188 protein-coding genes, 1 tRNA gene, 1 pseudogene and 1 riboswitch (2 of these 191 only partly in view) are annotated in these 230,686 nt (G+C 71.0%); of the genes and pseudogenes, 76 read left to right on the top strand and 114 right to left on the bottom strand.

Translation table 11 applies throughout. The features are described from left to right. Both AB0C82_RS11215 and AB0C82_RS11210 read left to right on the top strand, forming a co-directional pair. A protein-coding gene (locus tag AB0C82_RS11215) for a Glu/Leu/Phe/Val dehydrogenase dimerization domain-containing protein (protein WP_362839836.1) crosses the window boundary here: on the top strand, positions 1–42 show its 3' portion. The gene continues 1,146 nt to the left of window position 1, outside the view; the window shows 42 of its 1,188 coding nt (coding positions 1,147–1,188); the start codon falls outside the window, past its left edge; it ends in the stop codon at positions 40–42. A gap of 113 nt (positions 43–155) precedes the next feature. Continuing rightward, positions 156–767: a TetR/AcrR family transcriptional regulator gene (locus AB0C82_RS11210; RefSeq protein WP_362839026.1), complete on the top strand. Its 612-nt coding sequence runs from the start codon at positions 156–158 to the stop codon at positions 765–767. Positions 768–841: 74 nt separating this feature from the next. Here AB0C82_RS11210 and AB0C82_RS11205 read toward each other — a convergent pair whose 3' ends face one another. Further along, complete coding sequence (locus tag AB0C82_RS11205) at positions 842–1,843, bottom strand: DUF6745 domain-containing protein (RefSeq protein ID WP_362839023.1); 1,002 nt, start codon at positions 1,841–1,843, stop codon at positions 842–844. 80 nt (positions 1,844–1,923) lie between these two features. Then, the gene (locus tag AB0C82_RS11200; protein WP_362839021.1) at positions 1,924–2,250 is read right to left on the bottom strand and encodes a hypothetical protein; all 327 of its coding nucleotides are present in this window, start codon (positions 2,248–2,250) and stop codon (positions 1,924–1,926) included. Positions 2,251–2,424: 174 nt separating this feature from the next. On the opposite strand from AB0C82_RS11200, the gene AB0C82_RS11195 reads away from it, so the two are divergent. The 5 genes from AB0C82_RS11195 to AB0C82_RS11175 are packed head-to-tail and all read left to right on the top strand — an operon-like array spanning position 2,425 to position 7,619. Further along, positions 2,425–3,375, top strand: a complete 951-nt coding sequence (locus tag AB0C82_RS11195; RefSeq protein ID WP_362839018.1) for an STM4015 family protein — start codon at positions 2,425–2,427, stop codon at positions 3,373–3,375. A gap of 6 nt (positions 3,376–3,381) precedes the next feature. Beyond that, positions 3,382–4,515 carry an STM4014 family protein gene (locus tag AB0C82_RS11190; protein WP_362839016.1) on the top strand — a complete coding sequence of 378 codons (1,134 nt, stop codon included), beginning with the start codon at positions 3,382–3,384 and terminating at the stop codon, positions 4,513–4,515. Positions 4,516–4,549: 34 nt separating this feature from the next. Further along, positions 4,550–5,362, top strand: a complete 813-nt coding sequence (locus AB0C82_RS11185; protein ID WP_362839013.1) for an STM4013/SEN3800 family hydrolase — start codon at positions 4,550–4,552, stop codon at positions 5,360–5,362. After that, positions 5,359–6,729 (top strand): STM4012 family radical SAM protein, encoded by a 1,371-nt coding sequence (locus AB0C82_RS11180; protein WP_362839010.1) that lies wholly within the window; start codon positions 5,359–5,361, stop codon positions 6,727–6,729. Before AB0C82_RS11185 ends, AB0C82_RS11180 begins: the two co-directional genes overlap by 4 nt. Before the next feature lie 8 nt (positions 6,730–6,737). After that, complete coding sequence (locus AB0C82_RS11175; RefSeq protein WP_362839007.1) at positions 6,738–7,619, top strand: STM4011 family radical SAM protein; 882 nt, start codon at positions 6,738–6,740, stop codon at positions 7,617–7,619. Here AB0C82_RS11175 and AB0C82_RS11170 read toward each other — a convergent pair. Next, on the bottom strand, positions 7,616–8,425 hold the full coding sequence (locus AB0C82_RS11170) for an SGNH/GDSL hydrolase family protein (RefSeq protein ID WP_362839834.1): 810 nt from the start codon (positions 8,423–8,425) through the stop codon (positions 7,616–7,618). The two genes, AB0C82_RS11175 and AB0C82_RS11170, sit on opposite strands and share 4 nt — an antisense overlap. A 231-nt stretch (positions 8,426–8,656) precedes the next feature. Beyond that, positions 8,657–9,637, bottom strand: a complete 981-nt coding sequence (locus AB0C82_RS11165) for a LysM peptidoglycan-binding domain-containing M23 family metallopeptidase (protein WP_362839004.1) — start codon at positions 9,635–9,637, stop codon at positions 8,657–8,659. Positions 9,638–9,641: 4 nt separating this feature from the next. Further along, positions 9,642–9,813: riboswitch (cyclic di-AMP (ydaO/yuaA leader) on the bottom strand. A 610-nt stretch (positions 9,814–10,423) separates the two neighbouring features. Between AB0C82_RS11165 and AB0C82_RS11160 the strand changes: the two genes are divergently transcribed. After that, a complete protein-coding gene (locus AB0C82_RS11160) occupies positions 10,424–11,236 on the top strand; it encodes a tyrosine-protein phosphatase (protein WP_362839001.1) in 813 nt (270 codons plus the stop codon). Between the two features lie 13 nt (positions 11,237–11,249). Here the strand turns inward: AB0C82_RS11160 and AB0C82_RS11155 are convergent, their stop codons facing one another. The 18 genes from AB0C82_RS11155 to AB0C82_RS11070 form a co-directional block, all read right to left on the bottom strand. After that, entirely contained in the window at positions 11,250–11,423 is a 174-nt protein-coding gene (locus AB0C82_RS11155; RefSeq protein WP_362838998.1) for a DUF6126 family protein, read from the bottom strand. A gap of 46 nt (positions 11,424–11,469) precedes the next feature. After that, positions 11,470–12,078, bottom strand: coding sequence for an XRE family transcriptional regulator (locus AB0C82_RS11150; protein WP_362838994.1), 609 nt, complete (start codon positions 12,076–12,078; stop codon positions 11,470–11,472). A gap of 80 nt (positions 12,079–12,158) precedes the next feature. Next, positions 12,159–13,556 (bottom strand): aspartate aminotransferase family protein, encoded by a 1,398-nt coding sequence (locus tag AB0C82_RS11145; RefSeq protein WP_362838991.1) that lies wholly within the window; start codon positions 13,554–13,556, stop codon positions 12,159–12,161. After that, a complete protein-coding gene (gene dxs / locus AB0C82_RS11140; protein ID WP_362838988.1) occupies positions 13,553–15,463 on the bottom strand; it encodes a 1-deoxy-D-xylulose-5-phosphate synthase in 1,911 nt (636 codons plus the stop codon). The genes AB0C82_RS11145 and dxs overlap by 4 nt, the downstream gene beginning before the upstream one ends. A gap of 146 nt (positions 15,464–15,609) precedes the next feature. Then, positions 15,610–16,629 carry an adenosyl-hopene transferase HpnH gene (gene hpnH, locus AB0C82_RS11135; RefSeq protein ID WP_362838985.1) on the bottom strand — a complete coding sequence of 340 codons (1,020 nt, stop codon included), beginning with the start codon at positions 16,627–16,629 and terminating at the stop codon, positions 15,610–15,612. A gap of 6 nt (positions 16,630–16,635) precedes the next feature. Further along, on the bottom strand, positions 16,636–17,292 hold the full coding sequence (locus tag AB0C82_RS11130) for a 1-hydroxy-2-methyl-2-butenyl 4-diphosphate reductase (RefSeq protein ID WP_362838983.1): 657 nt from the start codon (positions 17,290–17,292) through the stop codon (positions 16,636–16,638). Beyond that, positions 17,292–19,292, bottom strand: coding sequence for a squalene--hopene cyclase (shc, locus tag AB0C82_RS11125; protein ID WP_362838980.1), 2,001 nt, complete (start codon positions 19,290–19,292; stop codon positions 17,292–17,294). The genes AB0C82_RS11130 and shc overlap by 1 nt, the downstream gene beginning before the upstream one ends. A 107-nt stretch (positions 19,293–19,399) precedes the next feature. After that, positions 19,400–20,503: a polyprenyl synthetase family protein gene (locus tag AB0C82_RS11120; RefSeq protein WP_362838978.1), complete on the bottom strand. Its 1,104-nt coding sequence runs from the start codon at positions 20,501–20,503 to the stop codon at positions 19,400–19,402. Next, the gene (gene hpnE, locus AB0C82_RS11115) at positions 20,500–21,888 is read right to left on the bottom strand and encodes a hydroxysqualene dehydroxylase HpnE (protein ID WP_362838976.1); all 1,389 of its coding nucleotides are present in this window, start codon (positions 21,886–21,888) and stop codon (positions 20,500–20,502) included. The genes AB0C82_RS11120 and hpnE overlap by 4 nt, the downstream gene beginning before the upstream one ends. A gap of 124 nt (positions 21,889–22,012) precedes the next feature. Beyond that, on the bottom strand, positions 22,013–22,966 hold the full coding sequence (gene hpnD, locus AB0C82_RS11110) for a presqualene diphosphate synthase HpnD (protein WP_362838973.1): 954 nt from the start codon (positions 22,964–22,966) through the stop codon (positions 22,013–22,015). Then, complete coding sequence (gene hpnC / locus AB0C82_RS11105; RefSeq protein ID WP_362838970.1) at positions 22,963–23,883, bottom strand: squalene synthase HpnC; 921 nt, start codon at positions 23,881–23,883, stop codon at positions 22,963–22,965. The genes hpnD and hpnC overlap by 4 nt, the downstream gene beginning before the upstream one ends. A gap of 418 nt (positions 23,884–24,301) precedes the next feature. Then, complete coding sequence (locus AB0C82_RS11100) at positions 24,302–25,087, bottom strand: ABC transporter ATP-binding protein (RefSeq protein WP_362838968.1); 786 nt, start codon at positions 25,085–25,087, stop codon at positions 24,302–24,304. Beyond that, entirely contained in the window at positions 25,080–26,009 is a 930-nt protein-coding gene (locus tag AB0C82_RS11095; RefSeq protein ID WP_362838966.1) for an ABC transporter permease, read from the bottom strand. The genes AB0C82_RS11100 and AB0C82_RS11095 overlap by 8 nt, the downstream gene beginning before the upstream one ends. Before the next feature lie 106 nt (positions 26,010–26,115). Then, positions 26,116–26,988 (bottom strand): glycosyltransferase, encoded by an 873-nt coding sequence (locus AB0C82_RS11090; RefSeq protein WP_362838964.1) that lies wholly within the window; start codon positions 26,986–26,988, stop codon positions 26,116–26,118. A 20-nt stretch (positions 26,989–27,008) separates the two neighbouring features. Beyond that, entirely contained in the window at positions 27,009–27,788 is a 780-nt protein-coding gene (locus AB0C82_RS11085) for a CDP-alcohol phosphatidyltransferase family protein (RefSeq protein WP_362838962.1), read from the bottom strand. Beyond that, complete coding sequence (locus AB0C82_RS11080) at positions 27,766–28,827, bottom strand: iron-containing alcohol dehydrogenase family protein (protein WP_362838960.1); 1,062 nt, start codon at positions 28,825–28,827, stop codon at positions 27,766–27,768. The genes AB0C82_RS11085 and AB0C82_RS11080 overlap by 23 nt, the downstream gene beginning before the upstream one ends. Then, positions 28,815–29,552: a phosphocholine cytidylyltransferase family protein gene (locus AB0C82_RS11075; RefSeq protein WP_362838958.1), complete on the bottom strand. Its 738-nt coding sequence runs from the start codon at positions 29,550–29,552 to the stop codon at positions 28,815–28,817. Before AB0C82_RS11075 ends, AB0C82_RS11080 begins: the two co-directional genes overlap by 13 nt. Beyond that, positions 29,549–31,324 (bottom strand): DUF5941 domain-containing protein, encoded by a 1,776-nt coding sequence (locus tag AB0C82_RS11070; protein WP_362839831.1) that lies wholly within the window; start codon positions 31,322–31,324, stop codon positions 29,549–29,551. Before AB0C82_RS11070 ends, AB0C82_RS11075 begins: the two co-directional genes overlap by 4 nt. A gap of 285 nt (positions 31,325–31,609) precedes the next feature. On the opposite strand from AB0C82_RS11070, the gene galE reads away from it, so the two are divergent. The 4 genes and pseudogenes from galE (at position 31,610) to idi (ending at position 35,345) form a co-directional block, all read left to right on the top strand. Further along, complete coding sequence (gene galE, locus AB0C82_RS11065) at positions 31,610–32,590, top strand: UDP-glucose 4-epimerase GalE (RefSeq protein WP_362838956.1); 981 nt, start codon at positions 31,610–31,612, stop codon at positions 32,588–32,590. Between the two features lie 176 nt (positions 32,591–32,766). After that, positions 32,767–33,708, top strand: a complete 942-nt coding sequence (locus tag AB0C82_RS11060; RefSeq protein WP_362838954.1) for a cation diffusion facilitator family transporter — start codon at positions 32,767–32,769, stop codon at positions 33,706–33,708. Between the two features lie 334 nt (positions 33,709–34,042). Further along, positions 34,043–34,579: pseudogene (locus AB0C82_RS11055) on the top strand (N-acetyltransferase); the annotation flags it as partial. Positions 34,580–34,751: 172 nt separating this feature from the next. Further along, positions 34,752–35,345: an isopentenyl-diphosphate Delta-isomerase gene (idi, locus tag AB0C82_RS11050; protein ID WP_362838952.1), complete on the top strand. Its 594-nt coding sequence runs from the start codon at positions 34,752–34,754 to the stop codon at positions 35,343–35,345. Positions 35,346–35,366: 21 nt separating this feature from the next. Here the strand turns inward: idi and AB0C82_RS11045 are convergent, their stop codons facing one another. Continuing rightward, entirely contained in the window at positions 35,367–35,789 is a 423-nt protein-coding gene (locus tag AB0C82_RS11045; protein ID WP_362839828.1) for an ATP-binding protein, read from the bottom strand. A gap of 168 nt (positions 35,790–35,957) precedes the next feature. After that, a complete protein-coding gene (locus tag AB0C82_RS11040) occupies positions 35,958–36,605 on the bottom strand; it encodes a DUF308 domain-containing protein (RefSeq protein ID WP_362838950.1) in 648 nt (215 codons plus the stop codon). 80 nt (positions 36,606–36,685) lie between these two features. Here AB0C82_RS11040 and AB0C82_RS11035 point away from each other — a divergent pair, with 80 nt between their 5' ends. Further along, positions 36,686–37,483 carry an enoyl-CoA hydratase-related protein gene (locus tag AB0C82_RS11035; RefSeq protein WP_362838947.1) on the top strand — a complete coding sequence of 266 codons (798 nt, stop codon included), beginning with the start codon at positions 36,686–36,688 and terminating at the stop codon, positions 37,481–37,483. On the opposite strand, the gene AB0C82_RS11030 is transcribed toward AB0C82_RS11035, so the two are convergent. Continuing rightward, the gene (locus AB0C82_RS11030; protein ID WP_362838944.1) at positions 37,470–38,105 is read right to left on the bottom strand and encodes a DJ-1/PfpI family protein; all 636 of its coding nucleotides are present in this window, start codon (positions 38,103–38,105) and stop codon (positions 37,470–37,472) included. The genes AB0C82_RS11035 and AB0C82_RS11030 overlap by 14 nt on opposite strands. Before the next feature lie 50 nt (positions 38,106–38,155). After that, entirely contained in the window at positions 38,156–39,118 is a 963-nt protein-coding gene (locus AB0C82_RS11025) for a GlxA family transcriptional regulator (protein WP_362838942.1), read from the bottom strand. Between the two features lie 201 nt (positions 39,119–39,319). Here AB0C82_RS11025 and AB0C82_RS11020 point away from each other — a divergent pair, with 201 nt between their 5' ends. The 5 genes from AB0C82_RS11020 to AB0C82_RS11000 all read left to right on the top strand — a co-directional run bounded on the left by AB0C82_RS11020 (position 39,320) and on the right by AB0C82_RS11000 (position 46,018). After that, positions 39,320–40,183, top strand: a complete 864-nt coding sequence (locus AB0C82_RS11020; protein ID WP_362838939.1) for a hypothetical protein — start codon at positions 39,320–39,322, stop codon at positions 40,181–40,183. A gap of 78 nt (positions 40,184–40,261) precedes the next feature. Continuing rightward, positions 40,262–40,390 carry an LPFR motif small protein gene (locus AB0C82_RS11015; protein WP_362838937.1) on the top strand — a complete coding sequence of 43 codons (129 nt, stop codon included), beginning with the start codon at positions 40,262–40,264 and terminating at the stop codon, positions 40,388–40,390. Positions 40,391–40,528: 138 nt separating this feature from the next. Continuing rightward, positions 40,529–42,988 (top strand): Tex family protein, encoded by a 2,460-nt coding sequence (locus tag AB0C82_RS11010; protein WP_362838934.1) that lies wholly within the window; start codon positions 40,529–40,531, stop codon positions 42,986–42,988. A gap of 541 nt (positions 42,989–43,529) precedes the next feature. Continuing rightward, positions 43,530–44,522, top strand: a complete 993-nt coding sequence (locus AB0C82_RS11005) for a LacI family DNA-binding transcriptional regulator (RefSeq protein ID WP_362838931.1) — start codon at positions 43,530–43,532, stop codon at positions 44,520–44,522. Positions 44,523–44,701: 179 nt separating this feature from the next. Continuing rightward, the gene (locus AB0C82_RS11000) at positions 44,702–46,018 is read left to right on the top strand and encodes a pectate lyase (RefSeq protein WP_362838929.1); all 1,317 of its coding nucleotides are present in this window, start codon (positions 44,702–44,704) and stop codon (positions 46,016–46,018) included. A gap of 81 nt (positions 46,019–46,099) precedes the next feature. On the opposite strand, the gene AB0C82_RS10995 is transcribed toward AB0C82_RS11000, so the two are convergent. Then, complete coding sequence (locus AB0C82_RS10995) at positions 46,100–47,740, bottom strand: ABC-F family ATP-binding cassette domain-containing protein (RefSeq protein WP_362838926.1); 1,641 nt, start codon at positions 47,738–47,740, stop codon at positions 46,100–46,102. Positions 47,741–47,848: 108 nt separating this feature from the next. On the opposite strand from AB0C82_RS10995, the gene AB0C82_RS10990 reads away from it, so the two are divergent. Next, entirely contained in the window at positions 47,849–48,778 is a 930-nt protein-coding gene (locus tag AB0C82_RS10990; RefSeq protein ID WP_362839826.1) for an FAD-dependent oxidoreductase, read from the top strand. A gap of 80 nt (positions 48,779–48,858) precedes the next feature. Here AB0C82_RS10990 and AB0C82_RS10985 read toward each other — a convergent pair whose 3' ends face one another. The 5 genes from AB0C82_RS10985 to AB0C82_RS10965 form a co-directional block, all read right to left on the bottom strand. Next, positions 48,859–50,637 carry a BCCT family transporter gene (locus AB0C82_RS10985; protein ID WP_362838923.1) on the bottom strand — a complete coding sequence of 593 codons (1,779 nt, stop codon included), beginning with the start codon at positions 50,635–50,637 and terminating at the stop codon, positions 48,859–48,861. 73 nt (positions 50,638–50,710) lie between these two features. Further along, positions 50,711–52,054 (bottom strand): M14 family metallocarboxypeptidase, encoded by a 1,344-nt coding sequence (locus tag AB0C82_RS10980; protein WP_362838920.1) that lies wholly within the window; start codon positions 52,052–52,054, stop codon positions 50,711–50,713. Between the two features lie 152 nt (positions 52,055–52,206). Continuing rightward, positions 52,207–53,109 carry an oxygenase MpaB family protein gene (locus AB0C82_RS10975; RefSeq protein ID WP_362838918.1) on the bottom strand — a complete coding sequence of 301 codons (903 nt, stop codon included), beginning with the start codon at positions 53,107–53,109 and terminating at the stop codon, positions 52,207–52,209. A 54-nt stretch (positions 53,110–53,163) separates the two neighbouring features. After that, positions 53,164–53,793, bottom strand: a complete 630-nt coding sequence (locus tag AB0C82_RS10970) for a TetR/AcrR family transcriptional regulator (protein WP_362838915.1) — start codon at positions 53,791–53,793, stop codon at positions 53,164–53,166. An 85-nt stretch (positions 53,794–53,878) separates the two neighbouring features. After that, on the bottom strand, positions 53,879–54,355 hold the full coding sequence (locus AB0C82_RS10965; protein ID WP_362838912.1) for a macro domain-containing protein: 477 nt from the start codon (positions 54,353–54,355) through the stop codon (positions 53,879–53,881). A 169-nt stretch (positions 54,356–54,524) separates the two neighbouring features. On the opposite strand from AB0C82_RS10965, the gene AB0C82_RS10960 reads away from it, so the two are divergent. Beyond that, complete coding sequence (locus AB0C82_RS10960; RefSeq protein ID WP_362838909.1) at positions 54,525–55,262, top strand: MerR family transcriptional regulator; 738 nt, start codon at positions 54,525–54,527, stop codon at positions 55,260–55,262. 44 nt (positions 55,263–55,306) lie between these two features. Here the strand turns inward: AB0C82_RS10960 and AB0C82_RS10955 are convergent, their stop codons facing one another. The 4 genes from AB0C82_RS10955 to AB0C82_RS10940 are packed head-to-tail and all read right to left on the bottom strand — an operon-like array spanning position 55,307 to position 61,075. Then, a complete protein-coding gene (locus tag AB0C82_RS10955) occupies positions 55,307–57,478 on the bottom strand; it encodes a 3-hydroxyacyl-CoA dehydrogenase NAD-binding domain-containing protein (RefSeq protein ID WP_362838906.1) in 2,172 nt (723 codons plus the stop codon). A gap of 39 nt (positions 57,479–57,517) precedes the next feature. Further along, complete coding sequence (locus AB0C82_RS10950; RefSeq protein WP_362838903.1) at positions 57,518–58,732, bottom strand: acetyl-CoA C-acetyltransferase; 1,215 nt, start codon at positions 58,730–58,732, stop codon at positions 57,518–57,520. A gap of 35 nt (positions 58,733–58,767) precedes the next feature. Further along, positions 58,768–59,910, bottom strand: coding sequence for an acyl-CoA dehydrogenase family protein (locus AB0C82_RS10945; RefSeq protein WP_362838901.1), 1,143 nt, complete (start codon positions 59,908–59,910; stop codon positions 58,768–58,770). Positions 59,911–59,920: 10 nt separating this feature from the next. Further along, positions 59,921–61,075, bottom strand: a complete 1,155-nt coding sequence (locus AB0C82_RS10940) for a CaiB/BaiF CoA-transferase family protein (protein ID WP_362838899.1) — start codon at positions 61,073–61,075, stop codon at positions 59,921–59,923. 222 nt (positions 61,076–61,297) lie between these two features. Here AB0C82_RS10940 and AB0C82_RS10935 point away from each other — a divergent pair, with 222 nt between their 5' ends. Beyond that, complete coding sequence (locus tag AB0C82_RS10935) at positions 61,298–62,488, top strand: saccharopine dehydrogenase NADP-binding domain-containing protein (protein ID WP_362838897.1); 1,191 nt, start codon at positions 61,298–61,300, stop codon at positions 62,486–62,488. 10 nt (positions 62,489–62,498) lie between these two features. Here AB0C82_RS10935 and AB0C82_RS10930 read toward each other — a convergent pair whose 3' ends face one another. Further along, entirely contained in the window at positions 62,499–62,642 is a 144-nt protein-coding gene (locus AB0C82_RS10930; RefSeq protein WP_362838894.1) for a hypothetical protein, read from the bottom strand. A 63-nt stretch (positions 62,643–62,705) separates the two neighbouring features. Continuing rightward, entirely contained in the window at positions 62,706–63,383 is a 678-nt protein-coding gene (locus AB0C82_RS10925; protein WP_362838892.1) for an endonuclease V, read from the bottom strand. 31 nt (positions 63,384–63,414) lie between these two features. On the opposite strand from AB0C82_RS10925, the gene AB0C82_RS10920 reads away from it, so the two are divergent. Further along, positions 63,415–63,702 carry a YciI family protein gene (locus AB0C82_RS10920; RefSeq protein WP_362838889.1) on the top strand — a complete coding sequence of 96 codons (288 nt, stop codon included), beginning with the start codon at positions 63,415–63,417 and terminating at the stop codon, positions 63,700–63,702. A gap of 21 nt (positions 63,703–63,723) precedes the next feature. On the opposite strand, the gene AB0C82_RS10915 is transcribed toward AB0C82_RS10920, so the two are convergent. Beyond that, a complete protein-coding gene (locus AB0C82_RS10915; RefSeq protein ID WP_362838887.1) occupies positions 63,724–64,839 on the bottom strand; it encodes an oxidoreductase in 1,116 nt (371 codons plus the stop codon). A 193-nt stretch (positions 64,840–65,032) separates the two neighbouring features. On the opposite strand from AB0C82_RS10915, the gene AB0C82_RS10910 reads away from it, so the two are divergent. From AB0C82_RS10910 to AB0C82_RS10900, 3 genes are all read left to right on the top strand, one after another. After that, positions 65,033–65,449 (top strand): SsgA family sporulation/cell division regulator, encoded by a 417-nt coding sequence (locus AB0C82_RS10910; RefSeq protein WP_362838884.1) that lies wholly within the window; start codon positions 65,033–65,035, stop codon positions 65,447–65,449. Between the two features lie 32 nt (positions 65,450–65,481). Continuing rightward, positions 65,482–66,258, top strand: a complete 777-nt coding sequence (ddaH, locus tag AB0C82_RS10905; RefSeq protein WP_362838883.1) for a dimethylargininase — start codon at positions 65,482–65,484, stop codon at positions 66,256–66,258. A gap of 116 nt (positions 66,259–66,374) precedes the next feature. Beyond that, positions 66,375–67,346 carry an acyl-ACP desaturase gene (locus AB0C82_RS10900; RefSeq protein WP_362838881.1) on the top strand — a complete coding sequence of 324 codons (972 nt, stop codon included), beginning with the start codon at positions 66,375–66,377 and terminating at the stop codon, positions 67,344–67,346. 71 nt (positions 67,347–67,417) lie between these two features. Here AB0C82_RS10900 and AB0C82_RS10895 read toward each other — a convergent pair whose 3' ends face one another. Continuing rightward, on the bottom strand, positions 67,418–70,804 hold the full coding sequence (locus AB0C82_RS10895; RefSeq protein WP_362838879.1) for a hypothetical protein: 3,387 nt from the start codon (positions 70,802–70,804) through the stop codon (positions 67,418–67,420). Positions 70,805–70,878: 74 nt separating this feature from the next. Between AB0C82_RS10895 and AB0C82_RS10890 the strand changes: the two genes are divergently transcribed. After that, positions 70,879–71,781 carry a chitosanase gene (locus AB0C82_RS10890; RefSeq protein ID WP_362838876.1) on the top strand — a complete coding sequence of 301 codons (903 nt, stop codon included), beginning with the start codon at positions 70,879–70,881 and terminating at the stop codon, positions 71,779–71,781. 33 nt (positions 71,782–71,814) lie between these two features. Here the strand turns inward: AB0C82_RS10890 and AB0C82_RS10885 are convergent, their stop codons facing one another. Together AB0C82_RS10885 and AB0C82_RS10880 are read right to left on the bottom strand one after the other, a co-directional pair. Further along, on the bottom strand, positions 71,815–72,069 hold the full coding sequence (locus AB0C82_RS10885; protein WP_362838873.1) for a WhiB family transcriptional regulator: 255 nt from the start codon (positions 72,067–72,069) through the stop codon (positions 71,815–71,817). A 72-nt stretch (positions 72,070–72,141) separates the two neighbouring features. After that, complete coding sequence (locus tag AB0C82_RS10880; RefSeq protein WP_362838870.1) at positions 72,142–72,936, bottom strand: VOC family protein; 795 nt, start codon at positions 72,934–72,936, stop codon at positions 72,142–72,144. Positions 72,937–73,122: 186 nt separating this feature from the next. Here AB0C82_RS10880 and AB0C82_RS10875 point away from each other — a divergent pair, with 186 nt between their 5' ends. Then, positions 73,123–75,306 carry a DEAD/DEAH box helicase gene (locus AB0C82_RS10875; protein WP_362838868.1) on the top strand — a complete coding sequence of 728 codons (2,184 nt, stop codon included), beginning with the start codon at positions 73,123–73,125 and terminating at the stop codon, positions 75,304–75,306. A gap of 35 nt (positions 75,307–75,341) precedes the next feature. On the opposite strand, the gene AB0C82_RS10870 is transcribed toward AB0C82_RS10875, so the two are convergent. After that, the gene (locus AB0C82_RS10870) at positions 75,342–76,385 is read right to left on the bottom strand and encodes a multicopper oxidase domain-containing protein (protein WP_362838865.1); all 1,044 of its coding nucleotides are present in this window, start codon (positions 76,383–76,385) and stop codon (positions 75,342–75,344) included. 216 nt (positions 76,386–76,601) lie between these two features. Here AB0C82_RS10870 and AB0C82_RS10865 point away from each other — a divergent pair, with 216 nt between their 5' ends. Both AB0C82_RS10865 and AB0C82_RS10860 read left to right on the top strand, forming a co-directional pair. Continuing rightward, on the top strand, positions 76,602–79,088 hold the full coding sequence (locus tag AB0C82_RS10865; RefSeq protein ID WP_362838862.1) for a ThuA domain-containing protein: 2,487 nt from the start codon (positions 76,602–76,604) through the stop codon (positions 79,086–79,088). Beyond that, a complete protein-coding gene (locus tag AB0C82_RS10860) occupies positions 79,085–81,313 on the top strand; it encodes a family 16 glycoside hydrolase (RefSeq protein WP_362838860.1) in 2,229 nt (742 codons plus the stop codon). The genes AB0C82_RS10865 and AB0C82_RS10860 overlap by 4 nt, the downstream gene beginning before the upstream one ends. Before the next feature lie 71 nt (positions 81,314–81,384). Here AB0C82_RS10860 and ligD read toward each other — a convergent pair whose 3' ends face one another. Further along, positions 81,385–82,410 carry a non-homologous end-joining DNA ligase gene (gene ligD / locus AB0C82_RS10855; RefSeq protein WP_362838857.1) on the bottom strand — a complete coding sequence of 342 codons (1,026 nt, stop codon included), beginning with the start codon at positions 82,408–82,410 and terminating at the stop codon, positions 81,385–81,387. A gap of 77 nt (positions 82,411–82,487) precedes the next feature. On the opposite strand from ligD, the gene AB0C82_RS10850 reads away from it, so the two are divergent. Further along, a complete protein-coding gene (locus AB0C82_RS10850; protein ID WP_362838854.1) occupies positions 82,488–83,546 on the top strand; it encodes an ATP-dependent DNA ligase in 1,059 nt (352 codons plus the stop codon). Here AB0C82_RS10850 and AB0C82_RS10845 read toward each other — a convergent pair. The 17 genes from AB0C82_RS10845 to AB0C82_RS10765 form a co-directional block, all read right to left on the bottom strand. Next, complete coding sequence (locus AB0C82_RS10845; RefSeq protein WP_362838851.1) at positions 83,535–84,824, bottom strand: lytic transglycosylase domain-containing protein; 1,290 nt, start codon at positions 84,822–84,824, stop codon at positions 83,535–83,537. The two genes, AB0C82_RS10850 and AB0C82_RS10845, sit on opposite strands and share 12 nt — an antisense overlap. 21 nt (positions 84,825–84,845) lie before the next feature. Continuing rightward, a complete protein-coding gene (locus AB0C82_RS10840) occupies positions 84,846–85,586 on the bottom strand; it encodes a hypothetical protein (protein ID WP_362838848.1) in 741 nt (246 codons plus the stop codon). Positions 85,587–85,631: 45 nt separating this feature from the next. Continuing rightward, the gene (locus tag AB0C82_RS10835; protein ID WP_362838845.1) at positions 85,632–86,162 is read right to left on the bottom strand and encodes a nuclear transport factor 2 family protein; all 531 of its coding nucleotides are present in this window, start codon (positions 86,160–86,162) and stop codon (positions 85,632–85,634) included. 55 nt (positions 86,163–86,217) lie between these two features. Next, a complete protein-coding gene (locus tag AB0C82_RS10830) occupies positions 86,218–86,862 on the bottom strand; it encodes a hypothetical protein (RefSeq protein WP_362838842.1) in 645 nt (214 codons plus the stop codon). After that, the gene (locus AB0C82_RS10825) at positions 86,859–87,380 is read right to left on the bottom strand and encodes a hypothetical protein (RefSeq protein ID WP_362838840.1); all 522 of its coding nucleotides are present in this window, start codon (positions 87,378–87,380) and stop codon (positions 86,859–86,861) included. Before AB0C82_RS10825 ends, AB0C82_RS10830 begins: the two co-directional genes overlap by 4 nt. Next, positions 87,377–88,630 (bottom strand): MlaD family protein, encoded by a 1,254-nt coding sequence (locus AB0C82_RS10820; RefSeq protein ID WP_362838838.1) that lies wholly within the window; start codon positions 88,628–88,630, stop codon positions 87,377–87,379. Before AB0C82_RS10820 ends, AB0C82_RS10825 begins: the two co-directional genes overlap by 4 nt. Beyond that, entirely contained in the window at positions 88,627–89,784 is a 1,158-nt protein-coding gene (locus tag AB0C82_RS10815) for an MCE family protein (RefSeq protein WP_362838836.1), read from the bottom strand. The genes AB0C82_RS10820 and AB0C82_RS10815 overlap by 4 nt, the downstream gene beginning before the upstream one ends. After that, positions 89,781–90,902, bottom strand: a complete 1,122-nt coding sequence (locus AB0C82_RS10810; protein ID WP_362838833.1) for an MCE family protein — start codon at positions 90,900–90,902, stop codon at positions 89,781–89,783. Before AB0C82_RS10810 ends, AB0C82_RS10815 begins: the two co-directional genes overlap by 4 nt. A 1-nt stretch (position 90,903) precedes the next feature. Then, positions 90,904–91,920, bottom strand: coding sequence for an MCE family protein (locus AB0C82_RS10805; RefSeq protein WP_362838830.1), 1,017 nt, complete (start codon positions 91,918–91,920; stop codon positions 90,904–90,906). After that, the gene (locus AB0C82_RS10800) at positions 91,917–92,948 is read right to left on the bottom strand and encodes an MCE family protein (protein WP_362838827.1); all 1,032 of its coding nucleotides are present in this window, start codon (positions 92,946–92,948) and stop codon (positions 91,917–91,919) included. The genes AB0C82_RS10805 and AB0C82_RS10800 overlap by 4 nt, the downstream gene beginning before the upstream one ends. Further along, positions 92,945–94,255: an MCE family protein gene (locus AB0C82_RS10795; RefSeq protein WP_362838824.1), complete on the bottom strand. Its 1,311-nt coding sequence runs from the start codon at positions 94,253–94,255 to the stop codon at positions 92,945–92,947. The genes AB0C82_RS10800 and AB0C82_RS10795 overlap by 4 nt, the downstream gene beginning before the upstream one ends. Beyond that, positions 94,255–95,058, bottom strand: a complete 804-nt coding sequence (locus tag AB0C82_RS10790; protein WP_362838821.1) for an ABC transporter permease — start codon at positions 95,056–95,058, stop codon at positions 94,255–94,257. Before AB0C82_RS10790 ends, AB0C82_RS10795 begins: the two co-directional genes overlap by 1 nt. A gap of 2 nt (positions 95,059–95,060) precedes the next feature. Beyond that, positions 95,061–95,906 (bottom strand): ABC transporter permease, encoded by an 846-nt coding sequence (locus AB0C82_RS10785; protein ID WP_362838818.1) that lies wholly within the window; start codon positions 95,904–95,906, stop codon positions 95,061–95,063. Further along, positions 95,903–96,892 (bottom strand): ATP-binding cassette domain-containing protein, encoded by a 990-nt coding sequence (locus AB0C82_RS10780; RefSeq protein WP_362838815.1) that lies wholly within the window; start codon positions 96,890–96,892, stop codon positions 95,903–95,905. Before AB0C82_RS10780 ends, AB0C82_RS10785 begins: the two co-directional genes overlap by 4 nt. A gap of 494 nt (positions 96,893–97,386) precedes the next feature. Continuing rightward, positions 97,387–98,886 carry a DUF6801 domain-containing protein gene (locus AB0C82_RS10775; protein WP_362838812.1) on the bottom strand — a complete coding sequence of 500 codons (1,500 nt, stop codon included), beginning with the start codon at positions 98,884–98,886 and terminating at the stop codon, positions 97,387–97,389. 311 nt (positions 98,887–99,197) lie between these two features. Further along, positions 99,198–99,863 (bottom strand): hypothetical protein, encoded by a 666-nt coding sequence (locus AB0C82_RS10770; RefSeq protein WP_362838809.1) that lies wholly within the window; start codon positions 99,861–99,863, stop codon positions 99,198–99,200. A 233-nt stretch (positions 99,864–100,096) separates the two neighbouring features. Then, complete coding sequence (locus tag AB0C82_RS10765) at positions 100,097–101,029, bottom strand: hypothetical protein (protein WP_362838806.1); 933 nt, start codon at positions 101,027–101,029, stop codon at positions 100,097–100,099. Between the two features lie 628 nt (positions 101,030–101,657). Between AB0C82_RS10765 and AB0C82_RS10760 the strand changes: the two genes are divergently transcribed. The 4 genes from AB0C82_RS10760 (at position 101,658) to AB0C82_RS10745 (ending at position 106,379) form a co-directional block, all read left to right on the top strand. Continuing rightward, the gene (locus tag AB0C82_RS10760) at positions 101,658–102,872 is read left to right on the top strand and encodes a helix-turn-helix domain-containing protein (RefSeq protein ID WP_362838803.1); all 1,215 of its coding nucleotides are present in this window, start codon (positions 101,658–101,660) and stop codon (positions 102,870–102,872) included. Between the two features lie 197 nt (positions 102,873–103,069). Continuing rightward, the gene (locus tag AB0C82_RS10755) at positions 103,070–103,333 is read left to right on the top strand and encodes a hypothetical protein (protein ID WP_362838800.1); all 264 of its coding nucleotides are present in this window, start codon (positions 103,070–103,072) and stop codon (positions 103,331–103,333) included. A 61-nt stretch (positions 103,334–103,394) separates the two neighbouring features. Then, positions 103,395–104,231 carry a hypothetical protein gene (locus tag AB0C82_RS10750; RefSeq protein ID WP_362838798.1) on the top strand — a complete coding sequence of 279 codons (837 nt, stop codon included), beginning with the start codon at positions 103,395–103,397 and terminating at the stop codon, positions 104,229–104,231. A 54-nt stretch (positions 104,232–104,285) separates the two neighbouring features. Further along, complete coding sequence (locus AB0C82_RS10745) at positions 104,286–106,379, top strand: MDR family MFS transporter (protein ID WP_362838795.1); 2,094 nt, start codon at positions 104,286–104,288, stop codon at positions 106,377–106,379. Positions 106,380–106,405: 26 nt separating this feature from the next. Here AB0C82_RS10745 and AB0C82_RS10740 read toward each other — a convergent pair whose 3' ends face one another. After that, positions 106,406–106,852: a YchJ family metal-binding protein gene (locus AB0C82_RS10740; RefSeq protein ID WP_362838792.1), complete on the bottom strand. Its 447-nt coding sequence runs from the start codon at positions 106,850–106,852 to the stop codon at positions 106,406–106,408. Between the two features lie 82 nt (positions 106,853–106,934). Between AB0C82_RS10740 and AB0C82_RS10735 the strand changes: the two genes are divergently transcribed. Next, on the top strand, positions 106,935–108,422 hold the full coding sequence (locus AB0C82_RS10735; protein ID WP_362838789.1) for a membrane-associated oxidoreductase: 1,488 nt from the start codon (positions 106,935–106,937) through the stop codon (positions 108,420–108,422). Between the two features lie 10 nt (positions 108,423–108,432). Here AB0C82_RS10735 and AB0C82_RS10730 read toward each other — a convergent pair whose 3' ends face one another. From AB0C82_RS10730 to AB0C82_RS10720, 3 genes are all read right to left on the bottom strand, one after another. Beyond that, on the bottom strand, positions 108,433–109,251 hold the full coding sequence (locus tag AB0C82_RS10730) for an SAM-dependent methyltransferase (protein ID WP_362838786.1): 819 nt from the start codon (positions 109,249–109,251) through the stop codon (positions 108,433–108,435). A 73-nt stretch (positions 109,252–109,324) separates the two neighbouring features. Beyond that, positions 109,325–109,561, bottom strand: coding sequence for a DUF397 domain-containing protein (locus AB0C82_RS10725; RefSeq protein WP_362838784.1), 237 nt, complete (start codon positions 109,559–109,561; stop codon positions 109,325–109,327). Further along, positions 109,561–110,421 carry a helix-turn-helix transcriptional regulator gene (locus AB0C82_RS10720; protein WP_362838782.1) on the bottom strand — a complete coding sequence of 287 codons (861 nt, stop codon included), beginning with the start codon at positions 110,419–110,421 and terminating at the stop codon, positions 109,561–109,563. Before AB0C82_RS10720 ends, AB0C82_RS10725 begins: the two co-directional genes overlap by 1 nt. A gap of 204 nt (positions 110,422–110,625) precedes the next feature. On the opposite strand from AB0C82_RS10720, the gene AB0C82_RS10715 reads away from it, so the two are divergent. The 7 genes from AB0C82_RS10715 (at position 110,626) to AB0C82_RS10685 (ending at position 122,026) form a co-directional block, all read left to right on the top strand. After that, complete coding sequence (locus AB0C82_RS10715) at positions 110,626–111,084, top strand: ATP-binding protein (protein WP_362838780.1); 459 nt, start codon at positions 110,626–110,628, stop codon at positions 111,082–111,084. After that, complete coding sequence (locus AB0C82_RS10710; protein ID WP_362838778.1) at positions 111,078–111,515, top strand: hypothetical protein; 438 nt, start codon at positions 111,078–111,080, stop codon at positions 111,513–111,515. Before AB0C82_RS10715 ends, AB0C82_RS10710 begins: the two co-directional genes overlap by 7 nt. A gap of 102 nt (positions 111,516–111,617) precedes the next feature. Then, complete coding sequence (locus tag AB0C82_RS10705) at positions 111,618–115,256, top strand: DUF4132 domain-containing protein (RefSeq protein WP_362838775.1); 3,639 nt, start codon at positions 111,618–111,620, stop codon at positions 115,254–115,256. Further along, positions 115,253–116,383: an AAA family ATPase gene (locus AB0C82_RS10700; RefSeq protein ID WP_362838773.1), complete on the top strand. Its 1,131-nt coding sequence runs from the start codon at positions 115,253–115,255 to the stop codon at positions 116,381–116,383. Before AB0C82_RS10705 ends, AB0C82_RS10700 begins: the two co-directional genes overlap by 4 nt. Before the next feature lie 56 nt (positions 116,384–116,439). Next, positions 116,440–118,773 (top strand): DUF5682 family protein, encoded by a 2,334-nt coding sequence (locus tag AB0C82_RS10695; protein WP_362838771.1) that lies wholly within the window; start codon positions 116,440–116,442, stop codon positions 118,771–118,773. Continuing rightward, entirely contained in the window at positions 118,770–119,954 is a 1,185-nt protein-coding gene (locus AB0C82_RS10690; RefSeq protein WP_362838768.1) for a VWA domain-containing protein, read from the top strand. The genes AB0C82_RS10695 and AB0C82_RS10690 overlap by 4 nt, the downstream gene beginning before the upstream one ends. Then, positions 119,951–122,026: a hypothetical protein gene (locus tag AB0C82_RS10685; RefSeq protein ID WP_362838765.1), complete on the top strand. Its 2,076-nt coding sequence runs from the start codon at positions 119,951–119,953 to the stop codon at positions 122,024–122,026. The genes AB0C82_RS10690 and AB0C82_RS10685 overlap by 4 nt, the downstream gene beginning before the upstream one ends. Before the next feature lie 20 nt (positions 122,027–122,046). Here AB0C82_RS10685 and AB0C82_RS10680 read toward each other — a convergent pair whose 3' ends face one another. The 6 genes from AB0C82_RS10680 to AB0C82_RS10655 all read right to left on the bottom strand — a co-directional run bounded on the left by AB0C82_RS10680 (position 122,047) and on the right by AB0C82_RS10655 (position 128,131). Then, a complete protein-coding gene (locus tag AB0C82_RS10680) occupies positions 122,047–123,393 on the bottom strand; it encodes a 6-phospho-beta-glucosidase (protein WP_362838763.1) in 1,347 nt (448 codons plus the stop codon). A gap of 66 nt (positions 123,394–123,459) precedes the next feature. Continuing rightward, positions 123,460–124,998, bottom strand: a complete 1,539-nt coding sequence (locus AB0C82_RS10675; protein ID WP_362838761.1) for a cytochrome P450 — start codon at positions 124,996–124,998, stop codon at positions 123,460–123,462. A gap of 128 nt (positions 124,999–125,126) precedes the next feature. After that, entirely contained in the window at positions 125,127–125,741 is a 615-nt protein-coding gene (locus AB0C82_RS10670) for an ATP/GTP-binding protein (RefSeq protein WP_362838758.1), read from the bottom strand. Then, complete coding sequence (locus AB0C82_RS10665) at positions 125,722–126,090, bottom strand: DUF742 domain-containing protein (RefSeq protein WP_362838755.1); 369 nt, start codon at positions 126,088–126,090, stop codon at positions 125,722–125,724. Before AB0C82_RS10665 ends, AB0C82_RS10670 begins: the two co-directional genes overlap by 20 nt. Beyond that, on the bottom strand, positions 126,087–126,494 hold the full coding sequence (locus AB0C82_RS10660) for a roadblock/LC7 domain-containing protein (protein WP_362838753.1): 408 nt from the start codon (positions 126,492–126,494) through the stop codon (positions 126,087–126,089). Before AB0C82_RS10660 ends, AB0C82_RS10665 begins: the two co-directional genes overlap by 4 nt. Next, positions 126,491–128,131 carry an ATP-binding protein gene (locus AB0C82_RS10655; RefSeq protein ID WP_362838750.1) on the bottom strand — a complete coding sequence of 547 codons (1,641 nt, stop codon included), beginning with the start codon at positions 128,129–128,131 and terminating at the stop codon, positions 126,491–126,493. Before AB0C82_RS10655 ends, AB0C82_RS10660 begins: the two co-directional genes overlap by 4 nt. Before the next feature lie 452 nt (positions 128,132–128,583). Here AB0C82_RS10655 and AB0C82_RS10650 point away from each other — a divergent pair, with 452 nt between their 5' ends. Beyond that, positions 128,584–129,375: an IclR family transcriptional regulator gene (locus AB0C82_RS10650; protein ID WP_362838747.1), complete on the top strand. Its 792-nt coding sequence runs from the start codon at positions 128,584–128,586 to the stop codon at positions 129,373–129,375. An 11-nt stretch (positions 129,376–129,386) separates the two neighbouring features. Here AB0C82_RS10650 and AB0C82_RS10645 read toward each other — a convergent pair whose 3' ends face one another. Then, on the bottom strand, positions 129,387–129,893 hold the full coding sequence (locus tag AB0C82_RS10645; RefSeq protein ID WP_362838745.1) for a MarR family transcriptional regulator: 507 nt from the start codon (positions 129,891–129,893) through the stop codon (positions 129,387–129,389). Further along, positions 129,890–131,602 (bottom strand): FUSC family protein, encoded by a 1,713-nt coding sequence (locus AB0C82_RS10640; protein WP_362838742.1) that lies wholly within the window; start codon positions 131,600–131,602, stop codon positions 129,890–129,892. Before AB0C82_RS10640 ends, AB0C82_RS10645 begins: the two co-directional genes overlap by 4 nt. Before the next feature lie 138 nt (positions 131,603–131,740). On the opposite strand from AB0C82_RS10640, the gene AB0C82_RS10635 reads away from it, so the two are divergent. After that, entirely contained in the window at positions 131,741–132,508 is a 768-nt protein-coding gene (locus tag AB0C82_RS10635; protein ID WP_362838739.1) for a VOC family protein, read from the top strand. Between the two features lie 90 nt (positions 132,509–132,598). On the opposite strand, the gene AB0C82_RS10630 is transcribed toward AB0C82_RS10635, so the two are convergent. Next, the gene (locus AB0C82_RS10630; protein ID WP_362838736.1) at positions 132,599–133,426 is read right to left on the bottom strand and encodes a phospholipid scramblase-related protein; all 828 of its coding nucleotides are present in this window, start codon (positions 133,424–133,426) and stop codon (positions 132,599–132,601) included. Positions 133,427–133,497: 71 nt separating this feature from the next. Between AB0C82_RS10630 and AB0C82_RS10625 the strand changes: the two genes are divergently transcribed. The 5 genes from AB0C82_RS10625 to AB0C82_RS10605 all read left to right on the top strand — a co-directional run bounded on the left by AB0C82_RS10625 (position 133,498) and on the right by AB0C82_RS10605 (position 137,131). Then, the gene (locus tag AB0C82_RS10625; RefSeq protein WP_362838733.1) at positions 133,498–133,929 is read left to right on the top strand and encodes a hypothetical protein; all 432 of its coding nucleotides are present in this window, start codon (positions 133,498–133,500) and stop codon (positions 133,927–133,929) included. Between the two features lie 84 nt (positions 133,930–134,013). Then, on the top strand, positions 134,014–134,670 hold the full coding sequence (locus AB0C82_RS10620) for a DUF3105 domain-containing protein (protein ID WP_362838730.1): 657 nt from the start codon (positions 134,014–134,016) through the stop codon (positions 134,668–134,670). Continuing rightward, a complete protein-coding gene (locus AB0C82_RS10615; protein ID WP_362838728.1) occupies positions 134,667–135,320 on the top strand; it encodes a DUF305 domain-containing protein in 654 nt (217 codons plus the stop codon). Before AB0C82_RS10620 ends, AB0C82_RS10615 begins: the two co-directional genes overlap by 4 nt. 120 nt (positions 135,321–135,440) lie before the next feature. Continuing rightward, on the top strand, positions 135,441–136,697 hold the full coding sequence (locus AB0C82_RS10610) for an ROK family protein (protein ID WP_362838726.1): 1,257 nt from the start codon (positions 135,441–135,443) through the stop codon (positions 136,695–136,697). After that, positions 136,694–137,131 (top strand): protein-tyrosine phosphatase family protein, encoded by a 438-nt coding sequence (locus AB0C82_RS10605; protein ID WP_362838723.1) that lies wholly within the window; start codon positions 136,694–136,696, stop codon positions 137,129–137,131. Before AB0C82_RS10610 ends, AB0C82_RS10605 begins: the two co-directional genes overlap by 4 nt. Before the next feature lie 281 nt (positions 137,132–137,412). On the opposite strand, the gene xylA is transcribed toward AB0C82_RS10605, so the two are convergent. Then, positions 137,413–138,582, bottom strand: a complete 1,170-nt coding sequence (xylA, locus tag AB0C82_RS10600) for a xylose isomerase (RefSeq protein ID WP_362838721.1) — start codon at positions 138,580–138,582, stop codon at positions 137,413–137,415. 216 nt (positions 138,583–138,798) lie between these two features. Between xylA and xylB the strand changes: the two genes are divergently transcribed. The 3 genes from xylB to AB0C82_RS10585 all read left to right on the top strand — a co-directional run bounded on the left by xylB (position 138,799) and on the right by AB0C82_RS10585 (position 142,476). Next, positions 138,799–140,280: a xylulokinase gene (xylB, locus tag AB0C82_RS10595; RefSeq protein ID WP_362838718.1), complete on the top strand. Its 1,482-nt coding sequence runs from the start codon at positions 138,799–138,801 to the stop codon at positions 140,278–140,280. A gap of 70 nt (positions 140,281–140,350) precedes the next feature. Further along, positions 140,351–141,625, top strand: a complete 1,275-nt coding sequence (locus AB0C82_RS10590) for a VWA domain-containing protein (RefSeq protein ID WP_362838715.1) — start codon at positions 140,351–140,353, stop codon at positions 141,623–141,625. Further along, complete coding sequence (locus AB0C82_RS10585) at positions 141,625–142,476, top strand: hypothetical protein (RefSeq protein ID WP_362838712.1); 852 nt, start codon at positions 141,625–141,627, stop codon at positions 142,474–142,476. The genes AB0C82_RS10590 and AB0C82_RS10585 overlap by 1 nt, the downstream gene beginning before the upstream one ends. Positions 142,477–142,580: 104 nt before the next feature. Here the strand turns inward: AB0C82_RS10585 and AB0C82_RS10580 are convergent, their stop codons facing one another. Next, positions 142,581–143,255 carry a ThuA domain-containing protein gene (locus AB0C82_RS10580; RefSeq protein WP_362838709.1) on the bottom strand — a complete coding sequence of 225 codons (675 nt, stop codon included), beginning with the start codon at positions 143,253–143,255 and terminating at the stop codon, positions 142,581–142,583. Positions 143,256–143,416: 161 nt separating this feature from the next. Between AB0C82_RS10580 and AB0C82_RS10575 the strand changes: the two genes are divergently transcribed. Continuing rightward, positions 143,417–144,805 carry a cytochrome P450 gene (locus AB0C82_RS10575; RefSeq protein ID WP_362838707.1) on the top strand — a complete coding sequence of 463 codons (1,389 nt, stop codon included), beginning with the start codon at positions 143,417–143,419 and terminating at the stop codon, positions 144,803–144,805. A gap of 60 nt (positions 144,806–144,865) precedes the next feature. Here AB0C82_RS10575 and AB0C82_RS10570 read toward each other — a convergent pair whose 3' ends face one another. The 7 genes from AB0C82_RS10570 to AB0C82_RS10540 all read right to left on the bottom strand — a co-directional run bounded on the left by AB0C82_RS10570 (position 144,866) and on the right by AB0C82_RS10540 (position 157,563). Next, a complete protein-coding gene (locus tag AB0C82_RS10570) occupies positions 144,866–145,849 on the bottom strand; it encodes an ABC transporter substrate-binding protein (RefSeq protein WP_362838704.1) in 984 nt (327 codons plus the stop codon). A 1-nt stretch (position 145,850) separates the two neighbouring features. After that, the gene (locus AB0C82_RS10565; protein ID WP_362838701.1) at positions 145,851–147,833 is read right to left on the bottom strand and encodes an ABC transporter permease subunit; all 1,983 of its coding nucleotides are present in this window, start codon (positions 147,831–147,833) and stop codon (positions 145,851–145,853) included. After that, complete coding sequence (locus AB0C82_RS10560) at positions 147,833–148,894, bottom strand: glycine betaine/L-proline ABC transporter ATP-binding protein (RefSeq protein WP_362838698.1); 1,062 nt, start codon at positions 148,892–148,894, stop codon at positions 147,833–147,835. The genes AB0C82_RS10565 and AB0C82_RS10560 overlap by 1 nt, the downstream gene beginning before the upstream one ends. Then, positions 148,891–150,561: a GMC oxidoreductase gene (locus AB0C82_RS10555; protein WP_362838696.1), complete on the bottom strand. Its 1,671-nt coding sequence runs from the start codon at positions 150,559–150,561 to the stop codon at positions 148,891–148,893. The genes AB0C82_RS10560 and AB0C82_RS10555 overlap by 4 nt, the downstream gene beginning before the upstream one ends. Before the next feature lie 64 nt (positions 150,562–150,625). Continuing rightward, positions 150,626–152,128, bottom strand: coding sequence for an aldehyde dehydrogenase family protein (locus AB0C82_RS10550; protein WP_362838694.1), 1,503 nt, complete (start codon positions 152,126–152,128; stop codon positions 150,626–150,628). Positions 152,129–152,407: 279 nt separating this feature from the next. Beyond that, positions 152,408–154,687: an alpha-xylosidase gene (gene yicI / locus AB0C82_RS10545; RefSeq protein WP_362838691.1), complete on the bottom strand. Its 2,280-nt coding sequence runs from the start codon at positions 154,685–154,687 to the stop codon at positions 152,408–152,410. Continuing rightward, positions 154,684–157,563, bottom strand: coding sequence for a glycoside hydrolase family 3 C-terminal domain-containing protein (locus AB0C82_RS10540; RefSeq protein ID WP_362838688.1), 2,880 nt, complete (start codon positions 157,561–157,563; stop codon positions 154,684–154,686). The genes yicI and AB0C82_RS10540 overlap by 4 nt, the downstream gene beginning before the upstream one ends. Positions 157,564–157,968: 405 nt before the next feature. On the opposite strand from AB0C82_RS10540, the gene AB0C82_RS10535 reads away from it, so the two are divergent. The 5 genes from AB0C82_RS10535 (at position 157,969) to AB0C82_RS10515 (ending at position 165,941) form a co-directional block, all read left to right on the top strand. Further along, the gene (locus AB0C82_RS10535) at positions 157,969–159,639 is read left to right on the top strand and encodes an extracellular solute-binding protein (RefSeq protein ID WP_362838685.1); all 1,671 of its coding nucleotides are present in this window, start codon (positions 157,969–157,971) and stop codon (positions 159,637–159,639) included. 1 nt (position 159,640) lies between these two features. Continuing rightward, positions 159,641–160,663, top strand: coding sequence for an ABC transporter permease subunit (locus tag AB0C82_RS10530; RefSeq protein ID WP_362838682.1), 1,023 nt, complete (start codon positions 159,641–159,643; stop codon positions 160,661–160,663). A gap of 41 nt (positions 160,664–160,704) precedes the next feature. Continuing rightward, positions 160,705–161,601 (top strand): carbohydrate ABC transporter permease, encoded by an 897-nt coding sequence (locus AB0C82_RS10525; RefSeq protein ID WP_362839823.1) that lies wholly within the window; start codon positions 160,705–160,707, stop codon positions 161,599–161,601. Positions 161,602–161,691: 90 nt separating this feature from the next. Beyond that, positions 161,692–163,926 (top strand): 1,4-beta-glucanase, encoded by a 2,235-nt coding sequence (locus tag AB0C82_RS10520; protein ID WP_362838679.1) that lies wholly within the window; start codon positions 161,692–161,694, stop codon positions 163,924–163,926. A 14-nt stretch (positions 163,927–163,940) separates the two neighbouring features. Continuing rightward, a complete protein-coding gene (locus AB0C82_RS10515) occupies positions 163,941–165,941 on the top strand; it encodes a beta-galactosidase (RefSeq protein ID WP_362838676.1) in 2,001 nt (666 codons plus the stop codon). Positions 165,942–166,020: 79 nt separating this feature from the next. Here the strand turns inward: AB0C82_RS10515 and AB0C82_RS10510 are convergent, their stop codons facing one another. Then, positions 166,021–167,034, bottom strand: coding sequence for a LacI family DNA-binding transcriptional regulator (locus AB0C82_RS10510; protein ID WP_362838673.1), 1,014 nt, complete (start codon positions 167,032–167,034; stop codon positions 166,021–166,023). Between the two features lie 402 nt (positions 167,035–167,436). Here AB0C82_RS10510 and AB0C82_RS10505 point away from each other — a divergent pair, with 402 nt between their 5' ends. Beyond that, positions 167,437–168,006, top strand: coding sequence for an SMI1/KNR4 family protein (locus AB0C82_RS10505; protein ID WP_362838670.1), 570 nt, complete (start codon positions 167,437–167,439; stop codon positions 168,004–168,006). Between the two features lie 58 nt (positions 168,007–168,064). Here the strand turns inward: AB0C82_RS10505 and AB0C82_RS10500 are convergent, their stop codons facing one another. From AB0C82_RS10500 to AB0C82_RS10470, 7 genes are all read right to left on the bottom strand, one after another. After that, positions 168,065–169,270 carry a cytochrome P450 gene (locus AB0C82_RS10500; protein ID WP_362839821.1) on the bottom strand — a complete coding sequence of 402 codons (1,206 nt, stop codon included), beginning with the start codon at positions 169,268–169,270 and terminating at the stop codon, positions 168,065–168,067. Between the two features lie 32 nt (positions 169,271–169,302). Then, complete coding sequence (locus AB0C82_RS10495; protein WP_362838668.1) at positions 169,303–170,616, bottom strand: cytochrome P450; 1,314 nt, start codon at positions 170,614–170,616, stop codon at positions 169,303–169,305. Between the two features lie 317 nt (positions 170,617–170,933). Continuing rightward, positions 170,934–171,716 carry an amino acid ABC transporter ATP-binding protein gene (locus tag AB0C82_RS10490; protein WP_362838665.1) on the bottom strand — a complete coding sequence of 261 codons (783 nt, stop codon included), beginning with the start codon at positions 171,714–171,716 and terminating at the stop codon, positions 170,934–170,936. Between the two features lie 7 nt (positions 171,717–171,723). Beyond that, positions 171,724–172,512, bottom strand: coding sequence for an amino acid ABC transporter permease (locus tag AB0C82_RS10485; RefSeq protein WP_362839818.1), 789 nt, complete (start codon positions 172,510–172,512; stop codon positions 171,724–171,726). A gap of 50 nt (positions 172,513–172,562) precedes the next feature. Further along, the gene (locus tag AB0C82_RS10480; RefSeq protein WP_362838662.1) at positions 172,563–173,393 is read right to left on the bottom strand and encodes an ABC transporter substrate-binding protein; all 831 of its coding nucleotides are present in this window, start codon (positions 173,391–173,393) and stop codon (positions 172,563–172,565) included. 208 nt (positions 173,394–173,601) lie between these two features. Next, positions 173,602–174,444: a maleylpyruvate isomerase family mycothiol-dependent enzyme gene (locus AB0C82_RS10475; protein WP_362839815.1), complete on the bottom strand. Its 843-nt coding sequence runs from the start codon at positions 174,442–174,444 to the stop codon at positions 173,602–173,604. Between the two features lie 79 nt (positions 174,445–174,523). Then, positions 174,524–175,525 carry an alpha/beta hydrolase gene (locus AB0C82_RS10470; RefSeq protein WP_362839813.1) on the bottom strand — a complete coding sequence of 334 codons (1,002 nt, stop codon included), beginning with the start codon at positions 175,523–175,525 and terminating at the stop codon, positions 174,524–174,526. Positions 175,526–175,823: 298 nt separating this feature from the next. On the opposite strand from AB0C82_RS10470, the gene AB0C82_RS10465 reads away from it, so the two are divergent. From AB0C82_RS10465 to AB0C82_RS10435, 7 genes are all read left to right on the top strand, one after another. Further along, complete coding sequence (locus AB0C82_RS10465) at positions 175,824–176,297, top strand: hypothetical protein (RefSeq protein WP_362838659.1); 474 nt, start codon at positions 175,824–175,826, stop codon at positions 176,295–176,297. A 372-nt stretch (positions 176,298–176,669) separates the two neighbouring features. Beyond that, positions 176,670–178,202 (top strand): TIGR02677 family protein, encoded by a 1,533-nt coding sequence (locus tag AB0C82_RS10460; protein ID WP_362839810.1) that lies wholly within the window; start codon positions 176,670–176,672, stop codon positions 178,200–178,202. Then, the gene (locus tag AB0C82_RS10455) at positions 178,199–179,461 is read left to right on the top strand and encodes a TIGR02678 family protein (RefSeq protein ID WP_362838656.1); all 1,263 of its coding nucleotides are present in this window, start codon (positions 178,199–178,201) and stop codon (positions 179,459–179,461) included. Before AB0C82_RS10460 ends, AB0C82_RS10455 begins: the two co-directional genes overlap by 4 nt. Then, a complete protein-coding gene (locus AB0C82_RS10450) occupies positions 179,458–183,588 on the top strand; it encodes a TIGR02680 family protein (RefSeq protein ID WP_362838653.1) in 4,131 nt (1,376 codons plus the stop codon). The genes AB0C82_RS10455 and AB0C82_RS10450 overlap by 4 nt, the downstream gene beginning before the upstream one ends. Then, complete coding sequence (locus tag AB0C82_RS10445; protein WP_362838650.1) at positions 183,585–184,838, top strand: TIGR02679 family protein; 1,254 nt, start codon at positions 183,585–183,587, stop codon at positions 184,836–184,838. Before AB0C82_RS10450 ends, AB0C82_RS10445 begins: the two co-directional genes overlap by 4 nt. 63 nt (positions 184,839–184,901) lie before the next feature. Then, a complete protein-coding gene (gene sph, locus AB0C82_RS10440; RefSeq protein ID WP_362838647.1) occupies positions 184,902–185,882 on the top strand; it encodes a sphingomyelin phosphodiesterase in 981 nt (326 codons plus the stop codon). 108 nt (positions 185,883–185,990) lie between these two features. Next, complete coding sequence (locus AB0C82_RS10435) at positions 185,991–186,809, top strand: N-formylglutamate amidohydrolase (RefSeq protein WP_362838644.1); 819 nt, start codon at positions 185,991–185,993, stop codon at positions 186,807–186,809. A gap of 126 nt (positions 186,810–186,935) precedes the next feature. Here AB0C82_RS10435 and AB0C82_RS10430 read toward each other — a convergent pair whose 3' ends face one another. Continuing rightward, positions 186,936–188,387, bottom strand: a complete 1,452-nt coding sequence (locus tag AB0C82_RS10430) for an MFS transporter (protein ID WP_362838641.1) — start codon at positions 188,385–188,387, stop codon at positions 186,936–186,938. A 163-nt stretch (positions 188,388–188,550) separates the two neighbouring features. Between AB0C82_RS10430 and AB0C82_RS10425 the strand changes: the two genes are divergently transcribed. The 4 genes from AB0C82_RS10425 to AB0C82_RS10410 all read left to right on the top strand — a co-directional run bounded on the left by AB0C82_RS10425 (position 188,551) and on the right by AB0C82_RS10410 (position 192,443). Then, complete coding sequence (locus AB0C82_RS10425; RefSeq protein ID WP_362839807.1) at positions 188,551–189,006, top strand: MarR family transcriptional regulator; 456 nt, start codon at positions 188,551–188,553, stop codon at positions 189,004–189,006. 225 nt (positions 189,007–189,231) lie between these two features. Next, entirely contained in the window at positions 189,232–190,896 is a 1,665-nt protein-coding gene (locus AB0C82_RS10420) for a hypothetical protein (RefSeq protein ID WP_362838638.1), read from the top strand. Positions 190,897–190,991: 95 nt separating this feature from the next. Then, on the top strand, positions 190,992–191,351 hold the full coding sequence (locus AB0C82_RS10415) for a zinc ribbon domain-containing protein YjdM (protein ID WP_362838635.1): 360 nt from the start codon (positions 190,992–190,994) through the stop codon (positions 191,349–191,351). Between the two features lie 216 nt (positions 191,352–191,567). Continuing rightward, positions 191,568–192,443 carry an ABC transporter substrate-binding protein gene (locus tag AB0C82_RS10410; protein WP_362838632.1) on the top strand — a complete coding sequence of 292 codons (876 nt, stop codon included), beginning with the start codon at positions 191,568–191,570 and terminating at the stop codon, positions 192,441–192,443. 52 nt (positions 192,444–192,495) lie between these two features. On the opposite strand, the gene AB0C82_RS10405 is transcribed toward AB0C82_RS10410, so the two are convergent. Both AB0C82_RS10405 and AB0C82_RS10400 read right to left on the bottom strand, forming a co-directional pair. Next, on the bottom strand, positions 192,496–195,282 hold the full coding sequence (locus AB0C82_RS10405) for a SpoIIE family protein phosphatase (protein WP_362838629.1): 2,787 nt from the start codon (positions 195,280–195,282) through the stop codon (positions 192,496–192,498). 213 nt (positions 195,283–195,495) lie between these two features. After that, positions 195,496–195,583, bottom strand: a tRNA-Leu gene (locus AB0C82_RS10400). A 235-nt stretch (positions 195,584–195,818) separates the two neighbouring features. Here AB0C82_RS10400 and AB0C82_RS10395 point away from each other — a divergent pair. Then, on the top strand, positions 195,819–197,123 hold the full coding sequence (locus AB0C82_RS10395; RefSeq protein WP_362838626.1) for a DUF2254 domain-containing protein: 1,305 nt from the start codon (positions 195,819–195,821) through the stop codon (positions 197,121–197,123). Positions 197,124–197,144: 21 nt separating this feature from the next. On the opposite strand, the gene AB0C82_RS10390 is transcribed toward AB0C82_RS10395, so the two are convergent. The 3 genes from AB0C82_RS10390 to sucC all read right to left on the bottom strand — a co-directional run bounded on the left by AB0C82_RS10390 (position 197,145) and on the right by sucC (position 201,172). Continuing rightward, positions 197,145–198,722 (bottom strand): aldehyde dehydrogenase family protein, encoded by a 1,578-nt coding sequence (locus AB0C82_RS10390; RefSeq protein WP_362838623.1) that lies wholly within the window; start codon positions 198,720–198,722, stop codon positions 197,145–197,147. A gap of 430 nt (positions 198,723–199,152) precedes the next feature. Beyond that, positions 199,153–200,034 (bottom strand): succinate--CoA ligase subunit alpha, encoded by an 882-nt coding sequence (gene sucD / locus AB0C82_RS10385; protein ID WP_362838621.1) that lies wholly within the window; start codon positions 200,032–200,034, stop codon positions 199,153–199,155. Between the two features lies 1 nt (position 200,035). Next, complete coding sequence (sucC, locus tag AB0C82_RS10380; RefSeq protein ID WP_362838618.1) at positions 200,036–201,172, bottom strand: ADP-forming succinate--CoA ligase subunit beta; 1,137 nt, start codon at positions 201,170–201,172, stop codon at positions 200,036–200,038. 166 nt (positions 201,173–201,338) lie between these two features. Between sucC and AB0C82_RS10375 the strand changes: the two genes are divergently transcribed. The 4 genes from AB0C82_RS10375 (at position 201,339) to AB0C82_RS10360 (ending at position 208,047) form a co-directional block, all read left to right on the top strand. Then, complete coding sequence (locus AB0C82_RS10375) at positions 201,339–203,030, top strand: thiamine pyrophosphate-binding protein (RefSeq protein WP_362838615.1); 1,692 nt, start codon at positions 201,339–201,341, stop codon at positions 203,028–203,030. A gap of 22 nt (positions 203,031–203,052) precedes the next feature. Further along, positions 203,053–204,291, top strand: a complete 1,239-nt coding sequence (gene frc / locus AB0C82_RS10370) for a formyl-CoA transferase (protein WP_362838612.1) — start codon at positions 203,053–203,055, stop codon at positions 204,289–204,291. Positions 204,292–204,293: 2 nt separating this feature from the next. After that, a complete protein-coding gene (locus AB0C82_RS10365) occupies positions 204,294–206,438 on the top strand; it encodes an acetate--CoA ligase family protein (RefSeq protein ID WP_362838610.1) in 2,145 nt (714 codons plus the stop codon). 205 nt (positions 206,439–206,643) lie between these two features. Next, positions 206,644–208,047, top strand: a complete 1,404-nt coding sequence (locus tag AB0C82_RS10360) for an OFA family MFS transporter (RefSeq protein ID WP_362838607.1) — start codon at positions 206,644–206,646, stop codon at positions 208,045–208,047. Positions 208,048–208,117: 70 nt separating this feature from the next. Here the strand turns inward: AB0C82_RS10360 and AB0C82_RS10355 are convergent, their stop codons facing one another. The 17 genes from AB0C82_RS10355 to AB0C82_RS10275 all read right to left on the bottom strand — a co-directional run bounded on the left by AB0C82_RS10355 (position 208,118) and on the right by AB0C82_RS10275 (position 230,267). After that, entirely contained in the window at positions 208,118–209,137 is a 1,020-nt protein-coding gene (locus tag AB0C82_RS10355) for a sugar phosphate isomerase/epimerase (protein WP_362838605.1), read from the bottom strand. Between the two features lie 34 nt (positions 209,138–209,171). Continuing rightward, the gene (locus AB0C82_RS10350) at positions 209,172–210,599 is read right to left on the bottom strand and encodes a nucleotide pyrophosphatase/phosphodiesterase family protein (protein WP_362838602.1); all 1,428 of its coding nucleotides are present in this window, start codon (positions 210,597–210,599) and stop codon (positions 209,172–209,174) included. Beyond that, positions 210,596–211,771 carry a metabolite traffic protein EboE gene (eboE, locus tag AB0C82_RS10345; protein WP_362838599.1) on the bottom strand — a complete coding sequence of 392 codons (1,176 nt, stop codon included), beginning with the start codon at positions 211,769–211,771 and terminating at the stop codon, positions 210,596–210,598. The genes AB0C82_RS10350 and eboE overlap by 4 nt, the downstream gene beginning before the upstream one ends. A gap of 4 nt (positions 211,772–211,775) precedes the next feature. Beyond that, entirely contained in the window at positions 211,776–212,624 is an 849-nt protein-coding gene (locus AB0C82_RS10340; RefSeq protein ID WP_362838597.1) for a TatD family hydrolase, read from the bottom strand. Further along, a complete protein-coding gene (locus AB0C82_RS10335; protein WP_362838594.1) occupies positions 212,624–213,280 on the bottom strand; it encodes an EboA domain-containing protein in 657 nt (218 codons plus the stop codon). The genes AB0C82_RS10340 and AB0C82_RS10335 overlap by 1 nt, the downstream gene beginning before the upstream one ends. Before the next feature lie 22 nt (positions 213,281–213,302). Beyond that, positions 213,303–214,193 carry a sugar phosphate isomerase/epimerase family protein gene (locus tag AB0C82_RS10330; protein WP_362838591.1) on the bottom strand — a complete coding sequence of 297 codons (891 nt, stop codon included), beginning with the start codon at positions 214,191–214,193 and terminating at the stop codon, positions 213,303–213,305. Then, positions 214,190–215,539 (bottom strand): UbiA family prenyltransferase, encoded by a 1,350-nt coding sequence (locus AB0C82_RS10325; RefSeq protein ID WP_362838588.1) that lies wholly within the window; start codon positions 215,537–215,539, stop codon positions 214,190–214,192. Before AB0C82_RS10325 ends, AB0C82_RS10330 begins: the two co-directional genes overlap by 4 nt. Further along, positions 215,536–216,654: an inositol-3-phosphate synthase gene (locus AB0C82_RS10320; protein ID WP_362838586.1), complete on the bottom strand. Its 1,119-nt coding sequence runs from the start codon at positions 216,652–216,654 to the stop codon at positions 215,536–215,538. The genes AB0C82_RS10325 and AB0C82_RS10320 overlap by 4 nt, the downstream gene beginning before the upstream one ends. Positions 216,655–216,793: 139 nt before the next feature. Beyond that, complete coding sequence (locus tag AB0C82_RS10315) at positions 216,794–220,522, bottom strand: ThuA domain-containing protein (RefSeq protein ID WP_362838583.1); 3,729 nt, start codon at positions 220,520–220,522, stop codon at positions 216,794–216,796. 480 nt (positions 220,523–221,002) lie between these two features. Further along, positions 221,003–222,007, bottom strand: a complete 1,005-nt coding sequence (locus AB0C82_RS10310) for a sugar phosphate isomerase/epimerase family protein (protein WP_362838581.1) — start codon at positions 222,005–222,007, stop codon at positions 221,003–221,005. 12 nt (positions 222,008–222,019) lie between these two features. Further along, positions 222,020–223,252 carry a Gfo/Idh/MocA family oxidoreductase gene (locus AB0C82_RS10305; RefSeq protein ID WP_362838578.1) on the bottom strand — a complete coding sequence of 411 codons (1,233 nt, stop codon included), beginning with the start codon at positions 223,250–223,252 and terminating at the stop codon, positions 222,020–222,022. Between the two features lie 71 nt (positions 223,253–223,323). Next, positions 223,324–224,367 carry a substrate-binding domain-containing protein gene (locus AB0C82_RS10300; RefSeq protein ID WP_362838575.1) on the bottom strand — a complete coding sequence of 348 codons (1,044 nt, stop codon included), beginning with the start codon at positions 224,365–224,367 and terminating at the stop codon, positions 223,324–223,326. A gap of 68 nt (positions 224,368–224,435) precedes the next feature. Next, positions 224,436–225,491 carry an ABC transporter permease gene (locus AB0C82_RS10295; protein ID WP_362838573.1) on the bottom strand — a complete coding sequence of 352 codons (1,056 nt, stop codon included), beginning with the start codon at positions 225,489–225,491 and terminating at the stop codon, positions 224,436–224,438. Next, a complete protein-coding gene (locus AB0C82_RS10290; RefSeq protein WP_362839804.1) occupies positions 225,488–226,987 on the bottom strand; it encodes a sugar ABC transporter ATP-binding protein in 1,500 nt (499 codons plus the stop codon). Before AB0C82_RS10290 ends, AB0C82_RS10295 begins: the two co-directional genes overlap by 4 nt. Positions 226,988–227,174: 187 nt before the next feature. Next, a complete protein-coding gene (locus tag AB0C82_RS10285) occupies positions 227,175–228,356 on the bottom strand; it encodes an ROK family transcriptional regulator (protein WP_362838570.1) in 1,182 nt (393 codons plus the stop codon). A gap of 218 nt (positions 228,357–228,574) precedes the next feature. Then, positions 228,575–229,252 carry a GntR family transcriptional regulator gene (locus AB0C82_RS10280; RefSeq protein ID WP_362838567.1) on the bottom strand — a complete coding sequence of 226 codons (678 nt, stop codon included), beginning with the start codon at positions 229,250–229,252 and terminating at the stop codon, positions 228,575–228,577. A gap of 64 nt (positions 229,253–229,316) precedes the next feature. Then, positions 229,317–230,267, bottom strand: coding sequence for a beta-ketoacyl-ACP synthase III (locus tag AB0C82_RS10275; RefSeq protein ID WP_362838564.1), 951 nt, complete (start codon positions 230,265–230,267; stop codon positions 229,317–229,319). 148 nt (positions 230,268–230,415) lie between these two features. Here AB0C82_RS10275 and AB0C82_RS10270 point away from each other — a divergent pair, with 148 nt between their 5' ends. Next, positions 230,416–230,686, top strand: the 5' portion of a protein-coding gene (locus tag AB0C82_RS10270) for a 2-dehydropantoate 2-reductase (protein WP_362839802.1). The gene runs 773 nt beyond the window's last position; only the first 271 of its 1,044 coding nucleotides appear in the window; the start codon lies at positions 230,416–230,418; its stop codon lies off the right edge, out of view.

Raw genomic sequence — 230,686 nt, 5'->3', positions numbered from 1 at the left:
CGCCTGCCGGTGATGGCGGAACGGTTCGGCTGGTACCGGTGACCCGTGTGAACGGACCTCGGGATCTCCGGCGACCCGGAACCGCGACGCCGTCCAAGATCGCTCCCGGTCCGCCCCGCCCTGGACGCGGGCAGCCGGTTCGTTAGGCTGGCCGCGTGGCGAGAGTGCGGTTGGGTGTGGCGGAGCGACGCGAGGACTTGTTGCGTGCCGCCGTCGAACAGATCGAGGTACGCGGGGTGTCCGCGGTGCGGATCGCCGACGTGGCGTCCGTGCTCGGGGTGAGCAACGCTCTGGTGCTCTACCACTTCTCGACCAAGGAGAAGCTGGTCGCCGCCGCGTTCGCCTATGCGGCGGAGGCCGACCTCGCCCATCTGCGCAAGCTGCTGACGCGCCGTACCAGCGCCGTCCGGCGCTTGCGGGCGGCCGTCCGGTGGTACGCCCCCACGGGGCAGGCCAAGGGCTGGCGTCTGTGGATCGAGGGGTGGGCGGTGTCCTTGCGCGATCCCGCGCTGCGCGATGTCGCGGGCGATCTCGACCAGCAGTGGAAGGCGGAGCTGGCCGAGGTCATCGAGGAGGGCGCCGCCGCCGGTGAGTTCCACTGCGACGACCCTATGTCGGTGGCCTGGCGGCTGACCGCCCTGCTCGACGGTCTGGCCGTCCAGATGACCTCGTACGCGGGCCCGCTCTCCAGGGCCACGATGCTCCAGTGGACCGACGAGGCGCTCGCCCGCGAACTGGGCCTGGAACACGCGGCACTGATCGCCTGAACCGCCGGCTCTCTCCCCGGCCGCCGCTGCCGCCACCTCCCGTCCCTGTCCCCCGTCCTCCCCGCGTCGCCGGATCAGGTCTGCCGCACCGGTGCGTACGCCTGGCCGTCCAGTCCGAAGGTCCAGGCGACGCCCTCCTTCGCCGTCCTGGTCGTGGGCGGCACCCTGAGCCAGTACGTGCGGTGGGTGCCGTCGGGCTCCGGGGTGGAGTTGACCACCTCGACCATCACCACGTCCTCGTCGCCGTCCATGGCGATCCGCCAGAGGATTCCCGTCTCGTCGCGGTGCACGGGCTCGGCGCCGGACTCGGTGAGGTAGCGGTCGTAGCCGTAGTACTCCAGCATCACGCGGCGCAGCTCCGCGTTCTCCTCACCCCTTATCCGGTCGGGCGTCAGCGTCGCTAGGCCCGCGAGGAATTCGGCGGGCACCGGCATACCGCGCCAGGCGTGGAGCGCGAAGCCGTCGGGGTAGGAGAGTGCGGGACCGTCCCCCCGGTCGAGCCGCCCCGCCTCGTCGCGGTGGAGGGCCACCGGCCGCTCGCTGATGACGACGGCGCGCTCGTACGGCCACCACCAGCCGGCGTTCCTGGCGACCTCCGCAAGCCCGGTCAGCCGGTCTCCGCGACCGTCGAAGGCGGCCAGCCAGGCCGCGTCGTGCTGTCCGAGGACCGCGTCGAGCAGCACGAGCCGCACGTCGGACTCGTCCTCCGGGCCCTCCGAGAGATCCGTGACGACTCCGGTCCGTATCCGTTCGGCCAGTGCCGCGGTGGTCTCCCACAGCTGAGCCCCGGTGGCGGACCAGAGCGCCGACCAGCTGGCCGGACCCAACTCGTCGTACATCCTGCGGCGCTCGTCCGCCCACGGCCGGGTGCGGACCTCGTCGCGCACCGAGCGCCCCGCGTCGACGAGCTTCTCCACCGCTTCGACGGCCGCCCTGGGCGAGTCCGCCCAGACGACGGTCTCCGGTTCGGCGAGCCCCGCACTTCGGTAGGCGAGCCGTACGCCGTCCTCGGCCGCCGCCCGGTCCGCCGCGCCCGTCGCCGCCGCCACGGCCCGCCAAGAGTTCACATACTGCATCGGTTGTCCCCGTCCCCTGTCCTCTGATCCCTGATTCCTGCTCGCGGCCGCTGTTTCAGGAGAACGCTCCTGAGGGCCGGTCAGTCCGCGACGATGCGGACCGCGCCCGGCGCGTACTCCCGCTGCCGAACGACGCGGAACCACCCCTTCGGCAGCGGTATCACCGCGTGCTCCTCGTGCACCACGCGTCCCCCCTCGGGCAGATGGAGGAGCATCGGCCCGAACGGTCCCGCCTCCCGCATCAGCCGGCCGGGCCCCACCACCGCGTGCGCGTGGCCCGTCACCTCTCCCAGTGCGAGCACCAGCCGCCCCCGCCCGTCACGCAGTTCTCCCGGTGCCGACAGCAGGTGCGCGGGCACCGCCGACTCCGCCAACTCCACGATCAGCACATCGCCCTGCCGGTACACAGACGTCTCCCCTCCGGACCGGCACCCCCTGTGCCGTCCACGTGCAAAACGCTACGACGGGGGACTGACAATCGACGGCCGACGACTCTCACGCGGTCCCCGGCGGCGGAGTTGTCAGTGGGCCTTGATAGACCTTGCGGACATCAGCCGCCCCAGCGACAGGAGCTCTGGACCATGTCCGATGTCGACCACCTGCAAGAGTTGACCGGCCTGCCCGCCGTCGACTTCGAAGCCGGGACCGCCGCTGGCCGGCCCGCCGCCGACGCCGCGGCCTGGCGCATCGGCATCGATCCGTACGAGGACGAGGACCGGACCTGGGAGGAGGAGTTCAACGACTTCCTCGACGAGGTGGACCCGGCCGGGGTCCGCGCCCTGATCATCGGGCAGTGGGGCGAGTCCTACGAGGAGGACTCCTCGTACCCGGTCGGACTCGTCGTCGCGGCGGCCGACCGGCTGACCTCGCTGGAGGCGGTCTTCGTCGGAGATCTGCTGCAGGAGGAGGCGGAGATCTCGTGGATCGAGCACGCGGACGTCACCCAGTTGCTCACCGCCTTCCCGCGGCTCCGGGTGCTGGGAGTGCGCGGCGGGACCGGTCTGCGGTTCCCGCCGCTCAAGCACGAGAACCTGCGCGAGCTGATCATCGAGGCCGGCGGCCTGCCCGTGGAGGTCATCCGCGGCGTGCAGGACAGCGAGCTGCCCGCCCTGGAGCGGCTGGAGCTCTGGCTGGGCGTCTCGGCGTACGGGGGCGATGCCACGATGGCGGATCTCCAGCCGCTGCTGTCCGGCACCCGGTTCCCGGCTCTGCGCCATCTCGGCCTGCGCAACAGCGAGTTGCAGAACGAGATCGCGACGGCGATCGCCTCGGCACCGGTCGTCGCCCAGCTCCGCACCCTCGACCTGTCCTCCGGCACGATGGGGGACGAGGGCGCTGCCGCGCTCCTCGAAGGCCAGCCGCTCACGCACCTGGACGCCCTCGACCTGCATCACCACTTCCTCACCGAGCCGATGGAACGCCGCGTCCGCGAGGCCCTGGAGCCGTCCGGGGTGCGGATCAACCTGTCGGACCGCAACACGCCCTGGGGCGACCGGGGCCCCGAGGGCCGCTACACGACCGTGGCGGAGTGATCTGACGTGAACAGCCGGGCACCGCGCTTCGCGGTAGTCGGGATTCCGGGCAATCGCCGCGTCGCTCTGTTCCAGGACGCCGTGCGCGCCGCCGGGCTGCCCGAGGCGCGGGTGGTTCCGTGGCGGGCGGTGCTGCGCGGCGAGGCGGTCTTCCTGCCGGGAGAGACCGTCCGGATCGACTCGCCCGGTGAGGACGCCGAGGTCGACGGGCTGCTGCGCGGAGTCGGCGATCCGACGAGGGTGGAGGGCTCAGCACGGTGGTACGCGGCCTTCACCACCGCCGTACGGGACGTGGCCCGGGGCGCCGGGGCGGCGGGGGCCGTGCTGCTCGACGATCCCGAGGACATCGCGGTGCTGTTCGACAAGCGGCTGTGCCATGCGGTGCTGCGCGGCGCCGGGGTGCCCGTACCGGATTCGCCGACCTCGGGCGCCGGGGCGCCCGCCGTGCGCGGCTGGGCCGATGTGCGCGCGCTGATGCGGGAGCACGGCATGAAGCGGGTCTTCGTGAAGCTCGCCCATGGTTCGTCCGCCTCGGGGGTGCTGGCCGTCGAGACCGCGGGCGAGGGACGGGTGCAGGCGGCCACCTCGGTGGAGCGGGACGCTTCGGGCCGCCTCTTCAACTCGCTGCGGGTGCGTCGCCGCACGACGGAGGCCGAGGTCGCCGCGGTCGTCGACGCCCTGGCGCCGGACGGCCTGCACATCGAGCGCTGGCTGCCGAAGGCCTCGCAGAGCGGCAGAGCGGCCGATCTGAGGGTCGTGGTGGTCGCGGGCCGGGCGACGCACGCGGTCGTACGGACGAGCCGCTCCCCCATGACGAACCTGCACCTCGGCGGCGAACGAGGTGACCTCGACGCGGTGCGGGCCGCCGTGGAGGGGGCGGGCGGCAGCTGGGCGGACGCCCTGGCCGTGTGCGAGCGGGCTGCCGCCTGCTTCCCCGGCACACTCTGCGTGGGCGTGGACCTGCTGCCCGCGACCGGCTGGCGGCGCTTCGCCGTGTGCGAGGTCAACGCCTTCGGCGACCTCCTTCCGCGCCTGACCGGCCTTCCGGGCAGCGGCGCCGAGAACCTGGACACCTATGCGGCGCAGGTCGCCGCCGTACCGAACCTGACAAGGAACCACCGTGCCGACGCCGCCCACTGACCCCGCCCCGCCAGGGCCGGGAACCGAACCCGACATGAGCCGGATCGTGGGCAGCCACGACCTGCTGCTCGTGACCCTGGACACCCTGCGCCACGACGTCGCGGTGGAACTCGCGGCTGCCGGGCGCATCCCGAACCTGGTCCGTCATCTGCCCGGTGGTGTCTGGGAGAAGCGCCACGCCCCGGGAAGCTTCACGTACGCCTCCCACCAGGCCATGTTCGCCGGGTTCCTGCCGACGCCTGCCGCTCCGGGCCCTCATCCGCGACTGTTCGCTGCGCGCTTCGCGGGCAGTGAGACCACGGCGGACGGCACCTTCGTCTTCGACACCCCCGATCTGGTCTCCGGGCTGGCCACTGCCGGTTACCGCACGGTGTGCATCGGGGGCGTCGGATTCTTCAACAAGCGCGGACCGCTGGGCTCCGTACTCCCGGACCTGTTCCAGGAGAGCCACTGGGAGCCGGCATTCGGAGTCGCGTCCCCCACCTCGTTCGAGGAGCAGGTGAACCGCGCCGAGCAGGTGATCGCGGAACTCCCCCGGGAACAGCGGCTGTTCCTCTTCGTGAACGTGGCGGCCCTGCACCAGCCCAACTGGTTCCACCGGGAAGGTGCCACGCCCGACGCGGGTGACTCCCGGGACACCCACGCCGCCGCACTGGAGTACGTAGACCGCCACATCGGCCGGCTCTTCGCGGCGGCTAGCAGCCGCCGCCGGTGCTTCGCCATCGTCTGTTCGGACCACGGCACCGCCTACGGCGACGACGGATACACCGGTCACCGCCTGGGTCACGAAGCCGTCTGGACCGTGCCCTACGCCCACTTCCTCCTCGAACCGGGGGCCGCCCGATGACCGTAGCCACATCCGCCGTCAGGCCGTACCAGAGTTACGTCTACGCCTACCCGCACAAGACGGCGTACCGCCCGCTGGGGGCGCGTCCCACCGGTCGGCCCCCGCTGCGCGAGCTGTGGGCTGCGGAGCGCAAGGACGCGCTCTCCCTGTACGTCCACATACCGTTCTGCGAGGTCCGCTGCGGTTTCTGCAACCTCTTCACCCGGATCGGCGCACCGCAGGAGCTGACGACGCGCTACCTCGACGCGCTGGACCGGCAGGCCGACGCGGTCCGGGACGCGCTGGGTGACGGTCCTGTGCGCTTCGCCGCGGCGGCGTTCGGTGGCGGAACTCCCACATTCCTGACCGCGGCCGAGCTGGAGCGGCTCTGCGACATCGCGGAGAAGCGGATGGGCGCCGACCTCCGTTCCGTCCCGCTGTCCGTCGAGACCTCGCCGTCCACGGCGACGGCGGACCGGCTGGCCGTGCTCGCCGACCGGGGGGCCACCCGTGTGAGCATCGGTGTGCAGAGCTTCGTGGACGACGAGGCCCGTGCCGCGGTCCGCCCGCAGCGCCGGGCCGATGTGGAGGCGGCCCTCGGCCGCATCCGCGACGCGGGCGTCCCCGTCCTCAACATCGATCTGATCTACGGCATCGACGGTCAGACCGAAGCCACCTGGCGCGCGTCGCTGGACGCCGCCCTCGCCTGGCGTCCCGAGGAGCTGTACCTCTACCCGTTGTACGTACGTCCGCTGACGGGGCTCGGCCGGCTGGGCGCCGCGAGCGCGCCCGGCACCGGAGCCGCCGCGGACGCGGCCTGGGACGATCAGCGGCTGCGGCTCTACCGCGCGGGACGCGACCATCTGCTCGCCGAGGGCTACGAGCAGGTGTCGATGCGGATGTTCCGCCGTACCGGCGCCCCGCACGAGGGCCCCGACGACTACGCCTGCCAGACGGACGGGATGATCGGTCTCGGCTGCGGCGCCCGTTCGTACACCTCCTCCCTGCACTACTCCTTCGACTACGCCGTGGAGATGCGGGAGATCCGGGGCATCATCGACGCCTTCACCACGACGCCGGACTTCACCCGCGCAGAGGTGGGCCGGTATGTCGACGACGACGAGGCACGGAGGCGGCATCTGCTGCAGTCCCTGCTCCAGGCGGCCGGTCTCGAGCGTGCGGAGTACCGCGCGCGGTTCGGCACGGACCCGTACGAGGACTTCCCCTCCGAGCTCGGCCGTTTCGCGGCGCGCGGCTGGCTGACCGGTCCGGCGGACAACGGTCCCCTCCGGCTCTCCCCGGAAGGCCTCGCCCACTCCGACGCCCTGGGACCGGAGCTGTTCTCCCCCGCGGTGCGGGCCGCGATGGCCTCGTACGAAGCGAAGTGAGTCCTTCCATGGACCTGACTGTCCTCTACCGGGGGCCGCTGGCCTCGTGCGACTACGCCTGCCCCTACTGCCCGTTCGCGAAGCGGCGCGACACTCCCGCGCAACTGCGTGCCGACCGTGCGGCCCTGGAGCGCTTCACGACGTGGGCGGCGGCGCGGACGGACGACCGGCTCTCGGTGCTCTTCACCCCGTGGGGCGAGGGGCTGGTCCGGTCCTGGTACCGCGAGGCCCTGGTCGAGCTCTCACACTTGCCGCACATCGGCCGGGTCGCGATCCAGACCAACCTCAGCTGCCGTACGGGCTGGCTGGCGGGCGCCGATCTCGACAAGGCCGCCCTGTGGTGCACGTACCACCCGGGCCAGACCCCCTACGAGCGGTTCCTCGGCAAGTGCCGTGAACTGGCGGAGCTCGGCGTCCGTCACAGCGTCGGGATCGTCGGGCTCGACGGTCATCTGGACGAGGCGCGACGGCTGCGGGCCGCCCTTCCGGACGAGGTCTATCTCTGGGTCAATGCCGCCGAGGGTCACACCTATACGGACGAGGAGGCGGAGCGCTGGACGGCCCTGGATCCCCTGTTCCCGTACAGCCGGCATCCGCACACCTCGGCCGGGCTGCCCTGCCGGACCGGCGAGTCGGTCATCTCCGTGGACGGTGACGGCACGGTGCGAAGGTGTCATTTCGTCCGTGCGGAACTGGGCAACCTCTACGACGGGAGCTACCGCCGGGCGCTTGGGCCGCGCGCCTGTCCCCTCGCCGTCTGCGACTGCCACATCGGCTATGTGCACCTGGAGACGCTGCCGCTGTACGACGTCTTCGCGGGAGGTGTGCTGGAGCGCATTCCGTCCCGGCGCACCCTCGCGGTTCCGGACCCGGTCCACGGCACGCTCTAGAGCGGCAGGAGGTCCGGGCGCTTGGCCTCGACGTGGTCCCCGGAGGACTCACCGCGCAGCCGCCGCCCGATCCAGGGCACCAGGTACTCGCGGGCCCAGTGGATGTCGTCGCGCCGGTCGTCGAACGGCCGGCGCAGGGCCTGCGGCGGCCACGGCTGATCGGGGTCGGCCGGTACGTCGATGCCGAGGACCTGGGCGGCGCGCAGCGCGACCCTGGTGTGTCCCTCGGGCGACAGGTGCAGCCGGTCGTCGTCCCAGGCCCTGCGGTCCTGCACGGACCGCAGCGACCACAGGTCCAGGACCGGGCAGTCGTAGCGGTCGGCGATGGAGCGCACATGGGCGGTGTAGGTGGCGATCTTGCCCCTGAGGTGCCGCAGCACCGGCATGTGGCGGGGGTCGAAGCCGGTGGTGATCATGACGGTGCCGACAGCTCCGGCGAGTTCGGCGACGGCGCGCTCCAGACGCTCGGCCACGTCGTCGGGGTCGCTGCCCGGCCGCAGGATGTCGTTGCCGCCCGCGCAGAAGCTCACGAGGTCGGGCGCCAGCTCCTTGGCCCGCGGGACCTGTTCCTCGACGATCTGGTCGAGGAGCCGGCCGCGTACCGCGAGATTCGCGTACCGGAAATCGCCGTGCCGGGAAGCGGTGAGCCCCGTGGCCGCGTGGGGGTCCGGGAGCTGATCCGCCAGCAGCACCGCGAAGCGGTCCGCCCAGCCGACGAAGGTCCCGTCGGGTCCGGGGTCGCCGACGCCCTCGGTGAAGCTGTCGCCGATCGCCGCGTACGACCCTATGACGCCCTTGACGCCGATGACGCCCTGAAGACCACGCTGACTGAGTTTCGAATCGTCTGCCACAAGCGCATATCCTGCACCCGCCAATGTGACCTACGCGACCGTAATAAGGGGTTGACGGGTGGTGAGATAAACCACCCGGTCAGTTTTTGGTAAAGCCGGAATAAGTGGCGGGAACCGATGCCCCGGCGGGAACACGAGGAAGGGCGGTGCGCCGCCGCGCACCGCCCTTCCTCACTGCCGCTCGTCTCAGATGGAGACGCCGTGCTGACGCAGGTACGAGACCGGGTCGACGTCCGAGCCGTAGCTCGGGCCGGTGCGGACCTCGAAGTGGAGGTGCGGGCCGCTGGAGTTGCCGGTGGAACCGGAGAGGCCGATCTGCTGGCCGCCCGTCACCGTGTCGCCGACCGAGACGTCGAGCGAGGTCTGGTGGGCGTACTGGGAGTACATGCCGTCCTCGTGCTTGATGACGACCTCGTTGCCGTACGCACCGCTCCAGCCGGCCGAAACGACGGTGCCGGGGCCGATGGCCCGGACGCTGGTGCCGGAGGCGGCCTGGAAGTCCGCACCGGTGTGGTAGCCACTGGACCACATGGAGCCGGAGGCCCGGTACGGCGTGGTGACGGTCGCGTCGGCCACGGGGGCCGCCCAGCCGGAGCTGCTGCTCTCCGAGGCACCGGCGGAGGCGCCGGTGTCCGTGGAGGTGGCCGAATCGGCGGCGGCGGGGGCCGGGTCGGAGGGCGTTTCCGCCTTCGGGGCGGCGGTCTCGGGGGCCGCGGACGCGGGGGCCGCGGCCTTCGGCTCGGCGGCCTCGGGGGCGGGAGCCTTCGAAGGAGCGGCCTTGGCCGGACCGGACGCCTTGGCACCCAGGGTGAGTTCGGTGCCCGGGAAGATCAGGCTCGGGTTCTTGCCGACGACCTCTCGGTTGTCCTCGTACAGCTTCTGCCAGCCGCCCTTGATCTTCTGCTCGGCGGCGATCTTCGACAGATAGTCGCCGGCGACCACGGAGTAGGTCTTCGGGGCTGCCTTGGACACGGCGACGGGCGCGGTGTGCGCGGCTGCGACCGAGGCGGCGGAGACCTTCTTGGCGGGGGCGGCCTGCTCCGCCGCGTTCGCTCCGGTGGCGCCGATCAGCGGAAGGGCGAGGACGGCGCCGCCGGCGCCTGCGGCGAGGATGCCACGGGCGATCGGGCTGGACTTGGTACGACGGTGCTTACCCTTTGCGGGCATGGGGCATTCCTCTCCGGCGCCTACGAGGTGAGCTGTCGGGTTCGGGCTGGAGATGCCCGGTCGCACTGTCGCGACTTCACCCCGAGCCGTTCCGGATTCCTCCGGGACGGCGGCTTACCTGGGTCCCCCGCTCCTGCCACACGTGAGTGGATGCGGATTCCGGGCGGCGGCAGGATTAGGCGGTCCGTCCGGATTGACGGTGACCGTAAGCGAGTAAGGACGGCCCTAACAAGCCATGTCCGACCTACCGGAATGCGCGATTCAATTCCGGCACGGATTTCCGGTCACACTCCGTGGATTACGGATCTTGGCATTCCATGCGGCGAAAGGAATAGCCGTCGGCCGGGCCGCCACACACCGTCACGGATATGATCCCGCTCACCAGTCGTCCGCCATCTCCCCCATAAGCAGGGCATGTTCTGCTAAATGCAGCAATACGGACATGACCGGATCCTGGAGGGCCACGGAGCCTCGGCACCTTGGCGCCCGGCTCACCCAGGAGCCCGGTGCGGACCCCCGGACGCGGCCGCGAGTCGGGGTTCGTGACGTACGACGGGTGGCTTTCGGCAACTCCGCCGAGCGGCGAGCTCCGCCTCTCGCGTCCACCCCGATCACCCTGGCCCTCAAATTCGGGCAAATCACTACATTGCCACTTCTCGGGGCGCGCGAGCCGGACGGAACGGAGAGCTCCGGGGCAAGATGATTGCCTGAGGAATCAATGTCGTATCGTCACATCCGTGCCCTCGTCGGCGAGCAGCGCCGACGCCAGACACTCCAGGAGTCAGCGTGACGCAGCAGCTGCCGCAGGTCCCCCCGTCGCACACCGAGCTGACCGGTGTCCGCAACTTCCGTGACGTCGGGGGCCTGCCGACCACGGACGGCCGGCGGGTGCGGTTCGGGCGGCTCTACCGCAGTGGTCACCTGGCGCAGGCCACCGAGCAGGACACGGTGTTCCTCGACAAGCTCGGGCTGCACACGATCTTCGACTTCCGCAACGCCGCCGACCACAGGCTCGACGGCCACGACGTGGAGCTGGCAGGCGTACGCAACGTCAACATCCCGCTCTCGGACCCGGCCGACGGCGCCGAGTTCTGGCGGCTCGTCCGCGACGGCAACATCCAGCAGCTGCGCTCGATCCTCGCGGACGGCAAGGGGGCGGACCGGATGATCGCCTCGTACCGCTCGATCATCAAGGACCGCACCGCTGAGCACAGCCGGGTGCTGCACGCCCTGGCCGAGGACAGCGTCCCGGCCCTGATGCACTGCGCCGCGGGCAAGGACCGGGCCGGGCTCTCGATAGCGGTGTCGCTGCTCGCCGTCGGTGTGGAGCGCGAGGCCATCGAGGCGGACTACCTGATGTCGAACGACGCCCACCGCCGGTACAAGGTGAAGCGCAGCGACACCTCGGCGGTCGGTATGTCCGACGAGGTCATGGAGCTCCTGAACCCGCTCTTCGGCGCGCGCGCCGAATATCTGGCCGCCGCCTTCAGCACCATCGAGGAGGTCTGGGGCGGTACCGAGCGCTACCTCGGCGAAGGGCTGAAGCTCTCCCCCGAGACGCGTGCGCGGCTGCGGGAGCGCCTCACCGAGGAGGCGTGACCGCTCCCCCGTCTCAGCCCTTGCCCGCCACCTCGAACAGCACGTAGAGGAAGGCCGCGAAGACGTGCCCGGCGACCAGGTAGGCGATCAGCCGGATCACGACGCCGCGCGGGAACTTCCGCTCCTGCGTCTCGTAGCCCTTGCGGGACCTCGGGCTGAGGGGATCGTAGTGTTCCGAATCGGTCATGACAGTCCTCTTTCGGTGTGAGGGCGGGCCCGTCAGGAGCCGGGGATCAGCGGCGGTGGAGCCCGCTGCCCAGACAGAGCTCGGCGGCCGGGCTCTGCAGCAGTGTGTGGAGGAAGAGCAGCTCGGCGCCGCCGCGCTCGGCGGCGGCGATCCGGTGCGGGGTCAGCGAGTCGAAGTGCGCGCTGTCTCCGGGACCGAGGTCGTGCACGGTCTCGCCGAGACCGACGGTCAGGCGGCCCTCCAGTACGTACAGCCACTCCTCGCCGGGGTGGACGCGCACCAGATCTCCTTGTGCGCCGTACGGGACGCCGACGCGGAGAGCCTGCATGGCCCGGCCGGACCCACCGGCGCGGCGGTACATCCAGCCGTCCGCCTCGGCGCCCGTGAACGGGCCGCCGCGGACGATCGCGTCACGTTGGGCCGGCGCCTCGCCCAGAAGCTCGGAAACCGTCGTACCGTAGACGCGGGCGAGCCCCAGCAACATGGGCAGCGAAGGCTGCCTGTGGCCGGTTTCCAGCCGGGAGAGATGGGCGGGCGAGAGCCCGGCCCGCCGGGCGGCGGTCTCCAGGGTCAGGCCACGGCTTCGGCGCAGGTCACGCAGGCGCGGAGCGACCCCGGGCAGTTCGTCGGCCGCCCCTCCGTCAGGAGGATTCATACCTCCATTGGGCCAGGATCTTTCCTCAGAGGCAAACTTTTTGCCTCTGAGGCAACGCCGTCACTCCGCCCTCCTGCGGCTCAGCGATTGGCTACCGCCTGCTTGACCAGGGTCCTGCCGAAGTCCCACATCAGACCGCCTCCGTTGTGGGCGTCGTCCATCACCGCGATGAAGGCACCGACGAACCGGTCCACCTCGGCCTCCCCGATGACCAGCGGCGGGATCAGCTTGATCACTTCCAGATGGTCCCCGGAAACCTGGGTGAGGATCCGGTGCTTCTGCAGCAGCGGCACCACGACCATCTGCGCGAAGAGCCCCTTGCGTGCCGCCTGGAGCATGGTCCATCGACTGCGCAGCTTCAGCGAGGTGGGCCGGCCGAACTCGATGCCGATCATGAGCCCGCGGCCACGCACCTCGTGCAGCAGCTCGTACCGGCCTACGAGCGCGGCCAGCCGCTCACGCAGCAGATCACCGGTGCGACGGGCATTCGCCACCGTCTCCTCGTCCTCCATCACCGCGAGGACGGCGAGTCCGGCCGCCATCGCCTGCGCGTTGGAACCGAAGCTCGCCGAGTGGACGAGGACGCGGTCCATCGACGAGTAGACGCGCTTGAAGATCCAGTCCTTGCCGAGCGTCGCCCCGACGGGCACGTAGCCGCCCGAGAGCGCCTTGGCGACACACACCAGATCGGGTTCGACGCCCTCCTCGTGCTGGTAGGCGTAGAAGTCGCCGGTCCTGCCGAGGCCCGTCTGCACCTCGTCCACGATGAGCAGCGCCTTGTGCCGGTGCAGCAGCTCCTGTGCGGAGCGCAGGAAGCCGGGCGGCGAGGCGTGCACGCCCTTGCCCTGGACGGGCTCGACGACGAGCGCCGCGACATCGCCGCGCTTGAGCTCGCGCAGCAGCGCGTCCAGATCGCCGAGCTCGATCGCGGTGTCGGGCAGCAGCGGGGCGAAGCCGTCCCTGAAGCCCGCCTCCCCGTTGACCGAGAGCGAGCCGGTGGTCAGCCCGTGGAAGGCGTGCGTGCAGTACAGGATCCTGGGCCTGCCGGTGGCGTACCGGGCGAACTTCAGTGCCGTCTCGACGGCCTCCGTACCGCTGTTGCCGAAGAACACGCGGTCCAGGTGCGGACTGTGGGCGAGCAGCTTCTCAGCGAGGAGGCCGGGCAGCGGCTGGCAGTCGAAGCGGGTGAGGTCGGCGAGGGAGGCGTCGAGCACGTCGTGCAGCGCCTTGCGTACGACGGGGTGGTGCCTGCCCAGCCCCATCACCCCGAATCCGGCGAGCATGTCGAGGTAGTCGTTGCCTTCCGCGTCCCAGAAGTACGCGCCCTCGGCCCGTTCGTAGACCTTGTCGAAACCGATCGTGCGCAACATCCGCGGCAGCTGGTGGTTGAGGTGCTTGGTGTGCAACTCGTAGCGTTCACCGCCGCGTTCGGCCAGGAGCCGCGCGAGGTCGAAGCCCTTGGGCTCTTCGTCCTTCATGCCCCGCTCTCCTTCGGTACCGGCTGCCGCGCCTTCGCCCGCCGGGCGGCGAGGGCGGCGCTGATCTGTCCGGCGATCTCCACCGGGGTGAGTCCGATGTCTGCGAGCACCTCGCTCCGTTTGGCGTGGGCGAGGAACTGCTCGGGGATGCCGAACGTCCGCAGCGGTACGTCGACGCCGGCATCGCGCATCGCCTGTCCCACGGCCCAGCCGACCCCGCCGCTGCGGCTGTTGTCCTCCACGACAGCCACCAGCCGGTGGTCCGCGGCCAGCGGGGGCAGCTGCTCGTCGACCGGCTTCACCCAGCGGGGGTCCACCACCGTGCAGCGGATGCCGGCCCCGGCGAGCAGGTCGGCGGCCTGGAGGCAGACCTGGGCGAGCACGCCGACGGCTACCAGCAGCACGTCGGGGTCCTCGGCGCGGTGCAGGAGATCCATGCCGCCGATCCTCCCGATCGCCGGAACCGGCTCCCCCACGCATTCCTTGGGGAATCTGAGCACGGTCGGGGCGTCGTCCACGTCGACGGCTTCGCGCAGCTGCGCGCGGAGCTGGTCGGCGTCCCGCGGGGCGGCGATCCGCAGCCCGGGGACGACCTGGAGCACCGACATGTCCCACATGCCGTTGTGCGAGGGACCGTCCGCCCCGGTGACGCCTGCCCGGTCCAGGACGAAGGTGACGCCGCACCGGTGCAGGGCCACATCCATCAGCAGCTGGTCGAAGGCACGGTTGAGGAAGGTCGCGTAGACGGCGACCACGGGATGGAGCCCGCCGGTGGCCAGGCCCGCCGCGGAGACGGCCGCGTGCTGTTCGGCGATGCCCACGTCCCAGATCCGGCCGGGGAACGCCTCGGCGAACTTGGTGAGTCCCACGGGGTGCAGCATGGCCGCCGTGAGGGCGACGACGTCGGGCCGCTCGGCTCCGATCGCGGCGATCTCGTCCGCGAAGACCGAGGTCCAGGAGGGGCCGACGGGGACGACGAGCGGTTCACAGGTGAGCGGGTCCATCACGCCGACGGTGTGGAAGCGGTCGGCGTCGTCGCAGAGCGCGGGCGGGTAGCCGCGCCCCTTCTCCGTGATGCAGTGCACCAGCACGGGCCCGTGGAACCGCTTCGCGCGCCGCAGCGCGGACTCGACCGCCGCGGTGTCGTGTCCGTCGACCGGGCCGACGTACTTCAGCCCCAGGTCCTCGAACATGCCCTGCGGGGCGAAGGTGTCCTTGAACCCCTTCTTGGCGCCGTGCAGCGAACCGTAGAGGGGCGCCCCGATGACGGGGGTCTGCTGGAGGACCTCCTTGCCCCAGGCCAGGAAGCGCTCGTAACCGTCGGTCGTACGAAGGGTGGCGAGGTGGTCGGCCACCCCGCCGATGGTCGGGGCGTACGAGCGCTCGTTGTCGTTCACCACGATGATCAGGGGGCGGTCTTCGGCGGCGGCGATGTTGTTGAGTGCCTCCCAGGCCATTCCGCCGGTGAGTGCGCCGTCCCCGATGACCGCGACGACGTGGTGCGGGCGCCCCAGCACCTCGTTGGCCTTGGCCAGTCCGTCGGCCCAGCCGAGGACCGTGGAGGCGTGGGAGTTCTCGATGACGTCGTGTTCGGACTCCTCGCGGGAGGGGTAGCCGGACAGGCCGCCCTTGCCGCGCAGCTTGGAGAAGTCCTGGCGCCCGGTGAGGAGCTTGTGCACGTAGCTCTGGTGCCCGGTGTCCCACAGGATGCGGTCCACGGGCGAGTCGAAGACCCGGTGCAGGGCGACGGTGAGTTCCACCACCCCGAGGTTGGGGCCGAGGTGGCCACCTGTCCTGGACACCGCCTGGACCAGGAACGTCCTGATCTCGGCGGCGAGTTCGTGGAGTTCCGGTCCGCTCAGTGCCTTGAGATCCTGTGGCCCCTTGATGGATTCCAGAAGCGTCACGCTCGGGCCCCTCTCTGGTCCGGTTTTCAGCTCACGGTCGGGCCGCCGGGCCGGCCCGGACGCCCCGCGGGGGGCGGGGCGTCGCGAGCGGCCAGGCCGGCGGCACGGGGAGTCCGAGTGCGGCCGGCTCCCCGGCGGTCATGACGTCACCGGTTGCCGCCGATGGTCTCCCGTGCGGCGCGCAGGGACTCCTTCAGCGATCCCATGGTGGCGAGGACGGCGGTCGGCTCGTAACCGCAGTGCGCCATGCAGTTGGCGCAGCGCGGGTCCTTGCCCCGTCCGTACTTGTCCCAGTCGGTGTCGTCGACCAGTTCCCTGTACGTCGGCACGTACCCGTCGCTCATCAGGTAGCAGGGCCGCTGCCAGCCGAAGAGCGAGTAGTTGGGGATGGCCCACGCCGTGCACGGGAAGTCGGCCTTCCCCTCCAGGAAGTCCAGGAAGAGCGGTGAGTGGTTGAGGCGCCAGCGGCCCCGGTTCCCGCCCGCGAAGGCCTTCTTGAACAGCTCCCGGGTCTGCTCGACCCCGAGGAAGTGCTCCTGGTCGGGGGCCTTCTCGTACGCGTAGGCGGGCGAGATCATCATCTCGTCGACCTTGAGGTCGTCGTTGAGGTAGTTGAGGACCTCGATGATGGTCTGTGGCGTGTCGGTGTTGAAGAAGGTCGAGTTGGTGGTGACCCGGAAGCCGCGGCGCTTGGCTTCCTTCATCGCCGCCACCGCCTCGTCGAAGACGCCTTCCTTGGCGACGGACTCGTCGTGCCGCTCGCGCAGTCCGTCGATGTGGACGGCGAAGGCGAAGTACGGCGAGGGGGTGAACTTGTCGAGCTTCTTGCGCATGAGCATCGCATTGGTGCAGAGGAAGACGTATTTCTTTTTTGCCACCAACTGCCGCACGATCTCATCGATCTGAGGGTGCATCAGCGGCTCACCGCCGGCGATGGAGACCATCGGGGCGCCTGATTCGAGAACCGCGCCGACGGCCTGGGCCACCGGCATGCGCTGCTTCAGCACGCCTGCCGGATGCTGGATCTTTCCGCAGCCCTCGCACGCCAGATTGCAGGCGAACAAGGGCTCCAGCTCGACAATCAGCGGAAACTTGTCCCGCTTGCGGATCTTTTGTTCGATGAGATACGTCGCAACCTTGATGGACTGACGGAGCGGCATGGCCATCTGGGCTCACCTCCTGGGGAGCAGCGAAGATCGGTGCCATTCATAGAAAGCCGGTAGCACAGCGCGAAGAACACGGAAGGCCGATATTCCACCGCGAACCGTGCCGATGCGGACGAGCTCGTGCTCCGGAGCGTCCACGACCACCCGTACGGCCGCAACCGGACGCGGACCTACGCTCAGGGCGGTCCGTAGCGTGGCCGCGGACTCCATGTCCACCGCGATGGCTCCGGTGGCCCTCAGCTCGGCCCGCCCTGGGCCGCGTACGACATGGTCGGAGCCGGTCAGCAGACCGGTGTGGACGGTACGGCCGGGTACCGTCCTGGCCAGCGCGTCGACGAGGACGTCCGTGCCGGTGCAGGCCGACCGGCCGCCGGCGTCCCGGGTCTCCTCGGCCACCACGAGGTCGCCGGGGTGCATACCGGGGGCCAGGCCGGCGCAGAAGCCCGAGGCGATGACCGCGGCCCCCCCGGCGCGCTCCAGCCCCAGTGCGCGCCCCACGGCCGCCTCGGCCGCCCTGGGGCCCATCCCGGTCCTGATCACCGTCACCGGGCCCGAGGCCCCCGCGCCGCCCCTGCCGCTGCGCAGGGCGAGGTGCTCGATGGAGAGCGCGCAGGCGATCAGGAGCGGGTGTGCGGGGCCCGGCGGCCCCTGCGGATGACCCATCAGGCCCCCTTGCGGAGGGGCACACGGTCGGCGAACGGCTCGCCGTACACGAATCTGCCGAGCGCCGTGAGCGGGAAGACCTGCCGGTAGAGGTGGTAGTTGATGGAGAAGTCCCAGGGGAACCCGGTCCCGGTGAAGTACGGCTCGTCCCAGGAGCCGTCGGCCTGCTGGGCCCCGGCCAGCCAGGTCACGCCCCGCTCCACCGACCTGCCGTCCCGCTCTCCGGCGGCGAGGAGCGCGAGAAGCGCCCAGGCCGTCTGCGAGGCTGTGGAGGAGCCGTGCCCGATCCACTTCTCCTCCTGGTAGGAGCGCAGGTCCTCGCCCCAGCCGCCGTCGTCGTTCTGCACGGACTCCAGCCAGCTCACGGCCCGGCGGACCGAGGGGTGTCCGGCGGGGATCCCTGCGGCGATCAACGCGGGTACCACGGACCCGGTCCCGTAGATGTAGTTGACGCCCCAGCGCCCGAACCAGGCTCCGCTCGCCTCCTGTTCGGCGAGCAGCCACTCGACCCCGCGCCGGGTGCCGGGGTGGTGCGCCCGGCCCTCGACGGCCAGCATCTCCACGACGTGACCCGTGACGTCGGCCGACGGCGGGTCGATGACCTCACCGAAGTCGCAGAACGGCAGCCGGTTCGGGAACGGGCTGGTGTTGTCCGCGTCGAAGGCCCCCCAGGCCCCGTTGCGGGACTGCATACCGAGATTCCAGCGCACGCCCCGCTCGATGGCGGCTTCGATGCGCGCGGTGTCGGGGTGGCGGACCCGGCGCAGGGCGAGGACCACCTCCGCGGTGTCGTCGATGTCGGGGTAGTTGTCGTTGTGGAACTCGAAAGCCCAGCCGCCCGGGGCCAGTTCGGGCTTTCGGACCGACCAGTCACCGGGCCGGACGATCTCCTCACCGAGCATCCAGTCGGCGGCCTTCACCAGGGCCGGGTGGTCGGGGCTGACCCCGGCGTCGGCGAGTGCGATGGTCGCGAGGCAGGTGTCCCAGACCGGGGACTGACACGCCTCGATCATCCGGGCGCCGTCCTCGCGCCAGACGGTGAAGCGGTCGAGCGAGGCGAGCCCGGCCCGCATGACCGGGTGGTCGAGGTCGTATCCGAGCAGATGGAGGGCGATCACGGAGTACACCGCGGGCGGCTGGATCCCGCCCCAGCAGCCGTCGTTCTCCTGGCGTTCGATGATCCACCGGGCGGCGGCGTTCATGGCGACCCGGCGCAGCCTGCGCGGTGCGACCTTGTGATACAGGTGCATCGCCCTGTCGAGCCGCTGGAAAATTCCGTCCCAACTCACCGTCGGCGCAAGCGGCTTGGGCGGATTGGGCAGGTCGGGATCGGTGTGCAGTTCGTCCAGGGCGAACGGGGCGGGCCGGACCGGACGCATGGCCGAGACGATGGTGAGCGGCACGATGGTCTGCCGGGCCCAGCATCCGAAGTCGTAGATATTGAGCGGGACCCACTTGGGGAAGAACATCAACTCGGGTGGCAGTTCCGGCAGATCGTCCCACTTCCACCAGCCGAAGAGCGCGAGCCAGATGCGGGTGAAGACCCGGGCGCCCGCGATGCCGCCCTGTTCCCTGACCCAGCCGGCCGCCCGGGCCATGTGCGGGTCCTGCGGCCGGTCCCCGGCCAGCCGAAGCGCCACGTACGCCTCGATGGTGGCGGAGAGGTCGCCGGGTCCCTCGTAGAAGGTCGCCCAGGTGCCGTCCCCGAGCTGTTCGCCCCGGATGAAGCGGGCGGTGGCCTCGACCGTGGCCGGGTCCTGGATCCCGAGGAACTGGCGCAGCAGCAGGTCCTCGGCGTCCATGGTGACGTTGGTGGCGAGGTCGCCCTTCCACCAGCCCTGCTCGTCCTGCCTGCCGAGGAGGTGCTCCACCGAGCGTTCCGCGGCCCGCCGCGCGGCGGCCAGTACGTCGTCCGCGGCGATGGTTGATTCGGTCGGATCGCTGGCCGAGGCTGCGCGGAGGTTCGCGGCTCCGGTGCTTCCGTCGGTCGTCGCTGTCATGGCTTCCCCTTCGTGCAGTTGGTCCTCTGCTGTGCTGGGGTCTCCGTCGGCCGGCACCCGATACGGGTGCCGGCCGGCGACTGCGAGTCATATGGAGCGGATGATCATCATCTCTTTCGTACGACGACGAAGTCGGCGAGCGCGGTGAGCTGCGCCCGCACGTGTTCAGGCATGTCGACCCCGTGCAGCGCCCGGATGGCGACCGCGTGCTGCCTGCGGGCTTCCTGGGCGGTCCACTCGCGGCCGCCCGCCTCCTCGATGAGCGCCGCGCGGGCGGCGAACTCCTCTTCGGAGAAACTGTCGAAGTCGGTGCTCTTGGCGTCGGCGGCGAGCAGCTCACCGAGGCGCTCCGAGGCGGATCCGCCCGCGGCGAGCGCGGCGACGACCGGCAGGGACTTCTTGCGCTGGCGCAGATCGCTCCAGGTCTGCTTGCCGGTGGCCTCCGGGTCGCCCCAGATGCCGAGCAGGTCGTCGACGGCCTGGAAGGCGAGGCCGAGGTGGTAGCCGTACGCCTCCAGCGTGTCCGCTGTGCGGTCGTCGGCCCCGCCCAGTACGGCGCCGATGGAGACGGCGCAGGCGAGCAGAGCGCCCGTCTTGTTGCCCTCCATCTCCAGGCACTCCTCGACGGTGACCCGCTCGCGGTGCTCGTAGGAGATGTCCTGGGCCTGGCCGTCGATCAGCTTCCGGCTCGCGGTGGTCAGCCGGCGGGCCGCCCGGCCCGCCTCGACGGTGCCGAGCTCCAGCAGGACCTCGTTGGCGAGCGCGAACAGCGCGTCGCCGACGAGGATCGCCTGGGCCGGTCCGTGCACCTTCCAGACGGTGTCCCGGTGGCGGCGCTGCTCGTCACCGTCCATCAGGTCGTCGTGCAGCAGGGAGAAGTTGTGCACGAGTTCAACGGCGACGGCGCCGGGCAGACCGGTCTCGGCGGGCGCGCCCGCCACTTCGGCGGACAGCAGGGCGAGCGCGGGGCGCACCGCCTTGCCGCCGTCACCGTCGGCGGGTCGGCCCTGGGCGTCGATCCAGCCGAAGTGGTAGGCCGCGACGGTGTCCATGGGCGGCGCGAGCCGGTCCACGGCAGCCCGCAGCACCGGCGCTGACATGGCCCGTCCGCGCTCCAGAAGCGCGGTGACGTCCGCGGTGTCTGCCACGGTGTCGATAGCCGGATTCGCCGGGGTCACTGACTCTCCTCTTGTTCCGGTGGTACTGCTCATGCCGCCTCCTGCAGCGGATGTTCATGGGGGCGGCCGAGAGCGCCGAGGGCTGCGTCAGCGGCGCTGATACCGCTGCGCACCGCGCCCTCCATCGTCGCGGGCCAGCCGGTTGCGGTCCATGCTCCGGCCAGGTGGAGGCCGGGTGCGCGGGTCCGGGTGCCCGGCCTGAGCCGGCCGACCCCGGGGGTGGGGGCGAACGTCGCGGTGCGCTCCCGGGTGACGAAGAAGTCGCGGATACCTGCCCCGCGCGCAGCCGGAAGAAGCCGTTCCAGCTCGGGCAGATATCGGCTGCGCAGTTCGGCGACGGGCAGGTCGATCTCGTCCTGGGCCGCCGACTGGGACACGGCGAGGTACTGCCCGGCTCCCTGGAGCCCGGAGGACTCGGTGCGGTCGAAGACCCACTGGACCGGCGAGCCGAGGGCGGCGAAGAACGGCCTGCGCAGCACCGTGCGGTCGTAGACGACGTGCACGTTCAGGATGGGCGCGGTCCCGATGTCGAGCAGCCGGTCCGGGTCGTGCAGTGCGCCCTCGGGCAGCAGGCCGTGGGTCTCGCCCTGGGGCACGGCGAGGACGACGGTCTCCGCCTCGATCCGTTCGCTGTCCGTCTCGACGGCCCAGCGGCCGTCCTCGGTGCGTGCCAGGGACTCGACCCGGGTGCGCAGCCGGGTACGCACACCGGCGGCGTCGAGCGCCTTGCGGGCGAGGGTGTCGTGGAGCTCGCCGAGCGGCACGGCCGCCCAGCCGATGTCGGCCGCGCCGGGCTCGGAGAGCAGCCCGGTCTTGAAGACCATGGCGGCCAGCGCCATGGAGGCGTTCGCGGCGGTGGCGTTGAGCGTGGCGACGCCGACGAGGTCCCACAGGGCCTCGATCGCGCGGGGCGACTGACCGTGGCGCCCGAGCCAGGTCGCGAAGTCGATCCCGTCGAGTGCCGGATCTGCCGGGTCGAGACGGCCGAGCGCGAGTGCCGCCCGCCCGACGCTCGCCTTTTCGGCCAGCGAGAGATGCGGATACGCGGCGAGTCCCGCTGCCAGGTGCAGGGGCACAGGAAGGCCGGTGCGCCGCAGCCTGCCCAGGCGCGGGCCCGCCGCGCGTCCGACGTCGAGCACGGGTACGTCGAGGCGGTCCTGGAGCGGGGCGAGCCGGGCGCCGTCGATCCGGTCGAGGAACCACCGGTAGCCCGTGCAGCAGCGCAGGTAGACGTGCTGCCCGTTGTCGACGCTGAGCTCGCCGCGGCGGAAGGAGAAGGCGAGTCCGCCGAGGCGGGGCCGTCCTTCGAGCAGGGTCACGCCGACGCCGGCGTCCGCGAGACGCAGGGCCGTGGTGATGCCGGCGAGGCCGCCGCCGACGACCACGGCACGGGAGGAGCGCAGGATCTCGTCGCTCACGCCTCCCCCTCTCGCCGGTACTCCGCCACCCAGATCGTCGCAGTCAGGGACGCGTCGGGCCACTGGAAGGTTGCCCGGCGGTCCGGGTCGCCGCCGCACGACGGGGTGCGTCCGGTGAAGGGCATCAGGCGCGTCCCCTCGTCGCGAGGCGTGAGACGTGGCGGGCGTCGAGACCGGAGAGGCCTCGCACCGCCACGTACGCCTTCTCGTGTCCCGGCAGTGAGACCCGGCCGCGCAGCACGGCCTCGGGGTCGCGCTCGATGCGGTCGAGGAGGCGGCGATAGATACCGGCCATCGCTGCCACGCAGGCGCCGCTGCGGCGGTCGAGCATCGGCAGCAGCCGGTAGCCCTCGGCGAACAGGGCCCGGGCGCGCCGGACCTCGAAGTGGACCAGCCCGGCGAAGTCGGAGCCGGGCGGCGGGGTGGCGCGGTGGAATCCGGCGGAGCAGCCGAACTTGTCCAGGTCCTCGGCGGGCAGGTACGTCCGGCCGTTGGCGGCGTCCTCCCGGACGTCGCGCAGGATGTTGGTCAGCTGTAGGGCGAGGCCGAGCGTGTCGGCGTACTCGGCGGCACGACCGGCGTCGGGTGTGCCCGGTTCCGTACCGAAAACGCCCAGGCTCAGCCGTCCGATGGCCCCCGCGACACACCGGCAGTACGTCGCGAGGTCGTCCCAGGTCTCGTACGTCGCTCCGCGCACGTCCATCAGCACGCCGTCGATGAGCTCGTCGAGCCCGCCGAGCGGCAGGGGGAATCGCCGGGAGGCGTCGGCGAGCGCGACGGCGACCGGGTCGGTGTCGTCCTCGTCGACGGCGCCCTTCCTGATCCGGTCGAGCAGCTCGCGGGTACTTTCCAGCCGGGTCCGCTTGGTCTCCGGGGCCAGCTCACCGTCGCCGATGTCGTCGACCCGACGGGAGAAGGCGTACAGCGCCGACATGGCCTGGCGCTTCTCGTTCGGCAGCAGCCTGATGCCGTACGCGAAGTTACGGGCCTGCTGTCCGGTGACGGCCTCGCAGTAACTGTATGCGGCCTGTACCGGTGCCGACATGTACGTCGTCTGTCCCTCCACGGTCGGGCTCATCCCTCTCTACGCGCTTTTCGCAGGACAACTCCCACCTCGCGCAGCAAGCTGGGCGTGGTAGGTCTGGGCGGTCCGGGCAGTACGTCGAACCCGGCGGCCCCGATCGCGGTGAGGGCGGCGCGCCCTCCGGCGACGAATCCGGCGAGCAGCAGCTTGAGTCTGCCGTTGACGCTACCCACGAGTGGGGTGCCTTCATTCAACAGGTCACGGGCGCGTTCGGCCTCGTACGCGACGAGGCTGCGCACCGACGCGCCCCCGGACGGCGCGGCCAGGTCTGATTCGCCGACGTGGAAGCGGGCCATGTCCTCGGCCGGCAGGTAGATCCTGTCCCGTCCCAGGTCCTCGGTGACGTCCTGGAGGTGCTCGATGATCTGCAGGGCGGTGCAGATCGCGTCGGAGCGGCGGATGCGTTCGGGACTGGCGGTGCCGGTGATCTGGAGGACCAGCCGGCCGACGGGGTTGGCGGAGAGCTCGCAGTAGGCGAGGAGTTCCCCGTAGGTCCCGTAGCGGCGGACCTTCTGGTCCTGCCGGTTGGCCTCGACGAGCGCGAGGAACGGCTCGGGAGTGAGCGCGCAGCGCCGCACGGTGGGGCGCAGTGCACGCAGCAGGGGGTGGCGCGGGCCGTCGCCCGTGGCGGCGAAGACCCTGTGCAGGTCGGCCTCGAAGGCGTCGAGCATGGCGAGCCGGTCTTCGGCCCGCTCCGGCTCGATGCCCAGGTGACGGGCGTCGGCGCCACCGGGTTCGAGGTCGCCGTCACCGATGTCGTCGACGAGGCGGGCGAATCCGTAGACGGCCATCAGATCGTCGCGCCAGGCCCGGGGCAGGAAGAAGGGGGCCACGGGGAAGTTCTCGTCCGCGGCCTTGCCGAGCGTGCCGGCCGCCGCCGCGTCGGGGCGGGCCCGATGGGTACGGGTCACCGCGTACCGCCCGGCGCGGGGACGGCGAGACCACGTCGGAGCTGGAGATTTTCCGTCATTGCCGTCACATCTCCCGTTCTACACTGCTGACCCAAAACATCCCTTTTCGGACACGCCGCTCACTCTCCCCGGTACAGGGGAGCAGCAGGGGGACGGAAGGGCCTCTTGCCCTGGGCCGTATCGCCCCACTTGCCACGAATCAGCACCGGTACAGCTTACGTTGTACAGCGCACACGGCCCCGGCGGGGTGTTCGGCGCGTTACAACAAGGCCGCGATCTCAGCCAACCCTCGCCTGCCGCAAGGGACTTGATCTCGTCCCTGCGGGAGGGGCGGACCAAGGTGAGCGGACCGGCCGCTCACACCGCTGTGGCCTCCGCCCGAGCTGCTCGGGGGGAGGCCACAGGAACGGCGGGGCGACTACTTGCTGGTCTCCCGCTCGTACGCCTTCAGTACCTCCTCGGTGGGCCCGTCCATCAGGAGCTCCCCCTTCTCCAGCCACAGCACCCGGTCGCAGGTGTCCCTGATCGACTTGTTGTTGTGGCTGACGAGGAAGACGGTGCCCGCCTCCTTGCGCAGTTCGCGGATGCGCTGCTCGGAGCGGATGCGGAACTTGCGGTCACCGGTGGCCAGCGCCTCGTCGATCATGAGGACGTCGTGGTTCTTGGCCGCGGCGATCGAGAAGCGCAGCCTGGCGGCCATGCCGGAGGAGTACGTCCGCATCGGGAGGGTGATGAAGTCGCCCTTCTCGTTGATGCCGGAGAACTCGACGATCTCGTCGTAGCGCGAGCGGATCTCCTCGCGGCTCATGCCCATGGCCAGGCCGCCGAGGACGACGTTGCGCTCACCGGTCAGATCGCTCATCAGCGCCGCGTTGACGCCGAGCAGCGACGGCTGGCCGTCGGTGTAGACCTTGCCGTGCTCCGTCGGAAGGAGTCCGGCGATGGCCCGGAGCAGCGTCGACTTGCCGGAGCCGTTGGTGCCGATGAGGCCGATGGCCTCGCCCCGGTACGCGGTGAAGGTGACACCGCGCACGGCGTGGACCTTGCGGACGCCGCGCGACTCGCCCTTGCCGCGGCGCACTATCCGGCTCAGTGCCGCGGTGGCACTGCCCTTGCCCCCTCCCGCACCGTTGACGCGGTACACGATGTGCACGTCGTCGGCGATGACGGTGGGGATCTTCCCCTGGATCTTGTCCTCAGCCACGGCCGTACCGTTCCTCTGCCTTCCAGAAGTACACGAAGCCCGCGACGCCCACGAAGAGCGCCCAGGCCAGCCCGACGGCCCACACGTGGTCCGGCAGGTTCTCGGAGCCGTAACCGTCGATGAGCGCGAAGCGCACCAGGTCCATGTAGATGGCCGCCGGGTTGTACTGGAGCACGTCGGCGATCCACTGCGGCTTGTCCGCGAGCATCACCGGGATGGAGAACATGACGCCCGACGCGTACATCCACGTCCGCATCACGAACGGCATCAGCTGGGCCAGGTCGGGCGTCTTGCTGCCCAGTCTGGCCATGGCGAGCGCCAGCCCGGTGTTGAAGAAGAACTGCAGGAAGAGCGCGGGCAGGACCAGGAACCAGGAGAGCGTCGGATAGCTGCCGAAGCCCACGGCCACGGCGACCAGCACGATCATCGAGAACATCAGCTGCTGAAGCTGCTGAAGCGAGAAGGAGACGGGCAGCGAGGCGCGTGGGAAGTGCAGCGCCCGGACCAGCCCGAGGTTGCCCGAGATGGAGCGGACTCCCGCCATGACCGAGCTCTGCGTGAAGGTGAACACGAAGACGCCGGTCACCAGGAACGGGATGAAGACCTCCTGGCTCATCCCCTTCCTGGTCCCCAGGATCAGCCCGAAGATCAGGTAGTAGACCAGGGCGTTGAGCAGCGGTGTCGCCACCTGCCACAGCTGGCCGAGCTTGGCCTGGCTGTACTGGGCCGTCAGCTTCGCCCTGGAGAACGCCATGATGAAGTGGCGCCGGCCCCAGAGCTGGCGGATGTACTGCGTCAGCCCCGGCCGGGCGCCGCTCACCGTCAGGCCGTACTTGTCGGCCACCTGGGCCGCGCTGAGGCCCTCGTCGGCGGACGGCTGGGCGCTCAGGGCGACCGAGCCGTCATGGGTTGTGTCACTCACAAGTTGAAACTCTCGTCTTCAAGATGCGCAGCCAGTCGCGGGCGCGGCTCAGGCGGACAGGTCCCGGAAAGAAGAAGTACGCCTCATGCTCTCAGAGGCGAGCTTCTCAGATCACGGGAGGGCGGCCCAGTCTGGTCAGCCGCCACACCGTACGCCACTTCATCGGACGGCGAGGTCCGCAGGGCGTGGACCAGCCTTCCCGGAAACCGCCGAACCACGCCTTGAGCGCGGGACCGGACGGCCTGCGGACCAGGGTCAGCAGCAGCCAGACCCCGACGTAGACGGGGACCAGGGGCGCGGGAAGGTTGCGGCGGGCAAGCCACACCCTGTTGCGGGCCACCATACGGTGGTAGACGGCGTGCCGCGAAGGAGCGGTGGTCGGGTGGTTGAGCACCATGTCCGCGCGGTAGTCGATCATCCAGCCGGCGTTCAGGGCCCGCCAGGCCAGGTCGGTCTCCTCGTGCGCGTAGAAGAACTCGTCCGGCAGTCCGCCCACCTCGGCGAGGACCTGGGTGCGTACGGCGTTGGCGCCACCGAGGAACGTCGTCACCCGGGACGAGCGCATCGGATCGGACGCCCGGAGCCGGGGAACGTGCCTGCGCTGGGTCACTCCGGTGTCCGGGTCGGCGATCCGGAAGGTGACGATCCCCAGCTTGTCGTCCGCGGCGAACGCCTGCCGGCAGAGCTCTGCGGTGTCGGTGTTGGGCAGGAGTCCGTCGTCGTCCAGGAAGAGCAGGGCGTCGACGTCGGCGCCGGACGGGCCGAACGCCTCGATGCCGACGTTACGGCCGCCGGGGATGCCCAGGTTCTCCGGCAGTTCGACCGTCCGTACACCCGCGGGGACGTCCGGCACAGGGGCTCCGTTGCCGACGACCACCACCTCGATCCGGTCGCCGTCCTGCTTGGCGACCGAATCGAGCAGGGCACGCAGCTCGGCCGGCCGGTTCCCCATCGTGATGATGACTGCGCCGAGTTTCATGTCCCCGTCTGTTCCCGTACTCACTTCAGCCTGCTGGAGGCCAGCACGGACACGAGGTGGAGCACTGTCTGCAGGAGCGCGATCCCGGCCAGGACGGCGACGCCCAGGCGTGTGAAGAACAGGTCGCCCCTGATGCTGTCCGCGACCGCAGCGGCCAGGATCACCAACGACGCCTCGACGCCCAGGACCAGCCGGTGGAACTTCAGCGCGGCAGCGGCCCTGCGGGCCAGCGCCATGCCGGAGGAGCGCGGCTCGGAGGCCGACTCCTGCACCGGCGGCATCCCGCCCTGGTGGCGGGCGACGCCGACGAGGTCGGTCTCCGCCTTGATCAGGATCGCGCCGAGCGCGGCCAGGGTGCCGAGGAAGGCCCAGAGCCAGTCGGTCCGGCCCTCGCCCCACAGATCCGCGGCGCGCAGTCCGAAGCCGACCAGGACCGCGGCGTCGCACAGATAGGCGGCGACCCGGTCCAGGTAGACCCCGGCGAGCGAGTACTGCTTCTTCCAGCGGGCGACCTCGCCGTCGACGCAGTCGAGCAGCAGGTAGAGCTGGACCATCAGCACGCCGAGCAGGGCGCCCGTGATGCCCGGGACGAGCAGCGCCGGAGCGGCGAGTGCGCCCGCGACGGTCATCACGTACGTCAGCTGGTTGGGCGTGACCCTGGTGTTCACCAGGTGCCGGTCGACGCGCAGGGAGATCTCGCGCATGTAGAGCCGGCCGGCCCAGTGCTCACCGCTGCGCCGGTCCTTCACACCCGGGGGGTGGACGACCGGTCGGAGCTCAGCTACCGATGGCTTTTGCATAGTCGGCGTATGCGTCCTTGATCTGGTCGGTGGAGAGGTTGAGGTGTTCCAGGATGGTGAAGCGTCCCGGCCGCGTCTGCGGGGCGTACTCGACGGCCTGCACGAACTCGTCGGTGCTGAAGCCGATCTCGTGCGGCAGTACGGGCAACTCGTGCCTGCGCAGCACTTCGGCGAAGAGTCCGGACTCCTCGACCGCTCCGCGCAGATGCATCGCGAAGGCGGCGCCGAGGCCGACCTGCTCGCCGTGGCTCGCCGCGCGCTTCGGGAACAGCAGGTCGAAGGCGTGGCTGATCTCGTGGCAGGCGCCGGACGAGGGGCGGGTGTCGCCGCTGATCGACATCGCGATGCCGGAGAGGACGAGCCCTTCGGCGAGGACCGTGAGGAACTCGTCGTCGCCCACACCGCCGGGGTGACGGAGCACGGCCTCACCCGCGGTACGGGCCATGGCGGCGGCGAGCCCGTCGACCGATTCGCCCGTGACCTCGTGCGAGAGCTCCCAGTCGGCGATCGCCGAGATGTTGGAGATCGCGTCACCGATGCCGGACCGGACGAAACGGGCGGGGGCCGCACGGATCACATCGAGGTCGATGACCATGGCGATGGGCGTGGGGACTCCGTAGGAGCCGCGTCCGTTGTCGTTGTCCAGGGTGGACACCGGGGAGCAGATGCCGTCGTGCGAGAGGTTCGTCGCGACGGCCACCATCGGCAGGCCGACCCGGGCCGCCGCGTACTTCGTCACGTCGAGGATCTTGCCGCCGCCGAGGCCGACCACGGCGTCGTACCGCTTGCCCTTGATGCCGTCGGCGAGCTTCACGGCGGAGTCGATGGTGCCGTCCGACACCGAGTACCAGTCGGCACCGGGGAGGAGAGGCGACAGCTTCTCCCGGAGCTTCTGTCCCGAGCCGTCGCTGACGGCGAAGGCGAGCTTGCCGGAGGAGGAGATCCGCTGGTCGGCGAGGAGACCGGAGAGGTCCTCTATCGCTCCCCGGCTGATGTCGACGACGACCGGGGACGGAATGAGCCGGGTCAGTACTGGCACGCGATCTCCCGGCCCTTCGCGAGGTCCTCGTGGTTGTCGATCTCGACCCACGTCACTTCGCCGATGGGAGCCACGTCGACGGTGAAGCCGCGGTTGACGAGCTCCTGGTAGCCGTCCTCGTAGTAGAGGTCCGGGTCGCGCTCGAACGTGGTCTTCAGCGCGTCGGCGAGCTCCTCGGCCGCCTCGGGCTCGATGAGCGTGACGCCGATGTACTCGCCGGTCGCCGTGGCCGGGTCCATCAGCTTGGTGATGCGCCGGACGCCCTTGTCGCCCTCGGTGATGACCTTCATCTCCTCGTCGGCGAGGTTCTTCACCGTGTCGAGGGCGAGGATGATCTTCTGGCCCTTGCCGCGGGCGTCCAGGAGGGTCTTCTCGACGGAGACCGGGTGCACGGTGTCGCCGTTGGCGAGGATGACGCCCTGCTTCAGGACCTCACGGGCACACCACAGGGAGTAGGCGTTGTTCCACTCCTCGGCCTTGTCGTTGTCGATGAGGGTGAGCGTCACGCCGTACTTCGCCTCGAGCTCCGCCTTGCGGGCGTAGACGGCTTCCTTGCGGTAGCCGACCACGATCGCGACCTCGGTGAGTCCGACCTCGGCGAAGTTGGCGAGCGTGAGGTCGAGGACCGTCGTGTCACCGTCGACAGGGACGAGCGCCTTGGGAAGCGTGTCCGTGTAGGGGCGCAGACGTCGTCCTGCACCGGCTGCCAGTACGAGGCCGATCATGCGAGTTCTCCTTCGTCGTGTACGGCGGGGGCCGAGGAGGACACCCAGAAGCGGATGGACTCCACGAGCACCACCAGAGCCACGGCCACCGCGAGTGCGGTGAGAGCCGTGGTGAAACCTGAGGCTTGAGTCAGTACGGCGGCGAACACGGCCACCACAACGGTCCGGCCCTCGTGTCCACCGATCGTCCGCACCAGCCACTGGGGCGGCGCGCCGGTGCCGCCGCGGATGCGGTACACCGTGTCGTAGTGATGGTAGGCGACGGCCGAGACCAGTCCGAAGGCCGCGGGGACGGCATGGGGCACGTCGCTGCGGGCCGCCAGGACGAGCACCGTGCAGTACTCCGCGGCCCTGAAGACCGGGGGTACGAGCCAGTCGAGTGCGCCCTTGAGCGGTCGCGAGACGGCGATGCCCGAGAGGACCGCGTAGACAGCGGCCGCGGCCACGGTGGCCCAGCTGCCGTACGGCAGGAAGAGGGCCGCCGCGACGACCGTCGCAGCGCCGGTGAGCGCCACGAGCGGGGCGGTGAAGCCGCCGGGCGGTCGTGGGAGCACGGCGGCTACGGCGCGCGCGAGCGGTCCGGAGTCCGCGAGGTCGGCGAGTGCCTGGGCGGCCCGGTCGGTGCGCCGCGCCTTGCGGGTCAGCGAGCGCAGCAGGCGGCCGGCGGTGGTGTAACAGGCGGCGAGGGAGCAGCCGACGAGGAGCGCGTAGAAGACGATCCGGGGGCTGGTCACCGCGGTCAGCACGGCGATCATGGCCCAGCGCTCACCGATCGGCAGCACTATCATCCGGCGCAGCCAGACCGTCCAGCCGACGCTGTCCAGCCGGTCCGAGAGGGCCGCTGTCGGGCTGGTGTTGGAGACCGCGTCGTGATTGGCCTCGTTGAACGAGAAGTCGACGATGTGGCGGCACGCCTGGAGCACCATCGCGCCGAGCGCGAGGACCCATACGTCGTCGCCGTTGCGGGCCGCTCCCAGCGCCAGGCCGGCGTAGTACGCGTACTCCTTGGCCCGGTCGAACGTGGCGTCCAGCCAGGCGCCCATCGTCGAGTACTGAAGCGAGTAGCGGGCGAGCTGCCCGTCCGTGCAGTCCAGGACGAAGGAGAGGAGCAGCAGTATCCCGGCGGCGACGTAGCCGCCGCGGGTGCCGGTCGCCGCGCTGCCCGCCGCGATCAGCGCGGTGATCAGGGAGGCGGTGGTGACCTGGTTCGGGGTGAACCCGCGCCGCGCGCACCAGCGGGCGATGTAGCGGGAGTAGGGGCTGATGAAGAAGGTGGTGACGAAACCGTCGTGGGCCTTCACCGCGCTGCGCAGCCGTACCGCCTCGTCGTCGACGGCGGCCACGGCCCCCTGGGCGGCGGCGCGCTCCTGCGGGCCGGTGGGGACGGCGGCGGTGAGCGACCCGAGCTCGGGTCGCTGCACCGGGGTGCCTTCGGTCTCCAGGGCCACGGCGAGACGGCCCGGGACGGTACGGTCCTCGGCCTCCGGGTCGGCGGGAGCGGGCCCGACGGGGCTGCCTGCGCCGACAGCGGCCACGGCCCTGTCCAGGGCACGCACGAGGGCCGGCCGTGCCTCGGGCTGCGCGGTGAGCGCGCCGGGGACGGTGGCGGCGGCGAAGCGGGGGTCGGTCAGTCCGAGCCGCAGCGCGTGGACGTGGCCGACGAACCGGGGGTCCACCAGCGCGACGCGTCCGCCGGCGGGAACGGCGGCGAGCAGCTCTGCGGCCTCGGTGGCGTCATTGGCGGCCCGTACGTCAAAGCCCAGGGACCGCAGATCGTCCTCGAGCGACGATCCGGGTACCGGTGCACCGGTGAGGATGGCGGTCGACAGACGAACTCACTCCTTGGCGCTGACGGGAACGGCGCGCGACTGTGCGGCCCGGAGGCGGGCCGGCGGCACGTCGGCTGAGGCTATCGGATGAACGGAAGACCGAGTTCACCGCCCGTTCAAGCCCCGTTCGGGACGGTCGGGCACCATCCGGCGCCGTTCGCGATCATCATCGTCGATCAACACCTCGGCCCACAAACCGTGATGGGGGCAGCGCCTAAGCTGACGCCCATGACGTGGTTGATTACAGGTGGAGCGGGTTACATCGGGGCGCATGTGGCGAAGGCCATGGCCGCGGCCGGGGAACGGGTCGTCGTACTCGACGACGTCTCCACGGGCATCGTGGGGCGGCTGCCGGCGGACATCACGCTGGTGCGGGGCTCGGCATCGGACCGCGCGCTGCTGGACCGGGTGCTCGCCGAGCACACGGTGACCGGTGTGGTGCATCTCGCGGCGAAGAAGCAGGTCGGTGAGTCCGTGGAGCAGCCGCTGCTCTACTACCGGGAGAACGTCGCCGGGCTTACCGTGCTGCTCGAAGCGGTCGTCGCCGCCGGCGTGCGGCGCTTCCTCTTCTCCTCGTCCGCCGCCGTCTACGGCGTCCCCGATGTGGATCTCATCACCGAGGACACCCCGTGCGCTCCGATCAATCCCTACGGTGAGACGAAGCTCGCAGGCGAGTGGCTGGTACGCGCGACGGGGCGGGCGCACGGCCTGTCGACCGCCTGTCTGCGCTACTTCAACGTGGCGGGCGCGGCGGAGCCCGAGCTCGCGGACACCGGCGTCTTCAACGTCGTCCCCATGTTCTTCGACCGCCTCACGCGCGGGGAGGCCCCCCGCATCTTCGGCGACGACTATCCGACGCCGGACGGCACCTGTGTCCGGGACTACATCCATGTGTCCGACCTCGCCGACGCGCATCTCGCGGTCGCCAGGAAGCTGGACGGGAAGGGCGCCGGGGATCTCACGGTGAACGTCGGCCGCGGCGAGGGCGTATCGGTGCGCGAGCTGGCCGATCTGGTGGGCGAGGTCACCGGCCGTCCGATGGATCCCGTCGTCGAGCCTCGCCGGGCCGGTGACGCGGCGAGGGCCGTCGCGTCGGCCGCCCGGATGTCGCAGGAGCTCGGGTGGAGCGCACGCCTCGGAGTGCGCGAAATGGTCGAGTCGGCCTGGAAGGGCTGGTGCCTGCGGCACCCGGAGGCCCGCGTCCTCTGAGCCGCCGGGCCGCCCGGACGAGCACCACACGACTCTGACCTGCGAACGTTTCCGCAGGTCAGAGCACATGACAACGGTGTTCAGTCTCGTGTTGCCCCATACCCCCCGCCCGTAGTTCACTGGTCCCCGTCGGGCGGACCGCGCCCCTGTCGTTCGACCGGACCGGAGAGGTTTCCATGGGAGCTGGCCACGACCACGGGCACACGCACGGCGGGCCGCCTCCGACGGGCACGGCGGCCGCCGCGTACAAGGGACGGCTGCGGATCGCCCTGGGCATCACGCTCGGCGTCATGGTCATGGAGATCGTCGGTGGTGTGCTCTCCGACTCGCTCGCCCTGATCGCGGACGCGGCCCATATGGCTACGGACGCGCTGGGGCTCGGCATGGCTCTCCTCGCCATCCACTTCGCGAACAGGCCGGCCGGAGTCCAGCGGACCTTCGGTTTCGCCCGCGCGGAGATCCTCGCCGCGCTGGCCAACTGTCTGCTGCTGCTCGGCGTCGGCGGCTTTCTGGTCTTCGAGGCGGTCGACCGTTTCATCACGCCCGCGGAGACCAAGGGCGGACTCGCCATAGCCTTCGCCGCCGTGGGTATGGCCGCGAATCTCGTCTCCCTGTCCCTGCTGATGCGCGGGCAGAAGGACAGCCTCAACGTGCGGGGCGCCTACATGGAGGTGCTGGCGGACACCCTCGGCTCCGTGGCCGTGCTGGTGTCGGCGGGCGTCATCATGGCCACCGGCTGGCAGGCCGCCGACCCCATCGCCTCGCTGGTGATCGGCCTGATGATCGTCCCCCGTACGGTGAAGCTGCTGCGGGAGACCCTGAACGTACTGCTGGAGGCGGCACCCAAGGACGTCGACATGGGCGAGGTCCGGGCACACATCATCGCGCTGCCGGGGGTGCTGGACGTGCACGATCTGCACGCCTGGACGATCACTTCGGGTATGCCGGTACTCTCCGCCCACGTGGTGGTGCGCCAGGAGGTACTGGACTCGATGGGGCACGAGAAGCTCCTCCACGAGCTCCAGGGCTGCCTCGGAGTTCACTTCGACGTGGAGCACTGCACGTTCCAGCTGGAGCCGGCCGGGCACGCCGAGCACGAGGCGAAACTCTGCCTCTGAACCCGGTGCCCCGGCCAGGTGTCCGGTGTTAGGGTTCCCCGGGTTCCACCGGTCTTCCTCGGTGCGAACCCCGTACAGCCCGTACGAGAGTTACGTGTGATTCGAGAGGAGCTGAGGTTGATGACCGTCACGACGGCTGCCCTGCGCAGCATCCGGTCCTTCCTCATCTCCCGGGTTCCCGCCTAGCACCCCGACTCACCGTCGCCGCGTCGGCCGGAGCCCACTCACCCAAGGGTTTCCCACGTTGACCGACCACTCGTCGTCCCCACACACTCCGTCCGGCCAGTCTCCGTCCGGCCACACCTCCTCCGACCGTTCCGGCGACCCCGTGCGCTACGGCTACGCCGGGTACGTGCCGCGCCCCGCCGATCCGCGCTGGCCGGTCCGGCCGGAGAGGGAGGCGGACGCTGTGCGCGCCGTCAACACGGCGGCTTTCCCGACGCCCGACGAGGCCGGCCTCGTCGACGCCCTGCGGGAGGACCCGGAGGCGTGGTTGCCGGGCCTCTCGTACGTCGCGGAGGCACCGGACGGTTCGGTGGCCGCGTACGCCCTGCTGACCCGGTGCCGGGTCGGGGACACCCCGGCGCTCGCACTGGCCCCGGTGGCCACCGCCCCGGCGTACCAGCGCCGGGGCGCGGGCCGCGCGGTGGTACGGGCGGTGCTGGACGCGGCCCGGCTGCGGGGGGAGCCGCTCGTACTGGTTCTGGGCCACCCGGACTACTACCCGGCCTTCGGCTTCGTGCCCGCGTCGCGGTTCGGGATCCGGCCCGGATTCGAGGTCCCGGACGAGGCGATGATGGCTCTGGTACTCGACGATTCCCTGCCGGTACCGACGGGCATGATCCAGTACCCGGCGGCGTTCGGAGTCTGAGCCTCGCGTTCCGCTTCCGGCCGGGGCCGGTTTCCCCCCTGCCGCGCCAGGACGGCGCGGCAGGGGGGACATGCCCGGAGGCGAAGTACTGACAAGCGGCTTTTGTGCGGCAGACTTGACCGGACTCCAGGGGCCCGGCGCACTGGGCCGGGGACCAAAGCGAAGGATGGGTATGCCGACCACACCAGCCACCGCGACGCACAGTTCGTCGAGCGGCACCGAAGAAGCGATCATGCTCGAACTGGTCGACGAGAGCGGCACCACCATCGGCACCGCGGAGAAGCTCGCCGCCCATCAGGCGCCCGGGCAACTGCACCGGGCCTTCTCCGTGTTCCTCTTCGACGAGCAGGGCCGGCTGCTGCTCCAGCGCCGGGCGCTCGGCAAGTACCACTCCCCCGGTGTCTGGTCGAACACGTGCTGCGGCCACCCCTACCCGGGCGAGGCGCCCTTCGCCGCCGCCGCCCGGCGTACGTTCGAGGAGCTGGGGATCTCCCCCTCACTCCTCGCCGCGGCGGGCACGGTCCGCTACAACCACCCCGACCCGGCGTCGGGCCTGGTGGAGCAGGAGTTCAACCACCTCTTCGTGGGCATGGCCCAGGAGCAGCTGAAGCCGGATGCGGAGGAGGTCGGCGAGACGGCCTTCGTGACGGCGCAGGAGCTGGCGGAGCGACACGCGCAGGCACCGTTCTCGGCGTGGTTCATGACCGTGCTGGATGCCGCACGGCCGGCGATCAGAGAGCTGACGGGTCCGTCCGCGGGCTGGTGACGGCGCTCCTGAAGGGGGCGGTCAGAGCTGCGTCTTCAACGGCAGCGCCGCCCAGATGATCTTTCCGCCGCTCGCGGTGTGCTCCACGTCGCAGGTGCCGCCGGCCTCCGCGGAGACCTCCCGGACCAGCAGCAGCCCCCGGCCGCCCGTCTGTGCATAGTCGGTCACGAGGGCGGTGGGCCGGTACGGATGGCTGTCCTCCACCGACACCCTGATCCATTCGGCGCCGATCGCCACCTCGACGGCGAGCTCGGGCGAGAGCAGGGCCGCGTGCTTCACCGCGTTGGTGACCAGTTCCGAGACGATCAGCAGCAGGCCCTGGAGGATGTCGTCCTCGACGGGTACCCCTTGGCGGTGCACCAGATCCCGTACGGCGTGCCGCGCCTGCGGCACCGAGACGTCCACCGCGGGGGCGGTGAAACGCCACACTCCCTCGTACGACACGGTTTGGGCCGGGACACTCCCTAGGCTCTCCACGATCCGGTACCCGCTCTCGACTCGCACATCACTGACCGTCGAGTAATGAGTGTGGGAACCGCTTGGTCCGCACCGAGCCACTGATCACAAATAGCCATCTATCGACGCTATTTGATCAAAGTGAGTATGACGGGGTCAGTTGTTGGACCGCTTCTGATGGGCTTCTGATGCCTTGTCCCCGGCGGCCCCATCAGGCTCGCCGAGCTTCCGCTCCGCCGCCATCTGGTCCGAGACCATACCGACGATGCGCCGGCCGCCGACCCCGAAAGCGATCAGGCCGAGACCGTCGAACAGCAGCGCGAGCGAGAAGAAGGTGCCCAGCACGTAGAGGCTGCTGTGCGGCCAGTCGAAGAGCACGAGCAGACCCAGGAGCAGACCGAAGGCTCCCTGCAGCAGCGTCCAGCCGAACTGCGGGCCGCGCACGACCACACTGCCCACCAGACGGAACACACCACCGGTGAGGAAGAGCAGCGCGGCGAACATGGTCAGCGCCTCGGCGGTGCCCTCGGGGTGACGGATCACCACGACCCCGGCGGCGATGTTCAGCGCGGCGACCACCACGCCGAGCCAGAAGAAACTCGTGCCCCTGGACTGGATCGCGTGGAGCAGTCCGACCAGGCCGCCGATCAGCAGCAGCCAGCCGAAGAGCAGCATCGACGTCAGGGTGGCCACGCCCGTGTAGACGAGACCCACGAGCCCCGCGACGACGAGCAGGATGCCGAGCAGGGTGAGCCGGCCGAAACTGCGGCTGAGCTTCTTGCTCTCCGCTGCGGGACCGGTCATCAGCAGCTCCTCACGGTGTGTGTCCGCTTCGCGACCCCTTCTTGATCATAGGTTCGAACGGGCCGGATAGCATCCGGCGCATGGACCGTACGGATCAGCCCCGGCTGGAGCACACCGTGGTGGACGCGATCGCCACCGTCGTCATCAGCAATCCGGCCAAGCGCAACGCGATGACGGCCGGCATGTGGCGGGAGCTGCCCGTTCTGCTGGAGCGGCTGGCCGCCGACCGCACCGTCCGCGCGCTCGTGCTGACGGGCGCCGGTGACACCTTCTGCGCGGGCGCGGACATCTCCTCGCTCCGGTCCTCCGTCCAGGAACCGGCCGGCCACCCGCAGACCCTCGCAGTGCGGGCCGAGGAGGCGCTCGCCGCCTTCCCCCGGCCCACGCTCGCCGCCGTGCGCGGCTTCTGCGTGGGCGGCGGCAGCCAGCTGGCGGCCGCCTGCGATCTGCGGTTCGCCGAGGAGGGTGCCTCCTTCGGTGTGACACCGGCCAAGCTCGGCATCGTCTACCCCTCGTCGTCCACCCGGCGGCTGGTCTCGCTGGTGGGGCCGGCCGCGGCGAAGTTCCTGCTGTTCTCCGGCGAGCTGATCGGTACGGAACGGGCGCTGCGCACCGGGCTGGTCGACGAGGTGCTGCCGGCCGGCGAACTGGCCGGAAGGGTCGATTCCTTCGTACGCCTCCTCGCCTCTCGCTCCCAGCTGACGCAGGCGGCGGCGAAGGAGTTCGCCTCGGGACGCGAGGACAGGGACTCGTACTGGGCGGACCAGGAGCGCCGCAGCGGCGACACCGCGGAGGGGGTCGCCGCGTTCCTGGAGCGGCGGGCGCCCGTCTTCACCTGGACGACAGGGCCCGTGGACGGCGCCGCTACCGGAGGATGAAGCGGTTCTTCGTGCGGAACTCCTCGACCAGGGCCGCAGGGGCCTTGGCCGGCGATCCGCAGTCGTACGGCGGCTGAGGGTCGTACTCCGTCAGGAGCTGCACCGCCTGAGCGTGTTCGTCGCCCGCGATCCGTCCGACCAGGGTCAGACCCATGTCGATGCCGGACGAGACGCCCGCCGCCGTGACGTACTTGCCGTCGGTGACGACGCGTTCGCCGGTCGGCTCGACGCCGTAGTGCTTCAGACTGTCGAAGGCCAGCCAGTGCGAGGTGGCGCGGCGTCCGCTCAGCAGTCCGGCCGCCGCGAGCAGCAGGGATCCGCTGCACACGGAGGTCGTCCAGGTGCTGGTGGCGTCGGCCGAGCGCAGCCAGCCGAGCAGAGCCTCGTTCTCCATCTGGTCACTCTGGCCGGGTCCGCCGGGCACGACCAGCACATCCGGTGAGGGCACATCGGCGAGCGTCCGGTCGGCGACGAGCGAGAGGCCTCCGCAGTCGTTGCGGACGGGGCCGGTCCGCTCGGCGACGAAGACGGTCTCCGCGCCGGGGGTGCGGCAGAGCATCTCGTACGGGCCGACGGCGTCGAGCGCGGTGAAACGGTCGAAGAGCACGATGGCGATCTGCATGGTGGTTCCTTTCGGCGTGGTAAATCGCTGCGCCGGCGCGTTGCCGGCGGTCAGAGGGCGGGCGGGGCGGGGCGGAAGCGGCGCCGGTACTCCGCGGGTGCGGTGCCGAGTGCCTTGACGAAGGCCCGGCGCATGGCCTCCGGGGTGCCGTAGCCGCTGGACCGGGAGATCCGGGCGACGCCGTCCGCGGTGTCCTCCAGGAGCCGACGGGCCTGTTCGAGTCGTACGCGGTCGACATAGCGACCCGGTGTCATCCCCGTCTCCACCTGGAAGGCGCGGGCGAAGTGCCTGGGCGAGAGTCCGGCGCGCGCGGCGAGGGCATCCACGGAGAGGTCGCCGCCTGGATGCTCGGTGATCCAGTGCTGGACCTCCCGCAGGGGTTCGCGGCGGGCGGTCTGCGCGGTGAGCTGGGCGCTGAACTGGGCCTGGTTGCCCGGCCGCCGCAGGAACACGACGAGATGGCGGGCCACGGTGAGCGCCGCCTCACGGCCGTGGTCCTCCTCGACCAGCGCGAGCGCGAGATCGATGCCCGCCGTGACACCGGCCGACGTGAACAGCCTCCCGTCCCGTACATAGATCGGGTCCGGGTCCACCTCGACCGCCGGATAGGTGCGGGCGAGGTGCCCGCAGACCGCCCAGTGCGTCGTGACGCGGTGCCCGTCCAGCAGTCCGGCCTCGGCGAGCAGCAGCGCGCCGGTGCATACGGAGACGAGCCGGTCGGCGAGCGGGGCACGCTCACGGAGCCAGTCGGTCAGTGCGGGGTCCGGTTCCCGTGTGCCCGGTCCGCCGGGTACGAGGAGCGTGTGGGGCCGCGGGGCGTCGGCCAGGGCGCTGTCGGGGACGAGCGTGAGTCCGCTGGAGCTGCGCACGGGCGCGCCGTCCAGGGAGGCGGTGCGCAGCTCGTACGTGGCCCCGGGGAGCTGGGAGGCACCGGCGAAGACCTCCATGGGGCCACTGACGTCGAGGCTCTGGACGCCGTCGAAGAGGACGGTGAGTACCGATCGCTGCTGCATGGCACTCATCCTGGGCGGCCTGCGCGGATGGCCGCAATGACGAGCAGCCCTCCTTTCCTGCCATCACCCTGCGAACCTGCCCGCCATGCCGTCGCGAAGCGCCCGTCGAGGACGCGTGCGGGTGGGCAGGGTGACGGCCCGGCCCGAAATCCTCGGCGTACGGCCTTCCGCGACGTACCGACCAGTCGGTAACGTGCGGGCATGAGCACTCTCCCTCCCCTCGCCGGACGCCGCTGCCACAACGCCCTCAACCCCATGCACTCGACGGTCTACTTCTCGCCCGACCTCGCCAAGGAGATGGGCGAGCTGGGGATCGACGACTCCAACGCCGCCTACTTCGCCGCCCGCAGCGCCGCGATGGGCGCGGTCGGAGCGGGGACCGTCAGCGCCACCTTCTACAACTTCAACCACGAGCTGGTGGCCCGCCATCTGCCCGCCGTCTGGTCCGTCGCCTCTCCGCAGGCGGTGCTGGACGCCCGGCTGCGGGCAGCCGACACGACGCTCCGCAGGCTGCTCGGCGAGGAGGTCATCGCATCGCCCGAGCTGGCCGAGGCCGCTCAGCTGGCGCTGCGCGCCACCGAGGGCTGCACCCGCCACGCCCGGCCTCTCTACGCCGCGCACGCCGATCTGCCGGTCCCGGACGCGCCGCACCTGGCGTACTGGCACGCGGCCACCCTCCTGCGCGAACACCGCGGCGACGCCCACCTCGCGGCGCTCATCGCCGCCGGTCTCGACCCGGTCGAGGCCATGGTCAGCCACACCGCGACCGGCAAGGGCATGGCTCCGCGCTGGATCCTCGCCACCCGCGGCTGGCGCCGGGCCGACTGGGACGCGGCGGCCGAGCGGCTGCGCGGGCGAGGTCTGCTGGACGACGCGGGCGAGCTGACGGACGCGGGCACGGCCCTGCGGGCCGACCTGGAGGCGGCGACGGACCGGATGGACGCCGCGCCGTACGAGCACCTGGGCGCGGAGGGAGTCGAGCGGCTGACCGAGCTCGGGCGCGGCTACCTGTTCGCGGCGGCATCGGCAGGGGCGTTCCCGGACGGCCTCGTCGGAAAGGGCTGAGCGGGGAACGTTTACGAGCCGCGGTCGGGGTCAGGCGCAGCACACGAGCACACAGTCCGCCGCGACGAAGGAGAACACATGCGCACGATCGCAGACATCTTCCGCACCATCGGCTCCGCCGTGGCCACCGTGGTGACGCTCCCCTTCCGGCTGGTGGCCAAGCTCTTCGGCGGAGCGTCGCGCGGCGGCCGGACCCGGCGCGCCTGAGCGAACGGCCCGCGGCGCGGCATCCGTCGGGCGTCACGCGACACAGCACCCGGCCACCCGGCACAATGCAGGCGAAGGGGACCATCCCCAGCAGGTACAGCCAGCACAGCCAGTACGAGAAGGCGAGTCGGGAAAACCGTGACGACGTCCATCGAAGGCAGGATCGCCGAGGAGCTCGGCGTACGTGAGCGTCAGGTGAAGGCGGCCGTCGAGCTGCTCGACGGCGGGTCGACCGTGCCGTTCATCGCGCGCTACCGCAAGGAAGCCACCGAAATGCTCGACGACGCGCAGCTGCGCACGCTCGAGGAACGGCTGCGCTATCTGCGGGAGCTGGAGGACCGCCGTGCGGCGATCCTCGAATCCGTACGCGAGCAGGGCAAGCTCGACGAGGCGCTGGAAGGGCGGATCCGGGCCGCCGACACCAAGGCGCGGCTGGAGGACATCTACCTCCCGTTCAAGCCGAAGCGCCGGACGAAGGCGCAGATCGCCCGCGAGGCGGGGCTCGCGCCGCTGGCGGACGGGCTGCTCGGCGACCCGTCGGTGGACCCTCTGGCGGCCGCTGCCGCGTTCGTCGACCCGGACAAGGGTGTGGCGGACGGGGCGGCGGCACTGGACGGTGCCCGCGCGATTCTCGCCGAGCGGTTCTCCGAGGACGCGGACCTCACGGGCGAGCTGCGTGAGCGCATGTGGTCGCGCGGCCGGCTGACGGCGAAGGTGCGCGACGGCAAGGAGGAGGCCGGCGCGAAGTTCGCCGACTACTTCGACTTCGCCGAGCCGTTCACGGCGCTGCCCTCGCACCGCGTGCTGGCCATGCTGCGGGGTGAGAAGGAGGACGTTCTCGATCTCGTGCTGGAGCCCGAGGAGCCGGAGGCGGCGGAGCGGCCTGGGCCGTCGGCGTTCGAGAACATGATCGCCCGGCGTTTCGGGGTCAACGACCGCGGGCGTCCGGGCGACAAGTGGCTCGCCGACACGGTGCGCTGGGCCTGGCGGACCCGGATCCTGGTCCACCTCGGGATCGATCTGCGGTTGCGGCTGCGCACGGCGGCGGAGGACGAGGCGGTCCGCGTGTTCGCGTCGAACCTGCGGGATCTGCTGCTCGCCGCCCCGGCCGGGACACGGGCGACGCTGGGGCTCGACCCCGGCTTCCGCACGGGCGTGAAGGTCGCCGTCGTCGACGCGACCGGCAAGGTCGTCGCGACGGACGTCATCTACCCGCATGTTCCCGCCAACAAGTGGGACGAGTCGCTGGCGAAGCTGGAGCGGCTCGCGAAGGCCCACTCCGTGGATCTGATCGCGATCGGCAACGGCACGGCGTCCCGCGAGACCGACAAGCTCGCCGGTGAACTGTGCGACAAGCACCCGGAGCTGAAGCTCACGAAGGTGATGGTGTCGGAAGCGGGCGCCTCGGTCTACTCCGCCTCCGCCTTCGCCTCGCAGGAACTCCCGGACATGGACGTGTCGTTGCGTGGCGCCGTCTCGATCGCCCGGCGCCTTCAGGACCCGCTGGCCGAGCTGGTGAAGATCGACCCGAAGTCGATCGGCGTCGGCCAGTACCAGCACGACCTGTCCGAGGTGAAACTGTCGCGCTCGCTGGACGCGGTCGTCGAGGACTGCGTGAACGGGGTCGGCGTCGACGTCAACACCGCTTCGGCCCCCCTGCTTTCACGGGTCTCCGGCATCGGCTCCGGACTCGCCGAGAACATCGTCGCGCACCGGGACAGCAACGGTCCCTTCCGCTCGCGCCGGGCACTGAAGGACGTGGCCCGGCTGGGCCCGAAGGCGTATGAGCAGTGCGCGGGCTTCCTCCGTATCCGGGGCGGGGACGACCCGCTGGACTCGTCGAGCGTGCACCCGGAGGCGTATCCGGTGGTGCGGGCCATGGTGAAGACGGCGGGCAGCGAGGTCGCCTCGCTGATCGGCAACCCGGACGTGCTGCGCACGCTGCGGGCCGGCGACTTCGTGAACGAGAAGTTCGGCCTGCCGACGGTCACCGACATCCTGAAGGAGCTGGAGAAGCCGGGCCGTGACCCGCGACCGGCGTTCAAGACGGCCACCTTCAAGGAGGGCGTCGAGAAGATCGGCGACCTGGCGTCCGGGATGGTGCTGGAGGGGGTCGTCACGAACGTGGCCGCGTTCGGGGCGTTCGTGGACATCGGTGTGCACCAGGACGGACTGGTGCACGTGTCGGCCATGTCGCGCACGTTCGTCAAGGACCCGAGGGACGTCGTCAAGCCGGGCGACATCGTGAAGGTGAAGGTCATGGAGGTCGACATCCCGCGCAAGCGGATCTCACTGACGCTGCGGCTGGACGACGAGGCCTCGGACGCGCAGGGCGGTGGGCAGGGCCCGCGGCGCGAGAGGAACGGGCAGGGCGAGCGTCCGCCGCGCCAGCGGCAGGGAGGCCAGGGGCAGCGGCAGGCGCAGGGCGGCCGTCAGGGCGGTGGCGGTCAGAGCGGTGGCGGTCAGAGTCGCGACCGGCGTGGCGACGGACAGGGCAGCGCCCCGCGTCCCGCCGCCGCTCCGGCCAACAGCGCGATGGCCGACGCGTTGCGGCGCGCAGGGCTGACGGACCCCGACCGGGGCAGCCGTAAGCGCTGAGGCACAGGAGCGGGCGGACGGGAGTTCTTCCCGTCCGCCCGCTCCGTCCGTCCCCGCTCCGGGCTGCTGGGCAACGCGGAACAGAAACGTCACGTGGAACAGGTGTTGCCCGAAGCATTGACATGTCCAGTACCCGTCGCCACCCTGATTCCCGAGATGGAATGCAACCGGTTGCATTCCGAGTGCCCGAACCGACGATCACCCAGACCGCACACCGCATACGCACCGCGTCGCAGGAGCAGGATCCCCCGTCGCACCAACCCCCCTGCCCGGACGCGCCGTTCCCCGCGGAGAGGACTACTCATGCCCGGCACGACACGCTCACCCACAAAGTCAGGTGCGGAAGCCGGCAAGGCCGACCCGACTCTCTGACGCCCACAACATGTGCAACCGCTTGCAGAACTGGGGAGCCGCCCCCTGATCCGCACGAGCCGGACCACGCTGACTAGGCTGAGAAGCCTGGGGAGAAGCGCCGACCGGCACACGGTGGGAGACGGACCGAGCGGCGGCGCAGGGCGGCAAGGGGAAAACAACCGTGGCCATGACCATCCGTGACGTCGCCCAGGCCGCCGGGGTGCACGTCTCGACCGTCTCCCGGGCCTTCTCGGCCTCCCACCTGGTCAAGCGGGAAACCCGGGACCGGGTGCTCGCCATCGCGGCGGAGCTGGGCTACCGGCCCAACGAGGCCGCACGCGCCCTGACCACGGGGCGCACCCGGAATCTGGGACTGATCGTCTCCGACATCGCCAACCCCTTCTACCCGCCGCTCATCAAGGCCGCCCAGGCGTACGCCAGGGTCCGTGGCTACCAGGTCTTCGTGGCCGACACCGACGAGGACGTGGCTGTCGAGGAGGAGCTGATCCAGACCTTGGCCCGCCAGGTGGACGGAGTGGTCCTTGTCAGTCCCCGGCTGGCCAACGACGTCATCGCCCGACTGGGCGGCGAACTGCCGTTCGTCCTGGTCAACCGGTCCGTGGCAGGCCTGTCCGCCGTACTGATGGACGTGGCGCACGGCGCGGCGCTCGCGGTGGAGCACCTGGCCGGGCTGGGACACGAGCGTCTGGCCCTGGTCGGCGGCCCCCGCGGCTCGTGGACCAGCGCGCAGATGCGCAGGGCCGCAGGCAGGGCGGCTGCGGACGAGGGGGTCGTACTGGATGTGCTCGGCCCCAACCGGCCGACGGAGCACGGGGGGATCGCGGCGACACCCGCCGTCCTGGCCACGGGCGCCACCGGGGTGATCGCCTACAACGATCTGGTCGCCATCGGGCTCATCGAAGGGCTCGCCGACCGGAACGTGCGGGTGCCGGGGGACATCAGCGTGATCGGCGTGGACGACACCGTGGCCGGCCGGCTGAACCGCCCACGACTGACGACGGTCGCCATGCCCACCGCCGCGGCGGGCCGCACGGCGGTCGATCTGCTCATCCAGGCCGTGGAGACGGCGGGCAACGGCCTGGCGACGGCACAGACCACCCTGGCGACCTCCCTGGTCGTCCGGGACTCGACAGCAGCGCCGGCGCTCCCCGCCGACTGATCGGCCGCCCCAACTCCTTGACCGGGCGGAGTGGGTGACGTACCGTCACCGCAGTTCATATACACGAACTCGGTTCATGTACAGATTTGGTTCCGGGATCGGGAACAGCCTTCACCACCGCACCACACCCCCCAACAGGTGCCTGCGGATGATGCCGCAGGCGGTGAAAGGAACATCTAGTGCGCACCAAGAACCAACACGTCAGGAGACGTGGCGGCCGTGCAGCCGCCTCACTCGTCGCCACCGTCTCCGTGATCGCCGCAGGCTTCACCGCGCTGGTCTCGACCGGCTCGGCGACGGCCGCCCCGGCGACCGGCTCGTACACACTGAAGAACGCTGCCAGCGGACTGTGTCTGAGCGTCCCCGGATCGAGCACCTCCGCCGGAGTGCAGCTCGCCCAGAACACCTGCAACGCGGCCGCCAACCAGACCTGGAAGCTGACCGCCTCCGGAAGCGGCTACAAGCTGGCCGCCGCGCACAGCTCCCAGTGCGCCGGGGTGAAGGACGCCTCCACCAGCGCCGGCAAGGCGGTGGAACAGCAGAGCTGCGGCAGCGCGGCGACCCAGGTCTGGACGCTGACGGCAGTCAGCGGCAGCACCTACCGGGTGGTCAACAGCAACGGCGGCAAGTGCCTGAACGTCAAGGACAGTTCGACGGCCAACGGCGCTCTCGTCCAGCAGAACTCCTGCGACTCGGTGACCAGCAAGAACTGGACGTTCACCGCGTCGGGGACGACCCCCACGGACCCGCCGACGGACCCGCCGACCGACCCCCCGACCGACCCGCCCACCGACCCGGGCTCCCGGCCGTCATGGCCGACGGCCAACGGCAGCCAGGCAGTCTCCGCGACCATCGAGGTCTCGGGCACCTACGACGGTGGCCTGAAGCGCCTGTACGGCAGCGGTGACCTGGGCAGCGGCGGCCAGGACGAGGACCAGCCTCCGATGATCAAGCTGGCGGACGGCGCCACTCTGCAGAACGTCATCCTCGGCGCGCCGGCCGCGGACGGTGTGCACTGCGCGGGCACCTGCACCCTCAAGAACGTCTGGTGGGAGGACGTGGGCGAGGACGCGGCGACCTTCCGCGGCGGCTCCTCCTCGACGGTCCGCACCATCGACGGCGGCGGCGCGAAGCTGGCGGAGGACAAGGTCTTCCAGCACAACGGCGTCGGCACGCTGATCGTCAAGAACTTCCAGGTCGACGACTTCGGCAAGCTGGTCCGCTCCTGCGGCAACTGCTCCACGCAGAACGCCCGGCACATCCAGCTCCAGAACATCTGGGCGACGGCCCCCGGCACCAGCCTGGTCGGCATCAACACCAACTACGGTGACACGGCACGGATCTCGGGCGTCACGATCTACGAGGACGGCGACCGTGACATGAAGATCTGCACCAAGTACAGGGGCACGACCAGCGGCGAGCCGAGCGAGATCGGCTCGGGAGCGGATGGCACGAACTGCATCTACTCCTCGTCCGACATCACCTACGTCGACTGAGGCGGCCCCCTCAGGGGCGCATGACGGCGAACGAAGGACCCGCTCCTCCCGGCAGTTCCGGGAAGGGCGGGTCCCTCGCCGTCAGGCCTTCTCGGCGACCTTGCCGTCGGCGACCTCGACGCGCCGGGTCGTGCGGACGGCTTCGAGCATCCGCCGGTCGTGCGTGACCAGGAGCAGCGTCCCCGTGTACGAGTCGAGTGCCGACTCCAGCTGCTCGATCGCCGGCAGGTCCAGGTGGTTGGTCGGCTCGTCAAGGACCAGGAGATTGACGCCCCGGCCCTGGAGGAGCGCGAGCGCGGCGCGGGTGCGCTCACCCGGGGAGAGCGTCGTCGCGGGACGTGTCACGTGGTCGGCGCGGAGGCCGAACTTGGCGAGCAGGGTCCGGACTTCGGCCGGTTCGGTGTCGGGCACGGCCGCGCAGAACGCGTCGAGCAGGCTCTCCGAGCCGTGGAACAGCTTGCGGGCCTGGTCGACCTCTCCGACCACCACTCCCGAGCCGAGCGTGGCGTGGCCCGAGTCGAGCGGCAGCCTGCCGAGCAGGGCGGCGAGCAGGGTGGACTTGCCCGCTCCGTTGGCGCCGGTGATGGCGACCCGGTCCGCCCAGTCGATCTGCAGCGTCGCCGGTCCGAACTTGAAGTCACCCAGGAGGACCTCGGCGTCGCGGAGGGAGGCGACGACCGAGCCCGAGCGGGGTGCGGAGGCGATCTCCATCCGCAGTTCCCACTCCTTGCGGGGCTCCTCGACGACGTCGAGCCGCTCGATCATGCGCTGCGTCTGCCGGGCCTTGGCGGCCTGCTTCTCGCTCGACTCGCTGCGGAACTTGCGGCCGATCTTGTCGTTGTCGGTGGCCTTGCGGCGGGCGTTCTTGACGCCCTTGTCCATCCAGGAGCGCTGCGTCTGCGCGCGGCCCTCCAGGGCGGAGCGCTTGTCGGCGTACTCGTCGAACTCCTCGCGGGCGTGCCGGCGGGCACGGTCGCGCTCCTCCAGGTAGGAGGCGTAGCCACCGCCGTAGAGGTTGATCTCCTGCTGGGCCAGGTCCAGCTCCAGGACCTTGGTGACCGTACGCATCAGGAACTCGCGGTCGTGGCTGATGACGACCGTCCCCGTCCGCAGGCCGGCCACATACCGCTCCAGGCGTTCCAGGCCGTCCAGGTCCAGGTCGTTGGTGGGCTCGTCCAGCAGGAAGATGTCGTACCGCGACAGCAGGAGCGAGGCGAGCCCGGCGCGGGCGGCCTGGCCGCCGGAGAGCGCCGTCATCGGGAGGTCGAGCCCGACGGTGAGGCCGAGGTCGGCGGCGACCTCCTCGGCCCTCTCGTCCAGGTCGGCGCCGCCGAGGGAGAGCCAGCGCTCCAGCGTCTCGGAGTACGCGTCGTCCGCGCCGGGCGCACCGTCCACGAGGGCCTGCGTCGCGGTGTCCATCGCCTCCTGGGCGTCGGCGACGCCGGTGCGGCGGGCGAGGAAGGCCCGCACGGTCTCCTCCGAGCGCCGCTCGGGCTCCTGCGGGAGGTGGCCGACGGTGGCGGTGGGCGGGGAGAGGCGCAGCTCGCCCTCCTCCGGGCGGTCGAGCCCGGCGAGGAGACGGAGCAGGGACGATTTACCGGCGCCGTTGACTCCGACGAGACCGATCACGTCGCCGGGCGCGACGACGAGGTCGAGCCCTGCGAAGAGAGTGCGGTCGCCGTGTCCGGCGGCGAGATCCTTGGCGACGAGAGTGGCAGTCATCAGGGCTCGATCCTAAACGGCACCGGGCGGGGCCGGAGCAGCCGACCGGTTCGGGGGCCGATCCGTTAGCGTCCCCCTGTGAATGCGGTCCGGCGGGGAGCGGCAGGGGTGACGGCGATGGCGGACGTGATCGTGGTGGGGAGCGGGGTCATAGGGCTGACGACCGCCGTGGTGCTGGCGGAGTCCGGCCGCCGGGTGCGGGTCTGGTCACGGGAACCGGCAGCCGCGACGACGTCCTCGGTGGCCGGCGCGCTGTGGTGGCCGTACCGGATCGAGCCCGCGGCGCAGGTCGGGGACTGGGCGCTGGAGACCCTGCGGGTGTACGAGGAGCTGGCCGCGGAGCCCGGGGAGACCGGGGTGCGGCTGGTGGCCGGGACGCACCGGGGTGAGCGGTTCGCCGGGCTGGGGCCGTGGGCCCGGCGGCTCGACGGCGCCGCCGAGGTGGCGGACGGGCTGCGGGTGACGCTTCCGCTCCTGGACATGCCGGTGCATCTGGGCTGGCTGGAGCGGCGTCTGGCGGCAGCCGGCGGGACGGTCGAGCTGCACACCGTGAGGAGCTTCGAGGAGGCGGCGGCCGAGGCTCCGGACGTCGTGAACTGCACGGGGCTCGGGGCACGCGAGCTGGTTCCGGATGCCGGGCTCCGGCCGGTGCGCGGCCAGCTGACGGTGGTGGAGAACCCGGGGATCGACGAGTGGTTCACGGAGGCGGACCCCTCGTCGAGCACCACGACGTACTTCTTCCCGCAGCCCGGCGGTCTGGTGCTCGGCGGCACTGCCGAGGTGGACGACTTTCGCACGGAACCGGATGCCCGGACGGCCGAGGAGATCGTGGCGCGCTGTGCGCGGATCAGGCCGGAGATCGCCGGGGCCAGGATCATCGGGCACCGGGTGGGGCTGCGGCCGGCCCGCGATGCCGGGGTGCGGATCCAGGCCGGGGAGCCGGCCGGCGGGCGGCTCGTGCACAACTACGGGCACGGGGGCGCCGGTGTGACGGTCGCCTGGGGCTGCGCGCGGGAGGCGGCCCGGCTGGTGGGCTGAGCCACCACGACCGGCACGGGTCGTGTGCCGGGCCGCCTCTCCCCGTTCCGGAGCGCCGGGCCGCCTCAGGTGGGCGGCCCTCAGGCGTCGGGGCCCGGGCTGTCCGGGGGGCCGGACGTGCCCCCGGTGTCGGGGCCGGTCGACTTCCTCATGCGCTCGGTGGTGATCTGGCTGGTGCCGGGGCCGATCCGGATCTCGAAGTCGCCGTCGTACTTGGCGTGGCCCTCGATGACCGCGGACTCGACCGCTTCGACACCGAACTCCTGCCGGACGATCATCGGGTCCTGGCGCAGGTCCCGCATGAGGGAGACGCACATCCCGATCATGACGAGCGTGAAGGGGGCGGCGACCAGGATGGTGAGGTTCTGGAGTCCGGCCAGCGCGTCGCCCTTGCCGTTGCCGATGAGCAGCATGATCGCGGCCACGGCGCCGGTGACGACGCCCCAGAAGACCACGACCCAGGTGGCTGGTTCGAGGACGCCCTTCTGGGAGAGCGTGCCCATCACGATGGACGCGGCGTCCGCGCCGGAGACGAAGAAGATGCCGACGAGGATCATGACCAGGATGCTCATCACCGTGGGGATCGGGAACTCCTGGAGCACGCCGAAGAGCTGTGCCTCCGGGGTGTCGGCGTCACCGAGCCTGCCGGCCTCCTGGAGTTTGATCGCCGTACCGCCGAACACCGCGAACCAGACCAGGCTGACGGTGCTGGGCACGAGGATGACGCCGCCGACGAACTGACGGATGGTCCGGCCGCGGCTGATCCTGGCGATGAACATGCCGACGAAGGGCGTCCAGGAGATCCACCAGGCCCAGTAGAAGACCGTCCAGCTCGCGAGCCAGTCGGCCACCTCGCCCTTACCGGTGGCCTCGGTGCGCCCGGCGAGCTGGGCGAGGTCACCGAAGTACGCGCCGATCGAGGTGGGCAGCAGGTCGAGCACGATGATCGTGGGGCCGGCGATGAAGACGAAGAAGGCGAGGATCAGGGCGAGCACCATGTTGATGTTGGACAACCACTGGATGCCCTTCTCGACGCCGGACACCGCCGAGGCGACGAAGGCGACGGTCAGCACCGCGATGATCCCGACGAGCAGGGCCGTGCTCGTCTTCTCCATCCAGTTCAGTTCCTTGAATCCGCTGCCGATCTGGAGCGTTCCGAGTCCCAGCGAGGCGGCGGAGCCGAAGAGCGTGGCGAAGATGGCGAGGATGTCGATGACACGGCCCCAGCCTCCGCGGGCGTGCCGCTCGCCGATGAGCGGCTCGAAGACGGCGCTGATCGTCTGCCGCCTGCGCCGCCGGTAGGTGCTGTACGCGATGGCCAGGCCGACCACCGCGTAGATCGCCCAGGGGTGCAGCGTCCAGTGGAAGAGGGTCGTCGCCATCGCCGTCTGCATCGCTTCGGCCGCGTCGGCCGGGTGCGTACCGGGGGGCGGATCGACGAAGTGGGCCAGCGGCTCGCTCACTCCGTAGAACATCAGGCCGATGCCCATACCGGCGCTGAACATCATCGCGACCCAGGAGATCGTCCGGAACTCGGGTTCCTCGCCCTCCTGGCCGAGCGAGATCTTCCCGTACCGGCTGACCGCGAGCCAGAGGGCGAAGACGACGAATCCGGAGGCCGCGAGCATGAAGGCCCAGCCGCCGTTGTGGATCAGCCCGTTGAGCAGCTTGCTGGACACGGTCTCCAGCGAGTCCGTGGCCGTCGCGCCCCAGACCACGAAGGCGAGGGTGAACACCGCGGTGACTCCGAAGACCACCCGGTCGGTCGTGGGACTCCGGCCGTGGTGCGGTTCGGCGGGGAGGTCGGCCGTGACCGGCAGCTCCCCCCGCCCATCCGTTCTCTGATCGTCCTGCGACACAAATGGCACCTTTCACGGAGTCCGAAAATCGCTCTCCGTAGGCAGTACCACACAGGACGGGCAACTTTCGGGATCAACAAGCCGTATCGGCTTGACCGTTTGTGAGGTGGTATGTCGCCCGCTCGTCGAGGAGGAGCGGCACGAGACTGCGCGCCGACTGCCGAAGCGATACGTACGCTCCGTCACCGTCGCGCCGTGAGGTGACCCCATGGAGGGCCAGCTCGTCCGCCACCTCGGCGTACTGGACGGCGGTGAGCCGGTACCCGCAGGGCGGGTCCTGGATGATCTCCTCCGGTTCGGCCGGGTCGTTGTCCGCGCCGCCGAGATGGACCGGGCCCCGGTCGGCGAAGCCCGCGAGGCGGGAGGCCGTGGTCGCCGCCTCGATCCGTCCGCGTTGTTCCGCGTCGAAGGTGAACAGACCGTCGAGTGCCGCCTGCTGGGACTCGACCCGGCGCCGCTGGTTGAGCGCGTGGTCGGCCTTCTCGGCGTCGGAGAGCGCGTCGACGCGGGACTCGATGAGGAGCCCCACCGCGTGCTTGAGGCCGGAGGTGTTGCGCAGGATGCGCTCCTGCCCGTCGCCCGCCGTCTGCTTGACGGGGTCCCCGGTGACCGGGTCGGTCCAGATGCCGTAGACGCCGCTGCTGTAGCCCGCGTGTTCCGCCACCGGCCTGACGTACCGGTCGGACAGGGTCTGCGAGGCGTCGTGCACCCCGTCGTGGACGTTGAGGTTACGCGGCCAGAGGACGAAGAGGTCCTTGTCGTAGTACGGCGGGGTCGCGCCGTACTCGTGCAAGTCGTAGATGACGTCCGGCCGTTGATCACGGATAACACCGGCCATGGCGCGGCCCTCCGCCGTCTCCAGCGCGATGTGGTCACGGTTGACGTCCACGCCGTCGGCGTTGCCCCGAGTGTTCGCCGCCCGTCCGTCGGGGTTGGCGGTGGGCAGGACCAGCACGTTCGTACGCGACAGGAAGGTGCCGGTCGCCCGGTCCCGCGCGAAGGCGAGGTCCCGCACGGTGGAGAGACATGCCTCCCGGCCGGACGGCTCGTTGCCGTGCTGACTGCAGATCAGGAGCATCGTGTGGGCCGCCGGACGGTGGGCGCCGATGCGGACCAGTTGGAGGGGACGTCCCTGCTTCGTCGTGCCGATCCGCTCGATCCCGACGCGGTCGCTCGCGCGGTCGACGGCGGCGAGGAACTCCTGCTCCTCGGACTGCCCCGTCCAGCGGGCCCCGTCGCTCGCCTCGAATCCGGTACGGGGCGCCGAGTGCGCCGCCTCGGCCGGGACGGTGGCGAACGGTACGGCGAGCGCCGCGGCGGCGAGTGTCAGGGCGAAGCCGCGCAGGCCGGCCCGGCGGCTGCGGGGTACGTGCGGTGATCGGGTGATGCGGAGTGCGCGGGTGATGCGAGGGGTCATCTGCGGCTGCCTCCCGGGATGCGGCGCGCGGGCATGACGACGCCCGCGCACGTATCAGCGTGTGCGGAAGGTACCCCGGTCAACTCCTGTGCAACAGGGGGCGATCACGCGGCGATGTGCCGGTGAGGCGGAGAGGTGGTGAGGCGGTCCGGCTACAGGTCCGGCCGGAGCCGGCCGCGCAGGGCCCGCCGGTGCGCGGCCCGCGCCCGTCGCGCGGGCGGCAGATAACGCAGCCGTTCCGGGAGGGCGGGCACCACCGTGCGGACGACGGCGCAGAACTGACGCAGCCTCCGCTCGTCCCGCGGTGTCCACTCCAGCCCGATCGCCGCTCGCGCGTCAGGCGGCATCAGACCGACGGTGACGAAGCCGCGGAACCGTGCCAGCGGTGGCAGCAGTACGGGCCACAGGGCTCGGAGCAGCAGGCGAACGGGCAGAGGGCCACGGTCCGGCGGAGGGACGGCCGCGTCGGCGGTCACCAGCTCACGGACGACGGCGGTCGCCTCCACCTCCTCGGCGAGCATCCTGCGGTAGTACGGCCAGAACTCCTCGACCGTCTGCGGCATGTCCCGGTCGTGGATGCCGAGAACCCGGCCCACCCGGAGCCATTCGCCGTAGAGCGCCCGCTCCTGCGCCCCGGTCATCGGGCGGACCAGATAGCGCGCCGCGTGGCGGTACACGGGGAAGCCGGTGGCGTGCACCCAGGCGTAGTTCGCCGGTGTCAGCGCGTGGTAGGGGCGGCCCCGGGTGTCGGTGCCCCGGATGGTCCGGTGCAGGGTGCGGAGCCGGCGCCCCTCCTCGGCCGCCGCCTCGCCTCCGTAGACCCAGAGCTGGAGCGATCGCAGAGAGCGCTCGCCGCGCCCCCACGGGTCCGTGCGGAAGACGGAGTGTTCGTCGACGCCCGCGCCCACCGCCGGGTGGGCGACCTGGAGGGTGAGGGCGGCGGGCAGCATCAGCAGCGAGCGGATGTCACCGGTGAGGCTCCACAGCACACCCCCGGGTGGAGGCGGTGCGGGTGCCCCGTGCTCGTCCGTGACCTCGGCCGATGTGCTGTCCATACTCCAGTATGCGATCACGGTCGGCGGGTGTGCGCGGGGGTGGTGTCCCTTCCGTCAGGGGGCCAGCAGGGGCACCAGGCAGCGGCGTGCGAGCCGTCGGAGCCGCTCGTCGTCATCGACGGCGAAAGTGCCTGCCGGGTTGAGGAGGAGGGACACGATGATGCGGACCGCCAGCTCGGCCGCGGGTGCCGGATCCGCCTCGGGCCGTGCCCGCGCGCACTCGCCGAGGCTCAGCCGGTCCGTCAGATAGCCGCGCAGGGCGAGCAGGACGGGGGCGTCCTGCGCGGTGAGGAGTGGCAGCACGACCTCCGGCTCGATCCGCAACAGACCGCTGACGAGCGGGTGTTCGCGGATGTACCGGAGGATGACGACGAAGCCCTCCACGAGCCGCTCCTCCCGGCCCGGCAGGGCGGTGACCACCTCGTCCATGTCCACGACGAAGCGGCGGTACTCGCGCAGCAGGCAGGCGGCCAGCAGATCGTCCGTGCCGCCGATCCGGCGGTGCACGGTGAGCCGGGATACCCTGGCGCGCCCGGCGATCCGGTCGACGGTCGTACGCCTGACGCCGTGGGTCATGAACTGTTCGCGGGCCGCGTCGAGTATCTGCTCGCTCAGGGCGTCGGACGGCGGCGTCTCCGTGAGCGCGCGGGCCAGCAACTCCTCGTTCGTACTCCGTCGCGCCATGGGCCCCTCCCCCGATCCGCCCCGGTGCCCTCCACGATAGCCAGGTCGACAGATGGATATGGAGACATCTGGACAGCCGTTTCGGTCAGTCGTGGTCGTACACGGTGACGGATATCCCCCGCTTCACCAGACGCTCCTCGATCAGCGGCTCGATCCTGGACCACTTGCCGCCCGCCAGCCCGCAGCCGATGCGCGGCATGTGGACCGTCGCGCCCAGCTCGACAGCCCGGTCGGCCACCTTCCCCAGGGCCGCGTCGATCGCCTCGTACCGCACCGGGACGCCCTTGCTGCCGGTGCGCATCCCCCGCTGACCCACCATGTTCGCCACCCAGACGTACGGCGTGGCCTGGACGAACTGGGCCGCCCCCAGGCCGAAGTCGTTGGCCGCGCGCTCCCGGTGCCAGCGGCGGTACGCCGCCTCGGGCTCCGGCCAGCGGTGGGAGAGGGCGAGGACGAAGCCCTTGCCCCAGCCTCCGAGGTCGTTGCAGACGTGTGCGATCAGCTTCACGCCTCTGCCCTGCGGCGCGGTGGCATCGCCCCGCACGTAACCGATCTCCGACATGCCCACACCGTAGGCGCAGCCACTGACAGTCGGCTCCGCGTCGTCGCCCGGAGGCCGCCGGATGCCGTCACGCACTTTCACAACAGTGGTGAGACAGCAATACTGTTGAACCTGGGGTGCGCAGGGCTGCGTTACCCGGCAGTACGAGCGTGAGCAGCGAGGAGCAGACATGGCGACCGGGACCGAGGAGCCGACGCTCACCGTCGACGAGCTTGCGGCACGCGCCGGGGTCACGGTCCGCACCGTACGCTTCTACAGCACCCGTGGGCTCCTGCCGCCCCCGGTCATCGGACCGCGCAGGGTCGGCCGTTACGGGCGCGACCACCTCGCACGGCTGGCCCTCATCGAGGAGCTCCAGCACCAGGGCATGACTTTGGCCGCCATCGAACGGTATCTGGAGCAGCTGCCACCCGACCTGAGCGCGCGGGACCTGGCGATCCACCGGGCGCTGGTGGCGTCCTGGGCTCCGGACACGGCCGAGGACATGACACGGGCCGAGCTGGAGCGGCGCGCGGGCCGGGCACTGACGGAGCCGGACTTCGACCTGCTGACGGCGATGGCCGTGCTGGAGCGGCCCGGGGACGGTGGGGACGAGGAGTGTTTCCGCGTCGATCCGGGGCTGCTCCGCCTCGGTGTGGAACTCCTGGACGTACCGATCCCGCACGAGACGATTCTCGCCGCGCGCACCGTGCTGCTGGAGCACACCCGTTCGGCGGCGCAGGAGCTGACACGGCTGTTCCGGGACGAGGTGTGGGGTCCCTACCGGGAGCGGGAGTCGGATCCTGAGCATGTCGCGGCGATGAAGTCGCTGTCGGCCCACATGCAGCCCATGGTGGTGCAGGCCCTCGTGACCGCGTTCCGCCGTTCGTTGCGGGAAGAGCTGCGGGCCGCGTTCACGGCGCAGTAGCACCGAGGGACGCGGCCCGCGGGGAGCGGGTGACCCGGAGCGGGTCAGTCGTGGAAGGTCTCGCCCTTCTCGGCCTTCTCCACCAGGAGCGCAGGCGGCAGGAAGCGGTCGCCGTACTTCCCGGCGAGTTCCCGGGCGCGCGCCACGAAGCCGGGCAGGCCGCCCTCGTACCCGTTGATGTACTGGAGCACTCCCCCGGTCCAGGCAGGGAAGCCGATCCCCATGATGGAGCCGATGTTGGCGTCGGCGACCGTGATGAGGACCTCCTCCTCCAGGCAGCGGACGCTGTCCAGTGCCTCGGAGAAGAGCATCCGCTCCTTCATGTCGGAGAAGGGGATGTCGACGCCGGGCTTGGCGAAGTGCTCACGCAGGCCCGGCCAGAGGCGGGTCCGCCTGCCGGTCTCGTCGTACTCGTAGAAGCCCGCGCCGCCGCTGCGTCCCGGGCGCTCGAACTCGTCGACCATCCGGTCGATCACGGCGTCCGAGGGGTGCCCGGCCCAGGTGCCGCCCGCCTCCTCGACGGCCCGCTTCGTCTCGTTGCGGATCTTTCGGGGCAGGGTGAGGGTCAGCTCGTCCATGAGGGAGAGCACCTTGGCCGGGTAGCCGGCCTGCGCGGCGGCCTGCTCGACGGATGCCGGGTCGGCGCCCTCGCCGATCATGGCGACACCCTCGTTGATGAACTGGCCGATGACGCGTGAGGTGAAGAAGCCGCGCGAGTCGTTGACCACGATCGGCGTCTTCCTGATCCGCCGGACCAGGTCGAACGCGCGGGCCAGGGCCTCGTCGCCGGTCCGCTCGCCCTTGATGATCTCGACGAGGGGCATCTTGTCGACCGGCGAGAAGAAGTGCAGCCCGATGAAGTCCACCGGCCGCGTCACGCCTTCGGCGAGGACGGTGATGGGCAGCGTGGAGGTGTTGGAGCAGAGCAGCGCGTCGGGCTCGATGATGTCCTGGATCTCCTGGAACACCTTGTGCTTCAGCGAGGTGTCCTCGAAGACGGCCTCGATCACGGCGTCGCAGCCGGCCAGGTCGGCCGGGTCGCCGGTGGGGGTGATCCGGGCCAGCAGCTCGTCACGCTGCGCCTCGGTCGTACGGCCCCGGGAGAGCGCCTTGGCGAGCAGCTTCTCGCTGTACGCCTTGCCCTTGGCGGCCGCCTCGGTGCTGACGTCCTTGAGGACGACGTCGATGCCGGCGCGCGCGCAGGAGTACGCGATGCCCGCGCCCATCATCCCGGCACCGAGCACGGCGACCTTGCGGACGGGGCGCTCCTCGATGCCCTTGGGGCGGCTGGCACCGGAGTTGACGGCCTGGAGGTCGAAGAAGAACGCCTGGATCATGTTCTTCGCGACCTGGCCGGTGACCAGCTCGGTGAAGTAGCGGGCCTCGATCGTCAGCGCGGTCTCGAAGTCGACCTGAGCGCCCTCGACGGCTGCGGCGAGGATGTTGCGCGGCGCGGGCATGGGCGCACCCGCGAGCTGCTTCTTGAGGTTGGACGGGAAGGCCGGAAGATTGGCGGCGAACCTCGGGTTGGACGGGGTGCCGCCGGGGATCTTGTACCCCTTGACGTCCCACGGCTGCTGCGACTCGGGGTGCGCGTCGATGAACGCGCGCGCCTTGGCGAGCATCTCCTCCGTGCTGGCCGCGACCTCGTGGACCAGGCCGTTCTCCAGCGCTCGCCGCGGGGTGTACTGGGTGCCCTGGAGCAGGACCTTGAGCAGCGCGTCGGAGATGCCCATCAGCCGTACGGTGCGGGTGACTCCGCCGCCCGCGGGCAGCAGGCCGAGCGTCACCTCGGGCAGCCCGATGCGGGAGCCCGGGGTGTCGAGGGCGATCCGGTGGTGGCTGGCGAGCGCGATCTCGTAACCGCCGCCGAGGGCCGCTCCGTTGATGGCGGCGACGACGGGCTTGCCGAGGGTCTCGATGCGGCGCAGGGAGCGCTTGATGGCCGTGCCGGTGTCGAACGCCCGCTGGGCGTTCTCGGGACCGACCTTGATCATGTCCTTGAGGTCGCCGCCCGCGAAGAAGGTCTTCTTCGCGGAGGCGTAGATGATGCCCCGGATCGAGTCCTTCTCGGCCTCCGCGCGGTCGGCGACGGCTGCGATGGAGTCCTTGAACGCCTGGTTCATCGTGTTGGCGGACTGGTCGGGGTCGTCGAGGACCAGGGTGACGACGCCGGTCTCGTCCTGTTCCCAGCGGATGGTCGTGCTCTCGGTCATTGGCTTGTCTTCTCCGTAAGCAGGGGTGGCCGGGGACGGTCAGAGACGCTCGATGACGGTGGCGATGCCCATGCCGCCGCCGACGCAGAGGGTGATGAGGCCGTACCGCTTGTCGCGCCGCTCCAGCTCGTCGACGAGCGTGCCGAGGATCATCGCGCCGGTGGCGCCGAGCGGGTGGCCGAGCGCGATGGCGCCGCCGTTGACGTTGACCTTGTCCAGGGAGAGACCCATGTCCTTGACGAAGCGCAGGACGACGCCGGCGAAGGCTTCGTTGATCTCGACGAGGTCGATGTCGTCGATGGTCAGCCCGGCCTTGGCGAGTGCCTTGCGGGTGGCGGGCGCGGGCCCGGTCAGCATGATCGTCGGCTCCGAGCCGGAGACTGCGGCGGAGACGATCCGGGCGCGCGGGGTGAGGCCGTAGCGCTCCCCGACCTCCTTAGAACCGATGGCGACGAGGGCGGCTCCGTCGACGATGCCGGAGGAGTTGCCGGCGTGGTGGACGTGGTCGATCTTCTCGACCCAGTGGTACTTCTGGAGCGCGACCGCGTCGAACCCGCCCATCTCGCCGATCGTGGCGAAGGACGGCTTGAGCGAGGCCAGCGAGTCGGCGGTGGTGCCGGGCCGCATGTGCTCGTCGTGGTCCAGGACGACGAGGCCGTTGCGGTCCTTGACGGGGACGAGGGAACGGGCGAAGCGGCCGTCCTTCCACGCCTCCGCGGCGCGCTCCTGGGAGAGGGCCGCGTACTCGTCGACGTCGCGGCGGGTGAAGCCCTCGATCGTGGCGATGAGGTCGGCGCCGATCCCCTGCGGGGCGAAGCCGGTCTCGTAGTTGGTCATCGGGTCCATGGCCCAGGCTCCGCCGTCGGAGCCCATCGGTACGCGGGACATCGACTCGACGCCGCCCGCCAGGACGAGGTCCTCCCAGCCGGAACGCACCTTGGCCGCCGCCAGGTTGACCGCTTCGAGGCCCGAGGCGCAGAAGCGGTTCTCCTGGACACCCGCGACCGAGTCGGGGAGTCCGGCCGCGATGGCGGCGATCCGGGCGATGTCGGAGCCCTGGTCACCGAGCGGGCTGACCACACCGAGGACGATGTCGTCGATGGCCGCCGGGTCCAGGTTCGGGAACCTGTCGCGGATCTCGTGGATGAGGCCGACGACCAGGTCGATCGGCTTGGTGCCGTGCAGGGCGCCATTGGCCTTGCCGCGGCCCCGCGGGGTGCGGATCGCGTCGTAGACGAACGCTTCGGTACTCAAGACAGCAGCCTTTCGAGGGTTGTTGCGCAGCAGGGTCAGGCGAGGATCGAGCGGCCGATGATCTCTTTCATGATCTCGGTCGTGCCGCCGTAGATGGTCTGGATGCGGCCGTCGGTGAAGGCCCTGGCCACCGGGAACTCGGACATGTAGCCGTAGCCGCCGTGGAGTTGCAGACAGCGGTCGGCGACGCGCTTCTGCAGTTCGGTGGCCCACCACTTGGCCATCGAGGCGTGTACGGCGTCGAGCACGCCCTCCGAGTGGTCCACGACGCACCGGTCGATGAAGGTCCGGGTGACGGCGCATTCGGTGGCCATCTCGGCGATCTCGAACCGGATGTGCTGGAGCTTGGAGAGCGGCCGGCCGAACGCCTCACGCTCCTTGACGTAGGTGGTGGTGATCTCCAGGAGGTGTTCGGCGCCGGCGATCGCGGCGACCGCGATACCCATGCGCTCCTGGGCCAGGTTGGTCATGAGGTGGACGAAGGCGCCGTCCCGCTCACCGAGGAGGTTCTCCTTGGGGACCCGGACGTCGTTGAAGAACAGTTCGGCGGTGTCCTGGGACTTCTGGCCGATCTTGTCGAGGTTGCGGCCCCGTTCGAATCCCTCGGCGCCGCGCTCGACGACGATCAGGGAGAGCCCCTTCGCGCCGCCCTCGGGCGTGGTCCTGGCGACGACGATCACGAGGTCGGCGAGGATGCCGTTGGAGATGAACGTCTTCGAGCCGTTGAGCAGCCAGTGGTCGCCCTTGTCCTGGGCGGTCGTGCGGATGCCCTGGAGGTCGGAGCCCGCGCCGGGCTCGGTCATCGCGATCGCGGTGATGATCTCGCCGCTGCAGAACCCGGGCAGCCAGCGCCGCTTCTGCTCCTCGTCGGCCAGCCCGGTGAGGTAGGGGCCGATGATGTCGTTGTGCAGACCGAGCGCGAGTCCGGGGGCGCCCGCGCGGGTGAATTCCTCGGCGAGGACCGCGCTGTAGCGGAAGTCTGTTGTGCCGCCTCCGCCGTACTCCTCGGGAGCGGCGAAACCGAGGAGCCCCTGCCGTCCGGCCGCGAGCCAGGCCTCGCGCGAGACGATGCCGTCCTTCTCCCACTGCTCGTAGTGCGGGAGGACCTCCTTCGTGAGGAAGCTGCGGACCGTCTCGCGGAACGCGTCGTGTTCTTCGGTGAAGATCTGCCGCTGCACTGAGGGCCCCCTAGAGCCGGTTGTCGTCGGTGGAGCTGGTGCGGATGGCCGGTACGTCCCAGTCGCGGGCCACGTCGTCGGTGTCGGCGCCCGGAAGGGCGGGACCGCTGCGGACGGAGACCGGTGTGGCGGAGAAGCGGGGTGCGGGCGCGGGCTGGGTGAGTCCGCCGTGTTCGACGAAGGTGGAGCGGGCGGCGAGGTGGGGATGGTGCGGGGCCTCGCGGAGCGAGAGGACGGGGGCGACGCAGGCGTCCGTGCCTTCGAAGACCTCGGTCCACTCCGCGCGCGTACGGGTCAGGAACCGCTCGGCGACAACGGTGCGCAGCTCACCCCACCGGGTGGGATCCGCCCGGTCGGGTGCCTTGTCCGCGATCCCCAGGAGCGTGACGAACTGCTCGTAGAACCGCTGTTCCAGCGGTCCCACCGCCATGTACTGCCCGTCCGCCGTCTCGTAGGTGCCGTAGAACGGACAGCCGCCGTCCAGCAGGTTCGAGCCCCGCCGGTCCTGCCAGCTGCCGGCTCCCAGCATCCCGTGGATCATCGTGGCGAGATGGGCGGCGCCGTCGACGATCGCGGCGTCCACGACCTGGCCCGCGCCGCCCGGCGTCCGGGCGTGCTGGAGCGCCGCGAGGACGCCGACGACGAGGTAGAGCGAACCGCCCGCGTAGTCACCGACCAGGTTGGCGGGGACGGTGGGGGGTTCGCCGGGCTTCCCGATCATGGAGAGGGTGCCGGTGACGGCGATGTACGAGATGTCGTGGCCGGCGCGCGGGGCGAGCGGGCCGTCCTGGCCCCAGCCGGTCATCCGCCCGTAGACGAGCTGCGGATTACGGGCCAGACAGGCGTCGGGGCCCACGCCGAGACGCTCGGCCACTCCGGGCCGGTAGCCCTCGATCAGGATGTCGGCGCGCTCGACGAGGTCCAGGACCCGGGCCGGTCCGTCCGCGGCCTTGAGGTCGACGAGGACGGAGCGCTTGTTGCGGTTGGTGAGATCGAGGGCGGGATCGATGCCGATCCCCGCACCACCCGGCCGGTCGACCCGGACCACGTCGGCGCCGAGGTCGGCCAGGAGCATGGCGGCGAACGGGCCGGGACCGATGCCGGCCAGTTCGACCACGCGCACCCCGGTCAGCGGTCCGTGCGGAACGCTCCGTGCCGTTGCCATCAAGCCCCCAGAGGTGTGACACAACCGATGTAACATCAACGATGCTATGAACGCGTGGCGCTCCGCACAACCCTTTGGGCCGAGCAAGCGCTTAGTGGGTACCCGTGACCGTTGGTCCCTTCCGCGGATCTTCCCTCGCGGACGCATCCCGGGGCGCACCACCACGGCGGGCTCCGCTAACCTCTGCCTGCTACATCGGCGCCGGCCCCTGCGGAGGCACTCGTGAACAGGCAGAACGGGGCAGAACGCCCCTATGACGTCGTCCTATTCGGCGCCACCGGCTTCGTGGGGGTGCTGACGGCCGAATATCTGGCCGCGCACGCCCCGGACACGTGCCGCTGGGCACTGGCCGGCCGGAACCGGACCAAGCTGGAACAGCTGCGCGAGCGACTCACGGCCATCGATCCGGGCTGTGCGGATCTGCCCCTCCTGCACGCGGACGCGGACGACGCGGAGTCGTTGCGTGCGCTGGCGGAGTCCACGCACGTGGTGGCCACGACGGTGGGACCGTACGTCTGGTACGGGGAGAAGCTGGTGGCCGCCTGCGCGGAGGCCGGCACCGACTGCGCCGACCTGACCGGCGAGGCGGAATTCGTCGACCGCGTGTACCTGGAGCACGACGCGCGGGCCCGCGAGACGGGCGCGCGGATCGTGCACGCCTGCGGCTTCGACTCCGTACCGCACGACCTCGGTGTGTACTTCACCGTCCAGCAGCTGCCGACCGGCGTGCCGTTGACCGTCGACGGCTTCGTCCGGAGCAACGCCGCCTTCTCCGGCGGTACGTTCGCCTCGGCCCTGACAGCGATGGGCCGCGGCCCGCACCTGCTGCGGGCCGCGAAGGAGCGTCGGCTGCACGAGCCCCGGCTCGTCGGCCGCCGCGCCCGGTCCCCGCTGGGGGCCCCGCACTTCAGCGGCGAGACCGGCACCTGGGCGCTCCCGCTGCCGACCCTGGACCCGCAGGTCGTGGCCCGCTCGGCGCGCGCGCTGGAGCGGTACGGCCCCGATTTCCGCTACCGGCACTTCGCCTCGGTGAAACGCCTGCCGATGGCGCTCGGCGGCACCGCGGCCATCGGCGCACTCCTGGCCGCCGCCCAGCTCCCCGCCGCCAGGGACTGGCTCATGCGGCGTTACGAGCCGGGCCAGGGGCCCGACGAGAGGCGCAGGAAGAACAGCTGGTTCACGGTGCGCTTCGTCGGGGAGGGTGGCGGACGCCGGGTCTTCACGGAGGTGTCGGGCGGCGATCCGGGCTACGACGAGACGGCGAAGATGCTGGCCGAGTCGGCGCTCTGCCTCGCCCTGGACGATCTCCCGGCGACCTCGGGACAGGTCACCACGGCGGTGGCGATGGGCGACGCGCTGCTGGAGCGGCTGACGGCGGCCGGAATGGGCTTCCGGGTGGCCGCGGTCCGCTGAGCCGGGCGGGTCAGAGGATCCAGGAGGTCAGGGTGTAGAGCATCGCACCGGCCCACGCGAGTCCCATGACGGTCCCGACGAGTATGCCCACCGCGATACGGCGCTGGGCATACTGAACGGGTACGGATCGGATGTTCGTGCGATGCGTGTTCATGCGTTCCAGCCTGCCGATCATGGGCGGCCGACGCCATCCGTACGGATACTCAGGCGGCCCTGCTCAGGCGGTCGCCTCGCGCAGCGTCTGGCGGCAGAGCGCGTCGGCCCTGCGGGTGGTCTCCGGCTGCCGGAAGCGACGGGCCAGCCGGAGGGTGTGGGCGCAGGCGTTGTCGAGGCCGATCCGGTGACCGACGGAGACGAACACCGGCTTGGTGCCCTCCTGCGTGCGCACGGCACGGCCCACCACCTCCTCGCCGTCGAGGAGCGGCGAGGTGTCCCCGCGCAGGGGCCCAGGCGCCTCGTAGTGGAAGGTGAACGGGTTCTTCCCGACGCCGATGACCGGCAGCCCGGTGAGTACACCCAGATGACTGGCCAGCCCGAAGCGGCGCGGGTGCGCCAGGCCGTAGCCGTCGCAGATGACGAGTCCGGGGTCGACCGACAGGGACTCCAGCGCCTCCAGCACCGTGGGCATCTCACGGAAGGCGAGGAGGCCGGGGACGTAGGGGAAGGTGACCGTGCCGACGGCGGTGGCCTCTTCCACGACGTCGAGCGTCTCGGCGTCCAGGACGACGGCCGCCGCCACCACGACGTCCTTCTTCTCGTCGTAGGCGACGTCGACGCCGGTCACCAGACCGGTGCCGGGCGGGGGCCCCGGTTCGTCGAGCACCACCCGGGCGCGCAGGGAGTCCTGGATGGCCCGGGCTTCGGCCTCGTCGGCAGGCATGTGGAAGGTAGTCATAGTGGGGTCCAGCTTAGGTAGCCTGGCGATCATGTTCGTACTCGAGCTGACCTACACCGCCCCCGTCGAGCGCGCCGACGCGCTGATGGAGGAGCACATCGCCTGGCTGGACGCGCAGTACGCCGCCGGGGTCTTCCTCGCTTCGGGCCGCAAGAATCCCCGGGACGGCGGTGTGATCCTGGCTGTTGGGGACGACCGCGCGCGGATCGAGAAGATCGCGGCGGCCGACCCCTTCGCAGCCGAAGGCGTGTGCGCCTACCGGATCACGGAGTTCATCGCAACGAAAACGTCACCCGACCTGGCGCCGTACCGGCAGTGAACAGCCCGGGAGCGAGGGCTCTCAGCCACGGGAGACGCTGAGGAAGGCCACCCGGCCCTTCTCCCCCGACGCCCAGCAGCCGAGGTCGGCCGTGCAGTCGACCGTGTCGTACGAGCCGGTGTCGACCGTGCGCCAGGTCCGGCCGCCGTCCCACGTGAGGTCCGTGCCCGTGGGCCCGACCGCCAGTGCGCCGGACCGGCTGTGCGGAAGCCAGGCGACGCCCGAGCGGTAGGCGGGGGGCGCCGTGGTGGACTGCCGCCAGCCGCGGCCTCCGTCGGCGGTGACCGCGGAGTTCCGCGGCGACTGCAGGCCGGCGCGGTAGTCGCCACCGACCGCGATGCCGTGCGACCTGTCGCGGAACGCCACGCCGAAGACGCCACGCGCGGGGTCGCCCGCCGGGATCGTCGATTCGCTCGCGGTCCAGGTCAGACCTCGGTCCCCGGAGTGCAGGATCCGTGCGGTGGCCGCGCCGCCGGTGGCGAGCCAGACGTCCTTGGGCCCCGAGCTGACCAGGCACTGGCCGCTCGCGGCGAAGCCCGCCTCGCCGGGCTGAGCGGCCGGCATCCCGGCCGCGGGCAGCACCTTCCAGCTGCGGCCGCCGTCGTCGGTCGACAGGATGCGGAACTTCCCGTCCACCGGATCGCTCATCGCGAGGCCGTGCCGGTGGTCGAAGAAGGTCATGCAGTCGTAGAAGGCGCGCGCGTCGGTGTTACGGAAGGACTCCGTCCAGCTCGCTCCGCCGTCGTCCGTACGGAAGACCCTGGACGCCTCGCCCTCCCCGATGGCGAGCGCCACGGCGCGCCGGCCGTCGAACGCCTCCACGTCACGGAACTCCAGCCCGGCCGCCGCCGGGGGCGACACATCGCGCCAGTGCCCGCCACCGTCGGACGTGCGCAGGACGGTTCCCCCGGATCCGGCCACCCAGGCGGATGTGCGGCTGACGGCGGCGAGTCCTCGGAAGCGTGCCGTCGTGCCGGTGTCGGTGAGGGACCAGCTCGCGTGCGCCGCCGCCCCCTGGCCGACCGGTGCCGGCGCTTCCGGTGCGGCGTGTGCGTTCGGTGCGGCCAGAGCGGCGGTAACTGCCGCCCCACACAGCCCCGTTGCTATCAGTCGTCTCGTCTTTCCCATGACCTTCATGGCGCTGGAAGCTAACCCACGGGCGGCGGACCGTCCAGCGTGCACCGCGCCGAACTGGGCACATGTGTCCGAGACGTGTGCGGCGACGTGTGCGGTGACGCAGCTCACGCCGCACCCCAGTGCACGAAACGAGGAATTCCGTCGTCTACTCCAATGCCGGGAACCGTTTACCGCGCGCGAGAGGGAGCAGGTCGTGTCCAGCGTTATCGAGCAGTCCGTACAGGCCCGCATGGTGGCATCCGCTCCGCGGATGGAAACCCTGCCCGCCACCCTGCAGTACGACCGCAAGGACCCGTTCGCCGTGCGCATGGCCTTCCCCGGCCCGGCGACGCTGGAAGGGACGGAGGTGTCCTGGGAGTTCTCGCGCGAACTGCTGACGACGGGCATGGACGCTCCCGCCGGGGTCGGCGATGTACGGGTGCGGCCCTTCGGCTACGAGCGGACGGTCCTGGAGTTCCATGCCGTCGAGGGCGTGGCGATGGTGCACGTGCGGACCTCGGAGCTGCGCCGCTTCCTGGAGCGCGCACAGGAGTTGGTCCCGGTCGGTGACGAGCACCACTACCTGGACCTCGACCGGAATCTGACCGATCTGCTCGGCGGTCCGTGCTGACCGACTCCCCCTGGCCACGAGGAGCATCGCCCATGCCCAGCACCAAGGCTCTCGTCCGACGCGTGAGTCCCCGTCTCGCCGAGGGGCTCGTCACCCACATCGAGCGCACGCCCGTCGACCACGCCCTCGCCCTGCGGCAGTGGGACGGCTACACGTCGGCCCTGCGCGAGCACGGCTGGGAGACGGTCGAGGTGGCCGCCGCCGACGAGCACCCCGACGGTGTCTTCGTCGAGGACACGGTGGTGATGTTCCGCAACGTCGCCCTGATCGCCCGGTCGGGGGCGGAATCCCGCAGGGGCGAGACCCCCGCCGTCGAGGAGGCGCTGGTCCGGCTCGGCTGCTCGGTGAACCGGATCCGCGAACCGGGCACCCTGGACGGCGGCGACGTGCTCAAGACCGGCGACACGGTCTACGTCGGACGGGGCGGCCGGACGAACGCGGAGGGGGTCCGGCAGCTCAGGGCCGCCTTCGAACCCCTGGGAGCGCGCGTCGTGGCCGTACCGATCAGCAAGGTGCTGCACCTCAAGTCCGCCGTGACGGCGCTCCCCGACGGCACGGTCGTCGGCCATCCGCCGCTGGTCGACGAGCCCTCGCTCTTCGCCCGATTCCTGCCGGTTCCGGAGGAGGCCGGCGCGCACGTGGTGCTGCTCGGCGGCGGAAGACTCCTCATGGCCGCGAGCGCGCCCAAGTCCGCCGGACTGTTCTCGGACCTCGGTTTCGAACCCGTTGTGGTGGACATCAGCGAGTACGAGAAGCTCGAAGGCTGCGTGACCTGCCTCTCCGTACGCGTCCGCGACCTGCACACATAACGGGGCGTAAGCGGACGCGCCCGGGGCCGGGCTTGGCCGGGGCCTTACCCGCGCTTTAACCTACGGTCACGTAACCTACGAAGCCGTAGGTAATTCTCCCGTCCCCAGGAGCCCCCGTGACGATCACCTCTCCCCATCTCGGCAGTTCGAAGGCGTGGACAGACGCCCAGCTGCTGTACGCACTGGAAGAGGTGGTGGAGAAGGAACTCAACCGCCATCTCAAGGTCGCCAAGGACTGGATGCCGCACGAGTACGTCCCGTTCTCCGACGGGCGCAACTTCCCCGGCATCTTCGAGGACGGCCAGGCGTGGGAGGCCGAGCAGTCCAAGGTCACCGACATCGGCAAGATCGCCCTCGTCGTCAACCTGCTGACCGAGGACAACCTGCCCAGTTACCACCACGAGATCGCCTCCCTCTTCGGCCGTGACGGCGCCTGGGGCACCTGGGTGCACCGGTGGACCGCCGAGGAGGGCCGTCACGGCATCGTGATGCGCGACTACCTGCTCACCTCGCGTGCCGTCGACCCGGACAAGCTTGAGCAGTTCCGGATGGCGCACATGGCGGAGGGCTTCGAGTCCGACAACCGCCACTCGATGCTGCACTCCGTCGCGTACGTCGCGTTCCAGGAGCTGGCGACCCGCGTCTCGCACCGCAACACCGGCCACCAGTCGGGCGACCCGGTCTGCGACCGGATGCTCGCGCGGATCGCGACCGACGAGAACCTGCACATGGTCTTCTACCGGAACCTGCTGGGCGCGGCCTTCGAGCTCGCCCCCGATCTGACGATGCAGTCCGTGCGTGACGTCGTCGTCGACTTCCGGATGCCGGGACACGGGATGCCGGGCTTCGAGCGGGCGGCCGCGCAGATGGCGATCGGCGAGATCTACAACATGCGGATCCACCACGACGACGTCATCCAGCCCGTGCTGCGCTTCCTGAAGGTCCTCGAAATCGACGGGCTCGGCCCGGAGGGTCTCAAGGCGCAGGAGGAGATCGGTCTGTACATGAGCGGTCTTGACAGCGAGGCCTCGAAGTTCGACGAGAAGCTGGCCGCCCGCAAGGCGCGCATGACCGCACGCGGCAAGTGAGTACGTCCACGTGACCCGAACCGCGTGAGCCGGGTGGTGTGAGGAGGGCGTCGGGCATGTGCCCGGCGCCCTCACTCCGTTGCCGTGACCTGCGCGTACGCCGTGTCCCGCACATCGGCGACCGGGTGCTGGCGCAGCAGTCGCAGCTGGGTGCGCCAGGGGCCCGTCCAGGCGGTGCGCCGGCCGGCGGCCACGGTGATCGCCGCGGCGAAGAGCCCCTCGGCGCCGTCGCCGCTCTCCGTGAGCCGTGCGGCGACGGTGAGCAGCCCGTCGGTCTCCCCGCCCGCGGAGCCGATCAGTTCGCCGAGTGTCCCGGCCGTACGCGAGGCGAGCACGGGCCGTCCCTCGTGGAGCCCGGCCAGCCGGGTCAGCTCGGTGTGCAGCGCCCCCGGTCCCCCGGCGGGCTCCGGATCGACGGCGTGCACGAGCAGTTCGACGGCCTGCGGTACGAAGTCCCGGTGTGCGGCGAGAACGCCGCCGGCGGTGGCGAGGACCGGGCGGGCCGTGTCCTGCACGGGTTTCGCGCGGGCCGTGAGCGACCGGACCGTGTGCACGATCCGCTGTCTGGCCGGGCGGTCCCGTTCGCTGCCCGCCTCGTCGGCGGTGTCGTTGACGGCCAGCGCCAGCAGGGTCCGGTTCAGGGCGAGTGCCGCCTCCGGCGAGCCGAGGGCGGCGCCCACGAGCGCGTCGGCGGCCGACCGCCAGGCCCCCCGCCGTTCCAGTGCGATGACCGCCGTCACGAACACGTCGCAGGCCCCGGGCGCCCAGGGCACCCAGCGGGCCAGGGTGTGGTGGGCGAGCGCGGCCAGTTCCTCGTCGTCGCTCGCGCACACCTCCCGGACCAGCCGTGCGTACCGGGGACGGTGCTCCTCGGCCAGCCGTGCCGGGTGTGCCCGCAGTACGGCCGTGCGCAGGGCGCGGCCTCCGTGTGCCGCGTCCGTCATCACCTCCCACATCCGCTCGTCACCGAGCAGGTCCGTACCGAACGCCACGCAGGCGGCCCGGACGTCCGGATGCTGGTCGGCAGTCGTGTACGCGTCGGCGAGCACCTGTGCGGCCCCGTCCACCGGCAGTCGGGTCGCGGCGAGCCTGACCATCTCCTTGCGGCTCGTCACCTTGCCGGTGCCGGGCGCGGTGCGCTCCCGCAGCAGGGGGCCCAGGACGGAGGGGCGGGCGTGGAGGGCGGCGCGGCTCGCGGAGTACACGGCGACGCGGGCGCGGTCGTCGCCGGTGTGGGCGAGGAGTTGGGGCAGAGAACCGGCCGGGGTGTCCGTCCGGGCGAGGGCGGCGAGGGCCGCTTCGGCGAGCACCACGTCACTGGACGCCGTCCACTCGCGTATCGCGTCGGCGCCGTGCCCGGGGATACCGGCCAGCTCGGTGACGGCCGCGGCGCGGGCGCGCAGGGGCAGCTTCTCGTCGCGCGCGGCCCGTGTGAGCATCCGGGCGGCGGCCAGTTGCTGACGGGGCACCCAGCGCGGGCTGTGCCTGACCGGTGGCGTCCAGGAGGTCCCGTGGGTGAGGAAGCGTCCGTAGGGCGGGCTTTCGGTGAGGTACGGGTCGAGCAGATCGGTGCGTCGGCCTGTGAGCAGCTCGATGACGTCCGGCAAGGCGGCGGCGGACGGCTCCCGGGCGAGGACGCGTTCCACCCGCTCGTCCCGGTCGGCGGCCGGTCGCAGCCAGAGGCCGATCGCTGTCCTGGCTGCGCTGTTGTTCCCGTAGCGGACTGCCTGCCACAGCAGTTCCTGGAGCTCCGGCATGGCGGTGGCGCGTCGGCCGAGGGCCCTGGTGAGCGCGAACACGAGCCCGTAGTCGGACTTCTCGCTGCCTGCCTCCAGCCACGGCAGGAGCGCCTCGAAGACGGTGTGCTCCTGGCCGCGGCGCAATGTGCGGTCGAGCCGGCCGAGGTCGGCGTGGCCCGTGCTTCCGGAGAGCCGGACGAGCGTGCGCAGTGCCCAGCTGACGAGTGCGCGCTGCCCGGTGGCCGTGTGCTCGCGCAGGATGCCGAGGGCGAGGGCGCTCAGTGTGGAGCGGGTGTGCGGGGAGGAGTCGAGGGCATCGACCGCGTCGGTCGTGATGCGGTCGAGCAGGGTTTCGGCCTCGTCGGTGAAGAGGGCGGGGGCCGTGGCGAGCAGGGCGCGGAGTGCGGCGGAGCGGACGGGGTCCTGCTCGTTGCGCAGGCGCAGCATGTCGTCGAGCGCGGTGGCGACAGCGGACGGGTCTCCCGAGCGCCCTGCGTTGCGGATCAGCAGCGGCCAGGCCTCGGCGCGGTCGGCGGCGGCCGGACTGCGCGTGGCGGTCAGCAGCTGCTCCCGCACCTCGGCGGGCGGCAGGTAGGACTCGGCGAGCAGCACAGCGCTCCAGTGCGCCCCGCGTTCCCTGGCGCGGTCCGCCATCCGCCGCGCCAGCTGTGCCACATGGCTGCGCGGCATCGCGTCGAGCAGTGCCGGGTCCACGGTGTCGCCCTCGCCGCGGCCGTCGACGACCGCCGCGTGGAAGGCCGCGCGGCGTGCCGGAGGCAGGGCCAGGAGCAGCCTGTTCAGGGCTTCGCCGTGACCGGCGAGGGTACGGGCGAGGTCGATGACCAGGCTCTCGGGTGCCTGCCTGGTGAGCCGGTGCAGCACCGTGCGGCTGAGAGCGCCGCTGCGTGAGACCGCGAGCGGGTCGAGTCCGCCGGGGGCGACGAGGAGCCGTACGAGGCGCGTGGGGTCGGCGGCGGCGAGCGGCCCGAGACTGCCGTGGAGCCCGGGCGGCAGGGTGGACGGCCCGTGGCGTTCGAGCAGGTCGAGGACGCGGTGCGGGAGGCGGGTCGCGGCGGCGGCGACCGCGCGGTCATGGCCGTACCACAGCCACCAGTCCTCGCGCAGTGCCTCGGGCTGTGCGGCGAGGTCCTGTTCGGCGGCGTCCAGGAGCGGGCCGGGGTGGCGGCTGCCCAGCGCGGTCCAGCCGGCGACCGAACGGAAGAGGGCGGGCAGCAGCCGGTTCACGGTGCCGGTGGAGCAGCCGGGCAGCAGGCGCGCCGCCTCGGCGTCGCCCCAGGTCGCGCGTGTCCCGTCGATCAGCCGGTCGGCGAGCTCGGTGCGGCCGTCGGCGACGACCGCGCGCATCAGCCGGTGGCGTACGACGGCCGGCGCGTCGGCCAGTGCCTCCTCGTACGCCGAGTCCGGTACGCCGAGACGGCGGGCCACCCGCAGTGCGTGCGCCCGGACGTAGGGGTCCTCGTCGGCGAGGCACCTTCCGATCCACTCGCGGTCCTGTCCGACGGCCGCGGCGACGACGGCGAGGCCCCGCTCGTACGGCCCGCCGCCGTTCTCCAGCTCCTCCAGAACGGCCCGCAGTACGCCGTCCTCCCTGAACCGCCGGGCGCGTACGGCGAGTTCCCTCATGCGCTGCGGATACGAGAGGGAGTCGACGGTGTCGAGCAGGGCGCAGACGAGGGCGACGGGCCGGGCATCGGTCATGGTGGAGATTGTGCCGTGCGGGGGTGGGCGGGCCCCAGAGGTTTACGGACCGTACTCTGTGCCGGGTGAAGCCTGTGACGCGTCTTTTCCTCTTCGGCGCACCGATAGCCATCGCCGTCTCCATCGTCTTCGGGAGCGGCGGCGACGCGTCGCTGCCCGCGGGTCCGCCGCAGGCGGCGGAGCCCGCACCGGCCACGCCCGCCGGTGACAGCGCCCCTTCCTCGGCCAGGCGGAAGGCGGAGGACGCGCAGATAGCCGGGCTGCCCGCCGGGCTCGCGGAGCCTCGGATGAAGGAGGTCGCCTCGCAGCTGGTGGCCAGCGCGGAGAGTTCCACCCTGGACTGGCGCAGCCAGTACGGGGCCATCGAGGACGTGGGGGACGGAACCGGCTACACGGCGGGCATCGTCGGCTTCTGTTCCGGGACGAACGACATGCTTCAGCTCGTCGAGTCCTTCAGCGAGGAACATCCGGACAATCCGCTCGCCCCGTTCCTCCCCGCCCTGCGCGCGGTGGACGGCACCGATTCGCACGAGGGCCTGGACCCCGGCTTCACGGCCGCGTGGAAGAAGGCCGCCGAGGACAAGGCGTTCCGCGACGCGCAGGAGGAGTTCCGGGACAGGCTCTACTTCGAGCCCGCGGTCCGGCTGGCGAAGCTGGACGGGCTCGGCACGCTGGGGCAGTTCGTCTACTACGACGCGATGGTCCTGCACGGCCCCGGGATCGAGGCGACGGGCTTCTACGGAATCCGCGACGCGGCGATGGCCGCCGAGGACACGGCGGCCGAAGGCGGCGACGAGACCGCCTACCTCAACGCCTTCCTGGACGCGGGCCGGTCGGTGATCCAGGCGAGGAAGACCCAGCGCGACACCTCACGGATCGACACCGCGCAGCGCGTGTTCCTGCGCGACGGCAATCTGAAGCTGCGGGCACCCCTGGTGTGGCAGACCTACGGCGAGACCTTCCGCATCCCGTCCTGAACGGCACGCTCACGGCATGGGCGCGCGGGCCGGTCAGGCCCGGTCGCGCGCTCCTCTGCGCATCCGGTCCCGCTCCTTCTCGGAGAGCCCGCCCCAGACGCCGAACCGCTCGTCGTTGGCGAGCGCGTACTCCAGGCAGGCGACCCGGCCCTCGCAGGCGTTGCACAACTGCTTGGCCTCACGCGTCGAACTGCCCGGAGCCGGGAAGAAGAACTCGGGCCCGGCCTGCGCGCAGAGCGCCGTCTCCCGCCAGGCGAGCGTGTCCTCGGTGATGGTGTTGATCAGCATGGCGACCACACTGCCGGGTGGCGATAAACAACCGATCAACGGCACGTCAACGCGGCGCACCGCACCACGCGCTCACTCCTGACGCATCGGTCCGGGATGGATCAGGGCGAATGCCGCGCCGAACGGGTCGGCGACGTGCGCGATCCTGCCCACGCCCTCGATGTCCTGGGGTGCCACCGTCACGCTGCCGCCCAGCCGCTGCGCCTGTGCCGAGGCGGCGTCGCAGTCCTCCACCGTGAAGTACGGCAGCCAGTGCGGGCCCTGGTCGGCCTCGGCCCGGACGTCGCCCAGGCGGACGAGCCCGCCGAACGCGGACTCCCTGCTGCCGCCCGAGGGTCTGACCGTGGTGTACGAGCCGCCGGGGAACGTCATCTCGTCGGCCTCCCAGCCGAAGATCGTCTGGAAGAACGCTGCGGCCCCTGACACGTCAGGGGTGTGCAGCTCCGACCACACCAGGGAGCCCGGTTCCTGGATGACGCCCAGGCCCGTGTTGGTCCCCGGCTGCCAGACGCCGAAGTACGCCCCCTCGTTGTCCGTGAAGCCGGCCATCCGCCCGAACTCCCGGACGTCCATAGGTTCGAAGAGCACGTTGCCGCCCGCCTGCGCCACGGCCTTGGCGGTGGCCTCGACGTCGGGAGACTGGAAGTAGACCGACCAGGCGGGCTTGGCCTCGTCCTCCGGCACGGTCATCACGCCCGCGGCCGAGTTCCCGTCGAGCGTGTACATCCCGTACTCACCGGTCTCGGGGCCGCCGGGCACCAGTTCCCAGCCGAAGAGGCCCCGGTAGAAGGCGGTGGCGGCGTCGATGTCGGGCGTGCCCAGATCGATCCAGTTGGGGACTCCGGTGACAAAGCTGGGGTTGAGCATGGTGTGCCCCTTCAGCGAGCCCGGCTGCCTCGCTCGTCTCGTGGCGCGAGGGAATTCCCCGCTCGACCGAGTCTCGCACCGGGCACCGACGACCGCAGTCCGGCGCGGCCGGCAGGGGCCGTGGGACCATGAGGGCCGCGGGAGGGCAGGGCCGTGGGGACAGCGGGACGTGACAGAGGGACGTACATGACCGAGGCCGGGGCGGCACGTGCCGAGGCGCCCACGGGGCGGGCCGCCCGGGAGCTGTTCGCCCGCGCGGAGCGGCTGCTCGAGACGGCACGCGCGGTGCTGGCCGATCACGGCCGGGCCGTCGACACGGTGCGCGGAGCACTCGATCCGCTGCTGGACGCCCTGGTCGGCCGGGAGCTGGCGGCCATCCCCGTGTCACGGCTCAAGGACGTGACCGAGGGACGGCTGCGGATCGGCGCGGTCGAGGAGGCCGGGTACGGAACGGTCGGCCAGGTCCACGCGGCGAGCCGTTACGAGCTCCGGCAGATCCCCGGCGTGGGCGCGCAGACCGCCGACCAGGCCCTGGCCGCCGCGCGTCAGATCGCCCACGCGGTCCGTGACACCGTCTCCGTACGCGTCGACGTGGACGCACCCGACGAGCCGACGACCGCGCTGATCGTGGCCCTGAACCGGCTGGTCGAGGCGGGGCCCGACGTCCGTCGGGCGTGTGACGCCGCGCGCGGGCTCCTCGCCCGCCTGGAACCCCTGCTGACCGCGGCGGGACCTGCCGCGGGCCGGCTGCGGATGATGTTCACGGGCCGGGCCTCCCGGGAACAGGCGCTGGCCGCCGCCCTCTCCGTACGGACCGCGATGGCCGAGGCCCAGGAGCGCGGGCTGCCGCTGCTGTTCGGTCAGGTGTCGGTCGATCTGCTGCGGGCACCGGAGTCAGCGCCCGGAGCCTGGGTCGACTTCGAGCTGCGGTCCGCCGAGTACTACAGCCTGCTGGCGGAGATGTCGGGCACCGGACCCGACCGGGACGCCGCCGAGGGGTTCCTCCCGGCCGGGATCGCTGACCGGGTGCGCGGTCTGAAGCTCGACGACGCGCATCTGCGCGTCTCGCTGCGTGGGTACCAGTCGTTCGGCGCGCGGTTCGCCCTGGCCCAGAAGCGGGTGATCCTCGGTGACGAGATGGGGCTCGGCAAGACCGTCCAGGCCATCGCGGCGCTCGCCCATCTCTCCGCCCGGGGCGATACGCACTTCCTGGTGGTGTGCCCGGCGAGCGTACTCATCAACTGGACGCGGGAGATCCGTGCCCGTTCCACGCTGCGCGCGCTCCCGGTGCACGGTCCGGAGCGGCGGGAGGCGTTCGGCGAGTGGTGCGAGAGAGGCGGGGTCGCCCTCACCACCTTCGACGCGCTGCACACCCTGCCCGACGCCTGGGCCGGGGCGGTGCGGCCGGGCATGGTCGTGGTGGACGAGGCCCACTTCGTGAAGAATCCGGCCACCCGCCGTGCCCGGAGCGTGGCCGGCTGGGCGGAGCGCACCGAGCGGGTCCTGTATCTGACCGGCACTCCGATGGAGAACCGGGTGGAGGAGTTCCGCAGCCTCGTCCGCCAGCTCCGGCCCGAGCTGGCTCCGGCCGTCTCCACGACCCACGGCGCCGCAGGTTCGCATGCCTTCCGCAGAGCCGTCGCCCCCGCCTATCTGCGGCGCAATCAGGTGGACGTGCTGAGCGAGCTCCCCGCGCTGGTCCACGTCGACGAGTGGGAGGAGTTCAGCGCGGAGGACCTGGACGCGTACCGCGAGGCCGTGGGATCCGGTCAGTTCATGCGGATGCGTCGCGCCGCCTACGCACGGCCGGCCACCTCCGCGAAGCTGATCCGGCTGTGCGAGCTGGTCGCGGAGGCGCGGGGCAACGGGCTCAAGGTGGTGGTGTTCTCGTACTTCCGCGAGGTGCTGGCCACGGTCCGGGAGGCCCTGGGCGAGGACGTGTTCGGACCGGTCGCCGGCAGCCTGCCGGCCGCCCGCCGTCAGGAGCTGGTGGACGGGTTCGGCGCGACGGACGGGCACGCGGTCCTGCTCAGCCAGATCCAGGCCGGGGGTGTGGGGCTGAACATGCAGGCCGCTTCGGTGGTCATCCTGTGCGAACCGCAGATCAAACCGACGATGGAGCACCAGGCCGTGGCCCGTGCCCATCGCATGGGGCAGATACGCAGCGTCCAGGTGCACCGGCTCCTCGCGACGGACAGCGTCGACCAGCGGATGCTGGACATCCTGGCGCGCAAGGACCGGCTCTTCGACGCGTACGCGCGGCGCAGCGATGTCGCCGAGGCGACGCCCGACGCCGTCGACGTGTCGGACGGGTCGCTCGCCCGGCGCATCGTCGAGGAGGAACAGCGCCGGCTGGCCGCGGGGGCCTGACCGGCGCCGGGGGCCCGGGGCCCCGGGTCGGGGGTTCAGTGCTGGTGCGCCTCCCCGCTGTCGGCGGCCCCGTCGGCCTCTCCCCCGGCGGACTCGGCGGATTCGGCGGCCCCGGCCCCGGCCACGTGGTGCGGCTCGTGGCCCGGGACCGTGCCGTCCGTCTTGGCGACCAGCAGCAGCCCGGCCATGCCCATGTCGGAGTGGCTCTGGACGTGGCAGTGGTACATCCAGGCGCCCGCGCCCACGTGTTCACCCGCGATGATCTGGAAGCCGAAGGAGTCGGCGGGCCCGCATATCTTCGTGTCGACCACCCGGCTGGGGTCGTCGGGCCCGGTGAGCAGGCCGGTCCGGTTGTCCGCCCAGCGATGACCGTGGATGTGGAACGTGTGGTAGTACTCGCCGTGCGTGATCATCACGACCTCGACCCGGTCGCCCACCGTGGCCTCGAAGTCCGGGCTCTGGTGCGCCGCCTTGTTGTTGATCGTCATGTCGTTGAAGACGATCGTGAAGGTCTTGTCCGGCAGGATGTCGCCCCTGCGCCGGACGACGAGAGGGCCGTAAAGACCCTTGCGGATGCCGCCGGTTCCGTGATCCGTACCGACGACATGGTCGTGGTAGTGCCAGTACCCGGCGCTGCCCGCCCGCCAGGTGCCGTCCTTGCGGCGGCCCGGCGCATGGGTGCGCCAGGTGTACGTGCGCGTACCGCCCGGTTCGACATGGCTCCTGTTCATCCGGGTGCCGTCGCTGGCGATGTCGTAGTCGACCCCGTGGACATGGAGGCTCGCATCGGCATCGGTCAGGTTCTCGAACTCGATGTGCAGGGTGTCGCCCTCGTTGAGCTCGATGAGCGGCCCCGGGACCGATGCCTTGCCCTTCTCGAAGCCGTACCCGAGCGAGCCGTCCGGCATCTTCTCCGCGTACATCCTCAGCCGGCGCACCTCGCCTCCGGCCGGTGCGGTCCTGGGCGGGGTCTCCGCCGAGCTGGCCTCGACCGCACCGAGCGACAACGATGTCACCCCCGTCGCCGCGGCAGCCGCACCGCCCGCCAGCATGCGCCGGTTGAAGGTCCTTCGGTCCATGTCGAACTCCCCACTGAGAAAGGGCAACTGACGGGCTTTTTGAGACAGCCGGGGGCAGAGGTGCCCCTTGGACGGCCCATACGGTAGCCGGGAGGCCTTCGTTTATCCACACCCAGGACAAAGTTCGTGCCATTGCTGCCATAGCTCTTGGCGAGTCACGAAAAGAGGTCTAGCTTCATGCGCTGTTGCAGTGACCAAAGAGGGGTGGGTGACCACATGCAGCGCACACCACATCACAGGTCCAGTTCACGACGAGGCATCGCGGCGGCCGTCGCGGCCGGCGCCCTGACCGCTTCCCTGCTCGGAGGCGGCGCCGCCAGCGCCGGGCCCTATCCGGAGCCGACTGATCGCGCGACAACGTTGTCTCTCCCGTCTCCGCCGGGCGGCGCCAACGTCCGGGTGCTCGTCTTCCACGCCTCGGCGGGCGAGGAGTCACCGACGGTGGACGCGGGGATCGCCGCGATCGAGAAGATCGGGCTGAGCGGACCGACCGCGGGCCGGTTCCGGACCGTCGCAACCGACGACGCCGGTGTCTTCACCGACGAGCGGCAGCTCGGACGGTACAACGCGGTCGTCTTCCTGACCCGCGGCGACGTCCTCGACCCGGAGCAGGAGGCGGGTCTGGAGTCGTACATGGAGGCCGGCGGAGGCTTCCTCGGCATCCATGACGCGGCGCGCACCGAACCGTACTCGGACTGGTTCACCGGGCTGGTCGGAGCCCGGCCCGCCGCCGGCAGCCCGTCCACCGCCCAGCGCGCGACGGTCGAGACCGGTGACCGGCAGCATCCGGCGACCAGGAATCTGCCGCTGGAGTGGAAGCGGCCCGACACGTGGCTGAACTGGACGAAGAACCCGTCCGGCGACGTGCACACCGTGGCCCGCGTCCGCGAGAGCACCTACAAGCCGGGCGCGAGCGCCAATGGCTGGGACCATCCGGTCTCCTGGTGCCGCGACTACGACGGCGGGCGATCCTTCTACACGGGCATGGGCGGCACCGTCGACAGCTTCGCGGAGACGGACTTCCGCGAGCACCTTCGCGGCGCGCTGGCCTGGACCACCCGTATCTCGCAGGCCGACTGCAAGGCCACCGTCAACGCCAACTACCGTGCCGAGCGCGTCACCCAGCCCAACCAGCCGGGGCAGAACGACCAGATCGGTGAGCCGCACGGACTGGTCACGGCCCCCGACGGCCGGGTCTTCTACATCGGCCGCGGCGGCGCCGACAGCAGCAAGCCGGTCGTCATCGACTGGAACGACCCGGACATCGGCAAGGGCCGGGGCGAGATCCACGTCTACGACCCCGGGACCCGGAAGGTCACCCTCGCGGGAGCGCTGACCGTCTTCGGGAACAAGGGCGGCGGCGACGAGACGGTGAAGGTCGAGGAAGGACTCCTCGGCATCGAACTCGACCCGGACTTCGCGGAGAACGGCTGGGTATACCTCCACTACACGCCCCACGCGAAGATCGACCGCGACAAGCGGATGGCGGTACGTCAGGTCTCCCGCTTCACCTTCGACCCGGCCACGAACAAGCTGGACACGGCCTCCGAGAAGGTACTGCTCCAGTGGCCGGTCCAGATCCACAGCTGCTGCCACGCGGGCGGCGGCATGGCCTGGGACTCCAAGGGCAACCTGTACATCGCGACGGGCGACAACAACTCGTCCGGTTCCAGCGGCGGTTACTCCGGGAACAACCCCGCGCCGAACTACAAGGGCGTGTCGTACGCGGACGCCAGGCGCACCGCGGGCAACACCAACAACCTCAACGGGAAGATCCTGCGGATCCACCCCGAGGCAGACGGCACGTACACCCTGCCCGCGGGCAATCTCTTCACCGGCAAGGAGCCGGACGAGGGCGGCGGCAAGACCCGCGGCGAGATCTATGTGATGGGTGTGCGCAACCCGGCGAGGATCTCCGTCGACCCGGTGACCGACACGCTGTACGCGGGCTGGGTCGGCCCCGACGCGGGCTCGCCCAGCACCACCTGGGGGCCCGCCAAGTACGACACCTTCGCCGCGATCACCAAGGCGGGCAACCACGGCTGGCCGTACTGCATGGGCAACAAGCAGCCCTACCGTGACCGCGGTCTGCCGGACCCGTCCGTACCGCTCGGCTGGTACGACTGCGACGCGCCGAAGAACGAGTCGCCGAACAACGACGGCCTGGTGAAGCTGCCGCCCGTCACCTCCAACACCATCTGGTACTCGCCGCAGGGCGGTGGCATCGACTACCCGCGCGACGCCAACGGCATCCCGAGCTACAAGGCGGAGGAGCAGAAGCAGCTCCTGCCGTGGCTCAAGGGCGGTGGCCAGGCCACGATGAACGGCCCGGTGTACCGGTACGACGCGACGAGCACCAGCGCCGACAAGTGGCCCTCGTACTGGGACGGCAAGTGGTTCGTCGGTGACTTCTACGACGGCGACCAGCCCCGGCACGCGGTGCTCACCGATCCGAAGACGGCCGGCCTGGGCGGCCTGCCCACGCACGCCGAGTCCCTGAAGAAGATCATCCCGGTGGGCGCCGACGGCATCCGCAACCTCATGGACTGGAAGTTCGCCCCGGACGGCTCGCTCTACGTCCTGGACTACGGGCGGGGCTTCTTCACCTCGGACTCCAAGTCCGCGCTGTGGCGCGTGACGTACAAGGGCGGAGGGCCGACCCCGGCCGCCGCCGATCTGGCCAGGAAGGCGGCAGTCCAGTGAGACAGCGTCCCCTCTTCGCGCGCTACCGGCCCGCCCGGCTGTGGCCGGCTCTGCTGGCCTCGTTCCTGCTGATACTCGGACTCACCTCGACGGCCGCGTACGGCCGGGAGGACGACCGCGAGGCACAAGCGGCGGCGGACCAGGTGCTCACCTGGACCGCGGGCGACTCCATCGACCGCTATCTGTCCGCGCCCACGACGGCGGTGGCGGGCGAGGCGACCATCGTCTTCGAGAACAGCGCGGCGACCGGCAACACCACGGGTATGCCGCACACGCTGACGTTCAGCGTCTCGGACCCCGAGTTCAACAACGACGTCCAGCTCAACATCCTCGCCAACCCGAGTGACAGCGAGGGCGGCAGGCACAGCGTGCAGGTCACGCTGAGCCCCGGCCGCTACTTCTACCACTGCACCATTCCCGGTCACGGCTCGATGCAGGGCATCCTCACCGTGACCGAGGGAACCGGCGAGGACACCACCGCGCCGGAGACGTCGGCGAAGGTGGACGGTGACAGGAACGCCGACGGCGCGTACATCGGCCAGGCCGCCGTCACCGTGGCGGCGACCGACGCCGGTTCGGGCGTCGGCACCGTCGAGTACGCGGTCGGCGCCGACGGCGCCTGGCAGCCGTACACCGTGCCCGTCGTCGTGAACCAGGTCGGCGCGCACACGGTCCGCTACCGGGCCACGGACAAGGCGGGCAACGCGGCGGCGGAGAAGTCCGTCGACTTCACGGTGGCCGCGCCGCCCACGGACGACGCGACCCCGCCGGAGACCTCGGCGACCGTAACGGGCGAGAAGGACGCCCAGGGCGCGTACCTCGGGATGGCCACGGTCACCGTGACGGCCTCCGACACCGGGTCCGGCGTCAACACCATCGAGTACGCCGTCGGGGCGGACGGTGCCTGGCAGCCGTACACCGCGCCGGTGATGGTGCACGAGGCCGGCACGCACAAGGTCCGCTACCGCGCCACCGACAAGGCGGGCAACGCCGCCGCCGAGAAGGCCGTCGACTTCACCGTCGTCGCGCCGCCCACGGAGGACAGGACACCGCCGGAGACGACGGCGGCACTGACGGGCGAGAAGAACTCGGACGGCGCGTTCATCACCAGCGCGAAGGCGACGGTCACCGCGACGGACGCCGGCTCAGGTGTGGACAGGATCGAGTACTCCCTCGACGGCGGCCCGTACCTGGCCTACACCGCGCCGGTGCTCGTCGACCGGATCGGCTCCCACACGTTCGCCCACCGGGCGACGGACAAGGCGGGCAACACCTCCGAGGCGAAACAGGTGTCCTTCACCGTCGCCGAGGGCGGCGGCGTTCCGGCGCCCGACTGCCCGGAGTTCGACGAGCGGCTGACGGTGATCGTCGGCACGGTCGACAGCGGTGTCCCGAACAGGGTCACCGGCAACCGGTGCACGATCAACGAGCTGATCGAGGACGAGAAGGACTGGTCCTCGCACGCGCTGTTCCTCAAGCACGTGGACACGGTCCTCGACAGGCTCCTCGCCGCCGGCGTCATCGACGCCCGGGAGCACCGCACGATCTACCGGGCGGCGAAGCAGTCCGGCATCGGCAGGCCGGGTCAGGTCGAGGGCTACCGGAAGCTGTTCGACGGCACGGCCGCGTCCCTGGCCAAGTGGGAGCAGGTGGGCGGCGGTAGGTTCGGGCTCAACCCGGACGGCACCATCACCAGCTCGACGACCGTTCCCGGCATGGGCATGTTGTGGTTCCCGGGCAGGCAGTACGGGGACTTCTCGCTGAAGCTGCAGTGGCGCGACGACGCGCCGGGCACGGGCAACACCAACAGCGGGGTGTTCGTACGGTTCCCGAACGTCCACGACAACCCGGAGGAGTCGCGTCCGGAGTGGGTCGCCATCAAGTACGGCCATGAGGTGCAGATCAACGACCGGCCGGACGGCGACATGTACAAGACGGGCTCGCTGTACGGATTCGACCGGGTGGGTCTCGGCGGCGCCGGGGTCACGCCCAAGGGCACCTGGAACGACTACGAGATCAGGGTCGTGGACCAGCACTACTCGGTCTACCGCAACGGTGTCCTGATCAACGAGTTCGAGAGCTCCGGCGGCCAGCTCTTCGAGCCGCCGCGCGGTGACGACCCGGGCACCGACGGACGGCGGTTCGCCTCCGGTTACGTCGGGCTCCAGGTGCACGGCGTCACGGACGTCGTCTCGTACCGCGACATCCGTATCAAGGAGCTGTGACCGGCGATACGGCACCAGGGGCCGCGTCCACATGCCCGGCATGTGGACGCGGCTTCCGCCGTGTCCGCCGCTCAGCCGCTGGACTCGTCCTCGTCGTGGCGGGCCCGGCTGGGCTGGACGCGCTTCGGCTCGCCGGGCATCTTCGGGTACTCCGGCGGGTAGGGCATGTCGCCCAGGCTCCGGTCCCGCTCGTCCCGCGCGGCGAGTTCCAGCACCTTCTCCAGGCTGAAGGCGTGGTCGTCCATGTCGGCGTGGAGGTCGCCGACGTCCGCGTACCGCGCCGGCATGGTCCTGATGTCGAAGTCGCGCGGCTCGACGTCGTCGATCTCCTCCCAGCGCAGCGGTGCGGAGACCGGGGCGTGCGGGAAGGGGCGTACGGAGTAGGCGGAGGCGATCGTCCGGTCACGGGCCGTCTGGTTGTAGTCGACGAAGATGCGTTCGCCGCGCTCCTCCTTCCACCAGGCGGTGGTGACGCGGTCCGGCATACGCCGTGACAGGTCCCGGCCGATGGCGATGGTGGCGCGGCGCACCTCGGTGAAGGTCCAGCGGGGTTCGATCGGTACGAAGACGTGGATGCCGCGCCCGCCGGAGGTCTTGGGCCAGCCGCGCAGCCCCTGCTCGTCCAGGACCGCGCGCAGTTCGTGGGCGGCGGTGACCGCGTCGGCGTAGTCCGTGCCGGGCTGCGGGTCCAGGTCGATGCGCAGTTCGTCGGGGTGATCGGTGTCGCCGCTGCGCACCGGCCAGGGGTGGTACGTGAGGGTGCCGAGGTTGGCCGCCCAGATGACGGCGGCGACCTCGGTGGGACAGATCTCGTCGGCGAACCGCCCGCTGGGGAAGGAGATGCGTGCCGTCGGGATCCAGTCCGGGAGGTTCTTCGGCGCGCGCTTCTGATAGAAGAACTCGCCCGTCACCCCGTCCACGAAGCGCTGGAGGGTGGTCGGCCGGTCGCGCAGGGCCCGGGTGATCCCGCCTCCGACGGCGAGGAAGTACTCGGCCACGTCCCGCTTCGTATAGCCCTTGTCCGGAAAGTAGACCTTGTCGGGGTTGGACAGCCGTACCGGCCGTCCGCCTGCGTCCAGCTCCACCGCTGCTCCCATGTCGGCCACGGTAGGCGCGGCTCACCTCTGCCGCACATCGGGCGACGACGGGGGAGGTATGGGTGACAATCGGGCGCATGGACCTCCCGGTGATGCCGCCCGTGAAACCGATGCTCGCCAAGTCCGTGTCCGCGATCCCGCCAGGAATGCACTACGAGGCGAAGTGGGACGGCTTCCGCGCGATCGTGCACCGGGACGGCGACGAGGTGGTGATCGGCAGCCGGACCGGCAAGCCGCTCACCCGCTACTTTCCCGAGCTGGTCGTCGCCCTGAGGGACAACCTGCCGGCCCGCTGCGTGATCGACGGGGAGATCGTCGTCATCCACGACGACCGGCTCGACTTCGACCGGCTCAGCGAACGCATCCATCCGGCCGACTCACGGGTGCGGATGCTGGCCGGGCAGACTCCGGCGGCCTTCATCGCCTTCGACGTCCTCGCGGCGAACGACACGTCCCTGCTCTCCACCCCCCTGACGGAGCGGCGGGCCGTGCTGGAGGCCGCGCTCTCCGGCGCCTCGGCGCCGGTGTATCTCGCTCCCGCGACCACGGACCTGGCCACCGCACAGGAGTGGTTCCAGCACTTCGAGGGCGCCGGGCTCGACGGTGTCGTGGCGAAACCGCTCGATCTCCCCTACCGGCCCGACACCCGCGCGATGTACAAGATCAAGCATGAGCGGACCGCCGACTGCGTGGTGGCGGGCTACCGCGAACACAAGAGCGGCCCGGTCGTCGGCTCGCTGCTGCTGGGCCTGTACGACTCCGGGGGCGTCCTCCAGCACGTCGGAGCGTGCGCCGCCTTCTCCATGAAGCGGCGGGCGGAGCTCGCGCAGGAGCTGGAGCCGCTGCGCGCCGTGGAGGGCCACCCGTGGGCGGCCTGGGAGGACGCCGCCGCGCACGAGGGGGCGCGGCTGCCGGGCACGCCGAGCCGCTGGTCGGGAAAGAAGGACCAGTCGTGGGTGGCCCTGCGCCCGGAGCGGGTCGTCGAGGTGGCGTACGACCACATGGAGGGCGACCGGTTCCGGCACACCACCCAGTTCCGCCGGTGGCGGCCGGACCGCACGCCCACCGGCTGCACATACGCGCAGCTGGAGGAAGTGGTGCGGTACGACCTGGCCGAGGTGCTGTCAGGCGGCTGACACCGCCGTGCCGGCGCAGGGGTCAGGCTCCCCCGTCGGCGTGGACGTCCCGGGGGACGTGGTGTCGGTGGGACCGGGCGACGGCGACTCCGTGGGGCAGGGCGTGCCGGTGCCCGGGCCGGGGTCCGGGGTCGGGGGCGGCGTGGTCGGCGACGGTGTGACAGGAGGCGTCGTCGGGTCCGTGGGCGAGGGGGTGGGGCTCGGGGATCCGGTGTCCGTGGGGTCGGGGCCGGGGTCCGTGGGGCCCGTCTCCGTCGGACCGGGGCTCGGGCTCGCCGGCCTGCTGGGGGAGGGACGGGTCGCGGGGGGCGGGGTGGTGGTGGGCTGGGGTCCGACGACGATGCCGCCGCCTCCCGTGCCGGGAGTGCCGGGGCCGCCATCACCGGACCCGCCCGAGCCGCCCGAGCGGCCGGGAGTGCCGGGGCCGCCGACCGGGGCCTTGGGCTCGACCGGGCCGCCGGGGCCGGGGCTCCGCGGAATGGCGCCCTCGCCGTCGGCGACCGGATGGGTGCCCTGACGGTAGTACTCCAGCCAGGACAGCACCGTACGCAGATAGGTGTCCGAGTGGTTGTAGCTGAGGATCGCCCGGTCCAGGTCGCTCCGTGTGTTCAGGTTCCGCGTCCCGGCGCAGAGGTAGTGGCCGGCCGCAAGCGAGGCGTCGTAGACGTTGTTGGGATCGCGGCGCCCGTCGCCGTTGCCGTCCTTCCCCCAGTGCGCCCAGGTGGAGGGGATGAACTGCATGGGTCCGACCGCCCTGTCGTACCTCGCGTCGCCGTCGTAGGCGCCGTCGTCGGTGTCGCTGATGTTCGCGAACCCCACTCCGTCGAGCACCGGGCCGAGGATGCTGCCGAGGGTGGTGCCGCCGGAGTCGACCCGGCCTCCGCGGGCCTGTCCCGACTCCACCTTGCCGATGGCCGCGAGGAGTTGCCAGGGCAGATGGCAGCCGGGGTCGCTGCGCCCGAGTGCGCCCTCCGCCCTGCGGTAGGCGGCGAGGACCGTCGCCGGAATGCCTGCCTCGGCACGTGCCAGGACATCCACGGGCCCGGGCTTCGCACCGCCCTTCGGCGGCTTCGGCGTCTTCAGCGGTGGCAGTTCGGTGTGGTACGAGTCGTCGTTGGGCACCTGGGTCCAGACCACGTCGTCCTGGGCCGCGGCCTTGGCGGCGTTCAGCGGACGGCCCGTGAAGTCCGGGGCCTGGGACGCGGTGAGCGCGGCCATCGCGGCGACGGCGGTGGCCGTACCGGTGAGTCCGCGGCGCATTGTGCCGTTGATCCTCAAATGCGTGCTCCCTTCCCCGGATCACCGAGTGAACGTGTCGATGGCGGAGATCCGCCAGCCGTCGCCGCGGCGGACGGCGTCCACGGCGAACATGGCCGCCGCGTAGGTCGTCTCGTCCGCCTTCCCCGTACGGGTGTTGCTCTGGTCGGCGAAGACCAGCAGCCGGGCGCGGTCGCCGTCGAGCAGCTCCACTCCGCTCTCGGTCACGGTCGTGGTGAGCACGAGTTTCTGCTTCGGCGCCTGTGCCCGTACCTCGGCGAGCATCTCCTCGTGCTGGCCCACCGCCTTGCCGGTCAGGTACTTCTTCGCGGCCTGCCGCGAGGTGTCGGGCGAGGCGTAGTTGTACGAGAAGACTGCGTTCACGCCCTCGGTGATGCGGCCCTTCACCTCACTGGTCCGGCCGATGTCGGTGAGCGCGGTGTTCTGCCGGGACGGGTCGTCACGCAGCCGGTCCGCCGAGGTGAACGACCAGGCGGCGAAGGCGCCGAACAGCACGGTGAGGGCGCACAGGACGGCGGGCAGCCGGACGCGGACCGTGGACGCCGGCCGCCCGGCCCGGGGAGCCGCCGGCGCCTCGTCCGGTGCCTCGTCGTCCGAGTCCGCCTGATCCCCGGGATCCTGTGGGCTGTGGCTGTCGGGTTCGTCGGGCCGTAGGGCGTCCGGCACCGTCGTGGTCGTGGTCGCGGGGATGGTCGTAGCGCGTTCGGCGGCCACGGTGGCCAGGCGGCGCCGACGGTTGACGAGGTGACGTGTCGTCGACATGTCCGGGGTCCTCTCGGGGGCGGGTCGGGGCGGGTGTCGGGTGCGTCAGCCGGCGGTGTTGCCGACGGGCGCCTGGCCGAGCGCGCTGAGCTTCCACCCCCCGGACGTCCGGGTGAGCTGCCCGAGCATCCTGCTCTCCTTCACCGCGGGCTCGCCCTTCGGCGCGGTCACGGTGACCCGCAGCGCCACCATCACCGCGGCCTTGCCCGACCGGTCGTCGAGCTCGGTCACCGCGCCTGACAGGACCGTGGCCGTGCTGACCGTCCTCGCCGACTCGATCTGCTTCACGAACGCGTCCCGTCCCTCGACCAGTTGCCGGTGCAGATCACCCGTGGTGGAGTCCTCCCAGCTGTCCAGACCCCGGTCCACCTTCTCGTGGTCGAGGGTGTTCATGTTCTGCACGGCCTGCTCCCCGGCGGCCAGCACGTCGTCGCGGGCCTGTGCGTACGCCGCCGAGTCGTCATGGGCCGCGTCGTACCGGGACATGCCGCCCCAGCCTGCCGCGCCCGCCGCCGCGACCGTCAGCACGATGGCCGCCACCAGCAGCGGATTGCGCGTCGTCCGTACCCGTGCCATTGCTGTCTCTCCCCTGCCTGCGGATCCGGTCCGTTGCGAGTCGTGTGCCGTACTGCTACCGGGAGGTGATCTCGACGATGTACCAGCGCCCGTCGCGGAGTTCGGCCGAGACGGAGAGCTGGGCGGCGGCCGTGGTGGGCGCCTTGCCCCGGCGTTCGTAGACCTGGTCGAGGAAGACCAGGAGGTGCGCGCTGTTCCCGGTCAGCCGTGTCACACCGGCCCGTACGACCTGGGTGGTCAGGGTCAGCTCCTGGTCGGCTGCCTGCTTCTCGACCTGGCCGAACAGGGCCGCGTACTGCTTCAGCGCCTTCCCCGCGAGGACCTCCTTCGCCGAGGCCTTGGTGGCGGCGGTCGCCCGGGGGCTGTACGAGAAGACCGTGCCGAGCGCGCTGCTGACGTCCCCCACGACCTCGGCCGTCGCCCCGGTGTCCGTCAGGGCGCGGTTGGACGTTGCGGGTGTGTCCCGGAGCTGCCGGCCCTCCGCGAAGAGCAGACCGCCGATGACGAGCAGGGCCGCCGCGAGGACGGCACCGGCGATCCGGGACCGGCGGCCCGGCGCCGGTGCGTCGCTCTCCGTGCCGTCCTCCGTGCCGTCCTTGGTGCCGCCGGCCTGCGCGGTGGCCGGCACCGCGTCCGCCGCTTCGATGTCCTCCGTGTCCACGCCGGTGTCCACTGTCGCCGTCCCCGCCCTCTCGTTCATGCCCCGCCGCCGACCGGGATCGCTGTCAGCGCCTTCACCTTCCAGCCGTCCCCGGTCCGGGCGAGGGAGGCCTCGAAGCGTTTGCGCTGGGTGCCGCCCTGTCCGGTGCGCGGCGTGACCTCGACGTCGACGGTCGCGATCAGCGCCGCCGTTCCGGTCCGCTCGTCGAGCGCGGTGAGCGCCGCGTCGGTGACCTTTCCGCGGGCCGTGACACCCGACTTGGTCAGTTCGCCCGCGTCCGTGCCCCGGGTCCGCCGCAGCTGCTCGTGGAGCGGACCTGTCGAGGAGTCGAGCCAGGCCGAGAGCCCGGTCCGCACACTCCCGGCATCACTGCCGTCGAGGCTGTTCAGCCGGGCGAGGTGGCGCCTGCCGTCGGCCAGAGCGGCATCGCGCGCCTTGGCGTACGAGAGGGTGTCGTCACCCCGGGCCTGGGTGTAGGACCAGCCGCCGAACGCGCAGATCAGTACGGCGGCGAGCAGGGCCGACCGGCCCACGGGGTTCTTCGTGCGCCGGGTCACCGGCCCCCTCCGAGTCCCAGCAGGCCGGCCATGCCCTCGGTTCCCGTCCCGGTTCCGGAACTCGCTCCGAGCGCACCGGGAAGGAGGCTGCCCGCTCCGGATCCCGGGAGCGTTCCCGGCTTGACCGGCTCGGGCACCGGCCCGCCCTTCGGGGCATTCGCGCTGCCCCGGACGTTGATGCCCGTGCCGGGTGAAGAGGTGCAGCGCGCGTTGGTGTTGACCGAGGGGGCGGGCCCCGTGTCGAGGCCGTTGCGGTAGGTCGTACCGCCGTATCCGGCGGTACAGGGCAACGGCTCGAAGAAGGTCACCGACATGCCGAATCTGGCGCCGTCCTCGTCGATGGCGCTCGCCCCGGCCGCCGCGACCGCGGGGAGCTTCACGAGCAGTTCCTCCAGTCCGCGCTGACGGGTGACGGCCACCTCCGAGGTGGTGAGGAGGTTGGCGACGACGACGCCGAAGCTCGGGTCGAGGTCGCGGAGCAGGCCGCTGATCTGCCCTGCCGCGTCAGGGGCGGCGGCGATCAGTCTGCGCAGATCCGTGTCCGATCCCTTGAGTTCGGCGGCCAGTTCCTCGGCCCCGGAGGCGAAGCCCTTGAGTGCCTCGCCCTCCTCCGCCTGGGTGCGCAGGACCGTCTCGCCGTCGGTCATCAGCCGCGTGGTGACCGGCAGGGCGTCGTCCGCCGCCTGGACGAACTCGCTTCCCGTGTCCAGGAGGACCTGGAGGTCGTCACCCCGTCCCTCGAACGCGGCACCGAACTCGTCGACGACCGTGCGCAGGTTCTCCAGGTCGACGGAGCTCGCCAGGTCGTTGACGCCGGTGAGGACGTCGGTGGGAGGCGCCGGGATGGTGGTGTCCGCCTGGTCGATGACCGAGCCGTTACCGAGGAACGGACCGTCCTTGCGGGTGGGCCGCAGGTCGATGTACTGCTCGCCGACGGCGGACAGGTTGGCGACCACGGCCCGCAGGCTGTCCGGGATGGGCGGTGCGCCGTCGTCGATGCGCAGTTCCGCCTCGACCCCGTCGTCGGTGAGTTCGATGGGTCCGACCCGCCCCACGGACACGCCCCGGTAGGTGACGTCGGAGTGGGTGTACAGGCCGCCGGTCTGCGGGAGCTGGACGGTGACGGTGTAGTACCCCCGCATCCCGACGTAGTGGCCGAGGTCCGCGTACCGCACGCCCAGATAGCCGAGGACGAGTACGGAGATGAGCAGGAAGGCGATGTTCTTCATTCGGATGCCGGGAGTGATCATCGCGCGCTCCCCTGCGAGGTCGCCGGGACGGACGGGAGGGGCAGCGGCAGCGCCGCCGGGGACGGAGTCTCGGGTGTGCCCGGCGGGGGCTCGGTCGGCGTGTCGGCCGGGGTCAGCGCCGGGATGACGCGGGTGCCCGGCATCGCCGTCACGTCGAGGTAGACGTTGAGGTAGTCGCCCTTCACGCCGCGCAGCACCTCGTCGGTGAACGGGTAGGTGAAGAGCACCTGGAGGGAGTCGGGCAGGTCCTGGCCGGAGTCCGCGAGTGCCTTGAGGGTGGGGGCGATGGCCATCAGGTCGGCGATCATGTCGGCCTTGCTCTTGTTGATCGTGTCGACGGCGACGGTGGAGAGCGTGTCGAGCGAGCGCAGCATGGTGAGGAGCGAGCCCCGCTGCTTCTCAAGGACCTTGAGGCCGGGGCTGAGCCCGGTGAGGACCGTCCCGACGTCCTGTTTGCGCGTGGCGAGGGTGGCCGCGAGACGGTTGACCCCGTCGAGTGCCGCGGTGATGTCCTCCTTGTGGTCGTCCAGGTCGGTCACCAGGGTGTCGACGCGGCCGAGCATCGAGCGGATCTGTGGTTCCTGCCCGGCGAGTGCCTTGTTCAGTTCGGTGGTGATGGTCTTGAGCTGGCTGATCCCTCCGCCGTTGAGGAGCATCGACATCGCGCCGAAGACTTCTTCGACCTCGGGATTCCGGTTGGTGCGGCCGAGCGGGATGCGGCCGCCGTCGGCCAGCGTGCCCCGGGCGGTGCCGGTCGCCGGCGGGGAGAGCTGGACGAACTTCTCGCCGAGGAGGCTGGACTGTTCCAGCCGGGCGTACGCGTTGCCGGGGAGTTCGATCTTCCCGTTGACGCGCATGGTGACCGTGGCCGTCCAACTGCCGGGCGTCAGTGAGATCTTGGTGACCCGCCCGACCGCGACGTCGTTGACCTTCACCGAGGACTGCGGGGCGAGGCTGAGGACGTCCCCGAACTCCGCGGTGATCTCGTACGGATGGTCGCCGAGGTCGGCGCCGCCTGGCAGCGGTACCTGCTCGATGCCGGTGAACTCCGGTGCGTCGACGGTCGCCACCACCAGGACGGCAGCGACGCCCGCTGCGAGCAGGGCGGCGACGCCGGCCGTACGGGGTCCGGGTCTGCGCGGGGCACGGCTCATCGGTTCGCCCCCTTCTGCGTGGTGGACTTCTCGGGGGTGCCGTAGACGGTGCCTATCTCGGGGAGCGGCAGCACGGGCAGTTCCCTGCGGCGGTCGGTGTCCACCGGCTGGAGGCCGGTGAGGCCGGCCGTTCCGGTCGCGGGGTCGACGAGGGGGCCGCCCATGGAGAGTTCGTTGAGGTTGGTGCGGCCGTTGAGGGTGCGGGTGGCGGGGTCGTAGGCGTTGAGGGCGTTTCCGGCGGCCAGCGGCAGGGTGTCCATGGCCTCGGCGAGCGAGGCCCGCTGGTCGACGAGTGTCTGGGTGAGGGGGACCAGCGCGTCCACGTTCTTCTTGAGTGAGCCGCGGTTCTCCTGGATGAAGGTCTTGACCTGGCCGAGCGCGATGCCGAGTTCCCTGAGTGCGGCGCTGAGGTTCTTCTTGTCGTCGGCGAGGAATCCGGTGACGGAGTTGAGCTGCTGCTCGGCGGCCCGTACGTTGCCGTCGTTGTCCTTGAGCATGGTGGTGAAGGTCTGGAGGTAGGAGAGCGTGTCGAAGAGGTCGCCACTGCTCCTGTCCAGGGTCTTCGTCGCCTTGCCGAACTGCTCGATGGAGTCCCCGATGGCCTTGCCGTTGCCGTCGAGGTTCTTCGCCCCCGTGTCGAGGAGTCCGGCGAGTGCTCCGTCTGCGTTCGCCCCGTCCGGGCCGAGGGCCGTGGAGAGTTCGGTGATGGACGCGTACAGCTGGTCGACCTCGACGGGGGTGGCGTTGCGCGCGGCGGGCAGCACCGCGTTGTCGGGGAGCAGCGCTCCCCCGTCGTACGCGGGTGCCAGCTGGACGTAACGGTCGGCGACGAGGCTGGGGGCGACGACGACCGCGTGTGCTCCCTGGGGGACCTTGATGCCCTCGTCGAGCCGCAGGGTGACCCTGACCTCCTCGCCCCGCGGCGTGACCGACTCGACGGTGCCGACCTTCACGCCGAGGACGCGCAGGTCCGAACCGGCGTACACACCGGTGGCCTGGTCGAAGTAGGCGGTGATGGTCGTCTTCCCCTCGTCCTCCAGGGCCATCACCCCGGTGGTGGCCACGACGGCCACGACGGCGAGTCCGGCGCCGATGGCGACGATGCGCGTGGGTCTCATGTCAGCGGCCGCCTTGCTTCGGAGGCATGCATCCGGGCACCTCGGGGTTCTGGGGCGGCAGGTAGTTCTTGGGGACGACCCCGCAGACGTAGTTGTCGAACCACCGTCCGCTGCCGAGGGTGTTGCCGATGAGGCGGTTGTACGAACCGGTCAGCGACAGCACCTTGTCCAGGCTCTTGCGGTTCTTCACGAGGACCGCCGTGACCCGGCCGAGCGAGTCGAGGGTCGGCTTCAGCTGCTTGTCGTTGTCCGCGACCACACCGGTGAGCTCGGTACCCAGATCCCGCGTTCCGGTGAGCAGGAGATGGATGGAGTCCCGGCGGGCCTGGATCTCTCCGAGCAGGAGGTTGCCGTCCTCCAGAAGCGTCTCGAAGCTGCTCTTCTTGCCGGCGAGCGTCCTGGTGAGCTGCTTGCTGCCCTTGAGGAGGGTGACGAGCTGGGCGTCGCGCTCGGAGACCGTCCGGGACAGGGCGGAGAGTCCGTCGGCGGCGCTGCGCACATCGGGCGGTGAGTCCTTGAAGGTGGTGGAGATCGTCTCGAAGCTCTTGGCGAGCTGGGCGGTGTCGATCTCGCCGATGGTCTCGCCCAGTCCGTTGAACGCCTGGGTGACGTCGTACGGGGAGGTGGTACGGCTCGACGTGATGCGGGACTGCGGGTCCTGGGGGGCGTCGCCCAGCGGGTCGACGGCGAGGTACTTCTCGCCGAGGAGGGTCTTGATGGCGATGCCGACGGTGGAGGAGTTGCCGATCCAGGCGTCCCGCACCTCGAAATCGACCTTCACCTTGTTGCCGTCGAGCGAGACTCCGGTGACCTCGCCGACCTTCACGCCGGCGATCCGGACCTCGTCGCCGTCGGCGAGTCCGGCGGACTCGGTGAAGTCCGCGCTGTACGTGGTGCCGCCGCCGATGAAGGGCAGCGAGTCGGCGCGGTAGGCACCGAGGCCGACGAGCGCGAGGACGAGGAGTCCGACGATGCCGACGGCGACCGGGTTGCGTTCCCGTACGGGCTTGATCCTCATGCCAGACACCTCGACCGGGTGATCGCGATGCCGGTGGGCGGTGCGCTGCCGTCCTCTGTCGTGACCCCGGTGACCTTGGCTTCGCAGAGGTAGAGGTTGAGCCATGAGCCGTACGAGGTGAGGCGGCCGATGGCTTCCATCTTGGCCGGGGTCTTGCGCAGGAAGTTCTCTATCTGGGGCGTGCCCTTCACCAACTGGTCGGAGAGGCGGCCGAGTTGCCTGATGTCTTCCTTGAGCGGCTTGCGGCCGTCGTTGATCAGGTCGGCGGTGACCGTGGTGAGGGCCCCCATCGCCGTGACCGCCTGGCCCAGGGGTTCACGGTCGCCCGCGAAGCCCGTGACGAGCTTCTCCAGCGTGACGACGAGATCGTCGAAGCCGGCTTCGCGGTCGTTGACCGTCTTGAGGACGGTGTTGAGGTTCTTGATCACCTGGCCGATCACCTTGTCCTTGGCGGCAACGGTGCCTGTGAGCGAGCCGACGTGCTGGAGGATGCTGTCGACGGTTCCGCCCTCGCCCTGCAGCACCTGGACGATGGAGCCGGCCAGTTGGTTGACGTCCGGCGGGGAAAGGCCCTCGAACAGCGGCTGGAAGCCGTTGAAGAGCTGGGTGAGGTCCAGGGCCGGAGTCGTGCGGGTGAGCGGGATGGTCGATCCCGCCGCAAAGCTCCGGCCGACCGGGCCGACGCCCTGGTCGAGGTCGACGTACCGCTGGCCGACCATGTTGAGGTACTTGATCGAGGCGGTCACGGAGGCCGGGAGCCTGCGTCCCTTTCGGACGGCGAATCCGACCTCGGCGAGCCGCTTGTCGGCCACCTCGATGGACTCCACCTGTCCCACCTCGACCCCGGCGATCCGGACGCTGTCACCGACGACGAGTCCGGTGGCGTCCGTGAACCTGGCCTTGTACGAGGTGGTGTCCCCGACGTCCGTGTTGGCGATGGACAGGGCGAGCACGGCGGTGGCCAAGACGGTCACCAGGACGAAGACGATCGATTTCGCGAGCGGTCCCGCGAGGGAGCTGCGCTTCACTTGAGCTTCACCTCCGCACCGCGGAAGGCCGGACCGATGAGCACGCTGCTCCAGTCGGGCAGGGCCTGCGGCTGGACTTTCAGTGAGGGAGCGACCAGCTCGTTCACGAGCCGGGACTCCTGCGGGGAGTTGGGCATTCCGAGAGCGGTCTCGGTGACCGGCGGTTCACCGGTGGCCGGTGGCTCGCCCGTGACCTGGGCCGCCGGGCCCGCCTCGCGGGTGGCGGCGGCCGGCACGCTCCTGCCCACGTACGGGACGGAGTAGCAGCGCGGTCCGCCGGTCGCGTCGTAGACCGGGGTGTCCCTGCCCGGCACGTACTTCCCCTTGGACGGTACGGCCTTCACCGTCACGTGGAGTCCCGGCCGGGTGGTGCCCTTGCCGAGCGCCTTGTCCATGGCGGGGACGAATCCGGCGACCGTCCGCAGCGTGCAGGGGAACTCGTCCGAGTACCGCGCGAGGAGCTCCAGGGTCGGCCGGCCGGAGGCGGAGAGCCGGATGAGGTTGTCCTTGTTCCTGCGGAGGAAGGCGGTGAGGTCCCGCGCCGAAGCCGTCGTGGACCCGTACAGGTCCGCCAGCTCCGCCTCCTGTTCGGCGATGGTGGAACTGGTGGTGGTGAAGTCGGTCAGCGCGTCCAGGACGTCGGGTGCGGCGTCCCCGTACACCCTGCTCACCTTGACGAGTTCCTTGATGTCGGCGTTGAGGGTGGGGAGCTGGGGGTTGAACTCGGCCAGGTGCGCGTCGAGCGTGACGAGGGTGTCGCCCAACTTGTCGCCGCGCCCTTCGAGCGCCCGGGAGACGGCATTGAGGGTGGCGGAGAGCTTTTCCGGCTTCACGGCCGTCAGGAGCGGCAGGACGTTGTCGAGGACCTGTTCCAGCTCGATGGCGTTGCTGGAGCGGTCCTGCGGGATGACGGCTCCGGCCCGCAGGGCCTGGGCCGACGGGATGGCAGGCGGTACGAGCGCCACGAACCGTGCCCCGAAGAGCGTCGTGGGCAGCATCTGGGCCGTGACGTCCTCCGGTATCTGTCCGAGCCTGCCGGGCTCGATGTCCAGGGTGAGGCTGGCCCCGTTCCCGTCCGCGTCCGCCGCGATGTCACGGACGTGGCCGATGACGACGCCGCGCAGCTTCACATCGGCGTTGTCGTGCATCTCGTTGCCGACGGACCCGGTGCGCACGGTCACGGTCGCGCTCTCGGTGAAGTCCTTCTCGTACACCGAGACGGACACCCACACGAGCACGGCGGGCACGAGCAGGAAGGTGACTCCGGCGAGTCTGCGGCGGACCGTCCGGGTGTTCCGAGTACTCATCAGCCGGCCACCTTCACCGTGGTCGTCGCGCCCCAGATGGCGAGCGAGAGGAAGAAGTCGGTGACGCTGATCAGCACGATCGCGTTGCGCACCGACCGGCCCACCGCCACACCCACTCCGGCGGGACCGCCCGTGGCGTGGAAGCCGTAGTAGCAGTGGGCGAGGATCACCAGGACGCTGAAGATCAGCACCTTGAGCACCGAGAGCAGCACGTCGTCCGGTGAGAGGAAGAGATTGAAGTAGTGGTCGTACGTGCCCGCGGACTGGCCGTTGAAGAGGACCGTGATGTAGCGGGAGGCCACGTACGAGGAGAGCAGCCCGATCGCGTACAGCGGGATGATCGCCACGACACCGGCGATGATCCGGGTGGTGACGAGGTAGGGCATGGAGCGCACCCCCATCGCTTCGAGGGCGTCCACCTCCTCGTTGATCCGCATCGCGCCGAGCTGGGCGGTGAAGCCCGCGCCGACCGTCGCGGAGAGGGCGAGTCCGGCCACCAGGGGGGCGATCTCGCGGGTGTTGAAGTAGGCGGAGATGAATCCGGTGAACGCGGAGGTGCCGATCTGGTTGAGGGCGGCGTACCCCTGGAGGCCCACGACCGTGCCCGTGAACAGCGTCATCGCGATCATCACGCCGACGGTTCCGCCGATCACCCCGAGACCGCCGCTGCCGAAGGCCACTTCGGCCAGGAGCCGCTGGACCTCCTTGCCGTATCGGCGCAGCGTCCGCGGGATCCAGACCAACGCCCTTACGTAGAAGGTGAGGTGGTCGCCCGCCTTGTCCAGCAGGCTGAGAATCACCATCGTCAGCTCCCCTTCGCGGGGACGATCTGGAGGTAGATCGTCGTGAGGACCATGTTCACGAAGAAGAGCAGCATGAAGGTGATGACGACGGACTGGTTGACCGCGTCCCCGACGCCCTTGGGACCTCCGCGCGGGTGGAGTCCCCGGTAGGCGGCGACGACGCCCGCGATGAACCCGAAGATCAGGGCCTTGAACTCGCTGACGTACAGGTCGGGGAGCTGTGCGAGTGCGGAGAAGCTGGCGAGGTACGCGCCCGGGGTGCCGTCCTGCATGATCACGTTGAAGAAGTAGCCGCCCAGGGTGCCGACGACCGAGACCAGGCCGTTGAGCAGGACGGCGACGAGCATCATGGCCAGGACGCGGGGAACGACGAGGCGCTGGATGGGCGAGACGCCCATGACCTCCATCGCGTCCAGCTCCTCGCGGATCTTCCGCGAGCCGAGGTCGGCGCAGATCGCCGAGCCGCCGGCCCCGGCGATGAGCAGTGCAACGATGAGCGGGCTGGCCTGCTGGATGACGGCGAGGACGCTGGCGCCGCCGGTGAAGGACTGGGCGCCGAGCTGCTCGGTCAGCGAGCCGACCTGGAGGGCGATGACGGCTCCGAAGGGGATGGAGACGAGGGCGGCGGGCAGGATGGTGACGCTGGCGACGAACCAGAACTGCTCGATGAACTCCCGCACCTGGAACGGTCTTCGGAAGATCGCACGGGTCACGGCGGCCGCCAGGGCGAACAGCTTCCCGGTCTCGCGCAGCGGGGCGAGCAGACGCGTCGGAGGTAAGCCGCCGGACGGCTCGGGTACGTTCTCGGCGGGCGGCTCGGGCGGCCGCACCGGCAGCGGAGCCGTCATGGGCGCACACCGCCCATGGTCGGGGTGTAGCTGTTCAGGATCGCCGTGCGGGCGGCCTCCGGCAGCCGGTCCATCATGGCGGTGACCCGCTCGCGGCGGCGCAGGGCGGCCTGCCGCACGGGCATTCCGGGCGAGGGCTCCAGCTGCGGGACGACGGTGCGCGGCACCGCGCCGTACCCGCTCCCGTTCCCGCGCATCTGCTCGGCGGCGAGGGTGGCGGCGTCCTTCTCCTCCGACATCCCGATGGGGCCCTCGCGGCGCCCGGCGAGGAACTGCGCGACGACCGGCACCTCACTGGTGAGCAGCACCTCGCGCGGACCGAAGGTGACGAGGTTGCGGCAGAACAGCATCCCCATGTTGTCGGGGACGGTGGCGGCGATGTCGAGGTTGTGGGTGACGATGAGCATCGTCGCGTCGATCTGCGCGTTGAGGTCGATGAGCAACTGGGAGAGATACGCGGTGCGGACCGGGTCCAGCCCGGAGTCGGGTTCGTCGCAGAGAATGATCTGCGGGTCGAGGACGAGCGCGCGCGCCAGGCCGGCGCGCTTGCGCATTCCGCCGGATATCTCACCGGGCAGCTTGCCCTCGGCGCCGAGGAGCCCGACGATGTCGATCCTCTCCATGACGATGCGCCGGATCTCGGACTCCTTCTTGCGTGTGTGCTCACGCAGGGGGAACGCGATGTTGTCGAACAGCGACATCGAGCCGAAGAGCGCGCCGTCCTGGAACATGAGCCCGAAGAGCTTCCGGGTCTCCATGATTTCCCGCTCGGGACTGTTGACCATGTCGACGCCGTTGATGAGGACGCGGCCCTGTTCCGGCTTCAGGAGACCGATGATGGATTTCAGGAACACGGTCTTTCCGGTGCCGGAAGGACCGAGCATCACGCTCACCTCTCCGGCCGGAAGGGTGAGGCTGACGTCCTGCCAGATGTTCTGTCTGCCGAAGGACTTCGTCAGGCCTTCGACGACTACTTCGATTCCCATCGGTCCTCCCTCGAAGTGATGGTGAACGGGGTCATCTGTCAGCGCTCCGGCTCTGAGAAATCCAACGGCGGCTCGTCGCACATGCACCAGGAGGCGCACGCTATGTCCGCCGAAACCGCCAGGACAAGCTGTTGAACAGCGGAAATCGTCGGACTTCGATCTCTGGCGGGATCACTTGTCATCGAATGACAAAGGCGCTCAGCGGCTTTGTCGTCAACTGCGCAAGCGTCCCTGCGTGCCGGGACCCGCGGCCCAGGGGGGCGAAGCCGCAGGACCCGGCACGAGCAGGTGGGGATGTGCTTCCGATCTGCCCAGTCGGGACGCTACGGGCCGGTAACCTGGGCGCGCAATACCGGAAACGCACTTTCCTCGAACGTTGCGCGGCGATCAGAATTCCTTGTCAGTTAGTGAGTGACCTGCAAAGGAAAACTGTCGGGAAATGAGAAACACCAAGGCTCTTCCGGGCCATCGTCCGGAAGAGCCTCTCGCGGTGATCAGCGCTCGGGTTTCGGCACGGCCGGCGGGCAGTTCACATCGGGATTGGTCGCCACGCACAGGGGTGCCTGCATCATCTTGGTGAAGTTGTCGGCCTCCTTGCCCGCACTGGAGACGGCCGCCGTGAAGACGGCGTCGAGGTCCTCACCGACTCCGCAGCCCTCGAACGGCGGAATGTGCGCGTAGCCGGTGAGGGGGCCTCCGAAGGCCACCAGGTACCCGAATCGCGGATAGCTCTGTCCGTACCCCCTCAGCACCTGCTCGAAGGGCCTCGCGGTACGGCAGTCGGGCCCCACGTCGAGCGGCACCCCGTTCACCTCGACGTCGGACAGCCGCATCGAGAGCTGAGCGGTGATCGTGGTCTCCTCGGGCCAGGCCGGGGAGTCGGTCACCGTGTGGCTGTGGACGTGGGCGGGGTCACCCACCTGTTCGAGGGTCATGGTGGCGGTGGTCGGCATGAATCCGTAGGTCAGGAAGGTGGCCCTGCTCGGCGGCAGCTGCCTCTTGCCCTGGTGGTCGAAGTCCACGGCGGACGTCACGTCGATGGTGCTGGCGCACCCGTCGGCTATGTAGCGCTTGTTCAGGACGACCTTCATGAAGGCGGGTCCCAGCGCGGTCGCTCCGTCGAGCTTGGCTGCGTTCGCGTAGCCCGCGGCGTACGCCTCCGCGGTGGTCATCACCCACTCGGGCGGGATCTCCACCGGGCAGCTCGCCGGCGGTTCGTCGTCCAGGGCGTCGAGCCGGCGTTCCGTGAGCCCTTCGATCCTCTCCCTGACCGAGGGCGGGAGACCGGGGCCGGCCGCCGGAGGGGGGTCCTCGGGCAGGGGCGCCGGACCGGGCGTGGCGGGGCCCGGTACGACCGGGTCGGCCGGCCCCCGGACCGTGATCTCGCCGAGGACGCCCTCCTGCTCACCCTCCTCCCCGCCCGTCGGCTCACACCGGACGGCGAGCCCGGGGGGTGTGGTGGCAGCACCCTCGGCGGTCAGGGGGGTGAAGTCGAGGCTGAGCGCTGCCGGTGCCATCGTCGCCCGTCCGGGGCTGCCGAACGACACCATCGGAACGTCGCCTGTGGCGACGACGACCGCCGCGCCCTCGGCCGGCACGGCCACCGGTTCGGCCTTCAGGTCCTTCCAGGCGGCGTCGGCCGATTCGTCCCCCTGGGCGTTGCGGACCGTCAGTTCCGCGACGGTGGAGAAGGTGGCTGCCTCCGTCTCGACGAACTGCCGCAGCGAGGACGCGGGCACGTCCACCTCGACCGTGACGTCCTCGGGCTGGATCTCGGCCCCGGTCCGCACCACGGAAGGAAGCTCGGCGGAGACGCGGACAGCGACCTCCTCCGTCCCGGAGGGGAAGGAACAGGTGTAGGAGAGCAGGACTTCTGACTCCTGTGGGGCGGCCGCCGATTCGGTACTCGGTATGAGGGCGGTAGCGACCACGAGCGCCCCGCCCACGGCGAGGTGGAGCGGGCGCCTCGCTGCGGCCCGCGGGTCGACAGTCATGCGGATGAGTCCTTCCGGCAGGCGTGGGTCCGTTGCCGCCGGGGCCGCTCGACCGGGGCCCACGACGCGGCTACGGCCCTTCGGGCAGCTGGAGCACGGTCTCTACCGGCGGGTACGGTACGCACGCCGGTACCTCTTGGGAAGGGCCGTCCCCGTTGTCGGCGCGGCGGAATACGGTCTTTGGCGCCGCGTGACAAAACGGCGCCGTCGAGTTGTCAGTCCGTGCGTATCCGCAGCACAGGTGCGGGTGCCCGGCCACCGGTTGCGGGTGGCCGGGCACCTCTTTCACCTAGGGGCGCTCATCGGGTCGCTCAGGTGCCGACGATGACCGGGGACTTGCCCGTCGCACCGCTGATGATGGTGTACAGACCCGCGAAGCTGGCCGACGCACCGACGATCCCGCAGCCACCGCCGACCTTGCTGCTGATGACCAGCGTGAGGCCCCCACCGGCGGTGTTGAGGGTGCCGTTGGATCCCCCGGCGGTCGGGTTGTTGTACTTGGCCGCGACCTTGCCTGCGACGTTGAACGTGCAGGGGCCCAGCACGCTGGTGCCGCTCACGGTCGCCTTGATCGCCCGGATCTCACCGGTGACCTGACCTGTGCTGTTGGTGCCCGCACCGGCCACGTAGTTGTGGCCCCAGATCTCCCACGCCGGCGAGACGTTGGTGGTCACGGTCCAGGTGCTGCTGAAGGGGCCCGTGCAGGGCGAGTTGAAGGAGATGGAAGTGATGCTGGCCAGCTTCGCCGGGCTCCCGGCGACCGGGGAGGTGGGTGCCGATCCCGCCGCAGCCGACGACGCACACTGGATCTTGTTGCCGTTGTTGTCCGTGAGGATCGTCAGACCGGCGCTGCCGGAGAACGCTCCCGTCGGCGTGATGGTCCAGCTGGTCGGGGCTGCGACGGCGGACGGCGCGGCCAGGGCCACCGCGGCGGCGGCGGCACCGACCGCGGTGAGAATGCGGTTTCGCTTGAACATGGACTTCTCCTGTCCCGTTGGGGAATAGGCAGGCCGGCTGCGTCCGGGGAAAGCAGCCGAACCGGCGCGGGCTTTCGTGGGGAAGTGCGGAAGTGCGCCCTCTCATCGGGTGAGAGGGAGTCATCTGAATGCGGAATGCTTCGCTTGTCGGTCCAGGAACCTGCCGGCTTCAGCGGGCCCGGGAATTCGAATTCATTCCGTCGTGGTGCCGGCCGGCGGTCGGGCCGGACTCGTCACCGCACCGCGGAGTGCCAGAACCGCGACAACGCCTTGCCCTCGTCGGGGGCCAGGGACGCCGGGTCGTAGGGGCTCCCGAAGTACGTCGTGGTGTCGTTCAGCTTCACGTTGTTGCTGCCGGAAGCGGAGGGGAGGCCGGTCTTGAGGTTGACCGCCCAGTTCAACAGGCCGGCTCCGCAGCCGCTGGCGCCGGGGACGGCGTAGGTGGTGTCGGCCTGGTCGGCGCCGGAGAAGGTGTAGCGGCCCATCTCGCCCGTGTCGCTCGGCGTCCCGTCCCCGTCGAACTGCTGGAGGGAGAGGGACGGCGCCGTCCCGTTCCGGGGCTTCAGCAGAATCGGGTTCGAGGTGGAGCCGATGTAGCAGTTGTCGCCGAGGAACGGGTTTTTCAGATGGATCCGCACCGGAATGGTGAGGATGGGCTCGTCGACGGAGAACGCCGCGGCCATGTTGAAGTCCCTTGGCGCGCCGGCCGGTTCGATGGTGGCGGTGACCTTGTTGAGACTGACGTCGGTGAGCTGCCGGCAGATGGACGAGACCAGGGGAATCCCGCTCGGGCACATGAGGCCGAGAAGCCCGCCGGGTATGGCCGCCGAATCGGCCACGAGCGCGCCCTCGGCAGGAGCCACCAGTGTGGTGGTGCCGTCGCTGCGCTGGATCACGCCGAGCTGCAGGTCCGTCCTGGTGGTCGGCACCAGCGACGAGCCGAGCTTGATGGAACCGGTCGCCGAACTGGAGGAGATGCAGGTGGCGATGGTGTTGACACCGTCCGCCGCCAGCATGGCGGGGGCGTCCACCGGGCAACGGTTGAACGGGGCCCAGTGGCCGTTCAGCTGACCGGCCGCGGTAGCGGTGCCGGTGGAGAGTACGGCGGCGAACGCCGTGAAGCCTGCCAGCAGCCCCACACGCGTTCTGTTGGACACGGATCTCATGTCGTCCCCTCATTTGACGTGCCGACGTGAAGACGGCCTTGTGCACGGAGTTGGACCCGGCGCGATCGGTTTCGGTAATACACGTCGGCGCGTGGCGTTCCCGCAGCCGGAACATCTGGGCGGCAAATTTCGGGCAGATTTCGCTTCCTAATGAGCCAAGCCGTGATGTTACTCACCGGAAACAGGGCGACACAATCCTGTGGCTTAAGATCTTTTTCCGGGCCCGAATTTTAATAGGGAAATGAGCACAGGGGCGTGCCCGAATTATCAACGGGTGCGTACGCACGGGTAAAAACGCGCCTCGCCCGGATCAAGAACCCGGTCGGCGGTGCGCACGGATCGGGCAGAGTGCGGGCCGAGGCCCAAGGCACTCGAGACCCGCCCACGAAGACGCCGGGGCCGAAATGCATTGCCCGAAAACGAGCGCTCCCGCATCGCCGTGACGGAGTTCGGAGCCGGGCGGCCGAGATACATGCCCCCTGCGCGCCGATCTTGTGCAAGTAGTGGGCATGGTCCTTGACTTGGTCTATCTTCGTCGCGGACTTGGTACGCATCTGTCGGTTCGTGGGAGCGCTTTCCCCCCACCGCCTCACCCCACCACCGGGCGCCGAGAGCAAGGGGACACGTCATGCCACATCTCATACAGCCGTTGGACATCGGAGATCCCCTGGGGCCCCTCCCCCAGGAATTCGCCGCGATCATGCGTCCCGAACTTCCCAGCCTGATCAAGGAGATCGGCGTCGAAGTCACCCGGGCCTATCCGGAGTACGCCCGTCTACTTGAAGGACCCAATGGTCAGACCATCCGCGTCGGCGTGGAACAGAGCCTCGCCTCATTCGTGGACCTGGTCGCCGAACCGTCCACGTCGACGGAGGTCCGGGACGACATGTGCCGCCGCTTCGGCCGTTTCGAGGCGTACGAGGGCCGCACCATGGACACCCTTCAGGGCGCTTACCGGCTGGGCGCCAGGGTGGCGCTGCGGCGCGCGAAGAAGGTCGGACGCAGCTATAACTTCTCGCCGATGCTGATGCTCAGTTTCGCCGATGCCGTGTTCGCGTACATAGACGAACTGGAATCGCTTTCGCGCGAGGGATTTCTCGAAGTGCAGTCGCAGTCCGGTGAACAGGGCGAGGCCATGCGCCGGCGCCTGCTTCATCTGATACTCACCGGGAGCCCCGTCCCGCGTACCGCCATCGCCGAGCTCTGCGAGCAGACGGGGTGGGTGCTGCCCGAGCAGGTCACCCTGGTCGCCGTCCGGGCCCCCGCCGGCCTCGACCGGTTCAGCGCGGACCGCGACATCCTCGCCGATCTGAGTGACCCGCAACCGCACTTACTGATCCCGGGACCGCTCGACGACGCCCGAAGACTCATGCTGGAACAGTCCCTGCCCACCACCCGCGCCGCGATCGGCCTGACGGTCCCGACGGCCCTCGCCCCGGACTCGCTCCGCTGGGCGCGCCGGGTGCTCGAACTCGTCGACTCCGGCGTCATCGACGACGCGCCCATGGTGCACTGCGAGCACCACCTCACGACGCTGTGGCTGCTCTCCGACCCGGCGCTCCTCGATCAGCTCACCGAACGCGAGCTGGCCCCGGTCGGCGGGATCAGCGCCGCCCGGCGGGAGCGGCTGATCGAGACCCTGAGCATCTGGCTCGACACCCGGGGAACGGCCGCCCAGATGGGCGAGCTGCTGGGCGTGCACCCCCAGACGGTGCGGTACCGGATGCGCAATCTGGAGTCGATATTCGGTCAACAACTGGTCGATCCGGAGGCGCGGTTCTCCACCGAGGCCGTGTTGCGTGCCCTGCGCCTGCGGGCGCGCAGCGAACGGGACACCGGCTGAGAAGCATCACATGTTCGGCCACGGGTCAACTTACTTGCAGGTAAGGCGAAATAGACGGTCAGTCCCAAACGGTTGCGACACGGAGACGTACTCAACGAGAAACCTGGAACCGCGTCCCGTACATATGGAGGAGTCGGCCGCCCACCCGGCGGCCGCAGGCACCGCCTCCTGGCCAACCAACCGAGAGGGAGACCCACATGACCGCCTCACACCTGCTCGTCCCCGTCCCGATCCCCGACCGGGTCGCCGTACTGATCGGGTCCTGCACGCCGCCGCACATCCTGCGGGCGGAGTTCGACGCCGACTGCGCGGCGCGGGAGGTCCGCAGGTTCCGCGGACCGCGCCTCGGGATCGAGGACCAGGCCGACCGCGAGCAGGCGCTCTCCGAGCTGGCCCGGGCCAACAAGGTCCTCTCCGCGTACCACCCGCACATGGCGGTGCGCGCCGGCTCGGCGTGGTGAGGACAATGGTGGGCAGCGGCGGCATCCCGCCCGCCCGCTCTCAGCGCTCCGGGAGAACGTCTTGTCCACCACACCCGCCGGTCCTCGCCCCACCGTCCTCTACGTCACCGACTACACCTACGAGGCACGCGGCCGGCGCTACTGCGACGAGGACATCTTCCTGAGCGGACGGATGCGGGAGGACTTCGACGTCGTGGTCTGTCACCCCCGGGACGCCGTCACCATGCTGGACGGCTTCGACGCCGTGGTCATACGCAACAGCGGTCCTGTGATGCACTACCAGGAGGCGTACGACGCCTTCCGTGCCCGGGCGCGCGCGCTGAAGATCCCCGTCTACAACCCGCTGGACGGCCGCGGGGACATGGCGGGCAAGCAGTACCTGGTCGACATGAGCCGCGCCGGGCTTCCCGTGATCCCGACCGTGGACCGGGCCGCGGACCTGGGGCTCCTGCCACAGGCGGCCCAGTACGTGGTGAAGCCGAAGACAGGGGCGGACTCCGTCGGTCTGTTCTTCACCCCGGATCCCGTGCTGCCGGAGGGCTCGGACGGCACGCTCCTCGTACAGCCGAGGATCGACTTCCGCTACGAGGTGTCCTTCTACTTCATCGACGACGACTTCCAGTACGCCCTGTACGCGCCGGACGGCGAGCGGCGATGGGTACTGGAGCCGTACGCGCCGAGTGAGGCCGATCTGGACTTCGCCCGGACGTTCATCCGGTGGAACAGCCTGACGCACGGCATCCAGCGGGTCGACGCCTGCCGTACCCCTGAGGGCGAGCTGCTGCTCGTCGAACTGGAGGACCTCAATCCGTACCTGTCACTCGACCGGGTCTCCGAGGAGACCCGGGACGCCTTCGTCGCCAGGATGAAGGCATCCGTGCGCGGTCTGCTGGCCTGACCCGTCCGGTCCTCCCCGAATGCGCCGCCGGAGGGCGGGTGTGAGGGTGCAAGCGTGACGACTGCCAGCGAGACCACCCCCGCCGCGCAGAGCGCCGCCGCGCCGCCGCCCGTGCTCGATCGCCGCCGCCGGAACATCGTCTTCGCCACCATCGTGCTCGGAATGCTGCTGGCCGCGCTGGACCAGACGATCGTGATGACCGCGCTGCCCACGATCGTCTCGGACCTCGGGGGCGCGTCCCACATGTCGTGGGTGGTCACCGCGTACCTGCTGGCCGAGACGGTGGCGACGGTCCTGGTCGGCAAGTTCGGTGACCTGTTCGGGCGCAAGCTGATCTTCCAGGTCTCGGCGATCGTCTTCATCACCGGCTCGTTCCTGTGCGGGCTCGCCTCGGACATGGTGCTCCTGATCATCTGGCGCGGTATGCAGGGCATCGGCGCGGGCGGACTCATGGTCACGTCGATGGCGCTGATCGCCGATGTGATCCCGCTGAGAGAGCGGGGGAAGTACCAGGGTGCGATCGGCGCCGTCTTCGGCATCTCGACGGTCATCGGACCGCTGCTGGGCGGACTGTTCACCGACCATCTGACCTGGCGCTGGGCGTTCTACATCAACGTGCCGATCGCGATCGTCGTGGTCATCGCGGCGGCCCGCAACATCCCGTCGGTGAAGGCGGCGGGGCGCCCCGTCATCGACTACCTGGGCATCGCGCTGGTCGCGGTCGGCGCCAGCGCACTGATCCTCGCGACGAGCTGGGGCGGAAACGAGTACGCCTGGGGATCGCCGGTGATCCTCGGACTCTTCGTGACCGGGCTCGTCGCCCTGGCGTTGTTCTGTGTGGTGGAGGCGCGGGCCCAGGAGCCGATGCTGCCGATGCGGCTGTTCCGCAATCCGGTGTTCACCGTCTGCTCGATCCTGAGTTTCATCGTGGGCTTCGCGATGCTCGGCTCCATGATCTTCCTGCCGACGTATCTGCAGTACGTGGACGGGGACTCGGCCACGCTCTCGGGAGTGCGCACGCTGCCCATGATCGTGGGCCTGCTCATCGGCTCCATCTTCAGCGGCAACGTCGTGAGCAAGACGGGTCAGTACCGGGTGTTTCCCATCGTGGGCACGCTGATCATCGCGGGCGGGATGTATCTGCTCTCCGGGATGGGTCCGGACACCGGGGTCTGGCTGGAGTCCGTCTACATGCTGGTGCTGGGGCTCGGCATCGGACTGGCCATGCAGGTGCTGACGATCGCCGTGCAGAACACCGTCGACTACTCCGATCTGGGCACGGCCACGTCGGGCGTGACGTTCTTCCGCACACTCGGCAGTGCCTTCGGTACGGCGGTGTTCGGCACCATCTACGCCAACGCGCTGCGGCCGAACCTCGCCGAAGGCGTGGCGCAGGCGGCGCGGGCGGGCGGTGATCCCGCGGTCCTGATGACGGCGTCGCTGAACCCCCAGGCCGTGCACGCCCTGCCCCCCGAACAGTCCGCGCCCATCGCACAGGCATACGCGGACACGCTGCACACGGTCTTCCTGTGGACCGTCCCGGTGGCCCTGATCGGGTTCGTCGTCGCGCTCTTCCTCAAGCAGGTGAAGCTGCGGGACTCCGCACGGGCCGGTTCGACGGACATGGGCGAGGGTTTCGCCCAGCCCAGCGCCGGGGACTCGGCGAGGCTGCTCGAATTCGCCGTGGCCGGCATCCTGCACGGCGCCGGACAGGACACGGCGAGGCGGATCGTCGCGGAGTCGGACACCCGGCTCGACATGGCGGGTGCGTGGGCGGTCATGCAGGTGGATCTGTTCACGAGGATGGTCGGTCACGCGGGCCTCAGTCTGATCGCGACCCGGCACCGCATTCCGCCCGAGGTCCTGGTGCCGGTCTTCGACCGCATGATCGAGGAGGGCTATCTCACCGGGGACGGCCGCATCTTCGCCCACACGGCAGCGGGCCGGCGGGAGGCCGCCACGATCTCCGACGCCTGGGCGACCTGGCTCAACCAGTGTCTCGCCGAGGACGGCGCCCGCCCCGACGACCGACAGCTGAGGGCGGCCGTCGACGTGATCGCGAAGCGGCTGCTGGCCGAGGACCTGGCCCAGGAACTCTCCCCCACCGTCCCCTCGACGGGTTCCACGCGGGTGGGCGCCCCCGTGTGACCGGAGTCAGGCATGACTGCGGCCGGTCACTCGACGAAGACCGCTTCCGCGTAGACCCAGTCGCCCTCTTGGCGGACGAAGCGGCTCTTCTCGTGGAGGGAGCCGGGGCGGCCGTCGTCCGTGTAGTGCGCCCGGAAGGTGACCGTGCCCGTCGCGTGGAATGGGCTGCCCTCGGTCGTCTCCAGGATCTCCAGGCGCACCCAGCGCATACCCGGGTCGAAGTCGATGACGGGCGGGCGGGTGTCGGGGTGCCAGGTACGGAGCAGGTACGCCGCGTCCCGGACCACGAAGGCCGCGTACCGCGAGCGCATCAGTGCCTCGCAGGTCAGCGCGTTGCCGCCGGCGTGCAGACGTCCGCAGCAGTCCGCGTACGTCGCGGGCAGACCGCAGGGGCACGGGGACTCGGGGATGATCCGGGGTGCGGGAGCCTCGCCGCCGCCGGAGCGGCGTGGGCGGGAGGTGCGTCGTGACATGGCTCCATTGTGCCGTGCGGGGTGCGGGCGTCCCGGGCCGGCCGGTTGACACTGCGACCTGTGGCGGGACAGAGTCCCGCCGATGGAGATCACCGATCTGACCCCCGCCGAGCGCCGTGTCCGGGACGCCTTCCCGCACGGTGCTCTCGTCGACTTCCGTACGGGAGTGGCGGACGAGGACGACCCGGAGGGCGGGGCTGACTGGGGCGCCGGGCGCACGGTACGCGCCGAGGTGCTCCGGGCGCTCCTGCTCGGCGGAGAGCAGGCGGAGGGAGAGGTGCCGGCGCTGCGCATCCGGGGCGCGCGGATCTCCGGAACCCTGAACGTGCGGTACGCGGTGGCGGAGTGCGCGGTGCTGCTCGCCGGCTGTTCCTTCGAAAGGACGCCGAACCTGTACGGGACACAGGTGCGTCAGCTGAATCTGAGCGGTTCGGTGCTGCCCGGCCTGGACGCGGCGACGCTGCGCGTCGACGGGGTGCTGCGGCTGACCGACTGCCGGATTCCCGGCCCCGTGCGGCTCGGCGGGGCCCGCATCACCCGGGCGCTGTTCTTCGACGGGGCCAGGATCGGCATCGACGCCGACGGCTCGACCGTGCCCAACGAGGAGGCCGTGCTCCAGCTGAACCACGCGGTCACCGAGGACGACCTGTGGTGGCCCGGGATCGAGGTGCGCGGCGAGGTCAGGATCAGCGGGGCCACGGTCACCGGGCTGATCCAGCTCGACGACGCCGTGCTGCTGAACCCGGGGGCGACTGCCCTTCAGGCGGAGAACGTCACCGTCGGCTCCGATGTACGCGCGATGCGGCTGCGGGTCCAGGGGCGTGTCAATCTTCGGGGGTCCCGGATCCCCGGCCAGCTGAATCTCGCGTACGCCCGGCTGTGCCACCCCGAGGGGGCCGCGCTGCGCGCGAGCAGTTGCGCGATCGGCGAGCTGTGGCTGCGGGAGGCCAGGCCGATCGAGGGCGGGGTGAATCTGCGGCGTTCCCAGATAGACCTCATCCACGCCGACCCGCAGGTGTGGCCGCCGGAGGTCCGGCTCGACGGACTGACGTACACCTCGCTGGTCCCTCATCTGCCGGCGCAACGCCGTCTGCCGCTCCTGGAACGCGAGGCGGACGGCTACGCGCCGTACGCCTACGAGCAGTTGACCGCTGCGTACCGCCGGATCGGGGACGACGACGCCGCCCGCACGGTGCTTCTCGCCAAGCAGCGCCGGCACCGCAGGACGCTGCCCGGCTACGCCAGGGCCTGGGGGTACCTCCAGGACGTGACGGTGGGCTACGGGTTCCGGCCGGTGCGCGCGGCGGCCTGGCTGTTCTCGTTGCTCCTCGCCGGTGCGGTGGCGTTCGCCGCGCACCATCCGCGTCCGTTGAAGCAGGGCGAGGCGCCACCGTTCAGCCCGGTGTTCTACACCCTGGACCTGCTGTTGCCGATCATCGACTTCGGCCAGGAGAAGGCGTACAACCCGACGGGCTGGTACCAGTGGCTGTCCTATCTGCTGATCGTGACCGGGTGGCTGCTCGCGACGACGATCGCCGCGGGCATCACCCGGTCCGTCAGCCGGCAGTGACCGCGCGCGGTCAGGGCTTGCGGGCGACGCCCGCGTATCCGGGGATCGGCTCGTCACCGGGGACGTCGATGACCTCGCCGAGCTCGGGGTGCCAGTCGGCGGAGAGCGAGACGCCCGGCTCCACCAGCTCCAGGCCGTCGAAGAACGCGGCGAGCTCGGCGCGCGAGCGGGGACGCAGCGTCATCCCCCGGGCCTTGTACATGGCGCGCGCCTGGGCCGCGCCCTCCGGGTTGAAGTCACCCGTGGTGTGCGAGAGCACGAGGTAGCTGCCGGACGGCAGCTGGTCCACGAGCTTGTTCACCAGATCGGCGGCGCCGTCCTCGTCGTCCAGGAAGTGCAGCAGCGCGAGCATCGACAGCGCGATCGGCTTGCTGAAGTCGAGTACCTTGCCGGCCTGTTCGAGGATGGCCGCGGGCTCGCGCGCGTCCGCCTGGATGTACTCGGTGGCGCCCTCGGGGGTCGAGCGCAGCAGAGCTGCGGCGTGGGCCAGCACGATGGGGTCGTTGTCGCAGTAGACGATGCGGGCGTCCGGGGCGGCCTGCTGGGCGATCTGGTGGAGGTTGGGCTCGGTGGGTATGCCGGTGCCGATGTCGAGGAACTGGCGCACGCCGTTCTCGGCGATCCAGCGGGTGGCGCGGTGCATGAAGGCCCGGTTCACGCGGGCCATGTCGCGGCCCCGGGAGTCGACGGCGAGCAACTGCTGGGCCATCTGTTCGTCGACCGGGTAGTTGTCCTTGCCACCGAGGAACCAGTCGTACATCCGCGCGGGATGCGGCTTGCTGGTGTCGATCTCGATGCCATGGCCTGTCTGTGCGTCGTGCCCGGTCATATCGCTCTCCATGGGGTTCGTAGGTCGGCCATCACAGCGAACTGCTCGTGGGGCGAGAATATGTGCCGGTGCGTCAGGTGAGAAGGAAGTCGGCCTGACCTGCCTTCGCGCCCTGGATGAAGGCGGCGATCTCGCCGTTCGAGTAGATGAGTGCGGGGCCCTCGGGGTCCGCCGACTGACGCACGGCGACCCTGCCGTCGGCCAGCTTCAAGGCCTCGACGCAGTTCCCGCCGTTGCCGCCGCTCCAGGGCTTCGACCAGCCTTCCGAGCCGAGGTCGGCGGCCGGCATACCGTTGTATATGTCGCTCATCACAGCTCCTTGCGGAAGTCCCGGAGGATTTCCTTCGTGCGTTGTGCAGTTGCGGCCTGAGCCGCCATGCGGTCCATGACCTCGAGGTAGGAGGCCACCTCGGGGCGCGCGTCGAAGTAGACGGCGCCGGTCAGGTACTCGCTGTAGACCATGTCGGGCAGTTCGGGGACGGCGAACCGGAAGAGGACGAACGGACCGTAGGTGCCCGGATGGTGTCCGGTCGCGAACTCCGCGATCTGGAGCGTCACATGGGACATCTCGGTGGCTTCGAGCAGCCGGTCGGTCTGGGCCCGCATCGCCTCGGCGCTTCCGACGGGGCGGCGCAGGACGGTCTCGTCCATGATCACCCACAGCTTCGGGGCGTCCTCCCTGGTGAGCAGGGACTGCCGCGCCATCCGCAGGTCGACGTGGCGCTCGATGTCCTCCGGCCTGGTCTGGCCGACCGCCCCCGTACGCATGACGGAGCGTGCGTAGTCCTCCGTCTGCAGAAGGCCGGGGACGAAGTGCGGCTCGTACATACGCAGGAGGCTCGCCGCGCCCTCCAGGCTCACGTACATGCTGAACCAGTCGGGCAGCACGTCGTGGTACCGCTGCCACCAGCCGGGCTTGTTGGCCTCCTCGGCGAGCTCGACGAAGGCGTCTGCCTCCTCGTCCTCGATCCCGTACGCCTTCAGCAGCAACTGGACGTAGGGGATCTTGAGACCGACCTCGGCCGTCTCCATCCTGCGTATGGTCGCGGGGGCGACCCTGAGCACCTTGGCCGCCTGGTCGCGGCTCAGGCCCACGCGCTCCCGCAGATCCTGCAGACGCTTACCGAGGACCACTTGGCCCACGGTGGGGGCGGACCGCGGTTCGCTCACTTCAGACCTCCCCATGCGCTGTTTGCGAGCAGTGTGCCATGCGCGCCTCGGCAACGACACAGTCACTCTGCAATTTTCAGAGTGCCTCTTGCCAAGTGTGCGCGACAGAGAGAGAGTTGGGTAGTGAACCAGTTCGTATGGTCATGCCCGCTCCTGTCGTGAGGGTGCGAGGTGTGACGCATCCCCCACTGTGAGGAATCGGTCGTGGCACCTGGCAGTGCGCTCATCCCCCGGCTCGTGGACCTCAGCCCCGGGACGGAAGCGCTCCGTTACTGCTTCGCCCTGCCGGCGCAACCGGATTCCGTGGCCGGTGCCAGGCAGCTGACCCGCGTCCGCCTTGAGGCGTGGCGCCTCGGTGGCGACGCCTACGAGGCGGCGGTGCTCATCGTCTCCGAACTGGTCACCAACGCGGTTGTCCACACCGCGAGTTCACGCGTCGTCTGCGAGCTCAGGCGTCTCGACCGGCGGCTGCGCATAGCCGTGCAGGACCAGGGGCACCTGCCCGGCGGCCCGCGGCTCCGCCGCACGGCCGACGACGAGCACGGTCGCGGCCTGCTGCTCGTCGACGCGATGAGCAGCTCCTGGGGATCCCACGACGCCTCGGACGCCTCGGGCCGCATCGTCTGGGCGGAACTGCCGCACGGCGCGGAGCAGCCGTGCTGAGGAACGCCCTGTCCCAGTTGCGCGGAGCGCGCCGCTCCCGGGTGCCCGAGCAGGGCGGCGGGGGCAGGGTGACGCTCGCTCTGCCGCCCGCGCTGTCGGCCAGCCTCGGCTGTGACGCGGTGGGTGTGCCCGCGCGGTACGGATTCCGGCTGATGTCCCACCTGCCGCGCGCGGGCTGCGTGTTCGCCGACGCCGACCGCTGGTGGTGGATCGTGCCCGCGGGCTCCGACCTCGACCTGGACTGGCCCGAGCAGGTCGCGTACGCCCCTGGGGCCTTCGTCCCTTCGGTACGGCCCCGGCTCATCCACACGCCTGACAGCCGTACGCCCTACACCCCGCCCATTCCGCTGTTCCTCATGGTGTGCCAGGTGACCGGCGTGACTCCCTCGTGGGCACCGGCAGGACAGCAGAGGGCCGTACCCGCCACCTGAGCACCACCTGCCGTGGCGTTGTCAGTGGCTGGTTCTAGTGTGGGCCTCACTGATCGAAGCCCGCGGCGGAGCGGGTGGTCCGGGGTGGGAAGGGGCGGTTCTGTGCGCCGCTGGGAGTTTGTCGAGGGCAGCGCGTCGAAGTTCTGGGAGACCGGGGCCGACGGCGCTGTGGTGACGGTGCGGTACGGGCGGTACGGAACCGACGGGCGGACGCAGTCCAAGGAGTACGCGTCGGCGCAGGCGGCGGACGCCCAGGTGACCAGGACGATCGCGGAGAAGGAACGCAAGGGGTACCGCGAGGTCGGGGCGCCGGGCGCGGCTCCGGCAGGCGGGGCCGCGGCTCCGTCGGGCAAGAGGGCTGCCCGGCCGGGCAAGGAGGCTCCGTCGGGTGAGGGGCCGGCTCCTGCCGACGCGGCCGCCGTCGCCGACGAGGACACCTTCGTTCTCCCGGCCGGCTGGCGGCGGTTGCTGCACCCGCGACGCGGTGGCGTGAAGAGAACCCCCGCCAAGGCCAGGCGCGAGGACATGGAGGCGCTCGAGACCGCACTGTCCCAGGAGGCCTCCTGGATCCGCGAGGTCCTGGACGCACCGGGCACGGATGCCACGCTGGCCGACCATGGCCGTTCGCACCTCGCGGGGAGCCCCTCCCCGCTCGGCGCCGCCGCGCTGGCCACCGTCGTCGGTCTCAACGCGTCGCCCGCCACCTGGGCGGACCTCTGGACAGCCCGGTTCGGCCTGCCGTTCGCGGCGTGCGCCACGGTGGAGCTGTTCACGCTCGAAGCCCACTGGGACGGCCACGGCTCCCGGCGTGCCGACCCCTGGATCCGCCGCCAGTCAGTGACCGGATATTCGTACCGGACGGGCAGGCGCCGCCCGGCGGCCGACCGCGTCCGTGCCCTGGTGGCCGCCTGCGACGAGGAGACCTACCGGGCCACGGTTGCTGCGCTCGCCAGGCACCGCGCGGACCCGCAGCACAAGATCCTCGCCTCCTACCTCGCGCCCAGCGAGAGCGGCTGGGTGGCCGACCTCTGCTCCGATCCGGGCGTCGTGGCCGAGCGGGAGCTGACGCTGCGGTCCATGGTGTACTGCTCGCTGAACTCCGGTCAGCAGCTGACGGTGTTCCCGCACCGGCCCAGCCACGGCCACAGCGTCGCCCTGATCGCCACCGTGGCCGAAGGCATCGGCACGGACGTCGCCCAGCTGCTGGCCGAGGGCCTGGGCGGCCCGAGCTACGCGAACGACGCCACCGTCGCCGCCGCGCTGGTGGAGATCCCGACGGACGAGGCCTTCGGGGCCCTCCTGGCGCACCCGGATTCCAAGAACGCCCACGCGGCCCTCCTCGAAGCGATGCGCCGCTACCCGAAGCGGGCCCTGCGGCTGCTCGCCGCCGAGGTACGCGACGGCGCCGGCGCGGTGTCCGCGAAGAGGCGCCAGCTGCTCACCGGCCAGGTCGGCGCCCACCGCGACCTCGTGACGGCGATGCTGCCCACCCTGGAGGCCGGGCTCGCGGAGGTCCTGGAACCGCTGCTCAACCCGGCCGACAGGATCGCCGACGCCCCGGCGGACGCCCTGCCCGCCCTGCTGACGTCCCCTCCGTGGTCGCGCCCGCGCACCACGGTCCCGACCACCGTCGTCCCCGGACTCTCGGCGACGTTCCGGGCCGCGGTGCGGTGGCTGCCCGGCGAGCAGGACGAGTGGGCGGCCTGCTCCAGCTGGTACACCGCGCGCCAGGGCGTGGGCGACTGGGAGAAGGACATCGCCGCTCTGCGCTACACCCTCGACGCGCAGAACCTCCAGCCCGCGTGGGTGTACGTCCACGGACCGGAGGAACTGGTCCTCCCGCTGCTCGACTCCTGGGACCCGACCGACCTCTGGGACGGCGCGGACACGTTGAAGCCGATCGCGGCCCGCTTCGGCCTCCTCGCCCTGCCTCTGCTGCTCAGGACCGTTCCCCGCCAGCCGAGCACGCTCGCCCAGCTCCTGCTGCCTTTCGTCGATGTGGCCGTGGCCCGCCACATGGCGGACTGGTCGGTGCGGCTCAGGTCGACCGCCTCCACAGCCCGTGCGTGGTTCGCCAGGCACGGGGTCGTGGCCGCCGGGCTCCTCGTGCCGGACGCCCTCGGCAAGGCGGGCGCGACGCGACGGGCTGCCGAGCACGCCCTCCTGCACATCGCCACGGTCCACGGCGACGACGTCGTCCGGGACGCCGCAGAGGCGTACGGCCCGGACGCGGCGGAGGCCGTCGGCGCACTCCTCGCGGCCGACCCCCTGGAGCGCCTGCTTCCCGCCACGATGCCCTTGGTGCCGGGGTGGGCGGAGCCCGTGCTGCTGCCGCAGATCGTGGTCCGGTCCGGTGGTGCGCTGCCGGAGCCGTCGGCACGCCACGTGGTGACGATGCTGGCCCTGTCGAAGCCCGGCGAGGTCTATCCGGGGATCGCGGTCCTCAAGGAGGTGGCCGACCCCGGTTCGCTCGCCGCCTTCTCCTGGGCGCTCTTCGAGCAGTGGACGACGGCCAACCTCCCCGCCAAGGAGTCCTGGGCGCTGCACGCACTCGGTCTGCTGGGTGACGACACCACGGTCCGCCGGCTCACCCCGGTCATCCGGGCCTGGCCCGGCGAAGGCGCGCACCACCGGGCGGTCGAAGGGCTCGCCGTGCTGGCCGCCATCGGGACGGACATCGCGCTCGTACAGCTGCACGGCATCGCTCAGCGGGTGAAGTTCAAGGGGCTGAAGGAGCGCGCCAGGGAGAAGATCGACGAGGTCGCCGCCGGTCTCGGGCTGACCGGCGAGCAGCTCTCCGACCGGCTCGTGCCGGATTTCGGGCTGGACGCCAACGGCTCCACGGTCGTCGACTACGGCAGCCGCCGGTTCACCGTGGGCTTCGACGAGCAGCTGCGGCCGTACGTACTGGACGGTGAGGGCAAGCGCCGCAAGGATCTGCCGATGCCCGGTGCGCGGGACGATGCCGAGCGCGCCCCGGCGGAGCGCAAGCGTTTCATGGCCCTGAAGAAGGACGTGCGGACGATCGCCTCCGACCAGGTGCGGCGTCTGGAGGCCGCGATGGTCGCCGGACGGTCCTGGACCGTGCCCGAGTTCACCGAACTGTTCGTCGCGCACCCGCTGCTGTGGCATCTGGTCCGCCGGCTGGTGTGGCTGAGCGAGGCGGACGGGGCGGCAACCGCCTTCCGCGTGGCGGAGGACCGGACGTTCGCCGACGCCGAGGACGAGGTCTTCGCTCTCCCCGAGGGCGCGACCGTACGGCTGGCGCATCCACTGGACCTCGGGGACGGGCTCGACGTGTGGTCCGAGGTGTTCGCGGACTACGAGATCCTCCAGCCCTTCCCCCAGCTGGGGCGAGCTGTGTTCGGTCTCACCGACGAGGAGGCGGAAGGGTACCGGCTGACCCGCTTCGAGGGCCTCAAGGTGCCGACGGGCAAGGTTCTCGGCCTCCAGCGGCGCGGCTGGGAGCGCGGGATCCCGCAGGACGCGGGAGTGGAGCGGTGGATCTCCAAGCGGCTCGGCGACGACCGGTATCTGGTGATCGCGCTCGACACGGGCATCGCGGTCGGAGTGGTCGACATGTTCCCCGACCAGACCCTCGAAACAGTGTGGCTCGGCAGCGAGCCGGCTGATCACTGGCCGGGACGCGCTCACCCGCTGCGCCTCGGCGACCTCGACGCCCTCACCGTGTCCGAGCTCATCGCCGACCTGATGGAACTCACCGAAGGGGCCGCCGCATGAGAGTCCGGACGAAGGAGGAGTCCGCGCCCGGCCCGGCGTCCCCGCCGGAGGCCGTGCAGCGCCCGCCCGCCGAGGTGCGGTACGCCGGGGAGCTGGCGGCGCTCCGGGCCGACGACCGTGACCCCAGGCCGCCTGGCTGGGAGCTGAGCCTGCGTGCCGCCCGGCGGTTCGTCATCGGCGACGCGAGCGCCGGGATCAGCCGCAAGTTCGTCGGCAATCCGTCGTTGGTCGACCGTGCGCTCGTGACGCTCGCGACCAGCCGCGGGCTGATGCTGGTGGGTGAGCCCGGTACGGCGAAGTCCCTCCTGTCCGAGCTGATCGCGGCCGCCGTCAGCGGGGTGTCCACCCTGACGGTGCAGGGAGGCGCGGCGACCACCGAGGATCAGATCAAGTACGGCTGGAACTACGCGTTGCTGGTGGCCGAGGGGCCGTCCACGCGTTCCCTGGTGCCCGCCCCCATGCTGCGGGGGATGGCGGAGGGCCGGATCGTGCGGTTCGAGGAGATCACGCGCTGTCCCCTGGAGGTGCAGGACTCGCTCCTCTCGCTGCTGTCCGAGCGGGTCGTCGCCATTCCTGAACTGAGCGGCTCCGACGGCATGGTGTTCGCCCGGCAGGGGTTCAACGTCATCGCGACCGCCAACACGCGTGACCGGGGCGTCAACGAGATGAGCGCCGCCCTCAAGCGCCGCTTCAACTTCGAGACGGTGTTCCCCATCCCGGACCTGGACACGGAACTGGCGCTCGTCGAGGCGGAGGTGACGACGCTGCTGGAGCGCTCCGGAGTGGAGCCGCCGCCGGACCGCGACGTGCTGGAGGTGCTGGTCGGTACGTTCCGGGAGCTGCGCGGGGGCGCGGGTGCGAAGGACGGCGCCGAGGGCCGGCCATCGGCGGTGATGAGTACCGCGGAGGCGGTGTCCGTCGCCCATGCCGTCGGTGTGCGGGGGTGGTTCCTGCGGGGGGAGCCCGGCACCGCCGCCGATGTGGTGGCGTGTCTGGCGGGCACGGCGGCCAAGGACAGTCCGGAGGACCTGACCCGTCTGCGCCGCTACCTCGAACAACAGGTGCCGCGTCACCGCTCCCCGGCGTGGCAGGCCCTGTACGACGCGCGCCACCTGCTGGCGGACTGATGGGGACGGGGACCTCGGGGTCCACAGCGTCTACGGGGTCCACGGTGTTCCTCGGGGTGCGTCATCACTCCCCCGCCTGCGCACGGCTCGTCGAGCGGACCATCGAGGAACTGCGGCCCGCCCATGTCCTGATCGAGGGACCGGCCGAGATGAACAGCCGGCTCGGCGAACTGCTGCTCGGGCACGAGCTGCCCGTCGCCGTGTTCAGCCACTACCGGGACGGGCAGCGGGCGGCCACCTCCTGGGCGCCCCTGTGCGACTACTCCCCCGAGTGGGTCGCCCTGCGGGCCGGCCGCGCCGCGGGGGCCGAGGTCCGTTTCATCGACCTGCCCGCCTGGCATCCGGCGTTCGCGGAGCGCACCAACCGGTACGCCGACGCGGAGGTCCGGTACGCGGAGGCGACGGAGCGGCTGTGCGAGCGCTTCGCGGTGGACTCCCAGGACGCCCTGTGGGACCGGCTGTTCGAGGTCGAACCGGAGGAGGGCCTGTCCGACCGGCTCGACGCGTACTTCGCGCTGGTGCGGGGGGACGCCGAAGCCGACGCCGGAGACCGGGCACGCGAGTCGTACATGGCGACGTGGGTGCGTGCGGCGGCCGCCGAGGCGGGGGGACGCCCGGTCCTGGTCGTGACGGGCGGCTTTCACCGGCCCGCCTTGCGCGCGCTGACCGGCACGCCCGCGGACCCGGTCGCCACGGTGCATGGCCGGGAGGACGGGGACGGCGGGCCGTGGGCCCTCGGAGCGGACGGGTGGCCCGAGGTGCCGGCTCCGCCGGACACGGCGTCGGCCGGGAGCTTCCTCGTGCCCTACTCCTTCAGGCAGTTGGACTCGTTCGCCGGCTACCAGTCGGGGATGCCGTCGCCCGGCTACTACCAGAAGGTGTGGGAGGCGGGCCCCGATGCGGCCGCCGAGGATCTGCTGCGGGGAGTCGTGGAGCGGCTGCGGGCCAGGCGCTTTCCCGTGTCCACCGCCGACCTGATCGCGGCCCGGAGTCTCGCCCAGGGGCTCACCGCACTGCGGGGCCACCCCCGGCCCGCACGGATCGACGTGCTGGACGGCCTCGCGGGCGCCCTGGTCACGGACGACCTGGACACTCCGCTGCCCTGGACCTCGCGCTCCGCGCTCGCGCCCGGCACCCACCCCGCGATCGTCGAGATGGTCGCGGCCTGCGGCGGGGAACGGACGGGCCGCCTGCACCCGGACACACCCGCGCCTCCGCTGGTGCACGACGTCGTGGCGCAGCTCGCCCGGCATGGGCTCGACGGCAGCGCTCGGGCGCTCGCCCTCGACCTCACGGACACCGCGGATCTGGCGCGCAGCCGGGTGCTGCACCGGCTCCGGGTGCTCGGCGTGCCGGGCCGCATCCGGACCGAGGGCCCCGAGCACGGCGTCGACCCGGTGTTCACCGAGCGCTGGGAATCCGTCCCGGCCCCGGGCCGCGAGGCGGCGCTCGTCGAGGCGGGTGCCTACGGGGCGAGCCTCGCCGAAGCGGCCGAAGCCGCCCTCACCGAGCGCGCACACGGCACGGGGGCGGCGGCCGACGGCCTGGCGGTCACCCTGTTCGACGCGGTGCTGTGCGGGGCGGAAGGGCTGTCCCGGCCCCTGCTGGCCGAGCTGGCGCGCCGGGTGGACGGGCTGAAGACCCCCGGACCGCTCGGTGACGTGCTCGCCACCGCACTCGGCCTGTGGCGGCACGACCGGGTGTACGGGCTGGCCGGAGGCCCGCTGCTCACCTCCGTCATCGACCGCGCGGTGACCCGGCTGCTGTGGCTCCTGGAGGGGGCACGCGGCGGGACGGGAGTGGACCGCCCACGCCTGCGGGCGGTGGCCGCGGTGCGCGACGCGTTGCTCCACGCGCCGGGGCTGCTGTCGGTGAGCCGCGGTGTCACCGCCGATGTCGCCGGGCGGATCAGCGGGGACACGGCTGCCCCCGGCGACCTGCGGGGCGCGGCGTTCGGACTGCACCGCACCCTGGCCGCCGGCCCTCCCGGTGACCCGGGGCCCACGGTGCGGACGATCGCCGCGGCCGGTACGGACGCGCTCGGTGACTGGCTGGCCGGACTGTTCGCGCTAGCCCGCGAGGAGCTGACCGGGCACGCGGAGCGCGGCGGTCCGGAGTCACTGATCGAAGTGCTGGACCGTCTCGTGGGCGCCCTGTCCGAGCGCGAGTTCCTGTCCGGTCTGCCGGCGCTGCGTCAGGCCTTCGCCTATTTCCCCCCGCACGAACGCGAACGGATCGCGGCCCTGCTGCTGGAGCGTCGCGGTGTCCGGGGTTCCGCCCGCACTCTGCTCCGTACCACAGGAGACCCCCTGATGATCGCCCGCGCCGGGGCGCTGGAGGACGACGTGTCCCGCTTGCTGGCCCGTTACGGACTGGGAGCCGCGTCATGACCACGGCCGATGCCGCCGTACCCCCCGCGTCGAGCGAGCCGCACGGACCGGACGCGGGGCTGGAGCGCTGGCGGCTGATCCTCGGCTCCCCCGCGGAGGCACACACCGGCGCCCTCGGCCAGGGGGCCGCCGCGCAGGACGCCGCCCTCGACTGGCTCTACGGCCGGGACCCCGATCTCGGGCGACGAGGTGTCCGGCGCGCCGGCTCGGCCCGTCCGCGAGCGGGCGGTGACGGGCCGTCGCCGGTGACCGCCGTCGACTGGCTGGACGACATCCACCGGCTGTTCCCCAAGGAGACGGTCGAACGTCTGGAGCGTGACGCGGTCGAGCGGTACGGCATCCAGGAGATCGTCACCGACCCGGCGGTGCTGGAACGGGTCGAGCCGAGCGCGCCCCTGCTGCGGGCGGTACTGCGTACGAAGCACCTGATGAACCCGCAGGTGCTGGGGCTCGCCCGGCGCATCGTCGCCGCGGTGGTCGAGGATCTACTCGCCCGGTTGCGGCCGGAGGTACGCCGGGCGTTCCACGGCGCCCGGTCGCGGCGGCCGAGCCGGGTGCCACTGGCCAGGGACTTCGACTTCAAGGGGACGGTGCGGGCCAACCTCGGCCACTACCGGCCCGAGGAGAGGCGTCTGCTCATCGAGCGCGCGCACTTCCACTCCCGGACCCAGCGGCACCTGACCAGGTGGCAGTTGATCCTCCTGGTCGACCAGTCCGGCTCGATGGCCGGATCGGTGATCCACTCCGCGGTCACGGCCGCGTGCCTGTGGGGGCTGCCTGGCCTCAGGACACACCTGGTCGCCTTCGACAGCAATGTCGTGGACCTGACCTCGGAGGTGAGCGATCCGGTGGAGCTCCTGATGCGGGTGCAGCTCGGCGGCGGCACCGACATCGCGCGGGCCGTGGCGTACGGGGCGGGGCTGGTGGAGAATCCGCGCCGCACGATCGTCGTGCTGATCACGGACTTCTACGAGGGCGGCGACGCCTACCGGCTGGTGCGTTCGGTGCGCGCGCTGGTGGAGCAGGGCAGTACGGTCCTCGGGCTCGCGGCGCTCGACGAGGAGGCCGACCCCGACTACGACCGCGAGCTGGCCGGACGGCTGGCCGACGCGGGGGCCCACGTGGGTGCGATGACGCCTGGGCGGCTGGCCGAGTTCGTCGCGGAGAGGCTGGGCCGATGACGACGGACACGACGCCCGGGCCGGGGCCGGCCGCCGTCCGGAGAGACCTGCTGGCCCTCACCCCGGAGACCCTCGCCGCCCTCACCAACCGCGGTCTGGTCAAGCGGGCCGCCAAGGAGCTGGCCGCCGGCACGGCCCCCACCGTGACGACCCGCCCCGACGGCACGGTGCACGCCCACCACCCCGACGGGTCGGTCACCGCGCTGCCGCCGGGCGTGGGGCTGGACAACGGCAGGTGCAGCTGCGCGGCGCCCGGCGTGTGCCGTCACCTCATCGCCCTCGTGCTCGCCTTTCGGAGCGCGGCCCCGGCCGACGGTCCCGAGGGGACGGTGTCCACGCCGGAGGCCGACGCCGCCGAGCCCGTGTCGCCCGATGACACCGCACCTCCCGCCCCCTCTCCGCCGGCCTCCCCCGCCTGGTCGCCCGGTTCGGTCGGCGACGAGGAGTTGGGCGCCGCCCTGGGCGCACCGGCACTCGCCGCGGCACGGCGGGTCCTGGACGGCGGATACGGCGCCCGGGTCCACCGCCCGGCCGCCCGGGCCGAGCCCTGGGTGGAACTGCCCACCTGCACGGTGCGCTTCCCCGTCCCCGGCGAGATCGGGTACGCGCTGACGGACGCGTCCGCCGACCGGCGCGGTGAGGTGGTGGCCCTGGCCGTCTGGGCCTTCCGCGCCGCCGATGAGGCGGGGGTGCACGAGGGCCCGGTGCAGGCCGGCGGCCGGAGCGCGCCGAAGGCCACCATCGGGCACCGGCTGGACGCGGCCGCCGGGCTCGCCGACGAGCTGCTCCTGTCGGGCGTGGCCCACGCGGGCCCCGTCCTGGCGGGAGCGCTCGCCCGCGCCGGTGAGTCGCTGAGCGCGGAGTCCCTGCACTGGCCGGCCGGCGCGGTGGGCGAACTCGCGGGCCAGCTCTCGGCGTACGCCACGCGCAGCGCCCACCACCGGCCCGAGCTGGTGGCCGCCCTCCTCACGGAGATCCACGCACGGCGCCGGGCCGCCGCGCTGCCCGGCGCCCTGGGTACGCGGGAGGCCGGGACCACACCGCTGCGGCGGGTCCGTCTCACCTCTCTGGGCTGCCGTGTCCGGACCACCGCCACGGGCTCCGCCGCCGAGGTGTACGTCGCCCATCCCGGAGCCGCCACCGTCCTCGTACTCCGCAAGGAGTGGGCCACGGCCGACAGTTCCGGGCGTACGACGCGGACGACAGGTCACCTGCTGGCCGGCCGACGGCTTCTCGGGACGACACTCGGCAAGCTGGCCACCGGCAATCTCGTCAGCGAGAGCGCGCACAGGACCGCGGGCCGTGTCCTGACGATCGCGGGCAACAAGCTCGGTGCCACCAGCATCACGCCGGTCGGCGCGGCGTGGACGTACCTGCCGGAGCCGGTGCTGGTACGCGATCTGGCGGCGCTCACCGCCGGGTGGGAGGGCCGGCCGCCCCGCATGATCCGCCCGAGGGTCGAGGCGGAGAGCGTGCACGTCGTCGCGCTGTCGGAGGTCGCACACGTCGGCTACGACCCGGCCGAGCAGCGGCTCGAAGCGGTCGTGCGGGACGAGGCGGGCAACCACGCGTACGTACGGTCCGGTTACCGTCCCGAGTGCCCTGGCGCCCTGGACGCCCTGGCGGCCGCGCTGGAGAGCGGGGCCACACACATCAGCGGGTCGGTGCACCGGTCGGGCGGCGCCGTCCGGATCGCCCCGATCGCGGTCCTGACGCCGACGGGCGTGACCGTGCCCGATCTCGCCCCGGGTGACGGGTCGGCCGCGCTGCGGGCAGTGGTGCGGCAGGCGTCCGATCCGCTGACCGCCGCCCTGGAGGAGGCGGCCGCCGCGCTCGCCTCCGTCGCCCACAGCGGGCTGCGCAATCTCACGGACCCGGCGCGGGCCCGTCTCGACGAGGCGGCGGCCTCCCTCTCACGGACGGGTCTGACCCGAGCCGCCGCTCTGCTGCGTGCGTTGCCGCGCGCGGTGGACGGACACGCCGAGGACGGCCGCACCTGCGCCGACGCCTGGCTGGAGGCGCAGCTCCATGTCCTGGTCAGCGGTGAACTGCGGGCCCTGCAGACACCCTGACTCCGGCTCCGGGCGGCGTCTCAGGGCTTGTCGAGATAGCCGAGGCCCGGGTGCGCCTTCGTGTATCCGTCGACCAGGCGGCGGGCGACGGTGACCGAGTCGACGAGCGGGTGCAGGGCGAACGCCATGACCGCTGCCGCACGGGAGCCGGTGTCCGCCGCGTCGAGCACGGCGCGCTCGACGGCCTTGACCGCCGTGACCAGGCCCACCGCGTGGTAGGGCAGCGGGTCGACGGCGACGGGACGGGCCCCGTTCGCGTCGACCAGGCACGGCACCTCGATCACCGCGTCGGCGTCCAGCACCGACAGGGTCGTGCGATTGCGGACGTTCAGGATGAGGGAGGTCCGCTCGTTGCGGGCGACCGCCCGCATCAGGGCGAGGGCGACCTGTTCGTACCCGCCGGACTCCAGGTCGCTCTCCTCGCGTTCACCGGCCCCGGCGGCCTCGCGGTTCTCCGACATGTACGTGGCCTCGCGCTCGGCGCGCGTCCGGTCCCAGGTGGACAGCGGCGGGGCTGCCGGATCCCTCATGCGTGTGTAGAAGCCCGCCTGCTGCTCCCGCAGGAACGCGCCGCGGGTCTGCTCGGCTTCCTGGTAGGCGCGGACGGCTTCCCGGTTGAAGTAGTAGTAGTGAAGGTACTCGTTGGGGATCGCGCCGAGCGAGCGCAGCCAGTCGGCGCCGAAGAGCCTGCCCTCCTCGAACGAGCCCAGCAGCTCCGGGTCGGCGAGCAGACGAGGAAGTTCGTCCCGGCCGTCGACGTACAGCCCGCGCAGCCACCCGAGGTGGTTGAGACCCACGTAGTCGATCCGGGCCCTGTCCGGGTCCGCGCCGAGGACTCTCGCGATACGTCGGCCGAGTCCCACCGGCGAGTCGCAGATCCCGATGACCCGGTCGCCGAGGTGACGGGTCATGGCCTCGGTGACCAGTCCCGCCGGGTTGGTGAAGTTGATGACCCAGGCGTCGGGGGCCAGCCGGGCGATGCGGCGCGCGAGGTCCACCGCGACGGGCACGGTGCGCAGTCCGTACGCGATTCCGCCCGCGCCGACCGTCTCCTGGCCCAGCACGCCTTCGTCGAGCGCCACCCGCTCGTCGGCCGCGCGGCCCTCCAGTCCGCCGACGCGGATCGCGGAGAACACGAAGTCCGCACCGCTCAGCGCCTCGTCCAGGCCGGTGGTCGCCACGACTTCCGGTGCGTCGTCGATCCCCTCGGCCTGCTCGGCGAGGACCCGGGCGACGGCACCGAGCCGGTCCGCGTCCGTGTCGTACAGCGTCACGTGCGTCACGCGGCCCTCGGCGTGATCGCCGAGAAGTGCCCCGTACACGAGAGGCACCCGGAATCCGCCACCGCCAAGAATCGTCAGCTTCACGCTGCCCGATGGTACGGAAGCCTGCGCCCGCGCGGACCGAGGACCGCGCGGGCGCAGGCGTGGCCGTCAGTACCCGTTCCACCAGCGCGACACGGCCTGCCACAGCCGGGCAGGTGCGCCCGCCCTGCGCTGCCCGGGGACGGTGGCCGCGGCTTCCGGCGATCCCGGCCCCTGCGGGAACGCACCGGGGGCGTGGGCCGGTGGCGGAACAACCGTGCCGGGGGCCGGTGCGGGGGCGGACCGGGCGGCCGGGGAGGAGACCTCCCAGTCGTCACGGGACCGGGGCGGCCGGCTCATCATCTTCAGCGGGTCGGCGTCGATCTCCTGCTGCGGGCTCGGCGCGAACTTGACGGGCAGTTCCACCAGATGCCGGGACATGATGTTCCCGATCCAGCGCAGCTCGCTCTCCTCGACACCCAGCTCCATGTCCGGCAGGCGCATGAGCAGGGCGTCGACCCCCACGTCCGCGATGGCGCGCCCGATGTCCTGGCCGGGGCACTCGTGCGGACCGCCACTGAACGCCAGGTGTGCGCGGTTGCCCTCCATGTTGGCGGTCAGGTCGGGTCGTACGTTCGGGTCGGTGTTGGCGGCGGCGATCCCGACGAGCAGGGCGTCGCCGGCCTTGATCTGCTGTCCGCCCAGCTCGGTGTCACCGACTGCCCAGCGGCCGAACACCGCGGTGAACGGAGGCTCGTCCCAGAGGGTCTGCTCCACCGCTTCGGGGACCGTCATGTGTCCGCCGCTGAGCCGCGCCCGGAACCGCGGATCGGTCAGGACCATGCGCAGCACGTTGGCGATCAGGTTGGCGGTCGACTCGTAGGCGGCGATGAGGATCAGGCGGAGGTGTTCGGTGACCTCGACGTCGGTCAGGGAGGCGGGGTGTTCGATCAGCCAGGACGCGAAGTCGGGGGCGGGGTCGGCGCGCCGGCGCTGCACGAGGCGGCCGAGTGCGCTGACCACATGGGCGTTGCTCGCGACGGCGGTCTCGGTGCCGCGGGTCATGTCACGGGCGGCCTGCACCAGTCGGTCGTCGTACTCCTCGGGCATACCGAAGATCGCGCACATCACCATCATCGGCAGGTGCTCGGCGAACTGGGCGACGACGTCGGCGGTGCCCTTGAGCGAGAAGTCGTTGACGAGACGGTTGCTGAAGCGGTTGACGTGGCGGCGTACCCCGCGGGTGTCGATACGGGCCATGCTGTCGGTGACGGCGCCGCGCAGCCGCTCGTGGTTGGCGCCGTCGGCGAACACGCAGACCGGCTGCCAGGTGAAGATCGGGGCGAGCGGGTGGTCAGGGGCGACACTGCCGTCCTGGAGGGCCCGCCAGCGCCGGGAGTCGCGGGAGTACTGCGAGGGCGTACGGGTCATGTGCAGGTTCTCGCTGTGCCCCAGGACGAGCCAGGCGGGTACGTCCCCGTGCAGCAGGACCGGTGCCACCGTGCCGTGTTCGGCGCGCAGTTTGTCGTAGAGGCCCGCCGGGTCGTTCTCCGCCTCGGGGCCGTAGAACCGGCGCAGCCCGCCGGGGGCCAGGCCGTGCGCGGGGCACTCGGGGGGCGGCACGGGCCCCGGGGCCGTTCCGGGTTCGTGGTGGAAGGGCGTGGTCACAGTCGCTCCAGGGGTTGGGCCGCCCGGGGTCCGGGCGAGGGGCGCGCGGTGTGCGGCCGCGCGGACAGGACGTGCGCGGACGGAAGGTGCGCGCGGGGGCGTGCGGGCGCCGCGAGCGCGCACCTTCGTCAGGTGAGGGGAACGGCGAGGCTGTGCAGATACCGCATCAGGGTCAGCAGTACGTCACGGCTGGACGCCCGCAACCGGGCATCGCAGTCGATCATCGGGACCTCGTCCGGCAGGTCGAGTGCGGTCCTCAGGGCCTCGACCGGGTGATGCGGCGCGTCGGGGAAGGTGTTGACGGCGACGACGAACGGCACGCCGCGCTCCTCCAGCCGGCCGATCACGTCGAAGCTGACCTGGAGCCGGCGGGTGTCGATCAGGACGACGGCTCCGAGGGCTCCTTCGAACAGCCCGTTCCACAGGAACCAGAATCGCTCCTGGCCCGGTGTGCCGAAGAGGTAGAGGATCAGTTCCTCGCTGAGGCTGATCCGGCCGAAGTCCATGGCGACGGTGGTGGCGGTCTTGCTCTCCACCCCTGCGTTGTCGTCCACGCCGACACCGGCCTGGGTCATGGTCTCTTCGGTCGTCAGGGGCCGGATCTCGCTCACCGAGCCGACCATCGTGGTCTTTCCGACCCCGAATCCGCCGACGATCACGACCTTCACCGCGGCTGTCGCCGTGGTGGGTAGGACGTCCTCGCTCCGGGGGCCTGTGATCGTGTCAGAGCTTCTGAAGTCCATGCATCACCGCTTCGAGAAGGGATCGGTCCGGGAGGGAGGCTCGGACGATGGGCGCACGCGATTCGATCTGTTCGCTCGCGAGCAGTTCGGTCAGGAGCGAGGTCACGACACTGAAGGGCAGGCTCAGATAGGCGGAGATCTCGGCGACGGACAACGGCGCCCGGCAGAGCCGCAGGATCGCGGCCTGCTCGGGCTGGACCGTCGGCGAGGGCTCCGCCTGCGAGACCACCATCGTGACGAGGTCGAGCGCCGCGCGCTCGCCGTCGGGATCGCCGGTGATGACGTACAGCCGTTCCGGATCGTTCAGCGCCGGATCGGCCTTCCGGCGTTCTCGTCGGGGAGCACTCATCCGGCCTGCCCGTCATGTCGGGGCGGGCTCGAGAGGTGGGCTCCGATCCGGACGACCATGTCGCGCATACGTGCTCCGACCAGTCCGGCATCGACGGTCTCGTCGGCCAGGACGGCGAGGTACGAGCCCGCGCCGGCGGCCATCAGGTAGAAGAAGCCGCCGTCCACCTCGATGACGACGAGCCGCATCATCCCGTCGCTGTAGGGGATTTCGGAGGCGACCGCGGCGGCGAGGCTCTGCAGCCCGGCGCAGGCCGCCGCGAGACGGTCGGCGACGTCCGGGTCGCCGCCGTGCCGGGCGATGCGCAGGCCGTCCGATGAGAGCACCACGATCTGGTGGATGCTCGGCACGTCGTCGGCCAGTTCCTTGAGCATCCAGTCCATGTTCCCGCGCTGCTGGATCACTTCAAGTCTCCCTTGTCCCACGCGTCATCAGAGTCCTCGTCGTTCTTCGGTTCCTGGGGCACACCGTTGACGGCCTGGGTGAACGCCTCGAGCCAGAGCCCGGGAGGTGGCGGTTCACCGTTGCTCCGCCCGCCGTTGTGCCCGTTGTGCGCTCCCGCTGCGGGGACGGCGGGCTGCGCCGTCTGCTGCGGGAGGTTGTGCGAACCGAGGGGGGCGCGGCCGCGGCTGCGACGCTGCGGCAGGCCGCCCGCGGTCCATTCGGTCACCTCGGGGAGGTCGTCCTCCAGGGCGGCCGCCGGAGCCGCCGGGCCCTTCGAAGCCGGCTGCTTCTCGGTGTAACCGGGCATCCCGGCGGCGACCGAGGGAGGCAGTTCCGTGGACACGGGCCGGGGCTTGCGCTTGCCGGGCGGCGGAACCACGTGCTGGAGCTGCGACATGTCGAGCGAGCTCTGGGGCCGCGAGGTGGCGCCGATGCCGTGGGCGATGCCGGGCGCGGCGCCCGTGGTGAGCATTTCGCGCGGCACGATGACCACGGCTCGCACCCCGCCGTAGGCGGACTGGCGCAGGGAGACCTGGAGTTGGTACATCCGGGAGATCCGGCCGACGACGGCCATGCCGAGGCGGGGGGACTCTCCGAGGTCGTTCATGTTGATGCCGGCCTGGGCCTGGGCGAGCATGTTCTCGGCCCGTGCGCGGGCCTCCTCGCTGAGACTGACGCCGCCGTCCTCGATCTCGATGGCGATGCCGGTCTGGACCTCGACCGCGGTGACGTGCACCCGGGTCTGCGGCGGCGAGTAGCGCGTCGCGTTGTCCAGGAGTTCGGCGCAGGCGTGGATGAGCGGTTCGACCGAGGTTCCGACGATGGCGACCTTGGCGATCGAGTGCAGATCGACGCGCTGGTACTCGAGGATCCGGGACATCGCACCGCGCAGCACGCTGAACAGCGGTACGGGCTTGGGCCACTGGCGGCTGGGGCGGGCTCCGCCGAGCACGGCGATGGAGTCGGCGAGCCGTCCGATCAGCGCGGTGCCGTGGTCGATGCGAAGGAGGTCGTCGAAGACCTCAGGGTTGCGCCCGTGGTGGTCCTCCATCTCCCGCAGTTCACTGGCCTGGCGGTGGACGATGGCCTGGACGCGACGGGCGACACTGACGAACGCGCGCTGCGCGGAGTCACGCATCGCCTCTTCGTTGTCGATGATGTCGAGGATCTGGAAGACCAGGCCGCGCAGGGCCTTGGGGAGATTGCGGTAGGACTCGTCCGCGTCGACGACGTCGCGCATCACCTCTTCGGGCGAGTTGCTGGCCCGCAGCCGCCGGATCGCGGCCGGCAGCAGCTCCTTGGTCATCCGCACGGTCTCCGCGTCGTGCGCGGCGATGCGGTGTTCCAGGTAGGCGATGCGCTGTTCGTAGTGCGCACGCTGGACGTTCATGGCCCGGCGGCGGCGGTTGAGTACGACGGTGAGCGCGGAGACCACGAGCGTGGCCACCGCTCCGCACCAGACGACCGGTATCCGCGCGGGCTCGGTCACCAGCGCCGCACCGGCGGCAGTGGCGCCGGCCATCAGCACCAAGGGCAACAGCACGGCACGTACTGCGGGAATTTCTCGGTCAATCGACGGTGATTCAACACGAACCATCTAAACCCTCTGGCGGTTGATTCGGGGGGTGTTCGGAAGATCTGCGCACTTGTGATGACAGTCGTGAACAAGTGCTCGAATTCACATCAACTCGACTTCGATGCGCGTGAGCTTAGCGAGATCAGAACACCGCATCGGCATATTCACCCAACCCCCTGCGCGAGCACTCCGGCAGTAATACACTCACCAGTTTTTGCACTGAACGGCGTCAGGCGTGCGCGGGGAGTAATCGGCGGCGCAGGCGGGCGGTCGCGGCGCTTCGGCGTCCCGTGGTGCGGGACGCTGAAGTACGGTGGTTTTCAGGAGATGTGACGGTTCGTCGGAAACCACCCGCAACGCACCACCCCCAACCGGAGAACATAGACGACCTATTCGATTTCCGAGCGATTATTCCGTCCCGCACCACGGGACAGAGGCACAGGTGATCGAACCGGATCGAAAGGAGCAGATTGATGACCGAAGAACTGATTCACCGAAAAGAAGCCGTCACCGCGACGCGTGGCCACGTCATCGAGTCACTGGACACGGGCCTGCGGCTGATGCGGCTTTTCCTCGACCACGACACCCTCTCCGTCTCCCGGGCCGCCGAGCTGCTGTCCGTCGGCCGGTCCACCGCGCACCGGGTGCTCTTCACCCTGGAGGAGCGCGGCTTCGCGATCCGCGACCCGTCGGGCAGCGGCTACTCGGCCGGCCCCGAGCTCGTAAGGCTCGGCCGGCCCGCCGGGCTCGGGGCGGCGCTGCGGGAACGGCTCGGAGACGTACTGGACGATGCCGCCCGGCGCACCGGCGAGACCGTGCGGAGTGCGACGCTGATCGGGGACCGGGTCCTCGTCACCGACGGCCGCGAGTCGCCCCACCCCGTGCGGGTGGTGCTGGAGATATGGCGCACGCACCCCGCCCACGCGACGGCCGGCGGCAAGCTCCTGCTCTCGCGGATGACGGACGGCCAGGTGTGCGTGCTCTATCCGCGGGAGACGCTGCCCGCGGCCACCGGGCGCACGCTCACCTCACGTGCGGCGCTGCTGGACGAGCTGGCCGAGGTCCGCGAGCTCGGTCACGCGTTCAGCCGCGGTGAGTCGGTCCGGGGCATGAACGCCGTCGCCGTCCCGCTCGGCGGGCCGGGCCCCCGCGACCGGCTGGCGCTGACGGCGTCGGCGCCGGCCGATCGCGGGGACGACGCGGCACTGGCGGAGTTCGCCGGGCAGCTGCGTCGGTCGGCCTCCCTGCTCAGCAGGGCGGGCTGACCTCCCGGGAGTCAGCGGCGGGCGCCGCCGATGCGTCCCTCCAGCTGCACCAGCAGTTCGCTGAGCTGGGCGCTCAGACGGCTGCGGGCCCCGTCGTCGAGGCCGGACAGGACAGCTCGTTCGTACGCGAGCTGCTCGGGCAGCAGCCGGTCGACCAGGGCGCGGCCCTCCTCGGTCAGGCCGACGTGGGCGACCCGGCGGTCGCGGGCGTCACCGCGGCGGTCGACGAGGCCCCTCTCCTGGAGGGCGCGCAGGCGCTTGGTGACGGCGGCGCCCGACGAGAACGTCTCGCGGGCCAGCTCGCCGGGCGTGAGCTCGCGGCCGGTACGGCGGATCGCGCCGAGCAGGTCGAACTCGGGACGCGTCAGCCCGGCGGAGCGCAACGGGGCGTCCTCCGCCTGCTGGAGGAGGGCGGCACAGCGGTTGATACGGCCGATGAGCTCCATCGGGCCGGTGTCGAGCTCCGGATCGACGGCCTGCCACTGCCGTACCACCGAGGCCACGATGTCGTCGGTCACACCGCTCCGTCCAGTCCGTCCCGAGGAGGCGGAAGGACTGCCAGCCCCTGCCTCCGTGCTGTTGCGGCGAGCGTACGGTGTCCGGCCTGCTCAGCCGCGACGAGCCGCTCCTCCGGCAGGGCGTGCTGCCACCATTCACCGGCCGCGGCGTCGCCCGCCAGGCGCAGTTCAACGAGGGAGCCCGTGAGCCTGCGGCGCGCCCCGTCGAGCGCGGCCGGCGCCGCCGCCGGGTCGGCGATGGTCCGTACGGCGTGGGCGCGGGACGCCTCGGCCTCTGCCAGCGCCTTCTCGACGTGCCCGGTGGCGCGCCGGTTGGTGACCGCCGCCGCGGCGAGGAAGCCGACGGCCGCGCCGACGAGGGTGTCCAGGACCCGGTCCCCGATGAGTTCGCCGGCCGGGTGGGTGCCGCCGAACTCCAGGACCAGGAGGGCCATCGGGGTGACGGCGACCGAGCCGAGCCAGTAGTTGCGGGTGATCAGGGCCTCGGCGGCGAAGTTGAAGAACAGGCAGCAGCCGATGAGGGCGAGCGGCCCGGTGCGGCTGAGCGGGAGGACGGCAGCGAAGACGAGCACGCCGATGAGGTTGCCGAGGGTCCGCTGGAGGGTCCGGTTCCAGGACAGGGTGATGTTTGCCTGGTAGAGGGAGGCCGCGGTGACGATCGCCCAGTAGGGGCGGCCGGCGCCGAGGGCGGCGCAGACGTACCCGGCGAGGGCGCAGCCGATGAGGGTGCGGGCGGCGACGGGCAGCAGCGGTGAGCCGGGCGCGAGTGCCCGCAGCACGGGGCGGCGGGCGGCCCGTTCGGCATCGACGCCGAAGATCTCCGCGGTGGTGCCCGGCGCGGGCGGCGGGCAGGGCACGGGGCTGCGGGCCCGCGTCGCGGCGGCCCACGCCCGCAGCCGCGCCGGGCGGGGGGCCGCGGCCGGCCGGGCCGTTTCCTCGGCGTCCGGGTCACCGTCGTTCGCCGTCGCCGCGAGCGCCGCCTCGGCGTGGATGAGAAGACGTTCCAGCTCCCGGCGCACGGGGGTGGGGCGGCCGGTGGCGAGCAGGGACTGCCAGGCGCTGTGGACGGCGGCCGCCGCGGAGTGCCGGGTTCCGGGGCCGGGGGCGTCGGCACAGGCGGCCGCTGCGTCGAGGGCGCGGGCGGTGGCACGGCGCTCCGGGCCTTCCCGGCGCAGCAGCGCGGGCCCGACGGTGACGAGCAGGGACACGGCTCCCGCGGCGAGCGTCAGTGCGAGGTGTCCGGGGACCTGACCGAGTTCCTGCGGGGTGAAGAGGGCCGCCGAGGTGACGAAGGTGAAGATCACCGCGCCGGGCGGTCCGACGCGCGTCGCGTCGCAGAGCGCCTTCTGCGCGGCGGCCAGCAGGGCGGCGACGGCGATCAGGACTCCGGTCGAGTCCGTGAGCGAGGCCGTGACCAGCGCTGTCGCGACCCCGGCGGACATGCCGAGCACCACGCCCGCGACGGTGCGGGCCCGGTGGGCGTACGGCAGGTTGTGGCCGTAGAGAGCGCAGAGCGATCCGGCCATCGTGTACATCACGAGGTCGAGCCGGTCCACGGCGAAGAGCAGCAGGTTGGGCACGGCCGAGGCGATGACGATGCTCAGCGCCGGCTTGAACCAGGTGTCCGAGGGGCGCGCGAGGCGCAGCGCCCCGACTGTCGCGAAGCCGCGGACCGAGGGCCGCCCTGCCCGAATGGATGTATCACTCACACAGATACTTTAACAGGTATTACACCTGTAAATGATTGACGCTCGGAGCGGCCCGAAGGCTGACGGGTCCCGCCGGTCGTAGCGTGCGAGCAGACACCCGAGCCCGCCAGAGCCTCGGCATGATCACGAGGGAGTGGAATGAAGTACTCCGAGCCGCTGGACAGCGGCCCCTGCTGGGTCGAGCTGGGCACACCGGACATCCCGGCCGCCAAGTCGTTCTACGCGGCACTCTTCGGCTGGCACTGCGAGACCGATCCGCGCCCGGAGGCCGGCGGCTACACCATGGCGCGGCTCGGCGACGCCGCAGTCGCCGCCCTCACTCCGCTCCACCGGCCCGGCGGCTCCCCCGCCGCCTGGACGGTCTCCTTCTCCACCCGTGACGCGGACGCCACCGCGGCGAAGGTGACCTCTGCGGGCGGGACGCTGCTGACCGGCCCGACGGACGTCTTCGAGCAGGGCCGGTTCGCCGTGGTCTCCGACCCGGAGGGTGCGGTGTTCTCGCTGTGGCAGCCCCGCGCGTTCGCGGGCGCCGAACGCCTCGGCGACCCGGGCACCCTCGGCTGGGCCGAACTCTCCACCCGCGACACGGTGACGGCTCTCGCCTTCTACCCCACGGTCCTCGGCTGGACGGTCAGCGCGGGCGGGTCCTACACCCACTGGGGCGTGGACGGCGCCGATTTCGGCGGCATGATGGCGATGGGCGAGGAGTTCGAGCCGGAGGTACCGCCGCACTGGCTCCCCTACTTCGTCGTCACGGACGTCGACGCCACGGCCGCCACGGCGCTGAGCGCGGGCGGAGATCTCCTGCTGCCGCCCACGAGCATCCCGGACGGGCCCAGGATCGCGGTCCTCCGCGACCCGCAGGGCGCGGCGTTCGGCATCCACAGGTCCTACCGCGAGGACTGACGAGGAGTCCGCGACACGAAGGCGGTACGCCAAGGTGCCCCCGCACGTATCCGCGCGGGGGCACCTCGTCGTCACGTCCCGGGCGGGCGCTCAGCCGAGTCCGCGGGCGTCCTGCTTGAGGGCCGTGTCGACCGTCAGGGCGGTGGCGACCACGAGGCTCAGCAGCGGCTCGGGCAGCTGCTGGTGGATCTGGAGCACGTAGTTGTCGGCCGTCGTGAACATGGTCTTCGCGAGACCTTCCCAGGTCTTGGTGATCCGGGCTATCTCGACGTCGTTCCCGTCGACGATCGCGAAGTTCCAGGCGCGCCAGTTCTCCGCCTTGACGGCGCCGACCTTGCGGCCGTCGGCCATGATGGCGAAGTTGATCTTGCCGATGGCGTTCTGCTGGACGATCTCGCCGACCGGCTGCCCGTCGGGGCGCTGGACGACGACCCGGGACTTGATGAACTTGGCCGGCCGCGTCAGCAGCAGCTGCGGCTGACCGTACGCGTCACGGATCTCCAGCCGGTGGGTCAGGTACTGGTCGATGCTCGCGACGAACCGCAGCACCTTGCGCAGTGCGCTCTGACCGACCTGTACGACCGAACCGACCGTGTTGCCCTGCTGGTCGAAGACCTTGTACTCGGTCGTGACCTCGATCAGCTTGGCCTTCTGGTTCACGACCAGGACCGGCTGGTTGAAGAGCGAGGCGCCACCCGGGACGGCCTGCTGGGGGTACGCCGACTGCTGGTGCTGCACGGCCTGGTGCGGAATCCCCGCCGGCGCCTGCGCGGGAATCTGGGACGCGGCCTGCGCGTGCTCGCCCTGTGCCGGGTTGGTGTGCTCGGTCCAACGGGAGCCGTCCCAGTAGCGCAGCAGCTGGGGCGCGCCATGAGGATCCGGATACCAGCCCGCAGAGGTGTTCGAATGCGTGGTCACTGGGGCACACTATCCCGCGAACCTGTGACCCCATAGTCCTTGAATCTTCACACACCACTACGATGGCGGCGATGACCAGGCTGAGCGAGCGGACCGACCGGCGACGGAGCCGCACACGTGTGTCCGCCGAAGTGGGCTCTGTCCTGGTCCTCCTGGCGATGGTCCTCTGCTGCTCCCTCAGCACCGCAGCGGCAACGTCACCTTCGGGCGACGTCCGGCGGGCCTCCCCGGCCCGTGCCATGACCCCGACGCCGGAGACCGCCGCCTCGCTCGTGACGGCGCACGCACCGGACAGCCGGGGCATGGGCAGTTCCTGCCACGGCACCTCCGACCACTCCTCGGCCGTCGTGCTGCCGGGCCCGCCCGCACCGGCGGGCCTTCCCACCGCACTCGCCGCTGCCACTGCCGCCGCCCCCCTCACCGGAGCGGCCGCGATCCGCGGCCCCTCCCACGACGGTGTGGGCGCCGTCGACCGCCTGCGACTGCAGATCCAACGGATCTAGAGGCCCCGCTCCTTGCCTCTTCCCATCCCCACGCGGCGCGCACGCCCGCGCGCACGCGTCCCGTTGAACTCCCGAGGACCTGCCATGGCTTCCGCCAAGAACAAGAACCAGAACACCCCCGCCGCCGCACGCCGGGCCAAGCTCGACGAGGCCCGCCGCAAGGAGCGGGCACGTGAGCGCCGCGTCCGCATCATCACCATCAGCGCCTCCGTCGCCGTGGTGGCCGCCCTGGTCGCCGGAGGCGCCTACCTGATGGCCGCGGCCGATGACAAGGACAAGGCCGAGGAGCAGGCCAAGTCCTCGCCGGTCAAGGGCGAGCGCAGCTGGGACAAGCTGGAGCAGGACCACGTCGGCACCAAGGTCGACTACCCGATGAACCCGCCCGTCGGCGGCGACCACAACCAGGTGTGGATGAACTGCGACGCCGACGTCTACACCGCGGAGATACCGAAGGAGAACGCCGTCCACTCCCTGGAGCACGGCGCGGTCTGGGTCACGTACAACAAGAAGGCGAAGGACGCCGACATCGAGGCGCTCGGCAAGCGCGTCTCCAGCACCCCGTACTCCCTGATGAGCCCTCTCGCCGACCAGGACGACCCGCTGATCCTCAGCGCCTGGGGCAAGCAGGTCACGGTGAAGAGCGCCACCGACCCCCGCGTCGCCCAGTTCTTCACCAAGTACGTCCAGGGTCCGCAGACGCCTGAGCCGGGTGCCGCCTGCACGGGCGGAATGGACAAGTGACATCCGCCGTACGCCCTCCCCGTCCGATGGTGCTGGCGGCCGTCGTGGTGTTCCTGCTTGCACTGGGACTGGTGGTGCTGACGATCGGCCGGCCTTCCTCGGCGGCCCCGTCCACCTCGGGCAGCACCTCCTCGGCCGCGCCCGCCGAGACGTCCGCCGACGTGGGTTTCGCCCGCGACATGTCGATCCACCATCAGCAGGCGGTGGAGATGTCCTTCATCGTCCGCGACCGGACCGACGACGAGGACGTACGCCGCCTCGCGTACGACATCATCAACACCCAGGCCAACCAGCGCGGCATGATGCTGGGCTGGCTGGAGACGTGGGGCAGGCCGAAGAGTTCGGAGCTGCCGCCCATGGAGTGGATGGGGCACCCCGTCACGGCCACGGGTGACGGTTCGCTGATGCCGGGCATGGCCACCGACGCGGAGATGGACGAGCTGCGACGGACCAAGGGCACGGCCGCCGAGGTCCTGTACCTGCGGCTGATGACCGTCCACCACCGGGCGGGCGCCGAGATGGCACAGGCGGCGGCCGGTTCGGCGGACACCGAGGAGATCAGGAACCTGGCAGCGGGCATGGTCCGCGGCCAGGAGTCGGAGATCGGGCTCATGGCCGACATGCTGGAGCAGCGGGGCGCCACCGCCTGAGGGCGACGGATCCCCCTGGACGGGGGCCGTCCCGTCGCCCGGTCCACCGGGCGACGGGACGGCCCTCCGCGCTGTTCGGCGGCCTGCGGCGAGCGGCCGGGAGATAGGGTCGACGACTATATGAAGAGCAACCTCGCACCCTTGGGCCCCAAGGCGGACAAGGACACCGTGCGACGTCACAATCTGAGCCTCGTGCTGCGGGCCGTCCGGGACGAGGGCGAGGCCGGGGAAGCGACGAGGGCCGGGGTGTCCGGCCGGGTGGGGCTGACCCGGGCCGCCGTGTCCTCGCTGGTCGAGCAGCTTCTCGACAGCGGGTTCCTCACCGAGTCGGGCAAGACCTTCAGCGGGCAGGCCGGGCGGCCGGGTACGGCCCTGAAGGTGGCACGCACGGGCCCGGCCGGGCTCGGCGTGGAGATCAACATCGACTACGTCTCGGTGTGCGTCGTGGACCTCGCGGGCACGGGCCGGGTCCGCCAGACCGAGCACCTCGACAACCGGGGGGCCCCACCCGGCGACGTACTGGCCAGGGCGGCGGGGATCGCGGCCCGGACCCTGGAATCGGCGCGCGAGCAGGACCTGCACCCGGTGGGAGCTGCTCTCGCGCTGCCGGGCCTGGTGTCCGGCGGTTCGGTGCGCCAGGCCCCCAACCTCGGCTGGAACCAGGTGCCGGCCGAGGAACTCTTCGCGAGCGCGCTGGCCGGGCTGCGCCCCGGCCGGCCCGCGCTGCCGGTGAGCTCGGAGAACGAGGCCAATCTCGCGGCACTGGCCGAGCTGTGGTTCGGCGGTCTCGACAAGGCGCGCAGTTTCCTCTATCTGACGGGCGAGATCGGGGTCGGCGGTGCCCTGGTGCTCGACGGCGAACTGCTGCGCGGCGCACACGGTTTCGCAGGGGAGATCGGGCATGTGGTGGTGGACCCGGCGGGACCGGAGTGCCGCTGCGGTTCCCGGGGCTGCCTGGAGCAGTACGCGGGGCAGGCCGCGCTGCTGCGCGCGGCGGGCATCGACGAGAACGCCACAGGTCCGGTCGCCGAGCTGGAGCGGCGTGCGCGCGCGGGCGACGAGCGGGCGGTCGCGGCCGTCGCGGAGGCCGGACGGATGCTGGGCAGGGTGCTGTCGGGCGCGGTGAATCTGATCGACCCCGAGGCGGTGGTGCTCGGCGGCATCTACCGGAGCCTGATGCCCTGGCTCGCGCCGCCCGCCGACCAGGAGCTGACGGGGAGGGTGGTCTCCGGCCTCTGGTCGCCGGGCAGCGGACGGCTGCGCGCCTCGTCCGTCGCGGGGGACGCGGCGCGGGGTGCGGCGGCCCTGGTGATGCAGGACGTACTGGCCGACCCGGTGGCGTACGCGGAGCGCAACGGAACGAGGGTGTCGCGATGACCGAGAACTGGGACCCCGCAGACGCGGGGGTGCTGACCTTGCCCTCGGGCCTGCTGGTAAGGGGACGCGGGCTGCGTCGTCCGCTTCCCGGCGGGGCGGTGCCCACGTTCGGGGTGTACCTGCTGGGCGACGAGCCGGAACCCGTCGCCTGGGAGTCGCGGTGGGTGCGCTGGCCCGACTTCCGGCTGCCCGCCGACCGGGCGCGGGCCCGCGAGGTCTTCGGCGAGGCGCTGGCGCGCGCGGCCACGGACCGCGTGGAGGTGGCATGCGGGGGCGGCATCGGACGTACGGGTACGGCGCTGGCATGCATCGCCGTACTGGACGGGGTCCCGGCGGACCGGGCTGTGGAGTTCGTCCGCGGCGGCTACCACCACCGGGCTGTGGAGACCCCGTGGCAGAAGCGGTTCGTACGCCGCTTCGGCAGCCCCCTCTGAGGGCTGTCCCGTAGTCCCTGGTGGATCACATCGGCGCGCGGCGTCGGATGCGGCGGATCGCAAGGCGGAGGGGCGTCCGCCCGCCGGTCGTGTCCGGGCGCTCCGGCAGCGCGGCGAGGCGCCCTGGCTGTCGTCGTGCGACGGCCGGGGATCGCGGGTCGGCCCTCCTGCGACACACATGCGGACCGGGGCGCGGGCGCCGGTCCGTGCGGCGGACGTGGGCCCTCGCCCACCACCCGCCGCCGGCCCGCGCCCGCGCCCCGGTCCGTACGCCGTCCGGGTCAGCGCACCCCGAGCAGGTGGTCCATCGCCAGCTGGTCCAGGACCTCGAAGGCCATGCCGCGCTCCGCCGCCGCCGTGATGTCGAACTCCTCGAAAGCCGAACGGTCGGCGAGCAGACCCGCGACCCCGTCCTCGGCGGTGGGCTGGGCCAGCTCGTCCAGGCGCGAGGCGCGCAGCGCCTCCTGCACGGCCGGGTCGGCGCGGAAGGCCGCGGCGCGCTCCTTGAGGATCAGGTAGTTGCGCATACAGCCCTCGGCCGAGGCCCAGACGCCCGAGTAGTCCTCGGTGCGCGGCGGCTTGAAGTCGAAGTGGCGCGGGCCCTCGTAGCCACCGCGCTCCAGCAGGTCGACCAGCCAGAACGCCTGGCGCAGGTCACCGGCGCCGAAGCGCAGGTCCTGGTCGTACTTGATGCCGGACTGGCCGTTCAGGTCGATGTGGAAGAGCTTTCCGGCCCACATCGCCTGGGCGATGCCGTGCGGGAAGTTGAGCCCGGCCATCTGCTCGTGCCCGGTCTCCGGGTTCACGCCGACCAGCTCCGGGCGCTCCAGGCGCTCGATGAAGGCGAGGGCGTGGCCGATGGTCGGCAGGAGGATGTCGCCGCGCGGCTCGTTCGGCTTGGGCTCGATGGCGAAGCGGAGGTCGTAGCCCTGCTCGGTGACGTAGTCGCCCAGCAGGTCGAAGGCTTCCTTCATCCGGTCGAGCGCGACCCGGACGTCCTTCGCGGCACCGGACTCGGAACCCTCGCGCCCGCCCCAGGCCACATAGGTGGTGGCGCCGAGCTCGACGGCGAGATCGATGTTGCGCAGTGTCTTGCGGAGCGCGTACCGGCGTACGTCCCGGTCGTTGGCGGTGAAGGCCCCGTCCTTGAAGACCGGGTGGGTGAAGAGGTTCGTCGTGGCCATCGGCACCACGAGCCCGTTCGCGTCGAGCGCCTGCCGGAACCGCTTGACGTGCCCCTCCCGCTCCGCGTCCGTCGAGCCGAACGGGATCAGGTCGTCGTCGTGGAAGGTGACTCCGTACGCGCCGAGCTCGGCGAGCCGCTGCACGGACTCGACCGGGTCGATCGCCTCGCGGGTCGCGTCACCGAACGGGTCGCGCCCCTGCCAGCCAACCGTCCACAGACCGAAGCTGAACTTGTCCTCCGGAGTGGGCGTGAAGCGTTCCGTCATCGTCTGGCCGCCTTCGAGTGCTGTCGGGTCCGGTACCGGCACGCACCGGCCGACCCTATTTGTTCAGTGTCATGACTAATCATGCACGGAGGGCCCCTGTGACGTAACCCCCCACCCCCACAAAAACGGAACAGGCCCTGGTCGGGCGCGTGACGATCACGTAATTTGTTTCCCGCACGATCAAATTCGGTTCCCCCAGGCGAGAAGAGGTAGCCCATGCCGCCGCGCAGCGTCGTCATCGGCGTGGACAGCTCCACCCAGTCCACGAAGGCGGCGGTGATTGATGCCGAGACCGGCGAGCTCCTCGCCGTCGGCAGGGCCCCGCATACGGTCACCGGCGAGGGCGGGGCCCGCGAGAGCGACCCCGAGATCTGGTGGCAGGCGCTGCGCCTGGCGGTGGCCGCCGGGCTCAAGGAGTCCGGCGTCGGCGCCTCGGCCGTCACGGGGATCGCCGTCGCCGGACAGCAGCACGGCCTCGTCCTGCTCGACCGGGAGGGCAGGCCGCTGCGCCCCGCGCTGCTGTGGAACGACACCCGCTCCGCCCCGCAGGCCACCGCCCTCACCGAGGCGCTCGGCGGCCCCGACGCCTGGACCGCGCGCACCGGCTCGGTGCCCGTCGCCTCCCTCACGGCGACGAAGTGGCAGTGGCTGCGCGAGAACGACCCCGCCGGTGCGGCGGCGGCCGCCGCCGTCCGGCTCCCCCACGACTTCCTGACCGAGCGGCTCACCGGCACCGCGTTCACCGACCCCGGTGACGCCTCGGGCACCGGCTGGTACTCCACGGCCACCGGAGCGTACGACCCCGACCTGCTCGCGCTCCTCGGGCTGGACCGGTCCCTGCTGCCGGAAGTCGCCGCCACCGGGGCGGCCAGGACCGGCTCCCTGACCACCGCCGCAGCCGAGGCCCTCGGCCTGCCGGCCGGGATCGCCGTGGCGGCGGGCACCGGGGACAACATGAGCGCCGCCGTCGGCCTCGGCCTGGGCGGCGCCGGGCTCCTCGACCACCCGGTGCTCAGTCTGGGCACCTCCGGGACGGTGTTCGCCGCGTCCCGGACCCGGCCCGTCTCGGCGGCCCTCTCAGGTTTCGCCGCCGCGGACGGTACGTACCTCCCGCTGGCCTGCACCCTCAACTGCACGCTCGCCGTCGACAAGGTGGCCGCCCTGCTGGGACTGCACCGCGACGACGCGACGCCCGGCGGCGAGGCCGTACTGCTGCCCTACCTGGACGGCGAGCGCACCCCCGACCTCCCCCGGGCCTCGGGGCTGCTCACCGGACTGCGGCACGACACGACCCCGCAGCAACTCCTGGGCGCCGCCTACGAGGGCGCCGCGTTCACCGTGCTCCGCGCCCTCGACGAACTGCTGCTGGCCTGCGGCCTCGACCCCGCCGATCCCACCGTCGCCGCCCGCCCGCTGCGGCTGATCGGCGGCGGGGCGGGTGGCCGCACCTGGGTGGAGACCGTGCGCCGCCTCTCCGGGCGTCCGCTCGTCATCCCCGCCGGGGGTGAACTGGTCGCCCGTGGCGCGGCGGCGCTCGCCGCCTCGGCGGCCGGCGGAGGGGATCCGGTAGCGGTGGCTGCCTCTTGGAACAGCGGCCTGGACGACCGTCAACTGCCCCCGGTCGAAAGGGATATGGAGACCTGGGAGCGGGTCGGTTCGGTGCTGGGACGAGCCGCCGGCCCCGTGCTCGAAGGCTGAGCCCAAGGCTCGAACCGGCCTTCGGCGCACGCGTTTTGGGATGCCGCCGGAACTTCAATAGGATCCGGCGATGATCATAAGAAGACGGCTGCGGGCCGGGGTGTGCGTACTGCTCGCCACCCTGGCCGCGTGGCTCGGCACCGCCCTCCCGGCCGCCGCCGACGAACCCACCGGCACCACACCCCCCAAGGTCGAGCTGGTTCTCGACGTCAGCGGCTCCATGCGCGCCCGCGACATCGACGGCCAGTCGCGGATGGCCGCCGCGAAGCAGGCGTTCAACGACGTGCTGGACGCGGTGCCCGAGGAGGTGCAGCTCGGCATCCGGACGCTCGGTGCCGACTACCCGGGCGACGACCGCAGGACCGGCTGCAAGGACACCAAGCAGCTCTACCCCGTCGGTCCGCTCGACCGCACCGAGGCCAAGACGGCGGTCGCCACCCTGGCGCCCACCGGCTGGACCCCGATCGGCCCGGCGCTGCTCGGCGCGGCCGACGACCTGGAGGGCGGCGAAGGCACCCGCCGGATCGTCCTCATCACCGACGGCGAGGACACCTGCGGCCCTCTCGACCCGTGCGAGGTGGCACGGGACATCGCCGCTCGCGGGGTGCACCTGGTCATCGACACGCTGGGCCTGGTCCCCAACGCCAAGATCCGCCAGCAGCTGACCTGCATCGCCGAGGCGACAGGCGGCACCTACACGGCCGTCACACACACCGAGGAACTCTCCGGCCGCGTCAAGCAGTTGGTCGACCGCGCCGCCGAGCCCGTCGTCACCCCGGTGGCGACCGAGGGCGCGGACAGCTGCTCCGCTGCTCCGGCGCTCAAGGCCGGTCTCTACACCGACCGTGAGAAGTTCGGCGAGCACCGCTGGTACCGGGTGGACGTACTGCCGGGCCAGGAACTGCGCGCGTCGGTGAGCGTGGCGGCCGACCGCGCCGTCAACAACGACTACGGGGTCCTGCTGCGGGCGCTGACCGTGCACGGCCGCGAGATCGTCCGCGGTTCCGAGGCCGGCACCGGCCGTACGGACGTGATCTCCTCCGGGCTGCGCTACCCCAAGGCCGAACAGGACGGCACGGACGACGAGGACCTGACTCCCGAGGCCGTCTGCCTCCAGGTCAGCAACTCCTTCTCGGCCGCCGCGTCGGTGAAGACCTCGCCCGGCCTTCCGGTCGAGCTGACCATCGACGTGGTGGACGCGCCGGACGAGGCGGCCGACGTGGCCGCGTTCGGTCTCGGCCGCGGCTGGTGGCTGCTCGGCGTGCTCGTCCTCACCGGACTGGTCGCCGGCCTGCTGACCGGCTGGATCTCGCGCTGGCGCGTCGCCGTATGGAGGACCAACTGATGCGTACGACACGTGCACTGGCGAGCGGCCTGCTGGCCGGCCTCGCCCTGCTGACCTCCGCGGGCTCCGCCACGGCGGTCGCCCCGTCGGCGCCCAGGACCGACGCGAGCCCCAGCACCGATCCCGGCGCCGGAAGCGACGGCGGGGCGGGACCCACCGAAGCGGGCACGACGTTCCGTACCGCCACCGCCGTCCAGCAGGGGCAGCGGGCCACCGCGGAGGCGTCGACGGGTGACTACCTGTACTGGGTCTTCCCCGCCGACGCCGGTCAGCGGGCCACCGTCCGCGCGAAGGTCACCCTCCCCGAGAGTGCGACGCGGCACGGTGCGTCGACCTGGCAGGTCGACGTGTACGACGGACTGCGGCGGCGCCAGGCGTGCATGTACGGCCACCAGACCCGCAAGGCCGCCGCGGAGGCCGCGTCGGTCGAGCTGACCTGTGTCCTGCGGACCGTCCGTGCCTGGTCGGAGCCGTGGGCCGCTGATCCGCTGCCGGGCAGCTACTACGTACGCCTCACGGTCCTCGACCTGCCCGCCACCGACCTCGGTCTGCCGGTCGCGACGGAGCTGGAGGTCACCTCCGCCGGCAGAAACGGTGCGCACGACGTGGACGGCGCTCTCGCCGAGCCGCTGGTGCCCGGCGCCACGTCCGAGGATGCCCCCGGCGGCAGCGGCTCGCAGGACCGCGTGCCCCTCGCCGGTGAGCCGGAGGACGGCTGGACGTCCGGCTGGTGGACGGACCGCTGGCTGTGGACCGTGGGCGGCGGGGTGCTCGGTGCGCTGGCAGCCGTCTTCGGCTACTCCCTCACGCGGGGCGGCGGCCGTCCCTCCCGGGTGCCTCAGGGCATCTGACCGACTGCCGCTCGGGACGGGGTGCGGCATCGCGCCGGCCCCGTCCTGAGCGGCGGCGACGGCCCACGGTGGGAAAGGCCGCAGGGCGCCTCGGTGGGCGGGTGTCAGGTGTGGTGCCGCCTCGTCACATGGCGCAGTCCACCGAGGAGGTGGGTGCGGAAGGCCGGATCGCGGTAGGCGTCGCCGTCGTGTCCGAGGGCGGTGTAGAAGACGGGGGCGCCCCCGTGTTCGTGGGTCCAGACGAGGGGGTGGTCGGCGCCCATGCCACCGCCCGCGTAGCTGGACTCGTCGGCGGAGGCGAGGACCCGCACGGTGGACCGCGGGCTCGTGCGGAAGTCGTACCACTCGTCGGTGAGGTCCCAGGTGGCGCCCAGGTGTGCGGTGGCCGGGTGGTCGTGGTCCTCGACCGTGACGGTGCCGGGCTGGAGTTCCGGGTGACGGGCGAAGCGGGCGCCGAGGAGTGCCCCGTAGAACGGCCAGCCGTACTCCGTGCAGGCCGCCGCGTGCACCCCCATGAAGCCGCCACCCGCGGCGCAGTGCGCCCGCAGTGCGGTGCGCCCCTCGAGGGTGAGGACGTCACCGCTGGTGGAGAGGAACACCACGGCGGTGTACGGGTGGAGGCCGCGGGCGAAGACGTCGGGATCCTCGGTGGTGTGCACGGTGAGGCCGTGCTCCGCGCCGAGCTCCTGGAACGCGGCGATCCCCTCAGGGATCGAGTCGTGCCGGTAGCCGGTGGTGCGCGTGTACACCAGCACGGTGGGGAGGCTGTGGGAGGTCATACGTGCTCCGGGGGCTCGGCGGCCCCCCATGATCCTCCACGGACGTCCGACTGCCCACCGGACCGGTCGCATTTCGGCGGAGCACAGCACCACCGCGTTCGAACAGTTGAGCTCTTGCGGCTACGCTCGGCAACTCACGTACCAGGGAGCGGAGTTCTTTCATGTCCAGGGATACGGATACGGGCACGGACAGCGGCACGACCGCCGCCGCCGGAGACACCCGGCGCCACACCGTCGTGCCGGGCCCGAGAGGGTTGCCGTTCCTCGGCAACCTGCCCCGGTTCGCGAAGGACCCCCTCGCGTTCTTCGAGCAGCTTCGTGGTCACGGGGACATGGTGAGCTGGCGATTCGGCCGCAACCGCTGCGTGTTCATCTCCGATCCCGCGTGCATAGGCGAGCTCCTCACCGAGACGGAACGCACCTTCGACCAGCCCGCGCTGGGCATCGCGTTCCGTACGGTGATGGGCAACGGCGTCGTCGTGGCGCGCGGGCCGGACTGGCGGCGCAAGCGGTCGCTGGTCCAGCCGTCCGTGCGGCCCAAGCAGGTGAAGTCGTACGCCTCCACGATGGCCGAGTGCGCGGTGGAGCTGGCCGACTCCTGGTCGGGCGGTCAACGCGTCGACGTCAAGCGGGAGATGGCCGCACTGACCCAGAAGATCGCGGTCCGCACCATCTTCGGAGTGGACACCCCGGCCGACGCGGAGTCCATGGGACGGGCGATGGACGTCGCCCAGCGGGAGATCGGCAAGGAGTTCAGCGGCATCGGCGCGATCCTTCCCGACTGGGTGCCGACACCGGGCCGGGCCAGGATCAAGAAGGCGGCCGCGGTCATCGACGCCGAGGTGGCCCGGGTGGTGGCCCGCCACCGCGACGGCGACGGGGAGCGCCCCGATCTGCTGAGCCGGCTGCTCACCGCGGTGGACGAGACCGGCGCGAGCCTCTCCGACGAGGAGATCCGCGACGAGACGGTCACCCTGTACATCGGCGGCCACGAGACGACCAGTTCCACGCTGGTGTGGGCGTGGTACCTGCTGTCCCGCAACCCTGAGGCGCGCGCCGCCCTCACCGAGGAGCTGGACCGGGTCCTGGGCGACCGTGAGCCCGGCTTCGACGACTACGCCCAACTGACGTACGCCCAGTCGGTGGTGAAGGAGACGCTGCGCCTGTATCCGACGATCTGGCTGGTCACCGGGGTGGCCAAGGAGGGCGCGCGGATCGGCGGCGTACCGATGCCCGAGGGCACCCGGGTGTGGAGCAGCCAGTGGGCGACCCAGCGCGACGCGCGCTGGTTCCCGGAACCCGAGCGCTTCCGGCCGGAGCGCTGGGATGCGGAGGACGGCGACGAGATCGCGGAGTACGCGTGGTTCCCGTTCGGCGGCGGGCCCCGGGTCTGCCTGGGCACGCGCTTCGCGATGGTGGAGGCCGTGCTGATCCTCGCCGTGCTGGCGCGCCGCTTCGATCTGGACGTGGACCCGGGGGACATCGGCCACGTGCCGTCGCTGACCCTGCAGCCCGACCGGGACGTGACGGCGACCGTGCGGGCCCGCTGACGATGGGGCGGGTGCCGCCGGGGGCGGAAGGCCCCCGGCAGCACCCGGCTCGGCGCTGTCCTACTTCTTCACCCACTTCTTCCACACCTGCGGGTTGTCCTCGATCCAGCGCCCGGCCGCCTGCTGCGGAGTGAGCTTCTCCGAGGCGATCATCCTGGACACCTCGTTCTGCGCGTCCTCGGTCCAGTTGAACTTCTTCAGGAAGTCGGCCGCCGCGCCGCCGCGCCTGGAGAAGTCCGCGTTGAGGTACTTCTGCAGCGGTGTCGTCGGGTAGGCGCAGTCGATGTCCTTCGGATCCTTGGCCGCACATGCCTCGGTGTACTCGGGGAGCTTCACCTCGACCATCGGCACCTCCTCGAACAGCCACTGCGGCTGGTACCAGTAGCTCAGGAAGGGCTTCTTCTCCTTGGCGAACTGCTGGATCTGGGTTATCTGGGCGGCTTCGGAGCCCGCGAACACGACCTTGTAGTCCAGGTCGAGGTTCTTCACCAGCGCGGTGTCGTTGGTGACGTAGGACGGAGAGCCGTCCATGAGCTGCCCCCTGCCCCCGCTCTCCGGGGTGCGCAGTTCGTCGGCGTACCTGTCGAGGTTCTTCCAGTCCGTCACGTCCGGGTGCTCGTCGGCCCAGTACTTCGGCACGTACCAGCCGATGTGGCCGGTCACGCCCAGGTCGCCGCCGCTGACGATGGTCTTCTTGTCCTCGACGTACAGCTTCTCCTGGTCGGGGTGGCCCCAGTCCTCCAGGATCGCGTCGACGCGGCCCTGGCTGAGGGCGTCCCAGGCAGGGACCTCGTCGGTCTGGACGAGGTCGACCCGGTAGCCCAGTTCGTCCTCCAGGAGCTTCTGGGCGACGGCCACGTTGGCCTGCGCACCGACCCAGGACTGCACGGAGAGCGTGACGGTCCTGATGCCGGCCGGGGCGGCGAACGGCGAGGTCTGCTTCGTCATGTCCGCCGCGCCGCAGCCGGTGACGGCGAGCAGGGCGGCGGCCGACGAAGCGGCGGCGAGGACCCGGGTACGGGTACGGATCGGCGTGCGAGCCATGTCAGCTCTCCTTCCGCGCGGTGCGCGTGGTGGGCTGGGTGACCCGGTCCAGCATCAGGCCCAGGCAGACGATGGCGGCGCCTGCCACGAGGCCGGTGGCGAGCTGGCCCTGGGCGAGGCCGAGTACGACGAGGTATCCGAGCGCGCCCGAGCCGACGAGTGCGCCGATGATGACGACGGCGAGGACCAGGACGACGCACTGGTTGACGGCGAGCAGCAACGCGGGCCGGGCCAGCGGCAGTTGGACCTGGCGCAGCTGCTGGCCACTGGTGGCGCCCAGCGAGCGGGCGCACTCCATGGCGGCCGGATCGACGCCCCGCAGCCCCTGGGTGGTGATGCGGATGACGGCCGGGAGCGCGTAGACGACCGCCGCGGCGGCGGCCGGGGCGCGCCCGATGCCGAAGAGGGCGACGACCGGGATGAGGTAGACGAACTGCGGCATGGTCTGGAAGACGTCGAGGACCGGGCGCAGCAGGCGTTCGAACCGTTCGCTGCGGGCCGCGCCGACGGCGATGCCGAAGCCGAGGACCAGGGTGATCGCGACGGCCGCGACGACCTGGCTGAGGGTGTCCATCGAGGGCTCCCACACGCCGAGGACACCGATGGCCGCCATGGCGAGCACGGCGGTGAGCGCGGTGCGCCAGGTGCCGATCGTCCAGGCGAGGGCGGCGACGATCAGGAGCACGGACCACCAGGGCAGGCCCTGCAGCCCGCTGCGCATGGGGTTGAGGATCCAGCTGGTGAAGTGCGCGGCCCAGTCGGCGGTGCCGCCTAGGACCGGGACCCCGGTGTAGATGTGGTCGACCATCCACTCCTTGGCGGTGTTGACGGGTCCGGCGATGGCGACGATCGCGCCCTCGGGCCAGACCTGGCCACCCGTGAACCGTCCCACGACGGCGACGGCCGCCACGACGAGGGCCGCCAGGCCGCGGCCGCGTGCGCCCCGGAGGGCGGCGGGGCCGGTCGGCTCGGTACCGATCCGGCGGCCGGCGGCCTCGGTCGTGCGGTCCAGGACGACGGCCAGCAGCACGATCGGGATGCCCGCGGCGAGTGCGGCGCCGACATCGACCGAGGACAGTGCCTGGTAGACGCGGTCGCCGAGGCCGCCGGCGCCGATCACGGAGGCGATGACGGCCATCGAGAGGGCCATCATGATCGTCTGGTTGAGTCCGAGGAGCAGTTCCTTGCGGGCCAGCTGCAGCCTGGCCGTGAGCAGTCGCTGCCTGCCGGTCGCGCCGAGGGAGGTGACCGCCTCCATGACGCCCTGGTCGGCGCCACGCAGACCGAGGGCGGTGAGGCGGGCCATCGGCGGGGCCGCGTAGACGACGGTCGCGAGGACCGCGCCGGGCACACCGATGCCGAAGACCAGCGCGACGGGCAGCAGGTACGCGAAGGCGGGCAGGACCTGCATGGTGTCGAGTACGGGGCGCAGCGCCCGGTACGTACGGTCCGAGAGCCCGGCCGCGAGGCCCAGGAGGACGCCCAGCATCACCGAGGCGAGGACGGCGACGACCATCAGCGCGAGGGTCTGCATCGTCGGCACCCACATGCCGAGCAGACCGCAGGCGATGAAGGAGACCGCGGCGGTGAGGGCGAGCCGCGGCCCCGCGACGCGCCAGGCCACGACGGCCGCGACCGCCGTGACTCCGGCCCAGCCGAGGGCGAGCAGCAGCAGGTAGACACCCCGCACCGAGAGGACGACGGCGTTGCTGATGTGGCCGAAGAAGTACAGGAACAGGGGGTGGCTGTCGCGGTTGGCGACGATCCAGTCGTTGACCTCGCCGAGCGGAGCGGTCAGGTCGACGGTCAGGGCGCCGGGCCAGGCCGCGCCGCCCCAGCGTGCCTGCACGACGGGTACGGCGACGGCGGCGATCACCGCGATGACCAGCAGCTTCGTGAGGGCGGGGCGGCCGAGCAGCGCCCGGAGCGGGCTGCGGCCCGGCGGTCGGGCGACGGTGGGAACGGTTGCCTGGGCGGTGGTCATCAGGCGGCCACCTCCTGGGTGCCGGTGGTCCCGGTGCCCGCGACCACCCCGAGCAGGCAGGCGTGGTCGACGACGCCGACGAGCCGGCCCGAGTCCATGACACGGGCCGTCGGGTCACCGGAACGCGCGACTGCTTCGATGGCCTCGGAGACGGTGGCGTCGGGGCGGACGGCGGGTCCGCGGTCGGCCTCGCCCGCGGCCGGGGGGCGCATGGCGCCGGCGACCGTCAGGACCTGTTCGCGCGGTACGTCGCGGACGAACTCGCGTACGTAGTCGTCGGCGGGTGATCCGACGATCTCCTCGGGGGTGCCGAGCTGGACGATGCCGCCGTCGCGCATGAGCGCGATGCGCGTGCCCAGGCGCAGTGCCTCACTCAGGTCGTGGGTGATGAAGACCATGGTCCGGCCCTCTTCCTGGTGCAGCCGCACGACCTCGTCCTGCATCTCGCGGCGGATCAGCGGGTCGAGCGCGCTGAACGGTTCGTCGAAGAGCAGGACGGACGGGTCGACGGCGAGTGCGCGGGCCAGGCCGACGCGCTGCTGCTGGCCGCCGGAGAGCTGCGCCGGGCGACGGTCCTCCAGACCGGCCAGCCCGACCTTCTCGACCAGCTCGGCGGCCTTCCTGCGCCGTTCGGCCTTGCTCAGGCCCTGGATCTCCAGCCCGTAGGCGACGTTGTCGAGGACGGTGCGGTGCGGCAGGAGTCCGAAGTGCTGGAAGACCATGGCCGCGCGGTGCCTGCGCAGTTCGCGCAGCCGCGTGCGGTCCATCGCGAGGACGTCCTCGCCGTCGATGGCCAGGGTGCCGCTGGTCGGCTCGATCAGCCGGGTCAGGCAGCGTACGAGGGTGGACTTGCCGGATCCGGAGAGGCCCATGACGACGAAGACCTCGCCCTTGCGGACGTCGAAGGAGACGTCGCGTACGGCGGCGGTGCAGCCGGTGCGTTCCCGCAGCTCGGCCGGGGGCAGCCCGGCGTGCTCGCTGCCGGGGACGCGATCGGCCTTGGGGCCGAAGACCTTCCAGAGGTTCCTGACGGCGAAGACAGGGGTATCGGTCGCGGTCATCGGACATCGCCTCCAGTGGTCGTACCGAGCGGGGCCGAGCCGGGCGGTCCGGCATCGAGCGGTCCGGAGCCGGGCGGTCCGGCATCGGCCGGAGTCGAGCCGGGCAGCTCCGGGGCGGCCATGTCGTTGGCGAGCAGTTCCGCGCACTTCTCGCCGACCATGAGGACGCCGATCATCGGGTTGACCGCGGGCATCGTCGGGAACACGGACGCGTCGGCGATCCGGATGGATTCCAGTCCCCTGACACGCAGCCGGGGATCGACCACGGCCGCCGGGTCGTCGGCCGCGCCCATCCGGCAGGTGCCCGCCGGGTGGTACACGGTGTGCGCGACCTTGCGGGCGTACTCACTGATGTCCTCGTCCGAGGTGACCTCGGGGCCCGGGCACACCTCCCGCTTGAGCCAGTGCGCGAGCGGCTGCGTCTTCGCTATCTCGCGGGCGAGTTTGATTCCGTCGACCAGTGTGCGGCCGTCGTAGTCCTCCTCGTCGGTGAAGTAACGGAAGTCCAGGGCGGGTTTGACCTCGGGGTCGGCGCTCGTGAGGTAGAGGCGGCCCCGACTGCGCGGCTTGGGGATGTTCGGCGTCATCGACACACCGTGCTCGGGACGCTCGTAGCCGAGGCGTTCCGGGTTGTCGGTGAAGGGGATCTGGTAGAAGTGGAACATCAGGTCGGGGCCCGGGGATCCGGGGTCGCGCCGGACGAACAGGCCCGCGTCGGAGTCCATCGCGGAGTTCTCCGGGATGGGCCCGTCGGTCTCCCAGACGATGACCGACTCCGGGTGGTCCAGCAGGTTCTCACCGACGCCCGGCAGGTCGTGGACGACCGGGATGCCGAGTGCCTCCAGATCCCGCCTCGGCCCGATCCCGGAGTGCATCAGCAGTCGCGGGGTGTCCACCGCGCCCGCGCAGACGATCACTTCACGGGTGGCGCGCAGCAGCAGTTCCTCGCCGTCCTCGGTGCGGACGTGCACCCCGGTGGCGCGGTTGCCGTCGAACTCCAGCCGGTGGGCCCAGGTCTCCAGCAGGATCGAGAGGTTCGGGCGGTCACCGGCCTCGATGTGCGGGTGGAGGTAGGCGACGGACGCGGAGGACCGCTTGTTGTTCTCCGGGTGGTAGGCGAGGTCGAAGAAGCCGACGCCCTCGTGGAACGGCTTCTTGTTGAAGCCCTCGACACGCGGGACTCCGGCGGCGGCCTGCGCCGCGTCGACGAAGTCGCGGGCGATGGCGTTCCGGTCCTTCTCGTCGACCGGCACGATGTGGTTGCGCAGCCGGGCGAAGTACGGGTCCATGGCCGCCGCGTCCCAGCCTTCGGCGCCCGCCCCGGCCCATTCGTCCCAGTCGCCGGGCAGCGGCTTGAAGCTGATGAGGGTGTTGTGCGATGAGCAGCCACCGAGCACCCGGGCGCGGCTGTGGCGGATGTGCGAGTTGCCGCGCGGCTGTTCGGTCGTCGGGTAGTCGTAGTCCAGGTCGCCGCCGAGCAGCCCGAGCCAGCGGCGCAGGGTCAGCACGTCGTCGCGGCCGATGTCGGAGGGGCCGCCCTCGATCACGGTCACGGTCACGCCGGGGTTCTCCGTGAGGCGTGAGGCGATGACCGAGCCGGCCGTGCCGCCTCCGACGATCACGTAGTCGACCGGTTCGGGCGGTGCTGTGCGGGGGGTCGGGTGCATCGGTCACTGCTCCTTCTGCAAGGTTCGTGCGTGTACGGGATGCCGCGAACAGGGGTCGGCAGGCTCAGCCGGCGAACCAGCGCTGGGGGCGCGGGTTGAGGTTCTGGTAGATGTGCTTGGACTCGCGGTACTCCGCGAGTCCGGTGGGGCCGAGCTCACGGCCCGTGCCCGACTTGCCGAACCCGCCCCACTCGGCCTGCGGGAGGTACGGGTGGTAGTCGTTGATCCAGACGGTGCCGTGCCGCAGCCGTCCCGCGACCCGGCGGGCGCGGCCCGCGTCGCTGGTCCAGACGGCGCCCGCGAGGCCGTAGTCGGTGTCGTTGGCCAGGGTGACGGCCTCTTCCTCGGTGTGGAAGGTCTCGACGGTGAGGATCGGGCCGAAGGTCTCCTCGCGCACCACCCTCATCCCGCGGTGGCAGCCGTCCAGGACGGTCGGCCGGTAGAAGTAGCCGCCTCGGGGCCGCACCGGGGAGGGTTCGGGGCGGGCGCCGCCGGAGCGGACGACGGCGCCCTCCTCGCGTGCGGATGCGACGTACGCCTCGACCTTGGCGAGCTGCTGCGCGGAGACCAGCGGTCCGCATTCGACGCCGTCCGCGGTGCCGCGGCCGAGCCGGATGGCGTCGGCGCGGCGGGCGAGTTCCGTGACGAAGCGTTCGCGGACCGACTCCTCGATGATGAGGCGCGCCCCGGCGGAGCAGACCTGACCGCTGTGGAAGAACGCGGCGTTGAGTGCCTGGTCGACGGCGGTGTCGAAACCGTCCTCGGTGGCGCAGGCGTCGGCGAAGACGACGTTGGGGTTCTTGCCGCCGAGTTCCAGGGCGACCTTCTTGACTGTGGGGGCCGCGGCCTGCGCCACCTTCGTACCGCTGGCGAGTCCGCCGGTGAAGGAGACCAGGTCGACGTCCGGGTGCTCGGAGAGCCGGGCGCCCACGGGGTCTCCCGCACCGGTGACGAGGTTGGCCGTACCGTCCGGAAGTCCCGCCTCGGACAGCAGCCGGATCAGGTGGACGGTGGAGAGCGGCGTGACCTCGCTGGGCTTCAGGACGAAGGTGTTGCCGGCGGCGAGGGCCGGGGCGATCTTCCAGCTGGCCTGGAGGAGCGGGTAGTTCCAGGGAGCGATCAGCGCGCAGACACCCACGGGCTCGTGCACGACGATGCTGTGGACGTCGGGGTCCCCGGCGTCGACGACCCGGCCGCCGCTCTCGTTCATCACGAGGTCGGCGAAGTAGCGGAAGGCGCTGGTGACGTCGTCGACGTCTACGCGGCCCTCTTCGAGGGTCTTGCCGGTGTCGCGGCTCTCGACCAGGGCGATCTCCTCGCGGTCGCGCTGGAGGAGGTCGGCGACCCGGCGCAGTAGCCCGGCGCGGTCGGCGACGGGCCGGTGGGGCCAGGGGCCGTCGTCGAAGGCACGGCGCGCGGCGGCGATCGCCCGGTCCGTGTCCTCGGTGCCTCCTTCGGCGACGAGCGCGAGGACGGTGGCGTCCGCGGGGTCGATGATCTCGCGCGTCGCGCCGGATGCGGCGGGGTGCCACATGCCGTCGATATGAATGGTGTCCAGCGCCGCCATGTCCTGTATCTGCCTTCCGTACCGAAATACTCCCCGCCGGAGCGGCCGGAGAGCGTGTGCGCGGGCGGCCGCGATCCGGTCGCACCAGCGGCCTGGCCCCCTCCCCGGTCCGCCGGAATGTATGCCAGGAATTTCACGCTGAGTGACGCGACTCACTCTGCACAGCCCCCGGCACCCCGGAAACACGGCGGCCCGCCGGAGGTCCCTGTGCGGGACCTCCGGCGGGCCGTCGATGTCCGGTGAGCGGGCAGGCGCTCTCGGTACGGTTGCGCCGGTTGCTCAGACGGTGACCGTCCCGCTCCCCTCCCCCGTCTTCGCCGTCGCCCCCGGACCCTCGACGCTCACGCGGTACACCCGGTCCGTTCCCTGCGCCGTCACCCGCACGGCGCCGCCCTCACGTACGACGTGGAAGGAGGCCGCCGGAGCGCCCGACAGGTCCGGGACGGAAACGGTCCGCCCGGTTGCGGGTACGTCCGGACCGAACACGCGAAGGGTGAGGCCGTCCAGCCAGTCCGCGTCCGGCCGCTGGTCGTCGGCGCCCCAGGGGAGTACGGCTCCGGGCCGGACGAGCAGCGGCAGGCTGTCGAAGCCGTGCGTCTCGTGGTGCCACGCCGGACCCGTGACGGATTCCCCGGTCAGCAGGGAGGTCCAGGTGCCCTCGGGCACGTAGAACTCCACCTCTCCGTCGGCGGAGAAGACCGGGGCGACGAGCAGGTCGGGGCCGAGCATGTACTGACGGTCCAGCGTGCGGGTCGCCGGGTCCTCGGGGAACTCCACCAGCATGGGCCGCATCACCGGGACGCCGGTGCGGTGCGCCTCGGCGGCCACCCCGTACAGGTACGGCATCAGCCGGTGCTTGAGCAGGGTGAACTGCCGTGCCACGTCCACCGCTTCCTCACCGAACGCCCACGGCACCCGGTAGGACACGTTGCCGTGCAGCCTGCTGTGCGAGGACAGCAGCCCGAAGGCGAGCCACCTCTTGAAGACCTCCGGGTCGGGAGTGCCCTCGAAGCCGCCGATGTCGTGGCTCCAGAAGCCGAACCCGGAGAGGCTCAGCGAGAGGCCGCCGCGCAGCGACTCGGCCATCGCGGTGAACGAGGCGAAGCAGTCGCCGCCCCAGTGCACGGGGAACTGCTGGCCGCCCGCCGTCGCGGAGCGTGCGAAGAGCACCGCTTCGCCGTGGCCGCGCTCCTTCTCCAGGAGCTCGAAGACGGTGCGGTTGTAGATCTGCGCGTAGTAGTTGTGCATCCGCTCCGGGTCGGAGCCGTCGTGCCAGACCACGTCCGTCGGCACGCGCTCGCCGAAGTCGGTCTTGAAGCAGTCGACGCCCTGGTCGAGGAGGACGCGCAGCTTGCTGTTGTACCACTCGCACGCGGCCGGGTCGGTGAAGTCGACGAGCGCCATGCCGGGCTGCCACAGGTCCCACTGCCAGATGTCGCCGTTCGGTCTGCGCACCAGATAGCCGCGCTCGGCGCCCTCCGCGAACAGTGGCGACTTCTGCGCGATGTACGGGTTGATCCACATGCTGATCCGCAGTCCGCGCTCCTTGAGCCGGGCCAGCATTCCTTCCGGGTCGGGGAAGACGTCCGGATCCCAGAGGAAGTCCGACCACTGGTACTCACGCATCCAGAAGCAGTCGAAGTGGAAGACGCTGAGCGGGATGTCGCGCTCGGCCATCCCGTCGACGAACGAGGTGACGGTCTCCTCGTCGTACGAGGTGCAGAACGAGGTGGTCAGCCACAGGCCGAAGGACCATGCGGGCGGCAGTGCGGGCCTGCCCGTCAGGGCGGTGTAGCGGGACAGCACATCCTTGGGGGTCGGCCCCGCCACGACGAAGAACTCCAGCGACTGGTCCTCGACGCTGAACTGGACCTGCCCGACCGACTCGGAGCCGATCTCGAAGGCGACCTTGCCGGGGTGGTTGACGAAGACGCCGTAGCCGCGCGAGGAGAGGTAGAACGGGATGTTCTTGTAGGCCTGTTCGCTGCTGGTACCGCCGTCGGCCTGCCAGATGTCCACGCTCTGGCCGTTCTTGACGTACGGCGTGAAGCGCTCACCGAGGCCGTAGACGTTCTCGCCCACCGCCAGGGCGAGTTGGGCGATCATGTGGTGGGTGCCGTCGGGAGTGGTGGCGAAGGCCGTGCCCTTGCGGTCGACCCCCGTGAGGCGTCGCCCCTGATCGTCGAGGAAGGTCATGCCCCACGGGCCGTCGCCGTCCATGCGCAGGGTCAGCGGACCGCTGGTCAGCTCGGTGACCGCGCCGTCGCGCCGGACGCGGGCGGGCGAGGCGGGATCTGGATCGGGCAGCAGGGTGAAGTCGGGCCCGCGTCTCGCCTTTCCGGCGTGATGGGTGGCGCGTACGCCGATGACTCCCTCGGCCGGGGAGAAGCACTCGACGGTGATCAGCGGGGTGTTGAGGGTGTCTCCGCGTTCGGCGACGCGCTTGACCGCCGCGTAGGCGGTGAACCGGTCGTCCTCGGCGCGCAGGTCACGGATCTCGGTCGCGTAGGAGGCGCGGACACCCTCACGCATGAGCCAGAAGCCGTCGGTGAATTTCATGAGGACTCCTTGCCGGGGACGAATGCGAGATGCGCGAGGCGCACGCCGCCGCGCAGGGCGACCCGCACGTCATGGACTCCGCGGACGGTGAGCTCCGCCTGATGGGTGCGCAGGTCGTACGGTCCTTCACCGCCCGGGACGGTGATGTCCGCCGACGCTCCCTCCACCGTCACGACGACGGCCCCCTTCCCCGCCACCGAGACCGTGACGGCACGCGAGCCGTCCCCGAAGTCACATGCCGTGAAGAGGAGCTGACCGAACTCGCCGACAGGAGACACCGCGTCCCCGTCCGTCCTGGAACGGTCGACGATCACCGTGTCCCGCTGCTCGTCGTAGTCGGCCGCCTCGATGCCCCGCTCCAGAACGGGCCGGGGGCCGGACGGCTCACCGGCGACGTCCACCGTGACGGCCGCCCGGATGTCGGCGCTGGAGGCGCCGGCCTGCAGTTCGTACGTGCCCGGCTCGACGGTCCAGCGGCCGTGCGCCACGTCCCAGTGGCCGAGCTCCGCCACCGGGACGAGGAATTCGACACGCTCGCCCGCGCCCGCCGCGAGGTGCACCCTGCGGTGACCGGCCAGCTTGCGCAGCGGCAGGTCGGCGGCCTGTCCCACGGCCCGCACGTAGAGCTGGGCGACCTCGTCGGAGTCGGCCGCACCGGTGTTGGTGACCGTGAGCGAGACCCGGATCAGGTCCTCCTCGCGGGCGGCGCTCAGCGCGGAGTAAGTGAAGTCGCTGTAGGTCAGTCCGTGGCCGAACGGGTAGAGCGGGTCACCCTGGAAGTAGAGATAGGTCTGCCGGGAGCCGATGATGTCGTAGTCCAGCAGGTCCGGAAGGTCGGCGTCGGACGCGTACCAGGTCTGCGGGAGGCGGCCGGCCGGGGACACGTCCCCCGCCAGGACGCGCGCGAGCGCGGTGCCGGCCGCCTGGCCGCCGTGCGCGGTCCACAGCAGGGCGGGCAGCGTGGCCGCCGCTTCCGTGACCGCGTACGGATAGGCGGAGGTCAGCACAAGGACGGTGCGCGGGTTGGCGCTGTGCGCCGCACGCCACAGCCGCTCCTGCTGGGGCGGCAGGCCGAGCGTCGTACGGTCCTCGGTCTCCCGGCCATTGATGTGCGGGTCGTTCCCGGCGACGACGATCACGGTGTCCGCGGCAGCCGCGGCGCGCGCCACGGCGTCCTCGCCGCGCTCGGTCACCTCGATCTCGAAGACCGTGCCGGATGCGGCGGAAACTTTTTCGCCGGACTCGGCAACCTTTACGCCGTCGGTGGCGACAGTCACGTACCCACCTGTCCCGACATGCAGAAGGCGGTGTCCGCCGTCGTGCCCCTCCGGCCCCTCCACCGCTTCCAGGCGGAACGTCTCCTGGACGACCCAGCCACCGGGTTCGTCGGCGGACGCCCGTACGTATCCGTCCTCGGCGACCGAGAGATAACGGCCTTCGGCGGTACGCAGCGTGAGGACACCGCCGCCCCAGTCGACCAGCGCGAGGTCGGTGGCCCGCTCCCCGCAGGTGAGCGGCGGCAGGTCGGTGCGGCCCGCGAGCAGAGCCGGGTCGAGTGCGCCCTCGGCGCCGCGCGCCCGGTCGGCACCCTCGTCCGCATCGGGGACCTGGAGCCAGCCGTCCGCGCACTTCAGCCGGACCGTGTCCGCGCCCTCCGCGAACAGGACGTTCTCGGCGCCGTACCGTTCTCGCAGTCCGTCGAGCGGGGTCGAGCGGTGCAGGAGCGTGCCGCTGTACCAGTCGAGCTTGCAGGCGTCCGCGAGGAGCCCGACCACGGCGACGGTCCGGCCCGCCTCGGGCGCGAGCGGCAGCAGGCCGTCGTTCTTGAGCAGGACCACCGCTTGCTCGGCGGCCTCCTGGGCGAGGGCGCGGTGCCCGGCGGTGTCGAAGTCGGCGGCGCCCGCGTACGGGTCGAGGTCCGGGTCGAACTCGCCGAGCGAGAAGCGCAGGGCGAGAAGCCTGCGTACCGCGGTGTCGACGTCGCTCTCGTCGATCAGGCCCTTGGCGAGTGCGTCACGGATGCGCCCGGTCATCACGCCGGAGTCCTGGCCGTGGTCGGTGAAACTGTCGACGCCGGCCTTCAGGGCGGCTGCCGTCGCCTCCTCATGGGTGTCGAAGTAGTGCTCGGAGTCGACCAGGTTGGAGGGCGCTCCGGCGTCCGAGCAGACGACGAGGGACTGCTCGGTCCAGCGGCGCAGCTGCTGGTCCAGGAGCGGCGAGACGTGGTTGGGGCGGCCGTTGACCAGGTTGTACGCCGGCATGACACCGGCGACGGCGCCGGCGCGCACGGCGTCGCGGAAGGCCCGCAGGTCGTACTCGTGCAGCACCCGGGGGCGGACCGACGAGGAGGCGGTGTCGCGGTCGGTCTCGTTGTTGTGCGCGAGCCAGTGCTTGAGCACCGGGGCCGTGCGCCAGTAGCGGGGGTCGTCGCCCCGCAGGCCCCGGGTGTACGCGACGGCGATGGCGGAGGTCAGTGCCGGGTCCTCGGAGTAGCCCTCCTCGCCCCGGCCCCAGAGAGGGTGCCGCAGCAGATTCACTGTCGGGGCCCAGACGTTCAGCCCGACGCGGTCGTCCTCGGCGCGCTTGGCACGGACCTCGTTGCCCACGGCTTCGCCGATCCGGCGCACCAGTTCGTCGTTCCAGGTGGCGCCGAGACCGACGGCCTGCGGGAAGACGGTCGCTGTTCCCATCCAGGCGACTCCGTGGAGTGCTTCCTGTCCGGTGCGGAACGCCCCGAGTCCCAGCCGCTCCACGGGTGGCGCGAATTGATGGAGCATCGCGATCCGTTCGTCGAGCGTGAGTCGCCTGAGCAGATCGTCGGTGCGCCGGGCGAAGGGCAGCTGCGGGTCGCGGAAGGGCAGCGAGTGGTCCGTCACGTGCGGGTCCCCTAGGAGAGGTGGGAGGTCTGAGCGCTCCATTCGAGGCGCAACCCAGAGAAGATCTTTCGAAGCGCTTCGATGCTCCGTGCCGGACCCGGCAGGTGTCAAGGGTGCGGCACTCCTCAGCCGATCCCTGACAGCCCTTTGAGGCCCAGCTACGGCCTCAGCGCGAGGGAAACGGATCGGAAACAGGTCCGAGGAATCCGGGATCGGACTCTTGTGCGACCGGATGGCTTCACTTAACCTCGCTGCAACATCGAAGCGCTTCGACAGTGCTTCGAAGCCCGTTGTGAAACAGGCCGGTTCATCCGGCCCGGTCAGTAACGCCCCACCTCAGACACAGGAGCCGATCGGCGGTCGCCCGCCGTGTGTCGTCCTGGTGCGCCTCGAAGGGTTGACGCAATGACGCCGAATTCCTCCTCTTCCCCGAGCCGGAGAAGCTTCCTCGTCTCCACTGCGGTCGTGGTGGCCGCCGTGGGCGGCGGGATACCGCTGCTCGCCGCCTGCGGCGGTTCGGGCAACGAGAAGACCGAGGGCACCACGACCGGCAAGAAGCTCAAGGACCTTCTGCCGGCCTACGTACCGTCGCAGTCGGTCACCCCGGACATCCCCTCCAAGAACGGCTCCGCGATCGGCTTCACCACCGCGAAGCCCGCCGACCAGCTGGCCGTGTCCGTGCCGAAGAAGCTGGGCAAGGGCGGAGAGGTCAGCATCATGGCCCCGCTGTGGGGCACCTCGCCCGGTACCGGCAACGCGTACTGGACCGCGATGGACGAAGCGTCCGGCGTCAAGGTCAAGTGGCAGAACCAGGACGGCAACGTCTACGGCCAGAAGCTGGGCGCCGTCCTCGCCTCCAGCAACGTCCCGGACGCCGTGGTCGTACCCAGCTGGGAGCTGAACGGCAAGATTCCCAGCGCGGTCGCCAACAAGTTCGCCGACCTCGGCCCCTACCTGGCCGGCGACAAGGTCAAGGCGTACCCGAACCTCGCGGCCATCCCGACCGGCGCCTGGCAGCGGGCGATCTTCGGCGGCAAACTGCGCGGCCTGCCCTTCCCCGCCGAGTCCACGCCGAACATCGCGCCGTTCTACTCGCCCGGCTTCTTCGAGGAGAAGGGGTACGAGGTCCCCACCACCACGCAGGAGTTCTACGACCTCTGCAAGGAGCTGAACGCTCCGAAGAGCAAGGTGTGGGCCTGCGGTGACATGACCTGGTCGGCCTTCGCCTTCTTCGGGGTGCTGGCCGAGAAGCCGCACTACTGGAAGCTCGTCGACGGCAGACTGGTCAACCGCTACGAGACCGACGAGTACCTGGAAGCGCTGGAGTGGTCGCGCTCCCTGTACTCGGCCGGCTTCGTCCACCCCGACGTCAAGGCCGAGCGCGGCGACCAGAAGGTCCTGTTCTCCTCGGGCAAGCTCCGGATGTACAACGGCGACATCTCCGACTGGTACGGCGCCACGGCCGTCCAGCGACTGGCCGACCCGAAGTTCTCCATGGCGGCGATGGACATCTTCGCCCACGACGGCGGCAAGCCCACGCTGTACGCCGCGCCGCCCTCCAACATCTGGTGCTTCATCAGCGAGAAGGCCGACAAGAAGAAGATCGAGGACATCCTCGCCCTCGCCAACTTCACGGCGGCCCCCTACGGCACCAAGGAACAGCGTCTGAAGGCGTACGGCGTCGAGGGCGTGCACCACACGGTCAAGGACGGTGTGATCTCCAAGACCGAGGACGGCAACAACCAGGTCTTCGCCACGTACGAGTACATCGCGGGACCCGCGGCCTTCCGTGCCTTCCCCGACCACCCGGACGTCGCCAAGGGCATGGTGGAGTGGCAGCAGCGCCAGGGCGCGCACACGCAGAAGCCGCTGTTCTACGGGATGCAGATCCAGGAGCCGGCCCGCTTCGCCGAGCTGAACGCCCAGTTCGAGGACCTGGAGAAGGACATCGTCCGCGGCCGCAAGAAGATCAGCGACATGCAGCAGAACGTCTCCGACTGGCGCTCGCGCGGCGGCGACAAGCTCCGCGACTGGTACAAGAAGCTGCTCGACGAGACCGGCGACTCGGCCTCCTGACATGGTCGACACCGAACCCCGCACCAAGGCCGGGGCACCTCGCCCGGCCGCGAAGAAGAAGCAGGCCGAGGCCGCCGCGGCGGTCAGGCCGGCGGGCGGGATCACGCTGCGGCACCGGCTGCGGCGTGATCGCACGCTGATCCTGATGACGCTCCCGGCGATCATCCTGCTGGTCGTCTTCGCGTACATCCCGCTCGCCGGGAACGTCGTCGCCTTCCAGGAGTACGACCCGTACGTCGCCGACAACGCCTTCCAGGCGATCCTCCAGAGCCCGTGGGTCGGCCTCGACCAGTTCGAGCAGATGCTGAACGACCGGCTGTTCTGGTCGGCGCTGCGCAACACGCTCGCGATCTTCCTGATCCAGCTGACGCTGTTCTTCCCGGTCCCGGTCCTCCTGGCCCTCTTCATCAACAGCTTCGTCCGGCCGCGCGTCCGCGCCGTCGCGCAGGCGATCCTCTACCTCCCGCACTTCTTCTCCTGGGTGCTCGTCGTCACCGTCTTCCAGCAGATGTTCGGCGGCGCCGGCCTCATCGCGCAGACCCTGCGCGACCACGGCCACGACGGCATCGACCTGATGACCGATCCGGGTCTGTTCAAGTTCCTGATCACCTTCGAGATGATCTGGAAGGACGCCGGATGGGGCGTCATCGTCTTCCTCGCGGCTCTCGCCTCCGTCAGTCCTGACCTGTACGAGGCGTCCGCGATGGACGGGGCGAACCGGTGGCGCAGGATGTGGCACATCACGCTGCCCGCCCTGCGCCCGGTCGTCGCCCTGCTGCTCGTCCTCCAGGTCGGCAACGCGCTGACCGTCGGGTTCGAGCAGATCCTGCTGCAACGGACTGCGGTCGGTCCCGGCGCCTCGGAGGTCCTGGACACCTACGTCTGGAACGTCGGCATCACCAACGGCGGCTTCAGCTACGCGGCGGCCGTCGGCATCGTCAAGGGAATCTTCGGCCTGCTGCTCGTGCTCGCGGCCAACAAGGTCGCCCATCTCATGGGCGAGCAGGGGGTGTACAAGAAGTGAGCCTGCTCGCAGGGAAACTGAACGGGCGGCAGCAGGGCCCGATGGTACGGGGCAGGCTGCGGCCGGTCTGGGAGGAGAAGCCGACCAGCGCCGGCCTCGCGTCCAAGGGCGTCGTCCTGGTCGGGGTGTGCCTGGCGATCCTCTTCCCCCTCTGGGTGGTGATCGTCACGAGTCTGTCCTCGGTGAAGACCATCACCGAGACCGGCGGACTGGTCGTGATCCCCCGGGGCATCACCTTCGTCGCCTACCAGGAACTCCTGGGCGGCGGCCAGGTGACCCGGGCCACGATCGTCAGCCTCGGTGTGACCCTGGTCGGCACGCTGTTCAGCATGACCGTGTCGATCATGTGCGCGTACGGGCTCTCGCGCAGCGGATCGGTGCTCCACCGGCCGTTCCTGTTCATCCTGCTCGCCACGATGTTCTTCGGCGCCGGACTCATCCCGACGTACCTGGTGGTGCAGGGCCTCGGCCTCACCGACTCGTACCTGTCGCTGATCCTGCCCAGCGCCCTGAACGTCTTCAACATCCTGGTCCTGCGCGCGTTCTTCATGAGCACGGCGCAGGAACTCATCGAGAGCGCCCGGATCGACGGGGCCGGCGACTTCCGCATCCTGTGGCAGATCGTCATGCCGCTCTCCCGGGCCGTCATCGCGGTGATCACGCTGTTCTACGCGGTCGGCTACTGGAGTGCCTGGTTCAACGCCTCGATCTACATCAGCGATCCGGACATGCTCCCGTTGCAGAACATCATGAACCAGCTGGTCCTCAAGCAGGAGCGGCCGGTCGGTCTCGCCCAGGCCATCAACACCGGAGGGCTCTCGCCCCTCGCCATCCAGATGGCCGTGATGGTCCTGGCCCTGCTGCCCGTCGCGGTGCTGTCGCCCTTCGTCCAGAAGCACTTCAAGAAGGGCATGCTCACCGGCGCGGTCAAGGGCTGAGCCCCACGCCGGCGGCCGGGTCCTCCCGCACCCCCGCTCCGAGCACGCACGGCACGACCCCCACCACTCCCCCACCGGAAGGTGTTCGTCATGCGCGATTCGTCCCTCCCCATGCCCCGCCGCCGTACCGTGCTCGCCGGAGCGGCCGTCGCCGCGGCGGCCGCCACCCTGCCGGCCGCGTCACCCGCGGTGGCCTCGCCCCGGCGGGGGAGGGCGACCACGCAGGCGTACCGCTGGCGGACCGCCGCGATCGGCGGCACCGGCTTCGTGACCGGCGTGCTCTTCCACCCGGCCGTCGCGGGCCTGGCGTACGCCCGCACGGACATCGGCGGGGCCTACCGGTGGGACGGGGCTGAGGCCCGCTGGACCGCGCTCACGGATCACCTGGGCTGGGACGACTGGAACCTGCTGGGCGTGGAGGCGATGGCCGTCGACCCGGCCTTCCCGGACCGGCTGTACCTCGCACTGGGTACGTACGCCCAGGCATGGGCGAGTCCGGGAGCGGTGCTCCGGTCGAACGACCGGGGCGCGACGTGGGCCCGCGCGGACCTGACCGTACGGCTCGGGGCGAACGAGGACGGCCGGGGTGCGGGCGAGCGGCTGCTCGTCGACCCTCGCGACAGCGAGACTCTGTGGCTCGGAACCCGGCACGACGGCCTGCTGCGCTCCACCGACCGGGGCGCCACCTGGGCCCCGGCAGCCTTCCCCGCGACCGCGTCGGCGAGCGGCCAGGGCGTCACGCTGCTGGTGGCGGCGGGCCGGACCGTGTACGCGGGGTGGGGCGACGGGGGCACCGCGCTCTACCGCACGGACGGTTCGGGCGGCTGGCAGGCGGTGCCCGGGCAGCCGTCGGCCGGCGCGGCGGCGACGAAGTTCCCGATCCGTGCCGCGTACGACGCCGGCACCCAGGCCCTGTACGTGACCTACGCGGACGGCCCCGGTCCCAACAACCAGGCCAACGGCTCCGTCCACCGGCTCGACACGGTGACCGGCGTCTGGTCCGACGTCTCCCCTGTCGCGCCGAGCAGCGGCGACGCGTTCGGATACGGCGGCGTCGCCGTCGACGCGAGCCGCCCCGGCACGGTCGTCGTCTCGACGAACAACCGCTGGGGGCCCGTCGACACCCTCTTCCGTTCCACGGACGGCGGAGCGAGCTGGACCTCGCTCAAGGACTCCGCCGTACTCGACGTGTCCGAGACCCCGTACCTGCGCTGGGGCGGGACCGACGCGAAGTTCGGCTGGTGGATCCAGGCCCTCGCCGTCGACCCCTTCGACTCCCGGCACATCGTCTTCGGCACGGGCGCCACGATCTACGGGACGCGCGACCTGGTGCACTGGGCGCCGGAGATCCGGGGCCTGGAGGAGTCCGCGGTGCGGCAGCTGATCGCACCGCCCTCAGGTGGTGCCCAACTGCTCAGCGGGCTCGGGGACATCGGAGTGATGTACCACGAATCACTGACCGCGTCCCCGTCTCGCGGCATGGCGTCGAACCCGGTCTTCGGCTCCGCCACCGGGCTCGCGCTGGCGACGCTCAAGCCGTCGTACGTCGTACGGGCCGGCTGGCCCTCGGGCGGCGCGGCCGGGGCGTACTCGAACGACGGCGGCGCGAGCTGGCAGCCCTTCGCCTCCCAGCCGTCCATCGCCGCCTCCGCGCCCGGGCCGATCGCCGTGAGCGCCGACGGCAGGACGCTCCTGTGGTCGTTCATCCACTGGGACGGCACCAAGTACGCGGCTCACCGCTCGACGGACGGCGGCGCCACGTGGACCGAGGTCACCACCTTCCCGAAGGGCGGCGCACCCGTCGCCGACCCGCTCGACCCCACCCGCTTCTACGTGTACGACACCGACGCGGGCGCGGTGTCCGTGTCGAGGGACTCGGGTGTCACGTTCACCAGGGGCGCCGCGCAACTGCCCGCCGGTGACACACAGTTCCGGATCGCCGCGGCCCCCGGCCGCAGCGGTGACCTGTGGCTGTCGGCGAAGGACAACGGGCTGTTCCGGTCCACGGACGGCGGCCTCACCTTCACCCCGGTGGCAGGCTGCCAGGCCTCGCACGCCCTCGGCTTCGGCAAGGCGGCCGCGACGGCGGGACGGCGCCCCAGGGCCTCCTACCCGGCGATCTTCCAGACCGGCCGGGTCTCCGCCACGTACGACGGCGTGGCGGTGCTGCGCTCCGACGACGCGGGAGCCACCTGGATCCGGATCAACGACCAGGCACACCAGTGGGGATGGACCGGTGAGGTCATCACCGGCGATCCCCGCGTCCACGGCCGTGTCTACCTCGGCACCAACGGCCGTGGCATCCAGTACGCCGACCCCGCGTGAGAAACGAGACGTTCATGCCGTCCCTCAGTGACGCCACCCGAGGCCGCATCCTCTTCGGTGGCGACTACAACCCCGAGCAGTGGCCCGAGGAGGTGTGGGCCGAGGACGCCCGGCTGATGCGGGAGGCGGGCGTCAACTCCGTCACCCTCGGCGTCTTCTCCTGGGCCAGGATCGAACCGCAGCCGGGAGCGCGGGAGTTCGGCTGGCTGGACCGGCTGATGGATCTGATGCACGCACACGGCATCGGAGTCGTCCTCGCCACGCCGACCTCCTCGCCACCGCCCTGGATGGGCGCGCGCCACCCGGAGACACTGCCGCGTGCCGAGGACGGCTCGGTGGTCTGGTACGGGTCACGTCAGCACTTCTGCGCCAGCTCCCCCGTCTACCGGCGTCATGCCGCCGCGCTCACCGAGGACCTGGCGGCCCGGTACGCCGGCCACCCGGCGCTCACCGTGTGGCACATCAACAACGAGTACTGCACGAGCTGCTGGTGCGATGCCACAGCCGAGCACTTCCGTCGCTGGCTGGCCGGCCGCTACACCACGGTGGCGGCACTCAACGAGGCGTGGGGCACGGCCTTCTGGAGTCAGCGCTACGACTCCTGGGCGGAGATCCTGCCGCCGAGGAAGGCGCAGTACCTGCACAATCCGGCGCAGGTCCTGGACTTCAGGCGCTTCACGTCCGACGCCCTGATGGAGTGCTACGTCGCCGAGCGGGACATCGTCGCCCGGCACAGTCCGCACATCCCGGTGACCACCAACTTCATGCCGTTGTGGTCGGGGCAGGACGCGTGGGCGTGGGCGGCCGAGGAGGACATCGTCTCGGTCGACATCTATCCCGATCCGCGGGACCCGCAGGGCGGCCAGTACAACGCGATGCTGGCCGACATGACGCGTTCGCAGGCCGGCGGCCCGTGGATGGTGATGGAGCAGGCGGCGGGCGCGGTCAACTGGCGTGCGGTCAACCACCCCAAGCCGGCCGGCCTGAACCGGCTCTGGTCACTGCAGGCCGTGGCCCGGGGCGCCGACGCCGTCTGCTACTTCCAGTGGCGGCAGTCCCGGCAGGGCGCGGAGAAGTTCCACTCGGGGATGCTCGGCCACGCAGGCGAACAGGGCCGGACCTTCGGTGAGGTCAGACAGCTCGGAGCGGAGCTCGAAATCGTCGGCCCGGAGGTGAGCGGTGCGGGTGTGACCGCCGACGTGGCCGTCCTGCACGACTGGGATGCCTGGTGGGCGGGCAGCCAGGAGGGCCGGCCGTCCTCGCTCCTGTCGTACACCGAGGTCGTCCAGGCCTGGCACCGCGGCCTCTGGGAGAACGGAGTCGCGACCGACTTCGCCCGCCCCGAAGCCGACCTGAGCGCGTACCGGATGGTTGCCGTACCGCACCTCTACCTGCTCACGGACGCGGCGGTCGACAATCTGGTCGCGTACGTGCGGGGTGGCGGCACGCTCGTCTGCGGCTTCTTCACCGGCATCGCCGACGAGGACGACCGGGTCCGGCCTGGCGGCATGGACCCCCGGCTGCGCGAGCTGTTCGGCATCCGTACGGTCCACGAGTGGTGGCCGCTCGACGCGGACGAGGTGGTGCGGTGCGCGGGCTCCTCCGGGGACTCCGGGGACTTCGAGGGCCGGGTGTGGTCGGAGGAGCTGGAGCCGGACGGCAGCGCGGAGACGGTCGCCGCCTACCGCGGGGGCGAGCTCGACGGGTTCCCGGCGGTGCTGCGCAGGGGGACCGCGTGGTACGTGTCGACGCTGCCCGCCCCGGAGGCCCTGCGTGCGCTGCTGGGCCGTACGGCCGGCGCGGCGGGTGTCCGGCCCGTACTGGCGGACCTGCCCGCCGGGGTGGAAGCGGTACGCCGGGGCGATGTGCTGTTCCTGCTGCACCACGGGCGAAGCCGGGTGAGCGTCACCCTGCCCGGCCCGCACATCGACCTGCTGACCGGCACGAAGACCGACGGCAGGGTCGAACTGGACCGCTACGGGGTCGCCGCGCTCAGGAGCACCACGGCGGCATGACCGGCGGCACCGCGGACCGGCTCCCGCTCCCCCGGGGACCGGTCCGCAGTGGCCGACGGCACGGGGTCCCGGCTCCCGCTCACACTCCCGCGGGGGCCGGTCCCGTGCTGGCCCTGACCGTCAGCTCGGGCGCCAGCAGCTCGACTTCGTCCGTGTCGCGCCCGGTGAGTTTCGCCACGACCTGCTCGACCGCACGGCGTCCCATCTCCTGGGCCGGCAGGGCGACGGACGTGAGCCGCACCGATGCCTGGGACGCCACCTGGTCGGGGCAGATCGCGACGACCGACACATCCTCCGGCACGGCACGGCCCTGCTGCTGCAGCAGGTTGAGCAGCGGCTCGACGGCGGCCTCGTTCTGCACGATGAAGCCGGTGGTGCCGGGCCGCTCGTCGAAGATGCGCGCCAGTGTGCCGGCCATCGCCGCGTACCCGCCCTCGCAGGGCCGGTGCAGCACCCGGACGCCCGTCTCGCGGGCCATGGCCCGTACCCCGTCCACGGTGCGCTCGGCGAAGCCGGTGTGCCGCTCGTACACGGCGGCGGCCTCGCCGATCACGGCCAGCTCGCGGTGTCCGAGCCCGGCGAGGTGTTCCACGCACAGCGCCCCGGTGGCCTCGAAGTCGAGGTCCACACAGGTCAGTCCGGCGGTGTCGGCGGGCAGCCCGATGAGTACGGCGGCCCGGTCGGTCTCCCGCAGCAGCGGCAGCCGCTCGTCCTGGAGCTCGACGTCCATCAGGATCATGGCGTCCGCGAGGGAGCTGCCGGCGATGCGCCGCACGGCGGCCGGGCCTTCCTCGCCGGTCAGGAGGAGGACGTCGTAGCCGTGGGTGCGGGCCGTGGTGGCCACGGCGATGGCGATCTCCATCATCACGGGCACGTACATGTCGGTGCGCAGCGGAACCATCAGCGCGATGATGTTGGACCGGCTGCTGGCGAGGGCCCTGGCACCCGCGTTGGGGTGGTAGCCGAGCTTCTGGATACTCTGCTCCACCCGCTCGCGCGTGGAGGCCGAGATGGAGCGCTTCCCGCTGAGGACGTAACTCACCGTGCTCGCAGAGACTCCGGCGTGCTGGGCGACCTCGGCAAGCGTGACCATTCAGCTCTCCATTACGGGACGACGAATGACGGAATCTTCGAAGCGCTTCGACAAGCCGTCTCAGCAACCCTTGTCCTTGTGACATGCACAGATACCTGGAGCCTAGAGCGCTCCGTTCGACCTGTCCAGAGAGCCATCGAAGCGCTTCGATGGCTCGGCGTGCGTGCGGGCCCTGCCGATCGGCTCACCGGAGCCCTGGGTGTGGACTCCGGAGACAGTCCATAGTCGCCGCCGACGCCGGAAAGGTTGCCGCGCATCGTGTATTTTCTCCCCGCAAGCGCCGTCGGTGATCCGGCGGGTGGCTCGTCCGCCGGTCGTGGCCGCCGGACCGACGACTGCCCGGAACCGGGTCGGAGGCGGACCGGAAGCCGTTGTCCGCGGTGGATGATATTCATCATCCCCATGGATACCGAGCACGCCTCCGTCGCCGACCTCGCCGCTCTGCGCGCGGCCTTCGCCCCCGACGACAACGGGGCTTCCGCCCTGGGCCTTCCCGCGGTCGGCGCCTTCGAAGCCGAGCACGGCGTCGTGCTGCCGGAGCCGTACCGGACGTTCGTGGCGGAGATGACCGACGGCTCGTACGCCGGGCCTCCCGACTTCGGCCTCCTGGCTCTGGCCGACCTGCCGGGCGACTGGGAGGACGACCGGCCTGAGCGCAGGCTCGACCTGCCCTTTCCGCTCACCGAGGCATGGCTGTGGGAGGACGAGGAGGACGATGCGAGACCGCCGGAGGAGGTGGACGCGCTCCTGGAACGGGTCTTCGGCCACGGTTCGGTCGTGCTGGGCACGGACGGCTGCGGCATGAACTGGCACCTCGTCGTGACCGGACCGCACCGGGGCCACGTGTGGAACATCAGCGGTGAGGGAGCCGTGCCGTTCGGAGCCGAGTTCGGTTCCACCACGGGCACGTCGGGTTTCGCGGGATGGGTGACGCACTGGGCCGGGAACAAGCCGTGGTTCGACGCGCCCTGAGGCACCCGCCGAGCGGGAACGACCCCGAACCACGGCACTCGACCCGGCACCGGGCCGCTCAGCTGTCCGCCGCTCGGCCCTCCAGGACGACGGGGAAGGACTCCATGTCGTTCTGCGTCATCACCGGCAGCTTGCGGATCTCGTCGTCCGCGACCGCGAGACGCAGACCCGGGAAGCGCCCGAACAGCGCGGGCAGCGCGACGGCCGCCTCCACACGGGACAGGGCGGCTCCGGGGCAGATGTGCGGACCGTGCCCGAACGTCATGTGGCGGATGGGCCCGGGCCTGGTGATGTCGAAGGCGTCGGCGTCCGCGCCGTGCTGCACGGTGTCGCGGCCGATGGCCCGGTAGGAGACGACCACGCCCTCCCCCTTGGCGATCACGTCGTCGCCCACCTGGATGTCCTCCGTGGCGAAACGCATCAGCAGGTGCGTCGTCGGGGTGTCCCAGCGCAGCGTCTCCTCGATCACGGTCTCCCAGGAGACCTCGCCGTCCAGCACCATCCGCAACTGGTCGGGGTGGGCGAGCAGTGCCCGTACGGCATTGAGGATCAGACCGATCGTCGTCTCGTGCCCGGCGGCGACCATCGCCTTGAGGTTGCCCACCACCTCCTCCTCGGTGAGCGGCTCCCCGCCCTCGTCGGCAAGGATGAGCCCGGTGGTGAGGTCGTCAGTGGGCTGGGCCGCCTTCTCCCGTACCAGCCGCGTGTAGAACACATCCAGCTCGGCCAGCAGGGCGAGCCGCTCCTCCTGCGGAGTCAGCATGGAGAAGAACGCCTTGTACCGCTGGGTCAGCATGGCGTGCTCGGACTCGTCGACCCCCATCAGCAGTCCGACGACCCGCATGGGCAGCGGCTGGGCGAACACGCTCTTGAGGTCGACCGCGGCACCGTCCTTGCCCTGCGCGGCGAGGTCGTCCAGCAGTTCCTCGGTGAACCTCTCGATGTCCGGGCGTATCTCCTCCAGCCGGCGCGGAGTGAGGGCCTGCGAGGTCTTGGTCCGCAGCCGCCGGTGCTCCGCGCCGTCGACGGTGAACATCGAGCGGCCGGCGTCGATCATGCCGATCAGCGGCCAGGCGTGCGTGACCTCCCCGCTCCGCCAGAGCCCCCAGGCGTCGAGGTCCTTCACCAGCCGGGTGTCGAGGAGCAGTTGGCGCGCCTCGGCGTGACGGGTGACGGTCCAGGCGGGCACACCGAGCAGTTCGATCCGCGCCAGCGGCCCGGCGTCGCGCAGCCGCTCGGTCTCACCGTCGAGGTCGCGCACCATCGGGTCGATGACCACGGCGCCATGGGGGCACTTCACAACGAGTCTCCTGTCGGACGGACGGGGGTGAACCGGACGGGAAGTGACGTCATCCCGCGCAGGAAGGCGGAGGGCCGCCGTACGAGATCCTTCGCGGCGACGGCGAGTTCGAGGTCGGGCAGCCGGTCGAGGAGCACCTCGATGCCGGTACGGGCGATGATCTCGGCGATCTCCTGCGCGGGAAATGGGCAGCGGTACTCGCCGTGACTGAAGGCGAGGTGCGCGCTGTTCCCGCCCTGCCCCGCGGTTCTCCCGGAAGCGGAGAGGTGCTGACGCATGTGCGGGTCGGCGCTGGCGGCTCCCAGCCCGAGCAGCAGCATGTCACCGGCCCGGATGGACCGGCCACCGAGCTGGGTGTCCCTGGCCGCCCAGCGCCCGGCGAGGATCTGCGTGGGTCCGTCCTCCCAGAGCACCTCGTTCATGGCCTCGGCAACACTGCGCCGGCCGCCCGCGAGCGCCTCGGCGAACTCCTCGTCGGTGAGCATCAGCCGCATGGAGTTGCCGATCCAGTCGGCGGTGGTGAGATGCCCGGCGGCCGTGACGGCCATCAGGTCGAGTACGTACTCCTCGTCGGTGAACACTCCGGGATGGGCCAGCATCCGGGACGTCACGTCGTCACCGGGATCGGCCCGCCGGGCGGCGAGCAGCCGCTGCATGTGCTCCCCGAACCGGACGTGGGCCTCCTGGGCCCCTGGCCCGCCGTCGGCCAGCTCCTTGAGCACCTGGGCGATCCGCAGCCCCTCGTCGTCCGGAAACCCGATGAGCCGGGCGAGTACGAGCACGGGCAGGGGCTCCGCGAAGTCGGCGATCAGATCGGCGGTGCCGCGCCGGCACACCTCGTCGATGAGCCGGTCCGCCAACTGCTCACAGTGGCCGCGCAGTTCGTGGGGTTCCACACCCTCCAGCGCGGGCCCGACCATCTCGGCGTGCCGCCGGTGCTCGGCACCGGCGGTGAAGTAGATCGACGGCATGGGCCGCCCGACCATCGGCAGCAGCGGCCAGTCCTCGGGGAGCCGCCCCCACTGGTTCCACAGCCCGACGTCCCGGGGGAACAACTCCCCGTCACTCGTGACCTGGTGCAGCTCCCGGTAGCCGATGACCAGCCAGGCCGGAACATCCCCGACGAGCTCCACGGGCACGACCGCCCCGTGGTCGCGTCGCATGGTGCGGTAGAGAGCCTGCGGCTCGGTATGGAACCCGGGCCCACTGAGCGCCACGGCGGCGGCCCCGGAGCCCACGGGGCACCCGCTTCCGGAGCGGCTTTCCGGCACGGACTCGGAAGATGGCACGGCTGAGGGAGGGTGCGTCATCGTCCTGACTCCTGTGGCGGAAGCTTCACGCGTCGAGATCATACGATCAACGCGCGCCCACTATAAGGAGGTTGTGCACCCCCGCGACGGCACATGCGTCATCCTGGACGGTCTTGGGGGGTTCCGACACCGGGGTATCAGACACCTGCACCGCGCTGAGTCCGGGAAGGTTCTCGCACCAGCGGTCGTAGATCCGTTGCGCGAGGGTCTCGGCCGACGGCAGGATGCCACCCATCGCCTCGTCGAGGTGCCGGTGATCGACGGTGGCATCACCCCACGGGGCTCGCCGTCCGCCCTCACCCCTCCCCACCGACGTCTCAGGCCTCGGGCCGGACCTCGCCCTGGTTCAGGATCCGGGCGAGGAAGGCCTTGGTGCGGGGGTGTTCCGGGCGGGTCAGTACGTCCTCCGGGGCGCCCTCCTCCACGACTCGGCCGTCGTCCATGAAGACGACGCGGTCGGCGACGTCGCGGGCGAAGCCCATCTCGTGGGTGACGACCATCATCGTCATGCCCTCGTCGGCAAGGGTGCGCATGACACCCAGGACGTCGCCCACGAGTTCGGGGTCGAGTGCGCTGGTCGGTTCGTCGAAGAGCATCAGTCCGGGGCCCATCGACAGGGCACGTGCGATGGCCACGCGCTGCTGCTGGCCGCCGGACAGCTGGGCGGGGAAGCTGTCCTCGCGGTCGGCCAGGCCGACCTTGGCGAGGTTCTCCCGGGCGATGCGGCCCGCCTTCTCCCTGTCATGACCGAGAACTCGGCGCTGGGCGATCGTCAGGTTGTCCAGCACGTTCAGATGAGGGAAGAGGTTGAACTGCTGGAAGACCATGCCGATCCGGCGGCGCATCGCGTCCAGATCGATGTCCGGATCGCTCATGTCGACGCCACCGACCGTGACCGTGCCGCTGGTCGGCTCCTCCAGCAGATTCACACAGCGGAGCAAGGTCGACTTCCCCGACCCCGAGGGGCCGACCACGCAGACGACCTCGCCGGCGGCCACGGTGAAGTCGATGCCGCGCAGCACCTCGACATCACCGAACGACTTGTGCAGCCCTCGGATCTCGATCGCCGGAGTCATGTCCGTCATCTCTGCCGTCCCCATCCCGTGGTCACCTTGCCTGTGCATGACGGGCCTCCAGGCGCCGTACGAGATAGCCGAGCGGAATGGTGATCAGGAGGTAGCACAGGCCCGCCACGAAGATGGGCGTGGTGTTGGCCGTGGTGCTGGCCAGGTCCCGGCCGAACTTGGTGAGTTCGCGCTGCTGCAGGGTGACGCCGAGGAAGAGGACGAGCGAGGAGTCCTTGAAGAGCAGGACCATTTCGTTGGTCAGCGGCGGCACGATGATCCGGAAGGCCTGGGGGATCACGATCGACCGCATCGCGGTGGCGTGCGACATTCCCAGCGTCCGTGCAGCCTCCAACTGGCCGCGCGGGACGGCCTGGATGCCCGCCCTGATGGTCTCGGCCATGTAGGCCGCGGAGACCAGACCCAGGGCGCAGGCGACCTGCCCGTACGTCTCCCCGGGGAAGGTGATCCCCGGGAAGGCGAGCGGGACGCCCACCCCGACGAAGATGAAGATCAACAAGGCGGGAAGTCCACGGAAGAACTCGATGTAAGCCGTCGCGAGCCACCGGTAAGGCGCAACGGACGACAGCCTCATCAGGGCGATGACGAGGCCCAGCACGAGTCCGACGCCGAACCCGGTCAGCGTGTACACCACGGTGTTCAGCAGGGCGACCGTGATGAGTTCGGGAAACAGCTGCTTCGCGACGGACAGGTCGAGGAACTGCTCCTGGAGCTGCCGCCAGTCGGCGAGCGCGCCGACGACGACCACGGCGATCGCGAAGACGGCGTACTGCACCCCGCGGGAGATGCGGCGACGGCGGCGCGGCGACATCCGGGGCCGCGCAGCCGTCTCCTCCCCGTCCTTGCGGGTGGTCAGGGTGGTCACTGTGCGTCGGCACCCTTCGGCATGGGCCCGATCCACTGCTCGTACAGCTTCTTGTACGTACCGTCGGACTTCGCGTCCTTGATGGCCTTGTCGATCGCCGCGAGCAGCTTGGGGTTGGCGCCCTTGCGGACGGCGAAGCCGTACTGCTCGCCGGTGTCGAGGTTGCCCACGATCTCGAACTTGGCCGAGTTCGAGGGGTCCTTGAGCCAGTTCTGCACGACCGGGTAGTCCTGCACGATGACGTCCACCTGGCCTGTGCGCAGTCCGTTGAGCTCGGCATCGGAGCTCTCGAACGACTGCGGGTCGGCGCCGTGCTCACGGGCGAAGTCCTCGCCGGTGGTGGAGGACTGCGAACCGAGCTTGAGCTTCTGCCCGGTGACGTCCTCGATGGTTGCCGCCTTGACCCCCTTGCGGGCCAGCAACGCCTGCGTGGCGTCGAAGTACGGGGCGGAGAAGTCCAGGTTCGCCTTGCGCTCGTCGGTGATCGTCATTCCGGCGGCGGCCACGTCACAGATGCCGGCGTTGAGGTCGGCACCGGTCTTGATCGTCTCGAACGACTTGTCCACGACGACCTGCTTCACGCCCAGGTCCTTCGCGACCAGGTCGATCATGGAGACGTCGAAGCCGACCACCTCTCCGTCCTTCTCGGACTGGAAGGGCGCGTACGGCAGATGCGTACAGGTGGTTATCTGGCCGGACTTGACCAGCTTCGCACCCTTGACGGTGGCTCCTTCGTCACCGCTGCTACAGGCACTCAGCGGAAGAGCGAGTGCGGCGGCCGCGCAGACCGCGGCGATCCGGCGGGAGGGCGGGCGGGACGAGCTCATGGCAGTTCCCCTTGCGCACGAAGGACGGACTCGCGGACGGCCTCACTGATCGACGAAGATCCGCGATCAAAGTCCGCACAGAATGTCGGAGCACCGACAGAAAGTCCACCCTGCACAGGGAGTTGGGGGCCGCGCCTCGCATCCGGTCCGGAGCGCGGCCGGAGGCTGAGCAACGTTCAGCTCGGTTCAGGCTTGAGCCGCCCCCGGGTCAGGGCGCCGTGAACAGTCCCGGAAAGCGCGGAGCGAGCCAGGGTTTGCGGCCCCAGGCCAGGACGCGGCCCGAGGCGATGGCGGCCACCGGGTTGCGGCGGCCCAGCGCCATCAGGAAGAACGTGACCGGCTCGATGTGGATCGTGCAGTCCGGGCGGTCCGGCGGCTGCGACGCCACCGTTACGGCTCCGTCGGCGAAGGTCACGCCGAAGCGGGCACCGCTCCACAGGCGGATCGTGTAGCGGGCGTTCAGGCCTGCTGCCGCAGCACCATCGGTCACCCGGGGCATCGCCGTGATCAGGAAGGGCAGGGCGAGGTCGACCCGGGTGCGGTCGATCATGTGTGGGCGGCCCAGGGCGCGGGCGAGATCGTAGCCGTGGCCGAGCATGTGTGTCAGCAGATACGAACCCAGGACCCCGGGGCTCATCGTGCCCAACGGGGTGACCACGGTCCCCTCCGTGGCTCGCCGGTCCATCGCTGCGAGGTACGCGTCGGCCTGCGCGACGATCATCCCGGCCAGCGGACCGGCCTCACGCTCGTCGAACGCGGCGAGCGCGCGTTCGTTCGCCCCGGCGATGCTCTGCGGCGTGCCGTCGCCGTGGCTCCGTTCCTGGCCCGCCGCGATGCCGGCCATCAGCTCGTTGGCCTGCGCCAGGTGCGCTGCCGCCTCGCCGATGTTCCACTCCGAGCCGGGCACGGCAGCACCTGTGTCGGTGGCCTCGCCCAGTAGCGCCGCAATCGCGAGGGCGGTGTCCCGTATCGCTTCGGCAAGTCCCCCGGGCAGATCCGCGAGTCCCCCGCGCGGAGTGCCAGGTATGTCCTGTTCAGGCTGCCCAGCCACTGATTCCACGCCGCACCCGTCCTCGAAAGTCGTTACCCGCGGGTACACAAGACCAGGTGACGAGGACATCGACAAGCCCTCAGGTGGCACTCCGCTCGCTCGCCTCCCGCAGATCGCGCTCCACCGCCCGGTGGAACGCCTCGTCCGGGTCTCCCGCCGCGCTGCCCGGCCGGCCGGCGCGCAGCAGGTCTCGCCAGCGTTCCTGGCTCCAGTTCGCGGGGGTCGTCGTGCGCATGAAGTCATCGACGAGGGAAAGGAAGCGGGCAGGGTCGCTGTGGAAGGGGAAGTGGCCGGCGCCCTCGAAGATCTCCAGGCGGCTGCCCGGCATCGCGGCGTGGGCACCGTATGCGTGATCGACCGGGACGATGCTGTCGCGTGATCCCCAGAGCAGCAGGGTGGGCATGCCCTCCGCCAGGTAGCAGCGATCGAGCATGGTGACCACCTGGCCGCGCCAGTCCACGACGGCCCTCAGCGTGCTGATGAACGCGCTGCGGGACGTGTCGTCGGGGAGCGCGTCCACCAGGTCGACGAGTTCGGCGGCGTCCTGGCCTAGGTCCGTGTCGAGGAGTCTCATCAGGCGGGTGAAGAGGCCCACCTGGGCACGCATACCGGGCAGGCGCAGCGCGGACAGCATCAGGTCGGCGCCCGGCAGCGAGACGGCTCTGAGGATCGGGGTGACCTCGGAGCCCACCCCGCCCGCGCTCACCAGGATCAGACGGTCGGTGCGCTCCGGGAACTGGTAGGCGAACTGCATCGCCACGCCACCGCCGAGCGAGTGACCGACCAGGGTGGCGCGCTCGATACCCAGGACTCCCAGGAGGTCGCGCATACCGTTCGCGTAGCCCGCCACCGAGTAGTCGGCCCGTGGTTTGTCGGAGGAGCCGTGGCCCAGGAGATCGGGGGCGATGACCGTGTGGTTCCGGGCCAGTTCCGGGATCAGGTTCGCCCAGGTCGCCGAGGAGTCGCCGATGCCGTGGATCAGGAGGATCGCGGGGCCCTCGCCCACGATCCGGTACGCGCGACGGTAGCCGTGGACCACATGGTGGCTCAGGTGTACGTCGTGGTCGCCCACCGCGTGCAGACGGTCCGCGCGGGACGCGTGCGGTCCGGGTTCCGGGGCATCGGCCACAGGCTCGCCTCCTGTCGTGTCTCCGTTTCCTTCTCAGCGTAGGAACCTCCGCCTCACGGGGCATTTCGGCCGCGTTTCGCGTGAGGTGCCTGACGGGCGGCACTTCCGGTGCCGGGGGATACCCCCAGACGGGCATGGGGGTAACCCCCCAGCGAAGTCGGGGATAAACCCGGTCGCTCGGCTGACGACCGGTCCGTAGGTTCTGGGGTGGAATCGAAGCATCGCTTCCCACGACCTCCGGAGGACCCCCGTGACCGCCCCCTTGCACCGGCCGACGCGCACCGCCCACCCGGCTCTCGCGGCCTTCGTGCGCTTCGTCGTGTGCGGTGGTGGTGTCGGGCTCGCCTCCAGCGGGGTCCTCGTCCTGCTCAACGACCGTATGCCCATGGCCTTGGCCAACGCGCTGGTCACCGTCGTCTCCACTCTGATCGCGACCGAGCTGCACAGTCGGGTCTCCTTCCGGAGCGGGCGACGCGGCTGGGGGGTCCACCTCCAGTCAGGGCTGACGGTGGCCGTGAGTTACGCGTTCACCACCGGGGCCCTGTTGTGTCTGTACGCCGTGCGGCCCGAACCGTCGGCTCTGGTCGAACAGACCGTCTACCTGTCGGCTTCGGCGCTGGCGGGGGTCGGGCGGTTCGCGCTGCTGCGGGTCGTGGTCTTCGCCGAGCGGGCGACGGCAGTCGACGCGGCACTGGGCAAGTCGTCCGTCGTGATGGCCGCCTGACACGACAGCGTCGTCGTCGCCCCCGGTCGCCCCACGGTCAGCCTGCACCGGTTGACCGTGACGGGGCGGCCGGGTGACTCGTCTTCGGCGCCCGGAGGACCTGCGCCGTGGACGACCGTGGACGACCGCGGACGCGGCGTCGCGTGTCCAGGTGCGGGGACTCACGGGACGTGGAACGGCTGGATGTGGCCGGTCGTCGTTCGCGCGGACCGGGCCTGGTATGTCCGCCCTGTCAGTGTTGCCGTCTACTGTTCTTGGCAGGGCGTCGGATCTTCGCCGTCCGGTAGGGGCAAGTCCGTTCCACGGCATCGGAACGCCGCAGTGCGGAGCAGGGAGCGAGCAGTGGCAACGACACACCGGGTCCCGGCCGAGATGTTCCGGTTCACCATGGGCGACAGGGCGCCGCTGTACTCCGCGATCCTGCAGACCTTCGGCGATGCCAACGAGCGCCTGGTCACGGCGCTGGGACTGGACGAGGTGCGGGATCAGCTGCGGGGAGTCGGGTGGTTCGGCGCCCTGACGGACGACGACCTCACGGCGGCTCTCAGGCAGCTCAGGGAATGGGAGTTGCTGGACGTCATCCAGAACCACGCGGAGAACTACCGCACCGCTGAGGAGTACGAGCGGCGGAACCTCCAGTATTCGCTGACGCGGCGCGGGGAAGCGGCCTTCGCCGGCGTGCAGCACGCCCTCTCCGTTCTGGTGTCGACCGGCGCGCTGCAGACGGCCGTACTCGACGCGATCGCCGACCGGCTGGCGGAGCTGGACCGGCTGGCGCAGGACGCCGCCTCGGGAGACCGGCGGATATTCGCCACTCTGCAGGAGCTGGAGGGGCACTTGGACGCCCTCCGGGGGAACACCAAGCAGTTCAACGGCGAACTCCAGCGGCTGCTGCGGACCGACGGCGCCGAACTGTCCACCTTCCAGGAGGTGAAGGGTGCGACGGTCGCCTATCTGCAGGAGTTCCTCACCAACCTCGATCAGCGCGCGCACGCGGTCTCAGCCGCCGTCGCCCGGGTCGAGGAGCACGGTCCCCGGACGCTCTGGGAGCGGGCTCTTCGCGGAGCGGAGCTCCCGCCGACCGGTGGTGACGATCCGGCAGCCGCGTGGCTGGCCCGCCGGCAGGCACGCTGGGACGGGCTGCGGGCCTGGTTCCTGCCCGCCGACGGCTCGCCCCCGCGGGTGGAGCACCTGCACCACGTGGCGCGCCGCGCCATCGTCACCCTGCTCCAGGTGCTGGACCGGATCACCGAGTCGCGGCGCAGGTCGACCGGTGCCGTGCAGGACTTCCGCGAGCTGGCCCGGTGGTTCGCCGCGGCTCCTGGTGAGGACGACCTGCACCGGCTGTGGGCGACCGCCTTCGGGCTCGGGCCGTCCCGTCACGCGCATCTCGCCCACGCCGACCCGGAGCTCGTCCCGGCCACCGAGAGCTGGCGTGAGGCCCCGCCCGTGGAGGTCTCCGCGTTGCTGCGCACGAGTGGCCGTACGGAGAGGTTCACCCGCACCGGTCGGGTGCGCGACGTGGCGGCGCTGAAGGCGCAGCGGGCCGAGCGGGCGCGGTCGGAGCGGGCCGAGCTGGAAGCCGCGTGGAGTCTGCTGCGTACCGAGGCGCCGGTGCGCCTCTCCCACTTCGGCGCGCTCGACCACGAGGTGTTCGAGCGGCTCCTCGATCTGCTGGGCCGGGCACTGGCGGTTCGCCCCGACGCGACGGGGGCGCGGCGCTCCGTGACCGGGGACGGGCGGGTCGAGGTCGTGCTGCGGCCACCCGCCGATCCGCATGAGGCACCCGCTGTCCTGCGGACCGCCCGGGGGGCGCTGACGTGCCCGGACTACGTCATCGAGGTGCACACCGCGGGCACTTCCGGGGCACCTGCCGCCCTGGACCGGGAAGTGGTGGCCGGATGAGCAACTTCGCCAATCAACTCGTGGTGGCCGAGCGGGAGGAGATGTCCCGCTGCATTCGTACGCTGCTGGTCCGGCCGCTGCTCACCGAGCGCGCCGAGCCGGTGGTGTTCGATCTGGTGCGGCGCCGCCGTGACCCGCTGACGCGCTGGTTCGACTACCACTGCGGCTGGACGCTGGCGGTCGAGCCGCGCCTCGGGTACGCGCGGCTGCTGAAGGTCGACGCGAACGCCGACGCGTCGCGTCCTGCCAGGCGGACCCGGGCGGGCCGGGCGCCGTTCGACCGGCGGCGGTACGTGCTCCTGTGTCTCACGGCCGCCGAACTGCTCTCCGTCCCGGTCACCACCATCGGGCTGCTCGCCGACCGGGTCGTGCAGGCGGCGTCGACGGACGAGGCCCTGTCCTCGTTCGACACGACGCAGCGTCCGGAGCGCGTCGCGTTCGTCGACGTCCTTCGGCTGCTGGAGTCCTACGGGGCGTTGCAGACCGTGGACGGAACGACGGACAGCTTCGCCGACTCCGCCGAGGCGAAGGTCCTGTACCGGGTCGATTCGAGTGTGCTGATGCGGCTGCTCGCCGCACCGTGCGGGCCGTCCCGGCTCGCGGTGCCGGCCGCTGACATCCCGGCCCGCTTCGAAGGACTGCTGACCGGCCTCGTGGAGGAGCGGCGGTACGGGCTGTCCGGCGGCGGTGACACGGCGGACGAGGCGCGCCCGGACACACCGTTCTCCCCGGTCCAGCGCAATCTGTGGCTGCGGCATTCGGTGCTGCGGCGCCTGTTCGATCAGCCGGTGCTGCACCGGGACGAGCTGTCCGAGGCCGAGCTCGGCTATCTGGCCTCCCCCACCGGCCGGCAGATCCTGCGGCGCGCCGCGGAACAGGCGGGTTTCGTGCTGGAGGAACGGGCCGAAGGGTTCCTGCTGATCGATCCGGACGCCATCGCCACGGACAGCCGGTTCCCCGACGACGCGAGCCACGCCAAGGTCGCCGCGCTGCTGCTCCTGGACGTGCTGAACGCCGAGCCGTCCGGGTGCGCACCCGAGCAGCTGGCCGTCGAGGCGGAACGGATTCTGGAGCGGTTCCCGCGCTGGGGCAAGGCGTACCGCACGGAGGGGGGCGCGGCGGCGCTCGCCGACGACGCGGTGCGGGTCCTGGCCGATTTCCGGCTCGTACGCCGCGAGGGCGGCCGGGTCGTGCCCAGACCGGCCGCCGCCCGCTACCGCGTCACCAGTGCCACTCTCAAGGAAGAACACCCCGCATGACGGTCACCGCACTCCCCCGCAGCGCGTCCGGCTCCGACTCCGGGAGTCCTGGGCCCCGCGAGCGCTGGCAGCCGGCCCGGGCCGGTGTGCTCAACGTCTGGCGCTACTACGACGAGGTGTTCACGTTCCACCGCGGGCGTCTGCTGCTGCGCGGACCGAACGGCACGGGGAAGTCGAAGGCGCTGGAGGTCCTTCTGCCCTTCCTCTTCGACGCGAGTCTGCGTCCCCACCGGCTGTCCACGTTCGGCGGCTCGGAACGCACCATGCACTGGAACCTCATGGGCGAGGGCGCCACGGGGCTCACCCGGGTGGGATACGTCTGGCTGGAGTTCCGGACGGCGGGGGCCGAGAGCGGTGCGGAGGAGTTCCTCACCATCGGCGCGCGTCTGCAGGCCGGGGAGCGGACCACGACCGTCACCACGGACTTCTTCACCAGCCGTCGCCGCGTCGGGGTCCCCGGCGGCATCTCCCTCGTCAACGAGTCGGGTCAGCCCCTCACCAGGGCGGCGCTCGCCACAGAGCTGTCCGGGTACGGCGAGGTGCACGCGTCGGCGTCCGACTACCGGGACACCGTGCGCGGGACGCTGTTCCCCGGCCTCAGCGAGCAGCGCTACAACGCGCTGATCACGGCGCTGCTCCAACTGCGCACACCGAAGCTGTCCCAGCGCCTCGACCCCTCCCTGCTCTCGGAACTGCTGTCGCGCGCCCTGCCGCCGCTGGACCAGGGAGAGATCTCCGAACTGGCCGACGGTTTCGAGCGGCTGGACCGCCGTCGGGAGCACCTGGCCCGCCTGGAGGACGAGGTGCAGGCCGCGCAGGCACTGGGCGCCCGCCAGCGCTCGTACGCCCAGCGGGTGCTGCGCGCCGGGGCCGCCGCCCTGATCTCGGCGACGACCGACATGGACAACCGGACCCGCGCGGCCACGGAGAGCGAGGAGCAACTCCGTGCTGCCCTGGCGGAGCGGGAGAAGGCGGAGGAGGAGCAGCGCGAGACGGAGGCGTCGGGCGCCGAGATCGTCGCGAGAATCGAGGTGCTGACGGATTCCGACGCCTACCGGGAGGGACGGGACCTGGACCAGCGCCGTCAGCGGGCGGCGGAGGCACACCGGGAGGCGGAGGCGCGGCATCTGACGGCCGGCGCGGCCCGGACCACCGCCGACCAGGACGAGGCCAGGCACACCCAGGCGCTCGGCGTGGCGGACGCGCAGGCGGAGCGGGTCCGCCTCGCGGAGAGCGCCTCCTGGCAGGTCGCCCGGCGTGTGGGCATGTCCGCCGCCTGCACCGAGGTGGCCGGCGCACTCGAAGCGGGCAACGCCGACCGGGCAGGGCAGATCCTGCACGGTGCGGTGCGGGGCCGGCGGGGGCAGGTGGAGGACGTACGCGAGGCCATCGGCGTCCTCCGGGCCGCGCTCGCCGAACGCACGTCCGCCGAGGAGCGTGTCGAGGCTTCGCGCGCCGGGCTGGCCGCGGCGTCCGAGCATCGGGCGGAGGCCGCCGCCCGGTATCAGCAGGCGGCCACGACGCAGGCTGAGCGGCTTCGCGGCTGGGCCCGCCAGTGCGGCGAACTGACCCTCGACGAGAGCGCCCTGGAGGAGCTGGCGGGCCGGGCCACGGGCGAGACCGAGGTGCTTGCGCTGGTGGACGCCGCCGCTCGTACGATCGACCACGCCCTGACCACGGCCGAGGCGACGGTCACCGCCCGTGTCGCCACGGCCCGCGCGGAGCGGGAGGCACTGGCGGCCGAGGCCGGACGACTGCGGCAGACGGAAGAACTGCCGCCGCCCGCACCGGCGTTCCGTACGGCCGACCGCTCCAGGCTGCCCGGCGCGCCGCTGTGGAAGCTGGTGGTCTTCCACGACGCGGTGCCCGCGGCCACACGCAGCGCGGTCGAAGCGGCACTGGAGGCCAGCGGCCTGCTCGACGCGTGGGTCGCGCCCTACGGGGGCGCGTTCGCCATGGGCCACGACACGTTCGCCGAGGCCGAGTGGGCCGCGCCCGCCCCGGGCCGCCACCTCGGTGAGGTGCTGCGTCCGGAGCCGGGTGCGCCCGTGTCGGCTGAGCGCATCAACCAGTTGCTGGCCGGCATCGCGTACGGCGACACGCTGCCTCCCGAGCACGGTGCGGCGGTCGGTGCGGACGGCACCTGGCGGCTGGCCAGCGCCACCGGGAGCTGGGCCAAGCCGGACGTCGCCTACATCGGTGCCTCGGCGCGGGCCAGGTCCCGGGAGCGCCGTACCGCCGAGCTGGCCGAGGCGATCGGCGCCCTCGATCACACGCTCGCCGGGCTGGAGGCCGAGCTCGCGGTGGTGGCGGCCCGCCGGGAGACGCTGGAGTTCGACCGGCGGTGCCGCCCCGATCACCGTGCCGTCGCCGCGGCGGAACGCGAGCTGGACCGGGCCGGGTCCGTCACCGAGGCCCGCGACGACGCGGTGCGGGACGCGGTGGCGCGGCTCACCCGGTGCGAGGCCGCCGCCCGGGTGGCGCAGGACGGACTCGACCACGTGGCGTCCGAACACGGGCTGCCCGCCGACGAGCAGGCGTTGCGCGCGGTGGCGGAGACGGTCCAGGGGCTTCAGGACACCGGAGGCCAGTGGCTCCTGGCCCAGGTGGGGCTGGCCTCGGAGCGGCGTACGGCTCTGGAGCTGCGGTCCCGGGCCGAGCGTTCCGGACAGGCGGCGCTGGAACACGAGGCGGAGGCGGGCCGCGCGGCGTCCACGGCGCGTGCGCTGGCAGCGCAGCTCGAGGAGTTCGAGCACACCATCGGCGCGGAGTACGAGGAGACGCTCGCCCGGATCGAGGAGATGCGGGCCTCGCACCTCCGCACGCGGGAGCGACTGCGGGAGTCGACCGCGCACCTGCGGGCGCTGGAGGGGCGCATAGGCGCACTGAACAGTGAGCGGGCCGTGGCCGCGGCGCGCCGCGACACCGCGGTGGCGGCACGCGACAAGGCCGCGGACCGCTTCCGCTACCTGCTGCGGCTGGGATTCCCCGCCGACGCGGGCGCCGGGCCCCAGGTGCGGGCGGGCGAGGGGACCAGGGCCACGCTGGAGACGGCGCGCACTCTGGGGGCGCTCTGGCCGTCCGTCCCGTACGAGCCGAAGAACGTCGCCGACGCGCTCGGGCGGCTCGGCGAGACCGTCCATACGAGCCGTCAGGCGCTCGGTGAGCGGGCCGATCTCGCGATGGAGACGCATGACGACGTACAGGTGCTGTCGGCGGCCATGGACGGCGTGCGGATGGGCGCGGCGGGTCTGCTCGCCGCGCTGACGGCGGAGCGTGACCGCAGCCTGGACGAGATCACCGGCGATGAGCGTGAGCTGTTCGACCGCACGCTGACGGGCAACACCCGCCGCCATCTCGCGGCCCGCATCCGGCAGGCCAACGAGCTGGTCGACGCGATGAACGCCCGTCTGGAGCGGGTGCGTACGGCATCCCGGGTGGCCGTACGTCTGGTGTGGCAGGTCGATCCGGGGCTGCCGCCGGGCACCAGGGCGGCCCGCGATCTGCTGCTCAAGGACCCGGTGCGGATGTCGGACGGGGACCGGGAGGCACTGCACCGCTTCTTCCGCGAGCGGATCGAGGAGGCCAAGGCGTCCGACACCTCGAAGAACTGGGAGGAGCAGCTGACGCGGGTGCTGGACTACACGGCCTGGCACCAGTTCGTGGTGAAACTGGACCGGGCCAACGGCCAGGGCTGGCAACTGCTCACCAAGAAGCTGCACGGCGCGCTGTCCGGTGGGGAGAAGGCCATCGCGCTGCATCTGCCGCTGTTCGCGGCGGTGGCCGCGCACTACCAGGCGGTGCCGAGGGCGCCGCGGCTGATCCTGCTGGACGAGGTCTTCGTCGGGGTCGACTCCACCAACCGGGGTCAGGTCTTCGAGCTGCTGGGTTCGCTCGACCTCGACCTCATGCTCACGTCCGACCACGAGTGGTGCACGTACCGGGAGCTCGACGGCATCGCGGTGCACCAGCTGATCACCGGGGGCGGCGGCCCCGACGACGACGCGGTGACCACGGCTCGCTTCGTGTGGAACGGCGCGGATCTCCTGGCGGACGAGGCACCGGATCCCGCTGCGTACGGGGAGGAGCCACCGCCCGTGCCGCTGCCTCGCGAGGAGCGGCCGTGACGCACCCGCTCGACCGTCCCGAACTGGCTCCGCTGTGGCAGGCGTTCCACACCCGGCTGTCCGCCGGGCAACCGGTCGCGCGGGTACGGATCGGGCCGCTGGACGAGGCCGCCAGGAGTGCGCTCGCGGATCTCCTCGGCCTCGACCGGCTTCCCGGTCCGCAGCCCACGGTGGTACTGGCACGGCTGGACGAGGCGCTTGTGGACAGCTGCGGCCAGGACACCCGGTCCGTGGTCGCCGCGATCGCCGGCCCGCTCGGTGACCGGGCGGCCGCCCGCGCGTCGGACTCCGCCGCCCGGGCCGCCCTGTGGGAGTGGTTCGCCACGCACCCGGTCGTCCTGGCGCAGCCCGCGCTCGACGCCTGGGTCGTGCCGGTCCGACGGGCCGGGGTGATCGGCGGCTCGGTCGCGGCCACCCGGCGTACGCTCGGTGACGCCCTCGGTGTCCTGTCCGAACTGCCCGCCTGCGGTGAGCCGTTGCCGGTCTTCGCCACCCGCCTCCTGGACGACGCCCACGCACTCGACGACGGCACCCGCCTCTCGTCCCTGGTGCTGCGCGCCCTGTCCGCCCTGTACGGCGCCCCGGCCCCCGCGACGGCGGCGGACAGGCGCGCGCTGTGGTCGCGCGCCGGACTCGCCGACGACGCGCTCTCCACCACGGTGCTCACCGCCGGTATGCATCCATCGGGCGAAGGACCCGTGGCCCGCGCCCTGGCCGCCCTCTCCGCCGCGGGCCACGCCACCCACCTCACACTGGCCCAGCTGCGCGAACCCGGGGACCTCCGCTTCCCGCGTACCGCCGTGCACATCACGGAGAACCCCAGCATCCCCGCGCTGGCCCTTCAGCGCTTCGGGCCGGACTGCCCACCCCTGGTCTGCACCTCCGGCTGGCCGAACAGCGCGGTGGTGCTCCTGCTCGACCGTCTCACCGCGGCCGGGGCGCCCCTGCGCTACCACGGCGACTTCGACGGCGAGGGACTGCGCATCGCCGCTCATGTCCTGGCCCGGAGCGCGGCCACGCTCTGGCGCATGGCCACGACCGACTTCCTGACGGCCAGTGCCCACGCGCCTTCCGGGCCCGCGGCGGGCCGGATCACCGGCGCTCCGTGGGACGCCGGGCTGGCGCCGGCCCTCGCCGCCCGGGGGACGGCCGTCCTCGAAGAGCATGTGGCCGAGGACCTGCTGGCCGACCTGGCGCGGATGTGCGCTGGATCGACAGACCGGGTCCATCCAGGGGCTACCAGCAAGTAACTCCCGCTGGTTGGATGTGTGTCGCCGGTTCACCCCACCCTCAGCAGAACCTGGAGAACCCTCGTGCCGCACTCCTCGCTCCGCCGCCTCTCGGGCGTGACGCTGTCCGCCGCGCTCGCCGCTGTCACGCTCGGCGTCGGCGCCCCGCCCGCCTCGGCCGCCGAGACCCCGTCGCTGCGCGTGCTCTCGTACAACACGTTCATCTTCAGCAAGACCCTCTACCCCAACTGGGGCCAGGACCACCGCGCCGCCGAGATACCGAAGACCTCGTTCTTCCGCGGCAATGACGTCGTCGTCATCCAGGAGGCGTTCGACAACGGGGCCTCGGACGCGCTCATGCGCAACGCCTCGGCCGAGTACCCGTACCGCACCCCGGTGGTGGGGCGGAGCAAGAGCGGCTGGGACGCGACGGGCGGTGCCTACTCCGCGACCACTCCCGAGGACGGCGGTGTCGCCGTCCTCAGCAAGTGGCCGGTCATCCGCAAGGAGCAGCACATCTTCAAGGACGCCTGCGGGGCCGACTGGTGGTCCAACAAGGGCTTCGCCTATGCCGTGCTGAACGTCGACGGCGCCCGCGTCCACGTCGTCGGTACGCACGCGCAGTCGACCGACCCGGGCTGCAAGGCCGGCGAGGCGGCGCAGAAGCGCAGTCTCCAGTTCAGGCAGATCGACGCGTTCCTGGACGCGAAGAACATTCCGGCGTCCGAACAGGTCATCGTGGCCGGTGACTTGAACGTCGACTCGCACTCCGCCGAGTACGCGTCCCTCCTCGCCGACGCCGGGCTCGCCGGATCGGATGCCCGGACGGGTCACCTCTACTCGTTCGACACCCAGGACAACTCGATCGCCGCCGAGCGCTACCCGGACGACCCGCGCGAGGACCTCGACTTCGTCCTGCACCGCGCCGGGCACGTCAGGCCGGCCGGCTGGACGAACGAGGTGATCAAGGAGCAGAGTGCCCCGTGGTCCGTCTCCAGCTGGGGTACGACGTACACGTACACGAACCTCTCGGATCACTACCCGGTGGTCGCGTCCGGGCGGTGACGGCACCCGGTGAATAATCGGACGCGGCGGGGACCGCGCGCGGCGCGCCGCCGCCTCTCCGCCGTGTCCGTGCCACCCGCCGCGCACCACCTCGAAGGAAATCTCGCCATGGGCCCCGCGCCAGAGCCGTTCCGCCTTCTGCCGGGGGCGGCCGAATCCCCGGTGCTCCTCCACGTGCCGCACGCGTCTCGTGTCATCCCGGCAGAGGTGCGGGCCGGGATCCTGCTGGACGACGAGGCCCTGGAGCGGGAGAGCGACCACATCACCGACTCCCACACCGCCGAGCTGGCGGCGCGGGCGGCGAAGGCTTCGCCCGTGGCGCCGTGGCAGTTCGTCAACGGGCTCTCCAGACTCGTGGTCGACCCGGAGCGCTTCCCGGACGACCGCGAGGAGATGCTCGCCGCCGGCATGGGGGCGGTCTACACGCACACGACGCACCGCGAGCGTCTGCGCGCCTCCGGGACCGACGCCCAGCCCTTGATCGACCGCTACTTCCATCCGTACGCGGAGGCGATGACCGCTGCCGTCGACGCACGGCTCGCCGCGACCGGCAGCGCCGTCGTCATCGACGTGCACTCCTACCCCACCGCCCCGCTGCCCTACGAACTGCACGGCGCGGGGCCGCGCCCGCCGATCTGCCTCGGCACCGACGCCTTCCACACACCGCCCTGGCTCCTCGCCGCGGCCGGGAAGGCGTTCGCCGGGTTCGGCGGGACCGGGCTGAACAGCCCCTTCCCCGGTACGTACGTGCCGCTGAAGCACTACCGCGAGGACCCCCGCGTCACCGCGCTGATGATCGAGATCCGGCGCGATGTGTACATGCGGGAGCCGGGAGGCCCTGCCGGTCCGGGCCTGACCACCCTGGCCGCGGCACTCGCCGCACTGGTGGAGGCGCTGTCGCTGGACGCGGGGCGCGCCCCGGCGTGAACGACGGCGGGGCCCGGCACGGACGACTGCCGGGCCCCGCCCGTCCGGTCAACTCCCGCGGCGCGTCGCCGCATCCACGCACGCCGTCCGGACTCATCCTGCCGACCGGATCACCGGCCGGTCACCTCACGCAGTGACCTCGGTAGCCGGAACCGGCTCGGTCGCGGCCAGGGGCCCGGAGGCCGCGGCGGGGCGTACGGGGATGAGGGAGGCGACGACCGCTGCCGCGAGGCCCACACCGCAGCCGATCAGCAACGCCGCACGGAATCCGTCCTCGGACGGCAGGAGGAATCCACCGAAGTCCGTCGTCATCTGCGCGAGGACGACGCCGATCACGGCGGCGGCGACGGAGCTGCCGATCGAGCGCATCAGCGTGTTGAAGCTGTTGGCCGACGCCGTCTCCTCCGGCGGCACCGCGCCCATGATCAGGGCGGGCATCGCCCCGTACGCCAGGCCGACGCCCGCGCTGCAGATGATGGTCACGACGAGCAGGCCCCAGGTCGAGCTGAGGAGCAGCAGCGCGGAGGCGTAGCCGACGGAGATGACCAGGCTGCCCACGACCAGGGTGACCTTGGGTCCGCGGGCGGCCGAGAGCTTGGCGCCCAGCGGCGCCAGCACCATCATCATCAGTCCGCCCGGAGCCATCCACAGCCCCATGGCCATCATCGACTGGCCCAGGCCGTATCCGGTGGCTTCCGGCAGCTGCATCAGCTGGGGCGCGACCAGCGAAGAGGCGTACATCGCGAAGCCGACCAGCACCGAGGCCGCGTTGGTCATGAGGATCTGGGGGCGCCTGGCAACCCGGAGGTCGACCAGCGGCTCGTCGCTGCGCAGTTCCCACCACGCCCAGGTGAGCAGCACGACGACCGCGACGGCGAACAGTCCGAGGGTGGTGCCGCTCGTCCAGCCCCAGTCGGAGCCCTTCGACACGGCGAGCAGCAGGGAGACGAGCCCGACGCCCAGGCCGACCGCGCCCAGTGCGTCGAAGCGCGCCGAACCGGTTCCGACCCGGCCGTCGGGCACGAACAGCCAGGCGAGCACGGCGACCAGGAGGCTCAGCGCGGCAGCGACCCAGAAGAGCACGCGCCAGCTGGCGTGCTCGGCCACGGCCGCCGAGAACGGCAGTCCGAGCGCGCCGCCCACGCCCATGGAAGCGCTCATCAGCGCGATGGACGCGCCCAGGCGCTCGGCCGGCAGCACGTCACGCAGCAGGCTGATGCCCAGCGGCACCACGCCCATGCCGAGGCCCTGCAGTCCGCGTCCCACGATCATCGGCACGACCGAGGAGGCGAGGGCGCAGACCACGGAGCCGAGGACGAGCGGCACGGTGGAGACGAGCAGCATGCGCCGCTTGCCGTACATGTCGCCGAGCCGCCCGGCCACGGGTGTGGCGACCGCGGCGGAGAGCAGCGTGGCGGTGATCACCCACGAGGCGTTGGAGGCGCTGGTGTCCAGCAGGTTCGGGAGATCTCCGATCAGCGGGACCACGAGGGTCTGCATGATCGCGGCCACGATGCCCGCGAGGGCGAGTACGCCGACGACGCGCCCGTGGCGGACATCGGGTTCGGAGCTGACCACTGTGTTTCTCCCTCGACTGTTCTCGGATCGCCTGTCGCCGACCAAGATGTGCACTATACACATGCCATGCATCATGCATATTTCGATTACCGTGCATCATGTGCGACAGGGCTGGCGAGGGCAGCCCGTACCGGAGCGAGCCAGGAGCCGATTGATGCCTCGCGTGAACAAGCCCGTACATCTGATCGAATTCGAGACCATGCTGCTCGGGCGGCACGTACACCTGTACAACCCCCGCGCCCGGCAGTCCGGCGGACGCCTGGACCGCAGCGCCTACGTCCTGCTGAGCCGCATCGAGATGGACGGCCCGATGTCCATCGGCCAGCTCAGCGACGCCTTCGGCCTGGACGCCTCCACGCTGAACCGCCAGACCGCCGCCATGCTTCGTGCCGGGGTCGTCGAGCGCATCCCGGATCCGGACGGCGGCATGGCGCGCAAGTTCAGCATCACCGCGGAGGGCGAGCACAGGCTGAACGCCGACCGCACCGAGTACACCCAGGGCCTGAACAGGGTGATGGAGGAGTGGACCCCCGAGGAGGTGGCCACCTTCGCCGGATTCCTCAAGCGCTTCAACAGCGACATCGAGCGCCTGGACGGACACGTCTGGCCCCGGCCCTGAGCCACCGCCGCACCTCCCTCGGGGACGACGCTCGACGAGCCGCGGATCACCCCCGCCGATCCGCAAAGACCCCGCAGAGACGGACAGAAGAGCCGCTGCGCATTCCATCACTTCCGTCACGGCTTGACCGAAGCACTCGGCGGAGGAGACGACATGCGAGACGGGGATGCGCGGCGCACGACGGACGGAGGGCGGTGGAGACGGTTATGGGCATGGTGTACGCCCGTGGCCGTGGCGGTCACCGCCTGCGCGCTGATGACGGCACCGGCCGCGACGGCCGCCTCGCCCGGGACCGGGGTGCGGGCCGCACAGGCGGCCCCGTGTCCCGCGCTGCCGTGCGAGGGTTCGGATCCCGGGAGCGTCACGGCCTGGCACACGGGGGGTGCGCCGAAGATCCTCAAGGAGGCGGTTCTCGCCTCGGGTTCCCGGCTCAGGCTGTACACGGGGAAGCCGGCCTGGGACACCTCGGGAACGGTCTACTCCTGGGCCGAGGTGACCCTCACCGGCACGTCGCAGGGCCGCGGCTGGCTGCGGACCGAGGAGAATCTCGGCGACGGCATCAACATCAAGTCGACGCTGGAGCACCCGCGTTCGTACCGCGACACCAACGGCACCACCGGCATGTTCCTGTATGACACGACCAGGTACGGGGTCGTGTACGCCAACGGCGCGTGCGTCACGGACGGCAAGGAGACCGGCTGCGTCAACGCCACCGTGTCCTCGGTGGTGCCCAACGGGCCGTGTACGGGATGGTGTTCCGACGCCGACCCGACCGCGATCGCCGCGTCCGACTGGTCCTACGTCGACCGCTCCGACCTCGACCGCGTGGCGCTGCCCTCCGGCGCCTCCGTCCAGAAGGTCGACGGGCGGCTCAAGCAGGGAAGCTACCTCGGCTGGGCCGAAGGCCAGCTGACGGCCTCCGGCGGCAGGTTCTGGCTGGAGGCGTGGCAGGGCGCCGGCCGCTGGGGCGAGGTGTACACCGAGTTCACACCGGAGGGAGCCTCGCGCACCACCTCCGGCTCGACCCGCGCCTACTCGTGGCTGCCCGAGCTGCGCGCCTGCGTCAGCGACAGCAGCGGAACCGCGTGCACCCGTGACCCGGACGCCACCACCACTGCCCCGGCCCAGGCGCCGTGCGCCGAACTCCCCTGCACCGGCGTCGACTCGTCGACGGTCACCGAGTGGATGCCGAACTACGAGCCGCGCCTCGTCGAGGACGCCAACGTCTACCAGGGGGGCCGGCTGCGGATCTGGCAGGGCCGTCCGGCCTGGGACCCCCACCACATGTACTACTGGGGCGACGCCGAACTCCCGACCGGCCGTACGGGCGTCTTCGCCACCCTCATGACGCACAGCAGCCCCGGCTCGGACTCCCGCGCCCAGCGCCCGGTACCCGTCCCCGGCACCCGGCTCACCGCCACGGGCAGCACGAAGATGATCGCCCTCGACCCCCTGTCGGGCAAGGTGATCGCCGGACTGGTCGTGGACGGCAGGAACTGGGCGTTCGCCACGCAGCAGGGCGACAACATGTACCTCAGCGACAAGGAGGGGACGATGGGGCCCTGCGCCACCGGCGAGATCTGCGAGGGCGTCGCGCCCTCGACGGTCACCCAGTGGGCGTCGGTCGCCACGGACTGGTCGACGGCCTCACTGCCCGGCGGACAGCGGGTCACCCTCAGCGGATCCCGTCCGTCCTGGTCCGTCTCCGACTACTACGCCTGGGCGCACACGACGGCCACGGGCACGACCGTGTGGCTGGAGGACAGGGCACCCGGCGGGACGTACACGAAGGTCGCGGCCGAGAAGGTGATGAAGGCGACGAGCGGGCAGTCGGTACGGGCCTGCATCAGCGACGGCACCACGACGGCCTGTACGAAGCCCTTGCTGTAGCGAGGACGGCAGAACAGGCGACCGCCCGGCTGGGCAAGTCCGATCGTGGCTCCCGGCCGGGCACAGCCCCTCCGACGTGCGGATACGCTGAAAGGATGATCGATACCCTCCCCCCGTGCCCGCAGTGCGCCGGCGAGTACACGTACGAGATGGGCGACCTCATGGTCTGCCCCGAGTGCGCCCACGAATGGACGCCGGCGGCACAGGAGCCGGACACCGCGGACGGCTCGGGCGAGCGGGTCCACAAGGACGCCGTGGGCAACATCCTCAGCGACGGCGACACCGTGACCGTCGTGAAGGCACTCAAGGTCAAGGGCAACCCCTCGGGCATCAGGGCCGGGACGAAGGTGCGCAACATCCGGCTCGTCGACGGGGTGGACGGCCACGACATCGACTGCAGGATCGACGGCTTCGGAGCGATGCAGCTGAAGTCCGGCGTGGTCAAGAAGGCCTGACGGGCACCTCCCGCGCTGCCGACGGCAGGCGTCAGCGCGGCGACGCGGCGGGAAGCGGCGGGAACAAGGCCCGCGCTTCGGCCGGCCGCTGCGACACCACCGCAGGACGGGTGACCCGACGCGCGCTCCGGAGTCCTCCCAAGCGACTCCGGCAGTCGTATTGTTCGGGATGATTTATGGTGAATCAAGGAGTATGCCCCTACCGGAGGTGCAACGATGCGCGCCACGGCAGCGACCGTCTCTCTGGCTGTCAGCGTGGCGCTCATCGTCGCGACATCGGCTTGCGACCAGGGCGGGTCGGAGTCGTCGAGCGCCCAGGACAGCGACTGCCCGATCTCCGGACATTACGGTGAGTTCCACCTGTCACCCGTGACGGCGGACGCTCTCACGGTCAAAACGACCCTGCCCGCGCCCGGCTGGTGGAACGGCGACACGCCGGACTCCATCAAGAGCGGCTACGAGTACTGCATGGCCGCCAACATCGCCTACCGGTCCGGACTCGACCGGCTGAAGGTGGTGAACGCCCCCTTTCCGGAGGTCGTGTCCGGCCGGACCAAGGACTTCGACCTGGCCCTGGCGCAGATCACGATCACCCCGGAACGGAGCGAGGTCGCCGAGTTCTCCCCGCCCTACCTCTCCTCGACCCTGGGAGTGCTGATCAGGGACGGAGAGAAGATCGACGAGGGCAACATCCGTGACGTGCGCATCGGAGTGGCCGAGGGCACCACGGGCGAGCAGTTCGTCGAGAAGCGCCTCAAGCCGGCCAAGCCCGTCACCGCCTTCGCCAACGACCCGGAGATGGTCAAGGCGCTGGAGGAGAAACAGATCGACGCAGTCGTCCACGACACGACGATCCTGCTGGCCTATCCCCAGAAGCAGGAGAGCAGGGTGCGCCTCGTGGGCCAGTACAGGACCGACCAGGGTTACGGCGCCCTGTACCCGAAGGGGTCACCCGACAAGGCCGAGCTGGACCGGATCATCAGGCAGCTGATCGACGACGGAACGCTCGCCAAACTGTCGGCCGTCTATCTCGGGGCCGCTTTCGGCCAGGACCCGGCCAAGATCCCGTACTTCACGGCCGACGGCTCCTGAACGCGCCGGGGCGTGCGCACACCCCGGCCGGCGATCCCGTTTCCGTCCCGCTTCACAGGTCCGCCATCAGGAGACCGCTCAGGTCCCCGGCGGCTCCGGCGTCGAGCGCCTGCTCAGCCCAGATGATCTTGCCTCGGTCGGTGTACCTGGTCCCCCAGCGGCGGGACATCTGCGCGACGAGGAACAGACCACGGCCGCCCTCGTCGGTGAAGGCAGCGCGGCGCAGGTGCGGGGAGGTGCTGGTGCCGTCGGCGACCTCGCAGATCAGGCTGTCGCGGTCGCGCAGCAGCCGCAGGCTGATGGGGCTCGCTCCGTACCGGATGGCGTTCGTCACGAGTTCGCTGAGGATCAGCTCGGTCGTGAACGCGACACCGCCGAGCCCCCAGGATTCCAGCCTTCGGGTGGCCTCGGCGCGGATCCGGGAGACGGCCGCGGGGTCGCCGGGCACCTCCCACTCCTCGACCTGCTCCGGGTCGAGCAGCCGGGTGCGTGCGACGAGCAAGGCGACATCGTCATTCGATCTGGTGCGCAGCATCGCGTCGAGCACCGCCCGGCAGGTGTCATCCGGGGTGGCGCCGTCCGTGCGGGCGAGCGCCTCCTTCAGCATGTCGAGCCCGGTGTCGATGTCACGGCCGCGGGCCTCGACCAGGCCGTCGGTGTAGAGGACCAGCCGGCTGTCGGCTGCCAGCTGGAGTACGGCCGTCTCGACCGGCAGACCGCCTCCCACGCCGAGTGGCGGGGCGACGGGGATGTCGGGGAAGGTCACGGAGCCGTCGGGCGAGACCAGCGCGGGGCCGGGATGACCGGCCCGGGCGAGCACACACCGCCCGGAGACCGGATCGTAGACCGCGTACAGGCAGGTGGCACCGGTGACGGCCTCGGTTTCACCCTCGGCCGCCGCGTCCTCGTCGATCTGGGTGATCAGGTCGTCCAGGTGCGCGAGAAGCTCGTCCGGAGGCAGGTCCAGGGCGGCGAAGTTGTGCACCGCGGTCCTCAGGCGGCCCATCGTCGCGGCGGCGTGCAGACCGTGCCCGACGACGTCGCCGACCACCAGGGCCACCCGGGCCCCCGGTAGCGGGATGACGTCGTACCAGTCGCCGCCCACCCCCGCCTGGGCGGGCAGGTACCGGTGCCCGACCTCCAGGGCGGACAGCTCGGGGAACGCGCCGGGCAGCAGGCTGCGCTGGAGAGTGACGGCCGTGGTGTGCTCGCGGGTGTATCGACGCGCGTTGTCGATGCACACGGCCGCCCGGGCGGCGAGTTCCTCGGCGGGGGACAGGTCGTCCGGCTCGAAGGGGTCCTGCTCCGAACGCCAGAACTCCACGACCCCCAGCAGTTGGCCCCGGGCCTGGAGCGGCACCGAGATCATGGAGTGGATACCGGATTCGATGACCTTCCAGGCCCGCTCCGGGTCCTGGGCCCGCCATCCGTCGGACGTGGCGAGGTCGGCCACCAGGACCGGCCGGCCGGTGGTCATACCGATCGCCACGGGGTTGCCGGGCAGGTAGCGCATCAGCGTCCCGGCAGGGTGAAGGGGCGCGTCCCCCCGGATGCCCGCGGCCGCGATACGGCGCATCTCCATGCTCGCCCTCGCTCCCGTCGGTTCACCGCCTTGCAGCACGGGCTCCACCAGCTCGACGGTGGCGAAGTCGGCGAAGCGCGGGACCGCCACCTCGGCCAGCTCCTCGGCAGTGCGCTTCATGTCGAGGGTGGTACCGATCCGCGTGCTGGCCTCGTAGAGCAGCTGCAGGCGCCCGCCCGCAACGTCCGCCCGGCCCGCGAGGGTGCGCAGCTCCGTGGTGTCCCGCAGGGTGGCCACGCTGCCCCCTTGCAGGCCCACCGGCCGCACGCTGACCGCGAGCAGGATGTCCCCGGCCAGGAAGACCTTGTCCGTGGCCGCCCGGCCCGATCCCAGCAGTCCGGCCAGTGCCGGGCTCAGCCCGAGTCCCGTGACCGGCCTGCCCTCGGCCTCCGGCGGCAAGGCGAGCAGCCGGCGCCCCTCGTCGTTGACCAGCAGCAGCCTTCCGTCACCGTCAAGGATGATCACGCCTTCACGGACCGAGTGCAGCACCGCGTCGTGGTGCTCGTACATGCGGGTCATCTCCACCGGCCCCAGACCCTGGGTCTGGCGCCGCAGACGCCCGCTGACCAGTGCCGACCCACTCGCGGCCAGCAGCAGCGCGACACCGCCGGCGGTGAAGAGCACCGGCAGCTGGTGCTCCACCACGCTGGTCACCTTGTCCACCGTGACCCCCACGGTGACGAGGCCGACGGCGGCCCCCTTCTCGTCGAATACGGCCACTGTCGAGTCGACCGCCTTCCCCAGACTGCTGTCGAACGTGTTCTGGTGGGGCTCGCCTTCGAGCGCCTGGCTGTAGGCGGTGGAGACGTGCTTCCCGATCTGGTCCGGGTCCGGGTGGGTCCACCGGAAGCCGTAAGGGCTCAGCGCCACGACGTAGTCGACGCCGGTCTTCATGCGCACCGCCTCGGCATGTGGCTGGAGCGCCTCCGTCGGGTCATCGCTCTCCATCGCCTCCGCGGTGCCGGGGGCGTTCGCGAACGACTCGGCCGCCACCAGGGACCGGTCGCCGGCTTCCTGGATCGCGCGGTTGCGGTCCTGGATCACGAGCACCACCACGGCCGTGGCGATGAGCAGGAGGACGACCACCAGCTGCAGCAGGAAGACCTGACTGGCCACGCTGCGCGGTTTCCGCAACGACAGCAGACGCCGGCCCGTCGATCGGTGACGAGCCTCCGGGGCGGCTTCCGGCGGTCCGGCCTTCGGTGGCACGCGGTCGACCCGTCGGCTCACTGGGATAAATTGCCCAAGTTTGCCCATTTTCCCAGTATCAGCGACCGGCCCGGCGGGCGCGGCTCAGGCGGAGGCCGGGCCGGGACCGCGCCGGCCCTGCCGGGCGGGTGCCGCCGCATGAAGGAAAGTGGTCCGCCGGCCGTGGCAGCCAAGGGCTCCAGGAACGACGAACGGCCGGTGAGTCAGATGACTCACCGGCCGTTCGTGAACGCACCGAGGACAATCTCATGAGCGTCTTACTGGTGTCCGAGGGGGGACTTGAACCCCCACGCCCGATAAAGGGCACTAGCACCTCAAGCTAGCGCGTCTGCCATTCCGCCACCCGGACAAGGTGTCTGTCGTTCGCGGTCTGTTTCCCCGCGGCGACAAAGAAAACAATACCAGGGGTTTGGGGTGCCCCTCACCTGCGTTTTCGGTGGTCAGTGGCGCGCGGTGGGGGCGCCGGAGGTCCCCGCCGCGCGATCCGGAGCCGACGCCTACCCGATGCGTACACGTATGGTCCGACGCGCGTACGATCCGTCGCCTGCCATGTACCGACAGTGGTCGCGGCTACCTTCGCGTCCATGAGTGATCGCGCCTACCGGCGGCCCCGCCCGCTGTCCCCCGTGCGTGAGCATCTGCGCGACACGTTCTGGTTCGCTCCGACGCTGGGGCTGCTCAGCACCTTCGCGCTCTGGTGGGTGGCGTCCACCCTGGATACGGAGATCGTCGAGCGACTCCAGGACGCGCGGGCGTACGACGAGGTCAGTGAGCTGATCTCGTTCTCCGCGGATGCCCGGACGATCGTCACCACGATCAGCTCGGCGATGATGACCTTCATCGGTGTGGTCTTCAGCATCTCGCTCGTGGCCGTGCAGATGGCCAGCGGTCAGTTCACGCCCCGGGTCGTACGGATCTTCGTGCGGAGCCGGATCAGCAAGCTCACGCTCACCGTGTTCCTGGCGACGTTCTCCTTCTCGCTGCTCGTCCTGACCTCGTACGAGAGCGAGACCGATCCACGGCTCGTCACGTCCGTCCCCCTGCTGCAGAGCCTGCTGACGCTGGGCATGGTCGGACTGAGTCTGCTGCTGTTCATCGCCTACGTCAGTTCCACCCTGCGGCTCATGCAGGTCGGGCCCGTCCTCGACCACATCACGCGCCATTCCTTCCGCGTGCTGGCTCGGGTGCCGGTCGGAGCGCCGGAGGAAGCGCCGCTCGCGGCCGAGACCGCGCAGATCATGCACTGGGGCCGGGCGGGAGTGCTCCAGGACGTGAACGTCGCACGGCTCGTGCGGGCCGCGCGGCGGCAGGGTGTCGTACTCCGCCTGATTCCGCGGATCGGGGACTTCGTGGTGCCGGGCACTCCTGTGCTCGCCGTCCACGGTGGGCCGGCGCCGCCCCGGGTCGCGCTGCGGTACACGATGTCCGTCGGCGTCGAGCGCACCCTGCACCAGGATCTGGCGTTCGGGCTGCGCCAGTTGTCCGACATCGCGCTGCGGGCCCTGTCGACGTCCGTGAACGATCCGACGACCGCCGTGCAGTGCCTGGACCGGATCGTGCAGTTCCTCGCCGCGGTGGTGAACCGGCCGCTGGGGACCGTGCATCACCGGGACGGCCGGGGCGAGGTCAGGCTCGTGCAGGACGTACCGGGCTGGACGGACCTGGTCGATCTGGCCTTCGAGGAGATCCGCTGGTGCGCGGTCGGCAGCCCGCAGGTCACGCGGCGGCTGCTGGCCGGAATCGGGGACCTGATGCTGCTGGCCCCGGAGGGGCGCAGGAAACCGCTGGTCAGGCACCGTGCGCTGCTGGTGCAGTCGGTGGAGCGCACGGTGCCCGAGGCGGCCGGGCGGGAGTTCGCGCTGTTCCCGGATCATCAGGGGATCGGCTGAGGATGCGGGGCCGGCGGCGGGTTACGGCATGAGGTGGTGGTCCGGGAAGTTGCCCGGGAGCCGTTCCGTGGCGGGGCCCTCGGTGACGGCCCGGACGAGCAGTTCACCGCCCACGAACGCGCCGCGCCAGGAGGCGCCGAAGCCCCCGAAGAGTTCGTCGCGGTCGCCACGGGACCTCGGAGTGCCGTGGCCGGTCTTGAAGGCGCGGATCTGCGGGGCAAGGCGGTCGTACGTGGCCGGGTCGTCGGTGGACAGGGTGGCGACCAGCGCGCCGTTCGAGGCGTTCATCGCAGCCAGGAGTTCCGCCTCGGTGTCGACCAGGACGATCGTGTCGACGGGCCCGAAGGGTTCCGCGTGGTGGAGCGGGGACGACGGGGGCGGGTTGAGGAGGGTGACCGGGTGGAGGTAAGCACCCGTGTCCTGGCCGGGGAGGAACAGGGCGTCCGACACGCTGCCCCGGTGCAGCGGCACGGCGCCCCGGTCGATGGCTTCGGTGACCTGGTCGGCGAGTTCCTTCGCCTTGGCGGCGTTGATGAGCGGGCCGAAGTCCAGGGTGGGGAGCGGGTCGGAGGGGTGCGCCACCGCGAGCGGGTGGCCGGTGCGGAGGGAGCGTACGGCGGGGAGGTACGCGGCCAGGAAGTCGGCGAACAGGGTCCGCTGGACGACGAAGCGGGGATACGCCGTGCAGCGCTGCTTGCCGTAGTCGAAGAGCTTCGGGATCACGGCGGTGAGCGCCGGCCAGTCCGTGAAGTTCCAGATGCCCCAGGTGTTGAGGCCCTCCTGTTCGAGGATGTGGCGCTTGCCGAGGTCGGCGACGGCGGTGGCGATACGGGCGCCGGTGTCGCGTCCTCCGACGAAGGAGACGCAGCCGATCTCGGGTGAGCGGACGAGGGGCGCCGAGAGTTCGCTGCCGCTGCCGCTGAGGAGGGTGAGGGGGATGCCCTCGCGGGCGGCGAGGGCACAGGCGAGCGTGAGACAGGCGACGCCTCCGTCGGTGGGGGTCTTGGCTATGACCGCGTTGCCTGCGAGCGCCTGTACGAGCATGGCGTGCACCAGGACCGACATCGGGTAGTTCCAGCTGGCGATGTTGGAGACCGGGCCGGGGAGCGGGGTGCGGTCGGTGAGCATCCGGTCGATGTGATCGACGTACCAGCGCACGCCGTCGATGGCGCGGTCCACGTCGGCCTGGGCGAGGCGCCAGGGTTTGCCGATCTCCCAGACCAGGAGGAGGGCGAGCAGCTCGCGGTGCTCGGTGAGCGCGTCGAGGGCGGCCGACACGCGGGCGCGGCGTTCGGGGAGGGGGACGTGGCGCCAGGCGCGGTGCTGGTCGAGCGAGGCGCGAACCGCGTGCTGGGCGGTGGTCGCGTCGAGGCGCGGCGGGCCTGCGATGGGGGTGCCGTCTATGGGGCTCGTGGCGGGGAGGGTGCGGCCGTCCTGCTGCCAGGCCGCCTGCCAGAGGTTGCGGACGTGGTCGTCCTGGAAGGCCTCGGGGGCGGCGGTCCGGCAGCGGTGCCAGGCGTCTGTCCAGGCGGTCCCGGGTTTGAGGGTGGGGGTGGGGGTGGGGGTGGGGCCGGCGGGTGCGGGCTTCGGAGGTGTCATGGGTTCTCCGCTCTCGGTGCACGGTCGGGGCGGGGGTGAGGTGGGGTGAGGTGGGGCTGGGTTGGGGTGGTGGGTGAGGGATGCGGGTTGCGTGTGCGGGTGGCGGGGCGCCTGCGGCGGGCCTTGTCCCCGCCCCTTCCGTAACCGGGCTCCGCCCCGGACCCCGGTCCTCAGACGCCGGACGGGCTGGGAGCGGGCGCCCCGGGGCGTGGGGCGGAGGGCCCCCTGTGACACCGACAGGCTGAGAGAGGTGCCCCGGGGCGCACGGTGGACGATGCCCCGGGACGCCGGACGGGCGGTGGAGGATCCCCGGGGTGGACGGGAGACAACACCCTGGGACACCGACGGTTGCGGAGGTGCCCCAGGGTGCAGGGGCCCCGGGAGCGCGATGGCCCCGGGCGCACACCCCGGGGTGCAGGCGCCCTGGGGGCTACGTGCGCAGGTGGTTCAGTACCAGCTTCGCCGTTTCCGTCGGGGTGGCGCCGACTCGTACGCCCGCTTCCTCCAGGGCCTTCCTCTTCGCCTCCGCCGTGCCCGACGAACCCGAGACGATCGCTCCCGCGTGGCCCATCGTCTTGCCCTCCGGGGCGGTGAAGCCCGCGATGTAGGCGATCACCGGTTTGGTGATGTGGGCGGCGATGTGGGCCGCGGCCCGTTCCTCCGCGTCGCCGCCTATCTCGCCTATCAGGACGATGAGTTCGGTGTCCGGGTCGTTCTCGAAGGCCGTGAGGCAGTCGATGTGGGTGGTGCCGATGACCGGATCGCCGCCGATGCCCACAGCTGACGAGAAGCCCGTGTCGCGCAGCTCGTGCATCAGTTGGTAGGTGAGGGTGCCGGACTTGGAGACCAGACCGATGCGGCCGGGGCGCGTGGCGATGTCCGCCGGGATGATGCCCGCGTTCGACTGGCCGGGGCTGATGATGCCGGGGCAGTTGGGGCCGAGGATCCGGGTGCCCCGGGCGCGGGCGTGGGCGTGGAAGGCGACCGCGTCGTGGACCGGGATGCCTTCCGTGATCACCACGGCCAGGCCGATGCCCGCGTCGGCCGCCTCGATGACGGCCTCCTTGGCGAACGGCGGGGGTACGAAGACCACGGTGACGTCCGCCCCGGTCGCGTCCCTTCCCTCGCGTACCGAGCCGAATACGGGGATCGCCCTGCCGTCGAGGTCCACCGTCCGGCCGGCCTTGCGCGGGTTGACGCCGCCGACGATCTGGGTGCCCGCCGCGAGCATCCGGCGGGTGTGCTTCATGCCTTCGGCGCCGGTCATGCCCTGGACGAGGACCTTGCTCTCCTTGGTCAGGAAGATTGCCATGTCAGTGCCCTCCCAGGGCCAGTCGGCTTGCTCGGTGCGCGGCGCCGTCCATCGTCGTGAGCTGCTGGACCAGAGGGTGTGCCCGGTCGTCGAGGATGGCCCGTCCGCGGGCGGCGCTGTTGCCGTCGAGCCGTACGACGAGCGGTTTGGTCAGATGGACGGTCTCCAGTGCCTGGACGATGCCGTCCGCCACGGCATCGCACGCGGTGATGCCGCCGAAGACGTTGACGAAGACCGACTTCACGGCCGGGTCGGAGAGGATGACCGTCAGACCGTCGGCCATCACGCGGGCGGAGGCTCCGCCGCCGATGTCGAGGAAGTTGGCCGGGCGGGCACCGCAGCCGGCCACGACGTCGAGGGTGGACATGACGAGCCCGGCGCCGTTGCCGATGATGCCCACCTCGCCGTCGAGCTTGACGTAGTTGAGGCCCTTGGCCGCCGCGGCGGCCTCCAGCGGGTCCCCGTGCGGGTCTTCGGAGTCCGCCCCCCGACGCGACTGCCGGAAGCGGGCGTTGTCGTCGAGCGTCACCTTTCCGTCGAGGGCAAGGATCCGCCCGTCGGTGGTGCGGACGAGCGGGTTGACCTCGACGAGGAGGGCGTCCTCCCGGGTGAGGACCTGCCACAGCGCCTGGAGGACGGGCCCGGCGGCCGCGGGAAGTGACGCCGCTTCGGCGATGTGCGCCGCCTTGGCCGCCGTGACTCCCTCGACGGGGTCGACGGGGATGCGGGCCACTGCTTCCGGGCGGGTGGCCGCGACCTCCTCGATGTCCATGCCGCCCTCGGCGGACGCGATGGCGAGGAAGGTACCGGCCGCCCGGTCGAGTACGTAGCCGACGTAGAACTCCGCCTCGATGTCCACGGGTTGGGCGATCATGACCGTCCGCACCCGGTGGCCCTTGATGTCCATGCCGAGGATCTGGCGTGCGGTGAGGGCTGCCGCCGCCGGGTCGGCGGCGACTTTCACCCCGCCCGCCTTGCCGCGACCGCCCGTCTTGACCTGCGCTTTCACTACGACCCTGCCGCCCAGCCTGACGGCCGCCTCCTGGGCGGCCCGGGGCCGGTCGACGACCTCGGCATCGGGTACCGCGATGCCGTAATCCGCGAAGAGTTGCCTTGCCTGGTGCTCGTACAGATCCATAGCCACTCCCGATCGTGCCGATTGTGAAAGTGCCGCACGCCCCCTGGACACCACCCACCGGATGCGGGATAACAAGCTTCATACAGTATTCGTCGACTGTATGCAATGTACCGCGAGAGCGGCACAGCGGCTCCCGCACTCCCCTACGAAGGGACAGGACATCGCCATGCCCGATGACAGCCACGACAGCCAGGAACTCGTCTCCGGTGGGCACTTGGTCGCCAAGGCACTCAAGGCCGAGGGGGTGGAACGCATCTACACCCTCTGCGGCGGCCACATCATCGACATCTACGACGGCTGTGTCGACGAGGGCATCGAGGTCGTCGACGTACGCCACGAGCAGGTCGCCGCCCATGCCGCCGACGGCTACGCACGCATCACCGGCAGGCCGGGATGCGCCGTGGTCACCGCGGGACCGGGCACCACCGATGCGGTGACCGGGGTCGCCAACGCCTTCCGCGCCGAGTCACCGATGCTGCTGATAGGCGGTCAGGGAGCGCACACCCAGCACAAGATGGGCTCCCTCCAGGACCTGCCGCACGTCGACATGATGACGCCCATCACCAAGTTCGCGGCCACCGTGCCGGACACCGCCCGTGCGGCGGACATGGTGTCGATGGCGTTCCGGGAGTGCTACCACGGAGCCCCTGGGCCCTCCTTCCTGGAGATCCCGCGCGACGTGCTCGACGCCAAGGTGCCGGTCAGCAAGGCGCGCGTGCCGGAGGCCGGGCAGTACCGGGCCTCCACCCGCGGCGCGGGAGACCCAGCGGACATCGAGAAGCTGGCCGACCTCCTCGTCCATGCCGAGAAGCCGGCGATCCTGCTGGGCAGCCAGGTGTGGACGACGCGGGCCACGGACGCCGCCGTCGAACTCGTACGGACGCTGAATCTGCCCGCGTACATGAACGGGGCGGGGCGCGGAACGCTGCCGCCCGGCGACCCGCACCACTTCCAGCTCTCGCGGCGTTACGCCTTCTCCAACGCCGATCTGATCGTGATCGTGGGTACGCCGTTCGACTTCCGCATGGGGTACGGCAAGCGCCTCTCACCGGCGGCGACGGTCGTGCAGATCGACCTCGACTACCGCACGGTCGGCAAGAACCGGGACGTGGACCTCGGCATCGTCGGAGATGCCTCGCTGGTCCTGAAGGCGGCCGCGGAGGCGGCGAGCGGACGCATCAACGGCGGGTCCGTGAAGCGCAAGGCGTGGCTCGACGAGCTGCGGGCCGCCGAGCAGACGGCGATCGAGAAGCGGCTGCCGCACCTGAAGTCGGACGCCTCGCCGATCCACCCCTACCGGCTGGTCAGCGAGATCAACGACTTCCTCACCGAGGACTCGATCTACATCGGGGACGGGGGTGACATCGTCACCTTCTCCGGGCAGGTCGTGCAGCCGCGCACACCCGGTCACTGGATGGACCCCGGGCCGCTCGGCACGCTCGGTGTCGGAGTGCCGTTCGTCCTGGCCGCCAAGCAGGCCAGGCCCGACAAGGAGGTCGTGGCGCTCTTCGGGGACGGCGCCTTCTCCCTGACCGGCTGGGACTTCGAGACCCTGGTCCGCTACAACCTGCCCTTCGTCGGGATCGTCGGCAACAACTCGTCGATGAACCAGATCCGTTACGGCCAGAAGGCCAAGTACGGCGACGCGCGCGAGCGGGTCGGCAACACCCTCGGCGACGTGCACTACGACAAGTTCGCCCAGATGCTGGGCGGTTACGGCGAGGAGGTACGTGACCCCGCCGACATCGCCCCCGCGCTGCGACGGGCCCGCGAGTCGGGCCTGCCGTCGCTGATCAACGTCTGGGTCGACCCCGACGTGTACGCCCCCGGAACGATGAACCAGACCATGTACAAGTAGGCGCAGCGAAGGAGCCGTTGGCATGACCAAAGCTCTTGAGGGCGTGCGCGTCCTCGACATGACACACGTACAGTCCGGCCCCTCCGCCACACAGTTGCTCGCCTGGCTGGGCGCGGACGTGGTGAAGCTGGAGGCACCCGGCGGTGACATCACCCGCAAGCAGCTGCGCGACCTCCCCGACGTCGACTCCCTCTACTTCACGATGCTCAACTGCAACAAGCGGAGCATCACGCTGAACACGAAGAGCGAGCGGGGGAAGGAGATCCTCACCGAGCTCATCAGGCGCAGCGATGTGATGGTGGAGAACTTCGGGCCGGGTGCCGTCGACCGGATGGGATTCACCTGGGAACGCATCCAGGAGATCAACCCACGGATCGTCTACGCATCCATCAAGGGCTTCGGCGAGGGCCCGTACACCAACTTCAAGGCGTACGAGGTCGTCGCGCAGGCCATGGGCGGCTCGATGTCCACCACGGGGTTCGAGGACGGGCCGCCGCTCGCCACCGGTGCGCAGATCGGCGACTCCGGCACCGGCGTCCACGCGGTGGCCGGCATCCTCGCCGCACTGTTCCAGCGCGAGAACACCGGGCGCGGTCAAAGGGTGAACGTGGCGATGCAGCACGCCGTGCTCAACCTGTGCCGGGTCAAGCTCCGCGACCAGCAGCGACTCGCCCACGGGCCGCTCCCCGAGTATCCGAACACGGAGAACACGGAGGGCGCCGACGAGGTGCCGCGCAGCGGCAACGCGAGCGGGGGCGGGCAGCCGGGGTGGGCGGTGAAGTGCGCACCGGGTGGCCCCAACGACTACGTGTACGTCATCGTGCAGCCGGTCGGCTGGCAGCCGTTGTCCGCCCTCATCGGGCGGCCGGAGCTGGCTGAGGATCCCGAGTGGGCGACGCCGGAGTCCCGGCTGCCGAAGCTCGGCAAGATGTTCCAGCTGATCGAGGAGTGGTCGGCCACGCTCCCGAAGTGGGAGGTGCTGGAGCAGCTCAACGCCCACAACATTCCGTGCGGTCCGATCCTCTCCACCAAGGAGATCGTCGAGGACGAGTCCCTCGTCGCCAACGAGATGGTCGTGCGGGTCGACCATCCGCAGCGCGGCACGTTCACCACGGTCGGGAGCCCGTTGAAGCTGTCCGACTCCCCCGTCGACGTGGTGACCTCGCCGCTGCTGGGTGAGCACAACGCCGAGGTGTATGTGGGCGAACTCGGCCTGAACGACGAGGAACTGCGGCTGCTGAAGACGAACGGAGTCATCTGAGCATGGCCGGATCGGTGGAACCACAGGAACTGGAGCGCGTACGGGCACTGCTCGCACGCGTCCGGGCCGAGGGGCGCGACGCGCTCACCGCCCCGGAGGGAAAGATCGTCGCCGACGTGTACGGCATCGTCGTCCCGGGCGAGGAACTGGCCCGTGACGTCGACGAGGCCGTGGCACACGCGGACCGGCTCGGCGGGCCCGTCGTGCTGAAGATCGTGTCTCCCGACATCCTGCACAAGACGGATGCCGGCGGGGTCGTGGTCGGGGTGTCGGGGCCGGCGGAGGTGAGGGCCGCGTTCTGCCGGATCGTCGAGAACGCCAAGGCGTACGCGCCGGAGGCGAGGATCGACGGGGTGCAGGTGCAGCAGCTCGTGCCGCCCGGGCAGGAGGTGATCATCGGGGCGGTCACCGATCCGACGTTCGGCAAGGTGGTGGCCTTCGGGCTCGGCGGCGTGCTGGTGGAGGTGTTGAAGGACATCACGTTCCGGCTGGCGCCCGTAACGGCCGACGAGGCCCTGTCCATGCTCGACTCGATCGGCGCGGCGGAGATCCTGCGCGGTGTGCGCGGGGCGCCCGCGGTGGACCGCTGGGCCCTGGCGGAACAGATCAGGAGGGTGTCCCGGCTCGTCACGGACTTCCCGGAGATCGCCGAGGTCGACCTCAACCCGGTGATCGCCGGGCCGGAGGGCGCCGTCGCCGCCGACATCCGCGTCATCCTGGCCACCGAGGAGGTGAAGGTCCGGCGCACGTACGGCCGCGAGGAGATCCTCGTGTCGATGCGCCGGCTGATGGAGCCGCGCTCGGTGGCCGTCATCGGAGCCTCCAACGAGCAGGGCAAGATAGGCAATTCGGTGATGCGCAACCTCGTCGACGGAGGCTTCCCGGGCGAGATCCATCCGGTGAACCCCCGGGCCGATGACATTCTGGGCCGCAAGGCGTACAAGAGTGTCACCGACGTTCCCGGTGAGGTGGATGTGGCGGTCTTCGCGATCCCCGCCAAGTTCGTGGCAGCTGCGCTGGAGGAGGTGGGGCGCAAGGGGATCCCCAACGCCGTGCTCATCCCGTCGGGCTTCGCGGAGACCGGCGAGCAGGCGCTGCAGGACGAGATCGTGGCGATCGGTGAGCGCTACGGCGTACGCATCCTGGGGCCGAACATCTACGGCTACTACTCCACCTGGCAGGACCTCTGCGCCACGTTCTGCACCCCGTACGACGTCAGGGGCGGGGTGGCGCTGACCTCCCAGTCCGGCGGAATCGGGATGGCCATCCTCGGGTTCGCCCGGTCCACGAAGACGGGTGTGTCGGCGATCGTCGGGCTCGGCAACAAGTCCGACATCGACGAGGACGACCTGCTGACCTGGTTCGGCGAGGACCCCAACACCCGGTGCATCGCGATGCACCTGGAGGACCTCAAGGACGGACGCGCCTTCGTGGAGGCGGCGCGGGCCACCGTACCGAAGAAGCCGATCGTGGTCCTGAAGGCCGGGCGCACCGGCGCGGGAGCGAAGGCGGCGGGTTCGCACACCGGGGCGCTGGCGGGCGACGACGCGGTGTACGACGACATCCTGCGGCAGGCGGGCGTGATCCGGGCGCCGGGCCTGAAGGACATGCTGGAGTACGCCCGCGCGCTGCCGGTCCTGCCGACTCCGAAGGGCGACAACGTCGTCATCATCACCGGGGCGGGCGGTTCGGGAGTGCTCCTCTCGGACGCGATCGTGGACAACGGCCTCTCCCTGATGGAGATCCCGCCGGACCTGGACGCCGCCTTCAAGGCGTTCATCCCGCCGTTCGGCGCGGCGGGCAACCCGATCGACATCACGGGCGGCGAGCCGCCGTCCACCTACGAGGCGACGATCCGGCTCGGCCTGGAGGATCCGCGCATCCACGCGCTGGTACTGGGCTACTGGCACACGATCGTCACTCCCCCGATGGTCTTCGCGGAGCTGACGGCCCGGGTCGTGGCCGAGTACCGGGAGCGGGGCATCGAGAAGCCGGTGGTGGCGTCGCTGGCGGGTGACACGGAGGTCGAGGAGGCCTGCGCGTACCTGTACGAGCGCGGGGTCGTCGCCTACCCGTACACGACGGAGCAGCCGGTCGCCGTCCTCGGCGCGAAGTACCGCTGGGCGCGGGCCGCGGGGCTGCTGTGACGGCCGGGGGTCAGGGGGTTGCCCCCGGGGTGACCACAGCCCGCCGGGCACGGGCCACGGGGCTGCCGGGCGGTGATCGATGACCTGACGCGACGGCTCGAACCACGGGGTCTGCGACGCACCGCGCGGCCGCAGACCCCGGCGCGAAGTGAGAACGGGCAGGGGGCGCCGGCCAGACTTCTTCCACGCAAGGGGTTCGATCGACATGGCGACTACAGACATCACGACATCCGCCACCTACAGGGAGGTGACGGACGCCAACGGGCGCATGTACCGCATCGGCGAGACCGATATGGACATCATGGGCCGCAAGCGCAAGTGGATGGTCATCCTGCCGTGGATCGGCATGATGGGCATCAGCTCGGCCGAGTACGCATTCGCGTCGGCCGAGGACACCCTGCACATCGCACACAGCTGGAGCAGCGGGCACATCTTCTGGATGCTCGGGGTGTGGGTCTTCTTCCAGGCGGCGGTGGCCTTCCCCGCCGGCAAGCTCAGGGAGAGCGGCAGACTGCCCGCCCGCTGGGCGATGATGTTCGGCGCACTCGGCACCCTGCTCGGATATCTCTCGCTCGCGTTCGCGCCGCATGTGGTCGTCGCGTACGTCGGGTTCGGCATGTTCAGCGGTATGGGCGCAGGCATGGTCTACGCGACCTGCGTGAACATGGTCGGCAAGTGGTACCCGGAGCGCAAGGGTGGCAAGACCGGCTTCGTCAACGGCGGGTTCGCCTATGGTTCCGTGCCCTTCGTCTTCCTCTTCACCAGCTACATGGACCTGACGAACTTCCGCTGGGTGCTGGTCGCCGTCGGTCTGTTCCTGGCCGCGACGGTGGCCGTGGCCGGTCACTTCTTCCAGGACCCGCCGAAGAACTGGTGGCCCGCGGAGATCGACCCGCTGAGGCCGCCGGACGACCCGCGGGCCCGTCGCGCCCTGGCGATGAACCCGCCCGCGGTCAAGCAGTACACCCCCGGTGAGGCCTGGCGCACCGGGCGGGTGGCGCTCATGTGGTTCTGTCTGCTGTGCACGTCGGGCGTGAACATCTTCGGCATCGCCTTCCAGGTGGACATCGGCAAGGAGGCCGGATTCGCCGGTGGGATCGTCGCGACCGCCATGTCGCTGAAGGCGATCGTCAACGGCACCGGGCGCGGTGTCATCGGCTGGCTCTCCGACCGGTACGGGCGGAAGAGGTGCCTGATCTTCGTCTGCGTCGTGCTGGGACTCTCGCAGTACGGGATCCTGTGGGCGGCCGACATGGAGAACCTGCCGCTGTTCCTGCTGTTCTCGTCGATCTCCGGATTCGGCGGCGGCGCGATCTTCCCGATGTTCGCGGCCATGACGGCCGACTACTTCGGCGAGAACAACAACGCGTCCAACTACGGCCTGGTGTACAGCTCCAAGCTGGTGTCCGGCCTGCTCGGAGCAGGCATGGGCAAGGTCGTGGTGGACAACTGGGGCCACAGCGGGGCCTTCACGCTGGCGGGGTCGATCTCGCTGTTCGCCGCGTTCATCGCGCTGTTCCTCACCGCGCCCGGCCGTCCGAGAAAGGGGCGAGGTCCGGGGAAGAGGGTCACACCCAATCCGATGCCCATCAGCCGGGAGACGGACTGACGCCGGCACGACCGGCGCCGGCCCCGGGGAGCGTCCGCTCCCCGGGGCCGGTCCTGTGCGGCCCGCGCGGCTACTCGCCGCACCTCTCCCGCAGCGAGTGCAGGTGCTCGCTGGACTTGCGGGCGAACGCGAAGGACTCGGCCGGGTTGTCGTGCTCGGTCTGCCAGTGGTGGTAGGCGCGGCCGTTCGGTGTGCGCGCGGTGACGCGGCTGAGGAACGTCTTGTAGTCGATGTCACCGTCGCCGACGTCCGACATCCGGTATCCGTCGCGCGCCGTGTCGTCCCGGATGCCGTCCTTCACGTGGAAGAGCGGGTAGCGGCCGGGCTGCCTGAGCACGTAGTCGACCGGGTTGAAGGGTGCCGGGGTGCCGTCCGCCTTCTTGCCGAAGCGGAACTGGGCGGCGTACGCCCAGTAGATGTCCATCTCCAGATACACCAGGTCGGGGTCGGTCTCCGCGAGCAGGACGTCGTAGAGCCGTACACCCGGCTGGTCGGTGGCGAAGGAGAACTCCTCGGCATGGTTGTGCTGGTAGAACTTCATCCCGCGCTTGCGTGCCGCGGCTCCGTAGGTGTTGAACTCCTCGGCCGCCCGCTTCCAGCCGTCGACGGTCGAGCCGTAGCGGAAGGGGCCGGAGGCCGTACCGATGTGCCTGAGGCCCAGGGCCTCCGCGTCGTCCAGGACCTTGGTGAGGTTCTGGGCGAAGGTGTAGGCACCGGGGTTGTTGTTGTCGTAGTAACCGACGTGGCTGCCGATGGGGTTCAGCCCGTGGTCCCGGGCCAGTTGCTTCAACTGGGCCAGAGTGATGGCACCGGCCGATCCCTGTGAGTATCCGGCGAACTCGATCTCGTCGTATCCGTACTTCTCCAACTCGGCGAACACGGGGGCGAATCCGAGTGTGGAGACCTTGTCACGGAGGCTGTAGAGCTGGATGCCGAGACGGCCGGGGGGAAGGACGGCACGGCTCCTGCCGCGGGCCTCGGCGGTCGCGGTGCCAAGGAGGGTCGCCGCGGTGGCTCCTGCGACGACGCCCAGGACGTTGCGGCGGCTGAGCCTGTGTGCGAGTTCGGCGTCCTTCGGGGTGCGGCTCATGATCAGGTAACTCCCTTGGTGAGTGAGCGGGGGCTCAGTACAGTCCGGCGAGCCGGAGGAGCAGGGACTTCACTTCCGTGGCCTGGACGCGGCCGGTGAACGCGTGGGGGGTGGAGCAGAGGATGAGCGGACCTTCGTCGTCGCTCGTGGGCAGGCGGCCGTGGCTGCCGCGGATGGGTGAGGGGTCGAGCGGGACGACCGCCATGCGGTAGCGCATTCCGAGCTTCTTGCGGGCGACGGCGCTCGCGGCCCTGACCCGGACGTAGGGGTCCTGGGGGTCCATGAACAGTTCGACGGGGTCGTAGCCGGGCTTGCGGTGGATCTCGACCAGTTGCGCGAAGTCGGGGGCTCGGTCGTCGTCGAGCCAGTAGTAGTACGTGAACCAGGAGTCCGGCTCCGCGACGGCGACGAGTTCCCCCGAGCGCGGGTGGTCGAGGTGGTGGGCCTTCTTGCCCTCGTCGTCGAGGAGTTGCTCGATGCCGGGAAGCCCGGCGAGTGCCTCCCGGGTGGCATCGATGTCCTCCGGGCGGCGCACGTAGATGTGTGCGATCTGGTGGTCGGCGACGGCGAACGCGCGTGAGGCCATCGGGTCGAGGTATTCCATGCCGTCCTGGGTGTGGACCTCCAGCAGGCCGGCGCGGCGCAGGGCGCGGTTGATGTCGACGGGACGGTCGACGCGGGTGATCCCGTACTCGGAGAGCGCGACGACCGTGCGTCCCTGGAGCCGGGCGTCCTCGAGCAGGGGGGCGACGGCCCGGTCGAGTTCGGTGGCCGCACGGTGGGAGCGCGGATCGTCGGGGCCGTAGCGCTGGAGGTCGTAGTCGAGGTGCGGCAAATAGCAGAGGGCCAGGTCGGGGGCGCGGGTGGCGAGGATGTGCCGGGTCGCGTCGATGATCCACTGCGAGGAGACCAGGTCGGCGCCTGGACCCCAGAAGTGGAAGAGGGGAAAGGTGCCGAGTTTCTCGGTGAGCTCGTCGTGCAGCGCGGGCGGCCGGGTGTAGCAGTCGGGTTCCTTGCGGCCGTCGGCGTAGTACACGGGGCGCGGGGTGACCGTGAAGTCGGTGTCGGCGCCCATCGCGTACCACCAGCAGATGTTGGCGACGGTGTAGCCGGGGTGGGCGCGGCGGGCGGCGTCCCACAGCTTGTCGCCCGCGACGAGCCCGTTGTGCTGGCGCCACAGGAGGACGTCGCCCAGTTCACGGAAGTACCAGCCGTTGGCGACGATCCCGTGTTCGGCGGGGGTCGTGCCGGTGAGGAAGGTGGACTGGGCGGCGCAGGTCACTGCGGGGAGCACCGTACTGAGCGGTGCCCGGGCACCTCGGGCGCCCAGTGCCCGGAGGTTGGGCATGTGGTCGAGGAGCTGGGGGGTGAGTCCGACGACGTCGAGGACCAGGAGGGGGGTGGGGGCTGTTCCGGGTGCGGTGTCCGCTTCGGGGGCGGTGCCTGCTGCGGGTGAGGTCACGGGAGCTCCTTGAGACCGAGGTCGACCAGGAGGTCCCGGGCGAGGGTGAGCTCGGCGGCGATACCGTCGGCGAGCTGGGTGCGGGTACGGGGGCGTAGCTCGGCCGGAAGCGCCTGCCAGGTGTACGTCTCGACCTCCAGGTGTCGGGTCAGGGGCAGCGGCCCTCCGACGAGCCGGGTCAGGGTGGACCGCAGCACCGGCAGGGTGGAGGTCAGCGGGGGCGCCGGGGGTGCGTGCAGGGGTACGTGGAAGTGGGAGCGCCACGGGGAGCTGTCCGGCAGCGCCCGGCCGTTCACCGCCTCGCCGAGGTCGTCCGTGCCACGAAGTCCCGCGGAGTCGCGCGTCCGGGTCTGGTGCAGGAAGCGCGGTTCGGCGAAGGCGGCGAGAGCCGTGCGCACCTCGGGCAGGTGGGGGTGCTCGGCGTGCAGGGCCGCGGAGAGCTGGGCCTTGGCGACGAAGACCCCGGCCCCGGCGAGGGCGTCGAGTGCCGCGTCCGGGTCTTCGAAGGAGGTGGCGAGGTGGCACGTGTCGACGCAGATGCCGATGCGGTCGTGGCCGATCGCGGTGAGCGGGGCGATGGCGTCGGCGGTGGTCTCCACGGTGCAGCCCGGTTCGGGTTCGAGGCCGATCCGGATGGACTTCCCGGTCAGTTCGGCGAGGGCGTCGAGGCGCTGCGCGAGGGTGGTGAGTGCGGCGCGCGCGGTGCGTGCCGCGTCGGGGTCGCCGTCGTAGGGGGTGCGCCAGGCGATGGGCAGGGTGGAGATGCTGCCTTCGGTGACGTCGTCGGGGAGCAGCGCGGCGAGGAGCCTCGCGAGGTCCGTGGTGTGGGCGAGGCGCTCGGGGTCGGTCCAGTCCGGCCGGTAGACGCGGTACTTGACCTCTTCGGCGCCGAACCCCTCGTACGGGAATCCGTTGAGCGTGACGACTTCGAGGCCGCGGCGCTCCAGCTCGGCCCGCAGGGACCGCAGTGCGGCGGGGTCGTTGATCAGGGACCGGGCGGCGTCCCTGGCGAGCCACAGACCGATGCCCAGCCGGTCGCGGCCCAGACGTCTGCGTACCGGTTCGCAGTGGTCGCGCAGCTGCGCCCGCACGCCGTCGAGGGTTTCCGCCGGGTGCACGTTGGTGCAGTACGAGAGGTGGACGGTCGAGCCGTCGGGGTGGCGGAAGCGCATCGCTTCACTCCCCGCCGCGCAGGATGGAGTTCCCCTCGTGCAGGGGGTCGGGGGCGGCGATGTCGAGCTGGAGGCGGCCGCTCTGGCCGTAGAAGGCGACGGGGTTGCGCCAGAGGACCTGGTCGACGTCGTCCTCCGTGAAACCGGCCTTGAGCATCGCGTCCGCGACCTTGCGGGTCTTCAGCGGGTCGCTCTGTCCCCAGTCGGCGGCCGAGTTGACGAGGATCTTCTCGGTGCCGTAGGTCCGCAGGATCGTGACCATGCGGTCCTCGTCCATCTTGGTGTCCGGGTAGATGGAGAAGCCGGCCCAGCAGCCGCTGTCGACGGCGTCCCGCACGGTCGTCTCGTTGAGGTGATCGAGCAGCACCCGCTCCGGGGGGAGGTGGGACTCGCGGACGACGTCGATGGTGCGGTGCAGACCGGCGAGCTTGTCGCGGTGCGGGGTGTGGACCAGGGCGGGCAGTCCGTGGCCGGCGGCGAGCTGGAGCTGTGTGGCCAGGGCGATGTCCTCGGCCGGGGTCATGGAGTCGTAACCGATCTCGCCGACGGCGACGACGGAGTCCTTGACGAGGTAGCGGGGCAGGGCGTCGAGGACGGGGACGCAGCGGGGGTCGTTCGCCTCCTTGGGGTTGAGGGCGAGCGTGCAGTGGTGCGCGATGCCGTACTGGGAGGCGCGGAAGGGCTCCCAGCCGAGCAGGGCGTCGAAGTAGTCGAAGAAGCTGGCCGGCGAGGTGCGCGGCTGACCGAGCCAGAAGGACGGTTCGACGAGGGCGCGGACACCCGCGTCGTACATCGCCCTGTAGTCGTCCGTGGTGCGGGACGTCATGTGGATGTGGGGGTCGAAGATGCGCATCAGGACTCCTCCGGGGGAACCGTGGGGGCGGGAGCGGTGAAGCTGAGTACGTGCGCGAGTCCGGCGGGGACGTCCCGCCCCGCCGCGGTGCGTTCGGCGGCGAAGTCCGTGAGCATCCGGGCGAGTTCGGCGTCGCCCCTCGACCGCCGGGCCAGTGCGTCGACGCAGTCCACGGGGACTCCGGTGAACAGGCACTTGAGCACGGCGTGGCGCCACTGGTGCGCGTCGAGATGTGTGGCCGCGTACGGGCCGACGGCGGCGGCGACGAGCCGGGTGTCGTTGGTGCGCAGGGCGTCCTCGACGAGCGGCAGGGCGGCGGGGCCGATGTCGAGCCGGTGCAGGGTACGGAGCACGGCGCGGCGTTCCGCAGCGGTGCCCTGCTCGTAGAGCCTGGTGAGGGCGGCCCCTTCGGCGCGGGCTTCGACGAGCAGCAGGGCGCGTACCGAGTCGGCGTGGTCGAGTCCGCAGTACCGGCCGGCGGCGGCGTACCGCAGCTCCCAGGGCGGCGCGGCGAAGGATGAGCCGGCTTCCGGCTGCTCGGCGGCGTGCACGGCCGCGTGTCCGGCTTCGGCGAAGGCTTCGTCGAGCCAGGCGCGCGCGGCTCCGCCGAGCTGTGCGTCGAGTTCCTCGCGGGTCAGCAGCGGGGTCATCGGCATGGCGTTGCTCCCTTCGTCGGGTTCAGCGGCTCGACGGGCTGTGCTTGTGCAGGAACTCGATCGAGGTGCGGGCGAGTTCGGGACCGGCGTGCGAGTGGCGGGGCAGTTCGACGACGGTGAGGCCGCGGTAGTCCGCTTCGGCGAGCGCCGCCAGGACGGGCGGGAAGTCGATCTCGCCGTCGCCGAAGGGCAGGTGCTCGTGCACACCGCGGCGCATGTCCTCGATCTGGACGTGGCGCAGCCAGGGGGCCGCGTCCATGACGCAGTCGACGGGCGCGGCTGGTTCGAGGCACTGGCAGTGGCCGATGTCGAGGGTGAGACCGAGGGGTTCCGGGTCTCCGAGGAGGGCACGGAGGTGGTGGAAGTCGGCGAGCGTGGCCAGGAGATGGCCGGGCTCGGGCTCGATGGCGAGGGGGACGCCGGTGCGGGTGGCGGCGTCGAGGACGGGCGCGAGCGCGTCGGCCAGTCGCTGCCAGGCGACGGCGGTGGTGGTTCCGTCCCCTTCCCCGGCCGCCGCTTGAGCTCCGGCTCGGGTGCCGGGCGGGACGACTCCGCTGAAGCAGTGGACGGCGTGTGCGCCGAGCTCGGCGGCGATGTCGACGGCCCGGACGAGCAGTGCGGTACGGGCCGCCCTGGCGTCGGGGTCCGGGTCGAGCAGCGGCGGGCCGTGCTTGCGCCGCGGGTCGAGGACGTAGCGGGCGCCGGTCTCGATCGTCACGCCCAGCCCGAGGGCGTCGAGCCGGCGCGCCACGTGGCGGGTGCGGGCGGCCAGGTCCGGGGCGAGGGGGTCGAGGTGCATGTGGTCGAGGGTCAGCCCGACGCCTTCGTATCCGAGGTCGGCGAGCAGCCCGAGGGCGTCGTCGAGCCGGAGGTCGGTGAGCCCGTTGGTGCCGTAACCGAAGTGGAGCGTCATGTCGGGCTCACCTTCCGTGCGAGCTTGCGCGCCAGGGGGACGAGCCCCATGAGGAGCAGCCCGGTGACCGGCGCACCTGCGCGGGTGGCGAGGGCGGCCTGGAGCGGGATCATGGCGCGGATGCCACCGCCGACGGCGCGTTGTGTGAGGGGCGGGGACGGGTTGAGTGCGGCGTGCAGGGCGGGGAGCGCGGCGGTACGGAGGTAGGCACCGGCGAAGGCGGTGAGGAGGAGGCGGGCGGGGGCGCCGGCGGGGCGCCCTGAGGGGGGCACGCTGAGCTGAGGCCCCGCGCCGGTGCCTCCCGGTCGCCGGAAATCGCTCGCGACGGCGGAGCCGAGTGCCACGCTCACGGCGAGCGCGCTCAGCGGCGCGGCGGTGGAGCCGCCTTGCGCCTCGCTCCGGGAGACGACGGTGACGGCGTAGGTGTGCACGCCGAGGAGCGCGGCGGCGGGGAGGGCGGAGCGCACGGCCGGCTGCGGCGCGGGAGCTCTGGGCGGTGGCGGGACGGCGGCGACGGCCGTCGTCGCCGCCGTCTTCCTCGCCGCCGCTGCCGTTGGTGTCGCCGCGGTCGCTGCCGCAGTCACTGTCGAGGTCGCTGTCGCAGTGGCAGTCGCTGTCGCTGTCGCTGTCGCACCGAGGAGCAGGTCCAGGGAGCGGGCCGTCGCCATTGCGGCGGGGCCCGCCCCTGTGTGCTTCAGGTACAGGTCGTAGGACCACACCGTGGCCGCGAGGCCCGAGGCCACGGTGAGCGAGGGGAGACCGGCTCGCGCGGCCAGGGCCAGACCCGCGGCCGTCAGCGCACCCGCTGCGGCGAGTGCGGCGCCCGGGGTGATGCGGCCCGACGGGATCGGGCGGTGGGGGCGGTCCACGGCGTCCTCCTCGCGGTCCGCCCAGTCGTTGAGCGCCATCCCCGCCTCGTACAGACAGAGGGACGCGCCGATGGCCAGCGCGGTGCCCCGGTTGGGCCCGCGGCCCGACGCCGCCGCTCCGGCCAGGGCGTCGCCAGGCACGGTGAACAGCGCCGACACCCTCAGCAGCTCCGCCCACGCACCCGCCCGGTCGCGGAACCCTGCCGGAGCGGGCCCGGCACCGCTCCGGCCGATCTTCGTGCGAGGCCTGTCCGGCGCGGGCGCAGTCCCACCCGTACCGGACAGGCCGTCTGTGGGCGCGGCACTCGCCGGCGCGCAGTCGAACCGCGCGGAGGCGGACGCCACGGAACGCGCCGGTTCGGAGCAGGACGGCGCGGAGCCGTACCGCGCGGCGCGAGCGCCGCGGGCGGCGCTCACCCCCACGGCCGCCAGGGCCAGCAGGAGCCCCGCCGCGCCGCCCAGGCGGCTGAGCCTCATCGCTCGCCCCGCAGCCGCTCGCCGAAGGCCAGCAGCGCCGCGTACTGCTCGGACAGGGCGGCCGGTCCGCCGTCCGGGTCCTTGAAGTAGAAGCCGAGTTCCGGGCGGGGCCCGGTGAGGCCGTTCTCGTGGGCGCGGGCCAGCAGCCGGGCCAGGTCGAGGACCAGGGGGGCGGCAAGAGCCGAGTCGCAGCCCTGCCAGATCGTCTGGAGGATCATCCGCGAGCCGAGGAATCCGTCGAAGGCGATGTGGTCCCACGCCGTCTTCCAGTCGCCCATCGCCGGGACGTCGTCGATGTGCACCTCGCCCTCCGGGGCGGTGCCGAGCGTGTCGGCCAGCACGCGTTCCTTGCCCGCGTTCTTGGCCGCTGCCGCCGCCGGGTCGGCCAGCGCCGCCCCGTCACCGCCGCCCAGGAGGTTCGTACCCGACCAAGCCCGTACCGGCAACGCGCGCTGCACGAACATGGGGGCGAGCACGGAACGGAGCAGCGTCTGGCCCGTCTTGCCGTCGCGTCCCGCGTGGGGAAGCCCACAGCCGTCGACGGCCTCCCGGAGGGCCGGGCTGCGCAGGCCCGTGGACGGGGTGAAGTTGACGTACGGGCAGCCGGCCCGGAGCGCGGCCGCCGCGTACAGGGAGCTGGCGGGAAGGCGTGCGTCGCCCTCCCGGGGCAGGGGTTCCGTGGAGGCGACGTTGATGACGACCGTGCGTGCCAGGTCGTGGCAGCGGGCGAAGGCGTCGAGGTCCGCGGCGAACGCGTCGATGAGCTGCTCGTCGGTGCGGGTGTCGCCGGGGAGGGGGCCGCCGATGCGTATCTCCGCGTCGGCGGCCGTCAGTTCGGCGCGCACCGCCGACGGCAGACCGTACGGCAGGACCTCTCCTGCGGCGAGTGCTTCGGCCCGCTTCGGAAGGGGACAGTCGATGGTGTCGTGGCCGCCGAAGACCAGGGAGTTGAGCGGAGGCAGTCCGCTGTCGGCGAAGGGCGGCGTCTCGGTGACCATGCCTGTCGCCGGATGGAGCCCGGCCGCGATGGCGGCGCACCCCGCGGTGGCGGTGGTGGCGACGGAGCCGCGTGCTCCGATGAACCAGACTCCGGTACGGACGGCTTGTGCGGTCACGGGCTGCCTCCCTGGCTGGGGCTCCTGGGACGGTGGAGCACAGTGGAGCGAGATGGGTACGAGGCGGTGATGTGCGGCTGTGTGGGGACGGCGGGCGGGGGCCTCGGACTCCCCCGCCCGTCGTCGGTCGGGTGCCGCCCTACGCCGAGGGCAGCTGCTTCAGCCGGATGTCGCGGAAGGACACCTGGTCGTCGGCTCCGTGGTTCTGGAGGCCGATGTAGCCGTTCCTCAGGCTGCGGACCGGATCGGTGTTGGTGTAGTCGTTGATCTTCACGCCGTTGAGGTACACCCGGAGGCGCTCGCCCTCGACCCGGACCTCGTAGCTGTTCCACTCCCCCGGCGGCTTGAGGACCCGGTCACGCGCGGCGAGGTCGGCCGACTTGAAGCCGTAGACGGCGCCCGTGGTGCGGTCGGCCGCGTCGGTGGCGTCGATCTGGACCTCGTAGCCGTTGTTCACGGCCGACCAGGGATCGTCGGAGGCCGGGAAACCGACGAACACTCCGGAGTTGTCGTCGCCTGCCATCTTCCAGTCGAGCTTCAGGGAGTAGGACTTCAGCTCCTTGGCCTGGTACCAGAGCATCCCCATGCCGCCCTCGGTGCGCAGCTCACCGTCGGCGACGGCGAACTGTCCGGGGCCGGCCTGCTTCCAGCCGTCGAGCGTCTTCCCGTTGAAGATCGTCCGGTAGCCGGTGTCGGGCTTGCAGTCGGCCGTGGCCTGACCGGTCGTGTAGCGCATTCCGCCGAGGAGGTGCTTGCGGAAGTCCGGTTCGGCGTACGACTCCTTGGTGTGGCCGAGGCCGGTGTAGAAGGAACGGCCACCCCGGTAGGTCTGGCACCAGGAGATCGGGTGGTCACCCTTCATCGTGCCGCCGGTGTAACTGGTCTCGTCCAGCGTGGCGAGCACCTGGGCCTTGTCCCGGGGGTTGGTGCGGTAGTTGTACCACTCGTCGGTGCGGTCCCAGGCCTCGCCGAGGTGGGCCGTCGCCGGGTGGTCGTGGTTCTCGACGCGTACGGTGGCGGGCTGGATCTGCGGATGCGAGGCGAAGTACGCGCCGACGAGTCCGCCGTAGAACTCCCAGTCGTACTCGGTGTCGGCGGCGGCGTGGACGCCCATGTATCCGCCTCCGCCGGCCACGTAGTCCTCGAACGCCTTCTGCTGGTCGCTGTCGAGGACGTCACCGGTGGTGGAGAGGAAGACGACGGAGTCGTAGCGTGCCAGGTTGGCCGCGGTGAACTGGCCGGCCGCCTCGGTCGCGTCGACGGTGATGCCGCTCTCGCTGCCGATCTCCTTGAGCGCGGTGATACCCGCCGGGATGGAGTCGTGACGGAAGCCGCCGGTCCTGGAGAACACCAGGACCCGCTTGGCGTCCGCCTGGGGCGCGGCCGACGACAGTTCGAAGTCGTCGACGTCGTAGAGCGCTCCGGCTCCGCCCTTGAAGACCAGGAAGAGCTCCGTGGTCCGCCTGGGAACGTTGCGCAGGGACACGTCGACGTTCTGGAAGGTGTCCCAGCTGCCCGTCACCGGGACGGTCGTGGAACCCAGCAGGGTGCCGGTGGGCGAACCGGTCCGTACCTCCAGCGAGCCGCCCGCTCCGGCGGAGGAAACCCGGGCGGTGAGCTTGGTGGAGCCGGTGAGTAGATAGGGCTTGAAGGAGATCCAGTCGTTGTTCTGGATGTCCCCGACGGTCTTGCCGCCGTGTGCGCTCGCCTTGTCCTGCGGTGCGACACCGGACTGGGCACTGTAGTGCTCGGCCTGGCGGTGGCGCGGCTGGAGCTGCGCCTGGTCGCTGCCGGTCAGCGCGGCCTGGCCGCCGCCTCCGCCGTCGGTGTACGAGGCGTCGACGACTCCGAAGATGTTGGCGTTCGGGTCGTGCCCGCCGTCTGCCTCGGTCTTGATGACGCCGCTGCAGCCGTTGACCGTGGTGACGGGGTGGCCGTGGCTGTCGTGGCCGAGGATGAAGCGGACCGCGACCTTGGAGCAGTCGATGGCGCCGTCCTCGGGATCGGTGACGGTGACCTTGAAGGGAATCTCGTCACCGAAGGTGAACAGCTGCCCCTCGCCGGGCAGTTCGAGCCTCACGGTGGGTGCGGTGTTGCCGACCGTCACGTGGACGCTCGCCGAACCGGTTCGGCCGCTGGGGTCCTTCGCGGTGACGGTCGCGGTGTACGTGCCGTTCTTCCTGTACGTGTACGTGGGATTGGCGCTGGTCGACCTGCCGCCGTCGCCGAAGTCCCAGGTGTAGGTGAGGGTGTCGCCGTCCGCGTCCGATGTGCCGGCCGAGGAGAAGGCGACCCTGAGCGGTGCGGTGCCGGAGGTCTTGTTCGAGCTCGCCTCGGCGACGGGTGAGCGTCCGCCTGTGGCGTTCTCGATGCGGTAGAGCCCGGCGTTCTCGTCCCCGCCGAACCAGGCGGTGCCGTAGTCCAGGACGTACAGCGCCCCGTCAGGGCCGAAGGCCATGTCCATCACCTGGGTGCCGGTCCACGGGATGGGGCTGATGGACCGGACGGCTCCGTCGCTGTCGTGCTCGACGCGCTTGATCCATCGCCGGCCGAACTCTCCGGCGAAGAAGTCGCCGTCGTACGCCTCGGGGAACTTCACCGGCGAGTCGAGGTCCGGGTCGTAGTGGTAGACGGGCCCGCCCATCGGGGACTCGGAGCCGCTGCCGAACTCGGGCAGGGAGTCACCGTCGTACGGAATCCAGGCGGTCTCCGCGGGAGGCAGGTCCACCAGGCCCGTGTTGTGCCGGGAGGTGTTCTTCGGTGCGGCGCAGTCGAAGGCGGTGCCGGACGTCTTGGTGGCGAAGTCGTAGTCGACGTACGGGTCGTTGTCGCCCGTGCAGAACGGCCAGCCGAAGTTGCCGGGCTTGGTGACCCGGGCGAACTCGACCTGTCCTGCCGGTCCGCGCGCCGGGTCGGCGGCACCGGCGTCGGGACCGTAGTCGCCGACGTAGAGGATGCCCGTCGCCTTGTCGACGGAGAAGCGGAACGGGTTGCGGAAGCCCATCGCGTAGATCTCGGGCCGCGTCCTGTCGGTACCTGCCGCGAAGAGGTTGCCCTCGGGCACGGTGTACGAGCCGTCCGCCGCGACCTTGATCCGGAGGATCTTGCCGCGCAGGTCGTTGGTGTTGCCCGAGGTGCGCCGGGCGTCGTACGCCGGGTTGCGGTCCGGGCTCTCGTCGATCGGCGTGAAGCCGTCCGAGGAGAACGGGTTGGAGTCGTCGCCTGTCGAGAGGTAGAGGTTGCCCTGCGCGTCGAAGTCGATGTCGCCGCCTACGTGGCAGCAGATCCCCCGGGTGGCGGGGATGTCGATGATCTTCTTCTCGCTGGCGTTGTCGAGGGTGCCGTCCGCGTTGAGTACGAAGCGCGAGAGCCTGTTCACTCCGTCGAACTTCGCGAACTCGGCGGCCGTCCCGTTGGCCGGTGCGTCACCGGCGGGGGTGTCGAGCGGGGGTGCGTAGTAGAGGTAGATCGCACGGTTCTCGCTGAAGCCGGGGTCGATGCCGACGCCTTGGAGTCCCTCCTCGTCGTGGGAGTAGACGGGGATTGTGCCGGCGACCCTGGTGTTGCCCGCGCTGTCGGTGATGCGGAGCTCGCCGCTGCGCGAGGTGTGCAGGACGCTGCGGTCGGGGAGGACGGCGAGCGACATGGGCTCACCGGTCTCGGCGCCGCCCTTGGCGAGAGTGACCTGCTGGAAGTCCTCGGCGGCCGCCGCGTCGGCGGCGTTGTCGGTACGCGGGCCCGCCGAGGCGCCGGGTGCGACCCCGAGGGCGAGGGTCGTCGCGGTGAGCAGGCCACCGGTCAGCAGGGCGAGGGACTTGACGAATCCGGTGTGCTGTCGGCCGCGAAATCGGGTTCGGGTTCTGTGCACGAGTGTCCTCCGGGGAGTGCCGGTTGAACGGGCGGGTGGAGCCGTGGCCGTGCAGCGCGGGGACTGCCGCGCACATCAGTGGGGCCGGACGGGCTCCGCTGACGCGAGTCGTGTCGTGTACACCAATGGGACGGTAGACCTGTTCGTCCGGGACGGAAAGCCCTTGTGCGGTGGGCAGTTGTACTTTTTCCCGCGCCAGGACAAAGGTGGTTCCGGGCAGCCGTGAGCGCCCGGCGGCTCGACTCCGAGCCCCGGTTCGCGGACGCCGGGCGGGCGGGTTTGAACGGTGCTCTCGGCCGCCGGACGGTTGCCGGGGCCGCATCCGGCCATCACCTCGGGCGCGCCCCCGGACCGCCCGACCGTCGTTCGAGGACGTCCGGGAGGCCGGCCACCCCCCGGCCCACCCCCGGCCCCCTCCGACGGTCGAGGAGGGAGGCCGGGGTGCTGAGCCCCTGCGTGGCCGGCCGGCCCCGGGGTCCCTCAGTCCGCGCTGCCGAACGCCGCGTCGAACGACGACGAAGGCGGGTCGAAGTCGAACCGTTTCAGGGAGGCCAGCGCCTCCGGCGCCCCCGTCAGCCGGTCCATCCCCGCGTCCTCCCACTCGACGGAGATCGGCCCCTCGTACCCGATGGACCGCAGCATCCGGAACACGTCCTCCCACGGCACGTCACCATGGCCGGCCGAGACGAAGTCCCAGCCGCGCCGCGGGTCGCCCCACGGCAGGTGCGAGCCGAGCCGGCCGTTGCGTCCGTCGAGGCGTTTGCGCGCCTCCTTGCAGTCCACGTGGTAGATCCGGTCCCGGAAGTCGTACAGGAACCCCACCGGATCGAGGTCCTGCCACACGAAGTGGCTCGGGTCGAAGTTCAGCCCGAAGGCGGGCCGGTGGTCAACGGCCCCCAGAGCGCGGTGTGTTGTCCAGTAGTCGTACGCGATCTCGCTCGGGTGCACCTCGTGGGCGAAGCGCACCCCCTCCGCGTCGAAGACGTCGAGGATCGGGTTCCAGCGCTCGGCGAAGTCCTCGTAACCGCGCTCGATCATGTGCGGCGGCACCGGCGGGAACATCGCGACCAGGTGCCAGATCGACGAGCCGGTGAAACCGATGACGGTCTCCACGCCGAACGCCGCCGCGGCGCGGGCCGTGTTCTTGATCTCCTCGGCCGCCCGCAGGCGTACGCCTTCCGGCTCACCGTCGCCCCAGATCCTGGCCGGCAGGATCCCCTGGTGACGCTCGTCGATCGGGTTGTCGCAGACGGCCTGCCCGACCAGATGGTTGGAGATCGCGTAGCAGGTGAGTCCGTACTTCTCCAGCAGCTCGTGCCGCCCGTCCAGGTAACCCGGGTCGGCGAGTGCCTTGTCGACTTCGAAGTGGTCTCCCCAGCAGGCGAGTTCGAGCCCGTCGTAACCGAAGTCCCTGGCGTGCCGGCAGACCTCCTCCAGCGGCAGGTCGGCCCACTGACCGGTGAAGAGCGTGAAGGGACGGGGCATGCGCAGGACCTCCTAGAAGGGGACCGGGGTGAGGACGGAGTTCTTCTCGGCGCTCTCCTCCACGGCGGCGAGCACCCGCTGCACCTGGAGCCCGTCGGCGAAGGAGGGCATGGGAGCCGATCCCGTGGCGATCGTGCGCACGACGTCGGCGGCCTGGTGGACGAACGTGTGCTCGTAGCCGAGGCCGTGGCCCGGCGGCCACCACGCCTCCAGGTAGGGGTGCTCCGGCTCGGTGACGAGGATGCGCCGGAATCCCGCGCTGACCGCCGGTTCGGTGTGGTCGTGGAAGGAGAGTTCGTTGAGCCGTTCCAGATCGAAGGCGAGCGAGCCGAGCTCTCCGTTGATCTCCAGGCGCAACGCGTTCTTGCGGCCAGCCGCCATCCGGGTCGCCTCGAAGGAGGCCAGTGCCCCGGAGGCCAGCCGGCCGGTGAACAGGGCGGCGTCGTCGACGGTGACCGCCCCCCGGGCGCTGCTGTCACCGGCCCCCGAGAGGCCCGCCCGGGGCCCGGCGAGGACGGGCCTGCTGCGTACGAAGGTCTCGCTGACGGCCGACACACCCACCAGCAGTTCGCCCGTGAGGTACTGGGCGAGGTCCACGATGTGCGCCCCGAGGTCGCCCAGCGCGCCGGACCCGGCCTGCTCGCGCTTGAGCCGCCACGTGAGGGGCGATTCGGGATCGACCAGCCAGTCCTGGAGGTAGGTGGCCCGTACGTGCCGCAGGGCGCCGAGCCGGCCCTCGGCGATCAGGGTGCGGGCGTAGGTGATCGCGGGCACCTTGCGGTAGTTGAAGCCCACGATGGCCACCTGCCCCCGCGCGGCGGCCCGTTCCGCCGCCGCCACCATGGCCTCCGCCTCGGCGACGGTGTTGGCGAGCGGCTTCTCGCACAGCACGTGCTTGCCCGCCTCCAGGGCCGCTATGGCGATCTCCGCATGGCTGTCGCCGGGTGTGCAGATATCCACGAGCTGCACATCGTCCCGGGCGATCAGTGCACGCCAGTCGGTCTCGGCCGCCGCCCACCCGTGGCGGGCGGCGGCGGCGTCGACAGCGGTCCGGTCGCGTCCGCAGATCGCGGCGAGAGCGGGCCGCATCGGCAGGTCGAAGACATGTCCCGCGGTGCGCCACCCCTGTGAGTGGGCGGCGCCCATGAACGCGTATCCGATCATGCCGACTCCGAGCGTCGCCGTGTCCGGCATGTGTGTCGGCGGCGCTGCGGCCTCCTGCTCCGTCTCTTCCCTACGGGACATCCGGGCTTCCTCCTCGTCGGTGTTCGGTGGGCACGGCAGGAGGGGTGGTCAGCTCCCCTCCTCCGTCCGGATCAGCTGAAGCCCGTCGGCAGGTACTGGTCGATGTTGTCCTTGGTGACCACGGCCGAGTAGAGGGTGAGCGAGGTCGGGATCTCCAGCTCGGACAGGCCCCCGATGCCCTTGCTCTGCCCCAGGGCGCGCGCCAGGTCGATGGCGGACGCGGCCATCGTCGGCGGGTAGAGGACGGTGGCCTTGAGGACGCTGTTGTCGGCCTTGATGGCGTCCATCGCCGACTTTGCCCCCGCTCCGCCGACCATGACGAACTCGTCGCGACCCGCCTGCTGGATGGCGCGGAGCGCGCCGACCCCCTGGTCGTCGTCGTGGTTCCACAGGGCGTCGATCTTCTTCTGCGCCTGGAGGAGCTGGGCCATCTTGGCCTGCCCCGACTCGACGGTGAAGTCCGCTGCCTGACGGGCCACCAGTTCGATGTTGGAGTAGTTCTTGAGGGCGTCGGCGAAGCCCTGGCTGCGCTGCTTGGTGAGTTCCAGACTGTCGATGCCGGCCAGCTCGACGACCTTGGCGCCCGACTTCCCCTTGAGCTGTTCGCCGATGTAGTGACCGGCGTTCAGGCCCATGCCGTAGTTGTCGCCGCCGACCCAGCAGCGGTAGGCCTGCGGGGAGGCGAAGATGCGGTCCAGGTTGATGACGGGGATGCCCGCCCTCATCGCTTCGAGGCCCACCTGGGTGAGCGCCTTGCCATCCGCGGGAAGGATGACGAGGACGTCGACCTTCTTGTTGATGAGGGTCTTGACCTGGCCGATCTGGACGGCCGTGTCGTTGGACCCCTCAGTGATCTCCAGGGTCACCTCGGAGTACTTCTCGGCGCGTGACTTGGCGTTCACGTTGATCGCGTTGAGCCAGCCGTGGTCGGCCTGGGGTCCGGCGAAGCCGATGGTGACGGGCTTGCCGGGCTTGTCGTCGGCGGCGGGCTGGTTGCTCTGGGCGGCCGAATTGCCGGTGGACTTCGGCTCGTTGCTGGTGCAGGCGGTGAGGAAGGCGCCCGCGGAGACGGCTGCGGTGCCGAAGAGCAGTCCTCTGCGGCTGGTTTCTGGCATGGCTGTCAAACCCTTCATCCGGTGCGGTGCGTACGGAACAGCGGGTGGTGGCGGGGAGGACCCGGGGATCAGGTGTCTCCGTTGCGCAGCGTGCGGCGCTGGACCAGGACGGCGGCGACGATGATCGCGCCCTTGGCGATCTGCTGGACATCGCTCTGCAGGTTGTTGAGCGCGAAGATGTTGGTGATCGTGGTGAAGACCAGGACACCGAGGACGGAGCCGACGATGGTGCCGCGCCCGCCGCTGAGGAGGGTGCCGCCGATGATGGCCGCGGCGATGGCGTCGAGCTCGTAGAGGTTGCCGTTGGTGTTCTGGCCCGATCCGGACAGGATGATCAGCATGAAGGCGGCGATGCCGCAGCAGAGTCCGGAGAGCAGGTAGAGGTAGAGCCGCTGGCGGCGGACGTCGATGCCGGCCAGCCTGGCCGCTTCGGCGTTGCCGCCGACCGCGACCGTACGGCGTCCGAAGGTCGTGCGGTTCAGGATGAGCCAGCCGACGACGGTGACCGCGGCGAAGACCAGGACCAGCGGCGGAATTCCCAGGATGTACGAGTCGGGAAGTCCCAGGTCGAGCACGGACTGCACGGTGACGATCTGCGTCTTGCCATCGGTGATCTGGAGCGCCAGCCCGCGGGCCGAGGCGAGCATGGCCAGCGTCGCGATGAACGGGACCAGCCCGCCGTACGCGATGAGGAGCCCGTTGACGAGCCCTGCCGCGAGTCCGACGATCACGGCGGTGAAGAGGATGCCCGCGAAGCCGTACTCCTGGGTGGCGAGTGTCGTCGCCCAGACGGAGGCGAGCGCCACCATCGCCCCGACCGACAGATCGATGCCGCCGCTGGTGATGACGAAGGTCATCCCGACGGTGACGACACCGATGACGGAGGCCTGGGTCAGGATCAGCTGAAGGTTCCCGGTGTCCAGGAAGGCTTCGGGCTCGGTGATGCCGCCGACGGCTATCAGTACGGCGAGTACGCCGAGCAGCGACAGGTTGCGGACGTCGGCGCGCAGGCCGAACGCGCGCGGGCCGCCTCCCTCCTTCTTCGAGGGCGGGGCGGCGGACGGGCCGGTCAGGACCCCCTTGTCCGGCCCGTTGTGCTGCGCCGAAGAGACGGGCTGCGTCATGATGCCGGGCTCCCTTCCATCACGAGATCGAGTACGCGGTGCTCGTCGAGCTCCTGCGCGTCGGCCGCGTGCACGACGCGGCCCTCACGGAGCACCAGCACCCGGTCGGCGAGGCCCAGCACTTCGGGTACCTCGCTGGAGACGAGCAGTACGGCGAGGCCTTCGTCGGCCAGCCGGCGGATCACGGCGTACAGCTCGGCGCGTGCGCCGACGTCGACGCCGCGGGTGGGTTCGTCGAGGAGCAGGACCCGGCAGCCGCGCAGCAGCCAGCGGGCCAGGACCGCTTTCTGCTGGTTGCCGCCGGAGAGGGTACGGACGGCCACGTCCGGGTTGTCGGGCCGCAGGGAGAGCTCACGGGTGGCGGTTCTCGCCGCCTTGCGCTCGGCGCCGCGGTCGAGCCAGCCGGCACGGGCGAAGCGTGAGAGCGAGGAGACGGAGACGTTACGGGTCACCGACTCGGTCAACAGCAGTGCCTGGGCCTTGCGTTCCTCCGGCGCCAGTCCGATTCCGGCGGCGACCGCCGCCCGGACACTGCCGGGTCGAAGCTGCTTTCCGTCGACGCTGACGCGGCCGGTGGTGGGCTTGCGTGCGCCGAAGACGGTCTCCAGGATCTCCGAGCGTCCGGAGCCGACGAGTCCGGCGAGGCCGACGATCTCGCCGGGCCGCAGTTCGAGGTCGAGGGGTTCGAACTCCCCCTCCCTGGAGAGCCCTTCGACGGTGAGGACCGGCGGCGCGTCGGCATGGGCGGCCGGAGTGCCGGTGCGCTGCGGGAAGACGTACTCGACGTTGCGGCCGGTCATCATGGCAACGATGTCCCGCGTGGGTGTGGACTTGGCGGGAAGCCCCACGGCGACGGCCCGGCCGTCCTTGAGTACGGTCACCCGGTCTCCGATCCGGCGGATCTCCTCCAGCCGGTGGGAGATGTAGACGACGGCTACGCCTTCGGCGGTGAGCCCGTCGACGATGCGGAAGAGGTTGTCCACCTCGTCCGGGTCGAGAGCGGCGGACGGTTCGTCCATCACGATGAGGCGTACGTCGTGGGAGAGCGCTCGTGCCATGGAGACGATCTGCTGCTGGGCGGCCGAGAGGTCGCCGACCGCGCGGGCGGGGTCGATCTCCGGGTGGCCCAGTCGCCTGAGGTGCTCGCCCGCCGCCGTGCGGGCCTCGCGGGTGCGGACGACGAATCCCGCGCTGGTCAATTCGTGGCCGAGGAAGATGTTCTCGGCGACCGACAGCCCTTCGACCAGGTCGAGTTCCTGATAGATGGTGGCGATCCCGAGACGCATCGCGGCGATGGGTGACTTGAGCGCGACGGGTGCGCCGCGCCAGGTGATCTCTCCGTCGTCGGGCTGGTGGGCTCCGGCCAGCACCTTGATGAGCGTGGACTTTCCGGCGCCGTTCTGCCCGAGGAGGCAGTGGACTTCGCCGGCCAGCACTTCGAGGTCCACGCCGTCGAGGGCGCGTACACCGGGGAAGGACTTGGTGATGCCGGACATGGTGAGCAGGGGGCGTTCGGGTGCGGCTCGGGGTGCTGCTTCCGCTGCTGATGGCGGTTCTGGTGCCATGACAAATCCCCTCGGCGGGTGCGGGGCCGGTGAGCGGGCAGGGCGAAGTACGGGAGGTACTGGACGTGGTCATGTGCGGAACGTGCGGACGTGCTGTCGTGCTGACCCGGTCCGAGGATCAGGCCGGTGAGAACAGGTGGTCGCTGATGAGCCGGGCGGCGCCGATCACTCCGGCGGCCGGTCCCAACTCCCCCAGGACGATGGGGAGGTTGCCGGTGGCGAGCGGCAGGGACTGCCGGTAGACCTGGGTGCGGACACTGGCGAGCAGGTTGTGCCCGAGGCCGGTCACACCACCGCCGATCACCACCAGGCCGGGGTTGAAGAAGCTGACGAGTCCGGCGATGACCTGCCCGACCCTGTTCCCGCCCTCACGGATCAGATCCAGTGCGGCGGCGTCACCGGCCGCCGCGGCGGCGGCGACGTCGACGGCGTTGAGTTTTCCGGCCGCCTCCAGCCGGGCCGCGAGCTCCGCCGACCTGCCGGAACGTGCCGCGTCCTCCGCGTCGCGGGCGAGCGCCGCGCCGCTGAAGTGTGCTTCCAGGCAGCCCCGGTTGCCACAGGCGCAGGCGCGTCCGTCCGGTTCCACCTGGATGTGGCCGATGTCCCCGGCGCTGCCCGTCGTGCCGCGGTAGACCTCGCCGCCGACGACGATGCCGCAGCCGATTCCTGTGCCGATCTTGACGCAGAGGAAGTCGCCCACGGAACGCGCGACGCCCGCGTGCTGCTCCCCCATCGCCATGAGGTTCACGTCGTTGTCGACCATGACGGGGCAGCCCAGTTCCTGGCTGAGTGCCTCGCGGACCGGGAAACCGTCCCAGCCGGGCATGATCGGCGGCGCCACCGGAATGCCTTCCGGGAACCGGACGGGTCCCGGGACACCGATACCGGCGCCGTCGAAGCCCTCGGCGAGCCCGGAGGCCCGGAGCTTGGCCGCCATGGACAGCACCTGCTCGAAGACGGCGACGGGGCCCTCGCGTACGTCCATGGGGTGGTTCAGGTGCCCGAGGACCTCCAGCTCCGCGTTGGTGACGGCCACGTCGATGGACGTGGCGCCGATGTCGACACCGAGGAACCGAAGTGCCGGAGCGAGCCGGATGTTGTGTGAACGGCGACCGCCGCGCGAGGCGGCGAGTCCGTCGGCCACGACGAGGCCGGTCTCCAGCAGACGGTCCACCTCCACGGCGAGCTTGGAGCGCGAGAGATCGACCTCGTCCCCCAGCTGCGCACGGGAGTTGGGACCACCGTCACGCAACAGCCTGAGCAGTCGCGCCTGATGCGCGTTCGCGGGCCGAGCCGTCATGCGTCTCACACGTCCCTCCCCGCCACACCGGACAGTCCGTCGGGCTTTGGAGGGGAACGTAGCAGCGCTTTCCCGGAGTGGGAAGAAGTTGCGCAGTAATCCGCTCCAACTTTCTCCACACTGAGGACAAAGGAGCGCGCACGTCTCCGGACACGCCGATGGGACACCGGGAGTTCCCGGTGTCCCATCGGCGTGATCGCGTCTCTTCTCCGGCTCTTCTACGACTCTTCGCGCCGGTGGTACGTCTCGCGCGTGTGCTCCGTGTGCGCGCGCATGACCTCGGTGGCCCGCCGCTCGTCCCGCGAGGAGATCGCCGCGATCAGCGCGCGGTGCTCGATCCACGACTGGGTGCCGCGCTGACGGGCGACCGGCGTGTAGTACCAGCGGACCCTGCGGTCCACCTGCCCGGCCAGTTCGGCGAGGACGACGTTGCCCGCCAGCTCCATGACCTTGGCGTGGAAGGCGGCGTTGGTGGCGACCGCCAGGTCCACGTCGTCGTCGGCCACGGCCTGCTCACCCTTGGCGCAGAGCTCTTCGAGCGCCGCGATGCCGGCCGTGCCCGAGTTGGCGGCGGCGAGCCTGGCCGCCTCGGCCTCGAGGAGCGTACGGACCGAGAGGAGCTGGTCGGCCTCCTGCTCGGTCGGCTCGTGGACGAAGGCGCCCTGCGCGGGGCGCAGGTCGACCCAGCCCTCGGTGTTCAGCCGCTGGAGCGCCTCGCGCACCGGCTGCCTGGACACCCCGAGATGCCCCGCGAGCTCGCTCTCGACCAGGTGCTGGCCGGGACGCAACGCACGCGTGGTGATCAGTTCGAGCAGCGCCTCGTAGACGCGCTCGCGCAGCGGACCGGGCCGTTCCAGCTTCGGCACAGCCCCTTGCGGCAGTCCTGTGGACAACATCGCGGTCCCCCTTGAGGCGACGAGCAATTGCTTATCGTCTACAGTCTACCGAGCACAATGCGGGTCAGGGACAGCGGATCACTTGACCGGCGTACGAGAGGTTGCCGCCGAAGCCGAAAAGCAGCACCGGTGCACCACTCTCGACCTCCCCGCGCTCCACCAGCTTGGACAGCGCCATGGGGATGGAAGCGGCGGACGTATTGCCTGAATCCACCACATCCCGGGCGATGATCGCGTTGACTGCACCGATCTTCTTCGCGACCGGTTCGATGATCCGCAAATTGGCTTGATGCAGCACCACAGCGGCAAGATCCTCCGGGGCGATTCCTGCCTTTTCGCACACCTTGCGAGCAATCGGCGGCAGCTGCGTGGTGGCCCACCGGTAGACGGACTGCCCCTCCTGCGCGAAGCGCGGCGGCGTGCCCTCGATGCGTACGGCATTGCCCATCTCGGGCACGGAACCCCAGAGCACGGGCCCGATGCCCGGCCGCCCGTCGGCGCCGGAGTCCGCGACGACGACGGCGGCTCCCGCCCCGTCACCGAGCAGGACGCACGTCGTGCGGTCCGTCCAGTCGGCGATGTCGGCCATCTTGTCGGCGCCGATGACCAGGACCCGGGTGGCGGCCTCGGCCCTGATGGCGTGGTCCGCGGTCGCCAGGGCGTGGGTGAAGCCGGAACAGACCACGTTGATGTCCATCACCGCGGGCGAGCCCATGCCGAGCCGCGCCGCGACCCGCGCGGACATGCTCGGTGAACGGTCGATCGCCGTGGAGGTGGCCACGAGGACCATGTCGATGTCCGAGGGCTGCAGGCCGGCCGCGGCCAGCGCCTTGGCTCCCGCGTGTGCGGCCATCTCGTCCACCGGCTCGTCGGGGCCACCTACGTGACGGGTCTTGATGCCGACCCGGCTGGTGATCCACTCGTCGCTGGTGTCGACCATGGCGGCCAGATCGTCATTGGTGAGCACTTTGGCGGGCTGATAGTGGCCGAGCGCCACGACACGTGAGCCGGTCATGTACGGGTTCCCCTCGTTACGAATGGCAGGAACCATCCAGTCTTGGTCGCTACCGCCCGGTACGAGGGCACGTAACCCCACAGGATTCCGGGCCGGAGGTTGGAGCCTTGACGACAGCCTTGACCCCCTAGACCGCATACTGTAGACAATATTCTGTCGACTTGACACCCTCGCTCGGTCCTCTCACCGAACGGAGAGCCCCGTGAAAGTCGCAGTTGTCGGTGCCGGAGCCATCGGCGCCTATGTCGGGGCCGCGCTCCACCGCGCCGGCGCCGAGGTCCATCTCATCGCCCGAGGCCCGCACCTGGAGGCCATGCGCCGTGACGGTGTGCGCGTCCTCAGTCCGCGCGGCGACTTCACCGCCCGCCCCTCGGCCACCGACGACCCCTCGGACGTCGGCCCCGTCGACTACGTGTTCC

The organism is Streptomyces sp. NPDC048560 (assembly GCF_040650955.1).
Classification (GTDB): domain Bacteria; phylum Actinomycetota; class Actinomycetes; order Streptomycetales; family Streptomycetaceae; genus Streptomyces.
The sequence above is the reverse complement of the archived record's forward strand: the minus strand, read 5'-3'. Positions and strand labels throughout refer to the sequence as shown.

What these genes read in the sequence shown, in the direction of transcription:
- AB0C82_RS11030 (WP_362838944.1), bottom strand. Translation starts at nt 38,105, where the DNA reads ATGCAGATCGCCATCGTGCTCTTCGACCGTTTCACCGCGCTCGACGCC.
- AB0C82_RS10285 (WP_362838570.1), bottom strand. Translation starts at nt 228,356, where the DNA reads ATGACGGCTCGGCCCGCGAACGCGCATCAGGCGCGACTGCTCAGGCTG.
- AB0C82_RS10505 (WP_362838670.1), top strand. Translation starts at nt 167,437, where the DNA reads ATGGATACCGAGCACGCCTCCGTCGCCGACCTCGCCGCTCTGCGCGCG.
- AB0C82_RS10930 (WP_362838894.1), bottom strand. Translation starts at nt 62,642, where the DNA reads ATGAACACGCATCGCACGAACATCCGATCCGTACCCGTTCAGTATGCC.
- AB0C82_RS10760 (WP_362838803.1), top strand. Translation starts at nt 101,658, where the DNA reads ATGCCACATCTCATACAGCCGTTGGACATCGGAGATCCCCTGGGGCCC.
- AB0C82_RS10835 (WP_362838845.1), bottom strand. Translation starts at nt 86,162, where the DNA reads ATGGCACGGGTACGGACGACGCGCAATCCGCTGCTGGTGGCGGCCATC.
- AB0C82_RS10970 (WP_362838915.1), bottom strand. Translation starts at nt 53,793, where the DNA reads ATGGCGCGACGGAGTACGAACGAGGAGTTGCTGGCCCGCGCGCTCACG.
- AB0C82_RS11005 (WP_362838931.1), top strand. Translation starts at nt 43,530, where the DNA reads ATGACCATCCGTGACGTCGCCCAGGCCGCCGGGGTGCACGTCTCGACC.
- AB0C82_RS11155 (WP_362838998.1), bottom strand. Translation starts at nt 11,423, where the DNA reads ATGACCGATTCGGAACACTACGATCCCCTCAGCCCGAGGTCCCGCAAG.
- AB0C82_RS10765 (WP_362838806.1), bottom strand. Translation starts at nt 101,029, where the DNA reads ATGAGATCCGTGTCCAACAGAACGCGTGTGGGGCTGCTGGCAGGCTTC.
- AB0C82_RS10580 (WP_362838709.1), bottom strand. Translation starts at nt 143,255, where the DNA reads ATGACCTCCCACAGCCTCCCCACCGTGCTGGTGTACACGCGCACCACC.
- AB0C82_RS10520 (WP_362838679.1), top strand. Translation starts at nt 161,692, where the DNA reads ATGCGCGATTCGTCCCTCCCCATGCCCCGCCGCCGTACCGTGCTCGCC.
- AB0C82_RS10895 (WP_362838879.1), bottom strand. Translation starts at nt 70,804, where the DNA reads ATGACCGATGCCCGGCCCGTCGCCCTCGTCTGCGCCCTGCTCGACACC.
- AB0C82_RS10460 (WP_362839810.1), top strand. Translation starts at nt 176,670, where the DNA reads ATGTTCCGGTTCACCATGGGCGACAGGGCGCCGCTGTACTCCGCGATC.
- AB0C82_RS10525 (WP_362839823.1), top strand. Translation starts at nt 160,705, where the DNA reads ATGGTACGGGGCAGGCTGCGGCCGGTCTGGGAGGAGAAGCCGACCAGC.
- AB0C82_RS10670 (WP_362838758.1), bottom strand. Translation starts at nt 125,741, where the DNA reads ATGGACTTCAGAAGCTCTGACACGATCACAGGCCCCCGGAGCGAGGAC.
- AB0C82_RS10455 (WP_362838656.1), top strand. Translation starts at nt 178,199, where the DNA reads ATGAGCAACTTCGCCAATCAACTCGTGGTGGCCGAGCGGGAGGAGATG.
- AB0C82_RS10310 (WP_362838581.1), bottom strand. Translation starts at nt 222,007, where the DNA reads ATGCCCCGTCCCTTCACGCTCTTCACCGGTCAGTGGGCCGACCTGCCG.
- AB0C82_RS10375 (WP_362838615.1), top strand. Translation starts at nt 201,339, where the DNA reads ATGCCCGATGACAGCCACGACAGCCAGGAACTCGTCTCCGGTGGGCAC.
- AB0C82_RS10570 (WP_362838704.1), bottom strand. Translation starts at nt 145,849, where the DNA reads ATGGCTCGCACGCCGATCCGTACCCGTACCCGGGTCCTCGCCGCCGCT.
- AB0C82_RS10730 (WP_362838786.1), bottom strand. Translation starts at nt 109,251, where the DNA reads ATGACCGGGCACGACGCACAGACAGGCCATGGCATCGAGATCGACACC.
- AB0C82_RS10550 (WP_362838694.1), bottom strand. Translation starts at nt 152,128, where the DNA reads ATGGCGGCGCTGGACACCATTCATATCGACGGCATGTGGCACCCCGCC.
- AB0C82_RS10880 (WP_362838870.1), bottom strand. Translation starts at nt 72,936, where the DNA reads ATGCTCAACCCCAGCTTTGTCACCGGAGTCCCCAACTGGATCGATCTG.
- AB0C82_RS10915 (WP_362838887.1), bottom strand. Translation starts at nt 64,839, where the DNA reads ATGAAGGTCATGGGAAAGACGAGACGACTGATAGCAACGGGGCTGTGT.
- AB0C82_RS10275 (WP_362838564.1), bottom strand. Translation starts at nt 230,267, where the DNA reads ATGACCGGCTCACGTGTCGTGGCGCTCGGCCACTATCAGCCCGCCAAA.
- AB0C82_RS10515 (WP_362838676.1), top strand. Translation starts at nt 163,941, where the DNA reads ATGCCGTCCCTCAGTGACGCCACCCGAGGCCGCATCCTCTTCGGTGGC.
- shc (WP_362838980.1), bottom strand. Translation starts at nt 19,292, where the DNA reads ATGACAGCGACGACCGACGGAAGCACCGGAGCCGCGAACCTCCGCGCA.
- AB0C82_RS10360 (WP_362838607.1), top strand. Translation starts at nt 206,644, where the DNA reads ATGGCGACTACAGACATCACGACATCCGCCACCTACAGGGAGGTGACG.
- AB0C82_RS10810 (WP_362838833.1), bottom strand. Translation starts at nt 90,902, where the DNA reads ATGAGACCCACGCGCATCGTCGCCATCGGCGCCGGACTCGCCGTCGTG.
- AB0C82_RS10395 (WP_362838626.1), top strand. Translation starts at nt 195,819, where the DNA reads ATGAGTGATCGCGCCTACCGGCGGCCCCGCCCGCTGTCCCCCGTGCGT.
- AB0C82_RS10325 (WP_362838588.1), bottom strand. Translation starts at nt 215,539, where the DNA reads ATGAGGCTCAGCCGCCTGGGCGGCGCGGCGGGGCTCCTGCTGGCCCTG.
- AB0C82_RS10690 (WP_362838768.1), top strand. Translation starts at nt 118,770, where the DNA reads ATGACCACGGCCGATGCCGCCGTACCCCCCGCGTCGAGCGAGCCGCAC.
- frc (WP_362838612.1), top strand. Translation starts at nt 203,053, where the DNA reads ATGACCAAAGCTCTTGAGGGCGTGCGCGTCCTCGACATGACACACGTA.
- AB0C82_RS10555 (WP_362838696.1), bottom strand. Translation starts at nt 150,561, where the DNA reads ATGCACCCGACCCCCCGCACAGCACCGCCCGAACCGGTCGACTACGTG.
- AB0C82_RS11145 (WP_362838991.1), bottom strand. Translation starts at nt 13,556, where the DNA reads ATGAAGGACGAAGAGCCCAAGGGCTTCGACCTCGCGCGGCTCCTGGCC.
- AB0C82_RS10775 (WP_362838812.1), bottom strand. Translation starts at nt 98,886, where the DNA reads ATGACTGTCGACCCGCGGGCCGCAGCGAGGCGCCCGCTCCACCTCGCC.
- AB0C82_RS11085 (WP_362838962.1), bottom strand. Translation starts at nt 27,788, where the DNA reads ATGCAAAAGCCATCGGTAGCTGAGCTCCGACCGGTCGTCCACCCCCCG.
- AB0C82_RS11205 (WP_362839023.1), bottom strand. Translation starts at nt 1,843, where the DNA reads ATGCAGTATGTGAACTCTTGGCGGGCCGTGGCGGCGGCGACGGGCGCG.
- ligD (WP_362838857.1), bottom strand. Translation starts at nt 82,410, where the DNA reads ATGGGAGCAGCGGTGGAGCTGGACGCAGGCGGACGGCCGGTACGGCTG.
- AB0C82_RS11120 (WP_362838978.1), bottom strand. Translation starts at nt 20,503, where the DNA reads ATGAGCAGTACCACCGGAACAAGAGGAGAGTCAGTGACCCCGGCGAAT.
- AB0C82_RS10755 (WP_362838800.1), top strand. Translation starts at nt 103,070, where the DNA reads ATGACCGCCTCACACCTGCTCGTCCCCGTCCCGATCCCCGACCGGGTC.
- AB0C82_RS10490 (WP_362838665.1), bottom strand. Translation starts at nt 171,716, where the DNA reads ATGGGGACGGCAGAGATGACGGACATGACTCCGGCGATCGAGATCCGA.
- AB0C82_RS10355 (WP_362838605.1), bottom strand. Translation starts at nt 209,137, where the DNA reads ATGAGCCGCACCCCGAAGGACGCCGAACTCGCACACAGGCTCAGCCGC.
- AB0C82_RS10530 (WP_362838682.1), top strand. Translation starts at nt 159,641, where the DNA reads ATGGTCGACACCGAACCCCGCACCAAGGCCGGGGCACCTCGCCCGGCC.
- AB0C82_RS10480 (WP_362838662.1), bottom strand. Translation starts at nt 173,393, where the DNA reads ATGAGCTCGTCCCGCCCGCCCTCCCGCCGGATCGCCGCGGTCTGCGCG.
- AB0C82_RS10925 (WP_362838892.1), bottom strand. Translation starts at nt 63,383, where the DNA reads ATGACTACCTTCCACATGCCTGCCGACGAGGCCGAAGCCCGGGCCATC.
- AB0C82_RS10995 (WP_362838926.1), bottom strand. Translation starts at nt 47,740, where the DNA reads ATGACTGCCACTCTCGTCGCCAAGGATCTCGCCGCCGGACACGGCGAC.
- AB0C82_RS10365 (WP_362838610.1), top strand. Translation starts at nt 204,294, where the DNA reads ATGGCCGGATCGGTGGAACCACAGGAACTGGAGCGCGTACGGGCACTG.
- AB0C82_RS11165 (WP_362839004.1), bottom strand. Translation starts at nt 9,637, where the DNA reads ATGCCCGCAAAGGGTAAGCACCGTCGTACCAAGTCCAGCCCGATCGCC.
- AB0C82_RS11035 (WP_362838947.1), top strand. Translation starts at nt 36,686, where the DNA reads ATGGACCGTACGGATCAGCCCCGGCTGGAGCACACCGTGGTGGACGCG.
- AB0C82_RS10955 (WP_362838906.1), bottom strand. Translation starts at nt 57,478, where the DNA reads ATGACCGAGAGCACGACCATCCGCTGGGAACAGGACGAGACCGGCGTC.
- xylB (WP_362838718.1), top strand. Translation starts at nt 138,799, where the DNA reads ATGCCGCCGCGCAGCGTCGTCATCGGCGTGGACAGCTCCACCCAGTCC.
- AB0C82_RS10290 (WP_362839804.1), bottom strand. Translation starts at nt 226,987, where the DNA reads ATGTCCGGCATCACCAAGTCCTTCCCCGGTGTACGCGCCCTCGACGGC.
- AB0C82_RS10940 (WP_362838899.1), bottom strand. Translation starts at nt 61,075, where the DNA reads ATGGCAACGGCACGGAGCGTTCCGCACGGACCGCTGACCGGGGTGCGC.
- AB0C82_RS11090 (WP_362838964.1), bottom strand. Translation starts at nt 26,988, where the DNA reads ATGAAACTCGGCGCAGTCATCATCACGATGGGGAACCGGCCGGCCGAG.
- AB0C82_RS10975 (WP_362838918.1), bottom strand. Translation starts at nt 53,109, where the DNA reads ATGGACAGCACATCGGCCGAGGTCACGGACGAGCACGGGGCACCCGCA.
- AB0C82_RS10655 (WP_362838750.1), bottom strand. Translation starts at nt 128,131, where the DNA reads ATGGTTCGTGTTGAATCACCGTCGATTGACCGAGAAATTCCCGCAGTA.
- hpnH (WP_362838985.1), bottom strand. Translation starts at nt 16,629, where the DNA reads ATGGCCATGCCGCTCCGTCAGTCCATCAAGGTTGCGACGTATCTCATC.
- AB0C82_RS10820 (WP_362838838.1), bottom strand. Translation starts at nt 88,630, where the DNA reads ATGATCACTCCCGGCATCCGAATGAAGAACATCGCCTTCCTGCTCATC.
- AB0C82_RS10340 (WP_362838597.1), bottom strand. Translation starts at nt 212,624, where the DNA reads ATGCGCATCTTCGACCCCCACATCCACATGACGTCCCGCACCACGGAC.
- AB0C82_RS10885 (WP_362838873.1), bottom strand. Translation starts at nt 72,069, where the DNA reads ATGCTGATCAACACCATCACCGAGGACACGCTCGCCTGGCGGGAGACG.
- AB0C82_RS10510 (WP_362838673.1), bottom strand. Translation starts at nt 167,034, where the DNA reads ATGGTCACGCTTGCCGAGGTCGCCCAGCACGCCGGAGTCTCTGCGAGC.
- AB0C82_RS10685 (WP_362838765.1), top strand. Translation starts at nt 119,951, where the DNA reads ATGACGACGGACACGACGCCCGGGCCGGGGCCGGCCGCCGTCCGGAGA.
- sucD (WP_362838621.1), bottom strand. Translation starts at nt 200,034, where the DNA reads ATGGCAATCTTCCTGACCAAGGAGAGCAAGGTCCTCGTCCAGGGCATG.
- xylA (WP_362838721.1), bottom strand. Translation starts at nt 138,582, where the DNA reads ATGACGGAACGCTTCACGCCCACTCCGGAGGACAAGTTCAGCTTCGGT.
- AB0C82_RS11150 (WP_362838994.1), bottom strand. Translation starts at nt 12,078, where the DNA reads ATGAATCCTCCTGACGGAGGGGCGGCCGACGAACTGCCCGGGGTCGCT.
- AB0C82_RS10560 (WP_362838698.1), bottom strand. Translation starts at nt 148,894, where the DNA reads ATGACCGCGACCGATACCCCTGTCTTCGCCGTCAGGAACCTCTGGAAG.
- AB0C82_RS10665 (WP_362838755.1), bottom strand. Translation starts at nt 126,090, where the DNA reads ATGAGTGCTCCCCGACGAGAACGCCGGAAGGCCGATCCGGCGCTGAAC.
- AB0C82_RS10635 (WP_362838739.1), top strand. Translation starts at nt 131,741, where the DNA reads ATGAAGTACTCCGAGCCGCTGGACAGCGGCCCCTGCTGGGTCGAGCTG.
- AB0C82_RS10875 (WP_362838868.1), top strand. Translation starts at nt 73,123, where the DNA reads ATGACCGAGGCCGGGGCGGCACGTGCCGAGGCGCCCACGGGGCGGGCC.
- AB0C82_RS10920 (WP_362838889.1), top strand. Translation starts at nt 63,415, where the DNA reads ATGTTCGTACTCGAGCTGACCTACACCGCCCCCGTCGAGCGCGCCGAC.
- AB0C82_RS10850 (WP_362838854.1), top strand. Translation starts at nt 82,488, where the DNA reads ATGGACCTCCCGGTGATGCCGCCCGTGAAACCGATGCTCGCCAAGTCC.
- hpnD (WP_362838973.1), bottom strand. Translation starts at nt 22,966, where the DNA reads ATGAGCCCGACCGTGGAGGGACAGACGACGTACATGTCGGCACCGGTA.
- sucC (WP_362838618.1), bottom strand. Translation starts at nt 201,172, where the DNA reads ATGGATCTGTACGAGCACCAGGCAAGGCAACTCTTCGCGGATTACGGC.
- AB0C82_RS10785 (WP_362838818.1), bottom strand. Translation starts at nt 95,906, where the DNA reads ATGACGGCTCCGCTGCCGGTGCGGCCGCCCGAGCCGCCCGCCGAGAAC.
- AB0C82_RS11020 (WP_362838939.1), top strand. Translation starts at nt 39,320, where the DNA reads ATGAGCACTCTCCCTCCCCTCGCCGGACGCCGCTGCCACAACGCCCTC.
- AB0C82_RS11075 (WP_362838958.1), bottom strand. Translation starts at nt 29,552, where the DNA reads ATGATCGGCCTCGTACTGGCAGCCGGTGCAGGACGACGTCTGCGCCCC.
- AB0C82_RS10650 (WP_362838747.1), top strand. Translation starts at nt 128,584, where the DNA reads ATGACCGAAGAACTGATTCACCGAAAAGAAGCCGTCACCGCGACGCGT.
- AB0C82_RS10535 (WP_362838685.1), top strand. Translation starts at nt 157,969, where the DNA reads ATGACGCCGAATTCCTCCTCTTCCCCGAGCCGGAGAAGCTTCCTCGTC.
- AB0C82_RS11025 (WP_362838942.1), bottom strand. Translation starts at nt 39,118, where the DNA reads ATGCAGCAGCGATCGGTACTCACCGTCCTCTTCGACGGCGTCCAGAGC.
- AB0C82_RS10330 (WP_362838591.1), bottom strand. Translation starts at nt 214,193, where the DNA reads ATGACGCTCCACTTCGGTTACGGCACCAACGGGCTCACCGACCTCCGG.
- AB0C82_RS10410 (WP_362838632.1), top strand. Translation starts at nt 191,568, where the DNA reads ATGCGCGCCACGGCAGCGACCGTCTCTCTGGCTGTCAGCGTGGCGCTC.
- AB0C82_RS11015 (WP_362838937.1), top strand. Translation starts at nt 40,262, where the DNA reads ATGCGCACGATCGCAGACATCTTCCGCACCATCGGCTCCGCCGTGGCC.
- AB0C82_RS10280 (WP_362838567.1), bottom strand. Translation starts at nt 229,252, where the DNA reads ATGTTGTCCACAGGACTGCCGCAAGGGGCTGTGCCGAAGCTGGAACGG.
- AB0C82_RS10735 (WP_362838789.1), top strand. Translation starts at nt 106,935, where the DNA reads ATGGAGATCACCGATCTGACCCCCGCCGAGCGCCGTGTCCGGGACGCC.
- galE (WP_362838956.1), top strand. Translation starts at nt 31,610, where the DNA reads ATGACGTGGTTGATTACAGGTGGAGCGGGTTACATCGGGGCGCATGTG.
- AB0C82_RS10610 (WP_362838726.1), top strand. Translation starts at nt 135,441, where the DNA reads ATGAAGAGCAACCTCGCACCCTTGGGCCCCAAGGCGGACAAGGACACC.
- AB0C82_RS10585 (WP_362838712.1), top strand. Translation starts at nt 141,625, where the DNA reads ATGCGTACGACACGTGCACTGGCGAGCGGCCTGCTGGCCGGCCTCGCC.
- AB0C82_RS11060 (WP_362838954.1), top strand. Translation starts at nt 32,767, where the DNA reads ATGGGAGCTGGCCACGACCACGGGCACACGCACGGCGGGCCGCCTCCG.
- AB0C82_RS10815 (WP_362838836.1), bottom strand. Translation starts at nt 89,784, where the DNA reads ATGAGCCGTGCCCCGCGCAGACCCGGACCCCGTACGGCCGGCGTCGCC.
- AB0C82_RS10620 (WP_362838730.1), top strand. Translation starts at nt 134,014, where the DNA reads ATGGCTTCCGCCAAGAACAAGAACCAGAACACCCCCGCCGCCGCACGC.
- AB0C82_RS11195 (WP_362839018.1), top strand. Translation starts at nt 2,425, where the DNA reads ATGTCCGATGTCGACCACCTGCAAGAGTTGACCGGCCTGCCCGCCGTC.
- AB0C82_RS10790 (WP_362838821.1), bottom strand. Translation starts at nt 95,058, where the DNA reads ATGGTGATTCTCAGCCTGCTGGACAAGGCGGGCGACCACCTCACCTTC.
- AB0C82_RS11175 (WP_362839007.1), top strand. Translation starts at nt 6,738, where the DNA reads ATGGACCTGACTGTCCTCTACCGGGGGCCGCTGGCCTCGTGCGACTAC.
- AB0C82_RS10780 (WP_362838815.1), bottom strand. Translation starts at nt 96,892, where the DNA reads ATGGGAATCGAAGTAGTCGTCGAAGGCCTGACGAAGTCCTTCGGCAGA.
- AB0C82_RS11185 (WP_362839013.1), top strand. Translation starts at nt 4,550, where the DNA reads ATGAGCCGGATCGTGGGCAGCCACGACCTGCTGCTCGTGACCCTGGAC.
- AB0C82_RS10590 (WP_362838715.1), top strand. Translation starts at nt 140,351, where the DNA reads ATGATCATAAGAAGACGGCTGCGGGCCGGGGTGTGCGTACTGCTCGCC.
- AB0C82_RS10305 (WP_362838578.1), bottom strand. Translation starts at nt 223,252, where the DNA reads ATGTCCCGTAGGGAAGAGACGGAGCAGGAGGCCGCAGCGCCGCCGACA.
- AB0C82_RS10500 (WP_362839821.1), bottom strand. Translation starts at nt 169,270, where the DNA reads ATGGTGCGCGACCTCGACGGTGAGACCGAGCGGCTGCGCGACGCCGGG.
- AB0C82_RS10700 (WP_362838773.1), top strand. Translation starts at nt 115,253, where the DNA reads ATGAGAGTCCGGACGAAGGAGGAGTCCGCGCCCGGCCCGGCGTCCCCG.
- AB0C82_RS10870 (WP_362838865.1), bottom strand. Translation starts at nt 76,385, where the DNA reads ATGGACCGAAGGACCTTCAACCGGCGCATGCTGGCGGGCGGTGCGGCT.
- AB0C82_RS10980 (WP_362838920.1), bottom strand. Translation starts at nt 52,054, where the DNA reads ATGACCCCTCGCATCACCCGCGCACTCCGCATCACCCGATCACCGCAC.
- AB0C82_RS10335 (WP_362838594.1), bottom strand. Translation starts at nt 213,280, where the DNA reads ATGCCGATGACCCCGCTGCTGACCCGCGAGGAACTCGACGCACAGCTC.
- AB0C82_RS10415 (WP_362838635.1), top strand. Translation starts at nt 190,992, where the DNA reads ATGATCGATACCCTCCCCCCGTGCCCGCAGTGCGCCGGCGAGTACACG.
- AB0C82_RS11040 (WP_362838950.1), bottom strand. Translation starts at nt 36,605, where the DNA reads ATGACCGGTCCCGCAGCGGAGAGCAAGAAGCTCAGCCGCAGTTTCGGC.
- AB0C82_RS10575 (WP_362838707.1), top strand. Translation starts at nt 143,417, where the DNA reads ATGTCCAGGGATACGGATACGGGCACGGACAGCGGCACGACCGCCGCC.
- AB0C82_RS10625 (WP_362838733.1), top strand. Translation starts at nt 133,498, where the DNA reads ATGACCAGGCTGAGCGAGCGGACCGACCGGCGACGGAGCCGCACACGT.
- yicI (WP_362838691.1), bottom strand. Translation starts at nt 154,687, where the DNA reads ATGAAATTCACCGACGGCTTCTGGCTCATGCGTGAGGGTGTCCGCGCC.
- AB0C82_RS10300 (WP_362838575.1), bottom strand. Translation starts at nt 224,367, where the DNA reads ATGCCAGAAACCAGCCGCAGAGGACTGCTCTTCGGCACCGCAGCCGTC.
- AB0C82_RS10495 (WP_362838668.1), bottom strand. Translation starts at nt 170,616, where the DNA reads ATGACGCACCCTCCCTCAGCCGTGCCATCTTCCGAGTCCGTGCCGGAA.
- AB0C82_RS10805 (WP_362838830.1), bottom strand. Translation starts at nt 91,920, where the DNA reads ATGAGGATCAAGCCCGTACGGGAACGCAACCCGGTCGCCGTCGGCATC.
- AB0C82_RS10840 (WP_362838848.1), bottom strand. Translation starts at nt 85,586, where the DNA reads ATGTCGACGACACGTCACCTCGTCAACCGTCGGCGCCGCCTGGCCACC.
- ddaH (WP_362838883.1), top strand. Translation starts at nt 65,482, where the DNA reads ATGCCCAGCACCAAGGCTCTCGTCCGACGCGTGAGTCCCCGTCTCGCC.
- AB0C82_RS10565 (WP_362838701.1), bottom strand. Translation starts at nt 147,833, where the DNA reads ATGACCACCGCCCAGGCAACCGTTCCCACCGTCGCCCGACCGCCGGGC.
- AB0C82_RS10435 (WP_362838644.1), top strand. Translation starts at nt 185,991, where the DNA reads ATGGGCCCCGCGCCAGAGCCGTTCCGCCTTCTGCCGGGGGCGGCCGAA.
- AB0C82_RS10960 (WP_362838909.1), top strand. Translation starts at nt 54,525, where the DNA reads ATGGCGACCGGGACCGAGGAGCCGACGCTCACCGTCGACGAGCTTGCG.
- eboE (WP_362838599.1), bottom strand. Translation starts at nt 211,771, where the DNA reads ATGCGCTTCCGCCACCCCGACGGCTCGACCGTCCACCTCTCGTACTGC.
- AB0C82_RS10830 (WP_362838842.1), bottom strand. Translation starts at nt 86,862, where the DNA reads ATGAACGAGAGGGCGGGGACGGCGACAGTGGACACCGGCGTGGACACG.
- AB0C82_RS10740 (WP_362838792.1), bottom strand. Translation starts at nt 106,852, where the DNA reads ATGTCACGACGCACCTCCCGCCCACGCCGCTCCGGCGGCGGCGAGGCT.
- AB0C82_RS10450 (WP_362838653.1), top strand. Translation starts at nt 179,458, where the DNA reads ATGACGGTCACCGCACTCCCCCGCAGCGCGTCCGGCTCCGACTCCGGG.
- AB0C82_RS10295 (WP_362838573.1), bottom strand. Translation starts at nt 225,491, where the DNA reads ATGACGCAGCCCGTCTCTTCGGCGCAGCACAACGGGCCGGACAAGGGG.
- AB0C82_RS10770 (WP_362838809.1), bottom strand. Translation starts at nt 99,863, where the DNA reads ATGTTCAAGCGAAACCGCATTCTCACCGCGGTCGGTGCCGCCGCCGCC.
- AB0C82_RS10485 (WP_362839818.1), bottom strand. Translation starts at nt 172,512, where the DNA reads ATGTCGCCGCGCCGCCGTCGCCGCATCTCCCGCGGGGTGCAGTACGCC.
- AB0C82_RS10605 (WP_362838723.1), top strand. Translation starts at nt 136,694, where the DNA reads ATGACCGAGAACTGGGACCCCGCAGACGCGGGGGTGCTGACCTTGCCC.
- AB0C82_RS10865 (WP_362838862.1), top strand. Translation starts at nt 76,602, where the DNA reads ATGCAGCGCACACCACATCACAGGTCCAGTTCACGACGAGGCATCGCG.
- idi (WP_362838952.1), top strand. Translation starts at nt 34,752, where the DNA reads ATGCCGACCACACCAGCCACCGCGACGCACAGTTCGTCGAGCGGCACC.
- AB0C82_RS11180 (WP_362839010.1), top strand. Translation starts at nt 5,359, where the DNA reads ATGACCGTAGCCACATCCGCCGTCAGGCCGTACCAGAGTTACGTCTAC.
- AB0C82_RS10965 (WP_362838912.1), bottom strand. Translation starts at nt 54,355, where the DNA reads ATGTCGGAGATCGGTTACGTGCGGGGCGATGCCACCGCGCCGCAGGGC.
- AB0C82_RS10390 (WP_362838623.1), bottom strand. Translation starts at nt 198,722, where the DNA reads ATGACACCTCCGAAGCCCGCACCCGCCGGCCCCACCCCCACCCCCACC.
- AB0C82_RS10405 (WP_362838629.1), bottom strand. Translation starts at nt 195,282, where the DNA reads ATGGGCAAACTTGGGCAATTTATCCCAGTGAGCCGACGGGTCGACCGC.
- AB0C82_RS10725 (WP_362838784.1), bottom strand. Translation starts at nt 109,561, where the DNA reads ATGAGCGACATATACAACGGTATGCCGGCCGCCGACCTCGGCTCGGAA.
- AB0C82_RS11130 (WP_362838983.1), bottom strand. Translation starts at nt 17,292, where the DNA reads ATGGGTCATCCGCAGGGGCCGCCGGGCCCCGCACACCCGCTCCTGATC.
- AB0C82_RS10795 (WP_362838824.1), bottom strand. Translation starts at nt 94,255, where the DNA reads ATGAGTACTCGGAACACCCGGACGGTCCGCCGCAGACTCGCCGGAGTC.